Annotated in this window: 213 protein-coding genes, 2 tRNA genes and 1 pseudogene (2 of these 216 only partly in view); 103 read left to right on the forward strand and 113 right to left on the reverse strand. The window is 55.2% G+C overall.

Annotation, left to right across the window (positions count from 1 at the left end):
* Positions 1 to 627, forward strand: partial view of a capsule polysaccharide biogenesis protein gene (locus RA157_RS06555; RefSeq protein WP_350335667.1) — the 3' portion only. Its footprint begins 594 nt before the window's first position; 627 of the gene's 1,221 nt are visible here — the last part of the coding sequence; its start codon lies beyond the left edge, outside the window; its stop codon occupies positions 625 to 627.
* 140 nt (positions 628 to 767) lie between these two features.
* Positions 768 to 1,934, forward strand: a complete 1,167-nt coding sequence (locus RA157_RS06560) for a capsular polysaccharide export protein, LipB/KpsS family (protein WP_350335668.1) — start codon at positions 768 to 770, stop codon at positions 1,932 to 1,934.
* 2 nt (positions 1,935 to 1,936) lie between these two features.
* Here RA157_RS06560 and RA157_RS06565 read toward each other — a convergent pair whose 3' ends face one another.
* A complete protein-coding gene (locus tag RA157_RS06565; protein ID WP_350335669.1) occupies positions 1,937 to 3,103 on the reverse strand; it encodes a nucleotide sugar dehydrogenase in 1,167 nt (388 codons plus the stop codon).
* A 140-nt stretch (positions 3,104 to 3,243) separates the two neighbouring features.
* Positions 3,244 to 4,323 carry a capsular polysaccharide export protein, LipB/KpsS family gene (locus tag RA157_RS06570; RefSeq protein ID WP_350335670.1) on the reverse strand — a complete coding sequence of 360 codons (1,080 nt, stop codon included), beginning with the start codon at positions 4,321 to 4,323 and terminating at the stop codon, positions 3,244 to 3,246.
* 226 nt (positions 4,324 to 4,549) lie between these two features.
* Between RA157_RS06570 and RA157_RS06575 the strand changes: the two genes are divergently transcribed.
* The 5 genes from RA157_RS06575 (at position 4,550) to RA157_RS06595 (ending at position 9,475) form a co-directional block, all read left to right on the forward strand.
* The gene (locus tag RA157_RS06575; RefSeq protein WP_350335671.1) at positions 4,550 to 5,356 is read left to right on the forward strand and encodes a CE1 family esterase; all 807 of its coding nucleotides are present in this window, start codon (positions 4,550 to 4,552) and stop codon (positions 5,354 to 5,356) included.
* 129 nt (positions 5,357 to 5,485) lie between these two features.
* Complete coding sequence (dapF, locus tag RA157_RS06580; RefSeq protein WP_350335672.1) at positions 5,486 to 6,367, forward strand: diaminopimelate epimerase; 882 nt, start codon at positions 5,486 to 5,488, stop codon at positions 6,365 to 6,367.
* 8 nt (positions 6,368 to 6,375) lie between these two features.
* Complete coding sequence (mtaB, locus tag RA157_RS06585) at positions 6,376 to 7,629, forward strand: tRNA (N(6)-L-threonylcarbamoyladenosine(37)-C(2))-methylthiotransferase MtaB (RefSeq protein WP_350335673.1); 1,254 nt, start codon at positions 6,376 to 6,378, stop codon at positions 7,627 to 7,629.
* Between the two features lie 13 nt (positions 7,630 to 7,642).
* Complete coding sequence (ftsY, locus tag RA157_RS06590) at positions 7,643 to 8,899, forward strand: signal recognition particle-docking protein FtsY (protein WP_350335674.1); 1,257 nt, start codon at positions 7,643 to 7,645, stop codon at positions 8,897 to 8,899.
* 6 nt (positions 8,900 to 8,905) lie between these two features.
* The gene (locus tag RA157_RS06595) at positions 8,906 to 9,475 is read left to right on the forward strand and encodes a septation protein A (RefSeq protein ID WP_350335675.1); all 570 of its coding nucleotides are present in this window, start codon (positions 8,906 to 8,908) and stop codon (positions 9,473 to 9,475) included.
* 23 nt (positions 9,476 to 9,498) lie between these two features.
* On the opposite strand, the gene RA157_RS06600 is transcribed toward RA157_RS06595, so the two are convergent.
* The 7 genes from RA157_RS06600 to ccmA form a co-directional block, all read right to left on the reverse strand.
* The gene (locus RA157_RS06600) at positions 9,499 to 10,098 is read right to left on the reverse strand and encodes a hypothetical protein (protein WP_350335676.1); all 600 of its coding nucleotides are present in this window, start codon (positions 10,096 to 10,098) and stop codon (positions 9,499 to 9,501) included.
* A 91-nt stretch (positions 10,099 to 10,189) separates the two neighbouring features.
* Positions 10,190 to 10,744 (reverse strand): NUDIX hydrolase, encoded by a 555-nt coding sequence (locus RA157_RS06605; RefSeq protein WP_350335677.1) that lies wholly within the window; start codon positions 10,742 to 10,744, stop codon positions 10,190 to 10,192.
* Between the two features lie 17 nt (positions 10,745 to 10,761).
* Complete coding sequence (locus RA157_RS06610) at positions 10,762 to 11,349, reverse strand: DsbE family thiol:disulfide interchange protein (RefSeq protein WP_350335678.1); 588 nt, start codon at positions 11,347 to 11,349, stop codon at positions 10,762 to 10,764.
* The gene (ccmD, locus tag RA157_RS06615) at positions 11,346 to 11,534 is read right to left on the reverse strand and encodes a heme exporter protein CcmD (RefSeq protein WP_350335679.1); all 189 of its coding nucleotides are present in this window, start codon (positions 11,532 to 11,534) and stop codon (positions 11,346 to 11,348) included. Before ccmD ends, RA157_RS06610 begins: the two co-directional genes overlap by 4 nt.
* Positions 11,534 to 12,298 carry a heme ABC transporter permease gene (locus RA157_RS06620; RefSeq protein ID WP_350335680.1) on the reverse strand — a complete coding sequence of 255 codons (765 nt, stop codon included), beginning with the start codon at positions 12,296 to 12,298 and terminating at the stop codon, positions 11,534 to 11,536. The genes ccmD and RA157_RS06620 overlap by 1 nt, the downstream gene beginning before the upstream one ends.
* Before the next feature lie 115 nt (positions 12,299 to 12,413).
* Positions 12,414 to 13,082, reverse strand: coding sequence for a heme exporter protein CcmB (gene ccmB / locus RA157_RS06625; RefSeq protein ID WP_350335681.1), 669 nt, complete (start codon positions 13,080 to 13,082; stop codon positions 12,414 to 12,416).
* Positions 13,079 to 13,714: a heme ABC exporter ATP-binding protein CcmA gene (gene ccmA, locus RA157_RS06630; RefSeq protein ID WP_350335682.1), complete on the reverse strand. Its 636-nt coding sequence runs from the start codon at positions 13,712 to 13,714 to the stop codon at positions 13,079 to 13,081. The genes ccmB and ccmA overlap by 4 nt, the downstream gene beginning before the upstream one ends.
* A gap of 318 nt (positions 13,715 to 14,032) precedes the next feature.
* On the opposite strand from ccmA, the gene acnA reads away from it, so the two are divergent.
* Together acnA and RA157_RS06640 are read left to right on the forward strand one after the other, a co-directional pair.
* Positions 14,033 to 16,702, forward strand: coding sequence for an aconitate hydratase AcnA (gene acnA, locus RA157_RS06635; protein WP_350335683.1), 2,670 nt, complete (start codon positions 14,033 to 14,035; stop codon positions 16,700 to 16,702).
* Between the two features lie 173 nt (positions 16,703 to 16,875).
* On the forward strand, positions 16,876 to 17,649 hold the full coding sequence (locus tag RA157_RS06640) for a DUF1223 domain-containing protein (RefSeq protein WP_350335684.1): 774 nt from the start codon (positions 16,876 to 16,878) through the stop codon (positions 17,647 to 17,649).
* An 81-nt stretch (positions 17,650 to 17,730) separates the two neighbouring features.
* Here RA157_RS06640 and htpG read toward each other — a convergent pair whose 3' ends face one another.
* Positions 17,731 to 19,623 (reverse strand): molecular chaperone HtpG, encoded by a 1,893-nt coding sequence (htpG, locus tag RA157_RS06645; protein WP_350335685.1) that lies wholly within the window; start codon positions 19,621 to 19,623, stop codon positions 17,731 to 17,733.
* A 477-nt stretch (positions 19,624 to 20,100) separates the two neighbouring features.
* On the opposite strand from htpG, the gene RA157_RS06650 reads away from it, so the two are divergent.
* Positions 20,101 to 20,472, forward strand: a complete 372-nt coding sequence (locus tag RA157_RS06650; RefSeq protein ID WP_350335686.1) for a DUF2794 domain-containing protein — start codon at positions 20,101 to 20,103, stop codon at positions 20,470 to 20,472.
* Positions 20,473 to 20,541: 69 nt separating this feature from the next.
* Here the strand turns inward: RA157_RS06650 and RA157_RS06655 are convergent, their stop codons facing one another.
* The 4 genes from RA157_RS06655 to RA157_RS06670 all read right to left on the reverse strand — a co-directional run bounded on the left by RA157_RS06655 (position 20,542) and on the right by RA157_RS06670 (position 25,370).
* Positions 20,542 to 21,093 carry a GNAT family N-acetyltransferase gene (locus tag RA157_RS06655; RefSeq protein WP_350335687.1) on the reverse strand — a complete coding sequence of 184 codons (552 nt, stop codon included), beginning with the start codon at positions 21,091 to 21,093 and terminating at the stop codon, positions 20,542 to 20,544.
* Between the two features lie 67 nt (positions 21,094 to 21,160).
* Entirely contained in the window at positions 21,161 to 21,937 is a 777-nt protein-coding gene (locus tag RA157_RS06660; protein ID WP_350335688.1) for a Bax inhibitor-1/YccA family protein, read from the reverse strand.
* Between the two features lie 179 nt (positions 21,938 to 22,116).
* Positions 22,117 to 24,699: an ABC transporter permease gene (locus RA157_RS06665; protein ID WP_350335689.1), complete on the reverse strand. Its 2,583-nt coding sequence runs from the start codon at positions 24,697 to 24,699 to the stop codon at positions 22,117 to 22,119.
* Complete coding sequence (locus RA157_RS06670) at positions 24,696 to 25,370, reverse strand: ABC transporter ATP-binding protein (protein WP_350335690.1); 675 nt, start codon at positions 25,368 to 25,370, stop codon at positions 24,696 to 24,698. The genes RA157_RS06665 and RA157_RS06670 overlap by 4 nt, the downstream gene beginning before the upstream one ends.
* A 150-nt stretch (positions 25,371 to 25,520) precedes the next feature.
* Here RA157_RS06670 and RA157_RS06675 point away from each other — a divergent pair, with 150 nt between their 5' ends.
* Positions 25,521 to 26,135: an arylesterase gene (locus RA157_RS06675; RefSeq protein ID WP_350335691.1), complete on the forward strand. Its 615-nt coding sequence runs from the start codon at positions 25,521 to 25,523 to the stop codon at positions 26,133 to 26,135.
* An 80-nt stretch (positions 26,136 to 26,215) separates the two neighbouring features.
* Positions 26,216 to 26,749 (forward strand): RNA 2',3'-cyclic phosphodiesterase, encoded by a 534-nt coding sequence (thpR, locus tag RA157_RS06680; protein ID WP_350335692.1) that lies wholly within the window; start codon positions 26,216 to 26,218, stop codon positions 26,747 to 26,749.
* Here the strand turns inward: thpR and RA157_RS06685 are convergent.
* Positions 26,746 to 27,216, reverse strand: coding sequence for a low molecular weight protein-tyrosine-phosphatase (locus tag RA157_RS06685; RefSeq protein WP_350335693.1), 471 nt, complete (start codon positions 27,214 to 27,216; stop codon positions 26,746 to 26,748). The genes thpR and RA157_RS06685 overlap by 4 nt on opposite strands.
* Before the next feature lie 75 nt (positions 27,217 to 27,291).
* Between RA157_RS06685 and RA157_RS06690 the strand changes: the two genes are divergently transcribed.
* The gene (locus RA157_RS06690) at positions 27,292 to 27,582 is read left to right on the forward strand and encodes a 4a-hydroxytetrahydrobiopterin dehydratase (RefSeq protein ID WP_350335694.1); all 291 of its coding nucleotides are present in this window, start codon (positions 27,292 to 27,294) and stop codon (positions 27,580 to 27,582) included.
* A gap of 8 nt (positions 27,583 to 27,590) precedes the next feature.
* On the opposite strand, the gene RA157_RS06695 is transcribed toward RA157_RS06690, so the two are convergent.
* Positions 27,591 to 27,827: a DUF1674 domain-containing protein gene (locus tag RA157_RS06695; protein WP_350335695.1), complete on the reverse strand. Its 237-nt coding sequence runs from the start codon at positions 27,825 to 27,827 to the stop codon at positions 27,591 to 27,593.
* Positions 27,828 to 27,934: 107 nt separating this feature from the next.
* Here RA157_RS06695 and htpX point away from each other — a divergent pair, with 107 nt between their 5' ends.
* The 4 genes from htpX (at position 27,935) to purH (ending at position 34,043) form a co-directional block, all read left to right on the forward strand.
* Positions 27,935 to 28,906, forward strand: coding sequence for a zinc metalloprotease HtpX (gene htpX, locus RA157_RS06700; RefSeq protein ID WP_350335696.1), 972 nt, complete (start codon positions 27,935 to 27,937; stop codon positions 28,904 to 28,906).
* Between the two features lie 59 nt (positions 28,907 to 28,965).
* Positions 28,966 to 30,345, forward strand: a complete 1,380-nt coding sequence (locus RA157_RS06705; protein WP_350335697.1) for an RsmB/NOP family class I SAM-dependent RNA methyltransferase — start codon at positions 28,966 to 28,968, stop codon at positions 30,343 to 30,345.
* Between the two features lie 146 nt (positions 30,346 to 30,491).
* Positions 30,492 to 32,285 (forward strand): heparinase II/III family protein, encoded by a 1,794-nt coding sequence (locus RA157_RS06710; RefSeq protein ID WP_350335698.1) that lies wholly within the window; start codon positions 30,492 to 30,494, stop codon positions 32,283 to 32,285.
* A 141-nt stretch (positions 32,286 to 32,426) separates the two neighbouring features.
* Positions 32,427 to 34,043: a bifunctional phosphoribosylaminoimidazolecarboxamide formyltransferase/IMP cyclohydrolase gene (gene purH / locus RA157_RS06715; protein ID WP_350335699.1), complete on the forward strand. Its 1,617-nt coding sequence runs from the start codon at positions 32,427 to 32,429 to the stop codon at positions 34,041 to 34,043.
* Positions 34,044 to 34,146: 103 nt separating this feature from the next.
* Here the strand turns inward: purH and RA157_RS06720 are convergent, their stop codons facing one another.
* The gene (locus RA157_RS06720; RefSeq protein WP_350335700.1) at positions 34,147 to 35,496 is read right to left on the reverse strand and encodes an MFS transporter; all 1,350 of its coding nucleotides are present in this window, start codon (positions 35,494 to 35,496) and stop codon (positions 34,147 to 34,149) included.
* 12 nt (positions 35,497 to 35,508) lie between these two features.
* On the reverse strand, positions 35,509 to 40,326 hold the full coding sequence (locus RA157_RS06725; RefSeq protein WP_350335701.1) for an NAD-glutamate dehydrogenase: 4,818 nt from the start codon (positions 40,324 to 40,326) through the stop codon (positions 35,509 to 35,511).
* A gap of 155 nt (positions 40,327 to 40,481) precedes the next feature.
* Here RA157_RS06725 and RA157_RS06730 point away from each other — a divergent pair, with 155 nt between their 5' ends.
* Both RA157_RS06730 and RA157_RS06735 read left to right on the forward strand, forming a co-directional pair.
* Positions 40,482 to 41,078, forward strand: coding sequence for a peroxidase-related enzyme (locus RA157_RS06730; RefSeq protein ID WP_350335702.1), 597 nt, complete (start codon positions 40,482 to 40,484; stop codon positions 41,076 to 41,078).
* A gap of 81 nt (positions 41,079 to 41,159) precedes the next feature.
* Positions 41,160 to 42,734, forward strand: coding sequence for a peptide chain release factor 3 (locus RA157_RS06735; RefSeq protein WP_350336163.1), 1,575 nt, complete (start codon positions 41,160 to 41,162; stop codon positions 42,732 to 42,734).
* A 1-nt stretch (position 42,735) separates the two neighbouring features.
* Here RA157_RS06735 and RA157_RS06740 read toward each other — a convergent pair whose 3' ends face one another.
* Positions 42,736 to 43,071: a hypothetical protein gene (locus RA157_RS06740; protein WP_350335703.1), complete on the reverse strand. Its 336-nt coding sequence runs from the start codon at positions 43,069 to 43,071 to the stop codon at positions 42,736 to 42,738.
* Between the two features lie 486 nt (positions 43,072 to 43,557).
* On the opposite strand from RA157_RS06740, the gene RA157_RS06745 reads away from it, so the two are divergent.
* A complete protein-coding gene (locus tag RA157_RS06745) occupies positions 43,558 to 44,355 on the forward strand; it encodes a helix-turn-helix domain-containing protein (RefSeq protein ID WP_350335704.1) in 798 nt (265 codons plus the stop codon).
* Between the two features lie 10 nt (positions 44,356 to 44,365).
* On the opposite strand, the gene RA157_RS06750 is transcribed toward RA157_RS06745, so the two are convergent.
* The 8 genes from RA157_RS06750 to RA157_RS06785 form a co-directional block, all read right to left on the reverse strand.
* Positions 44,366 to 45,034, reverse strand: coding sequence for a glutathione S-transferase (locus RA157_RS06750; RefSeq protein WP_350335705.1), 669 nt, complete (start codon positions 45,032 to 45,034; stop codon positions 44,366 to 44,368).
* A 5-nt stretch (positions 45,035 to 45,039) separates the two neighbouring features.
* Positions 45,040 to 46,026 carry a beta-ketoacyl-ACP synthase III gene (locus RA157_RS06755; RefSeq protein ID WP_350335706.1) on the reverse strand — a complete coding sequence of 329 codons (987 nt, stop codon included), beginning with the start codon at positions 46,024 to 46,026 and terminating at the stop codon, positions 45,040 to 45,042.
* Positions 46,026 to 47,291: an adenosylmethionine--8-amino-7-oxononanoate transaminase gene (locus RA157_RS06760; RefSeq protein WP_350335707.1), complete on the reverse strand. Its 1,266-nt coding sequence runs from the start codon at positions 47,289 to 47,291 to the stop codon at positions 46,026 to 46,028. The genes RA157_RS06755 and RA157_RS06760 overlap by 1 nt, the downstream gene beginning before the upstream one ends.
* Positions 47,292 to 47,305: 14 nt before the next feature.
* Positions 47,306 to 47,938 (reverse strand): dethiobiotin synthase, encoded by a 633-nt coding sequence (gene bioD / locus RA157_RS06765; protein ID WP_350335708.1) that lies wholly within the window; start codon positions 47,936 to 47,938, stop codon positions 47,306 to 47,308.
* The gene (locus RA157_RS06770; RefSeq protein ID WP_350335709.1) at positions 47,935 to 49,119 is read right to left on the reverse strand and encodes an 8-amino-7-oxononanoate synthase; all 1,185 of its coding nucleotides are present in this window, start codon (positions 49,117 to 49,119) and stop codon (positions 47,935 to 47,937) included. Before RA157_RS06770 ends, bioD begins: the two co-directional genes overlap by 4 nt.
* On the reverse strand, positions 49,076 to 50,059 hold the full coding sequence (gene bioB, locus RA157_RS06775) for a biotin synthase BioB (protein ID WP_350335710.1): 984 nt from the start codon (positions 50,057 to 50,059) through the stop codon (positions 49,076 to 49,078). The genes RA157_RS06770 and bioB overlap by 44 nt, the downstream gene beginning before the upstream one ends.
* Positions 50,060 to 50,279: 220 nt before the next feature.
* Positions 50,280 to 50,354, reverse strand: a tRNA-Gly gene (locus RA157_RS06780).
* Entirely contained in the window at positions 50,334 to 50,576 is a 243-nt protein-coding gene (locus RA157_RS06785; RefSeq protein ID WP_350335711.1) for a hypothetical protein, read from the reverse strand. Before RA157_RS06785 ends, RA157_RS06780 begins: the two co-directional genes overlap by 21 nt.
* Here RA157_RS06785 and RA157_RS06790 point away from each other — a divergent pair.
* From RA157_RS06790 to RA157_RS06805, 4 genes are all read left to right on the forward strand, one after another.
* Positions 50,566 to 51,069, forward strand: coding sequence for a prolyl-tRNA synthetase associated domain-containing protein (locus RA157_RS06790; protein ID WP_350335712.1), 504 nt, complete (start codon positions 50,566 to 50,568; stop codon positions 51,067 to 51,069). The genes RA157_RS06785 and RA157_RS06790 overlap by 11 nt on opposite strands.
* A gap of 147 nt (positions 51,070 to 51,216) precedes the next feature.
* Positions 51,217 to 52,146, forward strand: coding sequence for a thioredoxin (trxA, locus tag RA157_RS06795; RefSeq protein ID WP_434058493.1), 930 nt, complete (start codon positions 51,217 to 51,219; stop codon positions 52,144 to 52,146).
* Positions 52,147 to 52,175: 29 nt separating this feature from the next.
* Complete coding sequence (locus tag RA157_RS06800) at positions 52,176 to 52,868, forward strand: LON peptidase substrate-binding domain-containing protein (RefSeq protein ID WP_350335714.1); 693 nt, start codon at positions 52,176 to 52,178, stop codon at positions 52,866 to 52,868.
* Between the two features lie 124 nt (positions 52,869 to 52,992).
* A complete protein-coding gene (locus RA157_RS06805) occupies positions 52,993 to 53,187 on the forward strand; it encodes a Trm112 family protein (RefSeq protein WP_350335715.1) in 195 nt (64 codons plus the stop codon).
* Positions 53,188 to 53,219: 32 nt separating this feature from the next.
* On the opposite strand, the gene RA157_RS06810 is transcribed toward RA157_RS06805, so the two are convergent.
* Positions 53,220 to 54,464: a ubiquinone biosynthesis hydroxylase gene (locus RA157_RS06810; protein WP_350335716.1), complete on the reverse strand. Its 1,245-nt coding sequence runs from the start codon at positions 54,462 to 54,464 to the stop codon at positions 53,220 to 53,222.
* 154 nt (positions 54,465 to 54,618) lie between these two features.
* On the opposite strand from RA157_RS06810, the gene tesB reads away from it, so the two are divergent.
* The 8 genes from tesB to xth all read left to right on the forward strand — a co-directional run bounded on the left by tesB (position 54,619) and on the right by xth (position 64,615).
* Positions 54,619 to 55,497, forward strand: coding sequence for an acyl-CoA thioesterase II (tesB, locus tag RA157_RS06815; RefSeq protein ID WP_434058474.1), 879 nt, complete (start codon positions 54,619 to 54,621; stop codon positions 55,495 to 55,497).
* Positions 55,498 to 55,724: 227 nt separating this feature from the next.
* Positions 55,725 to 56,063, forward strand: coding sequence for a P-II family nitrogen regulator (locus RA157_RS06820; protein WP_350335718.1), 339 nt, complete (start codon positions 55,725 to 55,727; stop codon positions 56,061 to 56,063).
* 16 nt (positions 56,064 to 56,079) lie between these two features.
* Complete coding sequence (locus tag RA157_RS06825; protein WP_434058475.1) at positions 56,080 to 57,423, forward strand: ammonium transporter; 1,344 nt, start codon at positions 56,080 to 56,082, stop codon at positions 57,421 to 57,423.
* A 197-nt stretch (positions 57,424 to 57,620) separates the two neighbouring features.
* Complete coding sequence (locus RA157_RS06830; protein WP_350335719.1) at positions 57,621 to 58,841, forward strand: ammonium transporter; 1,221 nt, start codon at positions 57,621 to 57,623, stop codon at positions 58,839 to 58,841.
* A gap of 163 nt (positions 58,842 to 59,004) precedes the next feature.
* Entirely contained in the window at positions 59,005 to 60,264 is a 1,260-nt protein-coding gene (locus RA157_RS06835; protein ID WP_350335720.1) for an aminotransferase class I/II-fold pyridoxal phosphate-dependent enzyme, read from the forward strand.
* Positions 60,264 to 62,918 (forward strand): FtsK/SpoIIIE family DNA translocase, encoded by a 2,655-nt coding sequence (locus RA157_RS06840; protein ID WP_350335721.1) that lies wholly within the window; start codon positions 60,264 to 60,266, stop codon positions 62,916 to 62,918. Before RA157_RS06835 ends, RA157_RS06840 begins: the two co-directional genes overlap by 1 nt.
* Before the next feature lie 123 nt (positions 62,919 to 63,041).
* Positions 63,042 to 63,716, forward strand: coding sequence for a LolA family protein (locus RA157_RS06845; protein WP_350335722.1), 675 nt, complete (start codon positions 63,042 to 63,044; stop codon positions 63,714 to 63,716).
* A 92-nt stretch (positions 63,717 to 63,808) separates the two neighbouring features.
* On the forward strand, positions 63,809 to 64,615 hold the full coding sequence (xth, locus tag RA157_RS06850) for an exodeoxyribonuclease III (protein ID WP_350335723.1): 807 nt from the start codon (positions 63,809 to 63,811) through the stop codon (positions 64,613 to 64,615).
* A 12-nt stretch (positions 64,616 to 64,627) separates the two neighbouring features.
* Here the strand turns inward: xth and RA157_RS06855 are convergent, their stop codons facing one another.
* Both RA157_RS06855 and RA157_RS06860 read right to left on the reverse strand, forming a co-directional pair.
* Positions 64,628 to 65,083, reverse strand: a complete 456-nt coding sequence (locus RA157_RS06855) for a cyclic nucleotide-binding domain-containing protein (RefSeq protein ID WP_350335724.1) — start codon at positions 65,081 to 65,083, stop codon at positions 64,628 to 64,630.
* A 24-nt stretch (positions 65,084 to 65,107) separates the two neighbouring features.
* Positions 65,108 to 65,791 carry a response regulator transcription factor gene (locus RA157_RS06860; RefSeq protein ID WP_350335725.1) on the reverse strand — a complete coding sequence of 228 codons (684 nt, stop codon included), beginning with the start codon at positions 65,789 to 65,791 and terminating at the stop codon, positions 65,108 to 65,110.
* 182 nt (positions 65,792 to 65,973) lie between these two features.
* Between RA157_RS06860 and RA157_RS06865 the strand changes: the two genes are divergently transcribed.
* Entirely contained in the window at positions 65,974 to 66,489 is a 516-nt protein-coding gene (locus RA157_RS06865) for a L,D-transpeptidase family protein (protein WP_350335726.1), read from the forward strand.
* A gap of 51 nt (positions 66,490 to 66,540) precedes the next feature.
* On the opposite strand, the gene RA157_RS06870 is transcribed toward RA157_RS06865, so the two are convergent.
* Positions 66,541 to 67,215, reverse strand: coding sequence for a YggS family pyridoxal phosphate-dependent enzyme (locus tag RA157_RS06870; protein ID WP_350335727.1), 675 nt, complete (start codon positions 67,213 to 67,215; stop codon positions 66,541 to 66,543).
* Positions 67,216 to 67,360: 145 nt separating this feature from the next.
* Here RA157_RS06870 and leuS point away from each other — a divergent pair, with 145 nt between their 5' ends.
* The 5 genes from leuS (at position 67,361) to RA157_RS06895 (ending at position 73,694) form a co-directional block, all read left to right on the forward strand.
* Positions 67,361 to 69,967: a leucine--tRNA ligase gene (leuS, locus tag RA157_RS06875; RefSeq protein WP_350335728.1), complete on the forward strand. Its 2,607-nt coding sequence runs from the start codon at positions 67,361 to 67,363 to the stop codon at positions 69,965 to 69,967.
* Positions 69,957 to 70,508: an LPS assembly lipoprotein LptE gene (lptE, locus tag RA157_RS06880; RefSeq protein ID WP_350335729.1), complete on the forward strand. Its 552-nt coding sequence runs from the start codon at positions 69,957 to 69,959 to the stop codon at positions 70,506 to 70,508. Before leuS ends, lptE begins: the two co-directional genes overlap by 11 nt.
* 30 nt (positions 70,509 to 70,538) lie before the next feature.
* The gene (gene holA, locus RA157_RS06885) at positions 70,539 to 71,573 is read left to right on the forward strand and encodes a DNA polymerase III subunit delta (protein ID WP_350335730.1); all 1,035 of its coding nucleotides are present in this window, start codon (positions 70,539 to 70,541) and stop codon (positions 71,571 to 71,573) included.
* A gap of 115 nt (positions 71,574 to 71,688) precedes the next feature.
* On the forward strand, positions 71,689 to 72,882 hold the full coding sequence (locus RA157_RS06890) for a CaiB/BaiF CoA transferase family protein (protein ID WP_350335731.1): 1,194 nt from the start codon (positions 71,689 to 71,691) through the stop codon (positions 72,880 to 72,882).
* Complete coding sequence (locus tag RA157_RS06895; protein ID WP_350335732.1) at positions 72,879 to 73,694, forward strand: citryl-CoA lyase; 816 nt, start codon at positions 72,879 to 72,881, stop codon at positions 73,692 to 73,694. Before RA157_RS06890 ends, RA157_RS06895 begins: the two co-directional genes overlap by 4 nt.
* A 56-nt stretch (positions 73,695 to 73,750) precedes the next feature.
* On the opposite strand, the gene RA157_RS06900 is transcribed toward RA157_RS06895, so the two are convergent.
* The 9 genes from RA157_RS06900 to hemE form a co-directional block, all read right to left on the reverse strand.
* Positions 73,751 to 74,404 (reverse strand): TrmH family RNA methyltransferase, encoded by a 654-nt coding sequence (locus RA157_RS06900; protein WP_350335733.1) that lies wholly within the window; start codon positions 74,402 to 74,404, stop codon positions 73,751 to 73,753.
* Between the two features lie 114 nt (positions 74,405 to 74,518).
* On the reverse strand, positions 74,519 to 75,385 hold the full coding sequence (locus RA157_RS06905; RefSeq protein ID WP_350335734.1) for a ParB/RepB/Spo0J family partition protein: 867 nt from the start codon (positions 75,383 to 75,385) through the stop codon (positions 74,519 to 74,521).
* A 76-nt stretch (positions 75,386 to 75,461) separates the two neighbouring features.
* Positions 75,462 to 76,289 (reverse strand): ParA family protein, encoded by an 828-nt coding sequence (locus RA157_RS06910; protein ID WP_350335735.1) that lies wholly within the window; start codon positions 76,287 to 76,289, stop codon positions 75,462 to 75,464.
* A 13-nt stretch (positions 76,290 to 76,302) separates the two neighbouring features.
* Entirely contained in the window at positions 76,303 to 76,962 is a 660-nt protein-coding gene (gene rsmG / locus RA157_RS06915) for a 16S rRNA (guanine(527)-N(7))-methyltransferase RsmG (RefSeq protein WP_350335736.1), read from the reverse strand.
* A 3-nt stretch (positions 76,963 to 76,965) separates the two neighbouring features.
* Positions 76,966 to 78,834 carry a tRNA uridine-5-carboxymethylaminomethyl(34) synthesis enzyme MnmG gene (mnmG, locus tag RA157_RS06920; protein WP_350335737.1) on the reverse strand — a complete coding sequence of 623 codons (1,869 nt, stop codon included), beginning with the start codon at positions 78,832 to 78,834 and terminating at the stop codon, positions 76,966 to 76,968.
* Positions 78,835 to 78,950: 116 nt separating this feature from the next.
* Positions 78,951 to 80,300 (reverse strand): tRNA uridine-5-carboxymethylaminomethyl(34) synthesis GTPase MnmE, encoded by a 1,350-nt coding sequence (gene mnmE, locus RA157_RS06925; protein WP_350335738.1) that lies wholly within the window; start codon positions 80,298 to 80,300, stop codon positions 78,951 to 78,953.
* A 128-nt stretch (positions 80,301 to 80,428) separates the two neighbouring features.
* A complete protein-coding gene (rho, locus tag RA157_RS06930; RefSeq protein WP_350335739.1) occupies positions 80,429 to 81,694 on the reverse strand; it encodes a transcription termination factor Rho in 1,266 nt (421 codons plus the stop codon).
* A gap of 218 nt (positions 81,695 to 81,912) precedes the next feature.
* Positions 81,913 to 82,338: a protoporphyrinogen oxidase HemJ gene (hemJ, locus tag RA157_RS06935; RefSeq protein WP_350335740.1), complete on the reverse strand. Its 426-nt coding sequence runs from the start codon at positions 82,336 to 82,338 to the stop codon at positions 81,913 to 81,915.
* Between the two features lie 14 nt (positions 82,339 to 82,352).
* Positions 82,353 to 83,396, reverse strand: coding sequence for a uroporphyrinogen decarboxylase (hemE, locus tag RA157_RS06940; RefSeq protein WP_350335741.1), 1,044 nt, complete (start codon positions 83,394 to 83,396; stop codon positions 82,353 to 82,355).
* 428 nt (positions 83,397 to 83,824) lie between these two features.
* Here hemE and RA157_RS06945 point away from each other — a divergent pair, with 428 nt between their 5' ends.
* The 5 genes from RA157_RS06945 to dnaQ are packed head-to-tail and all read left to right on the forward strand — an operon-like array spanning position 83,825 to position 87,443.
* The gene (locus RA157_RS06945; RefSeq protein WP_350335742.1) at positions 83,825 to 84,667 is read left to right on the forward strand and encodes a pyruvate, water dikinase regulatory protein; all 843 of its coding nucleotides are present in this window, start codon (positions 83,825 to 83,827) and stop codon (positions 84,665 to 84,667) included.
* Positions 84,667 to 85,263 carry a Maf-like protein gene (locus RA157_RS06950; protein ID WP_350335743.1) on the forward strand — a complete coding sequence of 199 codons (597 nt, stop codon included), beginning with the start codon at positions 84,667 to 84,669 and terminating at the stop codon, positions 85,261 to 85,263. Before RA157_RS06945 ends, RA157_RS06950 begins: the two co-directional genes overlap by 1 nt.
* Positions 85,263 to 86,108: a shikimate dehydrogenase gene (locus RA157_RS06955; protein WP_350335744.1), complete on the forward strand. Its 846-nt coding sequence runs from the start codon at positions 85,263 to 85,265 to the stop codon at positions 86,106 to 86,108. The genes RA157_RS06950 and RA157_RS06955 overlap by 1 nt, the downstream gene beginning before the upstream one ends.
* On the forward strand, positions 86,105 to 86,731 hold the full coding sequence (gene coaE, locus RA157_RS06960) for a dephospho-CoA kinase (protein ID WP_350335745.1): 627 nt from the start codon (positions 86,105 to 86,107) through the stop codon (positions 86,729 to 86,731). The genes RA157_RS06955 and coaE overlap by 4 nt, the downstream gene beginning before the upstream one ends.
* A gap of 1 nt (position 86,732) precedes the next feature.
* On the forward strand, positions 86,733 to 87,443 hold the full coding sequence (gene dnaQ / locus RA157_RS06965) for a DNA polymerase III subunit epsilon (RefSeq protein WP_350335746.1): 711 nt from the start codon (positions 86,733 to 86,735) through the stop codon (positions 87,441 to 87,443).
* 108 nt (positions 87,444 to 87,551) lie between these two features.
* Here dnaQ and secB read toward each other — a convergent pair whose 3' ends face one another.
* Positions 87,552 to 88,064, reverse strand: a complete 513-nt coding sequence (secB, locus tag RA157_RS06970) for a protein-export chaperone SecB (protein WP_350335747.1) — start codon at positions 88,062 to 88,064, stop codon at positions 87,552 to 87,554.
* 113 nt (positions 88,065 to 88,177) lie between these two features.
* Positions 88,178 to 88,693, reverse strand: coding sequence for an FxsA family protein (locus RA157_RS06975; RefSeq protein WP_350335748.1), 516 nt, complete (start codon positions 88,691 to 88,693; stop codon positions 88,178 to 88,180).
* A 261-nt stretch (positions 88,694 to 88,954) separates the two neighbouring features.
* On the opposite strand from RA157_RS06975, the gene RA157_RS06980 reads away from it, so the two are divergent.
* From RA157_RS06980 to RA157_RS06995, 4 genes are read left to right on the forward strand one after another with little or no spacing between them, the layout of a single operon-like run.
* Positions 88,955 to 89,662 carry a Tim44/TimA family putative adaptor protein gene (locus RA157_RS06980; protein ID WP_350335749.1) on the forward strand — a complete coding sequence of 236 codons (708 nt, stop codon included), beginning with the start codon at positions 88,955 to 88,957 and terminating at the stop codon, positions 89,660 to 89,662.
* Positions 89,663 to 89,683: 21 nt separating this feature from the next.
* Positions 89,684 to 90,841, forward strand: a complete 1,158-nt coding sequence (gene mltA / locus RA157_RS06985; protein WP_350335750.1) for a murein transglycosylase A — start codon at positions 89,684 to 89,686, stop codon at positions 90,839 to 90,841.
* Positions 90,838 to 91,431 carry a Smr/MutS family protein gene (locus RA157_RS06990; protein ID WP_350335751.1) on the forward strand — a complete coding sequence of 198 codons (594 nt, stop codon included), beginning with the start codon at positions 90,838 to 90,840 and terminating at the stop codon, positions 91,429 to 91,431. Before mltA ends, RA157_RS06990 begins: the two co-directional genes overlap by 4 nt.
* Positions 91,431 to 91,802, forward strand: a complete 372-nt coding sequence (locus RA157_RS06995) for a helix-turn-helix domain-containing protein (protein ID WP_350335752.1) — start codon at positions 91,431 to 91,433, stop codon at positions 91,800 to 91,802. The genes RA157_RS06990 and RA157_RS06995 overlap by 1 nt, the downstream gene beginning before the upstream one ends.
* 109 nt (positions 91,803 to 91,911) lie before the next feature.
* On the opposite strand, the gene hslU is transcribed toward RA157_RS06995, so the two are convergent.
* Both hslU and hslV read right to left on the reverse strand, forming a co-directional pair.
* A complete protein-coding gene (hslU, locus tag RA157_RS07000; protein ID WP_350335753.1) occupies positions 91,912 to 93,213 on the reverse strand; it encodes an ATP-dependent protease ATPase subunit HslU in 1,302 nt (433 codons plus the stop codon).
* A gap of 46 nt (positions 93,214 to 93,259) precedes the next feature.
* A complete protein-coding gene (gene hslV, locus RA157_RS07005) occupies positions 93,260 to 93,781 on the reverse strand; it encodes an ATP-dependent protease subunit HslV (RefSeq protein ID WP_350335754.1) in 522 nt (173 codons plus the stop codon).
* A gap of 213 nt (positions 93,782 to 93,994) precedes the next feature.
* Here hslV and hisB point away from each other — a divergent pair, with 213 nt between their 5' ends.
* The 10 genes from hisB to RA157_RS07055 all read left to right on the forward strand — a co-directional run bounded on the left by hisB (position 93,995) and on the right by RA157_RS07055 (position 101,255).
* Positions 93,995 to 94,588, forward strand: coding sequence for an imidazoleglycerol-phosphate dehydratase HisB (gene hisB, locus RA157_RS07010; protein ID WP_350335755.1), 594 nt, complete (start codon positions 93,995 to 93,997; stop codon positions 94,586 to 94,588).
* Between the two features lie 4 nt (positions 94,589 to 94,592).
* Positions 94,593 to 95,078: a DUF2628 domain-containing protein gene (locus tag RA157_RS07015; RefSeq protein WP_350335756.1), complete on the forward strand. Its 486-nt coding sequence runs from the start codon at positions 94,593 to 94,595 to the stop codon at positions 95,076 to 95,078.
* Positions 95,075 to 95,725 (forward strand): imidazole glycerol phosphate synthase subunit HisH, encoded by a 651-nt coding sequence (gene hisH / locus RA157_RS07020; RefSeq protein ID WP_350335757.1) that lies wholly within the window; start codon positions 95,075 to 95,077, stop codon positions 95,723 to 95,725. The genes RA157_RS07015 and hisH overlap by 4 nt, the downstream gene beginning before the upstream one ends.
* A complete protein-coding gene (hisA, locus tag RA157_RS07025; RefSeq protein WP_350335758.1) occupies positions 95,722 to 96,468 on the forward strand; it encodes a 1-(5-phosphoribosyl)-5-[(5-phosphoribosylamino)methylideneamino]imidazole-4-carboxamide isomerase in 747 nt (248 codons plus the stop codon). The genes hisH and hisA overlap by 4 nt, the downstream gene beginning before the upstream one ends.
* Complete coding sequence (hisF, locus tag RA157_RS07030) at positions 96,462 to 97,241, forward strand: imidazole glycerol phosphate synthase subunit HisF (protein WP_350335759.1); 780 nt, start codon at positions 96,462 to 96,464, stop codon at positions 97,239 to 97,241. The genes hisA and hisF overlap by 7 nt, the downstream gene beginning before the upstream one ends.
* Before the next feature lie 43 nt (positions 97,242 to 97,284).
* Positions 97,285 to 97,605: a phosphoribosyl-ATP diphosphatase gene (locus RA157_RS07035; RefSeq protein ID WP_350335760.1), complete on the forward strand. Its 321-nt coding sequence runs from the start codon at positions 97,285 to 97,287 to the stop codon at positions 97,603 to 97,605.
* A gap of 11 nt (positions 97,606 to 97,616) precedes the next feature.
* Positions 97,617 to 98,567: a type I pantothenate kinase gene (gene coaA / locus RA157_RS07040; RefSeq protein ID WP_350335761.1), complete on the forward strand. Its 951-nt coding sequence runs from the start codon at positions 97,617 to 97,619 to the stop codon at positions 98,565 to 98,567.
* Positions 98,568 to 98,642: 75 nt separating this feature from the next.
* Positions 98,643 to 99,401, forward strand: a complete 759-nt coding sequence (locus tag RA157_RS07045) for a DUF2259 domain-containing protein (RefSeq protein ID WP_350335762.1) — start codon at positions 98,643 to 98,645, stop codon at positions 99,399 to 99,401.
* Positions 99,402 to 99,510: 109 nt separating this feature from the next.
* Positions 99,511 to 100,260: a molybdopterin-synthase adenylyltransferase MoeB gene (gene moeB / locus RA157_RS07050; protein ID WP_350335763.1), complete on the forward strand. Its 750-nt coding sequence runs from the start codon at positions 99,511 to 99,513 to the stop codon at positions 100,258 to 100,260.
* A gap of 83 nt (positions 100,261 to 100,343) precedes the next feature.
* The gene (locus RA157_RS07055; RefSeq protein ID WP_350335764.1) at positions 100,344 to 101,255 is read left to right on the forward strand and encodes a DMT family transporter; all 912 of its coding nucleotides are present in this window, start codon (positions 100,344 to 100,346) and stop codon (positions 101,253 to 101,255) included.
* A gap of 11 nt (positions 101,256 to 101,266) precedes the next feature.
* On the opposite strand, the gene RA157_RS07060 is transcribed toward RA157_RS07055, so the two are convergent.
* The gene (locus RA157_RS07060; protein WP_350335765.1) at positions 101,267 to 102,073 is read right to left on the reverse strand and encodes a phytanoyl-CoA dioxygenase family protein; all 807 of its coding nucleotides are present in this window, start codon (positions 102,071 to 102,073) and stop codon (positions 101,267 to 101,269) included.
* 120 nt (positions 102,074 to 102,193) lie between these two features.
* Here RA157_RS07060 and RA157_RS07065 point away from each other — a divergent pair, with 120 nt between their 5' ends.
* The 3 genes from RA157_RS07065 to dnaJ all read left to right on the forward strand — a co-directional run bounded on the left by RA157_RS07065 (position 102,194) and on the right by dnaJ (position 106,536).
* The gene (locus tag RA157_RS07065) at positions 102,194 to 103,114 is read left to right on the forward strand and encodes a LysR family transcriptional regulator (RefSeq protein ID WP_350335766.1); all 921 of its coding nucleotides are present in this window, start codon (positions 102,194 to 102,196) and stop codon (positions 103,112 to 103,114) included.
* A gap of 266 nt (positions 103,115 to 103,380) precedes the next feature.
* Positions 103,381 to 105,294: a molecular chaperone DnaK gene (gene dnaK / locus RA157_RS07070; RefSeq protein ID WP_350335767.1), complete on the forward strand. Its 1,914-nt coding sequence runs from the start codon at positions 103,381 to 103,383 to the stop codon at positions 105,292 to 105,294.
* A 111-nt stretch (positions 105,295 to 105,405) separates the two neighbouring features.
* The gene (gene dnaJ / locus RA157_RS07075; protein WP_350335768.1) at positions 105,406 to 106,536 is read left to right on the forward strand and encodes a molecular chaperone DnaJ; all 1,131 of its coding nucleotides are present in this window, start codon (positions 105,406 to 105,408) and stop codon (positions 106,534 to 106,536) included.
* Between the two features lie 94 nt (positions 106,537 to 106,630).
* Here the strand turns inward: dnaJ and RA157_RS07080 are convergent, their stop codons facing one another.
* A complete protein-coding gene (locus tag RA157_RS07080; protein ID WP_350335769.1) occupies positions 106,631 to 108,295 on the reverse strand; it encodes a Na/Pi cotransporter family protein in 1,665 nt (554 codons plus the stop codon).
* 265 nt (positions 108,296 to 108,560) lie between these two features.
* Between RA157_RS07080 and RA157_RS07085 the strand changes: the two genes are divergently transcribed.
* From RA157_RS07085 to RA157_RS07110, 6 genes are all read left to right on the forward strand, one after another.
* Positions 108,561 to 109,160 carry a class I SAM-dependent methyltransferase gene (locus RA157_RS07085; protein ID WP_350335770.1) on the forward strand — a complete coding sequence of 200 codons (600 nt, stop codon included), beginning with the start codon at positions 108,561 to 108,563 and terminating at the stop codon, positions 109,158 to 109,160.
* A 67-nt stretch (positions 109,161 to 109,227) separates the two neighbouring features.
* Positions 109,228 to 109,806: an NADPH-dependent FMN reductase gene (locus tag RA157_RS07090; RefSeq protein WP_350335771.1), complete on the forward strand. Its 579-nt coding sequence runs from the start codon at positions 109,228 to 109,230 to the stop codon at positions 109,804 to 109,806.
* A gap of 22 nt (positions 109,807 to 109,828) precedes the next feature.
* Entirely contained in the window at positions 109,829 to 110,536 is a 708-nt protein-coding gene (gene pyrF, locus RA157_RS07095; RefSeq protein WP_350335772.1) for an orotidine-5'-phosphate decarboxylase, read from the forward strand.
* Between the two features lie 31 nt (positions 110,537 to 110,567).
* On the forward strand, positions 110,568 to 110,867 hold the full coding sequence (locus tag RA157_RS07100) for a DUF1330 domain-containing protein (protein ID WP_350335773.1): 300 nt from the start codon (positions 110,568 to 110,570) through the stop codon (positions 110,865 to 110,867).
* A 112-nt stretch (positions 110,868 to 110,979) separates the two neighbouring features.
* A complete protein-coding gene (dapB, locus tag RA157_RS07105) occupies positions 110,980 to 111,792 on the forward strand; it encodes a 4-hydroxy-tetrahydrodipicolinate reductase (RefSeq protein ID WP_350335774.1) in 813 nt (270 codons plus the stop codon).
* A 119-nt stretch (positions 111,793 to 111,911) separates the two neighbouring features.
* Positions 111,912 to 112,529: a 2,3-bisphosphoglycerate-dependent phosphoglycerate mutase gene (locus RA157_RS07110; protein ID WP_350335775.1), complete on the forward strand. Its 618-nt coding sequence runs from the start codon at positions 111,912 to 111,914 to the stop codon at positions 112,527 to 112,529.
* A 130-nt stretch (positions 112,530 to 112,659) separates the two neighbouring features.
* On the opposite strand, the gene RA157_RS07115 is transcribed toward RA157_RS07110, so the two are convergent.
* A complete protein-coding gene (locus RA157_RS07115; RefSeq protein WP_434058476.1) occupies positions 112,660 to 113,967 on the reverse strand; it encodes an aspartate aminotransferase family protein in 1,308 nt (435 codons plus the stop codon).
* Positions 113,968 to 114,053: 86 nt separating this feature from the next.
* Here RA157_RS07115 and RA157_RS07120 point away from each other — a divergent pair.
* Positions 114,054 to 114,239: pseudogene (locus RA157_RS07120) on the forward strand (LysR family transcriptional regulator); the annotation flags it as partial.
* A 3-nt stretch (positions 114,240 to 114,242) separates the two neighbouring features.
* On the forward strand, positions 114,243 to 114,908 hold the full coding sequence (locus RA157_RS07125) for a LysR substrate-binding domain-containing protein (protein ID WP_350336165.1): 666 nt from the start codon (positions 114,243 to 114,245) through the stop codon (positions 114,906 to 114,908).
* A 111-nt stretch (positions 114,909 to 115,019) separates the two neighbouring features.
* Here RA157_RS07125 and RA157_RS07130 read toward each other — a convergent pair whose 3' ends face one another.
* Positions 115,020 to 115,841: an FG-GAP repeat domain-containing protein gene (locus RA157_RS07130; protein WP_350335777.1), complete on the reverse strand. Its 822-nt coding sequence runs from the start codon at positions 115,839 to 115,841 to the stop codon at positions 115,020 to 115,022.
* A gap of 429 nt (positions 115,842 to 116,270) precedes the next feature.
* Between RA157_RS07130 and RA157_RS07135 the strand changes: the two genes are divergently transcribed.
* Positions 116,271 to 117,485 carry a GTP-binding protein gene (locus RA157_RS07135; RefSeq protein ID WP_350335778.1) on the forward strand — a complete coding sequence of 405 codons (1,215 nt, stop codon included), beginning with the start codon at positions 116,271 to 116,273 and terminating at the stop codon, positions 117,483 to 117,485.
* 17 nt (positions 117,486 to 117,502) lie between these two features.
* Complete coding sequence (locus tag RA157_RS07140) at positions 117,503 to 118,144, forward strand: DUF1826 domain-containing protein (RefSeq protein WP_350335779.1); 642 nt, start codon at positions 117,503 to 117,505, stop codon at positions 118,142 to 118,144.
* 16 nt (positions 118,145 to 118,160) lie between these two features.
* On the opposite strand, the gene RA157_RS07145 is transcribed toward RA157_RS07140, so the two are convergent.
* Positions 118,161 to 119,669, reverse strand: a complete 1,509-nt coding sequence (locus tag RA157_RS07145) for a trimethylamine methyltransferase family protein (protein WP_350335780.1) — start codon at positions 119,667 to 119,669, stop codon at positions 118,161 to 118,163.
* A gap of 110 nt (positions 119,670 to 119,779) precedes the next feature.
* Positions 119,780 to 121,138, reverse strand: a complete 1,359-nt coding sequence (locus tag RA157_RS07150; protein ID WP_350335781.1) for an MmgE/PrpD family protein — start codon at positions 121,136 to 121,138, stop codon at positions 119,780 to 119,782.
* Positions 121,139 to 121,381: 243 nt separating this feature from the next.
* Here RA157_RS07150 and RA157_RS07155 point away from each other — a divergent pair, with 243 nt between their 5' ends.
* Together RA157_RS07155 and RA157_RS07160 are read left to right on the forward strand one after the other, a co-directional pair.
* Positions 121,382 to 122,080 (forward strand): DUF3047 domain-containing protein, encoded by a 699-nt coding sequence (locus RA157_RS07155; RefSeq protein ID WP_350335782.1) that lies wholly within the window; start codon positions 121,382 to 121,384, stop codon positions 122,078 to 122,080.
* Positions 122,077 to 122,793, forward strand: a complete 717-nt coding sequence (locus RA157_RS07160) for a TIGR04283 family arsenosugar biosynthesis glycosyltransferase (RefSeq protein WP_350335783.1) — start codon at positions 122,077 to 122,079, stop codon at positions 122,791 to 122,793. Before RA157_RS07155 ends, RA157_RS07160 begins: the two co-directional genes overlap by 4 nt.
* Positions 122,794 to 122,839: 46 nt before the next feature.
* On the opposite strand, the gene RA157_RS07165 is transcribed toward RA157_RS07160, so the two are convergent.
* Positions 122,840 to 123,694, reverse strand: a complete 855-nt coding sequence (locus RA157_RS07165) for a DUF547 domain-containing protein (RefSeq protein ID WP_350335784.1) — start codon at positions 123,692 to 123,694, stop codon at positions 122,840 to 122,842.
* A gap of 216 nt (positions 123,695 to 123,910) precedes the next feature.
* Between RA157_RS07165 and RA157_RS07170 the strand changes: the two genes are divergently transcribed.
* Positions 123,911 to 125,101: a mandelate racemase/muconate lactonizing enzyme family protein gene (locus RA157_RS07170; protein WP_350335785.1), complete on the forward strand. Its 1,191-nt coding sequence runs from the start codon at positions 123,911 to 123,913 to the stop codon at positions 125,099 to 125,101.
* Positions 125,102 to 125,134: 33 nt separating this feature from the next.
* On the opposite strand, the gene RA157_RS07175 is transcribed toward RA157_RS07170, so the two are convergent.
* Positions 125,135 to 126,037, reverse strand: a complete 903-nt coding sequence (locus RA157_RS07175) for a LysR substrate-binding domain-containing protein (RefSeq protein WP_350335786.1) — start codon at positions 126,035 to 126,037, stop codon at positions 125,135 to 125,137.
* Between the two features lie 360 nt (positions 126,038 to 126,397).
* On the opposite strand from RA157_RS07175, the gene RA157_RS07180 reads away from it, so the two are divergent.
* Positions 126,398 to 127,366 carry an NAD(P)-dependent oxidoreductase gene (locus tag RA157_RS07180; protein WP_350335787.1) on the forward strand — a complete coding sequence of 323 codons (969 nt, stop codon included), beginning with the start codon at positions 126,398 to 126,400 and terminating at the stop codon, positions 127,364 to 127,366.
* 16 nt (positions 127,367 to 127,382) lie between these two features.
* Here the strand turns inward: RA157_RS07180 and RA157_RS07185 are convergent, their stop codons facing one another.
* Together RA157_RS07185 and RA157_RS07190 are read right to left on the reverse strand one after the other, a co-directional pair.
* A complete protein-coding gene (locus RA157_RS07185; RefSeq protein WP_350335788.1) occupies positions 127,383 to 128,273 on the reverse strand; it encodes a methylated-DNA--[protein]-cysteine S-methyltransferase in 891 nt (296 codons plus the stop codon).
* A gap of 86 nt (positions 128,274 to 128,359) precedes the next feature.
* A complete protein-coding gene (locus RA157_RS07190; RefSeq protein WP_350335789.1) occupies positions 128,360 to 128,866 on the reverse strand; it encodes a DUF2244 domain-containing protein in 507 nt (168 codons plus the stop codon).
* A 54-nt stretch (positions 128,867 to 128,920) separates the two neighbouring features.
* On the opposite strand from RA157_RS07190, the gene nth reads away from it, so the two are divergent.
* Positions 128,921 to 129,637: an endonuclease III gene (gene nth / locus RA157_RS07195; protein ID WP_350335790.1), complete on the forward strand. Its 717-nt coding sequence runs from the start codon at positions 128,921 to 128,923 to the stop codon at positions 129,635 to 129,637.
* Here the strand turns inward: nth and RA157_RS07200 are convergent.
* A complete protein-coding gene (locus RA157_RS07200) occupies positions 129,634 to 131,604 on the reverse strand; it encodes a glycosyltransferase (protein WP_350335791.1) in 1,971 nt (656 codons plus the stop codon). The two genes, nth and RA157_RS07200, sit on opposite strands and share 4 nt — an antisense overlap.
* A 218-nt stretch (positions 131,605 to 131,822) precedes the next feature.
* Positions 131,823 to 132,500: a sulfate transporter family protein gene (locus tag RA157_RS07205; protein WP_350335792.1), complete on the reverse strand. Its 678-nt coding sequence runs from the start codon at positions 132,498 to 132,500 to the stop codon at positions 131,823 to 131,825.
* A gap of 158 nt (positions 132,501 to 132,658) precedes the next feature.
* Here RA157_RS07205 and RA157_RS07210 point away from each other — a divergent pair, with 158 nt between their 5' ends.
* On the forward strand, positions 132,659 to 133,660 hold the full coding sequence (locus RA157_RS07210) for an adenosine kinase (RefSeq protein WP_350335793.1): 1,002 nt from the start codon (positions 132,659 to 132,661) through the stop codon (positions 133,658 to 133,660).
* A 151-nt stretch (positions 133,661 to 133,811) separates the two neighbouring features.
* Here RA157_RS07210 and cysK read toward each other — a convergent pair whose 3' ends face one another.
* From cysK to ubiE, 5 genes are all read right to left on the reverse strand, one after another.
* Positions 133,812 to 134,783: a cysteine synthase A gene (gene cysK, locus RA157_RS07215; RefSeq protein ID WP_350335794.1), complete on the reverse strand. Its 972-nt coding sequence runs from the start codon at positions 134,781 to 134,783 to the stop codon at positions 133,812 to 133,814.
* 196 nt (positions 134,784 to 134,979) lie between these two features.
* Entirely contained in the window at positions 134,980 to 135,438 is a 459-nt protein-coding gene (gene dut / locus RA157_RS07220; protein WP_350335795.1) for a dUTP diphosphatase, read from the reverse strand.
* 4 nt (positions 135,439 to 135,442) lie between these two features.
* Positions 135,443 to 136,648: a bifunctional phosphopantothenoylcysteine decarboxylase/phosphopantothenate--cysteine ligase CoaBC gene (gene coaBC, locus RA157_RS07225; RefSeq protein WP_350335796.1), complete on the reverse strand. Its 1,206-nt coding sequence runs from the start codon at positions 136,646 to 136,648 to the stop codon at positions 135,443 to 135,445.
* 53 nt (positions 136,649 to 136,701) lie between these two features.
* Positions 136,702 to 138,282, reverse strand: a complete 1,581-nt coding sequence (gene ubiB, locus RA157_RS07230; protein ID WP_350335797.1) for a 2-polyprenylphenol 6-hydroxylase — start codon at positions 138,280 to 138,282, stop codon at positions 136,702 to 136,704.
* On the reverse strand, positions 138,282 to 139,064 hold the full coding sequence (gene ubiE / locus RA157_RS07235; protein ID WP_350335798.1) for a bifunctional demethylmenaquinone methyltransferase/2-methoxy-6-polyprenyl-1,4-benzoquinol methylase UbiE: 783 nt from the start codon (positions 139,062 to 139,064) through the stop codon (positions 138,282 to 138,284). Before ubiE ends, ubiB begins: the two co-directional genes overlap by 1 nt.
* A gap of 170 nt (positions 139,065 to 139,234) precedes the next feature.
* Here ubiE and mutM point away from each other — a divergent pair, with 170 nt between their 5' ends.
* The 5 genes from mutM to dnaA all read left to right on the forward strand — a co-directional run bounded on the left by mutM (position 139,235) and on the right by dnaA (position 144,159).
* Positions 139,235 to 140,116, forward strand: coding sequence for a bifunctional DNA-formamidopyrimidine glycosylase/DNA-(apurinic or apyrimidinic site) lyase (gene mutM / locus RA157_RS07240; RefSeq protein ID WP_350335799.1), 882 nt, complete (start codon positions 139,235 to 139,237; stop codon positions 140,114 to 140,116).
* A 106-nt stretch (positions 140,117 to 140,222) separates the two neighbouring features.
* Positions 140,223 to 140,996 (forward strand): enoyl-CoA hydratase, encoded by a 774-nt coding sequence (locus RA157_RS07245; RefSeq protein ID WP_350335800.1) that lies wholly within the window; start codon positions 140,223 to 140,225, stop codon positions 140,994 to 140,996.
* A gap of 177 nt (positions 140,997 to 141,173) precedes the next feature.
* Entirely contained in the window at positions 141,174 to 141,440 is a 267-nt protein-coding gene (gene rpsT / locus RA157_RS07250) for a 30S ribosomal protein S20 (protein ID WP_350335801.1), read from the forward strand.
* Positions 141,441 to 142,099: 659 nt separating this feature from the next.
* Positions 142,100 to 142,546, forward strand: coding sequence for a rhodanese-like domain-containing protein (locus RA157_RS07255; RefSeq protein ID WP_350335802.1), 447 nt, complete (start codon positions 142,100 to 142,102; stop codon positions 142,544 to 142,546).
* 164 nt (positions 142,547 to 142,710) lie between these two features.
* Entirely contained in the window at positions 142,711 to 144,159 is a 1,449-nt protein-coding gene (dnaA, locus tag RA157_RS07260; RefSeq protein WP_350335803.1) for a chromosomal replication initiator protein DnaA, read from the forward strand.
* A 97-nt stretch (positions 144,160 to 144,256) separates the two neighbouring features.
* Here the strand turns inward: dnaA and RA157_RS07265 are convergent, their stop codons facing one another.
* Positions 144,257 to 145,243 carry a 2-hydroxyacid dehydrogenase gene (locus RA157_RS07265; RefSeq protein WP_350335804.1) on the reverse strand — a complete coding sequence of 329 codons (987 nt, stop codon included), beginning with the start codon at positions 145,241 to 145,243 and terminating at the stop codon, positions 144,257 to 144,259.
* 248 nt (positions 145,244 to 145,491) lie between these two features.
* Between RA157_RS07265 and RA157_RS07270 the strand changes: the two genes are divergently transcribed.
* A complete protein-coding gene (locus RA157_RS07270) occupies positions 145,492 to 146,022 on the forward strand; it encodes an SH3 domain-containing protein (RefSeq protein ID WP_350335805.1) in 531 nt (176 codons plus the stop codon).
* A gap of 170 nt (positions 146,023 to 146,192) precedes the next feature.
* Here RA157_RS07270 and irrA read toward each other — a convergent pair whose 3' ends face one another.
* Positions 146,193 to 146,642 (reverse strand): iron response transcriptional regulator IrrA, encoded by a 450-nt coding sequence (irrA, locus tag RA157_RS07275; RefSeq protein ID WP_350335806.1) that lies wholly within the window; start codon positions 146,640 to 146,642, stop codon positions 146,193 to 146,195.
* A 309-nt stretch (positions 146,643 to 146,951) separates the two neighbouring features.
* On the opposite strand from irrA, the gene fabA reads away from it, so the two are divergent.
* The 3 genes from fabA to fabI all read left to right on the forward strand — a co-directional run bounded on the left by fabA (position 146,952) and on the right by fabI (position 149,660).
* The gene (gene fabA / locus RA157_RS07280; protein WP_350335807.1) at positions 146,952 to 147,458 is read left to right on the forward strand and encodes a 3-hydroxyacyl-[acyl-carrier-protein] dehydratase FabA; all 507 of its coding nucleotides are present in this window, start codon (positions 146,952 to 146,954) and stop codon (positions 147,456 to 147,458) included.
* A 146-nt stretch (positions 147,459 to 147,604) separates the two neighbouring features.
* The gene (gene fabB, locus RA157_RS07285) at positions 147,605 to 148,825 is read left to right on the forward strand and encodes a beta-ketoacyl-ACP synthase I (RefSeq protein ID WP_350335808.1); all 1,221 of its coding nucleotides are present in this window, start codon (positions 147,605 to 147,607) and stop codon (positions 148,823 to 148,825) included.
* A 16-nt stretch (positions 148,826 to 148,841) separates the two neighbouring features.
* Complete coding sequence (gene fabI, locus RA157_RS07290) at positions 148,842 to 149,660, forward strand: enoyl-ACP reductase FabI (protein ID WP_350335809.1); 819 nt, start codon at positions 148,842 to 148,844, stop codon at positions 149,658 to 149,660.
* 31 nt (positions 149,661 to 149,691) lie between these two features.
* Here fabI and RA157_RS07295 read toward each other — a convergent pair whose 3' ends face one another.
* The 29 genes from RA157_RS07295 to mutS all read right to left on the reverse strand — a co-directional run bounded on the left by RA157_RS07295 (position 149,692) and on the right by mutS (position 184,561).
* A complete protein-coding gene (locus RA157_RS07295) occupies positions 149,692 to 150,870 on the reverse strand; it encodes a BaiN/RdsA family NAD(P)/FAD-dependent oxidoreductase (protein ID WP_350335810.1) in 1,179 nt (392 codons plus the stop codon).
* A 91-nt stretch (positions 150,871 to 150,961) separates the two neighbouring features.
* Complete coding sequence (gene ilvD / locus RA157_RS07300; protein ID WP_350335811.1) at positions 150,962 to 152,818, reverse strand: dihydroxy-acid dehydratase; 1,857 nt, start codon at positions 152,816 to 152,818, stop codon at positions 150,962 to 150,964.
* A gap of 158 nt (positions 152,819 to 152,976) precedes the next feature.
* Complete coding sequence (locus RA157_RS07305) at positions 152,977 to 153,765, reverse strand: TerC family protein (RefSeq protein ID WP_350335812.1); 789 nt, start codon at positions 153,763 to 153,765, stop codon at positions 152,977 to 152,979.
* 175 nt (positions 153,766 to 153,940) lie between these two features.
* Complete coding sequence (pnp, locus tag RA157_RS07310) at positions 153,941 to 156,055, reverse strand: polyribonucleotide nucleotidyltransferase (protein WP_350335813.1); 2,115 nt, start codon at positions 156,053 to 156,055, stop codon at positions 153,941 to 153,943.
* A 236-nt stretch (positions 156,056 to 156,291) separates the two neighbouring features.
* Positions 156,292 to 156,561: a 30S ribosomal protein S15 gene (gene rpsO, locus RA157_RS07315; RefSeq protein ID WP_350335814.1), complete on the reverse strand. Its 270-nt coding sequence runs from the start codon at positions 156,559 to 156,561 to the stop codon at positions 156,292 to 156,294.
* 27 nt (positions 156,562 to 156,588) lie between these two features.
* Positions 156,589 to 157,533: a tRNA pseudouridine(55) synthase TruB gene (gene truB, locus RA157_RS07320; RefSeq protein WP_350335815.1), complete on the reverse strand. Its 945-nt coding sequence runs from the start codon at positions 157,531 to 157,533 to the stop codon at positions 156,589 to 156,591.
* Between the two features lie 2 nt (positions 157,534 to 157,535).
* Positions 157,536 to 157,940, reverse strand: coding sequence for a 30S ribosome-binding factor RbfA (gene rbfA / locus RA157_RS07325; RefSeq protein ID WP_350335816.1), 405 nt, complete (start codon positions 157,938 to 157,940; stop codon positions 157,536 to 157,538).
* Positions 157,941 to 158,068: 128 nt separating this feature from the next.
* Positions 158,069 to 160,777, reverse strand: a complete 2,709-nt coding sequence (gene infB / locus RA157_RS07330; protein ID WP_350335817.1) for a translation initiation factor IF-2 — start codon at positions 160,775 to 160,777, stop codon at positions 158,069 to 158,071.
* 44 nt (positions 160,778 to 160,821) lie between these two features.
* The gene (locus tag RA157_RS07335; RefSeq protein ID WP_350335818.1) at positions 160,822 to 161,427 is read right to left on the reverse strand and encodes an RNA-binding protein; all 606 of its coding nucleotides are present in this window, start codon (positions 161,425 to 161,427) and stop codon (positions 160,822 to 160,824) included.
* A gap of 39 nt (positions 161,428 to 161,466) precedes the next feature.
* The gene (nusA, locus tag RA157_RS07340; protein ID WP_350335819.1) at positions 161,467 to 163,107 is read right to left on the reverse strand and encodes a transcription termination factor NusA; all 1,641 of its coding nucleotides are present in this window, start codon (positions 163,105 to 163,107) and stop codon (positions 161,467 to 161,469) included.
* Between the two features lie 24 nt (positions 163,108 to 163,131).
* Positions 163,132 to 163,707 carry a ribosome maturation factor RimP gene (gene rimP, locus RA157_RS07345; protein ID WP_350335820.1) on the reverse strand — a complete coding sequence of 192 codons (576 nt, stop codon included), beginning with the start codon at positions 163,705 to 163,707 and terminating at the stop codon, positions 163,132 to 163,134.
* A 161-nt stretch (positions 163,708 to 163,868) separates the two neighbouring features.
* Entirely contained in the window at positions 163,869 to 164,615 is a 747-nt protein-coding gene (gene trmB, locus RA157_RS07350; protein ID WP_434058477.1) for a tRNA (guanosine(46)-N7)-methyltransferase TrmB, read from the reverse strand.
* On the reverse strand, positions 164,590 to 165,762 hold the full coding sequence (gene metK, locus RA157_RS07355) for a methionine adenosyltransferase (protein WP_350335821.1): 1,173 nt from the start codon (positions 165,760 to 165,762) through the stop codon (positions 164,590 to 164,592). Before metK ends, trmB begins: the two co-directional genes overlap by 26 nt.
* A gap of 169 nt (positions 165,763 to 165,931) precedes the next feature.
* A complete protein-coding gene (locus tag RA157_RS07360; RefSeq protein WP_350335822.1) occupies positions 165,932 to 166,345 on the reverse strand; it encodes a helix-turn-helix domain-containing protein in 414 nt (137 codons plus the stop codon).
* Positions 166,346 to 166,504: 159 nt separating this feature from the next.
* Positions 166,505 to 168,097, reverse strand: coding sequence for an apolipoprotein N-acyltransferase (gene lnt / locus RA157_RS07365; RefSeq protein WP_350335823.1), 1,593 nt, complete (start codon positions 168,095 to 168,097; stop codon positions 166,505 to 166,507).
* Positions 168,098 to 168,255: 158 nt separating this feature from the next.
* Entirely contained in the window at positions 168,256 to 169,332 is a 1,077-nt protein-coding gene (locus RA157_RS07370; protein WP_350335824.1) for a hemolysin family protein, read from the reverse strand.
* Between the two features lie 2 nt (positions 169,333 to 169,334).
* Positions 169,335 to 169,838, reverse strand: a complete 504-nt coding sequence (ybeY, locus tag RA157_RS07375) for an rRNA maturation RNase YbeY (protein ID WP_350335825.1) — start codon at positions 169,836 to 169,838, stop codon at positions 169,335 to 169,337.
* An 8-nt stretch (positions 169,839 to 169,846) separates the two neighbouring features.
* Positions 169,847 to 170,917 (reverse strand): PhoH family protein, encoded by a 1,071-nt coding sequence (locus RA157_RS07380; RefSeq protein WP_350335826.1) that lies wholly within the window; start codon positions 170,915 to 170,917, stop codon positions 169,847 to 169,849.
* Positions 170,907 to 172,328 carry a tRNA (N6-isopentenyl adenosine(37)-C2)-methylthiotransferase MiaB gene (gene miaB, locus RA157_RS07385; RefSeq protein WP_350335827.1) on the reverse strand — a complete coding sequence of 474 codons (1,422 nt, stop codon included), beginning with the start codon at positions 172,326 to 172,328 and terminating at the stop codon, positions 170,907 to 170,909. The genes RA157_RS07380 and miaB overlap by 11 nt, the downstream gene beginning before the upstream one ends.
* Positions 172,329 to 172,471: 143 nt before the next feature.
* Positions 172,472 to 173,272, reverse strand: a complete 801-nt coding sequence (gene olsA, locus RA157_RS07390; protein WP_350335828.1) for a lyso-ornithine lipid O-acyltransferase — start codon at positions 173,270 to 173,272, stop codon at positions 172,472 to 172,474.
* Positions 173,273 to 173,281: 9 nt separating this feature from the next.
* Positions 173,282 to 173,707: a Fur family transcriptional regulator gene (locus RA157_RS07395; protein WP_350335829.1), complete on the reverse strand. Its 426-nt coding sequence runs from the start codon at positions 173,705 to 173,707 to the stop codon at positions 173,282 to 173,284.
* 52 nt (positions 173,708 to 173,759) lie between these two features.
* The gene (locus tag RA157_RS07400; RefSeq protein ID WP_350335830.1) at positions 173,760 to 174,248 is read right to left on the reverse strand and encodes a GNAT family N-acetyltransferase; all 489 of its coding nucleotides are present in this window, start codon (positions 174,246 to 174,248) and stop codon (positions 173,760 to 173,762) included.
* Positions 174,245 to 174,907, reverse strand: coding sequence for a tRNA (adenosine(37)-N6)-threonylcarbamoyltransferase complex dimerization subunit type 1 TsaB (tsaB, locus tag RA157_RS07405; protein ID WP_350336167.1), 663 nt, complete (start codon positions 174,905 to 174,907; stop codon positions 174,245 to 174,247). Before tsaB ends, RA157_RS07400 begins: the two co-directional genes overlap by 4 nt.
* Positions 174,908 to 174,932: 25 nt before the next feature.
* Positions 174,933 to 175,487, reverse strand: a complete 555-nt coding sequence (locus tag RA157_RS07410) for a NifU family protein (protein ID WP_350335831.1) — start codon at positions 175,485 to 175,487, stop codon at positions 174,933 to 174,935.
* A gap of 90 nt (positions 175,488 to 175,577) precedes the next feature.
* On the reverse strand, positions 175,578 to 176,072 hold the full coding sequence (locus RA157_RS07415; protein WP_350335832.1) for a universal stress protein: 495 nt from the start codon (positions 176,070 to 176,072) through the stop codon (positions 175,578 to 175,580).
* Between the two features lie 98 nt (positions 176,073 to 176,170).
* Entirely contained in the window at positions 176,171 to 177,208 is a 1,038-nt protein-coding gene (gene trpS / locus RA157_RS07420) for a tryptophan--tRNA ligase (protein ID WP_350335833.1), read from the reverse strand.
* Positions 177,209 to 177,299: 91 nt separating this feature from the next.
* Positions 177,300 to 178,871 carry a murein biosynthesis integral membrane protein MurJ gene (murJ, locus tag RA157_RS07425; protein ID WP_350335834.1) on the reverse strand — a complete coding sequence of 524 codons (1,572 nt, stop codon included), beginning with the start codon at positions 178,869 to 178,871 and terminating at the stop codon, positions 177,300 to 177,302.
* Between the two features lie 81 nt (positions 178,872 to 178,952).
* The gene (locus RA157_RS07430; RefSeq protein WP_434058478.1) at positions 178,953 to 181,748 is read right to left on the reverse strand and encodes a [protein-PII] uridylyltransferase; all 2,796 of its coding nucleotides are present in this window, start codon (positions 181,746 to 181,748) and stop codon (positions 178,953 to 178,955) included.
* Positions 181,749 to 181,837: 89 nt separating this feature from the next.
* Positions 181,838 to 184,561, reverse strand: coding sequence for a DNA mismatch repair protein MutS (gene mutS, locus RA157_RS07435; RefSeq protein ID WP_350335836.1), 2,724 nt, complete (start codon positions 184,559 to 184,561; stop codon positions 181,838 to 181,840).
* 156 nt (positions 184,562 to 184,717) lie between these two features.
* Between mutS and RA157_RS07440 the strand changes: the two genes are divergently transcribed.
* The gene (locus RA157_RS07440) at positions 184,718 to 187,000 is read left to right on the forward strand and encodes an NADP-dependent malic enzyme (protein ID WP_350335837.1); all 2,283 of its coding nucleotides are present in this window, start codon (positions 184,718 to 184,720) and stop codon (positions 186,998 to 187,000) included.
* Positions 187,001 to 187,078: 78 nt separating this feature from the next.
* Here the strand turns inward: RA157_RS07440 and olsB are convergent, their stop codons facing one another.
* From olsB to rsmI, 6 genes are all read right to left on the reverse strand, one after another.
* Complete coding sequence (olsB, locus tag RA157_RS07445; protein WP_434058494.1) at positions 187,079 to 187,993, reverse strand: l-ornithine N(alpha)-acyltransferase; 915 nt, start codon at positions 187,991 to 187,993, stop codon at positions 187,079 to 187,081.
* Positions 187,994 to 188,261: 268 nt separating this feature from the next.
* Complete coding sequence (locus tag RA157_RS07450; protein WP_350335839.1) at positions 188,262 to 190,568, reverse strand: ATP-binding protein; 2,307 nt, start codon at positions 190,566 to 190,568, stop codon at positions 188,262 to 188,264.
* 68 nt (positions 190,569 to 190,636) lie between these two features.
* Positions 190,637 to 192,169: a YifB family Mg chelatase-like AAA ATPase gene (locus RA157_RS07455; protein ID WP_350335840.1), complete on the reverse strand. Its 1,533-nt coding sequence runs from the start codon at positions 192,167 to 192,169 to the stop codon at positions 190,637 to 190,639.
* A 130-nt stretch (positions 192,170 to 192,299) separates the two neighbouring features.
* Entirely contained in the window at positions 192,300 to 193,247 is a 948-nt protein-coding gene (gene gshB, locus RA157_RS07460; protein WP_350335841.1) for a glutathione synthase, read from the reverse strand.
* 63 nt (positions 193,248 to 193,310) lie between these two features.
* Positions 193,311 to 193,694, reverse strand: coding sequence for a YraN family protein (locus tag RA157_RS07465; RefSeq protein ID WP_350335842.1), 384 nt, complete (start codon positions 193,692 to 193,694; stop codon positions 193,311 to 193,313).
* Complete coding sequence (rsmI, locus tag RA157_RS07470) at positions 193,684 to 194,592, reverse strand: 16S rRNA (cytidine(1402)-2'-O)-methyltransferase (RefSeq protein ID WP_350335843.1); 909 nt, start codon at positions 194,590 to 194,592, stop codon at positions 193,684 to 193,686. The genes RA157_RS07465 and rsmI overlap by 11 nt, the downstream gene beginning before the upstream one ends.
* A 121-nt stretch (positions 194,593 to 194,713) precedes the next feature.
* Between rsmI and RA157_RS07475 the strand changes: the two genes are divergently transcribed.
* Positions 194,714 to 196,039 carry a penicillin-binding protein activator gene (locus tag RA157_RS07475; protein WP_350335844.1) on the forward strand — a complete coding sequence of 442 codons (1,326 nt, stop codon included), beginning with the start codon at positions 194,714 to 194,716 and terminating at the stop codon, positions 196,037 to 196,039.
* A 48-nt stretch (positions 196,040 to 196,087) separates the two neighbouring features.
* Here the strand turns inward: RA157_RS07475 and hemW are convergent, their stop codons facing one another.
* The 3 genes from hemW to rph are packed head-to-tail and all read right to left on the reverse strand — an operon-like array spanning position 196,088 to position 198,607.
* Positions 196,088 to 197,245, reverse strand: a complete 1,158-nt coding sequence (hemW, locus tag RA157_RS07480) for a radical SAM family heme chaperone HemW (protein ID WP_350335845.1) — start codon at positions 197,243 to 197,245, stop codon at positions 196,088 to 196,090.
* Positions 197,238 to 197,882 carry an RdgB/HAM1 family non-canonical purine NTP pyrophosphatase gene (gene rdgB / locus RA157_RS07485; protein WP_350335846.1) on the reverse strand — a complete coding sequence of 215 codons (645 nt, stop codon included), beginning with the start codon at positions 197,880 to 197,882 and terminating at the stop codon, positions 197,238 to 197,240. Before rdgB ends, hemW begins: the two co-directional genes overlap by 8 nt.
* 2 nt (positions 197,883 to 197,884) lie before the next feature.
* Positions 197,885 to 198,607, reverse strand: coding sequence for a ribonuclease PH (rph, locus tag RA157_RS07490; protein ID WP_350335847.1), 723 nt, complete (start codon positions 198,605 to 198,607; stop codon positions 197,885 to 197,887).
* Positions 198,608 to 198,853: 246 nt separating this feature from the next.
* On the opposite strand from rph, the gene hrcA reads away from it, so the two are divergent.
* A complete protein-coding gene (gene hrcA / locus RA157_RS07495; protein ID WP_350335848.1) occupies positions 198,854 to 199,918 on the forward strand; it encodes a heat-inducible transcriptional repressor HrcA in 1,065 nt (354 codons plus the stop codon).
* Between the two features lie 135 nt (positions 199,919 to 200,053).
* On the forward strand, positions 200,054 to 200,704 hold the full coding sequence (gene grpE, locus RA157_RS07500; protein ID WP_350336168.1) for a nucleotide exchange factor GrpE: 651 nt from the start codon (positions 200,054 to 200,056) through the stop codon (positions 200,702 to 200,704).
* Positions 200,705 to 200,896: 192 nt separating this feature from the next.
* Here grpE and RA157_RS07505 read toward each other — a convergent pair whose 3' ends face one another.
* On the reverse strand, positions 200,897 to 201,607 hold the full coding sequence (locus tag RA157_RS07505; protein ID WP_350335849.1) for an outer membrane protein: 711 nt from the start codon (positions 201,605 to 201,607) through the stop codon (positions 200,897 to 200,899).
* Positions 201,608 to 201,833: 226 nt separating this feature from the next.
* The gene (locus RA157_RS07510) at positions 201,834 to 202,475 is read right to left on the reverse strand and encodes an alpha-ketoglutarate-dependent dioxygenase AlkB (RefSeq protein WP_350335850.1); all 642 of its coding nucleotides are present in this window, start codon (positions 202,473 to 202,475) and stop codon (positions 201,834 to 201,836) included.
* 204 nt (positions 202,476 to 202,679) lie between these two features.
* Here RA157_RS07510 and dnaN point away from each other — a divergent pair, with 204 nt between their 5' ends.
* From dnaN to RA157_RS07545, 7 genes are all read left to right on the forward strand, one after another.
* Positions 202,680 to 203,798 (forward strand): DNA polymerase III subunit beta, encoded by a 1,119-nt coding sequence (gene dnaN, locus RA157_RS07515; protein WP_350335851.1) that lies wholly within the window; start codon positions 202,680 to 202,682, stop codon positions 203,796 to 203,798.
* Positions 203,799 to 203,821: 23 nt separating this feature from the next.
* Positions 203,822 to 204,949 carry a DNA replication/repair protein RecF gene (gene recF / locus RA157_RS07520; protein ID WP_350335852.1) on the forward strand — a complete coding sequence of 376 codons (1,128 nt, stop codon included), beginning with the start codon at positions 203,822 to 203,824 and terminating at the stop codon, positions 204,947 to 204,949.
* 18 nt (positions 204,950 to 204,967) lie between these two features.
* Positions 204,968 to 205,591, forward strand: coding sequence for a LysE family translocator (locus RA157_RS07525; protein ID WP_350335853.1), 624 nt, complete (start codon positions 204,968 to 204,970; stop codon positions 205,589 to 205,591).
* Between the two features lie 177 nt (positions 205,592 to 205,768).
* Positions 205,769 to 206,008 (forward strand): HP1242/YdcH family protein, encoded by a 240-nt coding sequence (locus RA157_RS07530; RefSeq protein ID WP_350335854.1) that lies wholly within the window; start codon positions 205,769 to 205,771, stop codon positions 206,006 to 206,008.
* A 214-nt stretch (positions 206,009 to 206,222) separates the two neighbouring features.
* A complete protein-coding gene (gyrB, locus tag RA157_RS07535; protein ID WP_350335855.1) occupies positions 206,223 to 208,664 on the forward strand; it encodes a DNA topoisomerase (ATP-hydrolyzing) subunit B in 2,442 nt (813 codons plus the stop codon).
* Between the two features lie 158 nt (positions 208,665 to 208,822).
* Positions 208,823 to 208,899: transfer RNA gene (locus tag RA157_RS07540), tRNA-Arg, on the forward strand.
* Positions 208,900 to 209,072: 173 nt separating this feature from the next.
* Positions 209,073 to 210,170 (forward strand): NAD(P)H-dependent flavin oxidoreductase, encoded by a 1,098-nt coding sequence (locus RA157_RS07545; RefSeq protein WP_350335856.1) that lies wholly within the window; start codon positions 209,073 to 209,075, stop codon positions 210,168 to 210,170.
* Between the two features lie 76 nt (positions 210,171 to 210,246).
* Here the strand turns inward: RA157_RS07545 and RA157_RS07550 are convergent, their stop codons facing one another.
* Complete coding sequence (locus RA157_RS07550) at positions 210,247 to 210,999, reverse strand: class I SAM-dependent methyltransferase (protein ID WP_350335857.1); 753 nt, start codon at positions 210,997 to 210,999, stop codon at positions 210,247 to 210,249.
* 5 nt (positions 211,000 to 211,004) lie between these two features.
* Positions 211,005 to 212,810 (reverse strand): ABC-F family ATP-binding cassette domain-containing protein, encoded by a 1,806-nt coding sequence (locus RA157_RS07555; RefSeq protein WP_350335858.1) that lies wholly within the window; start codon positions 212,808 to 212,810, stop codon positions 211,005 to 211,007.
* A 125-nt stretch (positions 212,811 to 212,935) separates the two neighbouring features.
* Between RA157_RS07555 and RA157_RS07560 the strand changes: the two genes are divergently transcribed.
* Entirely contained in the window at positions 212,936 to 213,502 is a 567-nt protein-coding gene (locus RA157_RS07560) for a peroxiredoxin (RefSeq protein ID WP_350335859.1), read from the forward strand.
* Positions 213,503 to 213,522: 20 nt separating this feature from the next.
* On the opposite strand, the gene RA157_RS07565 is transcribed toward RA157_RS07560, so the two are convergent.
* The 5 genes from RA157_RS07565 to RA157_RS07585 all read right to left on the reverse strand — a co-directional run bounded on the left by RA157_RS07565 (position 213,523) and on the right by RA157_RS07585 (position 218,490).
* Complete coding sequence (locus tag RA157_RS07565; RefSeq protein ID WP_350335860.1) at positions 213,523 to 213,984, reverse strand: YaiI/YqxD family protein; 462 nt, start codon at positions 213,982 to 213,984, stop codon at positions 213,523 to 213,525.
* A 12-nt stretch (positions 213,985 to 213,996) separates the two neighbouring features.
* Complete coding sequence (locus tag RA157_RS07570; protein WP_350335861.1) at positions 213,997 to 215,103, reverse strand: agmatine deiminase family protein; 1,107 nt, start codon at positions 215,101 to 215,103, stop codon at positions 213,997 to 213,999.
* Between the two features lie 3 nt (positions 215,104 to 215,106).
* A complete protein-coding gene (locus tag RA157_RS07575; protein ID WP_350335862.1) occupies positions 215,107 to 216,780 on the reverse strand; it encodes a peptidase U32 family protein in 1,674 nt (557 codons plus the stop codon).
* 95 nt (positions 216,781 to 216,875) lie between these two features.
* On the reverse strand, positions 216,876 to 217,775 hold the full coding sequence (gene mak, locus RA157_RS07580) for a fructokinase (RefSeq protein WP_350335863.1): 900 nt from the start codon (positions 217,773 to 217,775) through the stop codon (positions 216,876 to 216,878).
* A gap of 25 nt (positions 217,776 to 217,800) precedes the next feature.
* Positions 217,801 to 218,490 (reverse strand): class II aldolase/adducin family protein, encoded by a 690-nt coding sequence (locus tag RA157_RS07585; protein ID WP_350335864.1) that lies wholly within the window; start codon positions 218,488 to 218,490, stop codon positions 217,801 to 217,803.
* Between the two features lie 52 nt (positions 218,491 to 218,542).
* Here RA157_RS07585 and RA157_RS07590 point away from each other — a divergent pair, with 52 nt between their 5' ends.
* Positions 218,543 to 219,022, forward strand: coding sequence for an MmcB family DNA repair protein (locus tag RA157_RS07590; protein ID WP_350335865.1), 480 nt, complete (start codon positions 218,543 to 218,545; stop codon positions 219,020 to 219,022).
* An 18-nt stretch (positions 219,023 to 219,040) separates the two neighbouring features.
* On the opposite strand, the gene RA157_RS07595 is transcribed toward RA157_RS07590, so the two are convergent.
* Both RA157_RS07595 and RA157_RS07600 read right to left on the reverse strand, forming a co-directional pair.
* A complete protein-coding gene (locus tag RA157_RS07595) occupies positions 219,041 to 219,598 on the reverse strand; it encodes an ActR/PrrA/RegA family redox response regulator transcription factor (RefSeq protein WP_350335866.1) in 558 nt (185 codons plus the stop codon).
* A gap of 92 nt (positions 219,599 to 219,690) precedes the next feature.
* Positions 219,691 to 221,004: an ActS/PrrB/RegB family redox-sensitive histidine kinase gene (locus RA157_RS07600; protein WP_350335867.1), complete on the reverse strand. Its 1,314-nt coding sequence runs from the start codon at positions 221,002 to 221,004 to the stop codon at positions 219,691 to 219,693.
* A 279-nt stretch (positions 221,005 to 221,283) separates the two neighbouring features.
* On the opposite strand from RA157_RS07600, the gene RA157_RS07605 reads away from it, so the two are divergent.
* From RA157_RS07605 to RA157_RS07615, 3 genes are all read left to right on the forward strand, one after another.
* Positions 221,284 to 222,573 (forward strand): polyhydroxyalkanoate depolymerase, encoded by a 1,290-nt coding sequence (locus tag RA157_RS07605; RefSeq protein WP_350335868.1) that lies wholly within the window; start codon positions 221,284 to 221,286, stop codon positions 222,571 to 222,573.
* A gap of 276 nt (positions 222,574 to 222,849) precedes the next feature.
* The gene (locus RA157_RS07610; protein ID WP_350335869.1) at positions 222,850 to 223,245 is read left to right on the forward strand and encodes a DUF2852 domain-containing protein; all 396 of its coding nucleotides are present in this window, start codon (positions 222,850 to 222,852) and stop codon (positions 223,243 to 223,245) included.
* Between the two features lie 159 nt (positions 223,246 to 223,404).
* Positions 223,405 to 224,190 carry a M48 family metallopeptidase gene (locus tag RA157_RS07615; protein ID WP_350335870.1) on the forward strand — a complete coding sequence of 262 codons (786 nt, stop codon included), beginning with the start codon at positions 223,405 to 223,407 and terminating at the stop codon, positions 224,188 to 224,190.
* Here the strand turns inward: RA157_RS07615 and RA157_RS07620 are convergent.
* The gene (locus RA157_RS07620; protein WP_350335871.1) at positions 224,187 to 226,376 is read right to left on the reverse strand and encodes a transglycosylase domain-containing protein; all 2,190 of its coding nucleotides are present in this window, start codon (positions 226,374 to 226,376) and stop codon (positions 224,187 to 224,189) included. The two genes, RA157_RS07615 and RA157_RS07620, sit on opposite strands and share 4 nt — an antisense overlap.
* A 208-nt stretch (positions 226,377 to 226,584) precedes the next feature.
* Between RA157_RS07620 and RA157_RS07625 the strand changes: the two genes are divergently transcribed.
* Positions 226,585 to 227,616: an acyltransferase family protein gene (locus RA157_RS07625; RefSeq protein ID WP_350335872.1), complete on the forward strand. Its 1,032-nt coding sequence runs from the start codon at positions 226,585 to 226,587 to the stop codon at positions 227,614 to 227,616.
* An 83-nt stretch (positions 227,617 to 227,699) separates the two neighbouring features.
* A protein-coding gene (gene polA, locus RA157_RS07630) for a DNA polymerase I (protein ID WP_350335873.1) crosses the window boundary here: on the forward strand, positions 227,700 to 229,143 show its start. 1,445 nt of this gene lie beyond the right edge of the window; only the first 1,444 of its 2,889 coding nucleotides appear in the window; its start codon is at positions 227,700 to 227,702; the stop codon falls past the right edge of the window.

Genomic DNA, 229,143 nt, shown 5'->3' on the forward strand with positions numbered 1-229,143 from the left:
GTCGCGATGCAAATGCAGTCTGATTATCAGATCCGCAGAGCCTCTCCTTATACCCATCTCAGTGAGATGATTACTGAAGTCGTGGATTCTTTCGTCGACCATGCTCCGGAAAACAGCAAGCTGGTCTTCAAGCTTCATCCTCTGGATAACGGCTATGAAAACTGGCCAAAGGTAATCTCGAACTATGCTGAGCAGAAAGGCTGCTCGGATCGCCTTCTTGTAATCGATGGCAGCAATCTCCAGACACTCTACAAGCATGGCAGCGGCGTCATCGTCATCAACAGCACGGCAGGCCTGTCTGCTCTGGTCAGCAACCTGCCGGTCAAGACACTGGGAACCGCCATTTTTGATGTGCCTGAAGTGACGTTCCAGGGTGAGCTGGATGCTTTCTGGACCGAAGGTCATGCACCGGATCCTGAAACGTTTGCGGCTCTGTCAAAGCTGCTGAAAGCAAGTGTTCAGGTAAAGGGCAACTTTTTCACCAGAGAGGGCCAGAACGCGGCAATCCCGGAATTCGCCCGACGCATCATGACCGGCGACGTGAACAGTTATGGTGCCTATGTGGAGCCACCACCCCGATTGAAGCGCGCTAAACAAGTGGGTGTGCCGATTACGTATGAAGGCTAGGCTGAGAAATGTCTTCCGCACCTCAGAAAACATTTCTTTTCCTACAGGGACCTTTATCCGATTATTACTCCCGGATAGCCGCCTGCCTGATGGACAGGGGCCATATCGTCCACAAAGTCCACATCTGCGGAAATGATGTGATGGACTGGCATCACAAAGGTGCCCATTTCTATCGCGGTTCGCCTAGCGACTTCTCTGACTATCTGTCACGCACCTTCGATGACAAGGGGATTACACATATTCTCTATCACGGAGACAGGCGGCCCTATCATCAGGAAGCCATCAAATGGGCTGATATTCATGACATCTCATGCGTCGTAACAGAATTAGGCTATCTGAGGCCAGACTGGATGACGATCGAGCATCGAGCCTGTTCCACCGGATCCCATTTCCCCAATCAGGCAAACCTTGTCCGCTCAATTGCCGAGAAGGTACCGTCGCCCGATTTCTCTCGTCATTATCCAGACAAAACAGCTAGCCTGATCGTACAGGAAGCCCGATTTACTGCATTTAACCTGCTGTTCTGGCCCGTCTTTCCTCACTATCGATCCCATCGCTCCCAACATCCTGTATCCGTCTATTCCGGATGGCTCTGGGCGAAATTCAAGACCTTGCTGCGAAAGACCGATCCAACAACAACAGTCGGGCAGCTGAACAAGCGCAAAAGCCCGTATTTTGTCTTTGGCTTGCAGCTGGACGGGGATTTCCAGCTCCGGGATCACTCCCCTTTCTCAGATATGTCCGAGGCAATTGGCTATGTTATCCGATCGTTTGCGGCCAACGTTCCAGACAATGCAGTGCTGGTTATCAAGCCGCACCCCCATGAAAGCCGTTACCGCAAGCTGAAGCGTACTATTGAGGCTCTCTCCCGACAGTTTGGCGTAGCCGATCGTATTCAGATTGTCACCGTTCCCAGCATCAAGACACTGTGCACAAACGCTGAAGGGTTCATAAGCGTCAACAGCTCGGCAGGCTTCGAAGCGCTGGAAGCCGGATGCCCTACCCTGTCCATCATGCCGACGCTGTATGATGTGGATGGCCTGACATTCCAGGGCATGGTTGACCAGTTCTGGGCAAACAAGGCACCGCCGGACGCAGAACTCTACAGAGCACTCAAATGCGCTCTGGCCGGAACAATCCAGGTCCGGGGTACCTTATACGACACGGAAGGCAGAGATCAGGCAGCCCGGGCGTCTGCAGACAGGCTGGTGGCTGATCAGATCAACAGCCCCGACGCTTTAATGAAAGATCCGCCAAGGCTGGCAAAGGCCAAGAAGATGGGCGTAACCTATCAGCCTGGGGCCTGACCCTAGTCATTTCCGAACAGATCGCGGGTGAAAACCTTGTCTTGAACATCCGCCAGCTCTTCAGTGATGCGGTTGGCAACAATCACATCAGCCTCTGCCTTGAACGCCTCAAGATCACGAAAGACACGGGAATGGAAAAAGTGGTCTTCTTCCAGAACCGGTTCAAAAACAATGACCTCGATCCCTTTTGCCTTTAGCCGCTTCATGATGCCCTGCACTGACGACTGGCGATAATTATCAGATCCCGTCTTCATCACCAGACGATAGATGCCCACGACTTTCGGCCCTCTCATCAGGATACGGTCTGACAGAAAGTCCTTTCGGGTTCTGTTTGCATCAACAATCGCCCGGATAAGATTCTGCGGCACATGATTGTAATTAGCGAGCAATTGCTTGGTGTCTTTCGGCAGACAATAACCACCATATCCAAAGGATGGATTGTTGTAGTGAGCACCAATCCGCGGGTCGAGCGATACACCCTTGATAATCTGAAGCGGATCCATATTGCCAGCCAGAGCATAGCTGTCCAGTTCGTTGAAGAAAGCAACACGCATGGCAAGATAGGTATTTGCGAACAGCTTGATCGCTTCAGCCTCATCGGCATCCGTAAACAGAACAGGGACATCCCGGGTAATTGCGCTGTTCAACAGCAGATCAGCGAAGACCTCCGCACGCTCAGAGCGTTCTCCGACAATAATACGCGAGGGATGCAGATTATCATACAGCGCTTTGCCTTCCCGCAGGAATTCAGGGCTGAAGATCACCTGTTCCGTTTTCAGCCTGTCGCGGATACCCCGCACATAACCGACTGGAATCGTTGATTTGATAACAATGGTTGCCGTTCTGTTGCAGGCTATAACCTGCCTGATAACGGCTTCAACGCTGCTGGTGTCAAAATTATTGGTCTTCGGATCATAATTCGTTGGTGTTGCGACAATCACGAAATCAGCATCTTGATAGGCCTGTTCAGCCTCGGTTGTCGCAGAAAGATCCAGAACCTTGTTTGCCAGAAAATCTTCAAGTTCGGCATCAGCAATCGGGCACTGTCCGTTATTGACCATCTGTACGCGATCTTCCGAAATATCTACCGCGATGACGGGATGATTCTGTGCAAGAAGTACAGCATTAGACAGCCCGACATATCCCAGGCCTGCAACGGCAATCTTCATGATCCAGCCTCCGGAAGAACCAGCATTCTTTCATTCATCACAAAATTCATACCGTCAGTGTGCAACACAGCGTCGTGATGAGTTCTCGGAAGCTGGGATGACGCGTTTTCCAAGGTTTTTCAACTGTTTTTTAGGTCAAATTAGGCCGGCTGATCTGCCAGGCGATTCAAGATCTCTCTAACGGCCCGAGAAAAATCACCTCTTTGCAGGCGCCCGGCCGTTTCAATCACGTAGATCATATACCGTTCAAAGAACGCATAATACAGATGCTCTGCCCTGATATCAGCCAGCCCGATCACAGCACGCCTGCTGATCGCATCAGCAATAACCGACTGCCTGTTGCCTTCAGCCCCTGATAGAGCGTGGTCCTCCGTCAAACCCCATCCCGCATAGAACGGCATTCCGAAGACATGAACAGGCAGCGCCGCATTCAAGGCTTCAAAACCAATCTGGCTGGTCACCACATAAACGCTGACCGCATGCTCAAAAACCGTCCAGATGTTGACAGGGGTCATGAGAAAACTGATGCGTGCCCGCTCAGCCTCACTCAGGAACCCGGCGAGCTGATCCGGATGCAGATAGCCTTTCTTTCGCCCGAGATAGACTTCCGGATGGATCTTGATAACAACCCTATGGTCGGGATTATCCGCCAGCGCCGCTTTGACCATCTGCTCAAATGACGTGACGCTCCCCGCTCCAAGCTCAATAGACTTGTCGTCATAGGTCTGGTCCACAATCAGAACAAACCGACCCAGAGCCTGAAGGTCTTCCGGCAGTACCGTCTGATCATAGCTGTCATTGTATTTCGACAAGCGGTTCTGGCGCAGAGCATCCATGACCTCACGACCGGATTGCACGACAGACAGATCGTCCTCGGCAGCTTCAACAGCAGAGATAACCAGATGCTCAAAGCGGCTCGGCCTTGTGGCATCAAAATAGATGCCCAGCTCATCAAAGACCAAAGAAACGGAACGCTCCACATGACCGGGCCTGACAGAGCGCAGCAAACCATCCTCTCCGGTCAGGTAATGCTTACCCAGTCCCTCTGCCACAAATCGCGCCGTACGCGCCCACCGGCGCATGCCCCATCCGACAATGACTGAATCAGTATCCAGAAAGCAGGACAGAGGGAGAAAATAGGCGACACCATCAAGCGCAACCTCAAACTCCTTACGCCGCTTCAAAAGGCCGGGAGACAGCAAGCCGATATGTTTTGTCATCGCAAGCCTCTCACATCCCTGGCGATGCCACGTCCTATAATCAATCCTTCGGCCCGAATAAAGAACAGGGAAAGAAACAGATCCATTATGTCACTGATACGAGATCCGTACAGGTCGACTTCCATCTCGTTAGCGTTTTCTCACAGTACCCCTCACAATGCTATGACTTGGGTGTGAAGGCGACAGGCTCTAGGGTCAAGAGAAACCATCAACTGGAGCAGATCAGATGCGCACTTCATGGCTTGCCGGATTAGCCATCGCATTCTCGGGTTTCTTGTCTTCCCCTGCAATTGCAGACACAAGTGATCGATGTGAAGGCAACCAGGCCTGTCAGATCAAAGATCGGTCCTACCATGTGCGGGCTCCGAAAGGCTGGGATGGCAAGACACCACTTCCTGTTCTGCTCTATTTCCACGGTTGGGGGCGAACGGGCCTCAACCCGATCAACAATCCCAAAGTCGGAGGCGCGACCGATTCCAACAATGTGCTTCTGGTTGCCCCGAACGGCATCAGACGGAGCTGGGATTTCTGGGACTATGATTCCCGCGACACGCCTTTTGTTGACAAGGTGCTCGCCGATGTGAGCGCCAGATGGCCGATTGACCGGAAACGGATTTTCATATCCGGCTATTCCTATGGCGCAGCCATGGCCTGGCGGCTGGCTTGCGAACGGGGCAGCGAATTTGCCGGATACCTGTCGATCGCCGGGACCCTGTGGCGTCAGAACGATATTCAATGCGCTGGCGGCCCGGTCAATCTGGCGCATGTGCACGGGTTGAGGGATAACGTGATGGACCTGCCCACCGGGACAGACGGTGACCCGCTGAACGGCATTGCACTCTGGCGTCGGATCAATCAGTGCGAAGGCCGCCCGGATCAGATTGAAGAAACAGGCACATTCACCTGCTATGCGTGGAGTTCCTGCGGATCAGGCAAGCGGACATCAGCCTGTTTTCACAAGTCCGGCCATCTCATTCCGAAAGGCTGGCTGAATGCCACCCTGAAACAGGTTCTTAGAGAACCCGCATCATGAATCGAGATCGGGGCCCATCCTGTGATTATTGCTGGAAATTGACCGCGTAATCCGCCATATATGGCCAGTTGACGGCAGGCTGCAGACTTTAATCTGTCCAGCCTGCCTTGTTATCTGGAAAGTCTGGTCATGTCCGCACGTCACATCCCGTTCCGCAAGATGAACGGTCTGGGAAATACATTTGTGGTTTTCGATGCCCGTCAGGAGCCCGTTACCCTGACGGCTGAGGAACGGCGCTGGGTGGCTGATGAAGCTGCCGGTGGTCCCGGTTTTGACCAGATGATCACCATCGAGAAGCCAACGGTTGGCGGCATGGATGCCTTTATGCGCATTCACAATGCCGATGGCGGTGAAGTGGATGCCTGCGGCAACGCCACCCGCTGCATCGGCTGGCTGCTGATGCAGGAAGCAAACAACAGCTTCGCCAATATTCTGACCAATGCCGGGTTTCTGAAGGCGATTGATGCCGGGGAACCTCATATGGTGACTGTGGACATGGGTATGCCACGCCTTGAATGGCAGGACATTCCGTTGGCCGAAGAGTTTGCTGACACCCGTGTCATTGAATTGCAGATTGGCCCGATTGATGATCCGATCCTGCATTCTCCGTCTGCCGTGAACATGGGCAACCCTCACGCAATCTTCTGGGTGGACAATGTTGAAGCCTACGACCTTGAAAAGATCGGTCCGCTTCTGGAACACCACCCGATCTTCCCCGAGCGCGCCAATATCAGTCTGGCGCAATTGATCGGAGAGAATGAAATCAGGCTCAAGGTCTGGGAACGCGGTGTCGGACAGACACGAGCCTGTGGCACAGCAGCCTGCGCTGTTGGCGTTGCCGCTCCGCGTAAGAAGCTGACTGACAGAAAAACCGTCATCCACCTGCCCGGTGGCCCCCTTGCCATTCATTGGCGGGAGGAGGATGATCATGTGCTGATGACCGGTGCAATCGAGGATGAGTATAAAGGACAGCTCGACCTCGATGCCCGCAGCTGGACAAAGGACCACTGACGCAGCCCATGGCCATCAAGGTTCTCACATTTGGATGCCGACTGAACGCTTATGAGTCGGAAGTGATGAAGCGGGAAGCAGAAGCCTCCGGCCTCAATGAGGCTGTGCTGGTCAACACCTGTGCGGTAACCGGCGAGGCTGTCAGGCAGGCTCGACAGGCCATTCGTCGCGCCCGTCGGGAAAATCCGGACGCTCGCATCATTGTATCCGGCTGCGCCGCCCAGACCGAGACCGAGACCTTCGCCGGAATGGACGAAGTGGATCTGGTCCTTGGCAATGATGAGAAGCTCGATCGCAGCAATTACGTGATCAACGATTTCGGCGTCTCGTCCGAAGAGCGTGTCCGTGTCAATGACATCATGGCCGTCAGAGAAACCGCACCGCATCTGATAGACGGTCTGATGGACCGTGCGCGCGCCTTCGTCCAGATCCAGAACGGCTGTGATCACCGCTGTACGTTCTGCATCATCCCCTATGGCCGCGGCAATTCGCGCTCCGTCCCGATGGGTGATGTGACAGCCCAGATCCGCCGACTTGTTGAAAATGGCTATGGCGAGATTGTCCTGACCGGTGTCGACATCACCTCTTACGGTGCCGACCTGCCCGGTGCACCAACCCTGGGCAGGCTCTGTGACGCTATTCTGAGGCAGGTGCCTGATCTGAAGCGGCTCAGAATTTCATCCATCGATTCCATTGAGGCTGATGATTATCTGATGCGGGTCATTGCGGAAGAAGACCGTCTGATGCCGCATCTGCATCTGTCGCTTCAGGCCGGGGACAACATGATCCTCAAACGGATGAAGCGACGACATTCCCGCGAGGACACAATCCGCTTCTGTCGCGAAGTCAGGGATCTGCGCCCGGACATGGTTTTCGGTGCTGACATCATTGCCGGGTTCCCGACCGAGACAGAAGAGATGTTCAGGCAGTCTCTGGCAATTGTTGATGAGTGTGACCTCACCCATCTGCATGTTTTCCCCTTCTCCCCCCGCCCGGGAACACCGGCCGCGAAGATGCCGCAGGTTGACAGGTCTGTAGTGAAAGAGCGCGCAGCGCGCCTGAGACAGAAAGGCGAACTGGCTCTGACCCATCATTTCTCGTCTGAGGTTGGGCAAAGCCGCTCCGTGCTGGTAGAGAAAGCAGGGCTTGGCCGCACCGAGCAATTCACACTGACAGAGCTTGATACGGGCATTCCCGGCGAGATCATTCCTGTGACCATAACCGGACACACCGACCGCGCGCTTGTGGCAAGCGCTAGCTGACAAAGGCCGGATCATGAGCGAACAAAAAAAGGGCTTCTTTGGCCGCCTGTTCGGCGGGGCCGACAAGCAATCAGAAGAAGATCGGACTGACGATACAGCCATTGTTGCCAGTGAGCCTGTCGAGAACAGCAGCCCTAAGAGCATAGAACCGGATGATACTGCCGAAGCAGTGCCCGCGACCGATACCGTGGAGGAAGCACCAGAGCCCTCCCAACCATCAGAAGCGGTTGAGACGGCTGAAGCGGATGACCCAACTGTCCATGCTATGGCCGAGGAGAATGCCTCCTCCGCCCCTGAAGAATCTGAAGAAACGTCTGAAGAACCTTCTGTTGACGTTCCTCAACCGAAGCAAAGCTGGTTCCAGCGCCTGCGCCAGGGTCTGTCCCGATCCTCAAATTCGCTTACCGACGGCATCACTTCAATTTTCACCAAGCGCAAGCTGGACGAAGACACGCTGCAGGATCTGGAAGACATTCTGATTCAGGCCGATCTGGGTGTCGAGACCGCCATGGCAATTACAGATCGCCTGTCAGATGGCCGTTTCAACAAGGAAATCTCAGACGAGGAAGTGCGCCAGATCCTCGCCGATGAGGTGGAGGCCGTTTTGAAGCCAGTGGCACGGCCTCTGGAAGTCGATACCAGTCAGGCCGGACCTCATGTGATCCTGATGGTAGGGGTAAACGGCACAGGCAAGACCACCACAATCGGCAAACTGGCATCGAAATTCCGGGCTGAAGGCAAATCCGTCATGCTGGCAGCCGGTGATACATTCCGCGCGGCCGCAATTGACCAGCTCAAGGTCTGGGGCGAACGGACCGGTTCACCGGTTCTCAGCCGCGATGTGGGATCGGATGCTGCAAGTCTCGCCTATGACGCCATGAAAGATGCCGCCAATGCTGGCTCAGACATTCTGATGATCGACACAGCCGGACGTCTTCAGAACAAGGCCGAACTGATGGCCGAACTGGAAAAGGTCATTCGCGTCATCAAGAAGCACGACGAAAATGCACCCCATTCCGTTCTTCTGGTTCTCGATGCCACAACCGGCCAGAACGCGGTCAACCAGGTCGAGATTTTCGGCAAGGTCGCTGGCGTCACCGGACTGGTGATGACAAAGCTTGATGGCACCGCACGCGGTGGTATTCTGGTGGCCATTTCTGCCAAGCACAAACTGCCGGTGCACTTCATTGGTATTGGTGAAGGCGTCGATGACCTCGAACCGTTCGAACCCGGCGATTTTGCCAAGGCCATAGCCGGGCTGGAAGGATAAGTCTGAATGTCTCAAGAAAAGCCGGACGAAATCAATCCGCTTCTGAAACTGGCACTGGAGCTGGGGCCGCTCGGCATCTTCTTCTTTGCCAATTCAAAGTTCGGGATCTTCTGGGCAACCGGACTGTTCATGGGTGCCATTGCAGTTTCCCTGGTGTTGAGCTTTGCCCTGACCCGCAAACTGGCCATTATGCCGCTGGTGACCGGCGCCTTTGTTCTGGTTTTTGGCGGATTGACCCTGATCCTTCAGGATGAGCTTTTCATCAAGCTCAAGCCAACCATTGTCAACGTCCTGTTTGGCGCGATCCTGCTCGGTGGCTTGGCCTTTGGCAAATCCCTGCTGGGTTATGTCTTTGAATCCGCCTTTTCCCTTGATGATGAAGGCTGGCGCAAACTGACCTACCGCTGGGCCTTTTTCTTCTTTTTCCTGGCCGTTCTGAACGAGATTATCTGGCGTAACTTTTCCACCGACGACTGGGTTTCATTCAAGACGTTCGGCATCTTCCCGCTGACTATTGTTTTCACAATGGCACAGCTGCCACTCATCCAGCGGCACAGCACGGAAAAAATGGAATAGACTTGAGGCGATGCGCAGATGCTCTATGCGTTGCGGTTGAACTGCCCGCCAACCGGCTCACCATTGCCGATATAAACGCTCTGGATCTGCAGCTGCTGAACCGTGACCCGCGCGCCGTTTTCAAGCTCAAGCTGGGCTTCAGCGACACGAACCGAATTAAACGAAATACCGTTCTCATCAACGCTGAACGTTTCAAGTTCGCCAAACCGGGCTGACAGACCATCAGCCTCGATCTCGGTATAGGAGGCGGAGGCTGAATCAAAGGAGAAGCCTTCCGGTAGGCCACCGAACGGTTCTGTCAGGCCTGCATTCGGCGGTGTCACACGGCGGGCTTCCGTCAGCTCGTCATTGCTGTCTTCTGCAGCAGCCTGGGGCTTCGCCACATCCTGATAGGCCCGCACACCTTTCAGATCTTCTTCTGTCTTACGCTTGCCGGCTTCCACGGCACTTTGCAGCAGGTCGACAGTCGCCTTGTCCCGTTCCGCCTTCTCAATGGCCTTGGTCAGCGCATCCTGTTGTGGCTCTTCTGCCTGCTCAGCATTGGGCTTTTCTGTCTGCGGACGATTAATCGTCGCAAAAAGAGACTGGCTGGATGTCTGTTCAAGAGTCAGAGAAAGGGACATGGGGGCCTCCTGGCCGAAAAACAATCAGCCGCAGAATGCCGCAATTACAGTTAAGATTTTCCTAAAATCAATAGGTCCTGACCCTAAGACGTTACCGCCGGGCCAGCGTAGCCTCACCCAGGGCGCCGGCCGGATTCTGGAACGGAGGCTCCAGACCATCCTCATCAACAGATCTTGCCTGGAGCAAAGCCCAGTGCACGGATGGGAAAGCCAAGTCATCCCAGGGCAGGTCATCCCAGTGAAACAGAGCCACATCAAGGCTCTCCTCACCAGCCGAAAAGCCACTCTCAAGCCGTGCCCGGTAGATCAGCTGCACCTGACTGATATGGGGAATTGTATAGACTGCCAGCAGCCCTAAAATCGCGATATCAGCACAGGCTTCTTCACGTGCTTCCCGCATGGCCCCGGCCTCCGGGCTTTCATGCAGCTCAAGATAACCCGCGGGCAATGTCCATAATCCATAGCCCGGTTCAATCGCACGGCGACAGAGCAGGTAACGGCCATCGTCACTCTGCACTACGGATCCTGCAACAATTTTTGGATTCTCATAGGCAATATGGCCACAACGGACACAGACATCCCGCTCATGGGTATCCCCTGCAGGAACAGCGCGCTCAAACAGGATGGCTTCTTTACTGTCTGCCATATCCAAGCGCTCCCGCCTTATTGTGCAGCCAAGACCTTTTCAATTTCCGGCATCAGGATATCACGCTTGGAACGAGCCGTCAGCGGGCCAATAAACTTGTAGCGAATAACCCCGTTCCGATCGACGACAAAGGTTTCAGGCACGCCGTAGACGCCCCAGTCAATGCCGGTCCGGCCTTTCGGGTCAACCCCGATTGCATCAAACGAGTTGCCCAGCTCTGTTAGGAATGCCCGGGCATTGTCCGGCGTATCCTTGTAGTTCAGGCCGAACACCTTGAACCGGTCATCCTTGGCCAGCTCATTGATGATCGGATGCTCCTGACGGCAGGGTACGCACCAGGATGCCCAGATATTGACAAGGGTCACCTGACCCTTCAGGTCGGCTCGGGAGAAACCCGGCACACCGGTGCCATCAAGCGCAGGCAGGGTAAACTCCGGTGCAGGCTTGCCCTTCAGGGCAGAGGGAAGGTTGTTCGGATTATCACCACTTCCGAGCCGCTCGAAAAACAGCCCGGCGAGAGCCAGGAAGATAATCAGAGGCAGAAGGATGAGAACAATGCGAAGCCCACTGCCCTTCTTGACCGCAACAGAAGCCTCTTCACTCATCCGGCATCTCCGTCAGGCATACGCGCTGCAGATCGCCGTCCAATACCGCTCTTTTCAAGCTCGGTCAGAAGGCGTTTCTGCGTCCTGCCATCTATAATGATCCAGCCGATCAAGACGGCAAGAACAAGGATGGCAATCCCGTAGGATGCTGCGATATAGCCTGCATGAGGTCCCCAGATCAGCATCAGTTTGTCTCCTTTGCAGCCTGCATCAACTGCATCGCACGAACCCGGCGCTTCAGAATTTCCGTCCGCATCGACATGAAATGAAGCAGCATGAACAGAAGGCTGAAGGCAACAGCCATGACAATCAGGGGCCACAGCATACTCGGGTGAATGGTCGGTCCGTCAAGGCGGATGACACTGGCGGGCTGATGAAGCGTGTTCCACCAGTCCACCGAAAACTTGATAATTGGAATATTGATGAAACCGACCAGGGTCAGAATGGCAGCAGACCGCGCAGCACGGGTCGGGTCTTCAATCGTCCGCCAAAGGGCAATCAGCCCGAGATACATGATGAACAGCACCAGAACCGACGTCAGGCGCGCGTCCCACACCCACCAGGTTCCCCACATGGGCTTGCCCCACAGGGAGCCGGTAAGAAGGGAAATAAAGGTGAAAACAGCGCCGATCGGTGCCACACATTTGGCAGAGACATCAGCAAGCGGATGACGCCATACAAGCGTTCCCACAGACGACATGGCCATCACCGTGTACGAGAACATGGCCAGCCAGGCCGCAGGCACATGCAGAAACATGATCCGCACGGTTTCTCCCTGCTGATAATCAGCCGGTGCCGAAAAGAACGACCCATAGATACCAACGGCAAACAGCACCACGATCAGACCGATCAGCCAGGGCTGAACAATATCAACGAACCGCAGAAAACGGCTCGGATTGGCCAATCGCCAGAGAGAAGAGGCCGCCTGTGGCTGTGTGGTGGCTGTCATTGTATTCGTCCTGCACTCTGTTTCTGGAACAGTTCCAGACCGATATATAGATATAAATACGTGGTCTCATTGATCAAGATCACGCGATCAGATGATAATTCCTTCGATCGTTAGCCTAGTCTTGCGCACTCCTGAGCGCGGCGGCCGCTGCAACAGGGCCAAGAACAGCTGCAAAGAGCGTAATCGCACAGAGAATAACAAAGGGTGTTGTAAACGGTGCCGGGTCAGTCACCGCACCGTAGGACGCGCTGACACCAAAAATCAGGACCGGCACAGTAAACGGCAGAACAAGAATGGCCAGCAGCAGACCACCACGCTTCAGCGAGACGGTCAGAGCCGCACCAATGGCACCGATCAAGGTCAAAGCCGGCGTTCCGACAAACAGGGTTGCCACCACAGCCCAGATGGCCAGCGGCTCCATATTGAGGAAAACAGCAAACAACGGCGCCGCAACAACAAGCGGCAAGGCAGTTGCCGTCCAGTGAGCCACACATTTGACCACCACCACCAGCTCCATCGGCCAGCCGCTCATCAGGATCAGATCAAGTGATCCGTCTTCCTGCTCTGTCTGGAACAGGCGATCCAGCCCGAGCAGGGTCGCGAGCAGAGCGCCAATCCAGAGAATGGCCGGACCAATGCGCGACAGGAGGTTGAGATCAGGCCCCACCGCAAAGGGCACCACGGTCACAACAATCAGGAAGAACAGGCACCCCATCATGGCCCCGCCGCCAGCCCGGACTGCCAGGCGCAGTTCCCGCCTGTAAAGAGATCCAAGCGCACTCATGCCAGCACCCATTCATCAGCACTGACCGATTGAACGCCGGAAATCTCAAGCACATCCGCCTCTTCCAACGGAATGGGCAGATGGGTTGCCGCGATAATCAACCCGTCATCGGCCAGGTGCTCTCGCATCAGATCCACAAGGCGCGCCTCGGACGCCGCATCCAGCGCCGATGTCGGCTCGTCCATCAGCCATACAGGCCGTTTTGAGATCAGCAGGCGCGCCAGAGACAGCCGCCGCCGCTGACCGGCTGACAGATATCCTGCAGGCAGATTGGCAAGATGAGCCAGGTCCACTTTCTCAAGTGCTTCAGAAACAGAGACGAGAGGATTGCCGAAGAAGTCCTGCCAGAATGTCAGGCTTTCCGTCACGGTCAGGGCTGACTTCAAGGCGTCCTGGTGGCCGAAATAATGGCACTGGGCGGGCAGATCCAGCTCCGGGTCCCCTCCATCCAGCACAAGCGTCCCGCGATCCTTCCGGATCAGCCCGGCAATCAGGCGCAAAAGGCTGGATTTTCCAGCACCATTGCGGCCTCGCACCAGCAGAGCCCGACCGGCTTCAGCGGTAAAAGACACTTCGTCAAACACAACACGTCCGCCGCGCACGCATCGCAAGTTCTGTCCATCAAGCTTCATGGAAACGGAATCACTCCTCATAACCCGGCAAGGTCGTTCCAGTCGCACCAGCCTGTAACCTGTAGAGACACTGGCAAGTCATGTTAAACTCTCTATATCTCATCTAAAATCACGTATTATCGATTTAAACCCGCCGGGGGAATGACAAATGTCATCCAAACAGCCCATCATGACAAGATCCTGACAGGACGACGGGCTAAGGTTCAGACACACAAAAAAATAAAACCACGGCAACTCAGCGGAGAACCGCAGTCCTTCCAGTCGGTTCTCATAATTCGGCCCAATGACGAAGATGCCAATGAAGAGGATGATTGAACAGTGACGCAATCGCTCGACAGCTTCAAAGCCAAACGCACACTTGATGTCAACGGCAAGACCTACACCTATTTCAGCCTGCCAGATGCCGAAAGGAATGGCCTGGACGGCATCTCACAGCTTCCCTATTCACTGAAAGTCGTTCTGGAGAACCTGCTTCGGTTCGAAGATGGACGCACTGTGACCGCTGATGACATCCGCGCCACCGCAGCCTGGTTGAAAAACCGCAGATCAGATGCCGAGATTTCCTATCGTCCCGCCCGCGTTCTGATGCAGGACTTCACCGGTGTGCCAGCCGTTGTTGATCTGGCTGCCATGCGGGATGCATCCGCCACTCTGGGTGCCGACCCGCAGCAGATCAATCCGCAGGTGCCTGTGGACCTTGTGATTGACCATTCCGTCATGGTCGATCATTTCGGCAACAGTCATGCCTTCGCAAAAAATGTCGACCTCGAATACGATCGGAATGCCGAACGCTATGAATTCCTGAAATGGGGTCAGAAAGCCTTTAACAATTTCCGTGTTGTGCCACCGGGAACCGGTATCTGTCACCAGGTAAACCTGGAATATCTGGCCCAGACCGTCTGGATCAGGGAAGAAAACGGCGAGACGATCGCCTATCCGGATACGCTGGTGGGGACAGACTCCCACACCACCATGGTCAATGGCCTTGCCGTTCTCGGCTGGGGCGTCGGCGGCATCGAGGCCGAAGCAGCCATGCTGGGTCAGCCCGTCACCATGCTTGTTCCTGAAGTTATTGGCTTCAAACTGACCGGCGAAATGGCCGAAGGCAATACAGCAACCGATCTGGTTCTCACTATTGTGGAAATGCTTCGCCAGAAAGGCGTTGTCGGAAAATTTGTCGAATTCTTCGGCCCAGGCCTTGATAATCTGTCGCTTGAGGATCAGGCCACCATTGCCAATATGGCGCCGGAATATGGCGCGACCTGCGGATTCTTCCCCGTCGACAATGACACGCTCAACTACCTGCACACCACTGGCCGTGATGCAGACCGCATTGCTCTTGTGGAGGCCTATTCAAAGGCGCAGGGCATGTTCCGCAGTTCAGACAGTACTGACCCGGTCTTCACGGATACGCTGGAGTTGGATCTCGGCAGTGTTCTACCCTGCATTTCAGGGCCGAAACGGCCGCAGGATCGTATTGAGCTGAAAGTGGCTGACAGCGCCTTTGCTACAGCCATGGATACAGAGTTCAAGCAAGGCGACCTGATCAACAAGCGCGCGCCTGTTGAAGGGCGCGACCATGATCTCGGCAATGGCGATGTGGTGATTGCTGCCATCACCTCCTGTACCAACACGTCCAACCCGTCTGTCCTGATTGGAGCAGGTCTTGTAGCCCGCAAGGCCCGGGAAAAGGGTCTGACCGTCAAGCCATGGGTCAAACCGTCTCTGGCCCCCGGATCCCAGGTCGTGACAGACTACCTGGAAAAAGCAGGTGTTCAGGATGATCTCGATGCACTGGGCTTCAACCTGGTCGGTTATGGCTGCACCACCTGCATCGGCAATTCCGGCCCGCTTCCGCCGGAAATCTCAAAATCCATTCAGGATAATGATCTGGTGGCCTGTTCTGTTCTGTCCGGTAACCGGAACTTTGAAGGACGTGTCAATCCGGACGTAAAAGCCAATTTCCTCGCCTCACCTCCACTTGTGGTCGCCTATGCCCTGGCAGGGTCCCTCAACATCAACCTGACAACGGAACCGCTCGGTCATGATCAGAACGGCGAGGCGGTCTATCTCAGGGATATCTGGCCAACATCGGCCGAGATTGCCGAACTGATGCGGAAGTCTGTGACCCGTGAAATGTTCCAGAGCCGTTATTCAGATGTCTTCAAGGGTGACCCGCAGTGGCAGGATATCAATGTGGAAGGCGGAGAAACCTACAAGTGGAATGGCGGCTCCACCTATGTGCAGAATCCGCCTTACTTTGAAGGCATGACCATGGAACCGGCCCCGGTGAGCGATGTCAAAGATGCACGGATCCTGTCCCTCTTCCTTGATTCGATCACCACCGACCATATTTCTCCGGCGGGCTCGTTCAAGTCGGAAACCCCTGCGGGCAGGTACCTGACAGATCGTCAGGTATCCCCCAAGGACTTTAATTCCTACGGCTCCCGTCGCGGCAATCATGAAATCATGATGCGCGGCACCTTTGCCAATATCCGCATCCGCAACCAGCTGGCTCCGGGCACAGAAGGTGGTATCTCCAAATACAGGGGCGAACAGATGTCCATGTATGACGCGGCTATGGCCTATAAGGCAGATGGCACACCACTGGTGGTCTTTGCCGGCAAGGAATATGGCACCGGGTCATCCCGCGACTGGGCCGCAAAGGGCACCAGACTTCTCGGTGTCCGTGCCGTGATCGCACAGTCCTTCGAACGGATTCACCGGTCCAATCTGGTTGGGATGGGTGTTCTGCCACTCCAGTTTGACGATGGCTGGCAAAGCCTCAATCTTGAAGGAGATGAGGAAATCACCATTGAAGGCATCACCGAGTTGACCCCGCGCCAGACCGTGACAGTGACCATCAGATATCCGGATGGTAAAACAAGATCTGTCGATACACTCTGCCGGATCGATACGCTGGATGAGCTGGATTATTACCGCCATGGCGGCATCCTGCATTATGTCCTGCGCAGTCTTGCGGCATAAGTCTCAAGGTCGCCTGATACCTCAGCCGCCCGGCACGTCCGGGCGGTTTTCTTTATTCGAGGTGATAAAAATTCTTAACAAATCCCTATCGCTGCGTCACCCGCTTGTGACTCGCCTTTGATCAGGAAAACTACTAGTTTCCAGTTAATCACAATTGGACACGTGTATATCGAATGGCAAATTCTTCCAAAAAAAGATCGCGTAATGTGCTGATGCGGGCGCTTTCCGGCATTGCTGTGGCTGGCAGTCTGATGATGCCACTCGCTGCAGAAGCAGGACCGCGCGCGCTTGTCGAGCTGTTCACCAGCCAGGGCTGCTCTTCATGCCCTCCGGCAGATGCGGTTCTGGGCGAGCTCAGCAAACGGGACGACATCATCGCGCTGACCCTGCCGGTCGATTACTGGGATTATCTCGGCTGGAAAGACACGCTGGCCTCACCGGAATACAGCCGTCGCCAGTTCAACTACGCCAAGAAACGTGGAGATCGCTCCGTTTTCACGCCGCAGGTGGTGGTGAATGGACGTGAGTCCGTCATCGGCAGCAACAAGGGCGCCATCAACCGGGCGATTGACCGCCAGGTCCAGCAGAGCCTGGATCCTGAGGTGGACGTGGTTGTGCGCCAGATCGGAAATCGTGTCTCAGTCACCGTTGGTGGCAGCGCTGACCGGACCCAGCATGCAACTGTCTGGCTTGTGCTCTACAACAAGGAAGAAACGGTCGATATCGGACGCGGCGAGAATACGGGCCGTAAGGTCACCTATCACAATGTTGTCCGCAAGATTCAGTCCCTTGCCATGTGGACCGGTGAGGAAATGACCCTGGATCTGCCAAAGTCTGAACTGGCGCGCTACGGTGCGGAGGGCTGTGCTGTTATCCTGCAGACCGGAGACGGTCTGCTGCCGGGACCAATTCTCGGTGCATCCATGATGGAAGGGCTCCAGAGCTGACCCGCACACGGAACGATACAGATTAAACAAGAAAGGCCGGATCGCTTTTGATCCGGCCTTTTGTTGTTCCCGGCTTCAGATCTACAAGCCAAGTCCCTTTTGCATCAGCTCACCAAGTCGCCTTACAAAATCAGACGGATTGGCCGGCGCTTCACCATCCAGAATTCTGGCCTGACCAAGAAGCAAGGGGGCTGCATCTTCCAGAAGAGCCGTGTCTTTGGCATCTGCCTTCTGCGCCAGACCGCGGATAAGGGCGTGGGACGGATTCAGTTCCAGAACCGGAGCCATGGAAGGGAGGCCCTGCTGCTGGCTCATCAGCTTTTCGAACTGCTTGTCAGGTCCGAAATCCGGGGCCACAAGACAAACGGCACTGGTTGCGAGACGCGGTGATGACCTCACATCTCCGACGGCATCACCAAGAATACGCTTGAACTCGGTGATCAGGCTGGCCATTTCACCCTCAGCAGCCTTGTCTTCATCAGACGTGTCCGTCTCATCCTTTGCAATGGATTCAATATCTGAAGCGCCCTGCGTCACGGACTTGAACGGTTTGCCCTCAAAGCCAAGCGCCGTCTGGACCCAGAAAGAATCCACCGGGTCGCTCAGAAGAAGAACCTCAACATCGCGGGCCTGATAGCCTTCCAGATGCGGGCTGGTGCGAATGGCGTCCACATCAGTACCGGTGGCGTAATAGAGAGCTGTCTGGTTCTCCTTCAGATCAGCAACATAGTCGCTGAGTGACCGCCAGCCTTCACCACTCTTTGTGGTCTTGAAGCGAGCCAGCTTGAAGATCGCATCCCGGCGCTCCGGATCTTCATAGAGACCTTCCTTGATGACAGGTCCAAAAGCGTCCCAGATCTTCAGGAAGCTCTCTTCATCAGATTTGGCAAGTTTCTCAAGTTCACTCAGAATACGTTTGGTCACAGCACCACGGATGCTGGTCAGAATGGGATTGTCCTGCAGCATCTCACGGGAGATGTTCAGCGGCAGATCTTCTGAATCCACCACACCGCGCACGAATCTGAGCCAGGCCGGCAGAAGACCGGCATCATCGGTGATGAACACCCGCCGTACATAGAGTTTGACGCGTCCTTTGCGATCCGGATCAAACAGATCAAACGGCTTCATGCCCGGAACAAACAGCAGAACCGTATATTCATGCCGACCTTCAGCACGATAATGGACTGTTACTGCAGGGTCATCAAACTGCCCGGACACATGGCCGTAGAATTCCTTGTATTCCTCATCTGTCACGTCTGACTTTGACCGTGTCCAGAGCGCCGTGCCATCTGCGAGCTGATCCGGCTCATCCGCATCATCCTTTTTCAGAAGGATCGGAACCGGTACATGGGCTGAGTATTCACGGACAATGCGGCGAATGGTGTCTTCTTCCGCATAGGCCTTGTTGTCCTCATTGAGGAACAGTTCAATTCGCGTGCCCCGTTCAGGCGCATCGTCCAGGGCAATGGCATTGACCGTATAGGTGCCCTTGCCGTCAGACACCCACTGCCAAGCCTCATCAGAGCCGGCGCGACGGCTTGTGACATGAACAAGGTCAGCGACCATGAAAGCCGAATAGAAACCGACACCGAACTGGCCAATCAGTGCGGAACTGGCATCACTGCCATCGAGATTGTCCAGAAAGGCCTTTGTGCCGGATCGCGCGATCGTGCCCAGATTGTCGATCAGTTCATCATGGCTCATGCCGATACCATTATCGGTAATCACCAGACGACCGGAATCCTTCTCCGCATCAATCTCAATCTGGAAGCCTGGCGCTTCCCCGGCAATCGTTGCGTCATTCAGCGCCATATGGCGCAGCTTTTCACAGGCATCAGCCGCGTTCGATACAAGCTCACGCAGGAAAATATCCTTGTTGGAATAAACCGCATGAACCATGAGGTGCAGGAGGCGCGATACTTCCGCGCCAAACTCATGCTTCTCGCCAGTATTGGCTGTTTCCGCCTCAGACATTCCGTCTCCCCGTTTCATCTGGAGCATGATGCTATGAACGGGATTCATGCAGCACGCCTTAAACTGTGGTCATAAAACGGGAAAGATATTGTCCATTCCCGCACTGCTTTCAAGAGCGGAGAACGAAAGGCAACAAAAAAGGCCGCGCGAACGGCCTTTTGAGTTTCGGGGTAACGTTTGTCACGGGCGGTCCGGCTACGCAAAAGGTCCCGGGGGCTGGGGGGCAGAGTAAAACCGGAACCTCCAAAAAACCGGACCGCCTGAGGCAACAAGACTAATCTGGTGTTTGATAATGGCAGTACAAGGGCTCGAATAAGACAAAACTGTGGCTTCTCATGTTTGTGAAAAGACGCGAGAAAACGCGATCATCACGGGACCGTTTTCCGATTTTTCTTGAAAGCCTGCCTAATCGGATCAATCATGACAGGAAGATGACATGCAACCATGGAACCTTCCGGTTCCTGAAAGGGAGGCTTGATGAGCGAAAGTGACGAAGGCGCAAGCGTGACTAGTCTGGTCGGCCAATCATCTGCATGGTCGGCCAGTGCGGCGCAGATTTCCTTCAACCGGCAGGAACTGGGTCAGCTCCTTAATGTCTATGGCAGAGCCGTTGCCGCCGGAGAATGGCGAGACTACGCCATCGACCTTTTGAAAGACCGCGCAATCTTCTCTGTCTTTCGCCGATCAAGTGAATTTCCCCTTTATCGTATTGAGAAAAACCCAAAGCTCTCGCGCAAGCAGGGCGCCTATTCCGTTATTTCCCAATCCGGCCTGATCATGAAGCGTGGCCATGATCTGAAAACCGTTTTGAGGGTCTTTGACAAGAAGCGCCTGCAAGTGGTCGAGTAGCTACAGTGTGCTTCTGAAAAGCTGATAGGCTTTTCAGGCAAAAGCTCGCGTTGGAACAAGTCCCCAGAGTCAGGCTCTATCAACGGCCCCATCACCAGGATGAGGCGGGTTCGATGCACCCTCACCAAGGGCGCGCTGCATGATCAGAATGTCGTGCCAGGCATGGTGCTTTCGCCCAACGGCCTCAAGCTGCCCCACTTCACGAAAATCATGCGCATGGTGGAGCTGCCGGGATCTCTCGAAGTCAGCGCCTCCCAGAACCGCAATCATCTGCCGAAAGCCCAGATGTTCGCACCGGGCGATCAGCTCGGCGAGAAGATGCCCGCCAAACCCTTTTCCCCGCATGTCCGGTGCCAGATAGATAGAGTTTTCCACGGTCCAGCGATAGGCCGGTCGGGGTCGATAAGGCCCCACATAGGCATATCCGGCCAGCCGGTTCTGAAGCTCCGCCACCAGATAGGGATAACCGTCAGACACCAGCGTCTCATACCGTCGTACCATCTCCGCTAAATCGGGCGGATCAAGCTCGAAGCTGGCTGTCTCATGATCCACGGCATGGGCGTAGATGCGGGTGATTTCCGCGAGATCATCCATTTCAGCGGGTCGGATCAGAAGGGACATGCCTTTACCTCCAAACAAAAAAGGCGCGGAATGAACCGCGCCTTTTTATCTTATCCGATGTCCTGGACTATTCGCGGTTACCGAACAGCTGCAGCAGGAACATGAACATGTTGATGAAGTTCAGATAGAGGCTGAGAGCACCCATGATCGCCTTGCGGCCAGCCATCGTGCCATCATCACCAACGTAATACATTTCCTTGATCCGCTGGGTGTCATAAGCGGTCAGACCGGCAAAAACCAGAACACCGATAACAGATACGGCAAACTGCAGCGCCGGAGACGCCAGGAAAAAGTTGACCAGAGACGCGATGATGATGCCGATCAGGCCCATGATCAGGAACGTACCCATACCGGACAGGTCTTTCTTGGTCGTGTAACCAAAAATGCTGAGGCCAGCAAAAGCAGCCGCAGTTACAAAGAAGACCGTGGCGATGCTGTCATGGGTATAAACCACGAAGATTGTGGCAATTGAGACGCCAACCAGTGATGCATAGACCCAGAACGTGCCCTGTGCAGCTGTCACACTCATGTTCTGAATGCGGAACCCAAGGAAGAAGACCAATCCAAGAGGCGCAAGCATCAACACCCATTTGAGCGGAGATACGAACAGAAGGCGGCCAAGCTCAGTAACGTAGACGCCATCACGAACAGCACCGGCTGCCTGGCTCGGATCTGTCGTGAAAGACAGGGAATAGGTCAGCAGTGCAGCAACGCCCGTCAACACAAGGCCAATAGCCATGTAGTTGTAGACGCGAAGCATATAGGCGCGAAGGCCTTCATCAAGTTCTGCAGACCGAGTAGCAGACCCATAATGGACTGTACCGTTGCGATTGAAGTCGTTCATCGAGCAACCTCTCTTCCGATGTTTCCTGATACGGTCCGTCAGACCGCTTGTAATTTGCGCTTAATATGGGGTGGTTTTATGTCACTCTCAAGAGAAAACAGCCCCTAGACTTAATTTCTGTTCCACTCAAGGCCATACGGATAAGTGCGTAGAGTTCTGATCCAAGTCTCATAAAGGGTCTAAAGATTGCGTAAAATAGCGGCTGGGCGCTGGCCCAGACTTCGCCAGGTCCCGGTCAGACCCAATGAAACGGTGAGGCCAAGGGCAATCACAGCAACGCTCAACGCGGTTGTGGGGTCAAACACAAAGTCAAACCCCATAATGTCACTGATGACGAACCAGGCCGCAATGCCACCTGCAAGCAGGGCAAACAGCGCCGTAACGGCACCCAGCAAGGCATATTCCACCAGATAGGCTCCCAGCAATCTGCGCCGGGTTGCACCCAGAACTTTCAGAACCACAGCCTCGCGGACACGTGCCTGATGACCGGCAGCAAGCGCGCCACCCAGCACCAGCACAGAGGCGATAAGCGCAACAGAAGCGGCAGCCCTCACGGCAACAGCCAGTTTGCCCACGAGGTCATTGACAGTCTGCAATGCGTCTTTCACCCGGACGCTGGTGACGGTTGGCAAGGCATTGGTAACGGCCTGAAGAAGCCTGAACTCGTCGGCTTCTTCTGCATCCGGCCAGCTTGCGGTGGCAAGAAAGGCATGGGGTGCGCCTGCAAAGGTGTTGGGGCTGAAGACCATGACAAAATTGATGCCCATGGATTCCCAGTCTACCCGTCGCAGATTCCCGATGCGGGCACCAATGGTCCGGCCAAGCACATTGACTTCAATCCGGTCCCCGATTGTCAGGCCAAGTTCTGCTGCAAGCTCATGGTCAAACGAAACAAGAGGTTCACCGCTATAGTCTTCCAGCCACCATGACCCTTCAACCAGACTGGACGATTCAGGCAGTTCTGCTGAATAGGTAATGCCACGATCCCCGCGCAGAACCCAGGCAGCCTCAGGCGGTGCATCAAAGTCACGGGCCGGAATACCCTTAAGGCTGGTCAACCGCCCTCTCAACATCGGAACCCGCTCCAGAGACACATTCGGAACGGTCTTTTCAACAAGCGCTGTAAAGGACTCGATTTCGTGGCTCTGAATATCAACAAAGAAGAAACTCGGTGCCTCATCCGGCAAGGACGATGAGAGCTGCCTCCTCAGATTGGCATCAAGCAGCGACAGAGCCACAAGAAGCGAAAGGCCGAGACCCAGAGAGAGAATGACACTCGGCGTCAGAGCACCTGGCTTGTAAAGACTGGCGACCGCCAAACGCAATTCCATCCTGCGGGGGCGCGGCACGCGGGCTGCAACACGCATGATAAGCCAGGCAACCAGACGCAGCATGATAAAGGCCGCGATAATGCCCCCTGTGAAAATCACAGCAATACGCTTATCATCAGCAAGTCCGATAGCGGACAGGGTCAGCAGCAGAAGCGCGGCCACCAGCGCGATCAGATAGGGTAACCGGGGCCTTATGGGCAATGGTGCCACAAGATCACGAAACAGGGCCGAAACCGGCACATCATGCGCACGCCCCAGAGGCCAGAGCGCAAAGACCAAAGCTGTCAGATAGCCAAAGAGCGCCGCCACGATCAAAGTAGACGGATAGATCCCCATCTCTGAGACCGGCAGCACACCTTCAAGCGCAGTTTGGGCGAAAAGCGGTACCAGAGCCCCGATCACAAGCCCCAGAGCTACACCCAGTGTCGACAGTATCAGAATCTGGATCAGATAGACGCGCACAACCAGACCACCAGTGGCACCAACGCTTTTCATGGTCGCAATGACGGGCTGCTTCTGTTCCAGAAAAGCCCTCACCGCGTTGGCTATTCCAACCCCGCCCACAATCAGTGCAGTCAGTCCAACCAGCGTCAGAAACTGCGAGAACCGGCGAATGTTGGCCTGCAGTCCCGGCGCTGCATTGACACGCGATCTAATCCGCCAGCCTGCATCCGGAAAAGCCTTGTTGGCCGCCTCAATTCGTGCTTTCAGAGCCTCGTCAGACAAAGCCTCAGCAAACCGGACACGGGCGTGATAACGGATAAGACTTCCCGGCTGGATCAGACCCGTCTCATCAAGCGCCTTCTGCGCCAGAAGAAGCCGTGGGCCAAACCCCACATTGCCGCCGAGCCTGTCCGGCTCCCTATTGATTGTTGCTGCAATCTTCAGTGTCGACTGGCCCAGGGACACTGTATCGCCCACATTAAGACCCAGACGCGCCAGCAGTTCACGCTCAACAACCACCGGCCATATGTCATCCACTTTCTGAAACAGAAGACCAGCTTCAGCACCTTCAAGGTCAAGCGTGCCAAAAAGAGGATAGGCACTGTCAACCGCTTTCACCTCTGCCAGGCTCTGCCTGTTGGCATCAGGCACACGTGCCATGGCTCGCAATGTGGCAATTTCACTGACCTTACCAAGCGTTTCCAGATAACGCGTCTGCTGCAGGGTAAACGGCTGATGGACAAAGGAAAACGACAGATCACCACCGAGAATAGCCTGGCCATCCTGTTGCAAACCGGCCGTAATGGCGCGCGCAACCGACCCGACACCGCCAATGGCGGCCACCCCCAGCGCAATACAGGCAATCAGCACATAAAACCCGCGCAAACCACCCCGGAGCTCACGCAAGGCCAGACGGACAGACAAAGGAAGCGCGGACAGAACGGTCATGCCGGCAGCAGGCTTCGTCGTATCGACGGTGACAGTCATGCCGCAACCTCATCAACAGCAATATGTCCATCCTGAAACCGCACCATCCGGTCACAACGCTCTGCCAGTGCAGGATCATGGGTCACCAGAACCAACGTCATCTGACGTGATTTCTGCAGATCAAAGATCAGCGATGCCACATGGTCGCCGGTCCCGCCATCCAGATTGCCGGTTGGTTCATCAGCAATCAGAATGGACGGACGTGGCGCAATTGCGCGGGCCAGAGCCACCCGTTGCTGTTCACCGCCGGACAACTCCCCCGGATAATGGGTCAGGCGGTGCCCCAGCCCAACCTGCTCAAGTTCCTGGGCTGCGCGCTGCATTGCATCTTTGGCACCGGCAATCTCAAGCGGCATGGCAACATTTTCCAGCGCCGTCATATTGGGAATGAGATGGAAGGACTGGAACACGATACCAATGGATTCACCGCGAAAGCGAGCCAGAGCATCCTCATCCAGATCTGAAATCACAACGTCATCAATGCGAATGGATCCGCTATCCGGCCGTTCAAGGCCCGCAAGAACCATCAGCAGCGTTGACTTGCCTGAACCGCTGGGCCCGACAATACCAACCGCCTCACCTGCACTGATATCAAGTGACAGCTGCTTGAGGATGTGCACACGCCCGGCTCCCTGACCAAGACTGACATCCACACCCTGTATCGAAATCAAAGGAGAGATCTGAGGGGAATTCAGTGAGGAATTCGATGGCAATGAACCGGCTCCCGTCCCTATATAGTTATGGACCCAACGTGTTTTGACGCTTTCAATCCCTTCGATATGGGGCAAAATCTGAAACGTCCAACCAGTCAGGATTACGAAATGAGAGTGTTTTCGGTTTTTCTGATCCTTTTTGGGCTGATGCTGGCCCCGGCATCAGCAACAATTCGCATTCTGGCTTTCGGAGACAGCCTCTCGGCGGGTTATCAACTCGCCCCCGGTCAATCCTTTCCCGAGCAACTTGAAGAAACGCTCCGCCAGAAAGGACACGATGTCACTGTTATCAATGGCGGTGTATCGGGCGATACGGCAAGTGGTGGCCTGGCCCGACTGGACTGGAGCCTTGGTAACGGCGCTGATCTGGTCATCGTCGAACTGGGCGGCAATGATGCCCTGCGCGGTATTGCACCAAACGCAACATACGAGGCTCTGAGCGGCATCATTAAGAAGCTTAAGAAGCGCCGGATCCCGGTTCTTCTAGCTGGCATGAAGGCACCACCCAATATGGGCGCAGCCTATACGGAAGAATTTGATGCCATCTATCCCCGCCTGTCGGAGATATATGCTGTTCCGCTTTATCCGTTCTTTCTTGAAGGGGTTGCGGCCGACCCAGGCCTCAATCTTGCTGACGGAATTCATCCCAATGCAAAGGGCGTGGCACGAATCGTTGATGGCATTCTGCCCCAGGTGGAAGAGATTCTATCAACAATCGACTGACCGTCACCAGGCTGTCGTACTGTTCAAGCATATGGATTCATGAGACGATTCGGTTAGACGGTTCTGATTCGGAGGGTAGCATGCCTCGTTTGTTCACCGGAATTGAGGTGCCAACCGAAATAGCCAGTCTGCTGACCATGATGCGCGGTGGACTGCCCGGTGCACGCTGGATTGATCCTGAACACTATCACATCACCTTGCGATTCATCGGTGATATTGAAGACAGAACCGCCGACGATGTGGCAAGTGCTCTTGATGAGATCTGCCCGCCGAGCTTCAATCTGAAAATCAACTGCCTCGGCGCATTTGGCTCACGCAAACCTCATTGCATCTGGGCAGGCGTGGAAAAATCTGACGATCTGACAGAGCTGCAGGCTGATCAGGAACGGCTGTTGCAACGGATGGGGCTTGTGCCGGAACGACGGAAATACTGCCCGCATATCACGCTGGCCAGGCTGCGCGGCACATCACATGATCACGTGGCAGATTATCTGAATACCCGCTCACTTCTGTCAGAACTCAGTTTCCCGGTTGAACGCTTTGTGCTGTTCTCGGCCCGGGCATCGACTGGCGGCGGCCCCTATCTGGTAGAAGCCGATTATCCCTTGCTCTAAGCCGTAGTCAGACGCGCAATGAGAGCCTCCATGGCCCCATCAAGCTGGCGGTAAACCTTCTCAAAACCGTCATCTCCGCCATAATAGGGATCAGGAACAGGCTCATCCCGCCCTTCTGCATAATCCATAAACAGAGCCACATGTCCGGTAGCATCGGATGGCTTGAGACCGGCGAGCGTTGTCACATTCTTGCTGTCCATTCCAAGAATGAGATCGAAATCATAGAAATCAGCTTGTCTGAACGGCCGCGACCGCTGCACAGTCAGATCAACCCCATACTGGCGTGCAACAGCAATGGACCGCGGGTCAGGCAGATCACCTTCATGCCAGCCGGATGTCCCCGCAGAATCTGCCCCAATCTGATCAGACAGGCCCACGGCGTCAATCTTGTGGCGAAATATCCCCTCTGCAAGCGGTGAGCGACAGATATTGCCAAGGCAGACAAACAGGACACGTTTTTGGATCATGACAGAATTCTTCGGTAAGATGGCAGTCAGCTACCAGCTTATACAGGCTGGAAACGGATTTGAGGAGCTTGTCTCATGCGTGACCGACTGACTGACTATGAACGGGATGTTCTGTTGGCCGAACTGGCAGACTGGACCCTGATGGAACACCGCGAGGCCATACAGAAGGAATTCCGCTTCAAGAGCTTCAACGAAGCATTCGGGTTTATGACACGATCTGCCCTTCTGGCGGAAAAGATAGATCACCATCCGGAATGGTCAAATGTCTATAATCGGGTGGATGTGGTGCTCACCACACATTCTGCCAATGGCCTGACCGAGCTTGATGCCCGCATGGCCCGGGCCATGAACAAGTTTGCCGAATAGGACAACGGTCAGAAATCAACCGCAATGCCTTTGACTTCCCAGTCCTCATAGCGAGCCGGGTCCAATCCGCCGCGCCCGTTTATCTCTTTGGCAGGCGGAGATTTAGCCAGTGCCGTATCCCGCTCGCGACGGCGGCCTTCCGCTTCTTTCAAAGCACGTTGTGCAGCAGGCGGGAGGTCCTCAAACCGTTTTTCAGGTTGCGCGGGCTTGGCCTCAACAGGCTGGCTGTTCCGGTCATCTGACATGGGGACCTCTCTCGTTCCTGTGCTTGCGTCCGGCTCCATTCATACCCATCATATAGGCGAAACTGATTACTCCGTCTAATCCTGCCAAGGCATAAGGGTCGAGACATATGAATTTCTTCCGTACATCACTTCTGCTTGCAGCCATGACCGCCCTGTTCATGGGGGCCGGTTTCCTCATAGGCGGCGAGGCGGGCATGATGATCGCCCTTGTGGTGGCTGCCGGCATGAACCTGTTCAGCTACTGGAATGCCGACAAGATGGTTCTCCGTATGCATGGGGCGGTGGAAGTGGATGAGCGGCAGGCGCCGGAATTCTACGAAATCAACCGTCGGCTGGCCGAGGCCGCCAATCTACCGATGCCGAAGGTCTACATCATCAACAACGCTCAGCCCAATGCATTCGCCACCGGCAGAAATCCGGAAAATGCAGCTGTTGCCGCAACAACGGGCCTGCTCGACCGCCTCAGTTATGAAGAAGTGGCCGGTGTCATGGCCCATGAGCTGGCGCATATCAAAAACCGCGACACGCTGATCATGACACTGACGGCCACACTGGCCGGTGCCATTTCCATGCTCGCCAATTTCGGCCTGTTTTTCGGCGGCTCCCGCAGCAACAACAATCCCCTCGGCTTTATCGGCGTTCTCGCAGCAGCCATTATTGCGCCATTGGCGGCCATGCTGGTTCAGATGGCCATCAGCCGCACACGAGAATATGCCGCCGACAGACTGGGTGCTGAAATCTGCGGTCACCCCCTCTGGCTGGCCTCAGCCCTGAAAAAGATCGCAGGCGGCACCATGCAGATCCCCAATGAAGATGCTGAACGCAATCCGGCTACAGCCCATATGTTCATCATCAATCCGCTCAGCGGGCGGAATATGGATGGCCTGTTTTCTACCCATCCCAATACTGACAACCGGATTGAGGCTCTCATCGCGATGAGTGAAGAGGACTTTGATCAGCCCTGGCAGGACGACGCACCTGAGGAACACGACAACAATACGTCCGGACCCTGGGCTCAGTCCGGCCGGTCCAATTACGATGATAGCCCGTCCAGCTCCCGGAACGGCCCCTGGGGATGAACCGCTTCCCTCACAATTGAAAGAGTGGCCAAGGCTGCGGCTCTGTGCTTAAAGAGCCCATGACAAAACGCACCCAATCCTCCAGTCGGGAAAAGCCGACATCGCGCGGAGACGCTCCAGCCGGTCTGGCCGTCCGCCAGGCAGCCCATGCCGTTCTGGCTGATGTTCTGCACAGGAAGCTGTTGCTGGATCAAAGTCTTGAGCGCACGTTCAGTGATGGCCCCTACAAGGCACTGGACGGACGGGACCGCGCCTTTTCCCGCGCAATCGTCATGAGCACCTTGCGACGGCTGGGACAGATTGATCATCTGATCGACGGGTTTCTGTCAAAGCCGCTGCCTCCACGCACAGAGGGTCTGCGGATCATCCTGCGCGCCGGGATTGCCGAACTTCTGTTCCTTGAAAGCCAGGCTCACGCTGCACTCAACAGCGCTGTGGAGATTACCGCCCGTGCCAAGGCCTTCCGGCCCTTCAAGGGTCTCGTCAATGCGCTCCTCAGAAGAGCACAGAGAGAAGGCATGAATTGGCTCAAAGATAACGGTTTCGGTAACGAATCAAACATTCCGGATTGGCTATTAAATAGCTGGCTAATAAAATACGGAAAAGCACGAACGAATTCTATTGCTGCAGCGATATTGAACGAACCGGCTCTTGATATATCTTTCAAGAATATCAGTGATGTAGAGATATGCAGCTTCCCCTGTGACCGCGCCAATTCATCATCTGTAAGAACATTGACCGGTGGCCGTATCGATCATCTGCCCGGATATGAGAATGGCTTGTGGTGGGTGCAGGATCTGGCATCAAGTTTGCCAGCTAAATTAATTCCAAACCTGTCCGGCAAACATGTTGCCGATCTGTGTGCAGCACCAGGCGGGAAAACGGCACAGCTTGCTGCTGGCGGTGCTGTTGTAACGGCGATCGACATTTCCGGAAAGCGGCTTAAACGGCTCACAGACAATCTCGACCGTCTCAAGCTTAACGTCGACATCGTCGAAGCGGACCTGCGGAAATGGCAGCCACACTCTGATTTTGATGCTATTCTGCTTGATGCACCCTGCTCTGCTACCGGCACAATCAGACGACACCCGGACCTGCTTCACACCAAGCAGGCCACAGATGTTGAAAAACTGGCTGGTGTTCAGGCTGACCTTCTGGGCAGATCCGTCTCATGGCTGAAACCGGGTGGCACACTGATCTACTGCACCTGCTCTCTCCAGACAGAGGAAGGCGAAGACCAGATCGATACCTTCCTTCGCCAACAGGCGGGTATGGAGCTTGATCCGATCAGGCCTGTCGAACTTCCGGGCCTGGAAGAATGCGTAACCGAAGAAGGCTATGTCAGGGCGCTGCCCTTCCACTATGCCCATGAAGAGGACCCGCGCCTGTCCGGCATGGACGGCTTCTTTGTTGCACGGCTTAGAAAGAAGGCCACATAAGCAGGAAGATGCACCCATTATCCCCGATCATGTGGTGCTTGCCCGTTCGATGAATTGGACTCATCTGTTATAGTTTACAGCAAGTAAACGGTGATTCGCGCGTTACGGGCAGACTGGCAGATCACCTGGGAGGTGTTTAAAAGCGTATGGCAACCGCGTCTCTGACAGAACGGTTTCGGCTGCTCGGCCTTGTTGGTGGCCGAATTCTGCGAAATGTGGTTGCGTTCCTGCAATATGGACCATTTCTGCAATGGCGGCTGGGTGGTGGTTCAAACGGCACCTTGCTCTTTGCTCCGCAGGACCTCAGGACAAGTGATCCCACCATCGCCGCTGATATCTATTCAGGGCGCTTTGCCTTGTCCGGTCAGGTTGTCGAGACGCCCGGCCGTTCGGTTTTTCGCATAAATCCCCCTTCTCCCGAATGGGCTCAGGCTCTCCACACATTCAGCTGGCTGCGCCATCTCCGCTCCTCTGACAGTGCCCTTGCCTCCACAAATGCCAAAGCACTTGTGATGGACTGGATTGAAACGCACAGCACCTGGAGCGATCAGGCCTGGGAGCCCGAAGCCACAGCAAGGCGGGTTATTGTCTGGCTGTCCCAGTCACCGATGATCCTGAAGGATGCGGATCACGCAACCTATAGCGCCTTTGTCAAATCGGTGACCCGCCAGGTTCGCTATCTGCGCCAGATCGCCGGGCGATCAGAGCCCGGTTTGCCAAGGCTGAAGATTGCCATTGCCCTTTGTTTCGCATCTCTGGCCATCAGCAGTCAGCGAAAATTCATCCGGTCCAGCCAGCGGCGACTGGATGCGGAACTCGAAAAGCAGATCCTGAACGATGGCGGCCATGTCAGTCGCGATCCTTCTGCTCTGATAGACATTCTGGCAGACATGCTGCCCTTGCGGCAGACCTACACAGCAGAAGGGTCCGGTGCCACAGATGTCATGCAGCGCTGCATAGACCGTATGATTCCGATGCTGCGCTTTTTCCGGCATGGGGACGGCAATTTTGCCCATTTCAACGGCACTGGTGCCACCCAGACCGATCTGATCGCCACGATCCTGGCTTATGATGATGCCCGCGGCCAACCGCTCTCCAATGCTACTTTTTCAGGATACCAGAGAGTTACAGCCGGGTCTGCCTGTCTGATCATGGATACGGGAACACCGCCGCCTATCCAGTATTCGTCCCTTGCTCATGCAGGATGCCTGTCTTTTGAATTCAGCAGTGGCAGACAGCAGATTATCGTGAATTGTGGCGCGCCGTCGCATCATAACAAGGACTGGCAGCATATTGCCCGGTCCACAGCCGCCCATTCAACAATTACCGTTGGTGATACATCATCCTGTTCCTTTGCATCAGCTCCGGGATTGCCAGGTGGCAACACCAAGGCCATCACATCCGGGCCTCGCAACGTGCCGCTGGGGCGCGAAGACAGGCAGGACAGAACAATCATTCGCGCATCTCACGACGGCTATAGCACGCGTTATAATCTGACACATGACCGGGAAATCACTGTCGACAGTTCAGGGCAGTTTCTGTTGGCACGGGATATCATCCGACGGCCAAAATCCGAGAAGTCAGAACGCACATCGTTTACTGCCCGCTTTCACCTTCACCCGGCGATCAAGGCTGCCCGGTCAGAAGGCGGCACAATCCTTCTGACCCTGCCGGACGGTACAGGCTGGCAGTTTACGGCAGAAAATATGGACACGATGCTTGAGGAAAGTGTCTATCTCTCCGGCCTGACAGGCCCAAGGCGGACCATGCAGATCGTCATCAACTCCACGGTCGGGCATGAAACCATCATCGACTGGTCTCTTCAGAACCTGTCCGCGGAAAACCCGAGACAGACAAGACCATCGACACCTGAGAGCGAAACAGCCCAGTTGCCTCTGGAAACCGGTCAAGGCGACAGTCAGGATCAATCCTCAACTTGAGGCACGTCGCATTACGGCCGGACGGGACATCAGCAACCAAAGTCTGAGTATTTCCCGCCAGATTTCACCTCCGATCACTTGGTCTCAACGGTTATTCGTGCTATCGCCTGCGCCATCATCCTGTCAGATCCGGGTCCCTCCATGTCTCTTGTATCCAAGCACATCACTCCGCCTGAAACAGTCCGCATCCGGCGGGCGCTTCTCTCTGTTTCCGACAAAACCGGTATTACCGATTTTGCAGCAGCCCTTCACAAGCACGATGTCGAGCTGATCTCTACCGGCGGCACCCGGAAAGCAATTGAGGATGCGGGGATTCCGGTCAAGGACATCTCAGAAGTGACCGGCTTTCCGGAAATCATGGATGGGCGCGTAAAAACCCTGCATCCAAAAGTACATGGCGGCCTGCTGGGCATTCCCGATGATGCCGACCATGCAGCAGCCATGTCCGAGCATGATATTCATGGCATCGACCTCGTCGCCATTAACCTCTACCCGTTTGAAAAAACCATTGCAGCAGGCGCAGACTATGCGACCGGTGTGGAGAATATCGATATTGGCGGCCCGGCAATGATCCGCGCGGCGTCAAAAAACCACGCCTATGTGACCGTTTTGACAGACCCGGCAGACTATGCCCGCGTTCTCGATGCCATGGACAAGACATCCGGCACAGTGGACTATCGTCTGCGCCAGGAACTGGCAGCCAAAGCCTATGCCCGTACGGCAGCCTATGACGCGGCAATTTCCAACTGGTTTGCGTCCACTCTTGAGATTGCAGCACCAACCCACAGGGCCGTTGGCGGCACGCTGGCGGAAGTCATGCGCTATGGAGAGAACCCGCACCAGGCTGCTGCGTTCTACACCAACGGCGATGCCCGTCCCGGTGTGGCTACCGCCACGCAGATCCAGGGCAAGCAGCTGTCTTACAACAACATCAACGACACTGATGCCGCCTTTGAGCTGGTCTCGGAGTTTGATCCGGCCCGGACGGCCGCCGTGGCCATCATCAAGCATGCCAATCCATGTGGTGTTGCAGAAGCGGCAACACTGAAAGAAGCCTATGAGACCGCATTCAGGTGCGATCCAGTATCTGCCTTCGGTGGCATTATCGCCCTCAACCGCACACTGGATGCCGCATCGGCTGAGGAAATCGTCAAGATTTTCACCGAGGTCATTATTGCACCGGATGCAGATGACGACGCAAAGGCGCTTCTGGCTGAAAAGAAGAATCTCCGCCTGCTGCTCACAGGCGGCCTGCCGGACCCACGCGCTGCCGGTCTGATGACCAAGAGCGTTGCTGGCGGACTGCTGGTTCAGTCCCGAGACAACGCCTCTGTCGATGACATGACCCTCAATGTTGTTACAAAGCGGGCACCATCGGCTCAGGAAATGGCAGACATGACCTTCGCCTTCCGTGTCGCCAAGCACGTCAAATCCAATGCCATTGTCTACGCAAAGGACGGGGCGACCGTTGGTATTGGCGCAGGCCAGATGAGCCGGGTGGATTCATCCCGCATCGCAGCACGCAAGGCCATGGATGCAGCTGAGGCTGCCGGGCTTTCAGAAAGCCTCGCTATCGGCTCCGTTGTGGCATCAGACGCCTTCTTCCCATTTGCGGATGGTTTGCTGGCCGCAGCAGAAGCCGGTGCAACCGCCATCATTCAGCCGGGTGGGTCCATGCGTGATGACGATGTCATTGCCGCAGCAGACGAGGCAGGCCTCGCCATGGTCTTCACCGGCACCCGGCATTTCAGACACTAAAGCACCAGGCCTTCAACCTGAATTGGCAGCGGTGCTTTAAGAATCTGTTTTGCGCGAGCTTGTCATTCTCAACATGCGGAAGCCGGGCAATGCCCGGCTTTTTCTATACCGCCTCAACCCGCAGGAGGCCGAGAAAACCAACAACAAGAAAGATAACCAGAACAGCCACGCCCAATGTCACATCACCTGTTACCGCTGTAACCGTGGCAACGGCAAAGGGACCGAGAAAACTGGTCAGTTTGCCCGACAGGGCATAAAGCCCGAAAAACTGTGTTCTCTGGTCTTCAGGCGCAATGCGCGCCATCAGGGTTCTGCTGGCAGACTGAAGCGGGCCTGATGCAGCACCGATAAAGCCGCCGACCAGCAGGAAAACCTGCTCGGAGAGGCCTGTAAAAAGCCCCTCGCCGCCTTCTGGTACAGAGACAATCCAGAGCACTTTATCCGGCTGCAGGGACAAGAGCAGAACAGCACTGACAATGAGAATTACGATCGATACAAGCACGACCGGCTTCGGGCCATATCTGTCATCTGCAATACCACCGAGAACCGCACCGATTGTTCCGGTAATGGTGAGAAGAATGCCGAACAGACCCACCTCAATGGTTTGCCACCCAAACACAAGGGCTGCATAGATGCCGCCAAAGGCAAACATGGCCGCCAGCCCGTCCGCATAGATCATATGGGAAATCAGATAGGTGAAGGCATTCCGGTGTTTTCTGGCCTGCCGGATAGACAGGAGTGTGATCTGATACCCCTCTCTCAGACTGGCAAGGAAGCGCGCTCGTCCGGAACCGTCCGGAACAAACAGAAACAGCGGTATGACAAAGACAGCATACCAGAGCGCCGTAAACGGACCTGATGCCCTGTCACCTTCTGCGAAAGCCGGATCAAGCCCAAAAAGCGGCTCAAAACCAAGCAGAGTCAGACCGGTCTCCTCTCGACCAATCATCAGGCCAAGAACCAGAACAAGACAGATCAATCCGCTGACATATCCCGCAGCCCAGCCATAACCGGACAGACGCCCCCACTGCTCACGCGGCGCAAGCGATGGCATCATGGCATTGGTGAAGACCACAGCAAATTCAACAGCAACCGTACCTGCAACAAAGGCCACGAGCACAAGACCGATGGAGCCATCCTGGCCAGGTATTCCCCACCACAAAGCCAGTGAAGAGAAAATCAGCACAACGGAAAAGGCGAAAATCCAGGGCTTTCGCCTGCCTGAGCAGTCCGCAGCAGCGCCCAGAACAGGGCTCAGGAGAGCAATGATCAGGCCTGCAATACCGGCAGCCCATCCCCAGAGAGCCTGCCCGTCTGCCGGGCTATCAGCCAAACGGGACGCAAAATAAGGCGCAAAAACAAATGTCGTTATGAGGGTAAAAAACGGCTGTGCCGCCCAGTCAAACAACAACCAGCTACCAATGGCGCGTTTCCGGGGCGGCACAGAATTCATTTAAGCCATGACCTAGGCTCGAGCCAGATCGGCAAGAAGGCCAGCAGCAACCGCGAATTTCGATACGGTCGGCGCATCTCCTTCTGTCACACCGGCCACCGTTTCGCGCGTTCTGCCAACACGCTCGCCCTGACTGTTAATCCAGGCGTCAAAGCCGCCTTTCATCGCCAGCACCTCAGTGGTGATGTTTCGGTGAGCATCAGCCAGTGCATTCCGCGCCCGGTCAAGAGCCAGACCATCATAATAGTCGGCAACTTCCAGCTTCCGGGCCAGAGCATCGATCCGGCCAATCTGGAAGTATCCGGCAATCGCAAAGTAGACCTCTGCCACTTTGGTGAGTGGCTTGCCTGTCCGTTCAGACACGATCAGCATGTCCGGAACAAAGCCGAGAACCGGAAGAAGCGCAATATGACGCGCGAGGTCGGTTGGAACGCCCACAGCTTCATATCCCTTGATCTCCTCTGTGACAGCCCCGACCAGATAGTCCGGCAGATATGTGTCAATTTTAGGAAGAAGGGTATCAACCGCCTTACGGAACCGACCAACAACTTCTGACAGACCGTCACTGAAGTCGATATTGCGATGGAACCAGGTGGTCTGGTTGAGCACCACTTCCTGGACCGCCTGATAGAGCGCCAGCTGGACTGCACCCGGAATCTTCGTATCCAGTGCATCAATCTTCAGATTAAGCGCCAGAAGGTCAAATCCGTCACGCACCGCTGCAAAGGCACGCACCACATCCGGAGCAGTCGCACCGGTCTGATCCACCACACGGGTGAGGAATGTCGGACCGCCGCGGTTGATCATGGAATTGGCCAGCATGGTGGCAATGATCTCGCGACGCAGGCGATGCGCCTCAATCTCATCAGAATAGGTGCTCTGCATCTGCGACGGGAAATAACGCACCAGCTCTTTGGAGAGATAGGGATCATCCGGCACGTCACTGGCCAGCAGGTCATCATAGAGAGTGAGCTTGGCATAGGCGAGCAGCACGCCTATCTCGGCACGGGTCAGCGGAACTCCCTTCTGTTCCCGATCAATCAGCTCGGCATTGTCCGGCAGTTCCTCCACCTGACGATTGAGAAGCCCGCGCGCTTCAAGTCCCTGCATGAACCGGACCTGATAGCCGAAATCCTCCATGCCACGCCGCTCGTCGAGAGAAATAGCCAGAGTCTGCAGGTAGTTGTTCCGCAGAACCAGCGCAGCCACTTCTTCGGTCATGTCTTCAAGCAGCACGTTCCGGCTCGGGATGTCGAGCTTACCCTGGCGCACGGCGGCACCAAGCGCAATCTTGATATTCACCTCAACGTCAGATGAGTTCACACCGGCCGAGTTATCGATGGCGTCGGAATTGCATCGGCCACCACGGAGGTTGAAGGCAATACGGGTCTTCTGTGTAACACCGAGATTGGCACCTTCACCGATCACCTTGACATTGAGCTCATCAACCGTGATGCGTATCGCGTCATTGGCCCGGTCGCCAACTTCGAGATCTGTCTCATCATTGGCACGGATATAGGTGCCGATACCGCCAAACCACAACAGATCTGCATGGGACCGGAGAATAGCCTTCATCAGCTCCTGAGGGGTTGTCTTGTCAGCATCCAGGCCGAGAAGAGCCTTGATCTCCTTGCTGAGTGTAATGGATTTCTCGGCGCGTGAGAAAACCCCGCCACCCTTTGAAATCAGCGACGTATCGTAGTCCTGCCAGCTGGAACGGCCCATATCAAAGAGCCGTTTCCGCTCAACCCAGCTTTTGGCCGGATCCGGATCCGGGTCAATGAAAATATCCCGGTGATCAAAGGCAGCGACCACCTTGGTGGCCTTGGACAGAAGCATGCCATTGCCGAACACATCGCCGGACATGTCTCCAACACCGATAGCCGTGAACGGTTCGGTCTGGATATCATGATCCATTTCCCGGAAATGACGCTTCACAGCCTCCCAGCCACCACGGGCCGTAATACCCATTTTCTTATGGTCATAGCCCGCAGACCCGCCAGAAGCAAAAGCATCATCCATCCAGAAGTCTTTGGACTGGGAAATCGCATTGGCCGTATCAGAGAAGGTAGCCGTACCCTTATCGGCTGCGACAACCAGATACGGGTCATCATTATCGTGGCGGATGGTCCGTTCTGGTGGAAGAACAGTCTGACCATCAAGATTATCCGTGATCTCAAGCAGGCTGCCGATAAAGACCTTGTACGCCTCGGTCCCTTCGGCAAAAAACTCATCCCGGCTGCCGCCGACCGGCAATTGCTTCGGCACGAAGCCGCCCTTTGCACCAACCGGAACGATCACCGCATTCTTGACCTGCTGAGCTTTCACCAGACCCAGGACTTCAGTCCGGAAATCCTGCGGACGATCAGACCAGCGCAGACCGCCACGGGCAACTTCACCAAAGCGCAGGTGGACCCCTTCGACCCGAGGAGAATAAACAAAGATCTCCCGGAACGGCTTGGGATCCGGCATTTCATCAACGGCACGCGGATCAATCTTGAAAGCAATGGTCTGAAGGGACGGGTCCTCTTTCGGAGCATGGAAGAAATTCGTCCGCAGGGTCGACATGACCACATTTTCAAACCGGCGCAGGATTCGGTCATCATCAAGGCTGTCAACGGCCTCAAGTTCAGCGGCAATCTCCTGCTGGATACGGTCCGTGGCCTTCTCCCGACCGGTCTTTGCCGGATCAAAGCGGGCTTCAAACAGCTCCCAGATCCGGGATGCAATGGCGTTGTAGCGACCAAGTGTCGTCCACATATAATCCTGGGAATAAGGAATGCGGACCTGACGCAGATAACGGGAAATCGTCCGCAAAACAGCGACAGCACGCCAGTCCAGATCGGTCCGGGTCACGAGCGCATTATACCCGTCATCCTCAGCCTGGCCGGTCCAGATTGCAAGGAAGCAGGCTTCGAAGCGGTCCCGCATGCCGGACACATCAATTTCTCCACCATCCGGACGCACCAGCGTCATGTCATGAATGAAGATAGCCGCATCGTCCCCATCGGGATTAAGCTCATAGGTCCGCTCGTCAATGACGCGGAAGCCCATATTCTCAAGAACCGGGATACGGTCTGACAGAGGAACCGGCTGCCCCGCACTGAAGACTTTCAGAGAGGCCTCGTTTCTGTCGGTCTGAGGCCGTCTGTAAAATTTGATCTCCGTCTCTCCGGACCGGCGCAGGCGCTCGGCAATGCACAGATCAGAAACGGCAGCCTCAATCGGATAGGCTTCCACATAAGCCGCCGAGAACGCATCCGCATAGCGGGTCAGAAGCAGACGGGCCTCGACAGGATCATAGTCCTGATAGAGGGCAACCCGCAGGCGATCCGCCCACGTCTTGACAATATTGGAGACCTCCGCTTCCAGCTCATCGCGGCTCGGATTAGGCGTCTCTCCGCCATCACGACCGATAATAAAATGTACCCGGGCCAGAGATCCTTCGGGGAAAGACGGGTAATAGGCCGAGAGTCGCCCGTCATAGACAGATTTCAGATAATTGCCCACCCGCTCGCGAACTTCGGACGTATAGCGATCACGCGGCACATAAACCAGAACAGACACATAGCGGTCAAACCGGTCACGGCGCGCCAGAACCCGGATACGCGGGTGCTCCTCAAGCTGCAGGATAGCCATGGCGAAACCGGACAGGGTGTCGGCATCAACCTGGAACAATTCATCCCGCGGATAGGATTCAAGAATATTGATCAGCGCCTTGCCGGAATGGCTGTCTGCATCATATTTCGACTTATGGATAACATGCTCAAGCTTGCGTCTCAGGAACGGAATACGCCGCGCAGAACGCGTATAGGCCGTTGAGGTAAACAGGCCGACAATCCGCAGCTCACCACTCAGCTTACCGGATTCATCGAAAATCTTGACGCCGATATAGTCCATATAGGCTCGACGATGGACCATGGTCCGCACATTGGCCTTGGCAACGATCAGCGGCTCGGGCCGTTTCAGGAATTCAAGAACTTCCGGAGTAATGCTGACCAGCTCCTTGCCACGCCGGAGAACACGGACATCCGGGTTGCTCAACAGACCAAGACCCGGCTCATCTCCCTGGATCAGATCGGCAATATCACCCTCATCCTTGAAGATATATTCGCGCATGCCAAGGAACGTGAAATTGTTATCCGCCAGCCATTGCAGGAAGTGCAGGGCCTCGGCAATTTCCTCCACCGGCATGGGTGGTGGATTGGTCTTGTAGTCTTCAATGGCCTGATCAAGTCGTTTGACCATGGACGGCCAGTCAGTAACCGCACTGCGGACTTCTGCCATAACCGTGTTGAGCAGCTCAGCAAGCGCATCCCGGTCAGACCCGACCTCCATCCGTTCCACATGAATATGGATGAAGCTCTCACGAATACGTCCGGCATCTTCATCCTCATCAGAGGAGAAACTGAGCTCTGTCAGCTTGCCTGCCTTGTTACGGGCAGCACAGAGGATCGGATGCACCACAAGACGGATATCAGCACCTGCATGCTGAAGAGCACCCAGAACCGAATCAACAAGGAACGGCATATTGTCGTTGAGAACCTCAACAACGGTAACCTGTTCATGCTGGGTTCCTTCCAGATCCGGGAAGTGCGGATTGTAAACGCGAATGGCATGGCTGGACTTGCGTGCGCTGGCAACGAACTCTCGTGCTTCTATGGCAAGTTCAGCAAGTTCTTCAGCACCATAGGGTAGAACATCCTCTTCAGGAGCAGCGGAAAAAAGCTCATTCAGAAAACCGGGTAGGTCATCCGGCTGACCACGGCGGCCTTCTGCACTGGCCTTCGCCTTGTCGATCAAACGGTCCTTATTCGCTTCACTCGCCATGGATGATTCTCCCCGATCATTGTCCTCATACGAAAGTCTAGCTTAATTGCGGCGGAAAGAAACACCAACCTGTTCAATCTCAGCCGAAACAGCATTTTGATGCAGCTTCGAGGATAACCGTCTAACGAACCGTTACCAATGCGCGAGGAGATCTCATGCCCGACAAGATCCAGAATCAGGCCCCGGATGGAGAGCCCGCAACCGCGCTCAAAATTGCACCATCAGGCCCCATGAGCGACGAGACTCGAGGCTATTTTGCCAAGTGTGAAGAGAAGCTCGGCCTTATACCCAACGTGCTGAAAGCCTATGCATTTGATGAGACCAAGCTGCGCGCGTTCACAGATTTCTACAATGATTTGATGCTGGGGGATTCAGCTCTTAGCAAGCTTGAGCGGGAAATGATTGCCGTTGTCGTCTCAAGCATCAACAAATGCTATTATTGCCTGACGGCTCACGGTGCTGCTGTCCGGCAACTCTCAAGCGATCCCGCTCTGGGTGAACTGATGGTGATGAACTACAAGGCCGCCCATCTGTCTGAACGGCATCGCGCCATGCTGGATTTTGCAGCCAAAATGACAAAAGCCTCTTCCGACATTGAGGAAGAGGATCGCGAGGCCTTGCGCAAGCAGGGCTTTGATGACCGGACAATATGGGATATTGCCGCCGTCGCATCCTTCTTCAACATGACCAACCGTATGGCATCCGCCATCGACATGCGCCCCAACGCTGAATATCACGCCATGGCGCGATAACACCAGGCGGCACTTGGCAAGAGAGAGCTGCCGGAGTAAACACGGCGCTTGAATTCTCTTCCAATCCAGAACGAGCTTGCCATGTCGTCCGAATACAAGACCCGCCGCACCTTTGCGATCATCTCGCATCCGGACGCCGGTAAGACTACCCTGACAGAGAAACTACTGTTGACCGGTGGCGCCATTCGCATGGCCGGCGCCGTGAAAACCCGTGGCGATGCCCGCCGGGCCCGCTCCGACTGGATGAAGATCGAGCAGGAACGCGGCATCTCTGTCACCAGTTCGGTGATGACGTTTGAATATGATGGCAAGACCTGCAATCTGCTTGATACGCCGGGCCACGAAGACTTCAGTGAGGACACCTATCGTACTCTGACCGCCGTCGATTCCGCCATCATGGTGATCGACGCTGCCAAGGGTATCGAAAGCCAGACCCGCAAGCTGTTTGAAGTCTGTCGCCTGCGCGATATTCCCATCATCACCTTCGTCAACAAAGTGGACCGCGAAGGTCGCGATGCGTTCGAAGTGATGGACGAGATCCAGGAAGCTTTGGCACTTGATGTCACCCCGATGGTCTGGCCTGTTGGCATGGGCACCGACTTCAAGGGTTGCTACGACCTCGTCAATAACATCTACCACACCTCCAGCCGTCAGGGTGGCGGCTATGACACCAAGATTGCCTGTTCCGGCCTGGATGACAGCCAGCTTGATGATCTGGTTCCGTCCGGCATTCTGGAGCCCATGCGGGAGAATGCCGAGCTGGCTGTGGCCGGTTATCCGGAATTCGATCTGACCTCCTATCGCGAAGGCCATCTGACACCGGTGATTTTCGGCAGCGCGCTGAAGGATTACAGCATCGAGCCGCTGATCAACTTCATCGTCAAGAACGCGCCTGAACCGCGACCGAGTCAGGCAGCAAGCCGGTCTGTAGAGCCAGCAGAGGACAAGGTCTCCGGTTTTATATTCAAGGTTCAGGCCAATATGGACAAGAACCACCGGGACCGTGTGGCCTTTATGCGGCTGTGTTCCGGCAGCTTCAAACGCGGCATGAAGCTGAAACAGGTGCGCACGGGCAAGGACGTGCAGATGCACAGCCCGATCTTCTTTCTCGCTCAGGATCGCGAGATCGCTGATGATGCCTCACCTGGTGATGTAATCGGCATTCCAAACCACGGTACTGTCCGCGTCGGCGATACGTTCACAGAAGGCGAGGCTCTTAAGTTCACCGGCCTTCCTGCCTTCGCGCCGGAAATCCTGCGCCGGGTCCGTCTGGGCGATTCAACCCGGATCAAACAGCTTCGGTCAGCTCTGGAAGATTTCGCCGAAGAAGGCCTTATCCAGGTCTTCAAGCCAGCAATTGGGTCAAACTGGATTGTCGGCGTGGTCGGCATCCTGCAGCTTGACGTTCTCGCCGATCGCGGCAAGGCGGAATACAAGATCGATATTTCCTACGAGCCAATCCCTTATCAGCTCGCCAACTGGGTCAAGGCGGATGATCCCATCAAGCTGAAGGCTTTCCTGGACGCAAACCGGAACAACATCGTGCATGATCGAGACGACCGCCCGGTGTTTTTGTCAAAAAGCCCCTGGGAGCTCAACTACACCACTGAAAAGAACCCGGATATCCAGTTCCTGAAGACCCGGGAACTGGATTAACTCAATCAAGGCCGTTTGAAGCAAACCATTCGCAGAGCGCATAGACTCCGGCAGCAGCAGGTGGATTTTCCGCTAGAAGAATCCCCAGAACGCCGCAGAAAATACGATCACCCGTATCACCATTCACCGGACCACGCCCTTTGTCCCCGACAATGGTACGGATTTCGTTGGGAAAGGCTTTCCGGGATGAAGCGATAAAGCGCTTGAATTGTTGCTCTCCCTTTCTGCCCACCTCAACACGATTGCCTTTGGGGAAATAGGTCACGCTCCATCTATAGGTCTGCCCAGCCAGCTGACCACGATAGATCATACGTGTCGCATCACCCCTCTTTTCCATCTTCAGGACATCAAGAATCGCCTTAGCGGATCGATTTCGGGACTCTAAAGTCACACGTTTTTTGTTTCTGCTTGCCTTGATGCCAGCTTGACTGATCCGTTTGTCCAACCATTTTGCCTGCGACCGAAAGGATCGCTCCGGTTTGCTGAGGCATAATGGAGGACATTGAACAGTCGGACACTTTGGTGCTGTTGGCCAGATATTGCAGATGGATTGACCAATCAGATCTCTGATCGGTGGTAGTTCCTTGGCTTGCGTACCCAGGCTGAGTGAAGACAGACAGAGCAGGGCGGCGAGCACACTCCAGACACCGTTTAAAATCAAGCGTTTTAGGGTCATTTGAAAACTCCTGAATAGGTTTAAACAACCCAATTGCCTATACAGGTGCGTTAAATTCTGCGTATTGTAAAAAACGGAAAATCAACCGGAGATTTTGTTATCGAGCATTATAATTTCTATCCAGTACCCGAGACACTGAACCGCTATGTGCGCGGCATTTACCTGGCCAACCAGTCAATAGACCGGCTCAGCATCGCAGCACCACCAACTGGTTATCCCTTACTTGGACATATCTGGCAGGGGTTCGAAGTTGCAGTTGTAAATGGTGTCCCGGTTCCAGAAATGCCAATGCCTATGAATCACTTCAGCGGCCAGCTTCTCAAAACCAATGCTGAGGTCCGCTGGACCGGTCACATCGGCCATCTCCTTACCGAATTTACTGCAACAGGCCTTTATGAATTATTCGGCATACCAGGAGACAAGCTGGTCAATACCACGGTGCCCGTAGCCTTGCTTGCACCGCAATTCGACCGTGCAATGACAGAGCGGCTTAAGCCACTCCAGATTGACGGCTATGTAGAGGGGCTTTGCGAATTACTGAAGGATCAGGCAAGCAAGGCAATTCGGGCACCAGACTTTGTAACTGAAGCCGTCAGGCAGATTGAAGGGGCCAGCGGAGATGTAAAGCTTGGTGAACTTGCCAAGCACCTGCATACCTCAGACAGATCATTTCGCGAGCATTTTCAGTCTATTGTCGGCGTGCCACCGAAATTCTTCTGCCGAGCAGTGCAATTTAACTACGTCGTATCCATCGTTATGAGCGAGGAAGAAGTACCACTTGCACAACTGGCTTCAGAAGCCGGATATTATGACCAAGCACACTTTTGTAGAGTTTTCCGCGAGTACGTACTCACAACACCGCGGGACTTTTTCAAAAGCGATCATTCAAAAATCTCAAGCTTTATCCGACAAAACAGAACCACATATGATTCCCGACAGGCCTGAATTCCAATAGTCACGGAAACTGAACACCAGGCTGTCCGGACTGGTAGTCCCAGACAGCCCATTTCGGTGTGATGCTCAAAAACAGTTCTGATGTCACATGACGCTCGAGCCATTGGTGCAGTGCAGTCGGTCCGGCTTCTTCAAACCAGACTCTATCCGTGTTGGCAAACTGACGCACAAAGGGGAACAGCGCCATATCGGCCAGAGACGGTCTATCACCGAAGAGATTGGCATGGTGATCAAGCCGGGTAACCAGGGGCGACAGGCAGGTCATCGCCCGCTCCCTGTGGTCTTCGGGGTCCGCGCCTTCATAACGGCTGGCATATTTGTAATGATCCAGATGATGCTTGAAATCACCATCCATCTCGGCAATCAGCGCCAGCATATCCTCGCATGTTCCACTTTCAGGCCTTAGCCAACCATACGGGTCATGCTGACCAAGAGCCCAGAGCATAATATCAAGGCTCTGCTCCAGCACCTGCCCGTCTGTCAGACAAAGAACCGGAACCGTTCCCTTCGGAGAAACCTCCAGCATCTGCGGCGGCTTGTCTCTCAGAACAATCTCCCGCAGCTCGCAGGGCTGATTACTGACGGAAAGTGCCAGTCTCGCCCGCATGGCATAGGGACAGCGACGGAACGAATACAGGACAGGGCGGGATGAAACGGCTTGATCACTCATCGCATTCACAACACCCAGAGGGCTGAACCGCCCGTCATGCCTGCACCAGCAGCACTCATCAGAACATGATCACCGCTCCTGAGCAGCTTCTGCTCATGATGAATGAGCGAGAGAGTGAGCGGGATCGTGGCGGCAGAACTGTTGCCGTAACGCTCAACTGAAGACCGGACCCTGTCCTTCGGTAAGCGGATTTTCTCCGCTACCTTGTCAAACATCCGCCGGTTAGCCTGATGTGGCACAAAATGGTTCACCGCTTCAGGCGCAACATCCGCTCGCTCCAGAACCGCAGAGCCACTATTCGCCATCATGGAAACCGCTTTCGCAAAGACCTGCTGACCATTTTCAATATGCATCATGCGGTCTTCAGGCGCATGGGGGCGATCATAGGGGTGTCGTGTACCACCAACAGGGATCTTGATCAGATCATATCCTGCACCATCCGAACACAGCTCAAATGCACGCATCCCTCGCTCTGATGATGAATGAGGTTTAAGGACCACAGCGCCAGCAGCATCGGCAAACAGAATGGCACTGGCCCGTTCCTGTTCATTAATACGACGGCTTAATATGTTAGCGGCGACCACAAGTGCCGACTTCTGCTGCGCCCGGACAAAGCCTTCCGCAAAGCTGAGCGCATAGAGAAATCCGCCACAGGCGCCCGTAATATCCACCGCACCCGGATGGCTGAGACCCAGACGATGAGCCAGAAGCGGAGCCGAAGGCGGCAGCAGATGATCAGGCGTGCTGGTTGCCAGCAGAAGGAGGCCAATCTCACCTGTATCAATCCCTGCATCCGACAAGGCCTGCTGAGCCGCAGGCAATGCCATATCCGTCAGGCTTTCATGGTCTGATGCATAATGTCTGCCCACAATACCGGACCGCCGCTCAATCCAGCCGGGATCAAGCCCAAGGCGCGCTTCAATCTCGGCGCTTGGAATAGCCCGGTCAGGAACCGAATGCCCGAACCCGCACATGTGGACACCAGCACTCATCAGGCAAAAGCATCCGCTGCGGCCTGAATGGCATCATAGACCTGATCAAGATCGCTTTCTGTCGAGCAATAGGGTGGCATGACATAGACCGTATTCCCGAGAGGCCTCAGCAGCAGATCACGCGCCTTGAAAAACTCATAAAGCCGCGGCCCGACCGATGAGAGATACCCCTCGTCGCGCGCCTTCAAATCCAATGCGGCAATGGTCCCGGTCTGTCTGATATTCTCGAACCGCTCATCCTCGGAAAACCGGCTGAGATAGCGTGTCTGCATTGCCACCAGATTAGCTATCCTGTCGCGCACATCACCCTCACGCCAGAGGCGCAGATTGGCAGCAGCGGCCGCGCAGGCAATCGGATTCGCTGTATAGGAACTGGAATGGAAGAAGGTTTTCGACCTGTCTTCGGAATAATGCGCGTCAAAAATCTCTGACCGGCACAGCGTTACCGCAAGCGGCATGGAACCACCGGTAATCCCTTTTGAATAGCAGGCAATATCCGGCTCAACGTCGGCCTGCTCACAGGCAAACAGGGTTCCTGTCCTGCCCCAGCCCACCATGACCTCATCCGCGATAAACAGAACCCCATGAGCCTCACAGACATCCTTCATGCGCTTGAGAACATCCGGGCTGTACATCAGCATGCCGCCAGCACCGAGAACCAGCGGTTCCACAATAAACGCAGCCACATCACCGGCTGCACACAGGGCTTCAAGCCGCTCAATCGTCTGGTCTTCCACCCCTGAAGAGGGAAACGGCACGCTGGTGACATCAAACATCAGCGGGTCATAAGGCGCGTTGAACACCCCGCGCTCACCCACAGACATGGTCCCGATCGTATCGCCGTGATAGCTGTTTTCCATCACGATGATCCGGGTGCGCCTTGTCTCACCAATGTGCTGCCAGTAGCCAAGCGCCATTTTCAGCGCCACTTCCACACAGGTGGATCCGCTATCGGAAAAGAACACATGATTGAGCGTATCCGGTGTCATCGACAGGAGCCCGTCCGCCACCTCTTCCGCCGGTGTATGGGTATGCCCGGCAAAGATCACCTGATCAAGCTTGTCGGCCTGATCCTTGATTGCCTGGATGATATCAGGCTGACGATGGCCATGGGTGACAACCCACCAGCTTGAGATCCCGTCAAAGATCTGCCGACCGTCCGGTGTTTCAAGATAAGCGCCTTCGGCCCGCTCAATCTTCAGCATTTCCGGCATGATGGCGTGCTGCGTGAACGGATGCCAGATCGGGAAACGTCTGTCAGTCATCAAGACCCCCAGTCTCAAGTAAAGTCCGTAAAGTCAGAAAGAGTGAATTGTTCGGCAAAAACGGCAGCCAGTGTATCAGGGGTCAGCGGATCAACAAATGGCAGACGCCCAAGCCGCTTGACGGCCCCCATCTCGCAAATGGTCCGTTCCGTGTCGGGCACTTCATCACCCACAAAAGCCATGCCGATAATCGGGATATGCCGGGCCCGCAGAGCTTCTAGCGACAGAAGCGCATGGTTGATCGCCCCCAGGGCTGTCCGTCCCACCAGAACCACAGGCAATTGCCAGTGCGCAATCACATCCGCATAGAGGATGGAGCGTGTCAGAGGCACAAGCAATCCACCCGCACCCTCAATGACCAGAGACCCATCGACCTGTGGCGGTGCCAACAGGGATGTATCGAGCTCAATCCCGTCAATCTCTGCCGAAACATGAGGTGAAGCCGGGGTATTGAGACGATAGATCTCCGGGATGATCCGCTCATCAGACAGACCCGCCAGTTCCGTGACCGTCAGGGTATCTGTACCATCCGCCAATCCGGCCTGAACCGGTTTCCAGTACGATGCACCAAGCGCCTGACACAGCCCGGCCGCAAACACTGTCTTGCCAACATCTGTATCCGTTCCGACAACAACCAGACGGGTCATGTGCTCTGTCGCTCCATTTCATCCCTGAGGGCAGAGATCATTGCCCTCACATCTGCCTCATCAACATTCAGCGTCAGCGAAATTCTGAGCCGCGACGTGCCCTCTGGCACAGTCGGCGGCCTGACAGCGCGAATATCAAACCCGCGTTCCTGCAGACCATTGGCCAGACGGACAGCCCGCCCTGCATCACCGACAATCACCGGCTGGATTTGAGAACCCGAAGCCGGCAAATCAAGATCGGACAGCCCCTCTTTCAGCACGTTAATCAGATGGGCCAGCGTCTCACGCCGCTGCGGCTCGTCTGACAGGATGTTCAGGCTTTCCCTGACGACTACAGCCATCAAAGGCGACGGAGCCGTCGCATAGATGAACGGCCTGCATCGGTTGACCAGATAGTCCTTCAAAACCTGCGACAGACAGACGAAAGCACCAGAGGCTCCAAGCGCCTTGCCACATGTGTGAAGGATTATGACATTGTCACGACCTTCAAAATCCGCACTTAGTCCGCGGCCTTCCGGACCAAAGACGCCCGTGGCATGGGCTTCATCAATGATCAGAAACCCATCCTGCCTGTCAGCAACAGCAACCAGATCCGACAGGGGTGCCCTGTCGCCATCCATACTGTAGAGGCTTTCCACGACGATCCAGGGACGACCCTTGCCGCCCTGTGACCGCCAGTCCAGAACAGCCTTCTCAACTGCCCCGGCATCATTGTGGGCGACCAGAACCGTCTCGGCCCGCGCCGACCGCGCTCCATCATGACAGCTGGCATGCACCAGATCGTCCAGCAGGATCAGATCTCCCTTCTGTGGCAATGTGGTCAAAAGCGCATAATTGGCTACAAAACCACCACCAAAGAACAAGACCGACGAAGCCCCGAAAAATTCTGCAGCAGCGTCTTCAAGAGCCTCGATGTGCGGATCATTGCCACGCAGCAACCGCGATCCGCCCGCTCCGACCGGGATCTCACCCTCAAGGGCATCAGAAAGCGCCGCACGGAGGCGCGGATGATTGGCCAGCCCCAGATAATCATTGGACGCGAAGTCAAGACCAGAAGCAGGTTTGAGACCCCGCAGCCTGTCCCGTTCACCAAGCCGTCTCAGCGAGGTTTCATAACGATCAAGCAAGCCTGATCCGTCACTCTGCTGCGGCATCGACCCGTGAAAACTGTGCTGGATCATACCGGAGTTCCTCACCCTTGAGACCAAGTTTGCGGAACAGGACGGCATCTGCACTCTCTTCCGGATTTCCGGCTGTCAGCAGGGTTTCTCCGGAAAAGACCGAATTGGCACCGGCAAGGAAGCAAAGTGCCTGGGTTTCCTCAGACATATCACTCCGCCCCGCAGACAGGCGCACATGGCTGGATGGCATCATGATCCGCGCCAGCGCGATACAACGCACGAAATCCAGTGGCTCAATCGGATCTGCATCGGCAAGCGGTGTCCCTTCAATCGGGATCAGCATGTTGATCGGCACGCTTTCCGGTGGCTCCGGCAGATTAGCCAGTGTCACCAGCATATCGATACGGTCACCGGTTTCCTCACCCATGCCCAGAATGCCGCCAGAACAGATTTTCATGCCAGCGTGACGGACATTGTCCAGCGTCTCGAGCCGGTCCGCATAGGTGCGGGTGGTGATGACGTCATTATAATAGCGTTCGGACGTATCAACATTGTGATTGTAATAATCAAGCCCGGCATCCGCCAGTTCTTTGGCCTGGACAGGGGACAGCATGCCGAGGGTCATGCAGGTTTCCATCCCCATGGCCTTGACCCCTTCGATCATCGCCACGAGTTTCGGCATGTCCCGCTCTTTCGGGTTCCGCCATGCAGCCCCCATGCAATAGCGGGTCGAGCCGTTTTTCTTGGCCTGCTCCGCCTCTGCCAGAACCATCTGAACTTCCAGAAGCTTGGATGCCGATAGGCCGGTGGAATGCTTTGCAGACTGATTGCAATAGCCGCAATCCTCCGGGCAGCCACCTGTCTTGATGCTCAGTAGCTGGCTCTTCTGAATCTCATTGGGATTGAAATGCTCCCGGTGCACGGTCTGAGCCCGAAAAATCAGGTCATTAAACGGCAGATCATAGATTTCCTGTGCCGCTTCACGTGTCCATCTGGTCATACTGGTGCTTTCTCGCTCAAAAGGCTTATCTTGAGCGATTGAATATCACCGAACGGCAGCGGTCGCAATCTGTCCGAAATATGCACTGCACCTTTATGCGGTGTCGGACCTACGGAAACACAGAAATCCGCTCGACAGAACATGGTCTGAAGCGGCTTGGCATCTTTAATGTGAGGAGAGCTTTTCGAGCTTTAACGGAAAGCCAGATCTTTAGAAGATCTGGAGCGGGCGATGGGATTCGAACCCACGACCCCAACCTTGGCAAGGTTGTGCTCTACCCCTGAGCTACACCCGCAATCCGTTTCGCCAGTTCGTCGGCGACGGCGCTTATATGGCGGATGCAGATTGAGAATGCAACAGAAAAAAAACAAAATGACGACAATCTTCGGAAATTGGTAAAGCAGCGGTGGAAAAGCCTCTTGCGGTGATCGGATGCAGCTTCTAAAGCAACCGGAACAAAGGCCGCACTCAGGCCACTGACCCCTTTCGCATCCAAGGAGAACAGAATGGCTGCCACACGTGCTGACCTCATGGCGTTTCTGGACAAACTGGGCATCGAGACCAACACGGTCGATCATGAGCCGGTTTTCACCGTCGAAGAGTCCCGCGATCTGAAAAAAGCCATTCCGGGCGGGCATACCAAAAACCTGTTTGTAAAAGACAAGAAAGGCACCCTGTTCCTTGTTGTTGTGCTGGCGGATGCGATCGTCGACATGAAAGGCCTGCACAAGAAACTTGATTGCGGGCGTCTCAGTTTCGGCAAGCCTGATCTGCTTGAGGAGAAACTTGGCGTCACACCAGGATCAGTGACACCGTTTTCCATCATGAACGACAAAGACCAGTCGGTCACAATCGTTCTGGATGAGGCAATGCTGACCTATGAGATTCTCAACTATCACCCGCTGAAGAACGATGCGACAACCGCAATCAAGAAAGATGATCTGATCAGCTTCATCCGTGCGACCGATCATGAGCCGCTGATCCTGGCAATCAGCGAACCCGCCGAATAAACCCGGAAGGCTTTTGGTACAATTCACCGCACAGCTTCAATCCGTAGCCGGATATGCCTATATCCTGTATAAAGTCGCAACGCGAAACCGGATGCAGCTGACACTGCGAGACAGGACTGACACAGAATGAACGATGTAACCTATTCCATGGGCGGCCAGTATGGCGGCACCCAATTCGGCTCGGAGCAGCCATCTTCTGCACCGGCTGGCGACCTGATCAAGGATGCCACGACCCAGTCTTTCGTTCAGGACGTGATGGAAGAATCCAAGAATCAGCCTGTACTGGTGGACTTCTGGGCTCCATGGTGCGGCCCGTGCCGACAGCTGACCCCGGCAATTGAAGCAGCCGTTACAGCAGCGCGCGGCGCTGTCAAACTGGTCAAGATGAACATTGACGAGCATCCGGAGATTCCTGGCCAGATGGGCATCCAGTCCATTCCTGCCGTGGTTGCTTTCAAGGATGGTCGTCCAGCCGATGGTTTCATGGGTGCCCAGTCCGAAACTCAGGTTACCGCGTTCATTGAAAAACTGGTTGGCCCGATCGGGCCGAGCGACAGCGAACAGGCGCTTGAGGCAGCACGCATGGCGCTTGGTGAGAAGAACCTTCAAGTCGCAGCCCAGCTTTGCGCCCAGGTTCTGCAGACCGAAGCCGATAATGTCACAGCGCTGGCCATTCTGGCACAATGCTATGTGGAAGCCGGGGATCTGGATCAGGCAGAAGCCACACTCGACCAGGTAGCAGATGAGAAGGCCAGCGATGCGGATGTGGTTTCTGCACGCGCCGCCCTGACCCTTGCCCGGCAAGCCGCCGACCTCGGTGATACAGCCGAACTTCATGCCGCACTTGAGGCTGATCCATCCAATCATCAGGCCCGGTTCGATCTCGCTCTGGCGCTGAATGCCCGCGAAGACCGCGAAGGCGCCATTGCAGAACTGATCACAATCATCAAGGCAGATCGGGAATGGAATGAGGATGGGGCTCGCAAGCAACTCCTGCAGTTTTTTGAAGCCTGGGGCATGACCGACAAGGCAACAATTCTCGGACGTCGTAAACTATCTGCAGTGCTCTTTTCGTAAAGAAAAGAAACGCAAGAGAGGCAGAGACCATGCAGATCGGAAATGCGACCTATGATTCAGCAGAGGATTTACCGGATGTAATCCCGGTCTTCCCGCTGGAATCTGCACTGCTCCTGCCCAGAGGACACCTGCCTCTCAACATCTTTGAGCCGCGTTATGTGAACATGCTGGATCATGCATTGTCCACAGAACGTCTCATAGGCATGGTGCAGCCGGCTCTTTCAGGCAGCTCTCAGGCAAAGGCTGCCCGTGCAGATGAGCCCGATCTCTGCCAGATCGGCTGTGTGGGCCGCATCACCGCCTATCAGGAAGCCGGTGACGGAACCTATCAGATCGACCTCACCGGCATTGCCCGCTTTGAAATCCTGCGGGAAATGCCGAGCCTTTCCGCATTCCGCCTCTGCCAGATCAGCACCGGGCGTTTTGGCACGGACTTTGAGACGGACACCGATGATGAGGGTGCCGTGGATCGCTCGGAGCTCCTCAGAACGTTCAGGTCCTATCTGGATGCCAATAATCTGGAAACTGACTGGAATGGTGTGGAACAGGCAAGAACCGAAACGCTGGTCAATGCGCTCTCGATCATGGCTCCTTACGGATCTGCAGAAAAACAGGCCTTGCTTGAGGCGGAAACCCTGAAGATGCGGGCGGATACCCTGATCGCGATGACGGAAGTTGTGCTGAGCCGGATGGACAGCGACCAGCCATCAACCCTGCAATAAAGCACCAGACCTTTAACTTGAATTGGTAGCGGTGCTTTAAGATTTATTTTTGCGCGAGCTTTTATCTGGAAAGTCTATCAACTTTTCAGAAGCACGCTGTAGGCAAGGCAAAGGAAATCAATTCATGTCTGACAGTGCACACGGATCACTTGATCCAAAGCTTCTTGAAATTCTGGCCTGCCCGTTGACCAAGACAACGCTGGAATATGACCGCGACAAGCAGGAACTGATCAGCCGTGCAGCAAAGCTGGCCTATCCGATCCGGGATGGCATCCCCATCATGCTGCCGGATGAAGCACGCACACTCGAAGACGACTGATCACCAGTTCTCAACAGAATAACAGGCTGGAGCTAGAGCGGTTGCCCTCGCAGGAGGCGCGGCTGTTCTCCGCCAAAACCTGCAGCTTCCGATATAAAGAAGTTCTTCAGGCGCGGCATCCGGTCCACAAGGCCAAGGCCAAAGTCACGCGCCGCGCGAACAAGCGAATTATCGTTGGAGAACAGCCTGTTCAGTACATCACAGGTCGCACCCATCTGCCAGGTATCAAACCGACGCCATTGCTGGTAGCGCTCAAGAACAGTCAAAGAGCCGATATCCTGACCAAGGCGATAGGCATCCACGATCGTTTCTGACAGAGCTGCAATATCCCGGAAGCCGAGATTAAGCCCCTGCCCCGCAATCGGGTGGATACCGTGGGCCGAATCACCGGCCAGCGCAAAGCGGGAGCGGACCGTATCTCGCGCCAGCATCATGCCAAGCGGAAAGGCGGTACGACCACCAATCACCTCAATCTCGCCGAGGTGATGGCCAAACCGCCGCTTCAGTTCCATCTCGAAGGTAAAGTCATCCCCCTTGACCAGTCTGTTTGCCAGATCGGTCTTCTCCGACCAGACAAGCGAGGACCGATTGCCGGTCAATGGCAGAATGGCAAACGGACCGGACGGAAGGAAATGCTCTTCAGCCCTCCCCTCATGGGGGCGTTCATGATGAACGGTCGTAACGATACCTGACTGGCCGTAACTCCAGTGAATCGTCTTTATTCCGGCCTGATTGCGCAATGTGGAATTGCGTCCATCCGCCGCAACCAGAAGCTTCGATTTGATCGAGGATTTGGATGTCTTGACCAGGATATGGTCGGAATGTGATTCGAATGTCTCAGCCGGTTCCGGTGCCAGAATGGTGACACCGTGCAGCCGCGCCGATTTCGCCAGAGCAGCAACAAGCACCCCGTTCGGCACCATATGCGCAAACGGCTCCGCATCGGCGCCCAGCGTATCAAAGCTCAGGAAAATCGGTCGAACAGGATCATCAGTATGACTGTCTGTGACGATCATATCGCGGATAGGCTGGGCATCTTTTGAAATTTCCCGCCAGACACCAATCTGGTCCAGAAGCCGCACGGCAGAGGCAGCAACCGCAGAAGCCCGCAGATCATCAGCTGCGACTTCAGGAGGGCGCACATCAAGAAGGATCACATCAAGCTTGGGCGCTGCCTGTTTCAGGGACAGGGCAAAGGCAAGCCCCACATAGCCGCCTCCGGCGACCACTACATCCGTGCTCAGTCTGGTTCTGCTTTCCGTCTCTGCGCGATTCATCGCCGCTTGCTCCTGCCCCATTCGCAGTGTCATACGCGTCTTGACTTCCCTTGGAGCACCTGTTCCAAACTAATGAAAGCCAGCGTCATATTCGCCCGTTTTGGGGCGGTTTGACGTCTTTCTAACATGATTGGTCTCCGGCGCAATCGTCAACTTGAGCGAAGAAACAATGTCCGTCGCGATTGATAATCTGATTTCGATCCTCGATTTGGAGCCACTTGAACATAATCTGTTTCGTGGTCGAAGCCCCCAAGTGGGGTGGCAACGTGTATTTGGTGGCCAGGTCATCGGCCAGGCCCTGGTCGCAGCCTCCCGTACTGTGGAGGACGGCAAGTCGGCCCACTCGCTGCATGGCTACTTCATGCGCCCGGGCGATCCGGAAGTCCCCATCATCTATGAAGTCGACCGCATCCGGGATGGACGCAGCTTTGCCACCCGCCGTGTGGTCGCCATTCAGCATGGTCAGGCCATTTTTTCCATGTCCGCGTCCTATCAGGTAACAGAAGACGGCCTGCAGCATGACAAGACGATGCCGGACGTGCCGCCACCGGAAGCCCTGCCCAGCGATCAGGACCTGAAGGAAAAATATCTGCATATGGCTCCGGAGCATGTCCGGAGCTATTTCGAGCGTGAACGGCCGATTGAATTCCGACCCGTCGATCTCCGGCATTATGTGAGCCGTGAAAAACTGCCACCAAAGCAATATGTCTGGCTCAGAACCACTGCCAAATTGCCCGACGAACCACGGCTGCACAAATGCGCTCTCGCCTATGCATCCGACATGACACTGCTCGATACATCCCTCTTTGCCCACGGCCGCAGTGTTTTTGATCGGGACATGCAAGTGGCAAGTCTGGATCATGCCATGTGGTTCCATCGCAATTTCCGGGCAGATGAATGGCTTCTGTACGCTCAGGACAGTCCCACATCTGCAGGCGCACGCGGCTTCACCCGGGGCGAAATCTACACCAAGGATGGCACGCTTGTGGCGTCAGCAGCACAGGAAGGCCTGATCAGGATCAGGACACGCTGATAAAAGCATAAATATTAGGCATCATAAATTTAATGCCTAATATTTAATCATGCACTGCAGCATTTCTAAACCTCCTCTCCGATATGGAGGAAGGATTTTTATTATTTAGAATCAATATTTTAATTCCAAAAAATCGATTCTGGCACGGCTCTTGAAAGACAAGACCTGACGAACATGTCGCATCCCTGAACATGTTCTGACACCCGAAGCAAGCACGGGAAGGTCTGATGAAACTTGTGACAGCCATTATCAAACCCTTCAAACTCGAGGATGTGCGCCAGGCTCTGGCCGACATCGGCGTTGAGGGACTCACTGTAACGGAAATCAAGGGCTTCGGTCGCCAGAAGGGGCACACCGAAATCTATCGCGGCACGGAATACGCCATCGCATTCCTGCCAAAACTGAAGCTTGAGATCGCGGTTACCGCTGACCGCGTCGATACCATCATCGATACCATCATGGGCGCTGCCCAGACAGGGCGGATCGGTGACGGCAAGCTCTTTGTTCTCGATATCGAAAAAGCCGTCCGCATTCGCACAGGCGAACGCGACGCCGATGCGCTTTAATTCCGGAGTACTCCACATGAAAAGCCTCTCAAGAAATGCGTTGCCAAAAACGGCCGCACTAACCCTTCTCGGCGGCGTCGCCATGACAACGGCTGCAGCAGCTCAGGAAACTGCAGCCCCCGTCTCTGTGGACGTCGCCAATATCTTCAACACCATGCTGTTCCTGGTTGGCGGCTTTCTGGTGATGTGGATGGCCGCCGGTTTCGCCATGCTGGAAGCCGGTCTGGTTCGCTCCAAGAACGTATCCATGCAGTGTCTCAAGAACATTGCACTTTACTCGCTCTCAGGCCTGATGTTCTGGCTGATCGGATACAATCTGATGTATTCCGGTGTTGATGGCGGCTTCTTCGGCACACCAAGCCCTGTCAGCTTCCCGGACCCTGGCACGGCAACTGCCGATCCGGATGCAAATTATGCGGCAGCCTCTGACTGGTTTTTCCAGATGGTATTCTGCGCAGCCACTGCATCCATCGTTTCCGGCACAATGGCTGAACGGATTAAGCTTCTGCCATTCCTGATCTTCACTGTCATTCTGACCGGTATCCTCTATCCGATCACCGGATCATGGGAATGGGGTGCAGGCTGGCTCGACGCCAAAGGCTTCTCAGACTTCGCCGGTTCAACCCTGGTACATTCTGTCGGCGGCTGGGCCGCTCTTTCCGGCGCAATTATTCTCGGGGCTCGTAAAGGCAAATACGGCCCTGACGGTCGCGTCACACCGATGCCCGGCTCGTCCATGCCGCTCGCAACCCTCGGCACCTTCATCCTGTGGCTCGGCTGGTTCGGCTTCAACGGCGGCTCTCAGCTGGCCATGGGCACGGTTTCAGATGCAGCCGATGTGGCCCGGATCTTCGTCAACACCAACCTGGCTGCTGCTGCTGGCGTTGTTACCGTGATGGTGCTGACAGCAATCACATACAAAAAGACCGACCTGACCATGGCGCTGAATGGTGCGCTGGCCGGACTGGTCGCGATCACCGCAGAACCACTGGCTCCCAGCATCTGGCTGGCTGTTGTGATCGGTGCCGTGGGCGGTGCGATTGTTGTGGTCGTGGTTCCTCTGCTCGACAAGCTCCGCATTGATGACGTGGTCGGTGCCATTCCGGTTCACCTGGTCGCCGGCATCTGGGGTACTCTGGTTGTTCCTCTGTCAAATGGTGATGCCAGCTTCGGAGTTCAGTTGCTCGGTATTGTCTCTATCGGTGCCTTCACCTTCATCGCCAGCGGCATCATCTGGCTGATCCTGAAGAACACGATCGGCATCCGGGTTGGAGAAGAAGAAGAGGCACTCGGCCTCGACCGTGCGGAAGTCGGTGTGGAAGCCTATCCGGAATTCGGACAGGGCAGCCAGCGCTTCTGATCGCAGAAGACCAAAAAACAGGCAAAATCAAAATCCGCGCCGCTTATTTTATAGGCAGCGCGGATTTTCTATAGTCCCGCCAGTTCAACAGAACTTCCACATAACCTATTGAAAAGACGATTTCTTTAGCATCTGCCATTTTTTTTGGCACGAAACTTGTTCTCCAGCAGCAACCAAACAAAGTCTGGAGACCCTCCATGGAAGACGCCCTTATTGGTGCTGATGTATTTTTTGTCCTTCTTGGCGCCATCCTCGTATTTGCCATGCATTCCGGCTTCGCCTTTCTCGAGGTCGGCACAGTCCGTCACAAGAACCAGGTGAATGCGCTGGTCAAGATCCTTGTGGATTTTGCCATTTCCACCGTCGCCTACTTCTTCGTTGGCTATCTGATAGCCTATGGCACGACCTTCTTTGTCAACGCCGCAACACTGAGCGGTGGCGAGGGCTTTGAGCTGAAAGGCCTGTCTCTGGTCAAATTCTTCTTCCTGACCACATTCGCAGCAGCCATACCGGCCATTATCTCCGGCGGCATTGCCGAACGGATGAAATTCCTGCCGCAATGTCTGGCGACTGTTGCACTGGTTGGCATCGCCTATCCCTTCTATGAAGGGCTGATCTGGAATGGCAATTTCGGTCTGCAAGGCTGGATCGAGGCGACTTTTGGTGCCCCTTTCCATGACTTCGCCGGATCGATCGTCGTCCACGGTGTCGGCGGCTGGATTGCTCTGGGGGCTGTTCTGCATCTCGGCCCAAGACTTGGACGTTACACCAAGGATGGTCGCCCCATCGGAATTCCACCATCATCCATCCCCTGGCTTGCCCTGGGCTCATGGCTGCTCTGTGTAGGCTGGTTCGGTTTCAACGTGATGACTGCCCAGTCTCTTTCCTCTGTCTCAGGACTGGTCGCAATCAACTCCCTGATGGCCATGGTTGGCGGCATTATTGCCAGCCTGATCATCGGTCGCAACGATCCGGGCTTCATTCACAATGGCGCTCTTGCAGGCCTCGTCGCCGTCTGTGCAGGATCAGATGTCATGCATCCAATAGGCTCTTTCATTGTTGGCGGTGCTGCAGGCGGCATTTTCGTTGTGTTCTTCAATCTCTGCCAGAACAAGTACAAGATCGACGACGTTCTCGGCGTCTGGCCTCTTCACGGCCTTTGCGGCCTGTGGGGTGGCATCGCTGCCGGTATCTTTGGTCTTGAAGCTTTTGGCGGTCTCGGAGGCGTCTCACTAGGCGCTCAGATTGTCGGCTCGCTCAGCGGGATCATCTATGCCTTTCTCGTAGGCTATGCTGTTTATGGTGTTCTGAAATCAACACTCGGCATCCGTCTGTCTCCCGACGACGAACGGATGGGGGCTGACCTCGCCATCCACAAGATCAGTGCCAATCCCGAGACTGATCTGCCAGGCAGATAAATTCGTACAAACAACGCTAGTACCCCAATGACCTGGCCCGGGAAACCGGGCCTTTTTTATGCGTGAATACACGGTCACAGATGTTTAAGGGTTAATGGGGAATTAACCATCTTCTCCTACGATTCGGCGACGGAAAAAGCTTCAGAACAGGGTACGGAACAGGATGACTGCGTCTGGAAATCGATCTTTCGGCAGCAAGGGAACCGCTTTTCAGCGCCTGCATCAATTGCTTGCTGACACGACACCCGGGCGTGACGCCATCAATATGTCTATTGGCGAGCCGCAACATTCCGTGCCTGATTTCATCGCCGGAATACTGAGTGACAAGGCAAATCTGTTCAACAAATATCCGCCAATCAGCGGATTACCGGAATACAGGGAAACTGTCGCGTCCTGGCTTAACAAACGATATGGCACGGGCGATCTGATCACCGCAGACAAAGGTGTCCTGCCGCTGAGCGGAACCCGGGAAGGGTTGTTTTTCGGCGCGTTGGAAGCCCGTCGCAGATTGTCCAAAGACAACCCGGTTATTCTGCTGCCGAACCCGCTCTATGCGGCCTATGCAGCTGGCATCGTCGCAGCCGGATGCGAACCGGCGCTCATAGATGCTCCGGCAAGTCAGAACTTTTTCCCCGATTTCGACACACTTGATAAAGCCGTTCTTGATCGGACCGTAGCGATCTATTTCGCTTCTCCGTCCAATCCGCAGGGTGCTGTCTTTGATCTGGTGCAGTGGGCTGATCTGATTGAACGTGCCCGCACACATAACTTCTATATCTTTGCAGATGAGTGCTACTCGGAGATTTATCGGAATACCCCGCCTCCTGGCGCTCTTGAAGCGGCCAGAGAGACAGGTTCGGCGGACAAGGTGCTGGTCTTCCACTCCCTCTCCAAGCGCTCCAACCTAGCCGGATTGCGCAGCGGGTTTGTGGCTGGAGATCCTGACTTTCTGGCAAACTGGGTGCAGTTCCGCAACATGGCGGCCCCTCAGGTACCGATCCCCGCGCAATATGCAGCAATCGCAGCACTTGAAGATGAAGCCCATGTGATTGAAAATCGTCGGCTCTATAACCAGAAATATGCCATCGCAGATAGATTGCTTGCTGGACGCTACGCCTATCAGAGGCCCGAAGGCGGTTTCTTTCTCTGGCTGGATGTTTCAGCTTTTGGAGATGGTGAAGCGATTACGAAGGCACTCTGGCACGAAGAGGGCGTCAAGGTCGTACCCGGCGCTTTCCTGTCGGAAGACATGCCGGACGGCAGCAATCCCGGAACGCCCTATATTCGACTGGCTCTGGTCAACACACCTGAAGAGACCGAGACGGCTCTGGCCCGCCTCAATGCACTGACAGACAGGCTAGCTGGCAGGCTGGCAGACAGGCCGGGCGGATCGGCCCAACCCGTATCAGGAGGTAACAGCTAATGCGATCCAGCAAACAAATCGCTGAACCCTCTTTTGAATCCGCAGATCCGTTGCGACGCGCACTCGTCAGGAATGCGGCGGGCGCTGCCGGTCTTCTGATCATCGGGCTGGCTGCTGCGCTGGCGGCCAGCCTTGCGACCTGGTCGATTTCCGATGAAAGCCTGTCAAATGCGACGTCTGCCCCGATCAGCAATGCCCTGGGCTATCCGGGCGCTGTCATCGCAGATCTGATGATGCAACTGTTCGGCCTTGCCTCCCTGACTGTGGTCTTCGCAGCTGTTCTGACCGGTTGGCGGATGCTGTCCGGTTTTGTGCCTGACCACACCTTGAGACGAACCGGCGTTCTGATTCTGTCTATCCTGCTGGCCAGTGCTGCTGTCGCCTGCTTGCCGCTTACCCAGAACTGGCCGCTGCCCACCCGCCTTGGCGGACTGGCTGGCGATATGCTGATTTATCTTCCGGCCATGCTGATCGGTGGTCTGGGCTCCTACAAGGCCTATGCCCTGGCTGTGGCATTTGCTGCACCATCCATCTGGCTGTTCAAACGCGCTATCGGCACAGAGCCATTGCCCGAACGGCACCGGCAATCCCCGGATCCCGAGGGCAATCAGGATCGCGAGGATCCACCGTTTGATGACGATGATTTCCCGGAGGACGAGGATCCGGAAGAGGACGACGAGCGCTCAGGTTCCCTGCGTGGTGCCCTCACCCATTGGCGGCTGAGCCTGGGTGCCCGGATCAAGCGCGGCTTCAGAACTCCAGCAAAACCGTCCCGACCCTCTCTGGTCGGCCGACTACTGCGGTCCGATGACGGGCTGGATCAGTTCATGGAACCGACCACACGTCGCGAGCGTGACGGTCATGATCATCATCAGGGCTTTGACGACGATCTTCGGGAAGATTTTTCTGACCGGTCATTTGATCATACGGACCCGCATCTCGAACCCTTTGATGAGGAGGAGGATGACGAGCCCGTTTCTCACCATACGGGGCGAAGCGCCGGGAGAAGGCAGGCTGCGGTTAGCAATCATGGAGCGGCTCCCGCTTCTTCAGAGCGTGTGACACCACCTGCACCAAAACCAAAGCCTGGCAAGAGAATGTCTGATGAAGCTCAGGCCTCCTTCTTTGCAAGCGGCGATGATTATGAACTGCCCCCGTTGCGGCTGCTGGCCGAACCCAAAAGCCTCGGACCCAATGCAGGCTTTTCGAAGGATGCTCTTGAGCAGAACGCCCGACTTCTTGAAGGCGTGCTTGAGGATTTCGGCGTTCGCGGCGAGATCATCAATGTTCGGCCCGGTCCGGTCGTAACACTCTATGAGCTCGAGCCAGCTCCGGGCACGAAGTCGTCCCGCGTTATCGGTCTGGCAGATGATATCGCCCGCTCCATGAGCGCGATTTCCGCTCGTGTTGCCGTGGTTCAGGGTCGCAATGCAATCGGCATCGAGCTGCCAAATACCCGGCGGGAAACCGTTTTCCTGAGAGAACTTCTGGCAGCCCAGGATTTCGAGAAGACCAAGGCTAAGCTCGCCCTCTGTCTGGGCAAGACCATCGGCGGTGAACCTGTCATCAGCGATCTGGCCCGCATGCCGCACCTGCTGATTGCCGGTACCACCGGCTCTGGTAAGTCGGTTGCTGTCAACACCATGATTCTCTCCATTCTCTATCGACTGACGCATGAGGAATGCAAGATGATCATGATCGATCCGAAGATGCTGGAACTGTCGGTCTATGACGGCATTCCACACCTTCTGACACCGGTCGTCACCGATCCGAAAAAAGCCGTCGTTGCGCTGAAGTGGACCGTCCGCGAGATGGAAGACCGCTACAAGAAGATGTCGAAGGTCGGCGTCCGCAACATTGACGGCTTCAATCAGCGTGTGCGTGAAGCAGCCCGGAAGGGTGAAACCATCACACGCACCGTACAGACCGGTTTTGACCGCGAGACCGGTGAAGCCATTTACGAGCAGGAAGACCTGTCGCTTGATCCGATGCCGTTCATTGTCGTTATCGTCGATGAGATGGCTGATCTAATGATGGTCGCAGGCAAGGACATCGAAGGCGCAATCCAGCGCCTGGCCCAGATGGCCCGTGCCGCCGGTATTCATCTCATCATGGCAACCCAGCGCCCGTCTGTGGACGTCATCACCGGTACGATCAAGGCGAACTTCCCGACCCGGATTTCCTTCCAGGTCACATCGAAGATCGACAGCCGTACCATCCTTGGAGAGCAGGGAGCCGAACAGCTTCTCGGCCAGGGCGACATGCTCTACATGGCTGGCGGCGGCCGCATTCAGCGTGTGCATGGCCCGTTTGTTTCTGACGATGAAGTCGAGCAGATTGTTGCGCATCTCAAACTTCAGGGCATTCCGCAATATCTCGAATCAATCACGGAAGAAGATGAGGCCGCTGAAGGCGAAGGCTATGATGGCATGGCGGGCGGATCTGATGAGTCAAACGATCTGTACGACCGCGCCGTTGCAATCGTTATCCGCGACAAGAAGGCATCAACCAGCTATATCCAGCGTCGCCTGTCCATCGGGTATAACCGGGCAGCCTCCATTATCGAACGTATGGAAGACGAAGGCGTTGTTGGTTCTGCCAATCATGCAGGGAAACGCGAGATTCTTGTCGGCGGTGAAGATGAACAGTTCTAGCGGTCGTTGTTTGGTCAAAATCTGACCCTAGAGCGTATCGCATAAAAGTGGGAACCGGTTTGGTGATAGCAGCTCGCTTTCACTCATAAACAGAGAACGGCACCACAGACCCGGACGGGTGAAATGGAATTTAAAATGAAACAGATTGCGCCAACACCTTTCACAAGACGCCACCTTCTCAAAGGACTGGGCTGCCTCGGGGTCGCATCACTCATAGCGCCGAATGCTGCTGCAGCGTCCTTCACAGCGGAAGACCGCGATCTGCTTCAGAAGATTTCCGGATATTTTAACAGCATCCGCACGATGAATGGCGATTTCCTGCAGGTTGGCCCTTCCGGGAACCAGACCGAGGGCAAGTTCTTCATGGAACGCCCGGGCAAGATCCGCTTCCATTATCTGAAGCCGTCCACCATTGATATCATTGCAGATGGTGATTCTCTGGTCATCAAGGACCGGAAACTACAGACCCTTGATCTCTATCCATTGTCCCAGACGCCGTTGAAATTCCTGCTTGCCGATCAGGTGGATCTGTCCCGGGACAAGAAGGTTCTGCAGGTTCTGAAAGATACTGATATTATCCAGATCATGATGCACGAGGAGAGCCTGTTCGGCGAAGGTCGGATTACTCTCTTGTTCGATACGGCAGAGTTTGCCCTGCGTCAGTGGACGATTACCGATGCCCAGGGTCTGAACACATCTGTCGCCCTCTACAATGTGGAGACAGGCCGACCACAAAATCCGAAACTGTTCGAGATTGATTATCTGGCTAACGCCAGACAGCATCGCAAAGACCGCTAAACACACAACACTCTGTACAGATTTACCCACACGGGCTTGCGCCGGTTCTCTGATTGGTTAGGATCGCAGATCCCAGCCTTGAGAGGATCTTCATGCCCATTAGACTTGTGACCTGGAACATCAATTCCGTGCGCCTGCGGGCGGGACTGGTTGAGCAACTGGTTGCCGATCAGAACCCCGACATCATCTGTCTGCAGGAAACCAAATGCGCGGATGACAAGTTCCCGCATTCCACCTTCCGCAAGATGGGTTATGAGCATATCGCCATTCACGGACAGAAGGGCTATCACGGCGTCGCCACGCTCTCGCGCATTCCTTTTTCAGAACCTGAACAGAAACGGGATTTCTGCGGCAAGGGCGATGCCCGGCACGTGGCCACCACACACAGTGTTAATGGCACCACCTTCACCCTTCACAACTTTTATGTGCCTGCCGGCGGCGATGAGCCGGATCCGGCAATCAATGACAAGTTCGCCCACAAGCTTGATTTTCTTGATGAGATGAAATCCTGGCTTACCGGCAGCGAAACCGATCAGCCATCCGTTCTGGTGGGCGATCTGAACATTGCGCCATTCGAACATGATGTCTGGTCACACAAACAGCTTCTGAAGGTCGTCTCGCATACGCCTGTCGAAGTGGAAAGCCTGGAAGCCGTCCGTCAGGCCGGAAACTGGGTCGACCTGGCACGTAAATTCATCCCCGAGACAGAGAAGCTCTATTCGTGGTGGAGCTACCGGTCAAAGGACTGGAGCAAAGCAGACAAGGGCCGTCGCCTTGACCATATCTGGGTCACGCCGCATCTGGAGCAGTCTGTCAGTCACTTTGAAGTCCTGCGCAATGCCAGAGGCTGGGAGCGGCCATCCGACCACGCCCCGATCATCGTCTCTCTGGATCTCTGAAGCAGAGCCGTCTCAATAGTCCAGCTTGGCACCAATCGCATCAAGGGCGGCATTCGTATCAGAAAGCCGCTCAATAAGCTGAATCTGTATTCGGGCTGCAATATCGGGATATTCCGTCAGAATGCGGCGGAACAGTGGCCTCTGGATGCGAATCACTTCGGTCGGCATTGTGGCAACGGCTGTCGCCGGGCGCTCAATGTCTGTGATAAGACCAAGTTCGCCGATCAGATCACCAATACCGGCATGGCCGACAACCATGGTTTTCTCACCGCGTCGGCGCTGCAGATCAACACTTCCTGAAACAATCACCAGCCCGAACTCGGACGGATCACCCTCCCAGAACAGGATATCCCCTGCACTATAGGTATGATTCTCAGCGCTGAATGCCAGGAGCCTGAGCTGCTCGGCATTGAATTCCGAAAAAAGCGGAAGTCGGCCCAGAAGGCCGACATCTGTCTCTAGGCTCATGTGTTACAAACCGTTTCGCGTCCCCTATGGGACCAATTTGTAACCGCCAGCCTCGGTAACAAGCAACTCCGCATTTGACGGATCACGCTCTATTTTCTGTCTCAGGCGATAAATATGGGTCTCAAGCGTGTGTGTTGTAACGCCTGCGTTGTATCCCCATACCTCATGAAGCAGAATATCGCGTGTCACGACTTTCTCACCAGCCCGATAGAGGAACTTGAGAATAGACGTTTCCTTTTCCGTCAGACGGATCTTGGAACTGTCCTCGTCAATCAGCAGCTTCGAGGCCGGTTTGAAGGTATAATGACCAATAGCAAATGTTGCATCCTCGCTCTGCTCATGCTGCCGGAGCTGAGCACGAATCCGCGCCAGGAGAACCGCAAAGCGGAACGGCTTGGTCACATAATCATTAGCACCTGATTCAAGGCCAAGGATTGTATCTGAATCCGTATCATGACCGGTCAGAAGAATAATCGGCGACTTGAAACCGCCCTTGCGCAGGATCTTGATCGCCTCACGACCATCCATATCAGGCAGGCCCACATCCATGATCAGAAGATCGACATGGTCGTCACGGGCTGTCTTTACACCTGATGTGGCCGTTTCCTCTTCGATGGTTTCAAAATCATCATAAAGAGACAATTGTTCAACAAGTGCTTCGCGGAGATCATTATCATCATCGACAATCAGAATTTTACGAGCTGTCATGTCTGTTCCCCCAATAGTGTCTTTCGGAGCATCTTTGAGCCACCGGAAAATCATGGACCTAAGGCTGCACGAGCCGTTATTGTATCTAAAACTAGTTATGTGTCAGTGAACGTTAGACAAATCACAGCCGATCAACTCGATGTCATCAGCTGCCTGAACCCTGCACCGATAAATGAGGCCATATGAAGATCCGCGTTCTTCCAAAACCCGGAAATCCGCAGCAGGGTTTCCTCACAGCCGGATCTCTCGTCTACCCCTGTGCCCTGGGTCGCTCTGGTCTTGTCACACAGAAACACGAGGGAGATGGCGGAACGCCAAGAGGAACATTCAGGCTTCTGTCAGGCTTCTACCGGCATGATCGGGAGAAAAAACCAAGGACCATCCTTCGAGTCAGTCCTTTGCATCAACGCAATGGCTGGTGCGATGAGCCGGATCATCCCAGCTACAATCGCCCGGTCACTCTGCCCTTTTCAGCCTCACATGAAAAAATGTGGCGCGATGATCATCTCTATGATCTCGGTGTCATTCTCGATTGCAACATCTCAGAACGTATCAAGGGGCGCGGAAGCGCTATTTTCTTCCATCTGGCCCATTCCAACTATCGTCCAACCGAAGGCTGTGTGGCCATAGCCCGGAATCATATGCGCCAAATCCTGTCAATGATCGGGCCTGATGGCGCAGACATGACCATTGGCTAAAGCGGGCGTCTGAAGGCACTTTTTATGAGGCTGCGGCCTGAAAGCCGGTATTCAGACCGGATAGTCACGGGCTCCAAAGATGGCAGAGCCAACCCGCACATGGGTAGCGCCAAATGAAACCGCTGTCTCAAAATCACCGCTCATGCCCATGGAAAGACCCTTGAGATCCAGAGCCTCAGCCATCTTGCGCAACAGGGCAAAATGCGGCCCCGGATGATCGCCAGCAGGGGGAATACACATCAACCCGGCCACATCAAGACCATGTTCCGTCCGGCATCGCTCCACAAAAGCGGCAGCATCGGCCGGAAGCACACCCGCCTTCTGAGGTTCTGCCCCGGTATTCACCTGCACAAAGACAGCCAGAGAGCGCTGCTGTTTCGCCATTTCATCAGACAGGGCTTTGGCCAGCTTATCCCGATCAACGGAGTGAATCACATCAAACAGGGCAACGGCATCCCGCACCTTATTGGTCTGAAGCGGCCCGATCAGATGCAGCTCGACGCCCTCATACTGCTCTTTCAGTCCGGGCCATTTCCCGGCGGCTTCCTGAACACGGTTCTCGCCGAACACTTTCTGCCCGGCATCGAGAACCGGAGAGATAGCATCGGCATCGAACGTCTTGGAGACCGCAATCAGGGTAACATCATCCCCTTGCTTGCCATGATCGGATGCCGCCTTGTCTATCCGGGATTGCACACTGGCAAGGCGATCAGCAGCATCTGACATGAACATTCTCTCCGCATTTTCATCAGAAAAGCGCGATAACACGGCAATCAGGCCCTTGCAAGCCGCCAGACTATTGACCCGGAGGCCGTTTTTTGGTGAAGGTCACGCACAAAGTATCACACTGATTTCCGGAATAGAAAAGACCATGGCGACGGAGCGATATAACGCACGCGAAGCGGAAGCACGCTGGCAAGGAGTTTGGGACGAGAAGGAAATCTTCCGGACCAGGAATGACAATCCGAAGCCGAAATATTATGTGCTGGAAATGTTCCCTTATCCGTCCGGGCGGATTCATATGGGACATGTCCGCAACTATACCATGGGCGATGTGGTTGCGCGCTACAAGCGGGCCAGAGGCTTCAATGTTCTCCATCCCATGGGCTGGGACGCATTCGGCATGCCAGCGGAAAACGCAGCCATGCAGAACAAGGTCCATCCCAAGGACTGGACCTATGAGAATATCGCCACCATGCGGGCACAGCTCAAGTCCATGGGCCTGTCTCTCGACTGGCATCGCGAATTCGCCACCTGTGATGTGGACTACTACACCCAGCAACAGCATCTGTTTCTGGATTTCCTGAAGGCCGGCCTTGTCTACCGCAAACAGTCGAAAGTGAACTGGGACCCGGTCGACCAGACCGTTCTCGCCAATGAGCAGGTCATCGACGGACGTGGCTGGCGCTCCGGTGCTCTGGTGGAGCAGCGGGAGCTGACCCAGTGGTTCTTCAGAATTTCCGATTTCTCCGAGGACCTTCTGTCAGCCATTGATGATCTGGACCGCTGGCCGGACAAGGTCCGCACCATGCAGCGCAACTGGATTGGCCGTTCGGAAGGCCTCAAGGTTCTGTTTGAGTTCGATGGGGAAGCACCTGCCGGTCATGACACGCTGGAAATTTTCACAACAAGACCAGACACCCTGTTTGGTGCCAGCTTCATGGCTCTGTCACCGGACCATCCTCTCACCGCCACACTGATGGACGGCAATCCGGAACTCAGCGCCTTTGTTGAAGAATGTCGCCGGATGGGCACCAGTGTTGCCACGCTCGAGACAGCCGAGAAACGCGGCTTTGATACCGGCCTTCGCGTCAGGCATCCGGTTCTTGAGGGTGAGACACTGCCGGTCTACGTCGCCAACTTTATCCTGATGGATTACGGCACAGGCGCCATTTTCGGCTGCCCGGCCCACGATCAGCGCGACCTGGACTTTGCAAACACCTATGGCCTGCCGGTTCGCCCGGTGGTTCTGCCACCTGAAGCTGATGCGGATACTTTCGCCATTGAAACGGAGCCGTTTACCGGCGAAGGAACCCTGTTCAACTCGGACTTCCTCAATGGCCTCAGCATTGCGGATGCCAAGGACGCCATGGCCCGCCATCTGGAAGAGCGCACGCTGAACGGCACGCCACAGGCCAAGCGGGAAATCAACTACCGTCTGCGCGACTGGGGCATTTCCCGTCAACGCTATTGGGGCTGCCCTATTCCGGTTGTCCATTGCGAGGATTGCGGTGTTGTTCCGGAGAAGGCAGAAAACCTTCCCGTCCGTTTGCCGGATGATGTGACATTTGACGTTCCCGGCAATCCTCTTGACCGCCATCCAACCTGGAACCAGTGTTCCTGTCCGTCCTGTGGCAAACCGGCCCGGCGCGAGACAGACACGATGGATACATTTGTTGATTCATCCTGGTATTTCGCCCGCTTCACGGCGCCATGGCACGACAGACCAACCGAGCCTGATACGGCGGATGCCTGGCTGCCTGTTGACCAGTATATCGGCGGTATTGAGCATGCCATCCTGCATCTGCTCTATTCCCGCTTCTTTACCCGCGCCATGAAAGAAACCGGGCACCTGTCCCTGAAAGAGCCGTTCAAGGGCCTCTTCACCCAAGGTATGGTGGTTCATGAGACCTACAAGGATGCCGACGGACAATGGGTCAACCCGGCAGATCTCCGCTTTGAAGGCGATGGAGCTGACCGCAAGGCTTTCCTTCTGGAAGGCGATGCCGAGGTCACCATCGGCTCCATCGAGAAGATGTCGAAGTCGAAGAAAAACACAATCGATCCGACCGACATTATGAATTCTTACGGTGCCGACACAGCCCGCTGGTTCATGCTGTCGGATTCTCCCCCCGATCGCGATGTGATCTGGACTGAATCCGGCGTTGAAGGAGCGCATCGTTTTGTCCAGCGCGTCTGGCGCCTTGTTGCAGAGCTGAAGGCCAGCGCAGCAACGGATAAACCCGCTTCCATGGATGGCGAGGCTCTCGCGGTCCAGAAAGCCGTTCACAAGACCCTGGCTTCTGTCGAGAAGGATATCGAGGGTCTTCGCTTCAACCGCGCTGTCGCCGCGCTCTATGAGCTGACAAACACGCTGTCTTCCGCACTTGCCAAAAACAAGGGTGATTCAGCTGTTACCTGGGCTCTGCAGGATGGCTTTTTGATCTTTGTCCGTCTGTTCGCCCCGATGATGCCACATCTGGCAGAAGAATGCTGGCAGGCTCTGGGACAAGACGGCCTTGTCTCCGAGGCGGAATGGCCGGAACTTGATGAAAGCCTTCTGGTGGAAGATGAAATCACCCTGCCGGTTCAGGTCAATGGCAAGAAACGAGCAGATCTCACTGTCGCCGCTAATGCCACACAGGATGATATTGAAACGGCAGCGCTTGCGCTTGAGCCGGTTCAGCGTATTCTGGACGGAAAGGCCCCGCGCAAGATCATCGTCGTGCCGAAAAGGATTGTGAACATTGTCGCATAACCCGGTTTCAAGACTTATCCGCACATCAGGCTTTGCGCTTCTGGCCAGCCTTTCCATCGGGCTTGCCGGCTGTCAGGTGCAGCCTCTTTATTCTTCAAGCGGCACAAGCTTTTCATCTGTTGAAGCTGGCACAACTTCTGCCGAGCTGGCTTCAATTGATGTGGAAAAAGCCGAAGACAGGGTCGAGCTTGAGACCAGAAATGCTCTGATCTTCTCGCTTACAGGCGGCGACGCTCCGCTTGATAGGCGCTATACGCTTCAATATCGCGTTCAGACAACGATCGCCAATGTTGGATTTGATCCCAACCTCAGCCGCCAGACCGCAGAACAGGTTACAGCCTATGCAAGCTTCAGGCTCTATGATGTGACAACAGGCGAGCGTCTGTTCCAGGGCAAGTCCACCGCTCTTGCGTCTTATGACCGGTCCAACCAGCGTTTCGCCAATGTCAGAGCCAGACGGGATGCGGAAAATCGGGCTGCAAAGGAGATCGCAGACGATATCAGGATCAAGCTGGCCACCTATTTCGCAGGTCGGGGCTAAGTGATATCACGCCATGAATAGGAAACAGTCATGGCAGAGCTGAAAGCGACCGAGGTCAAACGCTTTCTTGAGCATCCCCCGGCCTCAGCAAACCTTATACTGGTTTTTGGACCGGACACAGGCCTCGTATCAGAACGGGCCGGACTACTTGCAAAGACAGTTCTTGGCAAGACGGATGATCCGTTTGCGCTGGTACGCCTGGATGGATCAGACATTGCTTCGGACCCGAATCGACTGGCCGATGAAGCCTTCACCATTTCGATGTTTGGCGGCAAGCGGGTCATTCATATCAAATCACTAAGCGGCAAGAACATTGCCAAGGCCGTCGAACCACTGGTGACAACCCCGCCTGATGATGCAGTTGTTATCATTGAGGGCGGTGACATGAAGAAAACCGCACCGCTCAGAAAGCTTATCGGCTCGGCAAAAAACGGGGCCGCAATTCCCTGTTTCGCCGACAGCGCCCGGGACCTGGATGACCTGATTAACACCATCATGTCGGAGGCGAATCTTTCCATCTCCAACGACGCACGGGATCTGCTGAAGGCTTCGCTTGGGTCTGATCGCCTCGCGTCTCGAGGTGAGATAGAAAAGCTGACACTTTTCGCCCATGGTCAGACGACAATCACGGAGGACGACGTTCGTGCCATTGTGGGCGATGCCTCTGCCTTCCAGATTGACGAGATCATCGATGCAACAGCCGTTGGAAATGCCAAGGAGGCCGAACGCAAGTTCCGCCAGTATGTGGGGTCCGGCCTTTCTGCGCATGTGATCATTACCGCAATGATCCGCCATTTCCAGATGCTGCATCAGATCCTGCGGGCCCAGGAAAAAGGTGTTTCTGCTCAGGCCGCTGTTGATGGTATGCGGCCACCCATCTTCTTCAAGAGAAAACCTCTCATCGTCCGCCAGAGCGAACGCTGGTCACGCCAGACACTTGAAAGAGCGATGGCCAGAATAGATGAAACAGCCCTCCAGACCCGCCTCAATGCCCCTCTCGGAACGGCCCTGATCGCCGACCTCATCCTGACTCTGTCAATCATCGCCCGACGAGGCAGGATGTAAGTGCTGCATAGCTTTTGTGTCTCTATATCAGCATTGACCAACCTGAATCTTGCTTGCGTAACAGAAGTCTCTACCATCCCTGTCTGCTGCTCCGTCAGTTTTGGAGAGGAAGACAATGACCAAACCACTCACTGGTATACGAGTTCTTGATCTGACCAACGTTTTGGCCGGTCCATTCTGTTGCCATCAACTCGTTCATATGGGAGCTGAGGTAATCAAGGTAGAAGCCACAGGCCGCGGAGATTTGGCTCGCCAGCTTGGTGCAGATCCCGAGTTAAACAAGAGGGGTATGGGCGTATCATTTCTTGCACAGAATGCTGGCAAGAAATCAGTTACTGTTAATCTCAAGCATTCACATGGCAAGGCTCTCTTTGAAAGGCTGGTGACCACGGCCAACGTAGTGGTCGAAAATTTCCGCCCCGGCGTTATGAAGCGACTGGGTGTTGACTATGAGCGGCTTAGGCTCGTTCGACCTGACCTGATCTATTGTGCGATCTCCGGGTTTGGTCAAACCGGACCCTGGGTTCACCGTCCAGCCTACGATCAGATTATTCAGGGCGCATCAGGCGTAATGTCGATTACTGGAGACACAGAAAGCGCACCTTTACGGGTTGGATATCCCGTCGCTGATACGGTTGGTGGAATGACGGCGGCGTTCGCCATTGCAGCAGCACTCAATCAGCGTCCACGCGGAGCCTTTCTTGATGTCTCAATGCTGGAAAGTATTCTGGCAACAATGGGATGGGTCGTGTCCAACCACCTGATCGCCGGTGTTGAGCCCACGACCAACGGCAACGAAAACCCAACCTCCGCGCCATCCGGAACATTTGAAACCGCAAAAGGCCTGATCAATATCGCCGCAAACAAGGATGAACAATGGGTTCTGCTGACTAATCATCTGGGACTATCACACTTGCAGGCGGATCCCAATTATCTCACGCGAGAAGATCGCAAGCGTAATCGCATCACACTCAAAGCCTGTCTGGAAGAGACACTCAAAACTAGGCCGGCTGATGACTGGGCGCAGGAGCTGAATCATATTGGTGTACCAGCCGGTGTTGTGCTGACGGTGCCTGAAGTCCTGCGGTCAAAACAGATAGAAGAGAGTAATTTTCTTCATAAGTTTCAAGATGTTCCAGGTGTAGGGCGCGATATAAAAGTCGCTACCACTGGCATAAAACTGAATGGAAACTCTCCCGTTGTCGATACACCGCCCCCTCTGCTGGGACGAGATAATACAGTAGTCTGGACCGAGCTTGGCCTTACGGAAGACGAAATCGCACAAATGCAAAAGGAGGGCGCAATATGAGCGCTCCACAGAATGATGTATCTGACTGGTGGACCACATCTATTATCGATATGGCCCCCGGACAAATTCGTCTTCGCGGTCACCCCATACAAGATCTGATAGGCTCCATTACCTTTCCACAGATGATTTGGCTAATGACACGTGGAGACATGCCTTCAGACGGACAGGCGCAATTGCTCGAAAGTGCGCTCGTTGCCGCTGTCGACCATGGGCCGCAAGCTCCTTCCATCGCAGTAGCCCGTATGTCCGTCACTTGTGGTCTGGGCCTGAACGGTGCGATGGCCAACGCAGTCAACATGCTTGATGACGTGCATGGTGGAGCCGGAGAACAAGCCGTCGAACTCTATAACTCAATCGCCAATGCCAAAAATAACGGAACAACGCTTCAACAGGCTACTGCAGAGGTAATTGATATGTGGCAGGTCTCAAGAACACCTTTCATACCGGGCTTTGGTCACCGTTTTCACAAGCCTGAAGACCCCCGTGCACCCAGATTGCTTTCACTGGTGGATGAAGCCGCTGCACTGGGCATTGTAGATGGCAAATTTGCCGACATCGGTCGCGCGGTGCAGACGCTCATGAACGAACGTAAAGGCAGGCCGGTACCCATGAATATCGATGGTGCGACAGCTGTTATCTACGCAGAACTAGGTTTCACCGGCCCTCTGGCGAGAGGCCTCTTCTGCCTGTCACGCTCGGTCGGTGCATTATCCCATGCCTGGGAACAAATGCAGCAAGGGGGCAGAAACAAGGGCCCGACACCCCCTGCTTATAGATGGACCTATGATGGACCCAATCCCATAGAGGATTAGCGGGAATCAAAGAATACACATCTTCACAGAAGATAAGCTAATGCAGTAGACAGATCTTAGCTTTGCTCACGCGGCATCTCCGTCGGCAGGGGTTCAGACCGTTTTCCCCTCTTTCTGCTGCGTTTGTATTGGCTTTGATATTCACGTCTCTGCTTTGTAACTTCGTAGAGGACGATACCCGAACTTGTCCCAAGGTTCAGACTTTCAATCATGCCAAACATAGGTATTGATATACACATATCACACCGGGCAACGGCAAGTTCGCTGATACCCCGCGCCTCATTACCAAACCATACAGCAAGCTTCGTATATTGCTGATAATCGACCTCATGCAGAAAAGCACTGGCTTTGCCTTTGACGTGAGGCGATGTCACGACAGAGACAAATCCCTTTCTTTCGAGATGATCAAAGCAATCCTCGGTACTGTCAAACCGTTTAACAAACGTCCACTTAACCGCAGAAACAGACGTTTTCGACAGTGATTTACGTTCACGCATGTCCTGCCAATCGTCTGACAACGACTGTCGCGGATCGATGACATAGACCTTTTCAACACCAAGAGCATTCGCATTGCGAATGACTGACCCAATGTTTTTTACATCCGATGGATCTTCAATAACTGCGATCAGGTTCTTGCACCGAAATGGCTTGATCGCCTGAGCACGCTGACGAACCGCGTTTCTAGATCGCTTAGATTCTGAATTATCCATATAAATAGCGGCTCAAGAAGATTAAATATCGCAATGCAGCTTATAATGGAAATTTTGATGCGAACATACCGTTGCATCCAAAAGAGACCAATCTCTCCATGCAGCGGTTTTTATCTATCCCTGAAGCCGCTTTGACAGATCTTCAAGCTGGTCCAGGCTCTTGTACTTGATCTGGACAGAACCGGTCTCGTTATCCTTGTGGCTGATACTGACTTTCATGCCAAGGGCATCTGACAAAGCCTTCTCAAGGGCCTTGGTGTCGGCATCTTTCTCCTTCTTCGGAGCCTTCGGTTTGGCTTCCGGCAAACCTTCCTGTCCCAGACGTTCCGCCTCGCGCACAGACAGGCCATGCTCGACAATCTGCTCAGCAAGCGCTGCAGGCTCATCAGACGTAATCAGGGCCCTGGCATGCCCAGCGGTCAAAAGACCCTCTGACAGGTAGTCCTGAACGCTGTTAGGCAGCTTCAGAAGTCGCAGGGTATTCGCCACATGACTGCGGCTCTTGGCAATCACATCCGCCAGGTCCTGCTGAGTATACTGGAATTCCTCCATAAGCTGCTGATAACCAAGAGCTTCTTCCAGCGGATTAAGGTCTGCACGCTGGACATTCTCGATGATCGCGATTTCAAGAGCTTCCTTGTCGGATACATCGTGAATCAGAACAGGAACTTCATGAAGTCCGGCGCGCTGGGCCGCGCGCCAACGGCGTTCACCGGCAATCAGCTCGTAGGAATCCGTCTCATCCGCAACCGGACGCACAAGAATTGGCTGGACGATGCCCTTCTCCTTGATGGAGTTTGTCAGATCCGTCAGATCATCTTCAGCAAAGGTCTTGCGCGGGTTACGCGGGTTGGCGCGGACAAATTCGATTGGAATACGCCGCTGGGTCCGGGACCGCTCAATCGCTTCCGCCTCCGAATCGATATCGCCCATCAATGCAGCCAGGCCACGCCCCAACCGTTTCCGAGACTCATCCGCCATTTTGCCTCATCCCCAATCACTATTCATCGTCATTACGTATACGAATCTAATATACGTAAGTTATTGATTTTATTTACTAAGCAGCTCTAAGTGTCTTCTCACGCTGAATGACTTCAGACGCCAGCTTCAAATAAGCCTGGCTGCCTGTACACTTCAGATCATAGAGCAGAGCAGGTTTTCCATAAGACGGAGCCTCAGATACCCGCACATTGCGGGGAATAACCGTCTCATAGACCTTATCGCCCATATATTCTTTCACATCGGCAACAACCTGATTGGCCAGATTGTTCCGTCCATCATACATGGTCAGCACAATGCCATGGATGTCCAGTCCCGGGTTCAGGGACTTTTTCACCTGCTCCACGGTCTGGAGAAGCTGGCTCAGACCCTCAAGCGCAAAGAACTCACACTGCAGAGGAACCAGAATAGAGTTCGCAGCTGTAAGAGAATTGATCGTCAGCAGATTGAAACTCGGCGGGCAATCCACCAGCACATAGCTGAAATCCGGGATTGTTTCATCAGCTCCCACGCGCTCTGCATGGGCTGAAATGGCACTCCGCAAACGGTGGGCCCGGTCTGATTCAGAAGCAATTTCAAGCTCCAGGCCCAGAAGATCCATGGTTGATGGCGCAATATAGAGACGCGGAACCGCTGTTTCCCGGCAGGCTTCAGCCAGAGAGTTTTCACCGGCCAGCACCTCGTAGGTCGAGATCCCACGATCTTTGCGGCCAACACCCAACCCGGTTGAAGCATTGCCTTGTGGATCAAGGTCCACAATCAGCACCTTTTCGCCAATAGCGGCAAGCGCGGTACCAAGATTAATCGCTGTTGTCGTCTTGCCCACACCACCCTTCTGGTTGGCAACGGCAATAACGCGCGGCTGTTTCTGAGAGGGCGTTGTCATTTGGGCTCGGGCCTCACTGCACCAAACTGATATCTGTCATCGGAGAAAGCGACCGCACTTCAGCGATAACGCTATCATCATCAACAATGCTTTTATGTTGTAACAGATCAAAGACCCATTCGTCAGACGCTTCTTCAATTTCTGCGGCAAATTCTCGACCTTTGTGGAAAAGCGCAGATGTCTGCCCTGTCATTACCGGCTGAATAAATCCACATAATTGGCGGAAAGATGCCAATGCGCGCGCCGAAATGACGTCGACCTGTTGATCGAAATCGGCCAGAACTGTTTCTATCCGCCCGTTGATAACCTGTGCAGAGCAGCCTGTTTCCCGGATCACCGTACGCAGAAATGCGACCTTGCGCTCGTTACTCTCCACAAGAACAACATGACCGCCCTCTTCCTTCTCCATCATCAGAATGGCCGTCACAAGACCAGGAAAGCCAGCTCCGGAACCAATATCAAGCCATGTTCTGGCCTCTGGCTTCATCATGACAAGCTGCGCTGAATCCAGCACATGACGCTGCCAGATCTGATCCAGTGTCTTTGGTGAGATCAGATTCTGAGCTGGCTGCCATTTCCGAACCAGAGAGACATAATGTTCGAGGCGGTCTTTTGTTTCACGTGAAACCGAATACCGGGATTCTATAACCCGAAAACATGCTTCTGAATTCATTGTCTAGACAACGTCCCGTTTTTGTCCGGCCTTTTTCGCATAAGCCAACAGCAGGGTAAGCGCTGCCGGCGTCATACCTTCCATCCGCGCTGCCTGCCCCAATGTCGTCGGACGCACATGTTCAAGCTTCTGAGCAAGCTCCTTAGACAAGCCTGCGAGGGATGCATAGTCCAGGTCCGGGGGCAGCAATACATTCTGATCCCGCTTGAACGTATCAATATCACTCTGCTGCCTCTTCAGATAGACCGCATACTGTGCCTCAATGGATACCTGTTCTGCAATCTTCTCGGGAAGTGCCCCGATATCCGGCCAGATCGGTTTCAGATCTTCTATATCAATGGATGGATAAGATAGCATTTCAAAGGCTGAACGGCGAACGCCATCCTGATTCATTTTGAGGCCGAATCGATTAGCTTCATTCGGTGTAAGAGACAAAGATGTCAGTAACGCCTCGGCTTTCTCCAACGCATCCCGCTTTGCCTCAAACGACGCTTGACGATGCTGACCTACAAGGCCGAATTCAATACCCAATGGTGTCAAACGCTGGTCAGCATTATCGGCTCTGAGGGTCAGTCGGTATTCCGCACGTGATGTGAACATACGATACGGCTCGGCTACACCGCGCGTGACAAGATCATCAATCATCACACCGATATATCCCTGGCTCCTATCAATTGTTACGGAATCGAATCCGCCGCTTCGACGCGCCGCATTGAGACCAGCCAACAGACCTTGCGCTCCGGCTTCCTCATACCCGGTTGTGCCATTGATCTGACCTGCAAGATACAGCCCCGACAACCTTTTCGTTTCTAGTGTCGGATAGAGGTCGCGAGGATCCACATAGTCATATTCAATCGCATAGCCATACTGAAAGACCTTCACATCCTCCAGACCCTCTATGCTCCGCAGAAATGCATCCTGACAATCTTCTGGCAGGCTTGTCGAAATCCCATTCGGATAAACAGCGTGATCATCCAGCCCTTCCGGCTCCAGAAAAATCTGATGACCATCGCGCTCACCAAACCGGACAATTTTGTCTTCAATCGATGGACAGTAGCGCGGCCCTACTCCGTCAATCCGCCCGGAGTACATAGCGGACTGATCCAGGTTGTCCGAGATAATCTGGTGTGTATTGGTATTGGTCCGGGTCAAATAACAAGAGATCTGAGGAACCCGAATTTCATCCGTCAGTGTTGAAAATGGTTCCGGAGGCGAATCGCCTGGCTGTTCCTGCAACTTCTCCCAGTGAATCGTTCTGCCATCCAGTCGTGCGGGTGTCCCTGTCTTCAAACGACCCGTAGTAAAACCGAGCGCTGCCAGTCTATTCGCCAGCGTTACGGCCGGATTTTCATTCATTCGACCCGCCGGAATCGTCTTCTTACCCATATGGATCAGACCATTGAGAAATGTTCCTGTGGTCAGAACAACAGCACCGGCACCAAATGATCTACCATCAGCCAGGGCGACCCCTTTGATTGAGCCATCCGCATTCTGAATGAGATCAGCCACCTCACCTTCCAGAATATCGAGATTTTCCTGGTCTCCCAGCAACTGTTGAATGGCCTGTCGATAAAGCTTCCGATCCGCCTGAGCGCGAGGTCCACGAACAGCTGGCCCCTTACGACGGTTCAAGACCCGAAACTGAATACCGGACTGGTCGATTGCACGACCCATCAAGCCATCCAGGGCATCAATTTCCCGAACCAAATGGCCTTTGCCAAGGCCACCAATAGCCGGATTACAGGACATAACGCCGATGCTATCTGTCTTCAGCGTAATCAGCGCCGTCCGGACACCCAGGCGCGCAGATGCAGCTGCCGCTTCTGTTCCGGCATGCCCACCCCCTACAACAATAACATCGTAAGTCAGCACTTTTCTTCATCCTGTCTGTGCTCCGCATTTATTACGGAGACGAATCGGCATTCATGATTCACGTGAAACATTACTCGATCAGATTTTAGCAGACTATGTTTCACGTGAAACACCTGCTATTTTCCGATACAAAACTCCCGGAAAATAACATCCAGCAGATCATCGACGTCTATTACACCAACAAGCTTTCCAAGACTATCCCCTGCCTGCCTCAAATGTTCAGCGACCAGCTCCACACCAAGATCGGTCGAAGCTAGCGCCATATCCAAAGCATCTCGAACTTCAAGCAGTAATGATTTATGGCGTTGACGTGTCCAGACAGCGGACTCACTCTTTCCATCACCACAGAGCCGTGCCACACGTTCTGACAGCTCATCAATGAGATCGCCCAGACCTTCTCCCGTCCGGGCAGAAAACAACAAAGATCCATCACTCTTTTGTTTCTGAGCCGATTCAATCAGGTCGGTCTTGTTCTGCGCCTTGATAATTTCAGCATCGGTCTGGAGCCTAGCGAGCTCATCGTCTACAGAGGTGCCTTTATGATCCGTGAGAGCAACAACAAGATCGGCCCGTACGGCTTCTACAGTACTGCGCCTAATCCCCTCTTGTTCAACCAGGTCCGTTGTTTCTCTCAACCCGGCTGTATCAAAGACAGAAACCGGATAGCCACGAAGATCAAGCTGGACCTCTATGACGTCTCGTGTTGTCCCTGGCTGGTCTGTCACAATAGCCACATCCCGTTTCGCCAAGGCATTCAAAAGGCTCGACTTGCCGACATTTGGGGCACCAACAAGCGCAATCCGAACCCCGTCCCTTATCCGCTCCCCAATTTCACCCTGTGTGATATGGCGATTAATCTCAGCAGACAGATTTCGAATTTCATCAAAGAGACCATCAGTCACATCCGATGGAACATCTTCTTCATCTGCAAAATCGAGGTCAGCTTCAATGAGTGCTCTCATCCGGACAATATCTGCACGCCATGTTGAATAGATTTTCTCCAGCCCGCCGGCCATTTGTACAACAGCCTGCCGCCGCTGCACTTCCGTATCTGCGTGGATAAGATCACCAAGACCTTCAACAGCAGTCAGATCCAGCTTTCCATTTTCAAAGGCGCGTCGGGAAAACTCCCCTGGCTCCGCAGCACGGACACCTGGTATCTGCGAGAGGCAATCCAGAAGGATGGCAACAACAGCACGACTGCCATGACAATGAATCTCAACCACATCCTCACCGGTAAAACTGGCTGGTGCCGGAAAGGAAAGCAGGATGACCTGATCCAGGAGAGACTTATCCACCGGGTGATATAAATTGCAGAGTGTGGATTGCCGTGGAGACGGATAAGCCTGTTTTAAAAAAGTTTCGATTGCGAATCGAGACTGGGAACCAGATAGGCGAATAACTGCAACACCAGCAGGAACCGATCCGCTGGACAGCGCAAATATCGTTGTATCAGCTTGTCTCATCTCCTATTTATCCACTTCTTATAAACAGGCAGAAATTCATTTCTGAACCGACTCTATTCGTCGAATCTAACAAAAGAGGCGTCCGATCAAATCGGACGCCTCAGAACTATCACAGATTTTTTGACCAATCAGGTGTTCATTGAATCAAAGAAGTCTGAATTGCTCTTCGTCTGTTTCAACTTGTCGATCAGGAACTCAACCGCATCCACAGTTCCCATGGATGACAAAATCCGCCGAAGAACAAACGTCTTCTGAAGATCACCCTTAGACACCAGAAGATCCTCCTTACGCGTACCGGACTTGAGAATATCCATGGCCGGATAAACGCGTTTGTCGGCGACCTTGCGATCCAGGACGATCTCGGAGTTGCCCGTGCCCTTGAATTCTTCAAAAATCACTTCATCCATACGGCTACCCGTATCAATCAGCGCTGTAGCAATAATCGTCAGTGAACCACCCTGCTCGATGTTTCGAGCCGCACCAAAAAAGCGCTTCGGGCGCTGCAACGCATTCGCGTCAACACCGCCGGTGAGAACCTTACCGGATGATGGGACCACAGTGTTGTAGGCACGGCCCAGACGGGTGATGGAGTCGAGAAGAATAATAACGTCACGACCGTGCTCGACCAGACGCTTGGCTTTCTCAATCACCATTTCGGCGACCTGAACGTGACGGGCAGCCGGCTCATCAAAGGTCGAGGAAATCACCTCTCCTTTCACCGTACGCTGCATGTCTGTCACTTCTTCTGGTCGTTCATCAATCAGAAGAACAATCAGATAGCTCTCCGGATGATTGGTCGTGATTGCCTTAGCGATGTTCTGCAGCAGGACAGTTTTACCGGTCCTTGGCGGAGCCACAATCAGACCACGCTGACCTTTACCCAGCGGTGCAACCAGGTCGATAACCCGGGCACTGAGATCCTTGATTGTGGGATCTTCGATTTCCATCTGAAACCGTGAATCAGGATAAAGTGGAGTAAGGTTGTCAAAGTGAACCTTATGCCGGGCCTTTTCCGGATTTTCAAAGTTGATTGTGTCCACCTTGAGAAGCGCAAAATAACGCTCGCCCTCTTTCGGACTGCGGATCTGACCTTCAACCGTATCGCCGGTTCTCAGAGAAAAGCGACGGATCTGAGATGGTGAAACATAGATGTCATCGGGACCTGGCAGATAATTGGCATCCGGAGACCGCAAAAAACCGAAGCCATCCTGGAGAACCTCCAGAACGCCCTCACCGATAATACGAATATCCTGTTCAGCCAGCTGCTTGAGAATGGCAAACATCAGCTCCTGCTTTCGCAGCGTGCTGGCATTCTCCACATCATGGCTTTCAGCAAAAGTAAGCAGCTCCGTCGGGGTCTTCGACTTGAGCTCCTGGAGTTTCATCTCCTGCATGGATTGAATCTCTATCTAATGATCAGGCAATAGGCCTGAAACGTGTTGAACATTGGAAGTAAGACAGACAGACCGATGGATCCATATCGCGAATCCACATCACCTTTTCCGGGTCAAACCGACGAGATGATTCTGTCAAAAGGAGTGATTAGGCGGGACAATACGCAAATCTTGCTCATAAGACAAGCTTTTCCGCAGAACCGGGTGTTCGAAGCTGATCACAAAAAGGGCTTAAAGACAACGATCAGCACAATAGCAACCATCAACAGCGTAGGTAACTCATTGATAATACGATAATATTTGGAAGATTTCTGATTGTTGTCACCTGCAAACTCCCGCACATGACGCGCCAGAACCCCATGATATGCTGACATCAGAAAAACCAGCAACAACTTGATATGAAACCAGCCGTCAGTGAAAAAATCTGCCGCATAAGCTGTTGCAAGACCAAAAATCCAGCTCGCAATCATGGACGGTGTCATGATCGCCTTCAGAAGACGCCGTTCCATGATCTTGAACGTTTCAGACAGCTCTGAGCCAGTCTCAGCATCCGCATGATAGACCATCAGACGCGGCAAATAGAAAAGACCCGCCATCCAGGCAAGGACGGACATGATGTGAAAGGCTTTCATCCATTCATACATGACGGGTCACTCTCTTAACGCTTGAAACCACGTACGCGAGCAACAAGCTGCTCAACATGAGCGACTGGCGCGTTTGGCGTAATACCGTGACCGAGATTGAAAATAAACGGACCGGACCCAAGATCTTCAAGAATCCGATCAACAGCTTCATCAAGTGCCCTGCCCCCGGCAATCAGCTTCTGTGGATCAAGATTGCCCTGAACGGCGCAATGTTTCTGGAGATTGTCCCGGGCCCAGCCGGTTGGAACCGACCAGTCAAGACCGACAGCATTTACACCGCTATCCCGCGCCACCTCTTCATAAAGAGGTCCAACGCCTTTCGGGAATGCAACAATCTTTGCATCGGGATGATGAGCGCGAACACCGCTGACAATGCGCTTCAGAGGTTCAAAGCACCATCTGCGGAATTGTTCCTCATCAAGAGAGCCAGCCCAGGTATCAAAAATCTGAACTGCATCAGCACCTGCATCAATCTGGGCAGAGAGATACCGGATTGACGAGTCAACCAGACAATCAACCAGTATCTGGAAACTGTCAGGATCAGTAAGAGCCATCTGTCGTGCGGCAGCCTGGTCTGGTGAGCCTCGACCACCGATCATATAGGTCGCTACCGTCCAGGGAGCGCCACAGAAGCCGAACAGCGTCGTTTCAGCTGGAAGACCATCCCGGACACGAGAGACCGTCTCCAGCACCGGTTCAAGGTGCTTCAGTACATTGTCAGGTTTCAGGGTCTGGATACCGGCTGCATCCAATGGCTCAAGGATAGGACCCACTCCTTCCTCAAACCGGACATCCTGTCCGAGAGCGTCTGGAATAACCAGAATGTCTGAAAACAAAATTGAGACATCAAAACCAAAGCGACGAATTGGCTGGAGTGTCACTTCGGTAGCCAGTTCCGGTGTGTAACAGAGATCAAGGAATCCGTTGGCTTGCGCTCTGGTTGCCCGATATTCCGGCAGATAGCGCCCTGCCTGTCTCATCATCCACATTGGAGGAGATGCGAAGCTCTGTCCCTCGAGAACCTGAAGAGCTTTCCGGTTGGCTTTGGGATCAGTCACGATGTGAGAACTCCTATTCACAAATCCCCTAATAAAGGATTCTTTAATATTTAGATTTTGTTTCTTATTAGCAGTGGATTATCCGTATTCTCATCCATCCACAATCCCGCTATTGATATTCCGTATCAATCAGCCGGTGCCCAATCCTTGATGTGGATCATTGTGGATTGATTGCAAATGAAAAATTTCCATTGATAAATGAGCTCGTTATGGCCTCTCGAAGCTGATTTGACCGGAACAAGTCTGTTATGATTATTCTGGACAACGTCGTGATCGCGAAATGTTTACCACTTGTTAACTTTTTCGATCTGGAGCTTTGCACACTTGGATGAGCTGTTGATGAATTTTAAGGTTTTGTTAACGATTTGGGCAGCCTCTCCAAAACGGGCCAACTTATCGGAATCCATCCACAGCCATCAGGATATATTGTGAAAAACCGAACCACCTACTTTCATCTTCACATGATTTCAGACGCGACGGGCGAGACGCTGATTGCCGTGGGTCGCGCAGCTGCGGCGCAATATGTCTCTTCTGCAGCGGTGGAGCATGTTTATCCGTTGGTTCGCAAAATGGAGCAGCTTGATGACATTCTCCGGTCCATTGAGGATGCGCCGGGGATTGTTCTCTATACCCTCCTCGCCCCTGATCTGATTGATCGGCTTGAGAGGTTCTGCCGGTCCCTGGGTGTGCCGAGCGTGAATATTCTTGATCCAGTCATGACAGTCTTTCAATCCTATCTGGGATCCGCATCGTCTGGCCGTGCCGGTGCCCAGCATGCACTGAATTCCGAGTATTTCCGCCGGATAGAGGCCCTGAATTTCACCATTGCCCATGATGATGGTCAGATGACCCAGGATCTGGATGAAGCAGATATTGTTCTTGCGGGTATCAGTCGGACCTCAAAAACACCCACAAGCATGTATCTGGCAAACAGGGGGATCAAGACGGCAAACGTTCCGATTGTGCCCGGAATCCCCATACCAAAAGAGCTGGAAATCGCAAAAAACCCCCTTGTTATTGGGCTTGTTGCGTCTCCGGAACGTCTGGTTCAGATCCGGCAGAACCGGATGTTGGGTCTGAACGCCGACGCACTCGATTCCGGATATACAGACAAGGCAGCTATTGCAAAAGAAGTGGTTCAAACCCGGAAAATGTGCGCTAAACATGGATGGGAGGTTCTGGATGTTACCCGGCGGTCGATTGAAGAAACCGCTGCGGCCATTCTATCCCTCTATCAGGCCCATCGGGAAAAGAATCGGAATCCGGATTAATGACCAGACTAATTCTCGCCTCCGGCAGTCGCACCCGTCGCATGCTTCTGGACAATGCAGGTCTCTCTTTTGATGTCCAGACCGCTGATGTGGATGAACGGTCGATTGAGGCTCCATTGCTCGAGGCTGCTTTTCCGCCCGATGATATTGCAGCGGTTCTGGCAGAAGCCAAGGCTGTTGATGTAAGCGAAAGATACCCCGAAGCCCTTGTGATTGGTGCGGATCAGACGCTTGGCCTTGGGGATCGCAGATTCAACAAGCCGGCGGATATTACTGCGGCCCGAAAGCAGTTGCTGGACCTGCGTGGCCAGACCCATGGGCTTCATTCAGCGGTCGTCTGCGCGCGGGATGGCGAGGCAATCTGGCGTCATGTGTCTACCGCCTGGCTCACCATGCGGGATTTCTCGCCTGAATATCTCGGCCACTACATGGCTGAGGTTGGCGACAGGGTTCTGGAAAGCGTGGGGTGCTATCAGCTTGAAGGGCCGGGCATTCAGCTTTTCAAAGAGATCAAGGGAGATTATTTTACAATCCTTGGATTGCCTCTCTTTCCCTTGCTTGATTTTCTTAGAACTGATGGTGTTTTGGAAGCGTAATGACCGAGCCTTTGAAACGAGTTTGCGTGATTGGATGGCCAATTGGTCATTCCCGGTCTCCCGTTATTCACACCCATTGGCTTGAGGTCCATGGTCTGGAAGGGCTCTACAGTCGGATGGCTGTGCCGGAGCATGAAATCGACGCGTTTCTGCAAGGTCTGGAACGACATGGCTATTGTGGCGCGAATGTCACGATTCCTCACAAGGAAGCAGCCTACAAAAATGCTGCCCGGCGAACCGGAACCGCTCAGACACTGGGCGTTGCCAATACACTCTGGTTTGAAGATGGAGAACTCTGGGCGGACAATACAGATGGCTATGGTTTCCTGGCTAATCTGGATGCTGGAGCGCCGGGCTGGGATCAGAATCCGGAGACGGCTCTGGTGCTCGGAGCAGGGGGTGCATCCCGTGCAATTGTTCACGGTCTGATCGGGCGGGGATATAAATCTGTCTGTGTGGCCAATCGCTCTCTGGACAAGGCCGAGGCACTGAGAGAGCAGTTCGGGGAAAACGTCTTGCCGATTTCCTGGGATGCAAGACACAGCGTCCTGCCATCGGCCTCGCTACTGGTCAACACAACCTCCCTTGGCATGAAAGATCAGCCGGATCTGGAATTTGATCTGTCTGAGGCATCAGATGGACTTGTGGTAACAGATATCGTTTACGCACCGCTGAGAACGCGCTTGCTGGATGAGGCTGCGGCAAAGGGGCTGCGGACTGTCGACGGGCTCGGCATGCTTCTGCATCAGGCTGTTCCAGGATTTGAGCGCTGGTTCGGTGTCAGGCCGGAGGTAACCGATACACTGCGGCAGCTTGTTCTGAAAGATATGGGGCTTGGCACGTGATCCTGATCGGCCTGACCGGCTCAATTGGTATGGGAAAGTCCACAACAGCCGGACTGTTTTCGGAGTTCGGCGTTGTCGTCCATGATGCTGATGCTGCGGTTCATGCTCTTTATGCCAGCAAGGCTGTTCCCCTGATTGCTGAAAGATTTCCCGATGCTGTATCGGATGGTCGCGTGGACAGGCAGAAGCTGGGTGCACTTGTTCTGGGTGACAAATCGGCGATGAAAGAGCTTGAGGCCATTGTTCATCCGCTGGTGCATCAGGCGGAGTTCGACGTTTTGATGTCTGCTGAAGAATCCGGTGCTTGGGCGGCATTGCTGGATATTCCTCTTTTGTTTGAAACAGGTGGCGATAAACGGGTGGATGTTACACTTGTTGTTTCGGCACCGACTCAAATCCAGAAAGACCGTGTTCTTGCCCGTCCGGGCATGACAGAGGAAAAGTTTGCGCAGATTCTTGCCCGTCAGATGCCTGATGATGAAAAACGAAGCCGGGCCGACTTTGTTGTGGAGACCGGCTCAGGTATTGATGATGCAAGGGCACAGGTTCAGGCTATTGTCGAGCAATTGAAAACCAGACCGCAGGAAGCCTGGGAAAACCGGAAGTCAGGGAAGGGCGTCTAATATGCGTGAGATCGTACTCGATACGGAAACGACGGGCCTTGATCCAAAAACCGGGGACCGGCTGGTTGAAATCGGTGGTGTTGAACTGATCAACCATATCCCCACCGGCAACGTCTATCATCAGTATATCAATCCTGAGCGGGACATGCCGGAAGAGGCCTTTCGTGTTCATGGGCTGTCTGCTGAATTTCTGTCGGACAAACCGGTTTTTGCTGATGTCGCCAGGGCCTTTGTCGATTTTGCAGCCGGTGCCAAACTGGTCATCCATAACGCTGCCTTTGACATGGGCTTCATCAATCATGAGCTGAGAGGTCATGGATATGACCCGATTGGCAATGAACATGTGATTGATACGCTGATGATGGCACGGCGGAAACACCCGGCCGGCCCGAACAGTCTTGATGCGCTTTGCTCACGTTATGGTATCGACAACTCCAAGCGTACCAGGCATGGCGCCCTTCTTGATGCCGAACTTCTGGCCGAAGTCTATATCGAGCTTCTCGGCGGCAAGCAGTCAAATCTTGGTTTTGGTGATGATGGTGCTGCCAGCCGGTCAGCAAGCACTGGTCCGGTTGGTTTGCAATCAGGCGCGCGCGCGAAACAGCGTCCCGCACCTCTGCCGTCCCGTCTGTCTGATGGAGAGCGCGAGGCTCACCAGGCTTTTGTCGAGAGCCTTGGAGATAATGCGCTCTGGCACAAATACGGCTCTTGAACCAACACAGACCGGATTGTTTGTCGCCGGACAGGTTTTACTTTGTCGCAAAAGCATGAAAAAGCCGGATCAAATGACCCGGCTTCATAATCTCGGTCAAAGCCTGAATCAGTTCGGCTTTGATGTATCCGCGCCCTCAGCTGCAGCCTGCTGAAGCTGAACTTCCGCAGCGCGCTGACGATAAAGAGCTGCAAAATCGATCGGATCAAGCATCAGCGGCGGGAAGCCACCGCGCTGTGTTGATTCAGCGATGATCTGACGAGCGAACGGGAACAGAAGACGCGGGCACTCGATCATGATGACCGGATGCAGGGAGTCTTTTGGAACACCGGTGATGCGGAAAATGCCGGAATAAACCAGATCGCATGCGAAAACGACGCTGCCGTCTTCATCCTGGGCTTTTGCTTCAAGCTTCAGGTCAACTTCAAAATCTGTGTCAGACAGCGGCTTGCCGTTGACATTGACCTGAATGTTGATGTTCGGAGACTTCTCACGAGGCCGCAGAGAGTCGGGAGCCTTCGGGTTTTCAAAGGACAGGTCTTTTACATACTGTGCCAGTACATTGAGCTGCGGTGCAGCGCCGTCTGCCTGCGCGCCAGCTGCTGGGGTCTCTTCAGCCATTCGTTTTTCCTGATGTTAAACGGACCAAAATCGGTATTGGTTGGATAGGATCGTGTGGGAGGAGCTACCATTAATGGGCTCGGAAAACAAGACTGGCACCCTGAAGACGGATGCTAATCTCTGGTTTTGTCATCCAGCCAGGGAGAGGAAGGGTCGGATTTTCCGGGCTCTTCGGCCACATCCCAATCTTCTTCATCAAGATCGACCACAGGTCCATTGTTCCTGTGGGAGTGACGGGCACCACCATAGGAATGGCTGGCATGAACGGATGCCACGGTGATCTTTGATCGAATGACAGCCCACAACGCCCGGCGGAACTGGGGTATAAACAGCAGAAAGCCAAGTCCATCTGTGACAAAGCCGGGGGTCAGCAGCAGAACACCGGCAACCATGATCATGGCACCATGACCCAGCGCTTCTCCGGGAATACGCCCGGCCTCTGTTTCCTGTTGGATGGTCCGCATCAGGCCGAAGCCCTGCATCCGTAAAAGGATACTGCCGATCACGGCTGTGACAAAAATCATCAGCAATGTTGCCCAGAGGCCGATTGCATCGCCCAGAAGAATAAAGACGGCAATCTCAAGAATGGGAATACCAAGCAGCAGAAGCGGTATGATGGTCAGTGGCATAGCGTATCAATGATCTCGTTGATTGAGCCCCCTATATAGGCCTGATCACGACAGTTTGCGAGAAATTGTCGCGGTAGGTCGTCGGATCGGGTGTTTTCAATGCGTTTGCTGCAAAGGAAGGGCTTTTCTTTTGGGAGCGAATTGCTATGGATAGAATGAAATTCTAAACTTGATTGTCGGCGGTACCGTTGACATATCAGGATTAAAGCAGATCCGGTTGATACAATCGGACGTCACTCTGGCCGGGAGATCATTCAGCCAATGAGTTTTACGAGTCTATTCTTTCTGATTTTGGCTGTGGTCCTGTTCGCCTATCTTCGCAGTATTCTTGGGCGTCGCACGGGCAATGAGCGCTCCCACCACGAGAGCAATCCTTATCAGCAGAAGACAGATTCCCGTCAGGCCAATGACAATGTTATCGCTCTTCCCCGTCGGGATGGCGAAGAAGAAGCACCGGCTTCCGGGTCTGATGAGGAGGAACTGAAAGAGCAGCTTTCCAAGTTTGCAGACCCTGATACGCCATTGTTCGATCAGATCACCGATCTGATGTCGAAGGACGACAACTTCCATCCTGAGCCTTTCCTTGATGGTGCGCGTATGGCGTATGAGATGATTGTGACAGCCTATTCATCCGGTGACCGCAAGACTCTCAAGTCTCTTCTGAGCAAGGATGTCTTTGACAGTTTCTCCGGTGCCATTGATGACAGGGAATCTCGCCAGGAAACCGTCGATTTTACCTTTATTGGTATAGACAAGGCCCAGCTTGCAGCCGTCATGATTGTGGATCAGGAAATTCAGGTTACCGTACAGTTCTCCAGTCAGCTCATTTCTGCGACCAAGAATGAAGACGGGGCCATTGTGGATGGTGATCCGGAGCAGATTGTCGACGTGAAGGACATCTGGACCTTTGCTCGACCGCTCAAGTCGCGGGATCCAAACTGGAAACTGATCGCTACAGAAGCGGTCTGATCATGAAGGCGGATCGACTTCATGGCTTCCCCGATGAGATCGATCCTGGCCTTTCTTGGTTTTGCGGTTTGTTTGACGATGGATATTCCTGCCCCAGCTCAAGCTGATGACCGGCTACAACCGGTTTTGTTTGATGATATTTCAGGGTGGTCTGACGATGATCATCTGGAAGCTTTTCAGACCTTTCTGAATTCCTGTCATCAGGCTCGACACTCTCTCCCCAAAACAAGAGATCTGGGTATATCGGGCATCGATCTGCAAGAGGTCTGCAGAAAGGCGCTTGAAGAGACGGGTGTAAAGACGAAAGAACAGGCCAGGGCGTTCTTCGAGACCCATTTTTCTCCCCACAGAATAGTGGCTGATGGTTTTGTCACCGGCTATTTCGAGCCGACGGTCAACGGATCAAGAACAGCTTCCGATCTCTATACGGTGCCTCTGCTCAGGCGTCCTGCGGATCTGGTTAAAGTCCGGGATGCCGAAGCGGGGCGCGATGGAATCCGGTTCGGCAGGCAGACGGACGAGGGACTTGTCCCTCATTTTGATCGAAAGGCTGTTGAAACCGGCGCTCTGGACGATCAGGGTCTTGAACTTGTCTGGTTGGAAAGCCGGATTGATGCGTTTTTCATTCACCTTCAGGGTTCTGCCCGCATAGAACTGACTGACGGGTCGATGATGCGTGTGGGTTTCGATGGCAAGTCGGGCCATGATTACACCCCCATCGGCCGCATTCTGATTGAACGGGGAGAGCTTGAGCGCGAGTCTGTCACCATGGACAGCATCCGGGACTGGCTCGAAGACCACCCGGATAAAGCCAATGATCTCATGTGGCAGAACCGGTCGTTTATCTTTTTCAGGGAAAACGAGGCGGAGGCTCACCTTGGTCCTGTTGCAGCTGCAAATGTGCCACTGGTGCCCTGGCGCAGTCTTGCGGTCGATCGGACGTTGCACACATTCGGAACACCGGTTTGGGTGGGCGCGGATCTTGGTGATGTCCGTTCCGCTCCCGAATCAGTCAACCGGCTGATGATCGCCCAGGACACCGGATCTGCGATTATCGGCCCGGCCCGGGGTGATATTTTTACAGGTTCCGGTCCGGATAACGGTCAGATTGCCGGGGCCATAAAACACCCTGCTATCATGTTTCTGCTGGTGCCAAATCCGGGTTCAAAGCAGCCATGAAGAAGTCGCGCCGCCGATTTGGTCATCTGTCAGACGATGATCTGAAAGTCTGGAATGCTGTTGCAAAAACAGTCACGCCGCTGGACGGGCGGTACGGTCCCGTGAAAGAGAATTCTGAATCGGAGACGACCGAAATACCCGGTGAAATCAAAAAATTAGCCGGCTTATCCGGTTTATCCAAAACCACTGAGCAGATAAAAAAAACCGGAACCAACCCCTCAATACCTCACATAAAGCCTCTGGCGCCGCTGGAACAGCGTCTCAGGCGCAAGTTGGTCAAGGGTCGTGTTTCTATTGATGCCCGAATTGATCTTCACGGAATGACCCAGGCCGAAGCACATATGGCCTTGCGGGGATTTTTATTCCGATGCCATCAGAATGATCATCGCTTGGCCCTTGTCATTACCGGAAAAGGAACTAGAAAGGGGGAGGGGGGCGACACAGGAATTCTCCGGAGAGTCGTGCCTCAATGGTTGAGGCAGCCGGATCTTCGGCCATTTGTCGTAAGTATTGAAGAGGCGCATCTTTCCCACGGCGGAGCCGGTGCTCTCTATATAAGAATACGACGTCGCAGGGAGGGGAGAACCTGATGACGCCATTTGGCGCTAAACTCAGGGAAATGCGCGCTATGCGCCAGATTACTCTGAAAGAGATGGCCAAAGCGCTTGAAGTATCCAGTGCGTATCTCTCTGCGTTGGAGCATGGCCACAGAGGCAAGCCGAACTGGTATTTTGTCCAGCGCGTGATTTCCTATTTCAATGTGATCTGGGATGAGGCGGAAGAGATCCAGCGTCTGGCAGAGCGTTCGGACCCGAAAGTCACGATTGACACCAGTGGTCTTGAGCCCCAGGCAACCGAGCTGGGTAATCTTCTGGCTGAGAAGATCCGCGGCCTGTCGGCAGAAAGTTGTGAGCGACTGATCCGGGAAGTGCAGATCGCTGCGGCAAAGGACGACGTCTGATAGAGCATAGTCCCGAAAAGTGTGTTCGGTTTTCGAATGAATCTTGACCCAAGATAAACCGGCACAGATTGCTCTGCACCGGTTCAATAATCAAATCACCCCGAAAGACTTACAGGATATAGCGGCTGAGATCGGTGTTACGCGCCAGATCGCCAATATGCGTGTTCACATAGTCCGCATCGACCACGATGGTTTCCCCGGCGCGATCAGGCGCTGTGAATGAGATATCGTCCAGAATACGCTCAAGCACGGTCTGCAATCGGCGCGCTCCGATATTCTCTACCGATGCGTTGATCTCCACAGCCAGCTCGGCAATGGTATCAATGGCATCGTCGGTGATGGTCAGATCCACGTCTTCCGTTGCCATAAGCGCTTTGTACTGTTTGGGCAGGCTGGCTTCCGTATCGGACAGAATAGCCTTGAAATCATCGCGGGTCAGAGCCTGAAGCTCAACCCGGATCGGCAGACGGCCCTGCAGTTCCGGAAGAAGGTCAGACGGCTTTGCAACATGGAAGGCTCCACTAGCGATAAACAGAATATGATCTGTTTTCACCACACCATGTTTGGTTGATACGGTGGTGCCCTCAATAAGCGGCAGCAGATCGCGTTGCACGCCTTCCCGGGAGACATCACTGCTGCGGCCTTCACGGGCACAGATCTTGTCGATCTCATCCAGAAAGACGATGCCGTTGTTTTCCACCCGGTCAATGGCTTCTGTTGTAAGCTGGTCTTCGTCCAGGAGCTTGTCGGATTCTTCCGTAATCAGAAGATCATAGGAATCCCGCACCGTCGTACGGCGGGTTTTGGTGGCACCGCCAAAGGCCTTGCCCAGCATGTCGCCAATGTTCATGACACCGACACTGGCACCCGGCATGCCGGGCACATCGAAGCTCGGCATTTGCGGCGTTGCGGCAACCTCAACCTCGATTTCCTTGTCATCAAGAAGACCATCCCGGAGCTTCTTGCGGAAACTGTCACGGGTTGCCGGACTTGCCGTGTCACCCACAAGAGCATCCAGAACGCGCTCTTCAGCCAGTGTATGGGCCTTGGTCTTTACGTCCTTGCGTTTTTCCTCACGCACAAGACCAATGGCGGTCTCAACCAGATCACGGACAATCTGTTCAACATCACGGCCCACATAACCCACTTCGGTAAACTTGGTCGCTTCCACCTTGATAAAGGGCGCATTGGCAAGTTTTGCGAGGCGGCGGGAAATTTCTGTCTTGCCGACACCGGTTGGCCCAATCATCAGGATATTCTTTGGCAGAACCTCTTCTTTCAGAGGTCCTTCAAGTTGCTGACGACGCCAGCGGTTGCGCAGTGCAATGGCAACAGCGCGCTTGGCATCAGCCTGGCCGATGATGAAGCGATCAAGCTCTGAAACAATTTCGCGGGGGGAAAAATTCGTCATTCTTTATAAGATCCGTTATCCGTAAGGGATAGTCACAGGGGCCAGATTATTCATCCAGGGCTTCAACCACCAGAGAATCATTGGTGTAGACGCAGATATCGGCGGCAATCGCCATCGCCTTTCGTGCAATCGTTTCTGCATCCGGTTCCACATCAGCCAGGGCACGGGCTGCTGCCAGAGCGAAATTGCCGCCTGATCCGATGCCGGTAATGCCGTCAACCGGTTCAAGAACATCGCCTGTTCCGGTCAGAACCAGTGTCGTCTGTTTGTCAGCCACGATCATCATGGCCTCAAGCCGTCTGAGATAGCGGTCTGTCCGCCAGTCCTTGGCCATCTCCACGCAGGCACGCATCAGCTGGCCTGGATATTGTTCAAGCTTGGCTTCCAGACGTTCGAACAGGGTGAAGGCATCTGCCGTTGCACCGGCAAAACCGGCGATGACATCGCCCTTGCCCAATGGCCGCACCTTCCGGGCATTGTTCTTGATCACAGTCTGACCGAGGCTGACCTGTCCGTCTCCGGCCACGACCACCTTGCCGTTCTTGCGCACTGTAACAATCGTCGTCATAGATCACTCTTGCTGGTTTGTACCGCATCCTGCGGCAATCCTGATCTCACTATGTAAGAGGTCGGCACTGGAATGCCAATCAGTAAGGGAACAGACTATGGGGATTGCGTGGCCAAAACCGCTACAGAGTCGGTTTCTTTTCCTGTCTTAGCCTGCTAAAACGCGCCCGGAGCAGGCTTTTTGAGATCTGGCCTGTGGATTAGGAGAACAATCATGCGTCAGGGCGCATCTGAGCGGACAACGAATGAGACGGATATCTCCGTTTCCATCAATCTTGATGGTACGGGAGCTTTTGACATCGAAACCGGTGTCGGCTTTCTCGACCATATGCTCGAACAATTGTCCCGACATTCCCTGATTGACATGAAAGTCCGCGCCAAGGGTGATCTGCATATCGATATGCACCACACAACGGAAGATGTGGGCATTGCGCTTGGTCTGGCACTGAAGCAGGCTCTTGGCGACAAGAAGGGCATCCGTCGCTATGCCCATTGCTATCTGCCGATGGATGAAGCGTTGACACGGGCTAGTGTGGATGTATCCGGTCGTCCGTTTCTGGTCTGGGATGCATCCTTCCCAAGCCCGAAAATCGGTGAGTTCGATACAGAGCTGTTTGAGGAATGGTTTCGCGCCTTTGCCATTAATGCCGGGCTGACCCTGCACATGACCTGCCTCTATGGCTCCAACTCTCATCATATTGCGGAAAGCGCCTTCAAGGCTCTGGCCCGCGCTTTGAGAGAGGCTGTGGAAATCGACCCGCGCCGGGCCGATGCCGTTCCATCGACCAAAGGCCAGCTCGGGGATTGATCCTATGGCAATCTACACGGTTCTCGCCCGTGGTTCAGACCTCTCTGATGCGGAAGCCTTTGTAGACGGAAGTGTCTTTGTCAAAAACGGCTTTTCGGTTCTGGCGGCGGCTTTTCCTGCGCTCTGGCTTATCTGGAACAGACTCTGGCTTGAACTGCTGGCTTATGGCCTGGCCCTTTTGGGTCTTTATATGCTGTCAGGTGTCATGCATCCGGTTGGTCTGGTGATCCTGCACAGTCTTGTGGTTCTGTATCTGGCACTGGAGGCGACATCGCTGCACACCAGTGCACTTCTGCGCAGGGGATACAAAGAACTCGGTGTGGTCACCGGGCATGATCGTGAGGAATGCGAAGCCCGGTTTCTGTCTCACTGGTTTGGACAGCTTGATCACCCGGCAACCATGGCTGTGAAATCTTCTGCATCGACCGGGCGGCCCGTGCCGTCAGATGGCATCATTGGACTGTTTCCTCAACCTGAGGCCAAAGGATGAAACTCGTAATTATTGATTATGGCTCGGGCAATCTGCGCTCGGCCGAGAAGGCTTTTCGCCGTGCAGCGCGGGATTCGGGTCTCGATGTGGAGGTTTCCGTATCCGCTTCCGCAGACGAGGTAGCTGCCGCCGACCGGATCGTCTTGCCAGGAGTTGGCGCTTTTGCCGATTGCTGTCATGGGCTTGAGGCTGTCTCCGGCATGCGGGATGCCCTTGAGGAGGCAGTTATCAGCAAGGGACGCCCGTTTTTTGGCATTTGCGTTGGCATGCAGCTCATGGCCAGCCGCGGGCTTGAACATGTGACCACAGAGGGTTTCAACTGGATTCCGGGGGATGTGGGTCCGATCGAGCCAGCCGACCCGGGTCTGAAAGTGCCGCATATGGGCTGGAACATCATTGACGTGCGGAATGATCATCCGGTTTTTGCCGGTATCCCGACCGGGCCAGATGGTCTTCACGCCTATTTTGTCCATTCCTATCACTTCAGGACAGCGTCACCGGATCATGTGCTGGCGGAGACAGACTATGCCGGATCAGTGACCGCGGCAGTTGGACGGGACAATATGATTGGCACCCAGTTTCACCCTGAAAAAAGCCAGACACTCGGTCTGTCACTGATCGCCAACTTCATGAGGTGGGCTCCATGATTCTGTTTCCAGCAATCGATCTGAAAGACGGTCAGTGTGTTCGCCTCAAGCTCGGCGATATGGATCAGGCAACTGTTTTCAATGATAATCCCGGTGCCCAGGCAAAGGCCTTTCAGGATCAGGGCTTTGAATGGCTGCATGTGGTTGATCTGAATGGTGCTTTTGCGGGCGAAAGCGTCAATGGCGCTGCGGTTGAGGCAATCCTTGCCAGCACCACCAATCCGGTTCAGCTCGGTGGGGGTATCCGCGATCTGGCTGGAATTGAGACCTGGCTGGAAAAGGGTATCCGCCGCGTCATTCTCGGCACGGTCGCTGTGCGGGACCCTGATCTGGTCCGCGAGGCCTGTCGCCTGTTTCCCGGTCGCGTGGCTGTTGGTATTGATGCCAAGGGTGGCAATGTGGCTGTTGAAGGCTGGGCCGAGACGTCAGAGCTCACTGCAATCGACCTGGCAAAACAGTTCGAAGATGCCGGTGTTGCAGCCATCATCTATACCGATATTGACCGGGACGGCATCCTGAAGGGGCTGAATATCCCGTCAACACTGGCTCTGGCAGAGGCGGTATCCATCCCCGTGATTGCGTCAGGTGGCCTAGCGTCCATAGATGACATCAAACGCCTGCTTGAACCTGATTGCGCAAAGCTTGAAGGTGCCATTTCCGGTCGGGCCCTTTATGATGGGCGTCTGGATCCCAAGGAAACCATGGATCTGATTCTGGCCGCCCGGGAGGCTCAGCCATGTTGAAAGCCCGTATCATCCCCTGTCTTGATGTCAAGGATGGCCGCGTGGTGAAAGGCGTCAACTTCGTCGATCTGCGTGACGCTGGTGACCCGGTTGAATGCGCCAAGGCCTATGATGCCGCTGGTGCGGATGAGCTTTGTTTTCTTGATATTACGGCAAGTCATGAAGACCGCGGGACGATCCTTGATGTGGTGCGTCGTACCGCTGAAGAATGCTTCATGCCGGTTACTGTTGGCGGTGGTGTCCGGACGCTTGAGGATATCCGCAATCTCCTGAATGCCGGTGCTGATAAGGTTTCAATCAATTCCGCTGCGGTGCGTGATCGGGATTTCATCCGCAAGGCGGCGGAGAAATTCGGCAGCCAGTGCATTGTGGTCTCTGTTGATGCCAAGCGGGTCTCTGCTGAGGGAGAACCGCTGCGTTGGGAGATTTTTACCCATGGCGGTCGCAAACCAACCGGCATTGACGCGATTGAGTTCGCCCTTGATATGGTTGAACGTGGGGCCGGGGAATTGCTGCTCACATCCATGGATCGGGACGGCACCCGTATCGGTTTCGATCTGGAACTGACCCGGACAATTGCCGATCAGGTTCCGGTGCCGGTTATCGCATCCGGTGGTGTCGGCACCCTCGATCATCTGGCAGAAGGTGTTTCCGAAGGGCATGCGACGGCCGTTCTGGCCGCGTCCATCTTCCACTTTGGTGAATACACCATCGAGGAAGCGAAAACGCATATGGAAGCAAAGGGCATCGCCATGCGGATGGACCGCTGCTGATCGGCTTCGTTCATACCCTTGTTCGACAAAGGACCATCGACCAATGACGAGCTTCACTCTCTCTGAACTTGAAGCCATTATAGCGACCCGTGCCCGCTCCGAGGATGAGGCATCCTATACGCGGTCACTGGTGAACAGGGGCATTGAAAAATGCGCTGAGAAATTGGGCGAGGAAGCGGTGGAAACCGTAATCGCCGCAGTGAAGGGTGATCGAGACAATATCCGGGATGAGGCCGCCGATCTGTTGTATCATCTGCTGGTGGTGCTCAATGTTTCCGATGTTGCGCTGGATGACGTGATGGCAACTCTTGCCGGGCGGACCGGGCAGACGGGCCTTGAGGAAAAGGCGTCCCGTCAACAATAGGCAGTCTTGCGATGGACCAGACAACCACCCGGGATTTTTCGCCATATCGGGTGTTTACCAAAGAGGCCTGGAGTCACCTCCGGGCCGATACGCCGCTGACCCTGAATGAAGCAGATCTGGTCCGGCTGCGAAGCCTCAATGATCCGGTCTCGCTTGAAGAGGTGGCTGAAGTCTATCTGCCCCTGTCGCGACTGCTCAGCTATTATGTGGAAGCAACCCAGGAGCTCTATAAGGCGACCAGCCGGTTTCTCGGCTCAAAAGAGCACAAGGTTCCCTTCATTATCGGCATTGCCGGATCGGTTGCCGGTGGCAAGTCCACCACAGCCCGCCTTCTGAAAGCGCTTCTGGCCCGCTGGCCGTCCAGCCCGAAGGTTGAGCTGGTGACAACAGACGGTTTCCTGCTGCCAAACGCGGTTCTTGAGCAGGAAAACCTGATGAATCGCAAAGGCTTCCCGGAGAGCTATGATCGCGCTGCCCTTCTGGCCTTTGTCTCGGATGTGAAAGCCGGACGCCGCAATGTGAAGGCGCCGGTCTATTCGCACTTTTATTATGATGTGATGCCGGGAAACACGATCACAATTGATCGCCCCGATATCCTGATTTTTGAAGGGCTGAATGTGCTTCAGGGCAGTCGCCCGAAAGACGGCACGATTGTTCCCTTCGTCTCGGACTTCTTCGATTTTTCGATCTATATTGATGCGGCTGAGGATGCGCTTCAGAAGTGGTATGTGAACCGGTTCTTCCGGCTGCGGGAAACAGCTTTCCGTGATCCGGGCTCCTATTTCTATCGCTATTCGCAGATCAGCGCAGAGGAGGCGATGGAAACCGCGCTCAGCCTCTGGACAGATATCAACCTCAAAAACCTGAAAGAGAACATTCTGCCCACACGTCCGCGGGCTGATCTCATCATCCGCAAGGCGGAAGATCATTCGGTCGATACGGTATCACTGCGCAAGGTCTGATCCGGATAACTGTTCCGTTTGTTCAAACGGCGGGCCAGCTCTGCTATGGTGACCGGAGAACGCGGAGGATGGGCAATGCGTTATCTGACAGGGCTTTTTGTTCTGATTCTTGGTCTGGTCTTTGGATGGGCTGGACCTGTTTTGGCTGGCGACAGTGCCAGGCTGCATGTCATCGGCTTTTCGGCGGGCGGGCAATTATTCGCTTTTGAGGAATATGGTGTTCAGGATGGCTCCGGCTTTCCCTACTCATCCATCTATGTGGTGGATCTGGCAGGTGATGACTGGTTGCCCGGTACGCCTATCCGGGTTCTGCTGGATGATGAAGCAGCACAGGGTGATGAAGTCGCATCTGTATTGAGTGCCCGTCAGCAGGCCTTGTCAGAAGCGGCGTCTTTGCTTGATGATCGGAACTTCACCAATCCGGGCCATCGTCTTGCCAGCCAGCCAATCGGAGAAGTGGATGGTGATCCCTACACGCTGGCCTTTGGTCTGGCGAACTACAATCCGCTAGATCCGCCGCTCAGACGGTTTGATCTCAGAATGACTGTGTATGATCAGCCTGCATCCAGTTCTTGCGCCAATGTGACCGGCCCGTCAGAGAAGGCACTTGCGCTTGAGATTATGGATCTGGAAACAGATGCCATTCGCAAACTTTATCAGGACAGCAAGGTGCCGAAGAGCAGGAATTGTCCGCTGGACTATCGCCTGTCAGAAATCTGGGTTCCGGAACGCCTGCCTGATCCGGATCAGGCCGTGGTGCTGGTCAGTGTATTCTCCTATGGTTTTGAAGGGCCGGACCAGCGTTTTATCGCCATCCCGTTCAAACTGCCCTAGGGGTATGCCAGAGCCATACCAGCCTGGGATCGCACGAGCTTGATCGGGATTTAGGGCCTTTTGATATTTCGCATTGGACTGAAGAGCGTTAGTCGGTAATCTGCGCCCCATGATGCTGAATAGTGACGAACTGGAACGGTATGCCCGACACATTGTGCTGCATGATGTGGGTGGGCCGGGGCAACAGAAACTCAAGGCTGCGCGGGTGCTGGTGATTGGTGCTGGCGGTCTTGGAGCGCCTATAATTGCCTATCTGGCGGCAGCCGGAGTGGGCACAATCGGCATTGCAGATGACGATATCGTCTCTCTCTCCAATCTGCAGAGACAGGTCATTCATGACACGGACAAAGTGGATGTTCTGAAGGTGGAGAGCGCAAAGGCTGCGGTCAAACGCCTGAACCCGAATGTCACGGTGGAGGCCCATCCGTTTCGCCTCAGCGAGGAGAATGCCAGATCCCTGATTAGCCAGTATGATCTGATCGTCGAGGGATCTGATAATTTCGAAACCCGCTACATTGCGTCAGATGCAGCCGAACTTGAGAAAAAACCGCTGATCACAGCCGCGGTCGGGCGGTTTGACGGGTCGATCACGACCCTGAAACCCTATGAGCGGGACAGGGATGGCAGACTGAATCCCCGCTATCGCGATCTATTCCCGGATATGCCAGCGCCCGGTTCTATTCCATCCTGCTCGGAAGCGGGCGTGCTCGGTGCCCTGACCGGCGTTATTGGGTCCATGCAGGCCCTTGAAGTGATCAAGGAGATTGTCGGGATCGGCGACGGTCTGGTGGGTAAACTCCTGCTGTATGATTCCCTGTCCTGCCGCTTCCAGACAATCACCTACAAGCGACCTGCCTGATCGATCAAACACCACCGGAATCGGGTGGAACCTGTCCTGGTGTTGTGTCATCGTGCCGCCTGACTGAGTAATCTGGGGGTGGTATGGCGCAGGATCTGAAGATGGGCCCGGTGGAATGGGGTCTGATTGTCCTTCTGTCCATTATCTGGGGCGGGGCATTTTTCTTCACGGAAATTGCTCTTGAAGAAGTGACACCTTTCGGCATTGTCTTCGCCCGGGTCGGTGGTGCGGCACTGACGCTCTATCTGGTGCTGAAACTGCTCGGCCTGTCTCTGCCGCATACCCTGTCAGGCTGGATGCCCTATCTGGTGATGGGCTTTTTGAACAATGCCGTCCCGTTCTGCCTGATTGTCTGGGGGCAGGTTCATATTGCCAGCGGACTTGCATCAATCCTGAATGCCACAACGCCATTGTTTACGGTTCTGATTGCTCATTTGCTGACAGAGGATGAGCGATTGACTATGTCCAAGCTGGCGGGCGTGGTGACCGGATTTGCAGGCGTTGCCGTCATGCTGGGCTCTGACCTTCTTCTGGGGTTGGGTGATCAGGTCTTTGCCCAGCTGGCTATTCTGGGGGCTGCAGTATCCTATTCATTCGCCGGGCTCTACGGACGCAGGTTCAAAGGTCAGAATCCGATCATTACGGCAACCGGACAGGTCACCGCATCAACAGTTCTTCTGCTTCCGCTTGCTATCGCATCGGGAGGGTTCGGATTGCTTCTGACAGCCAGCGGTACAGTCTGGGCAACCCTGATCGGTGTTGCAACACTCTGTACGGCTCTGGCTTACCTGATTTATTTCCGCATTTTGAGAACGGCAGGGGCAACCAACCTGATGCTGGTGACCTTTCTCATTCCGGTCAGTGCAATCCTGCTTGGTGTCCTGTTCCTTGGAGAAACGCTGGAAACACGACACATGATCGGGATGCTGTTGATCGGCGGTGGCCTCATTTTGATTGATGGCCGTCTGGTCATCGCAAAGAGAAAAGAAGCCTGATAGTCAGGATATCAGGCGCTCTTTGGCCACAGGACAGGGAACCAGTCCTCGCGCAGGCGTTCACCATCGCTCATGCCATGATCAGGGAAGGGGGGCGAGGTCCGGCCCGGGCGCGTGATATAGCGTGCATCATCGCCGACCCAGCGCATGGAGAAGGCCCGGCGTCGGGATCCGCCCTCATTGGCCCGTGCACCATGTGCTGTACGATAGTGGAACAGCACGGCATCACCCGGCTCCATCTCCCACTCGAGAACACGATGATCCTCGTCCGGTGAATCCGGATTGGGAACAGGCCGATAGTCACCGCTGTCATAGAAATTGTCTTCTTTCAGCCAGCGTGTGGGCAGCACCATCTTTTCCCATTTGTGGGATTCGGCAATAAAGCGCAGCGTTGCATCCTTGACCGGATCAACCGGTATCCAGAAGCTGACAAGCTGCTGTCCGTCGACAAAATAATAGGGATGATCCTGATGCCAGGGCGTTGCCTTTGAGGTGCCCGGTTCCTTGACCAGCACATGGTCATGAAAGATCTGGGCTGTCTTCGACCCTGTAATGGCCGCTGCAACCTCTGCAGCCGGTGAGTTTTCAATCACATTCCGGAATTCGGGAATACGCTGCCAGTTGCAGTAATCATCAAAGAAACGACCGGTATCAGTCTCCGTGAGGTTCTCCGCAGCATAGGGACCGGGTTCCGCAAGATTCCGCTCAATCCCGGCTGCAATCACATCGACCCAGTCCTTGAACAGGCCGCGAATGCGAACGACACCGTCGCGCTCATAGGCATCAATATCGGTCTTGGTGACATAATCACAGGACATGGAACGCTTCCTCCTCACTGATAGCAGACAGCATCCGGCAGAGCTGATGCGCTTGCAGAGTGTCAGAATTCCATAATAGAAAGAAGAAATATTCTCTTATAATCAGTATAGATAAAATCTATGAATATCACGATCAGACATCTTCAGGCTTTTGTTTCTGCCGCCGACAATGGCAGTCTGACGGCAGCGGCGCAGGTGCTGAATATCTCGCAGCCGTCAATTTCATCCAGTATTGCGCTGCTGGAAGCCCATTATGGCCGGAAGCTCCTACAGCGCCGACCGGGCCATGGCGTGTCTCCGACAGCCTTCGGTGCAGAGCTGGCAAAGCGGGCCCGGCGTCTCCTGTCAGATGCCCGGGATCTCGATGGCTTTGGTCAGCATGAATCCGGGCTTGGGGGTACGGTGACAATCGGATGTTTCCGCGATCTGGCACCCTATTATCTGCCGCGTTTCCTCAAGGATTTTTCTGATGACCATCCTGATGTGACGGTGCGCTTTCTGGAGCTGGATTTCCAGGCACTTGCCATTGCACTGGAAGATGGTGCGATAGATGTGGCACTGACCTATGATCTGCTGGTCCCGCCAGGTTTTGAGAAATCAGTTCTGATGCATCTCGATGGCCATGCAATGATACCTGCCGATCATGAGCTGGCGAGGGAAGAGGCGGTGTCTCTTGCGCAGCTGGCCGAGCATCCATTGATCCTGGTGGATCAGCCGGGGAGCTGGCAATATGTTCTGCACCTCTTTCAGCATGCGAGCCTGTCGCCGGATATACGATTCCGGCCAACCTCTTTTGAGCTGCAGCGCGCACTGGTTGCCTCCGGTCATGGCGTGGCGCTGTCTTTCACCCGTCCAGTATCCGATATCAGCTATGACGGTAGCCCTCTGGCAATCCGCCCCATCACCGATCCGATGCCCCGACAGGCTATTTTGCTGGCTCATCCGGACCAGCGGCTTCTCACAGCTCAGACACGTGCCTTTATGGCCCGCTGTCGTGAGACTGTCGGGTGCGTAGAAACAATGGTGTCGGATGGGTACTGACCTTAACAGTCTTGCAAGGAAAAGCTGGCATCAGCTCTGGAAAGTGCTCCGGTCGGTCACTTTTTGAGCTTCCATCACGAATCCGTGAAAACCTTCTCTTGCGGCTTTGCGAGACCCCTCTTATATACGCCGTGAAGAGTTGCGCACCGTTTGCTCGTGTGCGCTGGTTTCAAGGAAGCCAAGGGGACCGGTCGGGATGTTGAACCCGGCTTATCAAGGATGCCCTCATGGGGTCCTCAGCGGTCTGCCTGCAAGGAGATAGACATATGGCTAAGGTGATCGGTATCGATCTCGGCACAACCAATTCCTGTGTGTCCGTTATGGACGGCAAGGATCCGAAAGTTATTGAGAATGCGGAAGGCGCGCGGACAACCCCGTCCATGGTTGCTTTCTCCGACGATGATGAGCGACTGGTTGGTCAGCCGGCAAAGCGTCAGGCTGTTACCAATCCGGAAGACACACTGTTTGCCGTCAAGCGTCTGATTGGCCGTCGGTATGATGATCCGACCGTTGGCAAAGACAAAGACCTGGTTCCCTACAAGATCGTCCGTGCCGATAATGGCGATGCGTGGGTGGAAGCCGATGGCAACAAGCATTCCCCGTCTCAGATTTCTGCAATCATTCTGCAGAAGATGAAGGAAACCGCAGAAAGCTATCTGGGCGAGAACGTCACACAGGCTGTTATCACGGTTCCGGCTTACTTCAACGATGCTCAGCGTCAGGCGACCAAGGATGCGGGCAAGATTGCCGGCCTTGAGGTTCTGCGTATCATCAACGAGCCGACCGCCGCTGCTCTGGCCTATGGCCTCGACAAGAATGACGGCAAGACCATCGCTGTTTATGACCTTGGTGGCGGTACCTTCGATGTGTCCATCCTCGAGATCGGCGATGGCGTTTTCGAGGTGAAGTCCACCAATGGTGACACCTTCCTCGGCGGTGAAGATTTCGACATGCGTCTCGTCGATTATCTTGCTGATGAGTTCAAGAAGGAAAGCGGCATTGATCTGAAGGGCGACAAGCTGGCCCTGCAGCGTCTGAAGGAAGCAGCGGAAAAAGCAAAGATCGAGCTGTCCTCTGCGACCCAGACCGAAATCAACCTGCCATTCATCACCGCTGATGCATCCGGTCCCAAGCACCTGACCATGAAACTGACCCGTGCCAAGTTCGAGGCACTGGTGGATGATCTGGTTCAGCGCACGATCAAGCCATGTGCAGCTGCTCTCAAGGACGCTGGTCTCAATGCCGGTGAAATCGACGAAGTGGTTCTGGTCGGCGGCATGACCCGCATGCCGAAGGTTCAGGAAGCCGTGAAGCAGTTCTTCGGCAAAGAGCCGCACAAGGGTGTGAACCCGGATGAAGTGGTTGCCATGGGTGCTGCCATTCAGGCTGGCGTTCTGCAGGGCGATGTGAAAGACGTTCTGCTGCTTGATGTGACCCCGCTGTCTCTCGGCATCGAAACTCTTGGTGGTGTCTTCACCCGTCTGATCGACCGCAACACGACGATCCCGACCAAGAAGAGCCAGACCTTCTCAACAGCAGAAGACAATCAGAATGCCGTGACCATCCGTGTCTTCCAGGGTGAGCGCGAGATGGCTGCTGACAACAAGATGCTCGGCCAGTTCGATCTGGTTGGTATTCCGCCAGCACCGCGTGGTGTGCCGCAGATTGAAGTGACCTTTGACATTGATGCCAACGGTATCGTCAACGTGTCCGCCAAGGACAGGGGCACCGGCAAGGAACAGCAGATCCGGATCCAGGCATCCGGTGGTCTCAGCGACGCTGACATCGACCAGATGGTCAAGGACGCTGAAGCCAATGCGGAAGCAGACAAGAAGCGCAAAGAGGCTGTTGAAGCAAAGAACCATGGCGAAGCTCTGGTTCATTCTGCCGAGAAGTCCCTGTCTGAATATGGTGACAAGGTTTCAGAAGCTGACAAGTCAGCCATCGAAACTGCCATCGCGGACCTGAAGACTGCCCTTGAAGGTGACGACGCAGAAGATATCCAGGCAAAATCCCAGGCACTGACCGAAGCCAGCATGAAGCTGGGCGAGGCCATGTATCAGGCCAGCCAGGCTGATGCGGAAGCCGGTGCAGAGGAAGAGACCAGTTCTGCCCAGGATGATGATGTTGTTGATGCGGACTTCGAAGAAGTCCAGGACGACGACAAGAAATCCGCCTGATCATCGTTACAAGGCCGGATCAGCACCTGATCCGGCCTTTTGACTTTCTCGCCTTCGCAGACCGCTTGTTCGATACGGACTGAGGTTTGCTGACATGAAGCGTTGAAAACCATGTCGAAAGCCGATTTCTACGAAACTCTGGGTGTTGGTCGCGATGCGAGCGACAAGGACCTGAAAAGTGCCTTCCGCAAGATGGCGATGAAATATCATCCTGATCGCAATCCGAACGATCCGGAGGCGGAAGCGCGATTCAAGGAAGTGAACGCGGCTTATGAAGCCCTGAAAGACCCTGAGAAACGTGCAGCCTATGATCGCTATGGTCATGCAGCCTTTGATGGCGGCATGGGCGGTGGTGCCGGTGGTTTCAACGGTGATTTCGGCTCGTCCATGTCGGATATCTTTGATGATATCTTCGGTGATTTCATGGGCGGCGGGCGACGGCAGCGACAGTCCAGTGGGCGCGGTGCTGACCTGCGCTACAACATGGAAGTGACGCTGGAAGAAGCCTTCACTGGCAAGGCTGCTGAGATCCGTGTGCCCACATCTGTCACCTGCGAAGACTGTTCGGGCTCCGGCGCTAAGTCAGGTTCAAAACCGAAAACCTGCGGAACCTGCCATGGACACGGCAAGGTTCGGGCATCTCAGGGTTTCTTCACCATCGAGCGGACCTGTCCGGCCTGTCAGGGGCGGGGAGAGATCATTGATGATCCGTGCGGTGGATGCAGTGGTTCCGGGCGCAAGACCCAGGACAGAACCCTGTCTGTCAACATCCCGGCGGGAATCGAAGATGGAACCCGTATCCGCCTCTCCGGAGAGGGCGAGGCCGGTGTTCGCGGTGGTCCGTCCGGAGATCTCTATATCTTCCTGTCCATCAGGCCTCATGAGTTTTTCCAGCGCGACGGTGCGGATATCTTCTGCCGTGTTCCGATTTCGATGACAACAGCCGCACTTGGCGGGTCCTTCGAAGTCCCGACGGTTGATGGTGGCAAGACGCGGGTCAAGGTTGGTGAAGCCACCCAGACAGGGCGCCAGTTCCGTCTTCGCAGCAAGGGTATGCCGGTGCTTCGGTCCTCCCAGCAGGGCGACATGTATATCCAGGTGACCGTGGAAACCCCGCAGAACCTGACAAAACGCCAGCGTGAACTGCTTGAGGAATTTGCCAAAGAGAGTTCCGAGACCAATTCGCCGGAAAGTGAAGGGTTCTTTGCCCGGATGAAGGATTTCTTCGGCGGCAAGGAATAGCTTTTCCGAAAACTGTGTGCGGTTTTCGGATAAGAATATGCTTCCGGACAAGTAGGTGAGCATTTTGAGCAGCTCTGTATAAGCTCAATATGCTCTATATGGCCTGCAGGCGGGTTCCGAGCAGCTCGCCGCTTTCCTCCAGAATAGGCTGTGCCACGCTGGAAAGCAGTGAATTGATCTGCTTCAGATCGCGAATGGCATCCAGATAGACTTCGCTGGTCTCGATATCATCAATCGCACCCTGCCGCAGACGCTCCAGATGCTGACGATAGGCGGTCCGTTCCAGATCACGGAAGGCATCTTTCTCTGTCAGCAATTGGCGTGCTGTTTCCCGCTCAGGTGTCAGGAATACGGTGATGGCGAGCTGCATATTGGCCAGTACGCGATCCTGAATGATGCGGAGTTCCTTCCAGTCGTCATCAGAGAACATCAGATGATGTTTGCGTTTCTTCTCGATATGGCGCAGCAGATTGCGGACGATGATGTCAGCTGACTGCTCAAGCTTGATCGAGAAGCCGATCAGCTCGTCCCGTCGCATCTGGTCCTTCTCCGGCAGATCGTCATTGTTGATCTGACCAAGATAGGTCTTGATGGCCACATACATCTTGTCCACATCGTCATCCATCGCTTCGAGGCGCGTTTCAGCGTCGGGATCGGATCGCTCGAACAGGGCAACAGTCTGTCTGAACATCTGGTCGACCATCTCGCTCATCCGTACCATCTCCCGGGTTGCACAGGAGAGGGCCAGTCGTGGTGTGTCGAGCGCTGCCGGGTCGAGCAGACTGGGTGTATGGATTGTTTCGCCGTCTGCATCGGTCGCCATATCACGCCGGGGAAGCAGTGCTGCCATCAGATGGTTGATGCCATTGAGAAGTGGCAACGCCAGCACCACAAGCAGAACATTGAAAGCCAGATGGAAATTGACCGCCTGCCAGCCGGTGTCCGTTCCGAGATAATCGGTAATCGGAAGGCCCGAGCTGAGAGCAACCAGTACAATGACGGCAAGAACCAGGCGGACCAGAAGATTCCCCGCTGGAATACGTCGCGCCTCGGGAGACTCAGACCGGGTCAGTGCAATGGCTGTCAGGGCGCTGCCGACATTAGCACCGAGGATCAGTACAAGAACCAGATTGACCGGTACCAGGCCGCTGGCTGCAAAGGACGCAAAGAGCAGGACCGCAGCCACACTTGAATGAATGAGCCAGGTCAGAAGCGCGGCGCAGAGGAAGGTCAAGGCCGGGTCTTCAGACATATAGGAGATAATGACAGGCAGAAGTGTACTGTCCCGCAGGGGCTGCGAGGCTTCACCGATCATATTGAGGGACATGAGAATAAGCCCTGCCCCGATCAGCATCCGGCCGACCTGGTGTGTTGTTCCGCTCTTTTGTCGAAGAAACAGCAGAACGCCCACAGAAACCAGAATGGGCGTAAACAGGGACAGATCAAAAGACAGGATCTGGACAACCAGTGCCGAACCGATATCCGCACCCAGCATCATGGCAAGGCCGGCATTGCTTGTCAGGCTGCCAAGCGCGGCAAAACCTGTGACCAGCATGGCAACGGCGGTAGAGCTCTGCAGCATAAGAGCGCCAACCATGCCGGAGAGAACAGCAGTCAGCCGGTTTCCCGTTGCCCTTTGCAGCCTGTGGCGGAGAGATGCGCCGCTGAGCCGCTCGACGCCGGTTCTGACGAGCCGGGTTGACCAGAGCAAAAGGGCAATTGCACCTGCAAGATTGATAAGGACCAAGGAGCCGTTCAAGTCCAAACCTCGTCGATCAAATGAATTTTAATTAGCCAGAAAATCAAAAACACCTGTTTGATTCGGCTTTATTTTGTTTGTGGATCTATAGATATGCGCAAAAAGTGCATTTTTCAAGGCAAAAGCCTCGATATTATCATTTGCAAGCTATAATAAATATATTTAGCCGACGTAATAACGATAACAACACGTTTCCGTGTTTACCTCAAACCTTGCCATGTTTGATCCCTATTATCTTCAGTACACGCAAGTTGGGAGATAGCAGGTGTCGTTCAAGACAAGAATTCTGTCTGAGTTCTCGACAGATCTCAGGTTCTTAAAGCAATGGGCTGACAACCCTCTCACCACCGGGGCAATTGCCGCAAGTGGTGTCGCCTTGAGCCGGGCAATGGCTGAAGAGGTTCCGTCTGATCAGTCGGGCCCGGTGCTGGAACTGGGGCCTGGAACCGGGTCGGTGACCAGTGCCCTGCTGGCAAGTGGTGTTGCGCGCAGCGATCTGAGTGTTATCGAGTACAGCGTCGATTTCAGCCAACATCTGCGGAAAACCTTTCCGGGCCTCACCGTATATACGGGAGATGCCTATGCCCTTGAGGAGATCTTCAAAGAGCAGCCTGATCTGAAGTTTCGGGCGATTGTGTCGAGCCTGCCATTGCTGACCAGGCCCTTGAAGGACAGAACGGCTCTGGTTGAGTCCGCTCTCGAACATCTGCGACCCGGTGCACCCTTCATTCAGTTCTCTTATGGGCCTCAAGCCCCTGTAAAGGCACGGCGAGGTATCTATTCCGCGTCGCCTTCCAAATGGATTATCCGGAATGTTCCGCCGGCGCGCGTCTGGACTTACCGTTCTGACCCTAAGATGGGCTGACTATTCCAATAGGGTTCAACTTATGCGAAGACTGTCCCTGTTTACGCTGTCTTGAATAGGGTTTGTCATGGCTCCTGTCTCCGTTCTGTGTCTGTCCGGCTCATCCCGCGCCGGATCGTTCAATACAAAACTGGCTGCTCTTGTGGCCAGGCGCGTCGCCCTCCGGGATGCAGACGCCACTCTCATCTCACTGGCTGATTACCCTCTGCCATTGATGGATGAGGACTATGAGCGGGAGCATGGCATACCCGAAAATGCCCGGAAGCTCGCTGAGCTGATCTGTGCGTATGATGCCGTCTTTATTGCCAGCCCGGAATACAACGCCTCTCTTACCCCTTTGCTGAAAAATGCCATTGACTGGGTCAGCCGGGTGAAGACCCCACTGGGTTCAGCTTACAAGAACCGTATCTTTGCCCTGGGCGCGGCTTCCCCCGGTGGTTTGGGCGGTATGCGGGCTTTGCCTGTTCTGCGGCAGTCCCTGGTTGGCATGCTTGGCCTGGTCATTTCAGAGCAGATCAGCGTTGGAGGTGCCGGAGATGCTTTTTCTGATGACGGTGACCTGGCCAGTCCGAGAACAGACAAAATGCTGGATGGCATGATTGATCGTCTGCTAGAGATTTCCGGCGCAATCTCGCCTAACCGATAATTTCAATAGAACCGGGGGTTCCATGTACCGACCGAAGACCGCTCGGGATCGCCTGATCCTGCCATTGGACGTGCCCACAGTGGATGAAGCCCGTGCTGTCATCGACACGCTGGGCGACAGCGTCACCTTCTACAAGATCGGCATGCAGTTGCAGTTTGCGGGCGGGCTGGCCTTTGCCGAGGAGCTGGCCAAATCCGGCAAACAGGTCTTTCTGGATGTCAAACTGCTCGACATCGACAACACCATCGCCAAGGCTGTCGAAAATGTCTGCCGCATGGGCATGACCTTCATGACCCTGCACGCCTATCCAAAGGCCATGCGTGCGGCTGTGGTAGCACGTGGTAACAATGGGCTCGGTCTGCTCGGCGTGACGGTTCTGACCAGTATGGACCAGCCGGATCTTGCAGAAGCCGGATATGCCACGGATGTGGCTGACCTTGTGGCAAAACGCGCTGTTCAGGCACGTGAGGCAGGTATGAGCGGAATTGTCTGCTCGCCGCTGGAAGCGTCAGCCATGCGCAAGCTGGTCGGTGATGACATGGTGCTGGTCACGCCGGGGATCCGTCCGCGCGGGGCAGATGTGGGTGATCAGAAGCGGATCATGACTCCAACTGATGCGATAAGGGCAGGGTCTGACTATCTTGTGGTCGGCCGTCCTGTTCTGGCAGCTGACAATCCACGCCTGGCAGCAGACCGGATTGTCGAAGAGATCGAGCAGGCACTGGCGTAATTCTGATCAAAGACCCTAGAGGTGATGGACCATGGCAAACAAGGGATACTGGATTGGCCGTGTCGATGTGGACGACGTGGAAGCCTATCAGGCCTATATCGATGCTAATGGTGCGGCTTTTGCCGAGTTCGGTGCCCGGTTCATCATTCGTGGTGGTGCCTTTGAGACTGTCGAAGGCACCAGCCGGTCGCGCAATGTGGTCATCGAGTTCCCCAGCTATCAGGCTGCGCTCGACTGTTATAACTCGCCGGTCTATCAGGCTGCCAAAGCGTTTCGCACACCGGTTTCCACAGCCGATATCATCATTATTGAGGGTTATGAGGACGCCTGAAGACAGACGGGATGACACCGTCTTATTCTTTCGCCTCAATGACCCATAAAACAGGTCCACTCTCTGAGGATTTGCGCTATATCCTTCAGACATCAGGACTGGAGATTTGACAATGAGCGACATGCGGCTGGTAGTGGTCGGTGCGGCAGGCCGGATGGGACAGGCGCTTATCCGGGCAATTGATGAGATTGACGGCGCTGTTCTCAGCGGAGCCATTGAGCGTGAAGGCTCAGACGCGCTTGGGCGTGATGCCGGTGAGCTTGCAGGTCTCGGGCCGCTCGGTGTGCCGGTGACAGACGATCCGTTGTCTGCCTTTCTGGAAGCCGATGGCGTGGTTGATTTTACCTCTCCTGACGCCACATGCAGTTTTGCCGAGCTCTGCGCGCAGGTCCGTATCGTCCATGTGATTGGTACCACCGGCTGTGAACCCCGGCATGACGAAGCGATTGAAGCCGCTGCCCGGCATGCCACGATTGTTAAATCCGGCAATATGAGCCTTGGCGTCAATCTGCTTGCAGGCCTTGTACGCAAGGCAGCTGCAGCGCTGGATGAGGATTTCGATATCGAAGTGCTGGAAATGCATCACAAGCACAAGGTAGATGCGCCATCCGGCACCGCTTTGCTTCTGGGTGAAGCTGCTGCAGAGGGCCGGGGCATTGATCTGAAGGCCCGCTCTGTTCGTGTCCGTGATGGAATTACTGGCGCGCGCGGCCGTGGCGATATCGGCTTTGCCACCCTGCGTGGCGGGTCTGTTATCGGTGAGCACAGTGTCATCTTCGCAGGTGAAGGTGAGCGCATCGAGCTGACACACCAGGCGCAGGACCGCGCCATTTTCGCCCGTGGTGCAATCAAGGCTGCCCTCTGGGCCCATGGTCGCAAGCGAGGGCTTTATTCAATGGCAGATGTTCTGGGATTAACTGACTGAGTGTCCGAAAACCTGTCTGAACATATATCCGAAAATTCACATGTCCATATCGCAGCATGGAATGAGTGGGATTTTCAATCCCTGTTGCGATCATCAACCTGACTGACTGGAGCAATGTAATGGAACGCCTTCTCGTGCTTGTCCGCCACGGACAAAGTGACTGGAACCTCAAGAACCTTTTCACCGGCTGGGAAAACCCGGACCTGACCGACAAGGGCGTAGAGGAGGCGAAGCGGGCCGGTGTCCGGCTGAATGATCTCGGCCTCAAGTTCGACCTTGCTTATACAAGCGAACTGGTGCGTGCGCAGCGGACCTGTCAGTTTATCCTGGATGGGGTTGGCCAGAGTGATCTTGAAACCGTGCGTCATCTGGCTCTGAATGAACGTGATTATGGCGACCTGACCGGCCTCAACAAGGACTCAGCCCGCGAGAAATGGGGCGAGGAGCAGGTCCACATCTGGCGCCGCTCCTATGATGTGCCGCCTCCGGGCGGGGAAAGCCTGAAAGATACGGCAGCGCGTGTTCTGCCCTATTTCATCACCGATATCCTGCCAAGCGTTATGAGCGGCAAGAAAACCCTGGTCGCAGCCCATGGGAATTCCCTGCGTACGCTGGTGATGGTTCTGGACCGTCTCTCAAGCGACGAGATCACCAGCGTCAATCTGGGCACTGGCGTTCCGATGATCTACCGCCTGAATGAGGATACATCGGTTCTCTCGAAGGAAGTTTTGGACTAAGATCCAGCCAGGATCATGAACAGCTCAAAGCCCCGGAACGGAGACGATTCCGGGGCTTTTCTGATGTATTCCAGAGCATAACCCTAATAGGGAAAGATTAGTAGCTTGCTTCGCTATTTGCGTTCTGGGATCAAATTGACGCTCGAATTGACTCTCTTAACACTTCGATGCCGCGTTCTAGTTCATCATCTCTAATTGTCAGGGGAGGTGCCAGGCGAAACACACTCGACAACCCTCTTAGATTGACGATGTTCATCCATACGCCCCGCTGTGCGGCTTCCCTGCAGATTCGCTGCCCCAGATCTTCGGCTGCAATCTTCATTTCTCTGTCCTGCACGAATTCAACACCGACCATAAGTCCTCGCCCCCTTACGTCACCGATGCAATCAAAACTGGCTTGCAAGTCCTTCAATGCATTCTGGAGCTTGATACCTGCCTCGTGAGCGCGGTTCACCAATCCCTCTCTTTCGACGACATCCAACACCGTCAAGCCCACTGATGCCGGAAGCGGATCGGATACATGTGTTGTAAAAAACAGAAACCCGCGTGCATGCGCTTTTTCTTCTATGTCGCTACGCGTCAACACGGCGGCCAGAGGAAGTCCGGCACCCAGTGTTTTTGACAGTGTCAGAATATCGGGAACAACCCCGTCCCGCTCAAATGCGAACATGGTGCCGGTTCGACCTATCCCTGTCTGCGCTTCATCGAGTATCAGAAGCATTTCTCGCTCTTCGCATTTTCTCTTGAGCGCTGCGAGATAGCCTGGCGGGAGGTCAAGCATACCGCCAACTGATAGTATTGGCTCGGCAATGAAGGCGGCCAGGCTGCCAATGGATTGACTGTCAACGAGTGCAAATGCGTCATCAAGCTCCGTTTGCCAGTCAATTGTGCCGTCCGGGTGTTTAAACCGCGGTCGGTAAGAGTTTGGAGCCGGTATCGCAATTGATCCGACATTCGCGGGGCCCAGCCCGTGCGGTCGCTTGCTGTAGGTCGCTGACGCTGCAGCTCCGGTCATTCCATGCCAGCTTTTGGAGAATGCTACGATTTCGTGTTTTCCCGTCACGAGCTTTGCCAGTTTTATGGCTGCTTCGTTCGACTCTCCTCCTGTGGAAAGTAAAAGGACCTTTTCGAGACCGGGTACCATAGTGCCAAGGCGTTCTGACAATTCGACCACTGGCCGTGACAACATTCCACTGAAGAGATGATCTAACTCACCGATCTGTTTTTGAACGGTTTCAACGATCTTCGGATGCGAGTGCCCCAAGAGTGAACTCATCTGCCCTGAAGTAAAGTCAAGGATGCGCCTGCCCTCGCTATCAATAAGACAGCTGCCCTCTGCGCGCTCAATAATGGTGTCTTCGAATTCCGATCCGTACCGGATGACATGTTTATCAACTTTGTTCCAAAATCCAGTTTTGTCGCTCGTCATTGCATCCATCCAAAGGTGTTTGATCGTGATAAATAACATCGCATGCAAAATTAAAAAAATTGATTTAATAGAATTTAGGTATTAAATATTTTGATATGAAAAGGTCATTAGAAATTTCGCTCCTCCGAAGTTTTGCAGCTGTGGTTCGACATCGTTCGATTAGCACCGCGGCACTGCAGGTGGGTCGAACACAATCAGCTGTCAGCACTCAAATGAAGCGATTGGAGCATGTGGTTGGCGGGAGGCTCCTCCATCGTTCCGGTAATGGAGTGGAGCTCACACGCTTGGGCGAACAACTGATGACACATACCCACATGCTCTTGAATCTGCATGATAGTGCGCTGTCAGACCTTACTGGGACAGGTCTCAGCGGAACGATCTGCATTGGCTGCCCTGAGGACTACCTCGATATTTTTATGCCACAAATCCTTGAGCGTTTCACGGTGATGCATAGTGACATTGAGCTTGAGATCAAAAGTGCACCAACAAATGAGCTTCGGGCAATGTTGGATCGCCGCACCATCGACGTCGCCATTGTTTCGGATCCCATACAAGCGCGCGAGCCTGAACCATTACGAAAGTCACGGCTGGTCTGGGTCTGCAAAGAACCGTCACCGGACATACTGAAATCTTCTGTGGTGCCACTTGCACTTTCGGCAAAGAATACGCTTGATCATCGCATTGCGGCAGAAGCCATGAGACAAGCAGGTATTCCCTACCGGATCGCTTTTGCAAGTAACAGTCTGAATGGCTTGATTTCCATCGCCCGATCAGGAGCAGCGATAAGCGTTATCACAGTAGATGCGGTGCCGGATGACCTGGAACTGGTTGAAGAATTATTGCCGCAGCTTCCAGAAATAAAGATCAGCATTGAGCTGTCAGGTGCGCCAAAAAGAAGGGCTGTATCCGAATTCCACCGCGTAGCGATGGACGTAATTTCAGATACATGAGTTTCTTTGCGCAATGGTTTGATGAAAGCCTTTCATGCAGCGTGGATTTTCTGAATAAACACAATGTTCAATGCTGCATCGTGGCCAGGGCGTCAGCAATAAGTGTTGATCCTAGGGACAGGAGAGAGATGCCTGAAGGCTTTCCGGTCCGTCAAAGCGTCCGATAACCTCTGTGCGGACTTTGTTGTCCACCAGACTTACCGCCACAATTGAGGACCAGTTTGCAGTGGCTAATATCATTTCGGGAGTATCATCACAGGATCGAATGCCCCCGGCAATGAACGGCCAGCCGATCTTGTGGTTTGAATAGCCTGGTTGTACGGCAATTTCCGTAAGCGTGTGATTGTCATAGCGCCAGATACGCAAGGTCTTGGCGAGATGTGGACGGTCGATGTAAGCGATTTCCATCCTGCCGTCCCCGTTCAGATCAGCAGCTCCGATGGGGGCCAGCCAACGATAGCTCCGGCCAATATACGGGGTTGCGGCGAGAAGTTGAAAATCCTGCCCGGGTGCAGGATAGCCATAGACCTCTAACCGCGCACCTTTCTGTGCATGAGAGGCAACTGCGATCACTTCGTTTCGACCATCGCCATTCAGATCCACCAGGCGCGGCGCGGTATCCTCAAACACCCGGTTTTTGCCTGCCAGAACGCTGTCACAGACCACGCGAGTTCCATCGTCATACCGGACAAGCAATCCTTCCGCTTCGATGGTGTCTCCCAAAACGCCATGCGTATAAGCTCTTGTTGCGCCGAAATACCGGGCTTGGATGATCGGCCTCTGGTCTGAGGTTACGATTTCTGATTGGGGTGGGGGTGCGGGACGCTGGCAGCCATCCTCCGGGCCTCGCGCTGCATCCAGTACCTGAGACGATGCCGGTGTGGACACCATGCAAACTAGGACAGTGCTCAAGACGCAGTGGCGCAGGCTCATTTTCCTCACTCCCATATAGTCCCGGTCAGGTCCATAGCTCTAACTTTAGGCTCCTGGGTTAAGGTAAAACAAGGTACCTGCTTTTTCTCTTGGCCTTTGGGCGGACGTTTTTGATCAGGCTGGGAACAGCCTTGTTGCCCGCGCTGATCATATATCAGGGGATCAGACAGCCTGTTTTCTCTTATGATCCAAGGCTTCTTCCTGTTTGACCTCCCTCTTTTCCTACGAAACGCTGCCGTCCTGTTGCTTTCCCGATACGCCTGTTGCTCTCCCGGCCTCTGATCAGCATCGATTTGGTGTCATTATTGATTGATATGTTATAACATATCATTTATGTTTAGCGAAACTACACCCCGAGACACCGGATTCCATAATGCGGCCCTGGCTGGCACGGGGTCCACGGGGCCTGCAAGAAGGGAAATAACGCCAATGACAGCAGATAACCGCCTGCCGGTAACCGTTCTCTCCGGATTTTTAGGCGCAGGCAAAACAACATTGCTGAACCGTGTGCTCAACAATCGGGAGGGTCGCCGGGTTGCCGTAATCGTCAATGACATGTCCGAGGTCAATATTGATGCGGATCTCGTACGCGCGGATACCGAACTCAGCCGGACAGATGAGACACTGGTTGAGATGTCAAATGGGTGCATATGCTGCACCCTTCGTGATGATCTTCTGGAGGAGGTGCGCCGCCTCGCTGCTGACGGGCATTTTGATTATCTGCTGATTGAATCTACCGGGATTTCAGAGCCTCTGCCTGTGGCCGCGACGTTTGAATTTCGTGACGAGACCGGGAACAGCCTTTCGGATGTCGCGCGCCTTGACACGATGGTCACCGTGGTCGATGCGGTAAACCTGCTGCATGATTTTTCATCCCATGATTTTCTCCGGGACCGTGGAGAAACCCTGGGCGAGGAAGATGAGCGCACCCTGGTGCATCTGTTGACCGACCAGATAGAGTTTTCTGATGTTGTCATTCTGAACAAGGTCGATGATGCGGGACCTGAGAAGGTGGATATCGCCCGTAAAATCATCCGCAGCCTGAACGCAGATGCTGAGATCATTGAAACCAACCATTCTGTGGTCGCTGCAGAGAAACTCCTCAACACTGGTCTCTTTGACTTTGAGAAGGCTCATGAACATCCCATGTGGGCCAAGGAACTCTATGGTTTTGCAGATCACGTCCCGGAAACTGAAGAATATGGCGTGGCATCATATGTCTATCGGGCACGACGTCCGTTTGTTCCTGAACGTATCCAGGCGCTCCTCAATGGAGAGATAGCAGGGGTTATACGGGCCAAGGGGCATTTCTGGATATCGACCCGGCCTGACTGGGTTGCTGAGTATTCTCTGGCTGGCGCTCTTTCCAGTATTGGGCCACTGGGTATCTGGTGGGCTTCAGTACCGGAAAGTCGGCGTCCGACCCATGATGCTGCACGTGCCTATATGAAAGCGCACTGGCAAGAGCCCTGGGGCGACCGGCGTCAGGAGATCGTTTTCATCGGCGCGGGGATTGACTGGCCTGCTCTGAAAGAACGTCTGGACGCATGCCTGGTCCCTGCCGCTGATGCATCAGGGCCTGACAGACTGCCCGATTATCCCGATCCATTTCCGGATTGGCAAAGAGCGGAAGCTGCGGAATGAGATGCGCTGGAAAAGACATGAGAGATACGGCCATCGGTATTGAAGTGACCAATGATCCGGAGGCGCTCAGCGCATTCCTTCAACCAGATTGTGTTGCGGCGATCTGGCATCGGCAGACTCCTCCGGACGTCCAGAACTGGCTGGATGCCCTGGACCCGGAACGTCTGCCGCGCGGACGGGTTATCCTGCAGTCCGAGGCGGTTACAAGCGCGGTCGATCATTTCTGCCATATGACGGGTCTACCGGCAGGCCCTGGGCGCGATTGGCTTCAGGCGGATATCGCCCTGCTGGCTGAAAGATTCTCTGACCTGACGGGGTCGCGGTTCCTGAGGCTTCGTCTGGATGTCATCACAAGCAATGCCTGCCGTAAATTTCATATTGATTCCGTCACCGCACGACTTGTCTGTACCTATCGGGGGACCGGCACACAGTATGGAATTTCCAACGACGGTCATGATCCGGAACAGATCATGACTGTTCAAACCGGGTCGCCTATTCTGCTGCGCGGCACATTATGGCCAAGCCATCCGCCAGCCGGAGTTCTGCATCGGTCGCCGCCTATTGAGGAGACCGGAGAGACCCGATTGCTTCTGGTGTTGGACTCGGTTGCCGATCCGCAAAGTGAAGTCGGGGAGATGGTTTTGGAGCAGGTGCACTGAAATCGGCATCAAACTCTCATTGATGCAACTCCCGTTTCCGGCGCGCGACATAATCTTCCAGCTCGTCCTTGATGGCGATGTCAATTTCCGGGGGTTCATAGTCCTGAAGCAGGCTTTTCCAGATGCCATTGGCTCTGGTCGCTGCATCTTTGGACCCGGCATCTGCCCAGTTCTCAAAGTTCGACCAGTCGGACAGGAGAGGCTGGTAAAACGCATGTTCGTAGCGCTCAAGCGTGTGAGCTGTGCCGAAGAAATGCCCGCCCGGACCAACCTCGCTTATGGCATCAAGGCCGATTTCGTCCTCATTAATGGTAAGGCCGTCCATCCAGGCCGCCATCATCTGCAGCATCTCGGCATCGATGATCAGCTTTTCATAGGATGCGACGAGGCCGCCCTCAAGCCACCCGGCACCCTGATGCAGAATACTCACATGGCCGGTAATCGCCCCCCACAGTGCCATCTGTGCTTCATAGGCTGCCTGGGCATCCGGTGCGTTGGAGGCATTGGCATTGGACGAGCGCCAGGGCAGTCCGTAATGACGCGCCATCTGGCCTGAGGCCTGGGCGCCGAGCGCGTATTCAGGTGTGCCGAAGGCTGGCGAGCCACTCCGCATATCTGCATTGCAGACAAAGGAGCCATAGATATACGGGCATCCGGGGCGAACCAGCTGAACCAGAGCACAGGCTGCCAGTGTTTCGGCATTCTGCAGGGTCAGTGCGCCCGCAACGGTCGCGGGGGCCATGGCACCTGCCAGCGCAAAGGGGGTAACGCAGACAGCCTGCCCTGCACGGGCAAATTCTATTACGCCCTGGGCAATTTCGGGATCAAGAACCAGAGGCGTATTGGTATTCGTGTTGACATAGAAAACCGGGTCAGCAGCGAGCGCCTCATCACTGGCCTGAAGCATGATCTTCGCCATGGCCAGTGCATCCCGGGCCTTGTGTCGACCGATGGTGACAGGTTTCCAGGGCTTGTCTGATAGCAGGCAGGACTGCAGATAGAAGTCCAGATAGCGGCTTTCGGCAGGCAGGTCGACCGGCTCAACCGAGCAGCCGCCCATATTGTGCAGGATGTTCAGGGAGTGAACGATCTTCATCACATTGCACATGTCTTCGTAGCTGCCGGCCCGCCTGCCATGGTCCAGGTCTGACACGAAGGGCGGGCCGGCTACTGCGGCAAAGCACATATTGCCTTCGCCGACTGTGATGCGCTTATTGGGATCGCGACCGCGGATGGAAAAGCTGGAGGGTGCTTTTGCCACAAGTGCCATAAGTCCATCCCGGTCAAACCGGACCCGCTGATTGGTCTCATCCACCGAAAACCCGCCCGCCTTGAAAATTGACCGTGCCTCCGTATCCATGACGTGAAGGCCTGTCTCTTCCAGAACACGCATGGAGGACCCATGAATGCGCTCAATCTGTTCCGGCGTCAGCACTTCCATAGGAGAAAACGGGTTTCGCACCTGCCTGTAAGGCATCTGCTGGATGGCATTCTTCTGGCGTGTGCGAGCCCGGCGGCGGGTCATGAGTGTTTCCTCCCGTCTCATGATCTTGATCTTATCACTGTCACGGCAGAACCCCGGGATCTCAACTGAAATCCCTTCACAGTGATGAATCGTTCTGCCGTCGGCTTTGTTCAGGCCGGATCAATCGCAATCCGCAAAACATCTGCGAAATCAGCGCCATCTGTACCAAGAGCCAGGATTGCATCCTTCAGTGCCGAAGCGCGACCCTCGCCAAGCACCGGATCGGCATAGGCGTGATATTTCCCGATCACTTCACTGTTTGGAAGCTGGTCTCCTGGTCCTCCTCGCGCGTTTAACGGGCCTGATTCAAGCCTTTGCCCGTCTGAGAGAACAAGGCTCAGATCAGCCCAGCGGCCTTCGGGGAAGCGCTTGTTGTAAAGATCGTGTTCCGAAACATGCGTGACAGACACAAGCCGGGCAACATCTTCGTCTCTCAATCCGTCTCCGGTAATCTGGTCTACGCCCACCATGCCGTTGACCAGCATGGAAGCCACCGCAAAGGCAAGACTGTATTGGGCGATGGAGGGCTGCTGTGGCATTCCGGCAAACAGGCGCGCTGATTCATGAAAGGTCCTGACCTCGACCCGCTCAATCTGCCGGTGATCCAGATTGTGGCGTCGCCTCAGAATATCGGCTCCGTCAATCGGAGCATGAGCCCAGCGGCAGATCGGATAGGGTTTGACATATTGCTCATCCGTTAGCCAGTGCGCGCCGAGATCCTTCCAGTATGTGGCGATATCTTCAGCCTCAACCGTAATGGCTGGTGCACCGGTAAAGCCACGCTCGGCCATGAAGACAGCACTCATGCCCGCCAATGTGCCCCAGGATGAGCCATCATGGAGCATGGTTGGATTGTCAATTTCGCGCATCATCTGGCTTCTGGGGCCGTGATATTCCGCAATCCCCATGGCTTCGCGCAATTGTCCGCTTGAGAGAGAGCGTAGTCTTGCACCAAGAGCTGCGACGCCAATGGCGTTCCAGGCACCGGATGTATGATAATCAGAGACGGTGTCGTGCAGCGCACGCCCGGCCCGTCCGGCAATTTCATAGGCGATGACAAGGGATGCCAGTGCTTCGCGACCCGAAAGAGAAGAAAGCCCTTCGCCAAAAGCACAAAGTGCTGGCACCACCGCCACCCCGATATGGCCCTTGGTAAGATTATAGCCATCATGGGCATCAAGGTTGTCTGTCTGGGCAGCAAGGGCAAATCCGGCTCCTGTGGGGCTTGCGATCCGCCCGTCAAACAGAATATGAGCCCTGGGGCCATTTGCGCCCGGTGCATGATGATCGGCGGTAAAATCCCGGGCAATCTGCCCTGCCTCAAGCCGGGAGGCGGCAATTGCGACGCCAAGTGTATCCAGAAGCAGATGCTGGGCTTTCTCCAGTGTCTGATCAGGGATCTGATCGGGCTGTGTGTCCAGCACAAAGGCCGCAACACGGTTGAACTGATCCTGCGAGATCTGTGTCATGCGCATATTCCTCCCGGCTATAAGGGTAGTGAGCAGAGGTCTGCGCCGTTGAAGAAAACCGGCCTTGACTGGATGATTTTGGACAAAGAGGCCGGACTTTCACGGACTTGTCACTGTCTGTGAGTTTTGAACGCCTGCATGGATGCCCACCTCTATGTCATACAGTCAGTCAGAGTGAGTTCCTGAAAACCGGGCAGTTCCTTCATGCAGGAATTCACGTCTAACCAATTAGTCAGGTGTGTGATGTTTCGGCTATTGGCATTGGGGTTGGTTGCCCTGTCTTTCATTCTTATCCTCGCCGACCGGGGCATTGCTGCGGGCGTTGGGCGGCTTGACCATGCGCCTGAAACCTGGGAAGAGCTGACCCTTCCCGGCAAGAAAGCCAATGAAACCCGGTTCTCTGATGCGATGATTGAAATCCAGTCAGATCGATCGGTCTCCTTTCGTTATGCAACACTCAACGGGCAGCAGCAGGATGCCCGGTCGATTGCCTGGGACTGGCGCGTTGATCAGCAGGGGCCAATCACAGAACAGACCCGCAAAGGTGGAGATGATCGCTCACTCGCCTTGCATCTCTGGTTCCGGGATCAGGACAATGCCTCTCTTTTTGGCTCGATAGGCTCTCTGTTCGGATATCCGCGCGTCGGGCATCTGATTACATACGTCTGGGGTGCAAAAGAGGCCGCCGGAACCATTCTTCCCAACCCCCATTATGACAAGGGTGTGGTGATCGTGCTGAAAGGGCCTGACGCGGAACCGGGACAGTGGCAGCGTGAAAAGCGGTCGATCGATCAGGATTTTCTCGCAAGCTTTGGTATTCCTCTTCCTGACAGTGGTTTGCACCACATCGCTTTGTCTGCCGATACAGATGATACCGGCAGCCGCAGCAGAGGGTCATTCCGGTCTATCCGGTTGGGCGCTGAGGGGCAGGCAACCCGATGAGCATATCGGTTGTCATTCCGGTTCTGAATGAAGAGAAGGCGCTTCCGCGCCTTTTGGCGTCTTTGAAGGCGCTTGATCACCTGGGTGAGATCATCGTGGTGGATGGCGGGAGTTCAGACAGAACACAGGATTGTGCCCGGGACCATGACGCAAGGGTGCTGGTCTCGCCATGCGGGAGAGGGCAGCAGTTGCGGGCCGGTGCTGACATAGCCAGCGGTGATGTTCTGTGGTTCCTGCATGCGGATACGGAAATCCAGCCTGGATGTGACAAGGCTATCCTTGATGCTCTGGCTGACCCCGATGTTCCGGGAGGCAATTTCCGGCTTCTGTTTGACGGCGGCTCGGACTTTGCGGAATGGCTGACCGGATTTTATGCCGACCTCAGGCCTCGGGGGTTTTATTATGGAGATTCAGGTATTTTTGTCAGGCGGTCTGTCTACAGAGCCCTTGGGGGTATTCGGGACATGGCGCTGATGGAGGATTATGATTTTGTCTGCCGCCTGGAAAAAACCGGGCCGACGGCCAATATCAGCAGACCAGCATTGATTACGTCATCGAGACGCTTTCAGCAGAGGAAAAAGTGGCGGATTGTCTTCCAGTGGATCTGGCTGCATATGCTGTATTATCTGCGGTTCTCGCCCGATTATCTGGCAGCACTCTATCGATCGTCTGACCACATTCCGGCAGATACCCCGCTGAAGAAACGCGGCTGAAAAAAGGCCCGGCAATACGACCGGGCCTTGTCTTATCGGCTGTGTATCAGGAGCCGTTCAGGCTCCAGTCATACTTAACATCATGGATTTTGCCGATGGACTGAAGCTGGCGTTTCAGATCCGCATTGGCATATTTGAGAATGTGATTGAGCACATCCTTGTCGGACTTGCCGAAATCCTCATAGAACCAGTCGTAGATCTTTGAAACAGTGACCTTGCCGTTCTTTACCGATACGCCGCGCGCATTGTTTACATAATCCCGGGCACCCTTTGAAAGCTGACCATTGACTGTCTTGCCGGTGAAAGGCCGGGTCTGCAGATTGGGGCAGCCGATTGAAGCGCAATTGACGGCATAATGGATACGCGCGTCACGCCAGAGCGGTCGCAGGATCCGGTGTTCGATATCATTCAGGCTGACTTTGCGGCCTTCGATTGTCACCAGCTTCTTGCCCCAGGGGCCATCTGCGAAAAGGCCGGGGGAGATATCGATATCGCGGATGGATTTGACAGGTTTGTTATCCAGAACCACCTGAATGGTCAGCGCGTTATACAGGTTGATCCAGTAAGCTTTCTGGACATTGCGATTATAGCTGCTGATCTTCAGCGCTGTCATGTCCTTGATATAGGCATCAAGCTTGGCCTTGTCGCTGCTGGAGACGCTGCGATAGGCAAAGAGATTGACGCCACCACGCCCCTTGCGGACATATTTCTTGAGAACGTCACCCCAGCGGCTGTGATCAATGGTCCGGGTGTCGGACTTGGCGCTGGTCCGCCAGACGGACCAGGCATCCGCATCAGGCGCAAAAATGCGCTCACCACTGCCAAAGGCCGCGGTCATGGTTACAACACCTGCCAGCAGAACCGCTTTACCGATTTTGGGAAAAAGACTTGTTTGAAACACCGGGTTCCCTCCGTGTCGGATCATGTCTGAAGTGAACATGTGCGAGGGTGGTATCAGGTTCAATTCACACCTCTGCACAGCTCGGTGATTGTTCCGACAGGAGGTGTGTATCCTGAGGGGTGAATAATTTTTCGGCTCAGCCCTGATCTCATTCATTTGCCATCAGGCGCACTTCCGCGCACTCTTGCAGCATGGTGAGGTGGAGGAGGAGCTGCCATGAAGATCACGGATTTCAAAACCTTTGTTGTCGGCAATCCGCCACCGGGGTTTGGCGGTCGCTATTTCATCTTTGTCAAACTGGTCACCGACAGCGGCATTGTCGGCTATGGCGAGGTCTATGCAGCGACATTCAGTCCACATGTCATGGCGCGCATGGTGGAGGATGTGATTGAACGGCATGTGCTTGGCACGGACCCGTTCAGGATTGAGCATCTGTGGCGACGGGTTTACGGGGCCGGTTACACATTGCGCCCCGATGTTTCGGTTATGGGTGCGCTGAGCGGCATCGAGACCGCCTGCTGGGATATCATCGGCAAGGAGGTGAACAAGCCGGTTTATGAGCTGCTCGGAGGCCAAGTGCACGAAAAACTGCGCTCATACACCTATCTCTACCCAAAGGATGATGAGGATCACGCAGCGTTCTACCACGATGCGGACCGCTCCGCTGAACGGGCTCTGGAATATGTGGAGAAGGGCTTCACCGCGTTAAAGTTCGATCCGGCAGGGCCTTACACCATCTATGATGGCCATCAGCCTTCCCTTGAAGATATTGCCCGGTCTGTGGAGTTTGTCAGAAAGCTGAGAGAAGCGGTTGGCACAAGAGCTGACCTTCTGTTTGGTACCCATGGTCAGTTCACCACATCCGGTGCCATCCGTCTGGCCCGTCAGCTTGAGCCCTATGACCCTCTCTGGTTTGAAGAGCCCGTTCCTCCGGAAAATCCGCGGGAAATGGCAAGGGTCGCGCGCCAGACCACGATTCCGGTTGCGACCGGTGAGCGTCTGACCACCAAATATGAATTTGCCCGTGTTCTTGAAAACCAGGCGGCCTCTATTCTTCAGATGGCCCTTGGCCGGGTTGGTGGTATTCTGGAGGCCAAGAAGATAGCCGGAATGGCAGAAACCTACTATGCCCAGATCGCCCCGCACCTCTATTGCGGTCCGATTGAAGGGGCTGCCAATGTGCAGATCAGCACCTGCACGCCGAACTTCCTGATTCTCGAGAGCATTCAGGACTGGGGAGGATTCCACGCGAAAATCCTGAAGAAACCGATGCAGTGGCAGGATGGCTATGTGATCCCGCCAACAGATCCTGGCATTGGCGTTGAGCTGGATGAGGACGTGGCTGAAGCCCACCCCTACGAAGGTAAAGACCTGCATCTGGATATGGTGGCTGAGCCGGTACGGTAGGGGCAATATCAAAGGAATGGATTGGTCTGAACCTTAATCAAGCAGGAATGTTTCCCGTTTGATCCAGTCCACAAAGGCGACCACTTCCGGCCTGGCCCGGAGGCGGTCCTTGATCAGGCAGTAGAATCCGCGCTCGGATTCGAGTGTCAGGCCTGACGGCCGGATCAGGCGACCGTCCTGAATGTAGGAATCCACCAGCCGCCCCCAGCCAAGCCCGATGCCTTCCCCGTTCAGAACAGATTGGATCAGCAATCCATAGGTATCAACGGTGATGCCGGGCAGGGGCAGGCTTGGTCGATGGCCTTGTTCACGCAGAAAGACGCTCCAGTCGATCCAGCGATAATGGCTGTCATTGAGGTGGATAAGCGGCTGGGCGGCCAGTTCTCCGGCAGACAGGTCAGGTCGGGAGTTCTGAAGGAGGGCCGGGCTACAGATCGGATAGACTTCCTCGCCGAACAGATAGGTCACGTCCGCACCCGGCCAGCTGCCTTCGCCAAAGCGGATATAGATGTCAGCCGCATTGAAATCCGTATGATCGCCCTGATCCCTGGTCATCAGCCGGATATCGGTTTCCGGGTATTGCCGCCGGAATTTCGGCAGACGCTTGTTCAGCCAGAATTGTGCAATGCCGGCATGAGCGCCGATGAGGATCTGCGAGGGTCCCTTTGTCTGGCGAAGCGCTTCCGCTCCGGTTTCAATAGCGTCCAGTCCGGTAATGGCGGCACGATAAAGCTGTCGGCCTTCTTCGGTGAGCGACAGTTTACGATTCTGCCGTTTGAACAGCTCGACCCCCAGATCCTCTTCAAGGGCCTGTATCTGCCGACTGATCGCAGGCTGCTGTACGTTCAGCTCTTCTGCAGCACGCGTGAAATTGAGATGAGATGCTGCCGCCTCGAAAGCAACAATGGCATGCATGGATGGCAGCTTGCGACGCATATCATTCCTTCAAGAAGGGATAAAGGGCAATTTTATCTGAATTTATAGCAATTTTTAATTCATTTAATGAATTTGAGCAAGGTCGCTGATTTAATTATCCGGATAATTAAATGCGTCGGTTGTTCGGCTTGTTTTTATGCTTAACAGGCTTGTTGTTCGTCTGCAGAAAACCGCCACAATATCTTAACAGCAAAAGCCCTTGCAGATCATGAAGCCGACTAAATAGTAATATCATTCATTCAATGAATTTAAAACATGAATAAAATCACTATTTACAGAGGTATATCCCTAATTCATCATTCTTTCAGGTTATCATTATGCAGTCTCAGTTTCTGCGATCTTCAGGAGGTCAACGGCTACATGGCTATTTCATCTATTGGCTTTATCGGGCTCGGCAATGTTGGCGGCAAGCTGGCCGGGTCGTTGATCCGCAACGGTTTCAATGTGACGGTTCGGGATCTGGACAGAGATGTGGCGCAGCCATTCCTTGATAGAGGTGCGCAGTGGGGTGAAAGTCCCAAAGCCATGATGGAAACCTGTGACATGGTAATCACCTGTCTGCCTTCCCCTGCTGCGAGTGCTGCGGTTATGGAAGCTGAGGATGGTATTCTGGCCGGGATGTCCTCTGGCAAGATCTGGGCGGAGATGAGCACCACGGATGAGCATGAGGTCAAACGACTTGGTGCGCTGGTGCGCGAGCGGGGCGGTGAGCCGATTGACTGCCCGGTTTCGGGCGGTTGCCACAGGGCGGCAACCGGCAACATCTCGATTTTTGCAGGATGTGACCGGGCGACGTTTGAGACAGCATTGCCGGTGATCAAGGCCATGGGACGCCGCATTCTTCATACGGGGAATCTGGGTTCCGCTTCGATCCTGAAGGTGGTTACAAACTATCTGGCCACGGCCAATCTCGTCACCCTGTGTGAAGCGCTTGTCACTTCGAAGGCGGCAGGTATGGATCTGAACACGGCCTTTGAAGCCATCAGAATTTCCTCCGGAAATTCCTTTGTTCACGAGACGGAAAGTCAGGTCATTCTCAACGGCAGCCGCGATATCAATTTCACCATGGACCTGGTGGTGAAGGATATTTCCCTGTTCCAGGAAGTTGCGGACCGGTGTGACGTGCCGCTTGAAATTTCCCCCATGCTGAAAGCGATTTTCCTCGATGGTCAGGAGCGTTATGGCCCGAGAGAACTGTCTCCCAACATCATCAAACGGCTGGAAGAAACAACAGGCCTTGATATCCGGGCTTCGGGCTTTCCAACAGAAATGGTGGATGATGAGCCGGAAGAGCCGGGATATGAGGTGATCCCGACCGGAAAGGGCTAGGCCCTGATCCTAGACACTAACCCTGATGCGTTTCCAGAAAGGCTGTTTCCCAGCCGATGAGGGCTCGCTTGCGGGTGATTCCCCAGTGATAACCGCAGAACCCGCCGGATTTCCCAACAACCCGGTGGCAGGGAACGACGAAGGAGATCGGATTTTTGCCAACGGCCGTGCCAACGGCCCGGGATGCTTTCGGATTGCCCAGATGCTCAGCAATGCGGGAATAGGTGGTGGCCCGTCCTACCGGAATTTTCAAGAGTGTCTCCCAGACCCGGATTTCAAAATCCGTCCCGATCAGTGTGATGCGCACCGGATTGTCGGGAGTCCATTGTTCGGCATTGAAGATCTGTGCTGCGTAAGGTGCCGTCGCCGCTGAGTCCTCCAGATAGTCTGCCCTTGGCCAGCGCGCCCGCATATCGTCCAGGGCTTTGGCTTCCTCGCCCTCATCGGCAAAGGCCAGTCCGGCGAGGCCATGATCTGTTGCCATCAGAAGAACGAGTCCGAACGGGCAGGGATGAAATCCGTAGCGAATCACGACACCTGCGCCCTTTGCCTTGTAAACACCGGGGGTCATTGCCTCATGCGTCACAAACAGGTCATGCAGACGGCTGGGGCCTGAGAGGCCGACTTCGAAAGAGGTCTCCATGATGGAGGCTGAATCTTCCAGAAGTTTACGGGCATGATCCATGGTGATGGACTGCAGGAAGGCCTTGGGCGTGATCCCGGCCCAGCGGGTAAACAGCTTCTGCAGGTGCCCGGCACTCAGGCCAACATGGGTTCCGATCTCATCCAGAGAGGGCTGGTCGTGCCAGTTCTCACTGAGATATTCGATAGTTCGCCGGACCGTATCATAATCCCGCAAAGCGCCTGATTCTGTGCCAAGGTCTGAATCGAGAACCGGAATAGCCATGGATCGTGTCTCCCGCAGTCAAGTTGGAGACACATTAGCGATTTGGCCCTCCGCTTCCCACCCGAAAACGGTGACAGATGCCCTGTTCAAGCGCGACCGGTACGGGCGTCGGAGAGCGCAATGGCAAAGGCCTTGCTGAATGTCTCCCGATCTGCGGGGTTGAGAAAGGAACCGAGCTCCAGTTCCCTGCCATGGGATGTCAGAGTCAGACGGGTGACGCCCTCATCAGGCAGGCATTCCACATGAAGGCGCGCCCAGTAGGGATTAAAGGTGAAGACCTGTTCCTGGCCATTGGGTGACACACGCCGGATCACCAGCTCGGACCGGCTGACATGGACTTCTTCAAAGGCGCGCCCTGACCGGTAATTGAGACGAAAAGCGATATAGATCGCCAGAACGTCAAGGCCGAGAAATCCGGCAACGGGCCAGGCACCGACGGCCCAGAAGACGACGCCCGAAACAAAGGAAATCAGAGTAATCAATCCCATGACGATGAGAAAACCACTGCGCCCCAGAGATCTGTAGGGCGTCAGCAGAACCGAGAAAAAGGGCTGATCCGTCTGTGGATCTGTTTTTGCATTGCCTTCCGTCATGTGGCCTCAGTATAGATGAACTTCGAAAAGTTCCAAAGAGCCCAGGACCGTTTCATGTCTGCAAGCAAACCACGAAAGCGCAGCCGTCTGTCTGTTGCAGACCGGCACGAGATGTTCGCCCGTTTTGAGCAGCAGATGCCGGAACCCAAGGGCGAGCTGGACTATGTCAATGAATTCACGCTTCTGGTCGCAGTGGTGCTTAGCGCCCAGGCAACGGATGTCGGCGTCAACAAGGCCACAAAAGACCTGTTCAAGATTGCCGATACGGCTGAGAAAATGCTGGCTCTGGGCGAAGACACGGTCCGGGACTACATCAAGACCATTGGCCTTTATCGGAACAAGGCCAAGAATGTCATTCTGCTCTCAGAACAGCTGATCAAGGACCATGGTGGTCTCGTGCCGCAGACCCGGGAGGAGCTGGAAGCCTTGCCGGGGGTCGGACGCAAAACCGCCAATGTCGTGCTGAATATCGCATTTGGCCAGCCAACCATTGCGGTTGATACGCATTTGTTCCGGATTGCCAATCGCACAGGTCTTGCGCCCGGGAAAAATGTCCTTGATGTGGAACTGCTGCTGGAAAAGACAGTCCCGAAGGAATTTCTGCTCCATTCCCATCACTGGCTTATTCTGCACGGTCGCTATATCTGCAAGGCACGCAAGCCTGAATGCACGAAGTGTATCATCGCAGATATCTGTAAATCAGCCGAGAAAACCTGTGATGTGCCAGCGGAGATTGTCGAGATAAGGGACTGGCGTGAGATCCAGATCTAGAGCTCACTCAGATCACCTTTCGGCAGGGGTAGAGAGCTATTCGGGGTAAAATCGACGAAACTGCCACCCAACTGCTGCAAACTCTCCTGAACACGCGCTAAGGCAAAACGACCTGGCTCGTCCTCAGCCTGAAGGCCTGTTGACGTATCTTGACCCGCACCATTGAAGCTGCTGTCTTTGCCGTCGGAGCCATTGTCACAGCCAACCAGACCTATTTGCCGGTAGCCCAGGCGCAGGGCTATCGGAAGAGCAACGCTCAGGAGGCTTGTTCGTCCGTCATGTGTGAAACCGTCAATATCCAGGTTTGAAGTACCCATAACGTCTATGAGCTCTTTCTGCGGCTTTTCAAAAAGCACGTAACGGATATCAAACTCGTCTGCCAGACCTGAGATTTCAAAATATTCCCGGAAATAGAAACTGGTCCAGATCTGTGGGCGCCAGGCCCTCTTGCGAAGCGTGCTTATGTATTTTTTGGGCATTGTCGGCTGACGTGTGTGCCATCCTCCAAAAAACGCATGAGAACCAAGAACCAGATGATCAGGTTTGATTGCGTCAAAATCCGGATGGTGGATGAACCAGTCAAAGGTGAAGGTTTCAAACTCTTTCAGCCTGCAAAGGTCCGTTTCATTGATGGATGGTCCATTGCCAATAAACAGGCAGGCTGGCTTGCCATCAATCGTACCGGGTTTTTCAACCCGGCGATCAAAGTAGCCAGGACGGGAAATTTCTGTCTGATAGTGCTGCTGACGAAGCCGCCCAAGTTTCTGGAGGTTCAGCATGCGCCATATACTTGGACGAACAGCGCCATCACCACCCTGAGGAATCTGGCTTTCATCCATGAAGTCTTCATGGAACCAGGGTTTGTATCCTGCAAAATGGATCATCCGTATGAAACTGGTGTCACCGGCACGGTTCTGATCCAGAAACTTGATATTGCAATTGAAATTGATAGGAAGAAACTCAGCCTGACGCGCATAGATAAAGCGGTTCCAGGCTTTCTGATCTGCAAACCGATCCAGAAGCGGGCAAAAAGGCTTGTGATTTGTCCGGACCAGATCCTTGAGTTCGTCAAAGTCCGTTTTGTCCATATACCGGCGCGGGATTGAAAGAATTCCGCTGTTGATAATGGGCTGTCCAGTACCAGGAGAAACAGCTGCCCAGGGACGTGCGCCATAGTCCTGGCAGGCAAAAATCGTGTCGTCCTCAACAGTTGCAGGCTTCTCTTCAGCACCCAGGGGCAGATCTTCGCCGGTCCAGAAATGGCTGATATCGTCGATAATGGCTGTATCTGAATCGAGCACCACCACGCGTTCATAGTCGGTCAGGCCTAATGCCATAACACTCATATAGCCAAAGATGCCGATACGTTTCCTGTTCTGGCTGTCCCGGGCAATACTGCCGAGCCAGCTCATATCCGGTTCCCTGAAATGGACATTTGGATAGATATGACGGGCTCTGCGCATGGAAAAGTTACTGATACTGCCGTCATGGAAAACGATCACATCAGATTCAAAATCCGGGTAGACATCGAGAAAGGAAGCCAGAAGAACTTCAAGTCCCGGCAGAAAAAGATCGTTGGCTATGGTGACAAAGGCAACTGAGCGCGGAGGGGTACGCCGTTGCGGAAACACTTTGGTATATACCGGTGATTTTACGCCATGCTCCATTTCACGCACCGAGATAGATGCGATTTCAAGCTTCTCCCGGTCACCCTCAAGATCCTCATATTGCTGGCGCGCAGTCTCTACATCTGAGAAGTAGTTGGCTTTCTTTCCCCCCTGGGAATCAGCAATCAGCAAGGCCCGTTTTGCAGCATTCGCAGCGTCCATACGCTGGTTCCGGGCTTTGTCCCGCTGCTTGCGCAGGAGAGCATTTTTCTCTTTCAGATGCCTGGTTTCATGGGGGGTTATAACGGCGGCAACAGGCTTGATCAGCGCATAATAGGCAAGTTTCCTGAGCATCTTCATGGATAGATTCTCTTTGTCCATAGAAACGGCAAATGGAAATCAGTTTGCTGGATTCCGCGAGAACGCCTGATGCGAAACGCTTCAATATGGTTCGTCTTGAGGAGCGCCATTCTCTTCTCAGTCTCGAAAAGAAAACCACTTATTGCATGCCTGATAACAGGTGTCACGGGCGCTGGCATGGCTGATCAGCAATAACCGGATAATGAGTATGTGTCTGGTCAGGCTCTCTTGTCTCTTGCTCTGCGGTCAATCCGCTTGTGCATATGCACCATAAAGGCGGTGGCGAAGAGCGGGGTCAGCAGGTTGACGATAGGAATTGCAACGAAACCGGCAATGATGACACCTGCGAAGAAGACGCGTGCACCATTGTCCTGCCGCATCGCCTTGGCTTCTTCGACGGAATGAAACCGCATGGCAGCCAGCTCGAAATATTCCCGCCCGAGCAGATAGCCGTTCGCGATGAAGAAAGCGATGAAGTTGATGCCGGGCAAAAGGGTCAACAGGAGAACGAACAGGTTCACCGCAATCACCATAAGGGTGAATTTGGCGGTCAGGGCGAGAGACTTCGCCAAGGGCAGTTCGCGTCCAGGTGCGTCATGCGGATAGCGGGTCTGTTCGACAGTCTGGGCGATCTCGTCGAGAAAAAAGCCAGCAATCGCTGACGTAATGGGTGGCACGAGAAAAACGAGCCCCAGAAAAACACCAATTCCTGCCAGAATGGCGATGGTCGTATCAAGCCATGGATAGGGGACCACAAGAAAGGCTTCGAGCAGACCTTGCGCTCCAATCCAGATCACGACGAGAAGGGCTGCGGTCAAACCGAGGGATTTGAACAGGACCGATCGGAAGGGTGGCGTAAAGAGGTCGCTCAAGGCAAGCAGCGCGGCGGAAATCATAAGGTCTGATCCTGTCAGATGAGCCATTCAAAGAAACGGATATAAGCAGTGGCCGGAGATTGCACAAGCGCTTGCGTTGAGACCGCCGCTGACTATACTCCGCGCGTCCCGCAAGAGGGGCTGAACCAACGCGTCATCATCCTGCCAGGAGCACCTTTATGACTGACACGAAATTTGATGTTCTTGGCATCGGAAATGCCATTGTCGATATTATCGCTCGTGAGAACGATGATTTTCTCGCCAGTCATGACATGGTCAAGGGCTCCATGATGCTGATCGATGAGGCGCAGGCCGATTCAATCTATAATGACATGGGCCCTGCAACGGAAATTTCTGGCGGTAGCGCAGGCAACACAATTGCCGGTGTGGCGTCCTTCGGCGGTCGGGCAGCCTATTTCGGCAAGGTTGCGGATGATGAGCTGGGCCGGATTTTCCGGCATGATATCCGGGCCATCGGCGTTCATTTCGAAACAGCACCACTGACGGAGGGCCTGGGCACGGCGCGCAGCATGATTCTGGTCACGCCGGACGGAGAGCGGACCATGAACACCTTCCTTGGAGCCTGCGGTGCGCTGGGGCCGGATGATATTGATGCGGAAATCGTCGGGGCTTCTGCCATCACCTATATGGAAGGCTATCTCTGGGACCCGGAAGAAGCCAAGAAGGCGTTTCTCAAGGCAGCGGACATTGCACACGCCCGAGGTCGGAAAACCGCGCTGACCCTGTCTGATTCCTTCTGTGTCGACCGGTATCGCGATGAGTTCATCGGCCTCCTGCGTGATAATCACATTGATTATCTCTTCGCCAATGAGGCCGAGTTGAAATCGCTCTACCAGACATCGGATTTCCAGTCCGCCGTTGATGCTATCCGCAAGGATTGTGCCTTGGCGGCTGTAACCATCGGTGAAAAAGGTGCGCTGGCAATTGCAGGAGATGCTGTTTACGAGAGCTCAGCATTCCCGGTTGAGGAAATTGTTGATCTGACCGGAGCTGGTGATCTGTTTGCCGCTGGTTTCATGACGGCTCTGACCCGTGACAAATCCCTTGATGATGCTCTGGAACTGGGATGTCTGGCAGCCTCAGAGGTTATTTCTCATCTGGGTGCCCGACCAAACACGTCTCTGAAAGAGCTGGCCGGGCAAAAAGGCATCGAGCTTTAATCAGAAACTATAGCGTGCTTCCGAAAAGTTGACAGACTTTTCGGATAAAAGCTCGCGTAAAAATAATATGTTAAAGCACCTTCGCCGGTTCAGCATTAAGGTTTGGTGCTTTAGATGGGCGCATGTATTGTGCGCCCATCTGTTCCTGACCCTAGATAAGTTCGTCAAACAGGGCTGTGGAGAGATAGCGCTCTGCAAAGGACGGGATGATCAGCACAATACGCTTGCCTGCCATTTCATCCCGCTTGCCGATGGCAATGGCTGCGGCAACCGCAGCACCTGACGAGATACCTACCGGAATCCCTTCTACAGCAGCGAGCGCGCGTGCGGTCGACATGGCGTCTTCATTGCTGATTGTGACCACTTCATCATAGACATCTGTATCGAGCACATCGGGCACAAACCCTGCGCCGATGCCCTGGATCTTGTGCGGGCCCGGATTGCCGCCAGACAGGATCGGGCTGTCCGTTGGCTCAACCGCAACTATCTTGATATCCGGGTTGCGCTCTTTCAGCACCTGGCCAACACCTGTAATCGTGCCGCCTGTTCCGATCCCGGCAACAAAGGCATCAACTGTGCCGTCTGTGTCGTTCCAGATTTCTTCCGCTGTGGTGCTGCGATGGATAGCCGGATTGGCCGGGTTCTGAAACTGTTGCGGAATAATCGCGCCGTCGATTTCTCCAACCAGCTCCTCGGCACGGGCAACAGCGCCTTTCATGCCTTTTGCGCCTTCAGTCAGAACCAGCTCCGCGCCAAGCAGCTTCAGCATTTTGCGGCGCTCAACCGACATGGTTTCCGGCATGACCAGTATCAGCCGGTAGCCGCGGGCAGCAGCCACAAAAGCAAGGGCGATGCCCGTATTGCCGGATGTGGGCTCAATCAGGGTGCTCTCGCCGGGCGCAATTGTGCCATCAGCTTCCAATGCATCAATCATGGCAACGCCGATGCGGTCCTTGACGCTGGCGATTGGATTGAAGAATTCGAGTTTGGCCAGAAGTTCGGCCTTGACGCCATGCTGTGCAGCAAAGCGATCAAGACGGACAAGGGGCGTATCGCCAATCGTGTCAGTAATGGAGCCGTAAATCCGGCCCCGCCCGGGTGTCTTGTTTGATGTCTCTGTCATAATAGACCCTCACGCAGTCTCTGAACGGTTCATACAGAGGTAAGCCAAAAGCTTTCGGAAAACCAGCCCTTGAATATGTAAGGTTTTGCCCGGTATTAAAAAATAATCCTACTGCATCTGTCTTTACGGAGGAAAATGCCCAATCAGCGTAGGTTTTTATAATTTTTCTAGAATAACGTTCTTCAGGCTAGCCTGTCTATGTCGTGCCAGTGGACCCGAAACCACCTGCGCCTCTGTCGGTTTCATCGAGTGCGTTAACCTCGATACAGTGGGCCTGTATGGTTTCTGCAATCACCATCTGCGCAATCCGGTCACCACGCCGGATCTCGAAGGCCTCGGCGCCGAGATTGACCAGCAGAACCTTCACTTCCCCACGGTAATCGCTATCGATTGTGCCGGGTGCATTCAAAACGGTGACGCCATGCTTGGCAGCCAGGCCGGACCGTGGTCTGACCTGGGCTTCAAACCCTTCCGGCAAGGCCATGGTCAGACCGGTGGGGACAGCACCCCGCGCCATGGGTTCAAGCACAAAAATCTCTCCCTCGGGCAAGGCAGCGCGCAGGTCCATACCAGCGGAGCCTGTTGTCTCATAGGATGGAAGCGGCAGGCCTGATCCGTGGTCAAGCCGTCTGAAAGGAAGGTTTATTCTGGTCATTCGGTCAATCCGTGAAGGTCTTCAGTGTCTTAGCCATCCGCTCGACCAGTCTGGTCGCCACATCAGTCTTTGTCATGTTTGGCCATTCCTCGACACCATCAGCATCAACAATCCTGACGGAATTGTGGGAGCCTCCCATAATACCAGTTTCAGGTGAGACATCATTGGCGACAATCCAGTCTGCTTTCTTGCGATCCAGTTTGCCGCGCGCATTCTCAACCACATCGTCAGTTTCAGCTGCAAAGCCGATCAGAAGCCTGGGCCGTTTCTCATGATGGCCAACGGTTTTCAGAATGTCGGGATTCTCGACAAAGGAGAGTTGCGGAGTGTCTCCACCGGGCTCCTTCTTGATCTTGGACTGTCCGGCTTCTGCGACCCTCCAGTCTGCAACAGCCGCTGTCATGACGGCCAGATCAACGGGCAGGGCCTGTTCCACCGCATCCAGCATTTCGCGGGCTGTTTCCACATGACGGGTTGTGACGCCGTAAGGATCAGGAATGGAAACAGGCCCCGAAATCAGCGTGACGGATGCTCCGGCGCGAGCCAGTGCTGCCGCAATCGCATGGCCCTGCTGGCCGGATGACCGGTTGGCGATATAGCGTACCGGGTCAATCGGCTCATGGGTTGGCCCGGATGTAACAAGTGCCGTTTTGCCTCTGAGGTCGAGAGTGCTTCCAAAATAGGCATCAACGGCATCGGCAATCGCGTCTGGCTCTGCCATGCGGCCCGGTCCGAATTCGCCGCAGGCCATGTCACCCTCATCGGGGCCGACAAAATGGACACCATCGGACCTGAGAGTGGACAGATTGCGCTGGGTGGCCGGATGGGCCCACATCCGCACATTCATGGCAGGTGCTGCAAGCACGTCCGTATCAGTGGCAAGAAGCAGGGTAGAAGCCAGATCATCGGCCTGACCATGAGCCATCTTGGCCAGAAGATCGGCGGTCGCCGGGGCGATGACAATCAGGTCAGCAGAGCGCGACAGCTGAATATGGCCCATCTCCGCTTCATCGGTCAGATCAAACAGATCCGTATGGACCCTGGTTCCGGTCAAAGCAGATACGGACAGGGGGGTGACGAATTCATGCGCGGCTCTGGTCATCACCGCGCTGACTTCGTAGCCGCGATCTTTCAGGCGTCTGATCAGCTCCAGTGATTTATAGGCTGCGATACCGCCTGCAATCATCAAGAGAATGCGCTTGCCGGACATGTCTGAACTCCTGACGACCCGAGACTTTGGGGCTCCGGTCAGATGGCGTCATATCACCAGAGATAGGGTTCCACTGCAAGGGCAGCCAGTGCGGCGGCAATGACCCAGAGCGCGATACGGCCAGATCGTGTGCGCCGGGCCTCATTGGCACCTATGCGGTCGACGGTTTCGGGCGCCAGCCGGAACCCGGTTTCAGCCATGGACGCCATCTCGTCAGACAGGCGCTCGGCGCGCTCAGCAAGCTCTGGCAGGGATTCGACCAGTCGACCCACGGCACCAAGACTGTCTGCAGCCTGTTCAAGCCGCCCGGCCGGGCCCAGATTACGGGTCATCCAGTCACGCACCACCGGCTCCGCCGTCTTCCACATATTGAGATCCGGATCGAGCATCCGGGCCACGCCCTCGGTCACCACCATGGTCTTCTGAAGCATCAGCAGCTGCGGCTGGGTCTTCATGTCAAACACATCGGTGAATTCAAACAGCTGGCCAAGCAGGCGGGCCATGGAGATTTCGCTGGCATTGCGGCCCTGCAAAGGCTCTCCGATGGAACGCAGAGCCTGGGCGAACATCTCCACATCCTGGTGCGGCGGTACATAGCCGACTTCGAAATGAACTTCCGAGACCCGTCGATAATCACGGGTGATAAAGCCGTAGAGAATCTCGGCAAGGGCGCGGCGCTCATGTTTTGGCAGCCTTCCCATGATGCCGAAATCAACGGCAACGATATCACCGTCTGCAACAAACAGATTGCCCGGATGCATGTCGGCATGGAAGAAACCGTCCCGCATGGCATGGCGCAGAAAGCTCTGCATCACCTGTGCGGCAAGCGCCTTGCGGTCAAGACCGGCTTCTTCGATTGCCTCCAGATCCGTCAGCTTGATTCCATCGACCCATTCCAGGGTCAGAACGGCCTTACCCGACCGCTCCCAGAACACATCCGGCACATGAAAGCCCGGATCCTCCTGTACATTGTCAGCCATTTCGGAAAGGGCAGCGGCCTCAAACCGGAAATCCATCTCAAAATCAACGGACCGGGCCAGTGTCTCAATCGTATCCACCGGGCGGAGGCGGCGGGATGGCGGATGAAAAAGCTCAATCATCCGGGCCGCAAACAGGAAGGCTTTCAGGTCACGGCGAAATTTCCGACGGACGCCCGGACGGAGCACCTTGACGGCGACAGATTTCGGGCCGTCTTCGGTCTCGATTGTCGCTTTGTGAACCTGGGCGATGGAGGCGGCAGCCACCGGGGTGCTGAAATCGGAAAAGAGTTTTGAGACAGGCCTGCCCAGTTCCTGTTCAATCCGGAGGCGGGCTTTCTCGTCACCAAAGTCGGCGATCCGGTCCTGAAGCTGTTCCAGATGGGCTGCCATGGTTTTACCGACCACATCCGGTCGTGTGGCCATAAACTGGCCAAGCTTGACATAGGACGGGCCGAGCCGGTTGAGTGCACCGCTGAGGCTGTCGGAGACCGATGTTTCAGAGAGGCCCGAGCGCTCCACCAGACGGGCGGTCCGCAACAGCAGGCGGGCTGGCAGGGGCAGACCCTCGGTCGGGGCCAGGCGCAGGACGCCCTCCCGCGCAAAGACATAGCCCACGCGAACCAGCCGGAACGGAAGAGTAAGAGTGGCGAGCATCAGAGTTTGTAACCGGAATGAATGGCAGCGATGCCGCCGGACAGATTACGCCAGGTAACGCGGGAGAACCCGGCTTCCTCAATCATCGCGCCAAACCGGTGCTGATTGGGAAACTGACGGATTGATTCCACCAGATACTGGTATGGCTGACCATCGCCCGTAACCATTTCGCCGATTTTCGGGATCGCACCAAAGGAAAAGGCGTCATAAACCTTATCCAGTACAGGCATCTCGACTTCAGAGAATTCAAGGCACATGAACCGGCCACCCCGTTTCAGCACCCGATGGGCTTCCCTGAGAGCCTTGTCGATACGGGGAACGTTACGAATGCCAAAAGCGATCGTATAGGCGTCGAACTCGCCCGGACCGTAGGGCAGGTCCTCGGCGTTACCAACCACGAAATCAGTCTGTTTCGATAGGGACCGCGCCTTTGCCCTGTCCTTGCCCACCCGCAGCATGGATTCATTGATATCTGTAACCCGCACGTGGGCCGATCCGCGCGAGGCTTCGACGATGCGAAAAGCGATGTCACCGGTGCCGCCTGCCACATCAATGGTGCGATAGGAGTGCTTGCCGGATTTGGGCGGGCACAGCCAGGCAATCATGGCGTCTTTCCAGAGCCTGTGCATGCCACCGGACATCAGGTCATTCATCAGGTCATAGCGCTCTGCCACCTTGTGAAAGACATCATTCACAAGGCCCTGCTTGTCACCAAGCGGGACGGTCTGAAACCCGAATGAAGCTGTATCGGATTGTGCAGTCCCGGTTTTTTGTGCAGTCATTGAATCGGTGCTTTCGCATCATGCTGTCATCCCTGATCATCAGGAACGCACTTATCTGGTCGCGGCGGACCCTATAACAAAGCCATGCAAGTGCCAAGCGCACCATTGACGCGGGCGGGCGATTTCGGTCATCTCAGCATCAATATGGTTATCAGTGCCGGAGGATTGTCATGCCAGAGCTGCCGGAAGTGGAAACAGTCAGAAGTGGTCTTGCCCCTGTTCTTGAAAGCCAGAGGCTGGAGCAGGTCGATGTAAACCGGCCGGATCTGCGGTTTCCGTTTCCTGACCAGTTTGCCGAAAGGCTTGAAGGGCGGTGTTGTACCGCGCTCGGTCGGCGGTCAAAATATCTTCTGATGGATCTGGATGATGGCTCTGTGGTGGTCATGCATCTGGGCATGTCCGGTTCATTCCGGGTCGTCACGGCTGAAGAAGCGCGTCAACCCGGTTCCTTTCATCATGAGCGGTCAAAGAATGAAGCGCATGATCATGTGGTCTTTCACCTGAAAAGCGGTGATCGGGTTATCTATAATGATCCGCGCCGGTTTGGTTTCATGGACCTCATCCGTCGGGAAGACCTGCCGGAGCACAAGTTCTTCAGGGCGCTTGGAGTTGAGCCGACTGGGAATGCCCTCGGTGCGGATTATCTGGCAGCACGGTTTGCCGGTCGCAAGGCCCCGCTGAAATCGGTTCTCCTGGATCAGAGCATCATTGCCGGGCTGGGCAATATCTATGTCTGCGAATCGCTCTGGCGTTCAGGACTGGCTCCGGACCGGGCAGCCGCGACCCTGGTTCGCAAGGACGGCAAGCCGCGAAAGTCCCTGATCACTCTGACGGGCCATATCCGTGCCGTCATCGCAGACGCAATTGCAGCAGGGGGCTCTTCGCTGAAGGATTATGTCCATGCGGACGGGTCGCTCGGTTATTTTCAGCACAGTTTCTCGGTTTATGACCGGGAGAATGAACCGTGCCGCACTGAGGCGTGTGACGGTGTCATCAATCGCATGGTCCAGAGTGGGCGTTCTACATTCTATTGCCCGTCCTGTCAGAAGTGATCCGGCACGGGATCGCAGAAGGTCGGACTTGCGTCTCACCCTCGCCTTGGGTAGCTCTACCTGTATTGAATTTGGATATCAGCTCTGAGTGGAAGGCCGAAACGTCATGGCATTTGAAAATATCCTCGTTGAAACGCGCGGCAATGTGGGGCTTATCACCCTCAATCGTCCAAAGGCGCTGAACGCCCTGAATGGCAAGATCGTTGAAGAGATCACCACAGCGCTGCAGGCCTTCGATACCAATGATGATGTGGGCTGCATGGTTCTGACCGGTTCGGAAAAAGCCTTTGCTGCGGGCGCTGACATCAAGGAAATGCAGTCGCTGGATTATGTCACGGCCTATACAGGTGACTTCCTCACGTCCTGGGACGCCATTACCAAGGTCCGGAAACCGGTCATTGCCGCTGTTGCGGGCTATGCGCTTGGCGGTGGCTGCGAGATTGCCATGATGTGCGATTTTATCCTCGCGGCCGACAATGCAAAATTTGGCCAGCCGGAAGTTCAGCTGGGCGTGATGCCTGGTGCTGGCGGCAGCCAGCGCCTTACACGGTTTGTCGGCAAGTCCAAGGCGATGGAAATGAACCTGACGGGCCGGATGATGGATGCCGAGGAGGCTGAGCGTGCCGGACTTGTGTCCCGGATCATTCCGCTGGATGAGCTCGTGGATGAGGCTGTAAAGACAGCCCAGAAGATTGCTGAATTCTCTCGCGCCTCTATTCTGATGACCAAGGAAGCGGTCAATCGGTCCTATGAGGTTCCCCTCTCTGAGGGCACGCGGTTTGAACGACGGCTGTTCCAGTCTCTCTTCTCAACGGAGGATCAGAAAGAGGGTATGGCGGCCTTTGTCGAGAAGCGAAAGCCAAACTTCGAAAACAGATAGCGGAAACCCGTTGACGCGGCCAGCCGGACTGACTATAACCAGCGCCGACTGGTGGCGAGATGCTCGCCGCCCCGCATGCCTGTTGCCGATCTCAGGGATCTTGGCGTTCAGGCTCTCTTAGTGATCATGAGGGTCATCGAAAGATGACCTGGCCAGCGAAACAGGAAAGGCTGATCCATGGCCAATACACCTTCGGCCAAGAAGGCCGTTCGCAAGATTGCCGCTCGGACGGCCGTCAATAAATCTCGCCGCACCCGCATGCGCGGTTTTATCCGCAAAGTGGAAGAGGCTCTTGCCTCCGGCGATTCCAGCGCAGCAGCAGCAGCGTTCAAGGCAGCTCAGTCCGAGATCATGACGGCTGTCAGCAAAGGCATCGTGCACAAGAACACTGCGTCTCGCAAAGTGTCTCGTCTGAATGCCCGCGTGAAAGCACTCAGCGCCTGATTTTTCGACGCTATAGCCTTTTGTAGAGCCCGGCTTTTGCCGGGCTTTTATTTGCCAGAACGCCTGCTTTTCTAACCTCCGGTTGTGTCTTCAGTCGCTCGCCCAATCAGGGGGAGGTAATATGGTAAGAGAGTGGCGTGGCAAAATTATCTCTTTAATATCAAATGCTTATCCATATGATGTTAAAGAGTGTGATGTGGATAGGGGATTCGAGACGAGTCAATATCTGACAAAAATATTTTTTGTCGGCTTCGTAGAATCGCAGTGCGGGTAATCGCTCAGACCCGTGAATCCATTGAGTCAAAAGGCGTTAGGGGATGGGGCCGCGAATTTGCGTGATTGATGAGGCGGGTTTCATGGGTATATGAGGTCATTTGCGACGTTTGAGTCTGTTGCGCGAGCCCATTTGCCGGTGTATCTTCCAATTATCGATTGGGGCAAGTAATACCGAGAGTAACGCGAGTTCGATCTAGTCGTCTTTGCCGATTCCTGGCAAAGCAATCAGTATAGTTGTGTCGATCAAAAGTATGTCTTGAAGATATACTTGGCTAACCATTTTGCGCTTTGCGCAAAGTCCTTGTTCCGTTTTGCTCGGGGCGCATTTATAAAGCTGCCGGAAGGTTTAAGCACATTCCTTGATTGGAGTGAGAGGGAAAACTATGTCTGAACGTTCAGATTTGCCTTATGCGGGAGACATTTCTGTAGCTGAGCTCGGGGAGCGCCTGGGTGAAGATAGCAACGCTGTGCTGATTGATGTGCGCACGCAGGCCGAATGGGCTTTTGTGGGCGTGCCTGATCTCTCAGAAGCAGGGCGCGATCCGCTCTTTCTCGAATGGCAGTCTTTTCCGGGCGGACAGCAGAATGGACAGTTTGTCGACCTGCTGACACAGGCGCTTGGTGCAAACGGTCTCGGCAAGGAGACAGCACTTTATTTTCTATGTCGGTCCGGAGCCAGAAGTGCGGCTGCGGCAGCTGCTATGACGCAGGCTGGCTTCAAGGCCTGCTTCAACATTGCGGAAGGGTTTGAAGGACCGATGGATCAGGATGGGCATCGCGGCACGGTTTCGGGCTGGAAACAGTGCGGACTGCCCTGGCGGCAATCATAACAGAACGTTTTGAAGGACAGGTTCCTTTCAAGAGGCCAAACGTGACAAAAACACTGCAACAACAAGAAGAGAGACAGGCGTTTCAGGCGCATCTGTCTGATTCCGTTAGACACTGCACAGAGGTTGGGGTGACCGATTGCAATGAAACAAACGCGGGGGTGGGTATGACATTAGAACAGACCGGTGAAGATCACTGGAAGCGCGTAAAACAGAAGCTGCGCCGTGAGCTGGGAGAAGATGTCTTCTCCAGCTGGTTTGCCAGCGTTGATCTGGAAGAGCGCTCCAATGGGACTGTTCATCTGTCTGTTCCGACCCGGTTCCTGAAATCCTGGATTCAGTCTCACTATCGTGAGCGTCTGATGTCCGTCTGGCAGGGCGAGTGCGAGGATGTTCAGCAGATCGAACTGACCGTTCGTGGTGCAATCAGGCAACGTCCGACCCGCCTGCAGCGCCCCGGCGCGCCAAAATCGATCCCGGTTCGTCAGGCGCAGGTGCCGACAGCAGGTGTTGAGGCATCTGCTGGAACGACATCCTTCAAGGGAACGACAGAGTCTGAAGATCTGCTCGGTGGTTCACCGCTCGATGCGCGCCTGACCTTTGACAGCTTTGTCATCGGTGGCTGCAACACTCTGGCCCATGCGGCTGCAAAACAGGTTGCTGAAGCGCCCAAAGGTGCTCCGGCTACATTCAATCCGCTTTATCTTCATGCCTCTGTTGGCCTGGGTAAAACCCACCTTCTGCAGGCCATAGCCTGGCATGCCCGTGAGCGGACCCCTGAGCGTCGCGTCCTGTATCTGACGGCTGAACGCTTCATGTACCGGTTTGTGGCCGCGTTGAAAAACCAGAGTGCTATCGCATTCAAGGATGCCCTGCGCGATATTGATCTGCTTTTGATCGACGATCTGCAGTTCCTGCAGGGTAAATCCATCCAGCAGGAGTTCTGCCATACGCTGAATTCCCTGATCGACGGAGCCCGCCAGGTGGTTGTGGCATCAGATCGCCCACCGGTAGAGCTTGAATCGCTTGATGAGCGGGTGCGCTCTCGTCTGGCCGGGGGTCTGGTTGCCGAGATTGCTGATCTCGACAGCGAAATGCGTCGTGCCATCCTGCTGAACCGCGCGCGTGCCGCCATGGGCAAACATCCGGGCCTCGATATCCCGGATCCGGTTCTCGATCATGTGGCCCGAATCGTTTCGTCCAATGGGCGCGATCTGGATGGTGCCTTTAATCGCCTGATGGCGCATAACCAGCTGACTGGTGCGCCAATCACACTGGATATGGTGGATACGGCTCTCCGTGATCTGTTGCGGAACAAGGAGCCGAAGCGCGTTCGTATTGAAGATATTCAGCGGATTGTCTCAAAGCACTTCAATGTGTCCCGGGCCGATCTCCTGTCGTCCAGAAGAACCCGGGTGATTGTCCGCCCGCGCCAGATCGCCATGTATCTCGCCAAAATTCTGACGCCGCGCTCGCTTCCTGAGATCGGACGTCGCTTTGGCGGCCGCGATCACACGACGGTTCTGCATGCGGTGCGGAAGATTGAGGATCTGATCAAGACGGATCAGGCCCTCCATCAGGAAATCGAAAGTCTGCGTCGTGAGGCAGAGGAATAGATCCTGTATTTTCAGATATAACAGAAAGGCCGCGTTCCTGAGGAACGCGGCCTTTTTTGCTGTTTAAACCTTAAAAGCAAACTGTAATATCAGTGACTTACAGCATGGAGGGCAGAACGCGGTCTGGCGGACGGTGTCCATCCATAAAGGTCTTGATGTTGATGATGACCTTCTCACCCATATCAATCCGGCCTTCAATTGTTGCAGAGCTCATATGAGGCAGCAGGACCACGCGGTTTGACTTGAGCAGTTTGGGATTGACGGCAGGCTCCTGCTCGAACACATCGAGGCCGGCGCCTGCAATATCACCCGCATCCAGCAGGCGCGCGAGCGCATTTTCGTCGATCACCTCGCCACGGGCGGTGTTGACGATATAGGCGTCCCGACGCAGAAGCTTCAACCGCCGTGCAGACAGAAGATGGAAGGTGCCTGGCGTATGAGGGCAGTGGATGGAAATAACATCCATACGGGCCAGCATCTGATCGAGGCTTTCCCAGTAAGTGGCCTCAAGCTCTTCCTCAATGTGAGACGCAACGCGGCGGCGATTATGATAGTGAATCTGCATGCCAAACGCTTTCGCGCGACGTGCCACGGCCTGCCCGATGCGGCCAAGCCCGATGATGCCAAGACGCTTGCCGAAAATACGATGACCCAGCATATAGGTGGGTGACCAGCCGGCCCACTCACCGTTTTTCATCACCTGGATGCCTTCGGAAATCCGTCTTGGGACCGCAAGCATCAAGGCCATGGTCATGTCGGCTGTATCCTCAGCCAGCACGCCCGGTGTATTGGTGACGGTGATGCCACGATTGTTGGCGCTGTCCACGTCGATATTGTCGACACCATTGCCGAAATTGGCGATCAGTTTGAGATTTTCGCCCGCCTGCGACAGAAGTGCTGAATCAATCCGGTCAGTTACAGTCGGGACAAGAACATCAGCGGTTTTGACGGCTTCGACCAGTTCGGCCTGCGTCATATTGCGGTCGTCTTCGTTGAGCCGTGTCTCGAACAGTTCCCGCATACGGGTTTCAATGGTGTCCGGGAGCTTCCGAGTGACAAAAACGATTGGTTTCTTTATTGGCATCGCGAGGTTCCGACAAAGCTGTTGACCGGGCATTAACCGAAAACAGGACATGCTGCCCGAGGGGTACAAATAATCCGGTTGTTGATCTGTAGCAGATGAGTAGCCAAACACAAAGTTAGAGATGGGCTTATAGGGCGAATTAACAGGGTTGAGCTGCCAGGGCAGGCTGTGTAAGGAAAGCGGTCCTTTTCCTTGTCTGTATCAGTTCAGCGTTGGAAGCGCCGCAAGCTGTTGTTTGGGTTATGTTGATGGTTCGTTCCTTATATCAGGCGTCGCTTGGTGTTTTTGTCCTGCTTGCAGGGCTTTTTCTCGCTGATCATACATATGCGCAGCAGACCAAGGTCGGCCCGAGCGGATTGCCTCTGCCGCGTTATGTGAGCATCAAGTCGGGGGCGGCCAATGTGCGGATCGGGCCAAGCCGGGATCATCAGGTCTCCTGGGTTTTCACGCGTCCGGGATGGCCGGTTGAAGTTATCCAGGAGTTCGACAACTGGCGCAGAATTCGCGATGCTGATGGTGCTGAAGGCTGGGTTTTCCATAGTCTTCTGAGTGGAGCGCGGACAGCGCTTGTTGTGCCATGGGAGAAGGACACATATCAGGAAGCCCTGCGCAGTGATGCAAAGGACGATGCGTCCATTGTGGCCTGGATGGAGCCCAAGGTTCTGGTCCATATTTCAGAATGCACAGGAAAATGGTGCTACATTTCCGTCCAGACATATGATGGCTGGATCAGGCAGGATCGTCTCTGGGGTGTCTACCAGGATGAACAGGTCAACTGATAGGCGCTGATGCTAAAACACCAGACCTTTAAACTTGTTTTTGCGCGAGCTTTTATCTGAAAAACCTATCAACGTTTCACAAGCACGCTGTCGAAAGTGACCCAAACACAAAAGGCATGTCACTGCGTAACATGCCTTTCGGGAATTCATAAGTCAGGAAAACGGCCGGATTACTGCTTTTCGCGCAGCCGTACCACAACATCCACACGGGCAATCTCCATACCCTCTGGTGGCTCCGGCAGTTTGCCGATGGCAACGCCATTGGTCGGGATATCGACCACCTGGTTCTCACCCTCGATGAAGTAGTGATGGTGATCGCTCAGATTGGTGTCGAAATATGTTTTTGACCCGTCAACCGCGACTTCGCGAAGCAGCCCGGCTTCTGTGAACTGATGCAGGGTGTTGTATACTGTCGCAAGAGACACCGGAACCCGCTGGTCGATGGCTTCCTCATGCAGACTCTCGGCCGAGACGTGGCGATCGCCCTTGGAAAACAAGAGGGAGGCAAGCGCCAGCCGCTGGCGTGTCGGGCGCAAACCGACAGATGTCAGCCGTGAACGGATATCCTGATCGTCATGACCAGGGTTATGGCGATGAACGTGGCTACCACTAAACATCATATCTCCTGACGCTGATAGAAAAAGTCAGCGACTTAAACCAGAATTTGACAGTCATATTAGTGGAATTGCAAATCATTCGCAATACACATTATCCCGGATGGTTGCGAAAGAATCCAATTCCAGCATGACCCATTGTAAACAAGCCCCGTCCACCTGATTGTGTGGTGTTTCGACGCATATTTCCTGAATAAATGTGACGATCATATTACAAACGCCTCTTTCGAACAGCTTGTTACGTGTGTTAGAGAAGGGCAAAGAACAGGACTGCGCGGGGGGTCCCCGGCAAAGACCAGAGGGGTCATGAATTATATGGCAGATCGCCAATCCAGCTACTCTTATGAAGAGCTCCTGACTTGCGGGCGCGGTGAACTTTTCGGTGCGGGTAATGCCCAGCTTCCAGCGCCGCCCATGCTGATGTTTGATCGCATTACCTCTATTGCGGAAGATGGTGGTGAATACGGCAAGGGTCATGTTCGTGCTGAGCTTGATGTCCGTGAAGATCTCTGGTTCTTCGGCTGTCATTTCATTGGTGACCCGGTCATGCCGGGCTGTCTGGGACTGGATGCGCTCTGGCAGATGACGGGCTTTCACCTTGGCTGGCTCGGAGAGCCGGGCCGTGGCCGCGCGCTCTCTGTTGGTGAGATCAAGTTCACCGGCCAGGTTCTGCCAACGGTCAAGAAGGTCGAGTATGGGGTCGACTTCAAAAGAGTGATGCGTTCGAAGCTGGTTCTCGGCATTGCTGACGGCTTTGTGAAGGCCGATGATGAAGTCATCTATCGGGCCAAAGACCTGCGGGTTGGCCTGTTTCAGACTTAAACAGCTGGATTAAGAACTGAAAATGGGTCGCGGGACTGTCTGTTCGGCGACCCTTTCGCTATCATGGCTTTAAGAAGATTCTGATTCCCGCCATATTATTCTGAGAAGACGGGATCAGGTTCACGTGCGAAACCGGAAGGTGTCATATGAAAAGGGTCGTCGTGACAGGTATGGGTATCGTATCCTCCATCGGGGATAACGCCCAGGAAGTGCTGGCAAGTCTGCGTGAAGCAAAGTCCGGCATATCACATGCCGAAGAATATGCTGAGCTGGGCTTCAGGTGTCAGGTACACGGCAAGCCTTCTCTGGATCCCGCCGAAACTCTGGATCGCCGCACCACCCGGTTTATGGGCACGGGTGCCGCCTGGAACTATATCGCTATGGAACAGGCCATTCAGGATGCGGGCCTGGAAGAGACAGACGTCTCGAATGAGCGGACCGGTATCATCATGGGCTCAGGTGGTCCATCCACCAAGGCTATCGTGGATGCGGCTGACATCACCCGGAACAAGGGCGGCCCCAAGCGCATTGGCCCGACAGCTGTGCCGAAGGCCATGTCGTCCACCAATTCCGCAACGCTGGCGACACCGTTCCACATCAAGGGCGTCAACTATTCCATCTCGTCTGCCTGTGCCACGTCGAACCACTGTATCGGCAATGCCTATGAGACCATTCAGCTCGGCAAGCAGGACATCATCTTCGCCGGTGGTGGTGAAGAGCTGGACTGGACACTGTCCAACCTGTTCGATGCCATGGGCGCCATGTCGTCGAAATACAATGACAGCGCATCCCGTGCATCCCGCGCTTATGACAAAAACCGCGATGGTTTTGTGATTGCCGGCGGCGCCGGTGTTCTGGTTCTGGAAGAACTCGAGCATGCCAAGGCGCGCGGTGCCAAGATTTATGCCGAAGTGGTCGGCTATGGTGCTACATCTGATGGCCATGACATGGTTGCCCCAAGTGGCGAGGGTGCGGTTCGCTGCATGAAGATGGCCCTTAAGGGTGTTGAAGGTCCGATTGACTATATCAATCCGCATGCCACCTCCACACCGGTTGGTGACCAGAAGGAAATCGAGGCAATTCGTGAAGTCTTCGGCGATGCCATTCCGCCGATTTCTGCCACCAAGTCGCTCACCGGGCACTCCCTTGGCGCAACAGGTGTTCAGGAAGCCATATATTCCCTGCTGATGATGCAGAACGGCTTTATCTGTGAATCCGCTCATATTGACGAAATCGACCCGGATTTTGCCGATATCCCCATCGTCACCGAACGTCAGGATAATGTGACGCTGAATACGGTTCTGTCCAACTCCTTCGGATTTGGTGGCACCAATGCAACGCTGGTCTTCCAGCGCTATCAGAGCTAGGCGGGGGCAAGGCAACATGACTGGATTGATGCAGGGCAAGCGCGGCCTGATTATGGGCGTGGCCAATGATCATTCTATTGCCTGGGGTATTGCCAAGGCACTGGCCGATCAGGGGGCGGAGCTGGCCTTTACCTATCAGGGTGAAGCCTTTGGCAAACGGGTCAAACCTCTTGCTGAATCTGTTGGCTCTGACCTTCTGCTGCCGTGTGATGTGGAAGATACGGAAACAGTTGATGCGGTTTTTGATGCGCTGAAAGCGCGTTGGGACAGTATCGATTTTCTGGTCCACGCCGTGGCCTTTTCCGACAAGCGGGAACTGAAGGGCAAATATGCCGACACCACGCGAGACAATTTCACCCGTACCATGGTGATTTCCTGTTTCTCGTTTACAGAAATTGCCAAGCGGGCAGCCGAGATGATGCCGAATGGTGGCTCTCTGGTGACGCTGACCTATGGCGGTTCCACCCGGGTGATGCCGAACTATAATGTCATGGGTGTTGCCAAGGCGGCTCTTGAATCATCTGTCCGCTATCTGGCGATGGATTATGGCGATCAGGGCATTCGGGTGAACGCGATTTCCGCTGGCCCTATCCGGACGCTGGCCGGTGCCGGTATTGGTGATGCCCGGCAGATGTTCAATTATCAGAAGCGTAATTCGCCGCTGGCGCGTACAGTGTCCATTGAGGAAGTTGGCGGGGCCGGGCTCTATCTCATGTCCGATCTCTCAAGCGGTGTAACCGGTGAAGTGCACTTTGTCGATTCCGGTTACAACATCGTTTCCATGCCGCGTCTTGGTGAGTTGAAAGACCAGGACAAGCTGCAGGAAGGCGCTTGACCGAACCAGAGTCTCAGGGCGCGTCGGCTGGTTAAACCGCGCGCCCTGCAGCAACACCGCTGGACCAGGCCCACTGGAAATTATATCCGCCCAGATGGCCGGTCACATCCACCACTTCGCCGATAAAATAAAGCCCCTCAACCGTGCGGCATTCCATGGTTTTGGAGGAGAGGCTGTTGGTATCGACACCACCCAGTGTCACTTCAGCCGTGCGATAACCTTCTGAACCATTGGGCTTCATATCCCAGCGGTGCACTCGATCAGCTATGGCGTCGATGGTTCTGGTTGCCAGTTCGGCCATCTTCCGATTGACACCCATTTCGTCAATGATGGCATGAGCCAGACGTTTCGGCAGCACCGTGGACAGCGCCGTGGAGGCCTGCTGTTTGCCGCTGTCTTTCTTCATTCGGTTCAGGTCATCCGCCACCTTTTGGCCTGGCAGCAGGTTGATGCGGACATTGTCGCCCTCTCGCCAGTAGGATGAAATCTGCAGAATGGAAGGTCCGCTCAGGCCGCGATGGGTAAACAGCAGGGCTTCTTCAAAGGCCGTCTTTCCGTGAGACACAACAGCCTCTACAGACAGGCCGGACAGCTCTTTGAGGCGGGCCTTGTCATTGTCTGCCCAGGTGAGCGGAACCAGCGCCGGACGCGGTTCGACAATCGGCAGATCAAATTGCTGGGCAATCTCGTAGCCAAAGCCTGTTGCACCGATTTTCGGGATAGATTTGCCGCCAGTGGCGATCACCAGAGCTTCTGATGTAAGGCTTCCCTGATCGGTCGCAAGACGAAAGCCGCTCTCGGTCTTGTCGACACCTGAGACATTCACGCCTGTGCGCAGATCAACCCCGGCCTTCTGGCATTCACCAAGCAGCATGTCGATAATCTGCTGGGCGCTGTCATCGCAGAAGAGCTGGCCGAGGGCTTTCTCGTGAAAGGCTATCCGGTGTTTCTTGACCAGCTCGACAAAATCATGCTGGGTGTAGCTCTTCAGCGCTGACTTGCAGAAATGTGGATTTTGGGAGAGGAAATTCTGCGGAGCCGTGCGCATATTGGTGAAGTTACAGCGCCCGCCGCCGGAAATCCGGATCTTCTCGCCAGGTGTCTCCGCATGATCCAGAAGCAGTACAGACCTGCCCCTGTTGCCCGCCTCAATGGCGCACATCATTCCAGCAGCTCCAGCTCCGATAATGATGACATCTGCAGTATTCATAACGCGGTCCATTCTGTTGGCGCTGGAACAGACAATCCCGGGTGATTGTCATCAACCCGGGATCGCTCAATTGAATCAAAAAGACTTGACGCTATTTCCGCTCGATCTGGGAGACGTCGCGGACAGCACCCTTTGCGGCATTCGACACCATGGCAGCATAAGCACGCAGCGCCGCTGAGACCCGACGTTCGCGCGGTTCAACCGGAGCCCATGCATCTTTGCCCTTAGCGTCCATGGCGCCGCGCCGCGCGGCCAGTTCTTCATCGGACAGACGGACATTGATACCGCGGTTAGGAATGTCAATTTCGATCATATCACCTTCCTGGAGAAGACCGATATTACCGCCCTCGGCTGCTTCCGGAGACACATGGCCGATGGAAAGGCCGGAGGTGCCGCCGGAGAACCGGCCATCGGTGATCAGCGCGCAATCCTTGCCCAGTCCCATGGATTTGAGATATGAGGTCGGATAGAGCATTTCCTGCATGCCGGGGCCACCCTTCGGACCCTCATAGCGGATGATGACCACATCACCGGCAACAATATCCTTGGAGAGGACGCGTTTGACGGCTTCATCCTGGCTTTCGCAAACCCGGGCCGGGCCAGTGAAGGTCCAGATGCTTTCATCAACACCGGCGGTTTTCACCACACAGCCTTCCTGGGCAATGTTGCCGAACAGAACTGCAAGGCCGCCATCCTTGGTGAAGGCCTGCTCAACGGAGCGGATGACGCCACCGTCCCGATCCATGTCCAGTTCCTTGTAGCGGCTGGCCTGGCTGAAAGCGACTGTGGTCCGAACGCCGCCCGGTGCCGCCTTATAGAGCGTATGCACATCTTCGGAATTGGTGCGGGTGATATCCCACTGATCCAGTGCATCACCCATGGTCGCTGCATGTACGGTGGATGCATCACGATGGATAAGGCCGCCTTTATCCAGCTCCCCGAGGATCGACATGATGCCACCGGCGCGGTGAACATCTTCGATATGGACATCAGGAACAGCCGGAGCAACCTTGGACAGGCAGGGCACCTTGCGGGACAGGGCGTCCATATGCTCAAGGGTAAAGTCCACATGGGCTTCGCGAGCGATGGCCAGCAGATGCAGGATCGTATTGGTTGAGCCACCCATGGAGATATCCAGTGTCATGGCATTTTCAAATGCCTTGAACGTGGCGATGCCGCGCGGGGTGACGCTTTCATCACCTTCCTTATAATAGCGACGGGTCAGCTCAACGATCTGCCGGGCAGCCCGCAGGAACAGTTCCTTACGGTCGGCATGAGTGGCAACAACGGTGCCGTTTCCGGGAAGAGCCAGGCCGAGGGCTTCAGCCAGACAGTTCATCGAGTTGGCGGTGAACATGCCGGAGCATGAGCCGCAGGTCGGGCAGGCATTCTTTTCGAATTCCGCAACTTCCTCGTCGGTCCGATCCGGATTGGCCGCCTGAACCATGGCATCAACCAGATCAACCGCAATTTCCTTGCCATCAATGTTCACGCGCCCGGCTTCCATCGGGCCACCGGTGATGAAAATGGTCGGGATGTTCAGCCGCATGGTGGCCATCATCATGCCTGGCGTGATCTTGTCGCAGTTGGAAATGCAGACAAGGGCATCGGCACAATGGGCATTGGCCATATATTCAACGGAATCGGCAATCAGATCGCGGGATGGCAGGGAATAGAGCATGCCGTCATGGCCCATGGCGATGCCATCGTCCACGGCAATGGTGTTGAACTCCTTTGCAACGCCACCCGCAGCCTCAATCTCGCGTGCCACCATCTGGCCGAGATCTTTCAAGTGCACATGGCCGGGCACGAACTGGGTAAAGGAATTCACCACAGCAATAATCGGCTTGCCGAAATCTTCATCCTTCATGCCTGTGGCGCGCCACAGGCCGCGTGCGCCTGCCATGTTACGGCCATGGGTGGATGTGCGAGAACGGTAAGGAATCATTGCTTTCGCCTTTAAATCGATCGGGCAGGCCCAGAGGCCTGCCAAGTGCCAGATTGTGCGACTGTTTAGACCAAAACAGTCCTTTTGGAAATAGGGCAGACCTGCATCCGGTCAAGAGGTTCTCCGGGCCGGACACAGGTTTTGAAGCCCGGAAGCAATCAGGGTTTCTGGAACAGCTCCCGTTCCCGATTGAGCTTGCGCTGATATCGGCCCTGGACAATATCCACCAGCACCATCACCCCGATGACGAAATAGAAGGTCGACTTGGCCATCGGCTCAATTGCAGTGCCAAACAGCTTCAGGTGAGACAGATGTCCGCCTTCTGACAGAAGCAGAATGCCGACAATGAACAATATGAACAGGCCGAGCACCTCATACATGCGGTTTTTCTGCAGAAAATCTGACACCCGGTCCGCAAGTGCAATCATCAGGAGGCCTGAAATCAGGATAGCGGCTGCCATCACCCAGAACACATCAGTCAGGGCGATGGCCGACAGGATGGAATCGAAGGAGAACACCAGATTCATCGCGACAATCCAGAAAATCGCCATCGTGACGGACTTGCCACCAGCTTCCGTATCCTGCTCCAGATCATCCAGAGACAGCATATGGGCAATTTCCTTGGTGGCCGTATACATGATGAAAACACCACCGATCAGCACGATCAGACTGTGAATGGTCAGCGAGCCTTCAATCACGCCCGGCCAATTGAAATGGGTGAACGGATCCTGGAAATATTGAATGGCCGAGGTGATGACAAACAGCAGTACAATACGCAACAGAATGGCCAGTCCAATCCCGACCCGGCGCACATAGGCCTGCCGATGCGGTGCCACTCTCTTTGACTCAAGAGAAATATAGAGAAGGTTGTCGAACCCGAGAACCGCCTGCAACAGGATCAGCATCATCAGGGTGAACAGGTTATCGAGCGTCAGAAGCTCAGCCATCACGCATATCCCCACCAGAATTTCCACTGACAGTGGTTATGGCGTCAAAGGGAGACTTTGGCTAGCGGGGAAATTGGATTGACGACTATCCCATAGTAAAAACGCGGCCCCGATTGGAGCCGCGTTCTCGTGTCTTGTCAGTCAAGGCAGAAGTCTGGGGGATGTCCTCGGATTTCTACTCGTCTTTCGGAATTTCCTGGCCGGTTTCCTGATCAACCACTTTCATGGACAGGCGAACCTTGCCGCGATCATCAAAGCCCATCAGCTTGACATAGACCTTGTCGCCTTCATTCACCACTTCCTTGACCGTCTGCGGGCGGCCCTGGGTCAGCTGGCTGATGTGGACGAGGCCGTCACGTGCGCCGAAGAAGTTCACGAATGCACCGAAGTCGACCACTTTCACGACCGTACCCTGGTAGATCTCGCCAACTTCCGGCTCAGCCGCAATGGACTTGATCCAGTTCAGCGCAGCCGTGATGGATTCACCGCTGTTGGAAGCGACTTTCACGGTGCCGTCGTCCTGAATGTCGACTTTTGCGCCGGTCTTTTCGACGATCTCACGGATCACTTTACCGCCGGAGCCGATCACTTCACGGATCTTGTCGACCGGGATCTGCAGCACTTCGATGCGCGGTGCATATTCACCCAGCTCCGGACGGGCTTCGTTCAGAGCTTCGGCCATGCGACCGAGGATGTGCAGACGACCGTCCTTGGCCTGGCCAAGAGCAACCTGCATGATCTCTTCGGTGATACCGTTGATCTTGATGTCCATCTGCAGGGAGGTGATACCTTCCTCGGTACCCGCTACCTTGAAGTCCATGTCGCCGAGGTGGTCTTCATCGCCGAGAATGTCAGAGAGGACAGCGAACTTGTCGCCTTCCTTGATCAGACCCATGGCGATACCGGCGACCGGACGACGAAGCGGAACACCTGCGTCCATCAGAGCCAGAGAGGAACCGCAAACGGTTGCCATAGAGGAGGAGCCGTTGGATTCGGTGATGTCAGACACCAGACGGATCGTGTACGGGAACTCGTGGTGCGGCGGCAGCATCGGGTGGATGGCGCGCCATGCCAGCTTGCCGTGACCGATTTCACGACGGCCCGGGCTGCCGATACGACCGGTTTCACCAACGGAGAATGGCGGGAAGTTGTAGTGCAGCATGAAGGCTTCCTTGCGGGTGCCTTCGAGCTGGTCAACAAACTGCTCGTCATCGCCGGTGCCGAGGGTGGCAACAACCAGAGCCTGGGTCTCACCGCGGGTAAACAGAGCGGAACCGTGTGTGCGCGGCAGAATACCAGCTTCAGAGACGATCTGACGAACGGTCTGAACGTCACGGCCATCAATACGGGCACCCTGCTCAATGATGCGGCCACGAACGATGTCGCTTTCCGCTTTCTTGAACAGCTCGGAAACGGCCTGCTTGTGAGACGCGTCGTCGTCTTCACCAACCAGAGCGTCGATAACCTTCGCCTTGGCGGCGTCGATGGCATCCTTGCGCTCGGTTTTGGTGGAGATGGAGTAAGCGGCTTCCAGATCAGCGCCTGCAATCTCTTTGACTTTCGCCAGCAGCTCGCTGGTGTCCGGCATGGAGAATTCGCGCGGTTCTTTCGCAGACCGCTCAGCCAGACGGATGATGGCATCAATCACAGGCTGGAAGCCGGCATGACCGTGCATCACTGCGCCGAGCATGATGTCTTCCGGCAGTTCCTGAGCTTCTGATTCAACCATCAGAACAGCATCATGGGTACCGGCAACAACCAGATCAAGCTTGCTGTCAGCCATCTGATCGAGGGTCGGATTGAGAACGTATTCGCCGTCAACATAGCCAACGCGCGCACCACCGATCGGGCCCATGAACGGAGCGCCGGACAGGGTGAGGGCAGCAGAAGCACCAACCATGGCAACGATATCCGGATCATTTTCCAGATCGTGGCTAAGGACTGAGATAATTACCTGTGTGTCGCACTTGTAACCGTCAACGAACAGCGGGCGGATCGGACGGTCGATCAGACGGCTGGTGAGGGTTTCTTTCTCGCTCGGGCGGCCTTCACGCTTGAAGAAGCCACCTGGAATGCGACCGGCAGCAAATGCCTTTTCCTGATAGTTCACGGTCAGCGGGAAAAAGTCCTGACCCGGCTTTGGTTCCTTTGCGGAAACAACAGTGGCAAGAACAGTGGTCTCGCCATAAGTGGCCATGACAGCGCCATCGGCCTGACGGGCAACCTTACCCGTCTCGAGGATGAGCGGACGTCCGCCCCATTCAATTTCTTCGCGTTGATAGTCAAACATGACTGTCCTTTCGATCTTCCGATCCGTGGCGAGCCATGAGCAAGACGACGAGACTGTCCCTTGTGAGACAATCCGGCAATCCTGCCATGGCTCCTGTATTTTCGGTCTGGTCGAAACCGGTGCCCCGCCCAGAATCATGAGACATGACTGATTCGCATGTCATTTTGAATGCACGAGAGATGTGCAGGAATGTGAACGGCGGCTCTTGTGGAACCGCCGTTCGAAACTTCTTTGTCTTAGCGACGAATGCCGAGACGCTTGATCAGAGACTGATAGCGCTCAACGTCGTGAGACTTGACATAGTCAAGCAGGCTACGACGCTGGCTGACCAGCTTCAGAAGACCGCGGCGGGAATGGTTGTCCTTGCCGTGAGATTTGAAGTGTTCGGTCAGGTTGGTGATCCGCTCGGTCAGGATAGCAACCTGAACTTCGGGAGAACCGGTATCGCCGTCTTTGGTAGCGAATTCAGCAATAAGCTCTTGCTTGCGAGCTGCAGAAATCGACATCGGATGTTCCTTTTTGTCGAGATAGGCCTACTGGCCTGTAAGGTTAAACACGCGCTTTGGTGAAAATTCACCACCAGACACATCACCAAGAGCAATCAGATTGCCCTGGAATGTGGCATAGGCGATGCCCGAAAAGACGGGTGCATCACGTCCACGCAGGAGAATGGCCTGGCCGCGTTTCAGCCGGGCCTGATCATTACCGTTGATGGCCAGGGCCGGGATGTCGTCCAGCGCGGTCTCAACAGGTAACAAAGCTTCAGAAAGGTCAGTATTGCCCCCCTCGTCGGCGGGCGCACTATTGCTCATTTCTCTCAGGTTTTCCAGAGAAATCATATCCTCTTCGTCAAATGGGCCGACAACGGTCCGGCGAAGGGCAATCACATGGCCTCTGGTCTTCAGATGACGGCCAAGATCGCGGGCAATGGCCCGGACATAGGTGCCTTTGCCGCATTCAGCTTCAAAGACGGCCGTATCCTCATCAACCATCTCCACCAGATCAAGGCGATGAATGGTGATCGGGCGGGCTTCAAGTTCCACTTCTTCGCCGTCACGGGCCAGGTCATAGGCGCGCTCGCCATTCACCTTGATGGCGGAAAAGCGCGGCGGAACCTGCATGATGGTGCCGGTAAAGTGAGGCAGTGCGGATCGGATGGCCTGCTCCGTCGGGCGGCCTGACGAGGTGTCAATAATCTCGCCTTCGGTGTCGTCCGTGTCTGTTTCCTCACCCCAGCGCACCGTGAACTGGTAGACCTTGCGGCCATCCATGACAAACGGCACGGTCTTTGTGGCTTCGCCAAGAGCAATCGGCAGAAGGCCTGTTGCCAGCGGGTCCAGTGTTCCCGCGTGACCGGCCTTGCCCGTATCAAAAATCCGCTTGATGATCGAAACCGCTTTGGTGGAGGTCATGTCATAGGGCTTATCGAGGATCAGCCAGCCGTGGACATTGTTCTTCTTGTTGCGCCTGCGTCCCATGATCAGTCCTCATCCTCATCGCGATGAAGGTCACGCACCACTTCGGGAGAATTAAGCAGGGCGTCGATACGGCTTGATTCCTCAAACCGGTCGTCATAGCGGAACCGCAGATCCGGCATGTATTTCAGTGTCAGCCTTGGTGCGATCTGCCCGCGCAGGAATTTCTTGTTCTGTGCCAGGGCTTTGACAATCTTATCTCCGTCCGCAGGAGTGCCGCCCAGTGGCAGAACGTAAGCTGTTGCGATCTTCAGGTCCGGTGACATCCGGACTTCGGGAATGGTCACCAGCATGGTTTCAAGAACCGGATCGTGAATGCGGCCCTGAGCGAGAATATCGGACAGTGCCTTGCGGACCAGTTCTCCAACGCGAAGCTGGCGCTGGGACTGGCCGTCTCCAAGCTGAGACATGATGTTACCTGTTCAATAGGCGGAGATCGGAATCGGACCGAAAACCGCTTGTGTCAAACGGAAAGAAGCGCCGGGGTGGGCCCGGGCGCTTCCATATTGAGATCGGACAGGGTCCGATGGGCGTCCGGTTACAGCGAACGCTGGATTTCTTCCACCCGGAAACACTCGATCATGTCGCCCTGGCGGATGTCCTGATAGTTTTCGAAGGCCATACCGCATTCCTGGCCGCCAACCACTTCCTTGACTTCGTCCTTGAAGCGCTTGAGCGTCGACAGTTTGCCTTCGTGGATAACAACGTTGTCGCGCAGAAGACGGACACCGGAACCACGTTCCACTGTACCTTCGGTAACGCGGCAACCGGCAACCTTGCCGACCTTAGTGATGTTGAACACTTCCAGAATTTCCGCGTAACCGATAAAGGTCTCGCGACGTTCCGGGCTCAACAGGCCAGACATGGCGGCTTTGATGTCATCCGTCAGATCATAGATGATGTTGTAATAACGGACTTCAATACCGGACTGATCAGCGGAATCCCGAGCCTGTTTGTTGGCACGGACGTTGAACGCCAGGATTGGAGCACCAGACGCCTCAGCGAGGGTCACGTCAGATTCTGTGACAGCGCCAACGCCGGAATGGATAACCTGAGCCTGAACTTCATCATTGCCGAGCTTCTCAAGCGCGCCGACGATGGCTTCAACAGAACCCTGCACATCGCCTTTAATCAGGATCGGGAACTTCTGTGTTCCGGTTTCCTTGAGCTGGTTGAGCATCTGCTCGAGCGAGCCGCGATGAGCGCGGGCCTGAGACAGCTCACGGCCTTTCCGCTGACGATATTCGGTAATTTCGCGCGCGCGGGCTTCGTTTTCGACCACAGCAACCCGGTCACCGGCTTCAGGAGCGGCATTGAAGCCGAGAATCTCGACCGGTTTGGATGGCTCGGCTACCTTGACCTGGTTGTTCTGGTCATCAAGCAGGGCACGAACACGGCCCCACTGCTCACCGGCCACAACAATATCACCCACATTCAGCGTGCCGCGCTGAACAAGAACGGTAGCAACCGGACCACGACCCTTGTCGAGTTTGGCTTCAACAACCGTACCTTCGGCAGAGCGGCCCGGGTTGGCTTTAAGTTCAAGCAGTTCTGACTGCAGAAGAATTGCATCCAGCAGCTTGTCGAGATTTGTGCCCTGAAGCGCAGATACTTCCACTTCCAGAACGTCGCCACCCATGGATTCCACAAAGACTTCATGCTGCAGAAGCTCGGTTTTCACCCGGCTCGGATCCGCAGCAGGCTTGTCGATCTTGTTGACAGCAACGATGATCGGCACTTCAGCGGCCTTGGCATGGTTGATAGCCTCGATCGTCTGCGGCATCACGCCATCATCAGCGGCAACCACGAGAATGACGATATCGGTCGACTGGGCACCACGGGCGCGCATCGCGGTAAAGGCCGCGTGGCCCGGGGTATCGATGAAGGTGATCTTCTGATCGTTCTTCTCGACCTGATAGGCACCAATATGCTGGGTAATGCCACCAGCTTCACCGCGGACCACATTGGTGTTGCGAACCGCATCAAGCAGCGAGGTCTTACCGTGGTCAACGTGACCCATGATGGTGACGACCGGAGGCCGCGCCTCAAGGGTATCATCGTTGTCATCAGCTGCGAACAGACCCTCTTCAACATCAGCATCAGAGACGCGCTTGACTGTGTGGCCCAGCTCGGATGCGATCAGCTCAGCTGTATCTGCATCCAGAATGTCGGTGACCTTTGCCATCTGGCCCTGCTTCATCAGCAGGCGGACAATATCAACAGCACGCTCGGACATACGGTTGCCGAGTTCCTGAACCGTAATGGTTTCAGGCAGAACAACTTCGCGGGAAATTTTCTCACGTGGTGTATTCTGCTGCTGGGCGCGTTTTTCCTTTTCGCGACGGCGGCGCATGGCTGCCAGACTGCGACTGCGCTCATTGTCGAGATCAAGAGCGTTTGTCACCGTCAGTTTGGCACGCTGTTTGCCGTCACCACCGGTACGGGACGGTTTGGCTGGCTTGGCCGGTTCCGCCGCCTTTGGTGACCGCTTGACAGCTTTGATCTGGTTTGGCTTTTCGCTTTCCGGCGGAATTGGCTCCATCGGAGTGATCGGGCGTGGGCCACCTGGACGTCCACCGCCGGCACCTGTGCGGGGTTTCTGGTCAGGCCGTCCACCACCGGGACGAGGTCCGCGATCAGAGCGCGGTCCACCAGGGCGGTCCCCACCGCGACTCTGTCCATCACGGGCCTGTCCGTCGCGAGCTGGGCGATTGCCTGGAGCGCGATCGCCGCCGCGTGCATCACGTGCAGGCTTTTCAGCTGCCGGTGCAGACGCTTCTGTTTTTGCCGGTGCCTTTGCTGCCTGAGCTTCTTCCTCAGTCTTGCGACGGGCTTCCTCTTCGGCCTTCTGACGGGCTTCAGCTTCAGCCTGAACCCGGGCCTCTTCCTCAGCCTTGCGGCGTGCTTCTTCCTCGACCTTGCGACGGGCTTCTTCCTCAACACGCTTCTGCTGATCGATGACTTCCCGCTGGCGGGCTTCCTGCAACGCTATGGCGCGTGCATCCCGTTCGCCTGCTGTCAGGGTCCGGTTGTTGGGATCACCCTTGCCGCCACGACCACGGCCGCCTTCGCCCCGATCATTGGGGGTAACGACGCGGCGCTTTTTCTTCTCGACCACGACCGCCTTGGTTCTGCCGTGAGAGAAATTCTGGCGAACCGTGCCCTGTTCCACATTGCGCTTGAGCGTAAGTGTCTTGCGACGCCCTGCGTCCTGAGATTTATCGCCAGTTTTGTTCGTATCGTCCATGCGTCCAACGTCCTGCGGTGTCGCGTCGAAATCGGCCCGTTATGTCATGACTCTAATCCACGATAAAGAGCTAGCTGACGAGCTTTTTCCAAGAAACTGCTACATGCTCTCTTCGAAAGCAGCGCAGCGTGTATCACATTCATTCGACCCAGTGCCTGATTCAACTGTTCCGATGTGAACAATCGAATAACCTTGAGCCGGCTTTCACAGTCCGTTGCCCGAGCAACGACCTGCTTCATTTTTCTGATGCCATCCGGGGCACCATCTGAGGCCTGAACGAGCGCAATCGCTTTTCCGGAGCTGATTGCCGACTCGACTTTGGCAAATCCTGTAACGACCTGTCCGGCTTTCGTAGCCAGTCCCAATCCGCCGAGAGTTGCCTTCTGAAGCAATTCGTCGATCCGATCAGGCAGATCATTATCAACCTTGGCGTCCGTCCGAAACCCCCGGGCGAACAACTTTTTTGTCACAGCGGTCTGCACACAATCGCGCGAACCGGTTATCCAGACCCCGCGACCCGGAAGAGATCGCTTTAAATCTGGTGTTACTTGTCCGTCCGGAGACAGAACAAATCGGATCATCTGGTCAACGGGTTTGGTATCCCGTGTCACAAGGCATGTCCGGTCAACAGGCTTTGACGCACGCGCCATGATCCGACTTCCCGTTCAACCGGTTATCCCGCCAGAGGCTTATGCCAGGCTGGCGGTCTCCTCAACCTCAACAGCATCTGCCGGCTCGGCGTCATCGCCCAGATCGTCTTCACCCTCGTCTTCTTCTTCAACAGGGGCTTCAATCCATCCGGCCAGAATACGAGCGGTCATGATCATGTCTTCCGCGTCTGCACGTGACACGTCATGGCTGCTCAATGTGCCTTCAAAGCGCTTGACTTCACCGTCTTTCTTCTCGGTCCAGCCGACAAGATCATCGGTTGCACAGCCTGCGAGGTCTTCAACGGTCTTGATGTCATCTTCACCAAGGGCGACCATCATCGGTGTGGTGATGCATGGGACATCCCGCAGCTGGTCCTCAACACCAAGAGCGATACGCTTGTCATTCTGCTCCTGCTCGAAACGCTCCAGATGATCCCGTGCGCGGTTCTGAAGTTCTTCAGCAGTTTCAAAGTCGAAGCCTTCAATAGCAGCAATTTCATCCTGCTCGACATAGGCAACTTCCTCAATCGAAGAGAAGCCTTCAGAGGCAAGAAGCTGACCGAGAACCTCGTCCAAATCCAGGGCATCTGTAAACAGTGCAGAGCGCTCCATGAATTCCTTCTGGCGACGCTCGGATTCTTCATTCTCGGTGAGAATGTCGATATCCCAGCCCGTCAACTGTGAGGCGAGACGTACATTCTGCCCGCGACGGCCAATAGCCAGAGAAAGCTGATCATCCGGAACGACCACATCAATACGCTCTGAATCCTCATCCAGCACCACTTTGGCCACTTCGGCAGGCTGTAGGGCGTTGACGATGAAGCTTGCAGAATCTTCGGACCACGGGATGATGTCGATCTTTTCACCCTGAAGCTCGTTGACCACAGCCTGAACACGGCTGCCGCGCATACCCACACAGGCACCGACCGGATCAATGGATGAATCCGTTGAAATCACGGCGATCTTGGCGCGCGAACCCGGATCACGGGCAACAGAGCGGATGGTGATGATGCCGTCATAGATTTCCGGCACTTCCATGCCAAACAACTTGGCCATGAACTGCGGATGAGTCCTGGACAGAAAGATCTGCGGGCCACGCTGTTCCCGGCGCACATCATAGATATAGGCGCGGATACGGTCGCCATAGCGATAGGTTTCGCGCGGGATCATCTCATCGCGGCGCACAATGGCTTCCGCCCGTCCGAGATCGACGATCACATTACCATATTCTACGCGTTTGACCTGACCGTTGACCACTTCGCCGACACGGTTCTCAAATTCTTCAAACTGGCGATCACGTTCGGCTTCACGAACTTTCTGGACAATAACCTGCTTGGCGGACTGTGCAGAGATACGGCCAAAATCCAGCGGTGGCAGCGGATCAGTCAGAACATCGCCCAACTCGGCAGACGGATTGCTCTTGCGGGCTTCGTCCAGAGAAATCTGGGTAATCGGATCCTCAACCTCTTCCACAATGGTGGTTGCGCGATAAAGCCGGACTTCGCCGGTCTTGCCGTTGATTTCGGCGCGCACATCGGTTTCAGAGCCATAGCGCGACCGCGCGGCTTTCTGGATGGCGTCTTCCATAGCCGAGATGACGATTTGCCGGTCAATTGATTTCTCTCGCGCGACCGCATCAGCGATCTGCAGGAGTTCAAGACGGTTCGCACTAATGGCCATTATGTCGTCTCCATTCGTCGGGTTCTAGGCGTCGCGGCTTTCTTCTGCCGTTCCGGCCTTGAGCGCTGCATCAATCAATGCATCGGTCAGAACCAGCTTAGCTTCCCCAATTTCATCCAGCCGGATGGTTGCGTCTGCATCACCATCAGCTCCGGCATCATCCATACGGATGGTCAGATTTCCATCCTCAACAGCGAGGATTGTCCCGCGAAAGCGGCGTCGCCCGTTGATCAGAAGGGCGGTTTCCAGTTTCGTGACATGCCCTGTCCAGCGCAGAAAATCGCTCTCGCGAACAAGCGGCCGGTCAATCCCCGGAGAGGAGACCTCCAGGTGATAGGCCCGGTCAATCGGGTCTTCCACGTCAAGAACAGGCGAGACGGCCTTGCTGACAGCCTCGCAATCATCAACAGACATTTTGCCATCCGGGCGCTCTGCCATGATCTGCAGCGTGCAGCCGTTCAGACCACTGATGCGCGCCCGCACAAGGCGATAGCCCAGGTCCAGAATGGCGGGCTCGACAATCGCGGCAATGCGCGCGTCCAGTCCCTTTTCCTCGATCAGGCGAGGTTCATTTAGATCGGCGTTGACTAAATCTATCATACGATAAGCGTTTAACAGGCCCCAGATAACAAAAAAGAGCGGGTCCCGGAGGTCCCACTCTCAACGATTCTCTATCGTTCAGAGATATATTGATGCCTCTATACGCCTACAAAGGCGGTTTGGCAAGAGAGCAAACGTCCGCCGCGCTTTTATTTCAGCAATCAGTCTGCCTGCTTGCTGAAGGTGAGATAGGCTGGCGTGCGGCCTTCCCGTATGGCTTTGGCTTCGTACCGTGTCCTGATCCAGTCAGCCCATGGAGCGTGCCAGTCGGAGGCCTGGTCGGCCGTCCAGCGAAATCTGCCGGATGCGTGGCAGTGGCGCAGGGTCCAGTCCACATAGGTATCGATATCTGAGGCAAAGCGAAATTCCCCATCCGGCCTGAGCGTACGGGCAAACTGGTCAAGTGTGCTCTGGGACACAAATCGGCGTTTCCAGTGTCTCTTCTTCGGCCAGGGGTCCGGATAGAGCAGATAGACGCGGCTGAGGCAGCTGTCCGGCAACCAGTTCAGCACATGCAGGGCATCATCGTGATAGAGGCGGATATTGTCCTGCCCGCCCTGTGCAATACCCGCAAGCGCCTTGGCCATGCCATTGACGAACGGCTCGACACCGATAAAGCCAATATCAGGGTGAAGGCTGGCCTGATGCAGAAGATGCTCGCCACCACCAAAGCCGATTTCAAGCCAGATTTCCCGAACAGGTCTGGGGAAAAGGGATTGCATGGCCGAAGGCGCAGGCCGGCTCACATCAAGCGACAGATCGGACAGAAGACCATCCATCAGGTCTTCCTGTCCGGGTCTCAGCTTGTGGCCCTTGCGTCGTCCATAAAAGGCGGATTCTGCAGGATCGCGCATCATGTCATACAGACCGTCAGATTGAGTATCAGCCGATCGCAGACCGAATGGCATCAATCAGGTCGGTACGCTCCCAGGAGAAGCCGCCATCAGCTTCAGGTGCGCGACCGAAATGGCCATAGGATGCTGTGCGCTGATAAATCGGCCGGTTCAGACTGAGGTGCTGGCGAATGCCGCGTGGCGTCAGGTCCATCACGTTCATCAGCGCCGCTTCAATCTTTGCCTCATCGACGGTTCCGGTACCCTGGGTATCCACATAAAGAGACAGAGGCTCGGCTACACCGATCGCATAAGAAAGCTGAATAACACAGCGTTCTGCCAGACCTGCAGCAACCACGTTTTTGGCCAGATAGCGCGAGGCATAGGCTGCGGAGCGATCAACCTTGGTTGGGTCTTTACCGGAGAATGCGCCACCACCGTGAGGTGCGGCACCGCCATAGGTGTCAACGATGATCTTGCGACCGGTCAGGCCTGCATCACCGTCCGGACCACCAATAACGAACTTGCCGGTCGGGTTAACGTGCCAGACTGTCTGGTCTGTGACCCAGCTTTCCGGCAGAACCGAGCGGATGTAAGGCTCGACCATGTCGCGGATGTCAGCAGACGTCAGAGCCTCGTCAAGATGCTGCGTGGAAAGGACCAGCGATGTGACTTCTACAGGCTTGCCGTTCTCGTAGCGAACTGAGAGCTGGCTCTTGGCATCAGGGCCAAGGGCGGCTTGCTCGCCCGAGTGGCGCACGTCAGACAGACGCTTCAGAATCTGATGAGCATAATAGATCGGAGCAGGCATCAGCTCGGGTGTCTCGTTCACCGCATAGCCGAACATGATGCCCTGGTCGCCAGCGCCTTCGTCCTTGTCCGCACCTTCATCAACGCCTTGCGCGATGTCAGCAGACTGCTCATGTACGTGAACGGAGATATCAGCTGTCTGCCAGTGAAAACCGTCCTGCTCATAACCGATCTGCTTGATTACATCCCGTGCAATCTGCTCCATCCGATCAGCATTCATGCTGTCCGGGCCACGGACTTCACCGGCGAGAACCACGCGATTGGTTGTTGTCAGAGTTTCAACAGCAACACGAGAATACGGGTCTGCTTCCAGATAGGCATCAAGGATGGCGTCTGAAATCTGATCACAGATTTTGTCCGGATGACCTTCAGAAACGGATTCACTGGTGAACAGGTAATCTTGACGTGCCACGGCACTCTCCATCGCGATTGCTCTCAAGATGCCTGAATGCTGGCCGGGATCTTTGAGAACATCAATAAACAAGACGTATTTTATGACGACATAACGGAAGAGGAGCCGCAAGGCGGCTCCTCAACCAGATTTCAGGTCTTTTGGCAATCTTTCGATGCCGGGTCAAGCTTTAAGCGGAATCCGCGCTTGAAATTGCCTGGACCAGCTCAACCACTTTGCGGCGTGTCTTGGCATCCTTGATCTTGACGAACGCCTTGTTGAGCTGGAGGCCTTCCGAGCTGGACAGGAAGTCCACCACGTAGGAACCGGACTGGGAATCTGAGAACCCCTCAGCGGCTTCTGAAGGTGTGCCTGGCGCATCTTCAAAGAAGAAGGCCACCGGCACACCGAGCACGGTTGCAATGTGCTGGAGGCGGCTTGCACCTATACGGTTGGTGCCTTTTTCATATTTCTGAATCTGCTGGAATGTGATGCCGAGATGTTCGCCAAGTTTTTCCTGACTCATACCAAGCATCATGCGCCGAAGACGGACGCGGCTGCCAACATGGATATCAATTGGGTTCGGAGCTTTTTTACTGGCCATTGTGGCCCCTCTTTTTCTGTTTATGTTGATCTCATCAGCGGCTTCTTATCTGGCGCTTGTTAAATATGCTGATGAGATTTCCCGGTTAAAGGGTTTTGGCTGCTTTGACAACCATTAGCGCCTGACCCGACTATGGCTTGTAAAATCGAACCGAGTCAATCACAGACCTTGTCTTTCACGGTATATAAGATGGGAAAGTAACAACACAGCTGAAAAAACGTATATAAAAAAGAATATACTACCATAAGAGCTATATATGGTTGCCTGCTGTGCTTTGGGAACTTCAGAATCCAGAATAGATCGTTCACCCAGCGACAACAGATTGTCAACGCGTCCGAATGGGTCAATCACTGCGGAAATACCCGTATTGGCGGCCCGGACAATGCTAAGGCCGCTCTCGACGGCTCTCAGGCGGGTCTGGGCGAAATGCTGGTGTGGTCCGATGGTTTCGCCAAACCATGCATCATTGGTCACATTCAGGAGCCAGCCTGGCCTTTCTTCCCAACCTGATGCCAGCCCAGGAAAGATCGCCTCATAACAGATCAGGATACCAACCGGCGGGCCAATCCCGGGATCGACCGGCCTCAGGCGGCGACCTGCCTTGAACCGACCGGCTGACTGAACGATCGGTGAGAGCCCGATTGCCTCCAGAATGGGTCTTAACGGCAGATATTCGCCAAACGGCACAAGATGAACCTTGTCGTAAGAGTCGGCCAGTGCACCGTCATCATTGATCACATAGACAGAGTTGAAATAGTCCCGCTCGGCTCCATCATTGGATATCTGTGATCGGATAGCTCCTGTAAGAAGGCGGGTTTCAGAAGGCAGAAGATCCGCAATCGCTGTAAGCGTGCGGGCGTCCTCCGCCATAAGATAGGGCAGGGCAACCTCTGGCCAGATGAGATGAGTGATGCCAAGAAGGCCGGTTTTGTCTGCACCTTCAGCTGTGCTCAGGTCAAGGTAAGCCCGGAGAATTGCCTCGCGGTTCTCCGGCTTCCATTTCTCTGTTTGTGCGATAGCCGGCTGAACAATCCTGACACGAACAGATTCCGCAGGTTCCATTTCAGCCGTTGAAAGACGATAGGCACCAAAGCCTGCATGAAGCATGACCAGGCAGCATGTGATGCTCAGGAACACGCTATTTTTCCGGTTTCCCGTCAGGGCAGCAGGTGCAGCAAAAACCAGAATGGCAAAGAAGGTCAGCCCATAGATGCCGATGATTGAGGCGGACTGCATCAGCAGGGGAGTTGGAGCCAGCGCGTAGCCAAGCAGATTCCAGGGGAACCCCGTCAGGATGTGACCCCTCAGAAACTCGGCAAGAAACAGAAAGAGCGTCAGAGACAGGACACGGGGCCAGCCTTCCAGCCAGAAGAGACGTGCAAGGCCCGTGGCGAGCCCCCAGAAGATGGCCAGGGCGGCAGGAAGGCCAAAAATGGCGAACGGAACCAGAAGCGCGTCACGCGCCGGGTCGACGAAGAAAGCACTTCCCATCCAGTGGAGGCCAGCGGTGAAAAAGCCAAAACCGAACCACCAGCCCACTGCGAAGGGGGCACGCAACCTCTGGCGGATTGTCCCGCGCTCCGTTCCGGCTCCATCAAGCAGCCAGACAAGTCCCGGAAGGGTGATCCAGAGAACAGGTGGGAAATTGAACGGCGCAAAGGCAAGGATGGATGCGACGCCGAAAACAAAGGCAACAAACAGGCGGCGCCATCCCCAGAGAATAATCAAACGGTCGGCAAATGCATCAATCAAAGTCGAATATCCCGCCAACTGGCATGTAATCTGTCGGTCGGTGATGTTGTCCTGGCCATGACACTTCAAACAAGGCGCACCCTGGCTCTTCAACGGCGCGAATCACCCGATCACGACATTAACGGTTTTCGATTGAATGGAGAATCAGGGTTTTGATTCTAAGACTTCTGATCAGATGAACGCGCCTCTCCGCGCCAGAGCTTCGGGCGTGCCACACCCTGCTTGCCCTTGAAGATCCTGAGCTTCTTGATCCGCCGCGGATCAGCATCAACAACTTCGAATTCGAAGTTGGGAAGGGCGGTTATCAACTCCCCGCGAACCGGTATCCGACCGATCAGGACAAAGAGCAATCCACCCAGCGTATCCACATCCTCGCTGTGTTCGCCAGCATGGAAATCATCACCGAGGGTCTCAGCGAGATCATCAAGCGCGACCCGTGCATCAGCGATCCACTGGTCAGCACCGGCTTCAACAATCAGCTCGCTGTCGTCCACGTCATGTTCATCTTCGATATCGCCCACAACAGTCTCGACCACGTCTTCAAGGGAGACCAGTCCGTCTGTTCCGCCATACTCATCGATTACCAGGGCCATCTGGGTGCGGCTGGCCTGCATCTTGGCAAGAAGGTCCGTTGCCGGCATGGATGGAGGGACAAAGAGAACATCGCGGATCAGATTGCAGTCAGAGAGCGTACGGGTCAGATCAACATGCTCGTCATCAAGCTGCGGCAGGTTCGTTTTTGAATCACCGTTGGGCTGGGCCGTCTCGATAATATAAGCCATCACATCCTTGATGTGGACCATGCCACGCGGGTCATCCAGTGTGTCGTTATAGACCGGCATGCGGGAATGCCCCGCTTCCCGGAAAATCTCCAACAGAGCGCCAAGCGTGATATCGGCTTCAACAGCATTGATGTCGGCGCGGGGCACCATGACGTCATCCACGCGCACTTCCCTGAGGCGCAGGATGTTGCGCAGCATTTCCTTTTCTTCAGGTGAGAAGTCGGATGCTTCCCCGTGATCATCGGTCAGGGCCTGTTCAAGGTCATGTCTCAGACGGCCTGGATCCCTGAATCCCAGAAGATTCCGTAACCGGTCAATCCAGGGCTCTCCCTGTCGTGCAGGTTGCGTGTCTGCCTTGACCGGTTCAACGGTCTCGGATGACCCGGATTTGCTACTTCGCGAGTCGTCGTCTTCGTCAGTGATAGAGGGGGTCTGCTGCGTGTCAGGTGTCATGATCAGTTTACCGGAAACTCGTCGATCGGGTGATCTCCATAGGGATCATCAATATCGAGCGAGCCAAGAATAGAAATTTCCAATCGTTCCATCTCTTCAGCTTCATCGTCATTCAGATGATCATAGCCCAAAAGATGAAGAAAACCGTGAACAATAAGGTGAGTAACGTGATCCTGAAAGGAGCGATCGGATTGATCGGCCTCCCTTCGAACCGTCTCATAGGCGAGAATGATGTCACCGAGAAGGCCGGACGGATCATCAAGCGGATTATCGGATTGCGGGAAGGACAGCACATTGGTTGGCTTATCCTTCTGCCGGTAATCCCTGTTGAGGACGCGAATTGCGGCATCATCCGTGAAGACGGCAGAGAGCTCCTGGGGTACGGCAAAGGACGTCTTGAGTGTCGAACAGGCAGCCTCAATGGCGCGCTCCGCCATGGCTTCCAGATCATCAGGATCACCCCAGGCGTCGGCTTCCACCAGAACATCAATATCGAAATCAGTCATGACCGGCATCAATCCGCTTCAGTCACCCTGGAGGCTTTCGCCTCTGCTTTCTGACGCCCCGCTTCATCATAGGCACGTACAATACGGGCAACCAGTTCATGGCGTACCACATCCTGATCGCGGAAGCGGACCTGAGCAACACCTTCCACATCTTTCAGAAGCGCCAGAGCTTCCCGCAGACCGGATGTCTGGCCGGGTGGCAGATCGACCTGACTCGGATCGCCGGTGATGATCATCTTTGACCCCTCGCCAAGCCGGGTCAGGAACATCTTCATCTGCATACTGGTGGTGTTCTGCGCCTCGTCCAGAATGACAACCGCATCAGACAGCGTCCGCCCGCGCATGAAGGCAAGGGGAGCGATCTCGATCATGCCGGACTGCAGGCCACGATCCACCTTTTCCGGCGACATCATATCGTAGAGAGCGTCATAAAGAGGCCGGAGATAGGGGTCGACCTTCTCCTTCATGTCGCCGGGCAGGAAGCCAAGTCGTTCACCGGCTTCAACGGCAGGCCGCGACAGGATCAGCCGGGAAATCTCCCCCCGCTCAAGAAGGGCTGCTGCATACGCGACGGCCAGATAGGTCTTGCCCGTACCGGCGGGCCCGACACCGAAGATCATTTCCACCCGGTCCATCGCCCGGATATAGGCATCCTGAGTGGTCGACCGGGCAATCAGGGTTTTCCGGCGTGTTGAAATCTGCGCCATGGACTGGCGGTTCTTTGTCTCAAGTGTAGGCAGGGAAAGCTGGGCTGCACTTTGTGCTGCAACCCGGACCGCGCCATCCACATCACCGGGGACCAGATCCTCACCGGACAGAAGGCGCTGATAGAGGCTTTCCAGAACGTGCCGGGCCTGTTCACAGGCGTCACCATCGCCTTTGATGGTGACCTTGTTGCCGCGTGCAATAACGTCAACGCCGATCTTCTGCTCAATCATGGCGAGGTTCTGATCGAATTCCCCGAACAGCAGGCCAACAAGGCGGTTGTCATCGAAAGCCAGAACAATATGACCGAGATCAGAGGCATGAGCCCCATTCCCGGATCCGCCGGACGTGGCGTCAGATATGTCAGTGCTCAACGAGCGACCTCTCTGCTTGCGAATCCTGTTCACTGATCTCAGAGTGCGCCCAAACCGGCGTGTCCGTCAATGATGCAAACAGACTGTTATTGCCAACCTTGTCGATCCGTACCCGTGCGATCTGACCGATAAGGCTCTGAGGCGCTTCAACCTGCACGGCCTGCAGCCACGGAGAACGGCCCACCAGCTGGCCATCCATGCGCCCCGGGCGCTCAAGCAGAAGATCCATTTCCCGTCCCAGACAGGACTGGTTGAAAGCCGCCTGTTGTTCTTTGAGCAGGTCCTGCAGACGATAAAGTCGCTCGGATTTCACATCTTCCGGCACCTGCTCCTCGCTGTCGGCAGCGGGTGTGCCAGGCCGGGGGCTGTATTTGAAGGAATAGGCCTGGGCGTATGTCACCCGCCGGACAAGGTCGAGCGTATCCTCGAAGTCCTGATCAGTTTCACCCGGAAAACCGACAATGAAATCACCGGAAAGCGCAATATCGTCCCGTACCGAGCGAATGCGGTCCACAAGACGGAAATAGTCCTCCCGCGTATGACGGCGGTTCATGGCTTTCAGGATGGCGTCGGAGCCTGACTGAACCGGCAGATGCAGATAGGGCATCAGCTTGTCGAGAGAACCATGCGCATCGATCAACGCATCATCCATATCACCCGGATGGCTTGTGGTATAGCGCAGCCGCTCCAGGCCTTCTATATCAGCCAGGTGGTGAAGCAGCTCGCCAAGACCCCATTCCCGACCGTCCTGACCTTCTCCATGCCAGGCATTGACGTTCTGTCCGAGCAGGGTGATTTCACGGACACCTGCCTCAACCAGAGCCTGGGCTTCGGCCTGAATCTGGGCAACAGACCGGGACACTTCAGCCCCGCGCGTATAGGGCACCACGCAGAAGGCGCAGAACTTGTCGCAGCCTTCCTGCACAGTCAGGAAAGCGGTTGAGCCGCGGGCCTGTGTCAGTTTCTTGTCCGGCTTGGGAAGAGCCGCAAACTTGTCCTCGACCGGAAAGTCCGTATCCACAAGGCCGCGTGTGTCTTTGGCCTTGTCAATCAGATCGGGAAGCTTGTGATAGCTTTGCGGACCGAAGACGAGATCAACCACGGGCGAACGACGAACGATTTCCTCGCCCTCAGCCTGGGCCACACAACCGGCAACGCCGATCATCATGGAACCGCCCTGGGCTTCACGCGCTTCCTTCAGCTTGCGGATGCGCCCGAGCTCTGAATAGACTTTTTCCGCCGCTTTTTCCCGAATGTGACAGGTGTTGAGAATAACCAGATCGGCACCCTCGATCGTTTCCGTCACATCATAGCCGCTTGGCAGCAGAGCGTCGGTCATCCGGTCGGAATCATAGACGTTCATCTGGCAGCCATAGGTCTTTACAAAAACGGTCTTGCGTGCGTCGCTCATATCACTAACGGAACTGGTCTTTCAGGACATCACATAGTGTGTCCGCATGTCGATTTCATGATGGCAATGGCGCGACGGGTCTTTTTATCCGGCGCGAGGCGTCTCCTTAGCCTGTTTTCTGCCGTTTGGAAATGAATTTCCTGCTATTCGGCATCCGGTCGGCCAAGGGTCGCTCTCACCGTCATCTGCCGGACCGTGTCTTCCAGATGTTTTGCCATCACCTTGCGGTTGGCAAAATCATGGATGGAAACGGGATCGCCAAAGCTGACGGTCACATCCACCGCGCCACCTTTCAGGATATCCCAGAGATGGGGCCCGAGATCCATATCACCATACCAGGCGGTTGCCGGTCGGTCGCGGCGGGTCATGGGCAGACCATCAAGCCGTGTATAGGCAATCGAGACGGGCTGGATCAGCACATCAGAATGATCGGATGCGCCCGCAATAACCTTCTCGGTTGCGCCAATCAGGGCGCTTTTGAAGGGGAGCGTATAATTGCCATCGGATGATGTACCTTCAGGAAAGAGGACAATAGGGTCTCCATCCGACAGGCGATCCGCCATCTGGCTTGCGGCCTTGCCAGTGGCAGAGCGTCGTGTTCGTTCAACAAAAATGGATCGTTGCAGCCGGGCAAACGTCCCGATAATGGGCCAGCCGGCCACATCGGACTTGGCAACAAAGGAAAGCGGCATCACCGCACTGAGAACCGGTATATCCAGCCAGGACAGATGGTTCGAGGTGATAAGGAGTGGCCGTTTGCCGGTTGGGGCGCCTTCGATATGGATGCGAACACCGATTGCAGCGCAGACATAGCGATGAAAGAGATTGGGAATCAGACGGGCCGGTGGCAGCTTGAATCGAACGCAGATCCATTGCAGTGGCAGGCCCGGGATCAGAAACAGCGCCAGAGCAACCAGAGAAAAGACCGCGCGCGCCTTTGCCATCAACCGGACCTACGCCTTGTCATCATCAAGGGGAACGCCATACAGCTCCAGCCGGTGGTCGACGAGTTTGAAACCCAGCTCACGGGCCACGATCTCCTGAAGCCGCTCGATATCTTCGGAGCGAAATTCGATAACGGAACCACTCCTCAGATCAATCAGGTGATCATGATGCTCATCAGGAATGGTCTCATAGCGTGAGCGGCCATCGCGGAAGTCATGTCGGGCGATGATCCCGGCATCCTCGAACAGCTTTACGGTCCGGTAGACAGTTGAAATCGAGATCTTGTCATCAACAGCCACAGCCCGGCGATACAGTTCTTCCACATCCGGATGGTCTGAGGCATCCTGCAGAATACGGGCAATCACCCGGCGCTGATCGGTCATGCGCATGCCGTTTGCTGCGCACAGTTCCTCCAGGGTTTTTTCCGGTTCCATATGACTTCTCGAATCGTCGTGCCAGGGATTATTCGGTTTCTGTGCCTAGCGATTAGCTAAGATCTGTGCGCATGACAAGGGCAGTTGCCTTGTGGCCGTCCTTGTCCTGGTAATATCCGCTCCGCTTGCCGACCACTTCAAAGCCGTTTTTCTCATAGAGGTGACAGGCTGACAGGTTGCCTTCATCCACCTCGAGAAACACGGTTGAGATACCTTCTGCGACAAGCCTGCGACCTGCTTCGTGCAGAAGTGACTGGGCAATATGACGGCGGCGATAGGTTGGATTCACGGCAAGGGTGAGGATTTCCGCTTCATCTGCAGCCTGACGGGTGACAAGAAAGGCAGCCAGTCGCAGGGTGCCAGTCCAGGTGCGCTGGAAAGCGGACAGGGTCAGAACCGACGTGTCAGCCAGAAGATCGGCAAGCTCTGCCTTGCTCCACCCGCGGGCAAAGCAGCTCTCATGCAGGGAAGCCATGGCGCGCAGGTCGTCCTGACTGGCGTTGCGGATAAGGGCAGACTGATTTTGTCCGAACAGGCTCATGCGCGGGCAATCCGGGCCCTGGTCTGTGGCTTGGCATCGGGCGGACGAAGATAGAGGGGTGTGGGACTCTGGGCCGTATCCGCTTCAAGTCCCAGCCGCAGGACGGCCTGAATATCCGGATACTCACTGTGGCTCAGCACATTGTCCTGCCGGATTGCATCAAGATCCAGAAGCAGCTGGGCGGCTGAGCCGATGAGGGCATATCCGTCCAGACCGGCTGCAAGATCCTGAAGCAGCACGGCTGCCGGTTCTGCATAAGGGTCTGAGGGGAGAGAGCTGCGGACATAGACTTGGCCGCGTCGGGCATCAAGAGCGGCAAGGATCGGCCTGTCGCTTGCAAGGCTCCTGCCTTCTTCAAGTAGGGCATCAAGCGTGGAGATACCAACGACAGGGCAGCCAACAGCAAGGCCATAGCCCCGCGCCGCCGCTATACCGACACGCAATCCGGTGAAGCTGCCGGGCCCGACGGTGACAGCAATCCGGTCGATTGTCCCGAATGTTGCGCCAGCCTCGGCCAGAACCTTGTCAACAAGACCGGGAAGATGCTCAGCATGGCCCTTGCCGATGACGTCACTGTGGCTGCAGAGCGTCTCACTTTCCGTATCGGCAAAGGCGACGGAGCAGGCGGCCAGAGCCGTATCAATCGCCAGTATCCGCATCAATCCGGTCTTCTGTCTGGTCTGATCAGGCGGCCCGAACTTCCTGTACATCCGGCAGGAAGTGCCGGAGCAGGTTTTCAATGCCGTGCTTCAGGGTCAGTGTGGAGGATGGGCATCCGGCGCAGGCACCGCGCATGTGCAGATAGACGATGCCATCCTTGAAACCGTGGAAAACAATGTCTCCGCCATCAGCCGCCACGGCCGGGCGCACGCGGGTCTCCAGCAGTTCCTTGATGGTGTTGACGGTTTCAAGATCCGCCTCATCAAAAAACTCTTCACCTGGAGCGCCGGACTGCTCGGATTCAACGGCCGGGCTGCCGGACATGAAATGTTCCATGATCGCGCCCAGAATGGCCGGCTTGATATGCTGCCAGTCTGCGTCACCCTTGGTGATGGTGATGAAATCATAACCAAAGAACACGCCAGCAATCCCGTCAACGGCAAACAGGCGCTGCGCCAGAGGAGACTTGTCTGTTTCATCCAGAGAACGGAAATCAGCAGTGCCTTCTTCAAGAACCACACGGCCTGGAAGAAACTTCATCGTAGCCGGGTTGGGTGTCGCCTCGGTCTGAATAAACATGGGAGTGCCTTTCGCGATAAGCAGGCTATTGTTTTGAGCAGTTCTAAACTGCGAAACACATGTAAGGCTTTGTCTGATCTGTTGCAAGCATCAGGCAATCGCCAGAATTTCCTCATCCGTCAGATCACCGGGGACAATTGTCACCGGGATAGCCAGACTGCCGGTCCCGCCACTGGCAATGGCTGAGACAAGCGGGCCCGGTCCGTCCGAACTTTCAGCGGCACCGAGCACGAGAATGGCAATATCTTCATCTTCACTGATGAGGTTGACGATTTCCTCGGTCACCTGACCCTCACGGACAATCAGCTCCGGATCAACAAGCGCCTTGGCGCGGGCTGCCTCGGCAAAGTCGGTCAGCTTCATGCGCGCTTCCTCAATAGCTTCCGCCCGCATGATATTCTCGACACCAAGCCAGTGCTGGAACCCGCCGGGTTCGACCACATAAAGCAGCACAAGGCCGCCGCCTGTATGTTCTGCCCGGATCGCGGCATAGGACAATGCCGTGCCGCACTCGGGTGTCTCATCAATCACAACGAGGAATTTCCGGTTATGACCTTCCTCGTGGCTTTTTCTTAATCGGCCCATATAGACGCTGCCAACCTGTTGAACTCAGTGCAAACCTGACAGACTCTTGCTGCCAAATCAATCTGCCAAAGCGTCTCACATCTTCAGCAGTCCTGAGTCTAGCGTACCAGACCCATGATGTCCTTGACGGAAGCCAGGACAGGCTGGGCGATTGAATCTGCCCGCTCTGCACCATCTTTAAGAACCTGATCGATGTGGCCGGGGTCCGCTTCAAGACGGCGGATTTCAGCGGCAATCGGTGCAAGCTTCTCAACAGCCAGATCGCTGAGCTCTGGTTTGAAAGTCGAGAACTGCGAGCCGCCAAATTCGCCAAGGACCGCGTCCTGGGTCATCCCGGAGAGGGCCGCATAAATGCCGACCAGATTGGCCGCTTCAGCGCGCCCTTCAAGACCATCCATTTCGGATGGAAGCGGATCGGGGTCTGTGCGCGCCTTGCGGAATTTCTGCGCGATGGTGTCTGCATCATCCGTCAGGTTGATGCGGGACATGTCAGACGGATCGGATTTTGACATCTTCTTGCTGCCGTCGCGCAGCGACATGACACGAGTAGCCGGGCCGGTAATCATTGGCTCAGGCTGCGGGAAGAACGCATCTCCAAAGCCCAGCCTTGCGAGCTGATCGGCATAATCATTATTGAATTTCTGGGCAATATCCCGGGTCAGTTCCAGATGCTGCTTCTGATCTTCACCAACCGGCACATGCGTTGCCTGATAAAGCAGGATATCGGCTGCCATCAGGTTCGGATAGACGAACAGACCGGTGGATGCGTTCTCCCGGTTCTTTCCGGCTTTTTCCTTGAACTGGGTCATCCGGTTCAACCAGCCCATGCGGGCGATACAGTTGAAAATCCAGCCGAGTTCCGCATGCGCGCCAACACGGCTCTGATTGAAGATGATGCTCTTGACCGGATCAATGCCAGCAGCCAGGTAGGCCGCGGCCACACCGCGTGTTGCAGCACTCAGATCAGCGGGATCCTGCCAGGTGGTGATCGCATGCATATCAACGACGCAGTAGATTGATTCCTGCTGGTCCTGAAGAGCCACGAATTTGGTGATCGCGCCGAGATAGTTGCCCAGTGTCAGATTGCCGGTCGGCTGAACGCCGGAGAACACCCGTGGGGTAAATGCCTTGCTCATGCGGAAAGTCCGGTCTCGCTTTAGTTATTCTGCGTGTGCGGTTATGGACAAGGCCGATGCAAAGCGCAAGAGGGCGAGCGCTAAATGTCAATCAGTCCCGGGGTTCGCTGCGTCTCAGAAAGCGTCTGGCCTGCCTGAGATCCAGTGTGCCGGTGAGCTGGATCGCAACGAAATAGGTAACAGCACCAAAGGTGACCAGCGCCAGCATCAGGCTGATCCGTGCCAGAATGGCGGTCGAGGTGACAAGCCCTGACAGAGTGCTTTCTCCCCACCAGAGAAGGCCGCCCATAATAGCGGCGGACAGCAAGACGCCGCCGAGCTGACGCAAGGTGCCTGACGCAAAACTCCAGTGACCGCGTTTGATGAGACCGGCAAAAAGCAGTGCCGCATTGACCCAGCCCGAAACGCTGGTTGCGTAGGCAATCCCCACCGGACCAAAGACTGGAAACAGTGCAAGACTTCCCACGACATTGACAGCCACGGAAACAGCGGCGAAGCGCATGGGAGTTGCTGTATCTTCCCGGGCGAAATAGCCCGGAGAAAAAATCTTGATCAGGACAAAGGCCGGAAGCCCGAATGCGAAAGCCGTCAGAACCCGGGCTGTCAGGGCAGTATCTTCGCTGGTAAATGCGCCATGCTGGAAGACGGCTGCAATCAGTGGAGTAGGTATGATGGCCAGGGCGATAGCTGCGGGGACAGTCAGAACCATCCCGAACAGGATGGACTGGTTCTCGGTTTCAATGGCAGCCTCCTGTCTGTCAGCCTTCAGGTGGCGGGACAGCTCGGGCAGGAGGACGACACCGATGGCGATACCAATGACGCCTAGCGGCAGCTGATAGAGGCGGTCGGCATATTGCAGAACCGAAATGGCACCATCCTGCTGACTGGCAATAATCTGTCCAATCAGAAGGTTGATCTGGGTTACTCCCCCGGCAATGGCAGCAGGAAAGGCCAGGATCAGCAGACGTTTGACCTTTGGCGTTGGCTTCGGGATACGGGGGGCGAACAGAAAGCCCTGTCGTTTCAGCGCCAGAACCAGCATGAGAAGCTGCAGTAGACCCCCGGCAAACACGCCCCATGCCATCAATTGCCCGGTCAGGGAGGAGTTCCCGGTATCAAACACAAGACAGATTAGAAGCACTGCAATCATCACCACGTTCAGCAGCACGGGGGCGAGGGCTGCCGCAAAGAACTTCCGAAACGTGTTGAGGACCCCGCTCAGCATGGCAACAAGCGACATGCACAGCAGATAGGGGAACATGATCCGTGTCAGCAGAATGGTGAGGTCGCGTTTGCCGTCCTCATTGTCGAAATAGGGGGCAACAATCGTATCGACCACAAAAGGCATGGCCAGTTCGGCAAGAATGGTCAGGCCCAGAAGAATGATCAGCAGAAAAGACAGGATATCCCGTGCGAAATCCCGTGCAGCCTCCCGCCCGTCTCCTTCGAGAGTTTTGGCAAACAGCGGCACAAAGGCTGTGTTGAAGGCACCTTCCGCAAACAGCCGACGGAACAGGTTGGGAAACCGGAAGGCCGCATAAAAGGCATCTGCCACGGGGCCTGATCCCAGAAGTGAGGCAATCAGCACTTCGCGGACAAATCCCAGAATACGACTGGAAAGGGTTGCGCCGCCCACTGTTGCAAAATGTCGGATCAGACTCATGAAGTGCCCTGTGACTGCTCTCTGGATGCCCTGGTCAGAGTGGATATTGATCTTTATAGGCAGAGGAGCGTTGCGAAGCTGCTAACGACTGGCCGCTGCGGCTTCTTTTGAGGCTTCTGTGCCGTCAAAGGCCCGTCGGAGCTGGTTGGTTATGGTTTTGCGCCGTCCGCCTGCAGTGATTTTCGCACCTGTAAGGTCTGTAACATAGAACACATCGACAGCCCGTTCTCCATAGGTGGCGATATGTGCTGAGATGATGTTGAGATTGAGACGCGACAGGGCACGTGTCAGATCAAACAGCAAGCCTGATCGGTCGAGCCCGGACACTTCAATAACGGAGAACCGGTTTGACAACTCATTGTCCAGGGTCACTTCCGTCTTGGTGGCGAATGTCTTGCGGCGCTTGCCTGCGGCACGGTCCTGCGAACGCGGATCCGGCAGTCTCTTTCGCCCACGCAGGGCATTTTCAATCAGCGAGACAATGCGTTCAGCGCGGCGTTTCTCGTCCGCATCCGTATCAAAACTGCGTTCGAGAAAGATGGTATCAAGCGCCCGGCCATCTGTGGTCGTGTAGATTTGCGCGTCGGCAATATTGGCATCACCAACCGAGCAGGCACCGGCAATCAGGGACAGAAGGCGCGGATGGTCAGGAGCCAGAATGGTTATCTCCGTTACACCCTCAAAAGTCAGTGGCTTAATGGCATAGGCAAAGGATTGCCCCGCCTGGTCGGTTTCCCGGATGAAGCCAGCATGTTCTATCTTGCGATCTGTATCGACCCTGAGCCAGTAGCCGGGATAGTGCAGCTCAAAATAGGCATCACGCTCATCAGATGACCAGTCTGACAGCGCATCAAGCAATTCGCTTTTGGCGGCCTGGACCAGATGCTCGCGTTTTCCGGCACTGTGCCCGCCGGTCAGGTAGCTTTCGGTTTCCGAGTAAAGCGTGCGCAGCAGCTGGCCTTTCCAGCCCGTGAAGACGCCGGGGCCAACGGCCTTGATATCAGCAACGGTCAGGATAAGAAGCATCTTCAGGCGCTCGAGGGTCTGCACGACGGCGGCAAAATCCTCAATCGTTTTCCGGTCCTGCAGATCGCGGGACTGGGCAACGCTTGACATGACAAGGTGATTCTCGATCAGCCAGGCAACCGCGTCAGTCTGGGTTGGTGACAGGCCGAAACGCGGGCAGAGTTTGCGGGCAATCTTGGCCCCTTCAACAGAATGATCTTCCGGGCGTCCCTTGGCGATGTCGTGCAGGAACAGAGCCACGTAGAGAATGGTCGGATCAGCCAAATCCGGCATCAGGCTGTGGGACAGTGGATGTTCAGCTTCCAGCTTTTCCCGATCGATCTCGGTCAGCACGCCAATTGAGCGCAGCAGATGTTCGTCCACTGTGTAGTGGTGATACATGTTGAACTGCATCATGGCGACGATTTTGCCAAATTCGGGGACGAACCGACCAAGCACGCCGGTCTCGTTCATCCGGCGGAGCGTGATCTCGCCATTTTCGGGAGAGCACAGGATATCGAGAAAGATCCGGTTTGCCTCCGGATCTTTCCTCACATCAGCCTTAATCAGCTTCAGAGAGTTTGAAACCAGGCGCAGTACGTGTGGCTGAAAGGCCAGATTGTTCTTCTCGGCAATCTGGAACAGACGCAGCAGGTTGACAGGGTCGCGTTTGAACACGTCATCATCGGCAACTGTCAGTCGGCCGTTTTCAATGACAAAGTCCTGTACACCCTTGATGCCCCGGCGTTTGCGGCGGAAGGGCCTGATCAGCGTGTTGAGACCGGGTGTCGGCTTCACATGCTGTTCTTCGAGTGAGGCGCAGAGCACACGGGTCAGATCGCCCACAGTCTTGGCGGTCAGGAAGTAGTGCTTCATGAAGCGTTCCACATCCTTCAAACCCGCATGTGCCGTATAGTGCAGTCGCGGGGCCAGTTCTCTCTGCAGTTCAAAGGACAAGCGTTCCTCAGGCCGCCCCGTGACGAAATGCATATGACAGCGTACCGCCCAGAGAAAATCCTCGGCCTTGTGCACCTTTTGCAACTCGCTGCGTGTGAGAACGCCTTTTGAAACAAGCTCGGAGGCTTTCTCCGTGCGATAGAAATATTTGGCGATCCAGAACAGTGTATGCAGATCGCGCAGCCCGCCCTTGCCTTCCTTGATATTGGGTTCCAGCACGTAGCGACTGTCTCCCAGGCGGCGGTGGCGATCATCACGCTCCTGAAGCTTGGCTTCAATGAAGGCCTGCCCGGTATAACGGACCACATCCTGATCAAAGCGGTCGACCATCTCGTCGAACAGGGCCTTGTCACCCCAGACCCAGCGGGCTTCCAGAAGTGAGGTGCGGATGGTCATGTCGCTCTTTGACAGGCGAATGCAGTCATCAATGCTGCGGGTGGCGTGGCCAACCTTCAGCCGCATGTCCCAGAGCATGTAGAGAATATATTCGATCAACGCCTCTGCCGAGGCTGTCAGCTTGTAGGGCAGCAGAAACAGCAGATCGATATCGGAACCCGGCGCCATGGTGCCGCGCCCATAACCGCCAATAGCCACAAGCGTGATCTTTTCGCCCGCCGACGGGTTGGTGATGCGATAGACGTGATAGACGGCGAAATCGTAGAGCGCGCGGATAATTGTATCCTGCAGATCACTGAGACGTCGGGCACAGGCAAGCCCTGATCCATCAATGAGAAACTGCGCTTCGATTGCCTTGCGGCCATCTTTCATGGTCTGTTTGAGATGGCTGAGAACCGCATTGCGAACAGCCTGTGACGACCCGTCGCTGGCGGTGTCCTGCGTCAGGGCAGTCAACTCCACACGAAGCTGGTCGAGATCCACGGGTGGTTCAAAAACGGGCGCTTTGGCGCGAGGCATGGCAGCCATCTCCGGCAACAGAACGATAATGCCTATGGCCTAGCGACTGGTCGCCTGTTTGACAAGCACCGCTTTTGGTCAGCCAGGCCTCAGGCCTCAGAACTCAGCAGCGCCCGCAGGCGATAGAGCGCGTCATGGGCTTCCCGTGGTGTCATGTCATCCGGATTCATACCGTCAAGCGCTTGGCGCAGCTCATCCGGCCCGGAGGTTGTGTCCGGCTTTGCCTGGACAACAGAGAAGAGCGGCAGGTCATCAACAAGCTGGCTGGCTGGTGATTTTCGCTCTCCATCCTCAAGTTGCTGCAGGACATCGCGGGCACGCTCAATAACAGCTTTCGGCAGGCCAGCCAGCTTTGCCACTTGAATGCCATAGGACCGATCTGCTGCACCCGGTGCGATCTCATGGAGAAAGATCACATCTCCCTTCCATTCCTTGACGCGCACGGTCGCATTGGCAAGGCGATCCAGCTTCTGAGAAAGAGCCGTCAACTCATGATAATGGGTGGCAAACAGGGTCCGGCCACGATTGACCTCATGGAGGTGCTCAATCGCTGCCCAGGCAATGGACAGGCCATCAAAGGTGGCCGTGCCGCGTCCGATTTCATCCAGAATGACCAGAGATCGTTCACCCGCCTGATTGAGAATAGCGGCTGTCTCAATCATCTCGACCATGAAGGTCGACCGACCCCGCGCCAGATCATCAGCCGCGCCAACTCGCGAGAACAGACGATCCACCAATCCGATATGAGCACTGTCTGCAGGGACATAACTGCCAAGCTGGGCCATAACGGCTATCAGGGCGTTTTGCCGCAGATAGGTTGACTTACCAGCCATGTTCGGGCCCGTCAGCAGCCATATCTGGCCATGATTCTGGGTCTGGTCAGGTCCGAGAGAGCAGTCATTGGCGACAAAAGGATCGTCATTGGCGCGCCTGAGCGCCTGTTCCACGACCGGGTGGCGACCGCCGGTAATGGAGAAGGCGAGGCTGTCATCCACCTGCGGGCGACTGTAATTCCACTCTTCTGCAAGCTCAGCCAGACCGCCTGCCACATCAAGGGCTGCAAGAGCCCGGGCGGCAGCCTTCAGGGAATCGGACTGGCTGACAACGGAGCGGGACAGATCATCGAACAAGGCCTGTTCCAGCCCGAGTGCCTGGCCGGCTGCATTGGAAATCCGGGTTTGCAGATCCGCCAGTTCCGTGGTCGTGAACCGCATGGCATTGGCCAGCGTCTGCCGGTGAATGAACTGCTCCTGCAGATCTCCATTCATCATCTTGTCGGCGTGAAGCGCGGTGACTTCGATGAAATAGCCGAGCACATTGTTGTGCCGGATTTTCAGGCCCTTGATGCCCGTCAGGTCGGAATATTGCGCCTGAAGCCCGGCGATCACCTGGCGGCTTTCATCACGAAGTGCACGGGCTTCATCCAGTTCGCGATGGAAGCCTTTGCGAATAAAGCCGCCATCACGCCGGAGAAGCGGCAGGTCATCGTCCAGGGCAAAGCCAAGCTCTGACCCAAGATCAGCCGGAGCCTGACCAAGTGCTGACACACAGGTTTTAATATCGCCCGGTAAGGCCAGCTGCGGATCACTTTCAAGGCGTACAGACAGGGTTTTCGATGCAACAATACCAAGCCGGATCGCATCAAGGTCACGCGGCCCGCCACGATTGAGGGCCAGACGTGACAGAGCGCGTGCCATATCTGGTGCAGCTTTCAGAGCTGCGCGCAGATCGCTTCTGAGGCCGGTATTTTCAACAAAATGCTGGACCGCATCAAGCCGTGCTGCGATCCGGGTTACATCAGTCAACGGCGAAGACAGACGTTCGGCCAGAAGCCGGGCGCCCGCTCCTGTTACCGTTCTGTCAATGGCGGAAAGCAGGCTGCCCTTTTTCTCGCCACCCAGTGTTCTGATCAGCTCCAGATTGGCGCGTGTGGCCGCATCAATCAGCATGGATGCTGCAGCATTCTCCCGTACCGGACGTGACAGGGATGGCCGCTCGCCGATCTGGGTTTTTTCCACATAGGCGATGGCGGCGGATGCTGCGGTCATCTCCAGGCGCGAAAACGCTCCAAAGGAATCGAGCGTCTGCACGTGGAAGAAATCAAGCAAACGCTTCTCCGCAACAGCACCATCAAAGAAAGATGCGGGCAGAGGCGTGATTGGAGACTTGAGACCATCCCAGATCAGGCGCAGTTCCGGAGCGCTGAACAGCGTGTCGGACAGGATAATTTCACGGGGATCAATTCTTGCCAGATCAGCTGCCATGCGCTTCTGATCCGCTTCCAGAACAGAGAAATCACCCGTGGAAATATCGATCCAGGCCAGAGCAAAGCGATCTCCGCCTTCCGTGCCGCCCTTGTTGCGGGCAATCGCGGCAAAGAAGTTGCTTTGCCCCGCAGACAGCAAGGTTTCCTCTGTCAGAGTGCCGGGTGTGACCAGCCTGACCACATCGCGCCGGACCACGGATTTTGAACCGCGTTTCTTGGCTTCTGCCGGATCTTCGGTCTGTTCACAGACAGCGACACGAAATTCGAGTGCAATCAGCTTCTGCAGATAGTCGTCAGCGGCGTGCACTGGAACGCCACACATGGGGATATCTTCACCCAGATGCTTGCCCCGTTTGGTGAGGGTGATGCCCAGTGCGCGGGATGCTTCAACAGCATCCTCGAAGAACAGCTCATAAAAATCGCCCATCCGGTAAAACAGAAGACTGTCCGGATTGGCTGCCTTGATTTCCAGATACTGCTCCATCATCGGGGTAGGTCGTGCGTCGGACGACGGAGAGCCGGATCGTGATTCTTTTGCGTGCGCCATGGCGGGAAAACCTATCAGACCGTTAACGGCATTTGAAAAGAACTTTCTTGCATCTGGGTCTTTTTCCCCGGTTTGATGGTGTAAAAGAGCAAGCTATTGTCGTAGCGGAAACAGTTCACCCCGAATTGCCGCCCCTTGAGCAGAAGAAAGAAAGATATGTCTCGAAAGAATGACGCCTCTGACGGCCAGGTTTCGGTTACGGATCAGGAAGCGCTGCGATTTCATCAGCAGGGACAGCCTGGAAAGATTGAAATCAACCCGACAAAGCCCATGGCCACCCAGCGCGATCTGTCGCTGGCCTATTCTCCGGGCGTGGCGGCACCGGTGCTGGCGATTGCTGAAGACCCGAGCCGTGCCTTTGACTATACATCGCGTGGCAACATGGTTGCCGTCATTTCAAACGGCTCAGCCATTCTTGGTCTTGGCAATCTCGGTGCGCTGGCATCAAAGCCGGTGATGGAGGGAAAAGCTGTTCTCTTCAAGCGGTTTGCCGATGTGGATGCCATTGATCTTGAGGTTGATACTCAGGATGTGGATGAATTCATCAATGCGGTGCGCTATCTCGGCGTCACATTTGGCGGCATCAATCTTGAGGATATCAAGGGGCCGGACTGTTTCATCATTGAGCAGAGACTGCGGGAGCTGATGGATATCCCGGTCTTCCATGATGATCAGCATGGAACGGCCATCATTGTGGCGGCCGGTCTCATCAACGCGCTTCATCTGACCGGCCGGAATATCAAGACAACGAAGATCGTCTGTAACGGTGCTGGTGCGGCTGGTATTGCCTGTATCGAACTGGTCAAGGCCATGGGTGTGCCCCATAACAATGTCATCCTCTGCGACACCAAGGGGCCGATTTATGCGGGTCGCGATTTCGGCATGAACCAGTGGAAAGCCGCTCACGCAGTTGAAACGGATGCACGCAGCCTGGAAGAGGCCATGGATGGGGCCGATGTTTTCTTCGGAGTGTCGGTCAAGGGTGCTCTGACGCAGGATATGGTCGCCTCCATGGCGGATAACCCGATCATCTTTGCCATGGCCAATCCGGACCCGGAAATCACCCCGGAGGAAGTTGCGGACGTTCGGGATGATGCCATCATGGCGACAGGGCGCTCGGATTATCCGAACCAGATCAACAATGTGCTTGGGTTTCCCTATATTTTCCGCGGAGCACTGGATGTCCAGGCGTCCGCCATCAACGACCAGATGAAGATTGCGGCAGCCCATGCCCTGGCCAATCTTGCCCGGGAAGATGTTCCCGATGAGGTGGCCAGTGCCTATCGCGGCAACAGGCCGAAATTCGGCCCGAACTACATCATTCCCGTGCCGTTTGATCCACGTCTCATCAGTGCGGTTCCGCCCGCTGTTGCTCAGGCAGCGATGGAATCAGGCGTTGCCAAGCGTCCGTTGATGGACCTGGAGCTTTACTCCCATCAGCTTTCTGCCCGCCGGGATCCGGTCGCAGGAACCCTGCATAGAATCTCCACCCGGGTCCGGCGCAATCCGAAGCGGGTTGTCTTCGCTGAGGGAGAAGAAGAGCAGGTCATCCGCGCTGCAGCGTCCTTCGTCAATCAGGGGCTTGGAACCGCAATCCTTGTCGGGCGGGATCACGAAATCCGGGCGACGGCGGACCGTGCCGGTATCGAGCTGAACGAGAATATCGTGCTGATGAATTCGCAGAGCTCATCCAGAACCGAGGATTATGCGGAATATCTTTACAGGCGCCTGCAGCGTAAGGGTCATCTGTTCCGGGACTGCCAGCGCCTTGCAAAGCATGATCGCAATTATTTTGCCGGCAGTATGGTGGCTTTGGGAGATGCTGACGCGGTTGTCAGCGGCGTGACGCGGAACTACTCCGTCGTGCTGGAAGACATGAAAACCGTGATTGATCCCAAGCCCGGCCAGCGTGTCATTGGTGTTTCACTGGCTTTGTGCCGGGGGCGAACGGTTCTGATCGCCGATACTGCCGTGCATGATATGCCGACAGCGGAAGAGCTCGCGGATATTGCTGAAGAGGCGGCTGCCGTGGCCCGTCGTCTTGGGCATGAACCGCGTGTTGCCCTGTTGGCCTATTCCACCTTTGGTCATCCACCGGGAGAGCGGTCCAACAAGCTCCGGGAAGCGGTGGAAATTCTGGATTCGCGTCGGGTTGACTTTGAGTATGACGGCGAGATGGCGGCTGATGTGGCTCTGAACAAGGAGTTGATGGCAGCCTATCCGTTCTGTCGCCTCTCAGGTCCGGCCAATGTTCTGGTCATGCCAGCCTTCCACTCTGCGTCAATTGCCACCAAAATGCTGCAGGAGCTGGGTGGCTCAACGGTTATTGGTCCGCTGCTGGTGGGCTTTGAGAAGTCTGTCCAGATTGTCACGCTCGGTGCAAAGGATTCCGATATCGTCAATATGGCCGCGCTGGCTGCCTACAATGTAGGTGGATAGAGCCCTGACTCTAACGACAGCCCGGGCCATTTGCTCTGGTCCGGGCTGCTTCCAAAACAGGTCTTCAGATAACCAGGATCAGTTCGCGCGACGCCGGGTCTGACCGCTGTAATAATTGACGTAGCGGTCATCAATCTGGCTGATCGGGATAACGATAAACACATCGGTGGTCCCGAACTGGTAATCAATTACGGCACCATCTCCCACATAGGCACCGAGGCGCATGTAACCCTTGATCAGCGGCGGCAACTGTCTGAGCACGGCTTTCTGATCAACCGCTTCCAGCGGCATGCGGTTCATGTGAACATAACGGCTCTGCACGGCGCGGGCAGACCAGGTGTCCGGCGCTGATGCGCTGTGGTGAATGAAACTCAGCTGTTCCGCCAGTTCCTGAGGGTCCGTGCCTTCAATACTGGCACAGCCAAACAGAACATCAATATTGTGCATGCAGATATAGGACCAAATGCCCTGCCAGAGTAGCTCGACCGTTCTCTTGCTGCGATAAGATTTCAGAACGCAGGATCGGCCAAGCTCAAGAAAGGTCTTGTCCGGGTTCTGTTCTATCAGACCGCTGATGTCATATTCATCTGTTGTATAAAAACCGTGGTTGAGCTCAGCAACATCCTGCCGCAACAAGCGGTAAGTGCCGACAATCTGCGGTTTCTTGCGGCGGAAACGACCTGAAACCGGCTCATGATCAATAACCAGCAGATGATCACAGATAGCATCGAACTTGTCGGCATCACGCCGGGTTGCCCGGGTCATCTTGTTCGGTTTGGCCGACATCTCTTCATAGAAAACCCGATAGCGCAGGCGCTGAGCCTTGCGGATCTCTCTTGGTGTGCGGGCAAGCCGGACTTCCAGAGATCCGATTCGTCCCAGCGTATCACCCTGGCTTGCAATCTCTCCCCGGCGCGGCAAGGGGATGACGTTACTGGCGAGTGGGGTGAACCGCTTGACCAGACGCGTGGTTGACAATCTCTGAGGGCGCATCATTGGTTTCCTGAACATTCCGGCAGTTTATCACATGCCGGGCCTTTCGCCATCTAAGTTTCTGTGTGCAGCGGCTGAACCGGGATCGGTTCAATCCATCAAAACACACGTCATCCATAAGACAGGCTCATGACAGAATGACGACGGAATTTACGGGTCTGAATCCTACAGCGTGCTTCTGAAAAGTTGATAGACTTTTCAGATAAAAGCTCGCGCAGAAACAAACTCGTAAAGCGCCGCTACCAATTCAAGTTAAAGGTCTGGTACTTTAACGGGATGCGATATCGGCAAGAAGGCTCTGCAGGCGTTCAGGATCGATAGGCTTGGTGATAAAGCCGTCGAATTGCAGGTCATCAGGGTTTTGGCCGTCCTCGGCCAGAACATCTGCTGTGAGGGCGACTACAGGAACCGGGGCGCGACCCAGCTCCTGTTCATCTTCCCGGATCTGCCTGAGGGCGGATCTGCCATCCACTCGGGGCATGTGAAGATCCATCAGGATCAGGTCGTAGGTTCTTTCCCGGGCGGCCATGATACCTGCATCACCATCGGCAACCCGTGCGGGTCGATGGCCTGTTTTCTGCAACAGGGTTGTGACCAGAAGCGCGTTGACATCATTGTCTTCCACAACGAGCACTTTCAGCGCAGACACGGGCGCTGGCTTGTCTGCATCAGTATCAAGGATCGTTTCCGGCGCTTTATCGAGCGGGGTCGTGTGATCATCCGGATCAAGAAGCTGATCGAGCAGTCGCTTGAGTGTTGCCGATCTGATCGGGCGAACCAGAAAAGCGTCCAGTCCCTGGGCCTGCCAGTCATTCAGCCTGTTGCGACCGTCATGGGTGAGAATGACTGCACGGGGGATATCCGGCAGTGATATTTCTCTGAACCGGGTCGATACAGTTTCGGGGTTCTGCTCACCAGTATCCGCGTAAAGCAGAAGATCCGGTTTGAACTTATCATCAAACCTGATGTCTTTCAGGTCGGACGCGATGGTAACGTGATGGCCGAGTGCCTCAAGATCGGTTTTCAGAGCTGGTGCTTCCAGCGGGCTGTCCCAGATAATCAGGCAATGACCCGGATCTGAGGACGATTCAGTTACAGAGGCGGGGTCTGCCTTGACAGACAACACAAAATGGAAGCGACTGCCGGATGTGCCTGTCTCAACATCAATATGGCTGCCCATCAGGTGGACGATGCGCTGGGAAATTGAAAGCCCAAGGCCGCTGCCGCCATGCAGGCGCGTGGGGCCTTCGTCTGCCTGGGTGAACTCATCAAAGACGGCTTCTACCGGCTCAACCGCGATGCCGGGCCCTGTGTCCTCAACGGAAAAGGTCAGGTGATAATGTCCGTCTTCCTTATCCGGTTCAGAGGATATGGACACCCGGACGCCACCGGTCTCTGTGAATTTGACCGCATTGCCGATCAGGTTGAGAAGAACCTGCCGCAAGCGGCTACCGTCAAGCATGATGTTTGAAGGCAGGGCCGGGTCAAGCTGTATGGCCAGATCAAGGGATTTTGCATAGGCCTTGGGAGCGAACAGTTCGGCCAGCTTTTCAACCAGATCCCGAATATCCGTGGGCTCTGAACTCAGATCCAGCCGCCCGGCCTCAATGCGTGAGATGTCGAGCAGGTCGTTGATCAGTTCAAGAAGAGCCAGGCCGGAAGACTGGGCAATATCCGCGTAATTCCGCTGCTCCGGAGAAAGCTCGGTATCCATCAGCAGGCCGGTCATGCCCAGAATGCCGTTAAGTGGCGTACGGATTTCATGACTGACCGTGGCCAGAAAACGGGACTTGGCGCTGTTGGCATCCTCAGCCGCGATCTTCGCGTCTGTCAGGGCCGTCTCATGCGCCTTGCGGTTGGAAATGTCCTGCGCCAGGGTCAGTGTCGAGGTGACACGGTTTGCCTCATCCCGGATGGTGATATCACGCCAGGAGAACCAGCAGGGACCTGACACCGTCTGCAATTGCAGGTCAATATCGCCTTCACCATTGACCGAAATGGTATTGTAGCTTTCTGTCAGATGATCCAGATCGAGTGTGTTGCCGATCCTGATATGCGGATTGCCCGCAAGAAGGCGGCTGGCCGATGGGTTCATATAGGTGATGCGATCATTGGAATCCCGCTCCAGAACCACATCTCCGGACTGGTCGATCAGGGCGCGGTAGTGTTGAAGGGTGTCCCGCAGTTCCCAGATTTCATCCTGGAGCTGCTCGCTTTGATCCGCTGAAGCCCTGACAGCAAGGGCTGAACCGTTTGAAGAGAGGCTCGTCGAGGTCTTGAAGAGCCGCTGTTGACCGGATCCGTCCGGGGTGCCAAGCAGAAGGCCAAGGCAGAGGCTGCCAAAAGCTGAGGGCACGAGGGCAAACCCGTAATGACCCAGCAGGACAAACAGAAGTGCAATCCCCAGATTGGCAAGTCCGGCGCATAGCAGAACAACGGCACGCGTCTGCCGGGATGGATAAGATGTCTTGCGGCGGCGTAATGTCTTTGAGGCAGGCCGCGCGAAGACAGGCGGCGGCGATGGCCGCTCTGCTGAATCCGGTCCTGTTCCCTTATGTATCAGCCGCTCTCTCAACGGTCTCTCCGCTCTTGATCGGGCGGATCATGACATGAGATGTTTAAGACCGGCTGAACAAGAACAGTCTAAAATGCCTTTGTACCGGTGTTTTCAAGAGCGCGGTAACTGAGAGATTCAGCCAGATGCAGGCGATTGACCCCGGGATCTCCATCAAGATCGGCAATACTGCGCGCAACCTTGAGAACCCGATGATAACCGCGGGCGGAAAGCTGCATCTTGTCTGCGGCCTCCTGAAGGAGGTCTGCGGCGGCCTGATCCAGGTTGATCACATCCTCAATACGGGCGGGCGGGCATTGAGCATTTGTCCGGCAATCCGGGATGCCAAGCGCCTCAAATCGTGCTTTTTGGCGGTCACGTGCCGCAGCAACCCTGTCTGCAACAGTTGCAGACTGTTCCGCTTTCTCAGAGCGGACCAGGTCGCTGGCAGTCACGGCGGGGACTTCAATACGAATGTCAATCCTGTCCATGAACGGGCCGGACACACGAGCCTGATAATCTGATGCACAGCGTGGCCCCCGCTTGCAGCTGTGCCCGGGTTCTCCGGCATACCCGCAACGGCAGGGATTCATCGCAGCAACGAGCTGAACACGCGCCGGATAGGTAACCCTGTAATTGGCTCGCGCAATGCTGGTTTCGCCTGTTTCCAGTGGCTGGCGCAGAGAATCCAGGACCTGAGGGGTGAATTCCGGTAACTCGTCGAGAAACAGGACCCCATTGTGGGCCAGTGAGATTTCCCCGGGCCTGGTGCGCAGGCCACCGCCCACAAGAGCCGCCATCGAGGCCGAATGATGCGGTGCCCGGAAGGGGCGTCTGTCGGTCAGTTGCCCATCAGACAGGGTGCCGGCAATCGATTGCACCATGGAAACGTCCAGCAGTTCCTTTGGTGAGAGTGGCGGCAGAATGGACGGCAGGCGGCTGGCCAGCATGGATTTACCCGAACCGGGAGGACCGACCATCAGCAGGTTATGGCCACCGGCGGCGGCTATTTCCAAAGCCCGCTTTGCCATCTGCTGGCCCTTGATATCAGCCAGATCCGGCAGGTCAGTGGCCGGTTTGTGCATCCGGGCCTCTGGTCGCGACAGGATTTGCGTGCCCTTGAAATGATTGGCCAGCCCAATGAGGCTGACGGGGGCGAGAATGGTCACATCTTCCCCGGCCCAGGCAGCTTCCGGGCCGGAACGGGCCGGGCATATGAGGCCAAGTCCGGAACCCGATGCCGCCATGGCTGCAGGCAGGACACCGGCGACTGGCGCGACCGTGCCATCAAGCGCCAGTTCACCCAGCACCATGTAGTCCTGAAGCTGGTCGGCAGGCAATGCGCCCATGGCAGCCATTAGGCCGAGAGCGATTGGCAGGTCGTAGTGACTGCCTTCTTTTGGCAGATCCGCAGGAGCAAGGTTGATGGTGATGCGCTTTGCCGGAAGAGCCAGACCTGAGGCAACAAGTGCCGCGCGCACCCGTTCCCTGCTTTCACCTACGGCCTTGTCCGGCAGCCCGACAATGGTAAAGGCGTGAGCGCCTGGCCCGATCTGAACCTGAACATCAACCGGGACCGCATCGACCCCTTGAAAAGCAACTGTCTTGATACGCGAAACCATAGATTCAACCCCAAACAGAACGGGTTTCTGAAGCTATGGCAGAATACTCCCGATCAGAATGCAACCGTATTACAACCTAATCGGGAAATCAAGAACATAAAGAGAACGAATTTGCGTGAAGTGCCTGAACTCAGAGAGCGGCGCGCTTCTCCGCAACAACATCCCAGATCATACCGGCAATGTCAGGCCCGCCCAGTTTCTGCACAGCCCGGATGCCTGTGGGGGATGTCACGTTGATTTCGGTCAGATATCCACCAATCACATCGATGCCGACGAAAATCAGGCCTCTTTCCTTGAGGGCCGGACCAATCCGGGCACAGATTTCACGCTCCCGGTCTGTGAGTTCCGTTTCCGTTGCAGCACCGCCCTGAACCATATTGGATCGCAGATCATCTGCAGCCGGAATCCGGTTCACGGCCCCGGCAAAAACGCCGTCTACAAGAATGATGCGTTTGTCACCGGCGCTCACCTCGGGGCGGAACTGCTGAATGACCCATGGCTCCCTGAAGGTTTCGGAAAACAGCCCATGAAGGGAGCCGAAATTCTGGTCATCCTTGCGCAGCCGGAACACGGCTGCACCGCCATTGCCGTAAAGCGGCTTGACGACGATATCGCCATATTCATCCCGGAATGCCCGGATTTCAGCCTCATCCCGCGTCACCAGTGTCGGTGGCATCAGGTCCGGGAATTCCATCACAAACACCTTTTCAGGCGCGTTGCGCACTTCTGCCGGATCATTCACCACAAGGGTCTGCGGGTGAATGCGTTCAAGCAGATGGGTGGTGGTGATATAGGCCATATCAAAGGGTGGGTCCTGACGCAGCAGCACCACATCGAAGTCTGTCAGGTCGCGGCGCTCAGCTTCACCGAGAGAAAAATGAGCCCCTTCAACATCCTGCACCCGCAAAGGCTCGACGGCTGCGCTGACCGTATTGCCACGCATGGCCAGTCTGTCGGGCGTATAGTGATAGAGTTCCATGCCTCTGGCCTGAGCCTCAAGAAGCAGGGCGAATGTGGAATCGCCTCCGATTTTCACGGTTTCGATATGGTCCATCTGGGCGGCGACTTTAAGCGGCATGACATTGATCCGTTCAAGCTGAAACTGCCGGGAATGTGTGGTGAAGCGGTTCGAGAATCAAGCTCAAAACCCGCTTTCGTCATAGGCGGCCATCAGATGGGTCGGAAATTGCCCCGGCGTGATGGCCACAATATCGAAGCGGATGTCCAGATCAGGCATGGTCTGATGGCGGGAAAGCCAGTAATGGCTGGCCTGAATGATCCGCTTTCGGTTTTGGGGATGAACGGCAAGAACGGCTTCATCCACACTGTTGCGTGCCTTGACTTCTACCATGGCAATGACACGGCCGCGCCGGGCGATCAGATCCACTTCTCCCATCGGAGTTTTATAGCGGCGGGCGAGGATCCGGTAGCCTTTCAGCATCAGATAGAGCGCGGCAATCCATTCCGCACGGCGACCGCGCCGTTCAGCGGCTTTCCTGTCAGTCCGGCTGGGTTTATGGCGCATCTGATGCCGCTTTGGACAGCTCCAGGGCGCGCTGGTAGACCATGCGTTTTTGCAGCCCGGTCAGAGCGACGGCTTCAGTAACGGCATCCTTCAGGCGATGTTCCGACAGCAGATCCGTGAGGAGGGCATCAAGATCCTGAGCGCCTGTCTCCTTTGGTGTGTCCGGAGCGACCATCACCACGATCTCTCCTTTGGGCGGACTGTCTTTGACAGAGGTCGCGAGGTTTTCGAGCGTGTCGTGACGAAATTCCTCAAATCGCTTGGTCAGCTCGCGCGCTAATGTGGCTGTTCGCTGCGGGCCGAGGCAGGCGCACATGTCATCAAGACTGGCCACAATACGGCTTGGAGCTTCGTAGAACACCAGCGTTGCCTGAATGGCAGCGAGGTCCGACAGCTGTTTGCGACGGGCTGCAGACTTGTTCGGCAGAAAGCCGCTGAAAAGAAACCGGTCCGTTGGCAGTCCGGCCGCACAAAGGGCTGTGGTCAGGGCGGATGGTCCGGGAATGGGTACCACCACATGTCCTGCATCGAGGCAGGTTGTGACCAGACGATAGCCTGGGTCAGAAATCAACGGCGTTCCCGCGTCGCTGATAAGAGCCACGCATTTGCCATCTGCAAGAGCTGTGGTGATCACGGGTGTCTGCCGTTCTGCATTGTGCTCGTGATAGGCAATCAGCCTGGCTGAAATGCCGAAATGGTTCAAAAGCGTGCGGCTGACCCGGGTATCCTCACAGGCAATCAGGTCGGCTGCCGCCAATGTTTCCAGAGCTCTGACGGTGATGTCCCGGAGATTGCCGATCGGGGTCGCAACAATATAGAGGCCGGGCTCAAGACGGGGCGCATCATGCCGATACCGTCCAATACTGAACCCGCTGTTACCGTGTTCCGATTCGCTCATTCTGTGGACGATCCCCCTGATTGGCAGGCAGAGTTGAGTGGTTTTACCGTGTCAAAGCCGCAACAGACGGCTGATTTAGGTACAATCCGCATGAAAAATGCCCGTTGGGCAAGAGCTTTCTTTGACACCTCTCCTCTCCACCGTCACAATTGCGGCACATGATGCGGAAAAACCTGATGAGGAGGCCATCGTGTCGGTTGACACCTTTGCCAATAAGAAACGCGGAATAGCCGGCCTGTTTTCGCGCCGGACCGCTGCTGCTGTGACCATCGCAGCCGCTGGCCTTCTGGCTGCCTGCCAGCAATCAATCAATTTCGGTGGCACGCCACCTCCAGGCGGTGTTCAGACACCCACCCTGCAGACCAATGCTCCGCCACAGGGAGAACTGCTGGGTGCAGGATCTGTTCGTGTTGCATTGCTGGCGCCTCTCTCGGCCAATGGCAATACCGGTCGTCTGGCCCAGACCTTGCGGAATGCGGCGGAACTGGCTCTGAATGATTTTCAGGGCGCTGATATTCATGTGGTCGTCAAGGATACGGGCGGCAGACCGGATCAGGCCCGGATAGCGGCAGAGCAGGCCGTTGCTGAAGGGGCTGAACTGATTATCGGCCCGTTGATTTCTGCCAATGTGAAAGCCGTCGGCACTGTTGCCCGTCCGGCCAATGTGCCGGTTATTGCCTTTTCCACCGATGTGGGAGCGGCTGCGCGTGGCATCCATCTTCTGAGTTTCCTGCCACAGAATGATGTGCAGGCGATTGTCGGCTATGCCTCCTCGCAGGGACGTCGTTCCTATGCGGCGCTTATTCCGCAGACCAGCTACGGCACTGTTGTGGAAGCGGCCTTCCGACAGGAAGTGGCCCGACGCGGCGGGCGTATCGTCTCGATTGAACGCTATGCGGTGAATTCGTCCAGCAGCGATTTCTCTCACCTTCAGGAACCGGCCAACCGGATTGCACAGGTCGCGCCGCAGGTTGATGCGATCTTCCTGCCGGATGCCGGTGATATCGCACCATTCATGGCGCAGATCCTGTCAGCGGCCAAAGTGGATTTCCGCAAGGTGAAACTGCTTGGCACAGGACAATGGAACGACAAGCGGATTTTCAATGAATCCACGTTCCGCAAAGCCTGGTTCCCGGGCCCTGGAACGACCGGTTTCAAACGGTTCTCCGACCGTTATCAGGCTGCCTATAACAGCACGCCACCTCGTGTGGCATCCCTTGGATATGATGCGGTCATTCTGGCAGCCGGACTTGTTCGCGCGGCCGGGCCGGAGCGATTCTCCAATCGGGTGCTCACCAATGCTGATGGTTTCCTCGGCATTGACGGTGTCTTCCGCTTCCTGCAGGACGGGACCAACCAGCGTGGGCTCGCCATCTACGAAGTGACCAACGGTGGATCACGCGAGATCAACCCTGCACCGCGTAGCTTCCGAAATACGGGATTCTGATAAAGGACCGGTTGAAACAGAGTGCCGGAGCCTAAGGCTCCGGCTTTTTTATGCGGCAAGTTCTGCTGCAATGGCGTCCATAACAGGAAAACCGTCAGCTGTGAGGGAAAGGCGACGGTTGTCATCAACTGTAACCAGCCCGGTTTCCAGCAGGGTTTCCAGGCGGCTTTGATCGATCAGGCGTCCCCGTAACTGCTCATAGGGCGGAAGCGACAGACCTTCCTTCAGGCGCAGGCCCATAATCAGCATCTCATCAGCTTCTTCTTCAGGAACCAGCGGGCGGTCTTCAATGAAGCCATGTCCCTGTTCCATGACCAGCTTGAACCAGCTTTCCGGATGCCGTTCGGCAATTGTGGCATATCGGGCATTGGCACCGACCAGCCGCCCATGGGCACCGGCACCGATCCCTGCATATTCTCCATAGCGCCAGTAAAGCAGGTTATGCCGGGCTTCTGCGCCGGGACGGGCATGATTGGAAATTTCATAGGCCGGAAGGCCATGCGCGCGGGTCAATGCCTGGGTCAGGTCATAAAAATCAGCGGCAAGGTCATTATCCGGGACAACCAGTCGCCCGCGCTTGTGCAGGGCGGCAAATGGCGTCTCGGGCTCAATGGTCAGCTGATAGAGTGATAGATGATCCGCAGCATAGGCAAAGGCCTGCTCAAGCTCCTGTTCCCAGTCAGAAAGGCTCTGGTTCGGGCGGGCATAGATCAGGTCGAAGGACAGGCGTGGAAACACATCCCGGGCAAGGGTAATGGCCTCCTGGGCCTCCCTCGCGGAATGAAGACGACCGAGGGTTTTCAGGTCGTCATCGTGGAAAGACTGGACTCCCAGAGACACCCGGTTGACCCCGGCTGACCGATAGCCGCGAAAATTCCGCGCATCAGCGCTGGCCGGGTTGGCTTCCAGCGTGATTTCGATATCCGGCTGATGACCCCAGAGTTTTGCGGTCTCTGAAAGAAGAACATCAACTGTTGCGGGGTCCATCAGGGATGGCGTTCCGCCACCAAAGAAAATGGAGGAAAGCGTACGTCCGGGTGTCCGTGTAGCAACAAAGCGCAGCTCCGTCAGGTAAGCCTTGAGAAACTCGGCCTGATTGACCGGCTTGTGCCGCACATGGCTGTTGAAATCGCAATAAGGGCATTTGGCCGCGCAGAATGGCCAATGAATATAGAGGCCGAAGGGGGCGGGGTCTGCCTCAGCCATTATCGCCGAGACAGGTTTCCGAAAACAGCGCAAAGGCCCGGGCCCGATGGGACAGACCACACGCATCGCCGCGGGGGCCGTGCTTCTCGTCAGCGGTCATCTCGCCAAAGGTCTTGTCTTCACCCTCCGGCAGAAAGACAGGATCATAGCCAAAGCCTTTCTCGCCGCGCGGGGGCCAGACGATCTGTCCCTCAACTTCACCCCGGAACAGGTCATGATGACCGTCCGGCCAGGCCAGGCAGAGAACCGCGACAAACCGGGCGGTCCGGCCTTCCGGTGTCAGGGCACCTTTGGCCTGCAGTTTTTCCTCAACGGTCCGCATGGCCATGGGAAAATCCTTTTCAGGCCCCGCCCAGCGGGCTGAATAAATGCCAGGATCGCCATCAAGAGCATCAATCGCGAGGCCAGAATCGTCAGCAAGAGCAGGCAGGCCGGTCGCTTTGGCTGCGGCCTCTGCCTTGAGAATGGCATTGGCCTCAAATGTGTCGCCGGTTTCCTCCGGTTCTTCCAGATCAAGATCTCCGGCGCTTTTGACCGGGATGCTGAACGGGGCCAGGAGTTCCCTGATTTCCCGGACCTTGCCCTGGTTATGGCTGGCAACCACAAGGGTGCCTTCGGTCAGGCGACGAACATCCATCTTTACGCTCCGATGGTCTGTTTCTGAAGGTCAACCAGTTCGCCAATGCCTTTCTTGGCCAGCCCGAGAAGGCTGTTGAACTGCTCTTCAGAGAATGGCGCGCCTTCGGCTGTTCCCTGAATTTCGACAATGCCGCCACTGCCGGTCATTACGAAATTGGCGTCTGTCTCTGCTTCTGAATCTTCCGGATAATCCAGATCAAGCACTGCATTGCCGCGATAGATTCCACAGGAAATAGCGGCGACCTGGTCTTTCAGAACAGCATCCACGGAGCTGATCATGTCACGTTTTGCCATCCAGCTCAGGCACTGGTGCAGGGCCACCCAGGCGCCGGTGATTGATGCTGTTCGGGTACCGCCATCCGCCTGCAGCACGTCGCAGTCGATGGTAATCTGTCGTTCGCCAAGAGCCTGAAGGTTGACCACTGCCCGGAGGGAACGCCCGATCAGGCGCTGGATTTCCTGCGTCCGTCCCGATTGCTTCCCGGCTGTTGCCTCGCGACGCATGCGGTCTGATGTGGATCGCGGCAGCATGCCATATTCGGCTGTGACCCAGCCTTTGCCGCCACCACGCAGCCAGGGCGGAACCCGCTCTTCAAGGCTGGCCGTGCAAAGAACGTGGGTCTGTCCGCATCGGATCAGGCAGGAACCTTCCGCGTGGCGGGAAAAGCTCTGTTCCATCTTCACGGAACGCATTTCATCGACTTCGCGCAATGACGGACGCATGGGCAGGGTCTCCGGTTTGTCTGTTTCTGCGCTTGTAGTGCGGCGAGACAGACGGGTAAAGCAAAACAATCGCGAATCACGCAAGAATTGCTCAAGCTTCCGGGCTAAATCGTGACCGCTTCGCAGAAACAGCATCCGGAAAGGGCGAAATTTATGCGTCCGGGCCCGGGAAGGGATGACGGGACGGGTTGAAGAGACTACGCTGATTGTGAAACGTGGGCCTGATCCCCGGTGTGGAGAGTATTGATGAGTCACAGAAGCGAAGATCTGAAGTCACTGGATACGCGGTCCAGAGAGATCTTTCGTGAGATTGTCGAGCTGTTTCTTGAAACCGGCGAACCGGTGGGTTCCCGAAATGTAAGCCGAAAACTTCAGACCCCGTTATCTGCGGCCTCCGTGCGCAATGTGATGACAGATCTGGAGCAGCTCGGCCTTGTCTATGCGCCACATATCAGCGCAGGGCGTCTGCCGACGGAAATCGGCCTGAGATTCTTTGTCGATTCGCTTCTGGAAGTGGGAGACCTGACCCGGGAAGAGCGCCAGCAGATCGAGGCGCAGGTTCAGATAGCCGGGAAAGGCCAGACCGTGGAAGCCATGCTGACAGATGCCATTCAGGCGCTGTCCGGCCTGTCGCACGGAGCAGGAATTGTTCTGACAGGCAAGGCGGACACACGTCTGAAGCATATCGAGTTTGTCCGGCTTGAGCCCACACGTGCGCTTGTTGTGCTGGTCAGTGAGGACGGATCGGTTGAAAACCGTCTGGTCGAGCTGCCTGCCGGATTGCCCAGCTCCGCTCTGGTCGAAGCCTCCAATTATCTTAATGCGCATATTCGCGGCAGAACGCTTGCGGAAGCTCAGAAGGAGATCGTGTCTTCCATCCAGAAACAGCGGGCCGAGCTCGACCTTCTGACCCAGGACATTATCGAACGCGGACTGGCCACCTGGGGCACGAGCGAGGCAGACCAGCCCCAGCGTCTGATTGTGCGGGGGCGTGCCAATCTGCTGGGCGATCTGAAAGAAGTGGAAGAGCTTGAACGGATCAGGCTGCTTTTTGATGATCTCGAATCCAAACAGGAGCTGGTTCAACTTCTTGGTCTGGCAGAGGCCGGTGAAGGGGTCCGGATCTTTATCGGTTCCGAGAACAAGCTGTTTTCCCTGTCAGGCTCATCTCTGATTGTCGCCCCCTATCGCAATGCCCAGCAGCAGGTGATTGGTGCTCTGGGCGTCATCGGGCCGACACGCCTCAACTATGCGCGGGTGATACCGATGGTGGATTACACGGCCAGGGTGATAAGCCGCCTTATGGGGTGATTTTCGGGGCGGGGTAGTGCTGGCTGGATCTGTTGTCGATCAGGCCTTGATTTTTCCCTTGGAAAAGCTGATATCCGGGGTCAAGAGATTTAGGTGTCTGAGCCCTGGATCGACCGTGCCCTCAAAGAGGATGAAATGACGGATACCAAGACAAACGAGACTGCGGCTGAGACTGCTCTGCCGGAAAACCAGCCAGCAGACCATGCAGCGCAGGATGATGCGGCACCGGCTGAAGACAGTATTGACCCGGTACAGCAGCGCATTGAAGCGCTGGAGCAGGAAGCTGCAAACGCCAAGGACCAGCTTTTGCGCACTCTGGCCGAAATGGAAAACCTGCGCCGCCGTACGGAGAAGGAAATCCGTGACGCCAAGCAATATTCCGCTGCAAGCTTTGCCCGCGACATGCTGACGGTCGGGGACAACCTGACCCGTGCGCTGGATGCTGTGCCTGAGGAATCCCGCAACAGCGATGATGCCGGTCTGAAGGCCCTGATTGAGGGTGTTGAGATGACCGGACGGGAGATGAACAATCTCCTTGAAAAACATGGTGTGAAAAAGCTGGATCCGGAAGGTCAGAAATTTGACCCGAATTTCCATCAGGCGATGTTTGAGATTCCCAATACGGATGTGCCGAACAATACGGTTCTACAGGTGATGCAGGCTGGTTATGTGATCGGTGATCGTGTTCTGCGCCCGGCCATGGTGGGTGTGTCCAAGGGCGGACCAAAGGAACGCAAGCCGGAAGGCAATGCAGAGCCGGGATCGCGGGTTGATACCAGCGCCTGATGGTTTAAAGGGTGCTTCTGAAAAGTTGATAGACTTTCCAGATAAAAGCTCGCGCAGAAACAAACTCTTAAAGCACCGCTACCATCAAGTTAAAGGTCTGGTGCTTTAGACGCTGTTCCCGATATTCAAGCCGAATCAAAAAAGCCGCCGATACACTATCGGCGGCTTTCTTATGACGTGATCTCTGTCTGATCAGAACCGGTAACGAACACCGATTGATGCAGAGATTGACTCGTATTCGGATTCCTGTGTGGTGGTCAGTGCACCACCAAGCCCGCCTGCGCCAGCGGGGCCAGGGCCGCCGAACCGGTCCAGATCCGGGTCTTCCGTGCCGAGATAGCGACCTTCAACGAAGATATCGAACTGATCTGTAGCCTTGTAGGTCACGCCAGCAATGAACTGGTAGGCGAAAACCGTGTCTTCATCGTTGATGTTGGCACCGCCACCATAAACGACATTCTTGTCGATATGGGTAAAGCCGATACCGGCGCCCAGATAAGGATGAAAGCGATCGCTGAACTGTGTGAAGTCATAATAGGCGTTCACAAAACCGGACAGGCTTTCGTTATCGTCGCTGACAACGTTCTGCGGTGCGGTGTTGAACACCAGGCTGTCTGTATCGTTGGTGCGGTAAGACAGTTCACCTTCCAGTCGCACGGCGCCACGTTCTGCCAGATCCCAGCTGTAACCGACGAAGCCGCTGATAACGGCGCCTGTGTCGAAGTCTTCTTCTACACGGCGAAGGCCGCCTGCAACTGTGTTGCTGACGCTGTCGGCGTCTTCGAGAAAGTTCAGGCCAACTGAACCGCCGACGTAAAAATTGTTGCCCTCAGCCTGTGCTGCCCCAGCCAGGAGAGCTGTCGCTGCTCCGGCCATGAGAACGCTCAATACGTTCCGTCTCATTTATTAATTCCTTCCGGGTCGAGAATAAACGAGCTTGCCCTATGGAGGGCAATACCACCTCTGTAACAATCCAAGAATTAATTTATTCAGAAGGTGAAGAAAAATAAGATAACGTTGCCGTGAAGACACGTTATTTGCTGAATAATTAGGCAGATTGAGCGAATATTACAGGAATATACCTAATATTCAGAATATATATACAAATATCTGAATATTTATTGCTTAATTAGAACTCTGACTTATTAACTCGCCTCAGGGTAAGGTTGATCCGTCCGTCTTCCGGAATATCCGGGTGCACGTTCTTCAGAAGAGTGGATGTTCCCGGGTAAATTCGGGTAACGCCATGATAGGCGAGGCGACTGTCACCATCCAGGATCAGGATGTCACCGGATTGCAGAGTGATTCGATTCGTTTTGCCGCCGCGTGTGGTTCCTCCGATGCGAAACAGGGCTGTGGCTCCCAGAGAGATGGACAATACAGGAGCGTCCAGATTCACTTCATCGCGATCCTGATGCAGGCCGAGCTTTGCCTGTGCATCATAGACATTGATCAGGCAGGCTTCGGGTTCTGCAGCATTTGGCAGAAGGTCCCTCCATAGAGTGCGGAGCTGTTGGGGCATGTCCGGCCAGAAGAGCCCGGTATCAGGATGCGTCGACTGATACCGATAACCGGCTTTGTCCGAAACCCAGCCAAGAGAGCCGCAATTGCTCATCCGCACGGAAAACGGCTTGCCGCTGCGTGGCATGGACGGACGGAACAGCGGAGCCTGTGAAAGGCATGACAGGATGGCATCACGCAGCATGGTCTGTGCGTTGCGTGACAAGGCACCGGGCAGGTAACGGGCATTGCGAATGAGGAGCTCAGCCATGATTGTTTCTCACCTGGCAGGCTCCGGGCCCGAATGTCGATATCTGCTCAGGCAGCATGTCCGTATTCCTGTCTTTTCCCCAATGTCATTTCCATGGCAATGCCTCTTGCTCTTTTTGCCGAAAAAGGCCAGAGTTGCCGACCCGTTTACGGGGCGCTATAGAACCATCACACGTATTTAAGTTTAGACGAGACGGACAGATCCATGAAGATCACATTGGAGCGGACAAACCTGCTGAGATCGCTCAACCACGTGCATCGGGTTGTCGAACGCAGAAACACGATTCCCATTCTGTCCAATGTTCTTTTGCGTACGGATGGCGGTGAACTCAGCCTGAAGGCGACGGATCTTGATCTGGAAGTTGTCGAGCGCGTCCCCGCCATTGTCGAGGCCGCTGGCGCGACCACGGTTCCCGCGCACATGCTGTATGATATTGTCCGCAAACTGCCTGAAGGCTCGGAAGTGTCCCTGGCCACCAGTGCGGATGGTGCCACGGTCGAGCTGACCTCCGGTCGCTCCCGCTTCCGGCTGCAGATGCTGCCGGAATCTGATTTCCCTGATTTGACGGCCGGTGATTTCAGCCATCGGTTCTCCCTGAAGGCGTCCGAACTAAAAGGCCTCGTTGATCGCACTCAGTTTGCAATCTCCACTGAGGAGACCCGCTATTACCTGAACGGCATTTTCTTCCACACGGTAGAAACCGGTGGCGATCTGTCCCTGCGCGCCGTTGCAACGGACGGCCACCGCCTTGCACAGGCCGAGCGGGCCGCACCTTCTGGATCAGAAGGCATGCCGGGCATTATCGTGCCGCGCAAGACAGTTTCCGAAATCCAGAAACTGCTTGAAGATCCGGATGCGGATGTCTCCGTTGAGCTGTCCGAGACAAAGATTCGTGTTTCTGTCGGCACGGTGGTGCTGACGTCGAAACTGATCGACGGCACATTCCCAGATTATGGCCGGGTGATCCCGCAGGGCAACGACAAGGAAATGATTGTCGATTGCGAGCTGTTCGCTAAGGCCGTTGATCGCGTATCGACCATCTCAAGCGAGCGTGGTCGTGCTGTCAAACTGTCCATGACCGATGATCGCCTGACCCTGACGGTGACCAACCCGGATTCTGGTTCGGCCACAGATGAGCTGGCCGTGGAATATCAGGCGGAGGATCTGGAGATCGGCTTTAACGCCCGCTATCTGCTGGATGTAACCGATCAACTGCAGACCGGCACGGCAATCTTCAAGCTGTCTGATCCGGGATCCCCGACACTCATTCTGGACAATGGTGCAACAGACACGCTCTATGTGCTGATGCCGATGCGCGTATAGCCATCGCAGCTTCTGGTGCCGACATGACCGAAAAACGCTGGCTGTCGGCACTGCGCCTGTCTGATTTCCGAAATTATACGACCCTGTCTCTCGCATTTGCGCCAAAACATATCGTGTTCACTGGCGAGAACGGTGCGGGCAAGACCAATCTGCTGGAAGCCGTTTCATTCCTCAGTCCGGGTCGCGGTATGCGACGTGCGGCTTATGGAGAGGTCAGCCGTCAGGCCGGAGAGGCCGGGTGGGCTGTGGTTGCCGATATCGGTTCTGATGAGGGAGAGGCCCGCATCGGGACAGGACTGGCGACACGTGACGAAACCGCGCGGCAGATCCGCATAGACGGCGATATTCAGAAAACATCTGACAGTCTGCTTGAGCATGTTTCGGTCATGTGGCTGACACCGGCCATGGATGGCCTTTTCACCGGGCCTGGTGCTGACAGGCGCAAGTTTCTTGACCGCATGGTTCTGTCTCTTCACAGCGGTCACGGGCGACAGGTGTCAGGCTTTGAGAAATCCATGCGGAGCCGCAATCGTCTGCTTGAAGACGGGCGTAGTGATCCGGCATGGCTGGATGCCATAGAAATGCAAATGGCTGAGCATGCCTGTGCCATCGGTCAGGCCCGCCGTGAGCTGGTTGATCTGCTGGCATCCTCTGTCCGGTTCCTGGATGAGGGCGGTAGCGCCTTTCCGGCGGCAGACATTGCGCTGGAGGGGGAGTTTGAAAATGATCTTGCGACCCTGCCTGCCAGCGACGCCGAAGAAAATTACCGCCTCTCCCTGAGAAGCAGCCGTCCCCGTGACAGGGCAGCCGGGCGAACCCTGAGTGGTCCGCATCGGGCGGATCTGAAAGTCAGGCATCAGGACAAGGATATGCCAGCAGCCAAATGCTCAACAGGGGAGCAGAAAGCTCTGCTGCTTGGTCTGGTCCTGTCTCATGCGCATCTGGTTGGCCGGATGACCGGCAAGGCGCCCCTGATGTTGCTTGATGAGGTTGCTGCCCATCTGGATGAGCGGCGTCGGGACGCGCTGTTTGATCTGCTTGACAGGCTCGGCTGTCAGGCTCTAATGACCGGAACGGACAGGCAGGCCTTTACGGGTCTTGGAGACCGGGCCCAGTTTGTCCATGTATCAGGCGGAACCGCGGAGCTTTAGCGCTCTGGTGTGGGGTGGATGATGATTGATACAGGTTCTCTGATTGCCCTGGGATTTGCGCTGGCAATTGCCGTTGCCGTACCAGGACCGGGAATTGCAGCGGTGATCGCGCGTGCTCTCAAGTCAGGCCTCAAGACCACCTGTTTCATGATCCCAGGTATCATATTGGGTGATTTGGTCTATCTGACGCTTGCCGTCTTTGGCCTGGCCCTTATCGCGCAGACTTTTGCGACCCTGTTCCTGATATTGAAAATTGCCGGTGCGCTTTATCTGGCCTATCTCGCCTGGACCTTCTGGACCGCGCCCATTGCTGATTTCACAGTGAAGGATACCAGAGACAAGGATGAGAGCCCGTTTCGCGTTTTCCTGTCAGCCCTTCTGATCACATTGGGCAATCCCAAGCCGATTGCCTTCTACATGGCGCTTCTCCCGACCTTTGTGGACCTTCAGGCTGTGACACTGGTTGGATATTTCGAGCTGGTAGCACTGATGATCGTCACCATTGGCGGGATTGTCTTTGCCTATGCGGCGCTGGCTGACAGAATGCGGGCGATTTTCAGGCGGCCTGGCCCGCAGCGGATTATGCAGCGCAGTGCTGCGGCTGTCATGGCTGGCGCTGCGGTGTCAATCGCAACACGCTGAATTCTGTATCTGGATTCTGTGCCCGAATTCTGTGCCTGAATTCTGTGCCTGAATTCTGTGTCTGAGCCAGGTTTTCCTGCAAAGTCTTGATCCGGATCAAAGCGGTGCCATCGGGGCAGCGCGAAGCTGAGGTGAATAGAACTGAGGCTTCAACCTGCAACCGATCATGGAGGGCACATGTCCAACACGCCGCATGAACTGTCTGAGGAATTCCCCGAGCATGTGGAGAAAATCCACGCCCTGAAAACCGGTGATGCGCACTTTGCCCGTCTGTTTGACGAATATCATGAGATCAACCGGGCCATCCATCGGGCGGAGACAAATGTGGAGCCGACCGATGACCTCAATGAGGTGGCCATGCGCAAGCAGCGGATGGTGCTGAAAGACCAGATCTGGACTCTTCTACAGAAGGGGTGAATTTTCAAGGCGTTACGCCAGTTATGCTGTTCCGGAATAACGAAACGGGCGGTCTGTTGACTGCCCGTTCTCCATGTCTGCTGCCTGTTTTGCCCGCTTGTGTCTGACATCTGTCCACATGGCCGGAAAAAAGCCCGTTTTCCGGGAGTTGAACGGCCTGAGAAACCGCATATAACGGGGGTAATTCTGCACGGAATCTGGTAGACTGATTCGCATGAGCGATACGCAAGATAATTCAGCCGAAAACGGCAATGGCGCCGAGTATGGTGCCGACTCCATCAAGGTCCTGAAAGGGCTCGATGCTGTCCGTAAAAGACCGGGTATGTATATCGGTGATACCGATGACGGGTCCGGCCTTCATCACATGGTCTATGAAGTGGTAGACAACGCCATTGACGAGGCGCTTGCAGGCCATGCGGACAGGGTACTGGTGACGCTTAATTCCGATGGCTCCGTCACAGTCAATGACAATGGGCGCGGTATCCCGACCGACATCCACCCGGAAGAGGGTGTGTCTGCGGCTGAGGTGATCATGACCCAGCTCCATGCAGGCGGTAAATTCGACCAGAATTCTTACAAGGTTTCCGGTGGTCTTCATGGTGTGGGCGTGTCGGTGGTGAACGCCCTGTCCGTCTGGCTGAAGCTGAAGGTCTGGCGTGCCGGTAAAGTGCATGAAGTTGCCTTTACCCATGGCGTGGCCGATGGCCCGCTTCAGGTTATCGGAGATGCGGGCGATGACACCGGCACGGAAGTGACTTTCCTGCCGAGTACTGAAACCTTCTCGATGACCGAATTTGATTACGGCACACTTGAGCACCGCCTGCGCGAGCTGGCCTTCCTCAATTCCGGTGTCCGGATCATCCTGACCGACAAGCGCGGTGTTGAGCCTCGTGTCGAGGAAATGGTCTATGAAGGCGGTCTGGAAGCCTTTGTCGGCTATCTTGATCGCAGCAGGCATCCGCTGATCGAGATGCCGATTTCGCTCTCGGCAGAACGGGAAGGTATCACGGTCGAGGCCGCACTCTGGTGGAATGATTCCTACCACGAGAATGTGCTCTGTTTCACCAATAACATCCCCCAGCGTGATGGCGGTACCCATCTGGCCGGTTTCCGTGCTGCGCTTACGCGTCAGGTGACGGGTTATGCGGATTCCGCCGGGATCTCAAAGAAGGAAAAGGTCAATCTGGCCGGTGATGATTGCCGTGAGGGCCTGACCTGTGTCCTTTCCGTCAAGGTGCCCGATCCGAAATTCTCCTCCCAGACCAAGGATAAGCTGGTCTCGTCCGAGGTGCGCCCGGTGGTGGAAAATGCCATCAACCAGGCCTTGAAAGACTGGTTCGAGGAGCACCCAGCTGAGGCAAAGACGGTTGTCTCCAAGGTGGTGGAAGCGGCTGCTGCCCGTGAAGCGGCCCGCAAGGCGCGTGAGCTGACCCGTCGCAAGGGTGCGCTTGATGTGGCCTCCTTGCCCGGAAAGCTGGCTGACTGTCAGGAACGTGATCCGGCCAAGTCTGAACTGTTCCTGGTGGAGGGTGATTCCGCTGGTGGTTCTGCCAAACAGGGCCGAAATCGTGAAAACCAGGCTGTTCTGCCCCTGCGCGGCAAGATCCTCAACGTGGAGCGTGCCCGCTTTGACAAGATGCTGTCTTCAAATGAGATTGGCACCCTGATCACGGCGCTTGGCACGGGCATTGGCAAGGAAGAGTTTAACCCTGACAAGCTGCGCTATCACAAGATCATCATCATGACCGATGCTGATGTGGATGGTGCCCATATCCGGACCCTGCTGCTCACCTTCTTTTTCCGGCAGATGCCGGAGCTGATTGAGCGGGGCCACCTCTATATTGCGCAGCCGCCTCTCTACAAGGCGAAGCGCGGGCAGTCCGAACAATATCTGAAAGACCAGGCCGCGCTGGAGAACTATCTGGTTGGCAATGGTCTTGAAGACACCATGCTGACACTCGAGAATGGCGAAGCGCGGTCAGGAGCTGACCTTCGGGATGTTGTGGATCGCTGTCGCGCCATCCGGCTTGTTCTTGATGGCCTGCATTCCCGTTACAGTCGGGATGTTGTGGAGCAGGCGGCCATCGCCGGTGCTCTGTCGTCTGACATCATTGGTGATGATGCAAAGGCAGCGGAAGCTGCCAGCTATATTGCCCGTCGGCTGGATATTCTTGCGGAAGAAACCGAGCGCGGCTGGGAAGGCCGGGTGGATGAAAACGGCAATCTGCAGTTTGAGCGCACCGTCCGTGGGGTGAAGGAAGCAACGTCCATCGACATTGCCCTGCTTGAATCGGCTGACGCCCGCAAACTTGACGCCCATGCTGCTTTCCTGCAGGAGATTTTCGGCAAAGCGGCTGTGTTGCGCCGCAAGGAAACCGAGAAAGAGATCCGCGGCCCCCGTGCCTTGCTTGATACGGTGTTCTCTGCAGGCGGCAAAGGTATTGGCCTGCAGCGCTACAAGGGTCTGGGTGAGATGAACCCGGACCAGCTTTGGGAAACAACGCTGGATCCGGATGTACGTTCGCTTCTGCAGGTCAAGATCTGGCAGGCCGACGATGCGGATGACATTTTCACCAAGTTGATGGGTGACGAGGTCGAGCCGCGCCGCGACTTTATCCAGAGCAACGCCCTGAATGTGGCCAATCTGGATGTCTGATCAGGAGTGATGAGCGTTTACGCTTTGAATTCCACAGGCCCGATCCCGATAAGGTGGTTGAAATCTGGCAGCAACGGGAAATATCCCGTTGCCCTCGCCGGATGCATCCGCTAAAGACTACCAAATGCTGCGGTTCGCATTGCGCAACCGCCTGATCCGGTCCCATAGCTCAGCTGGATAGAGCGCTGCCCTCCGAAGGCAGAGGCCAGAGGTTCGAATCCTCTTGGGACCGCCATTTCTCTTACCTCATGACAATTCGCTTTGCTCTTGCCTCCGGCGGGGCACGTTGATTCTCGTTTCCGGGAGAGAAAGAGCATCACGTGTCGCAGACGAAGCCATACCCTTCGCTCCACGGCCACTGTCCTGGCCGCTCTTTGAGAAACTTAGTTGATAATCAGGGAGATGGAGATGTGGCAAGAATCGAGATTAAGCAGGCTTCTGAACATTGAATATCCGATTGTTCAGGCTCCAATGATCCTGCAAAAACCACTTGTTCCTCTGGCTGCGGCCGTGAGTAATGCCGGAGGCTTAGGGTCTCTCGGATGCGCGGAGATGTCGATCAATGAATTGGAGCAGCGTGTCGCGCAGCTAAAGGCAAGTACAGACAAGCCATTCAATCTGAACTTTTTCCTGCACAAACCCCCGATATATCGCGCAGAGCTCGATGATCGTGCCCGATCACTGGTTGCGCCCTTCTATGAAAATCTGAATCTGGAACTGCCAGCAGATACATCGGTGACGGAAGCGGAAACGTTTGATGCAGAGAAACTCGACCTGCTCGTTGAACAGAACCCTGCAATGGTCAGCTTCCATTTTGGATGCCCACAGGGCGCGGTGGTTGACAGGCTTAAAGGTGCGGGAATCCGCGTTGCGGCCACGGCGACAACGGTATCCGAGGCGCTTGCTCTTGAGCGGTCCGGTGTTGAGATTATTGTTGCCCAAGGATGGGAAGCTGGCGGCCATAGGGGGTCATTTGCAGTGAACTATGAGGATACCGGCATTGGCACCATGGCTCTGGTTCCACAAATTGTTGATGCTGTTGACTGCCTGGTTCTGGCAGCCGGAGGCATAGGAGATGGACGTGCTATTGCCGCCAGCACGGCACTGGGTGCGGATGGTGTATGGATGGGCACAGCCTTTCTGACATGTACGGAAACGCCAATAACCGGCATTCACAGAGAAGCATTGCTGTCTGCAAGTGATGAAGACACGCACTTGTCCCGGGCATTTTCCGGTAGACCGTGCAGGGCGCGACGCACTCCATATTCTGTCGGACTGGCAGAAGGACGGCCGGACTTTCCCGAGTTTCCTCTAATGTATAATTACAGCAGTCCTATCAAGAGACATGGTATTGCCCATGACGATCTTGATCATCAGTTTCTGCTTTATGGTCAGGCCGCAGCACTGAATCGCGAAAGATCGGCAGAACAACTGATCTGCGAGCTGGTTGAGCAAACGAACGAAATTCTGACAGCGATGCAGACCCTTGGCCGTACATCTGTCTGATAGTGCGAGACCAGTGAGCTTTCCAAAGGGGATTCTAAAGACCCTTGCCTACTGGTTTGGTTGAATGTCTCAGAAGTTACCCAACAGCCCTGGCAATATAAAAGCCGTAACTGACATAGTCTGAATATCGCTCGTAGAGATCGATCTCATACCGTTCAGCATTGACGAGCGCCTGGGCGTCTTCCGAGTGATTGTGGCGTTCCAGAAAGAGCGTGAAACGCTCCTTCATCGGCTGATAGTAATTCTTAATCCAGCAGTACCGGGGCAGTGGGAAGTAACCCAGCGGCATGTAGCCGTGTTTTTCCAGAAGTGCCATCTTTTCTGCGGCAGTTGCGACTTCCGGATAGGCATTGGTCCAGTATTCACTCAGCTCGGCTGGCCGCTTGTCGGTCAGCCATGTGAGTTCTGAGACGGCCAGAATGCCTCCTGGTCTCAGAAAACCCCGCCAGTCCCGGATCCCGGCTTCAAAGCCGATATTATAGATCGCCCCTTCCGACCAGATCGCATCCAGAGATAGCGGCTCGAACGGCAGAGCATCCATGGACGCGGTCAGAGTAGAAATCCGATCTGATACGCCTGCGGCCTTGGCACGCAACTCAAGCTCGCTGAGAAAAGTTTCCAGAAAATCGACAGCGATGACCTCTGTGCCAAGCGCTTCAGCCAATAGAATTGCGGATGATCCCGTGCCACATCCGATATCGGCAATCCTCAAACCTTTCTGATTGATGAGGCCCGACAAGGACAGAGCCAGTCGTGTCTCTTCCTCGCCGCCAGGTCCCTGTCGAGCAGCGTCTTTGTGAAAGTCGATGAGAAGGCCGAGATCATCCATCCGGTCTATGATCCCTCCAGTTCTTCCTTCAGCATTTCCAGTTCCAGCCATTGCTCTTCGCAGGTGGCCAGTTCTGATTCTTTTGCTTCGAGCTTTTTGGCGATTTTCTCAAACCGGACAGGATCCTTGGCATAGAGATCGGGGTCTTCCAGTTTGCCACGCAGGGTGGCGATGTCAGCCTCCAGGCTTTCCATTTGATCCGGAAGCGTTTCAAGGGCGTGCTTTTCCTTGAATGACAGCTTGCGCTTGAGCTGCTCCGCTTTTGGTTTGGATGCGGCGAGGGTCGCTTTTTGCTTCTGCGGCTTGTTCTCCTCCGGGGCCTGCGCCTTTTTCTGTTTCAGCATGTCGGAATAGCCGCCCGCATAATCCACCCAGCGGCCATTGTCTTCTGAAGCAATTGTGGAGGTTACCACCCGGTCGATGAAATCACGGTCGTGGCTGACCAGCAGAACCGTGCCGTCATAATTGGCGAGAAGGTCCTGTAGGAGATCAAGAGTCTCAAGGTCGAGATCGTTGGTCGGTTCATCCAGCACCAGAAGGTTGGAGGGTTTGGCCAGAGCCCGGGCCAACATCAACCGTCCCCGCTCACCACCCGACAGGGCCGAAATCGGGGTGCGGGCCTGTTCAGGGCGGAACAGAAAGTCTTTCATATAGGCGATCACATGTTTCTGCTCGCCGTTCACCATCACCATGTCACCGCGCCCATCGGTCAGGGCATCTTTCAAGGTCCAGTTCGGATCAAGGCTTTCCCGCCGCTGGTCGAGGGTGATCATCTCGAGCTTGGTGCCCAGCTTGATCGTGCCGCTGTCCGGTTCCAGATCTCCTGTCAGAAGCTTGATCAGAGTGGTTTTGCCCGCACCATTGCGGCCGACAAGGCCGATACGATCCTTGCGATGCACCAGCGTTGAGAAATTGTCGATAATAACCGTTTCACCAAAGCTCTTGGACACATGGTCAACCTTGACCACTTCCTTACCGGATGTCTGGCCCTCGGTGGCGACCAGGGAAACATTGCCCTGCGCTTTTCTCAGATCCCGGCGCTGCTGGCGAAGGGCGAAAAGATTGTCCAGTCGCCGGACATTCCGCTTCCGCCGCGCCGTTACACCATAGCGAAGCCAGTGCTCCTCACGCTCAATCTGACGGTCAAGCTTGTGGGCGTCCTCCTCCTCCTTGGCGTAAATCTCATCCCGCCAGTCCTCGAAATGCGCAAACCCCTTGTCCAGTCGACGAGTCTGCCCCCGATCAAGCCAGACTGTCACATCGGTCAGGTTTTCAAGAAAACGGCGATCATGGCTGATCAGAACCAGCGCGGTGCGCATGGTTTTAAGCTCGCTTTCAAGCCATTCAATCGCAGGCAGATCCAGATGGTTGGTGGGCTCATCCAGAAGTAGGATATCCGGCTCGGGAGCCAAAGCGCGAGCAAGGGCGGCCCGGCGCGCTTCACCCCCTGACAGACGGTCCGGGCTTTCTGTGCCATCAAGCCCAAGCTCACCCAGCAGGTAGGCGGCCCGATAGGTATCATCACCCGGCCCAAGGCCTGCCTCCACATAGGAGAGTGTGTCGGAAAAGCCGCTCAGATCTGGTTCCTGGCGCAGATAGCGGACTGTCGTGCCGGGCTGGAGGAACCGCTTACCGGAATCGCTTTCCACCTGACCGGCGGCAATCTTCAGCAGGGTGGACTTTCCCGATCCATTGCGCCCGACCAGAGAAATTTTCTCTCCCGGACCGACAGCCAGCTCAGCCCCTTCAAGCAGCGGCGTGCCGCCAAAGGTAAGCGCAATGTCATGCAGGTGAAGAAGAGGAGGAGCCATAGGTGTGTATCATCCGGTCGCTACGAAGGTCGTGCCACAGCACATAGAACCTGAGCCCCTGCTTGACAAGCGTGAAGGGCAATCCCGATAGTGACGCCTGGCATTGGCAACGAAGGAAATAGGCGATGAATCAGCCGAACCTGCAGGATGTGGACTGGTCAACGATTCCAGCTCCGGAAGATGATGGTGGTGCTGATCATCTGAAAGGCAGAGCGTTTCCCGCTGTTCCGCTTCGGTCAACAGATGGCAACCTGATGGACCTGTCTGCTTTGTCCGGTCTTGTGATTCTGTTTGTCTATCCGATGACAGGTCAGCCGGGTGTCGCACTGCCTGAAGACTGGGACATGATCCCCGGCGCGCGGGGCTGTACGCCGCAATCCTGCGGGTTTCGCGATCTGGCCGCTGAGCTTAAAGAGGCGGGAGCAGATCACATCTTTGGTCTTTCCACTCAGGACACAGATTATCAGAAGGAAATGGCCGAGCGCCTGCACATGCCGTTTCCGATCCTGTCAGACAGCGAACTTGCCTTACAGAAAGCGCTCAACCTGCCAATGATGCGGGTCCACGATATGGACCTTCTCAAGCGCATGGCCCTCATTCTGAAAGATGGGGAGATCAGCAAGGTCTTCTATCCGGTTTTCCCGCCGGACAGAAATGCGCCTGATGTGCTGGAGTGGCTAAAAGGCAGGTGATTTTAGAGAATAGATGCGCTCTAACGCCGCTTGATGGCCTGAACCATGTTTTCCAGCTGATTGAGGAAGTCCGACCGGTTCTGTCGGGTGAAACTCGGGTTATGGCCGGAGATTTCACCGGTTTCCCGCAAATGCTGTTTGAGATCCCGCATGGCTAGGGCCATACCAATAGAATCCTGCGTGAAGGGCTTGCCGCCTGGTCCCAGCACAGACGCGCCACGCTCAATGCAGCGGGAGGCAAGCGGGATGTCGGCTGTAATCGCAATATCGCGATCGGTGATGCGTTCTGCAATCCAGTTATCCGCTTCGTCCGGGCCTTCGGAGACAATCACCCGGTTGATCAGCGGATTGTCATCCAGCCTCATCCAGCTGTTTGAGACCATATGGACCGGAAGGTCATGTCGGTCTGCCACCCGCATCACCTCGTCCTTTACCGGACAGGCATCAGCGTCCACATAGATCTCGATTGTGCTTTGTGTCATGGGGAGTATCCGTCAGGTGGCAGGCTGTTGCTGGGTGGCACAGTGAATACCACCACCCACTTCACCCACCGGGTCAACATTCAGCATGACGATCTCTCTGCCCGGATAAAGCGCCTGGAGGGTTTTCCGGGCCTCGCTGTCGGTGTCCCTGTCGCCGAACTCAGCGGCTATAACAGCGCCGTTGCAGACATAGTAATTGACGTAGGATGCTACAAAGTCCGGCGCGGTTACCCGGATATCATAGGGTTCTGGCAGAACTGTCAGCCTGAGCTTCCGGCCTGCTGCATCTATTGCCTGCTGAAGGATGTCATAGGTCTCAAACGCGGCCACAGACCAGGGGTCTTGCGGGTCCGGCTTCTCCGGCATCTGGATAACGATATGCCCCGGCTCCACGAAGCGGGCCAATGCATCGATGTGATAGTCAGTGATATCCGCACCAGAACGCCCCGGTGCCCAGATTACCTTGTCTGCCCCGAGCGCATCGAGAAGAAGCCGTGTCACCTCGGCCTTGGAACCCTTATTGCGGTTTGGGTTGATCCAGCTGCTTTCATGAGCGATCAGGGTTCCAGCTCCGTCACTTTCGACGCCACCGGCTTCCCCCACCAGACCATTATCCAGGAAGGGCAGGCCCAGACGATCGGCAATGGTCCTTGCAATGCGTCCGTCATTCGGATGGGGTTGCTTGTTGCCCCAGCCATTGAAATTCAGATGGGAGACCGCCAGATCACCGGAGCTGTTGCGTACAAAAACCGGGCCTGAATCCCGACACCACAAATCATCGGTCGGGATGGTCCAGATCTCTATCCCGTCGCTGAGAAGGCGTCGGGCCTTCTTTTCGTAACGCTGGTCCATCAGCATGACGACAGGTTCAAATTCAACAATCGTATTGGCAATGTCGGCAATCGACCGTTGCAGGTCAGCCAGGAACCACGAATCGTCATAAGCAGCCCGGCTCACAGGCCATTGCATGAAGGTTCTGAGATGGGGCTCGGATTCCTCCGGTAGCCAGAAGCCCGACCGGGATGTGGCAGATGCCTGCATGGAGAAACCTCCAGAGAAAAGAAGGCCCGCGCCGAGCGTCAGACCAGACTGCTTCAGGAGATGTCGCCGTGTCAGCATTTCTTATTCCGCTGCCTCTGTCGCTGCCTCTGGCACAGTTTCTGTGACCAGTGAGGCGGCCAGGTCCCTGTCCAGCAACTCTCCTTGCTTTTTGTTGGCCAGCACATCACGCGCCTTGCCGTAAGCCGGGTCGTGCCAGAAGATCAGACAGCCATTACAGCCACGCCCGCAACAGCCTTCCTTGCCGGTGCGCGGTGTACGGAAGACCCGCCCGGCAGCCCGCTCATCAAGAGAGAGCTGTGTCTGTTCCCGGCGTTTTTCGTAAGTCTTGTCCGATCCTTTGCCTAGTTCCCGATTCTGCGCTGTTTTATCGAGGCGCAACCGGTCCCATTCGTGCTGGGCGAGAGCGCGCTCCTTGCGGATGATGGTCATTTCCGGGAAATCACTGTGCATGACAGCCGGATCTTCCCGATCAAAGGCGGAGAATGGTACCCGGATATACGGTTTCTGTCCGGCATGAACGGCTTCGGTCACCTTGCCGTTTTCCGCATTCTCGAATTCATAAAGCCGGATCAGGACTGTTTCCTGCCGTTTGGGGGAAACAAATTCCAGCACGTCACCGGTTTCAATCTTGTTTTTAACCTCGATGATGAAGGCATCATCCTCAACGCGGGTGACAATCCCTGCATATTCCCATTCAGCCAGATTGGAACCGTCTTCATAGCCATGACCGTAATTGGTCAGGCGTCCGTCATGAAAAGCCAGTGTGTAGCCACGATTGGGGACTGTCGCGAGTTCGCGCAGATAGGTATCGGGCCGCCAGTTCTCCGGGTCGCGATTGTAGTCATCAATCGCCATCCGGTAGGCACGAGCCACAACGGCCACGTAGTAGGGGCTTTTGCCGCGCCCTTCCACTTTCAGGCTGTCAACGCCGATGCGCAGCAGCTCATCAAGCTTCGGCATCAGGCAGAGATCCTTGGAATTCAGGATATAAGACCCGCGCTCATCTTCCTGGATCGGCATCAGTTCACCGGCGCGGATTTCTTCCTCAAGGAAGAACTCGAACAGTTCCAGATTTTCATCCGTCAGGTTCAGCTCATGACGGGTGCCATCCTTGAGCTTCATGTGAACCTTGTATTTCCAGCGGCAGGAATTGGCGCAGGATCCCTGATTGGCACCACGCTCGGCCATGAAGTTCGACAACAGGCAGCGGCCCGAATAGGTCATGCACATGGAGCCATGAACAAAGGCTTCAAGCTTGATATCGGGGCATTTTTCCCGGATTTCGCAAAGCTCTTCGTAAGACACCTCACGGCCAAGGACGCAGAGCTTGGCTCCAAGCTGTTCCCAGAACTTGACCGATTGCCAGGAGCAGACATTGGCCTGGGTTGAGACATGCAGTTCCAGTTCCGGCGCATGCTCCTTTACAAACATGAAGACACCAGGGTCTGCCACAATCAACCCGTCCGGCTGCACCTTGCGAACAGTCTCCAGATAATGGGGAAGCTTGTCGATATCCTTGTTATGGGAAAACAGATTCAGCGTGAGATAAACCCGCTTGCCATGCTGATGGGCAAACTGAACCCCTTCCACCACATCCTCAAGGCTCATGTCCGATTTCGACCGGAGCGACATGTCCGGCGTACCCATGTAAATGGCATCCGCTCCGTAAAGAACGGCCATTTTGAGTTTCTGCAGGGAACCTGCAGGCATCAGAAGTTCGGATCGACGGGTCATGTGCGGCTCATTCGGTGCTGATGATTGCGCTGGTCTCGAGTGTCAGGAGTTCAACGGCATTCCGACGATTTTTGCAAGGGATTATACGGATAAACTCATCTTGGGCATAGCCAGGCGGCACCGCGCACGCCGGATGAGTCCCCATGCATGGCCTTTCGGACCGGTGTGTTGCAGACATCGGAGAAGACATGGCGTGGGATAAGAGCGGGAAGGTCCGTATACAGCTCATCCACATTCGACATGCCTCCGCCCAGCACAATGACGCCCGGGTCCAGCAGGTTGATGGCATGGGCGAGGGTGCGCGCAAGCCGGTCTACATAGCGGTCATAGGCTGCCCGAGCATGCGTGTCGCCTGCGCGCATGAGCCTAATGATGTCTGTGCCGAAGAAGGTTTCCTTCCCGTCAGAGCCATAATCCTTCTGGAACGCGGTGCCGGATACGAATGTTTCGATACAGCCTCTTTGCCCGCACCAGCATAAGGGGCCGGGAAAATCTTCCTCTGTCATCCAGGGGAGAGGATTATGGCCGATCTCGCCCGCAATTCCGTGGCGACCAACCAGAGGCCGACCCTTCAGGGCGATGCCCGAGCCGCACCCGGTGCCGATGATGATGGCAAGAACACAGTCCGCTCCTGCTGCAGCACCGTCCACGGCTTCAGAAACCGCAAGGCAATTGGCATCATTGGCAATATGGACTTCACGGCCAAGCTGATCTGTCAGGTCCTGTCTTAATGGCTGGCCGTTCAGCCAGGTGGAATTTGCATTTTTAACAAGGCTTGTTGCAGGTGATATCGTGCCCGGAATGCCGATCCCGATGTCCGGCAGACGTGCGCCGATTGATGCCTCTGCCAGACTGACCAGACGTACGACAGTCTCAAGCGTGCCCTGATAGTCTCCCTTGGGCGTTGACAGCCGTTCCCGGAAGACAATCCGGCCATCGTCATCAAGAAGGATGGCTTCGGTCTTTGTGCCGCCAAGATCGATCCCGATCCGCATGATGCTCTGCCTTATCCCTGAAGACTCATGTGCTGCGCCGGATGGGCATATCCCTTGCTAGCGGGTCATCCCCGTCAATCTCGTCCGGCTGCTTCCCATAACTTCTGAAACGATCCAGCACCCGCTCCATCTCATCGCCGTCGATCAGGATCGGTTCTCCGGCCTGACGCACCAGCCAGTATTGATGGGCCAGCTCTTCCACTTCACCGGCGAGCCACAGAGCCTTGCCGAGACCAGGGCCAAAGGCGATCTGCCCATGGTTGCCAAGCAGACAGGCGGATCGATCCCTGAGAGCGACGAGCATCGCTTCTGACAAGGCTTCCGTTCCAAAGGTGGCATAATCTGCGCAGCGAATGGAAGCGCCGCCAGCAACGGCTATCATGTAGTGAAAGGCCGGGATTTCCATGTGCAGACACGACAGTGCGGTCGCATGGGTGGAATGGGTATGGACCACAGCACCAGCGCTGGGATGGGCGCGATAGATATCTGAGTGCATCCGCCACTCGCTGGAGGGACGCAACTCGCCATAATAACCGCCTTCCAGATCCATCCGGACAATATGGTCAGGGGTCAGTTGATCATAGGCAATACCTGATGGTGTGATGACGAACCCGTCGTCCGTGCGCGCACTGACATTGCCTGAGGTGCCCTTGTTGAGCCCTGATGCATTCATCTGCAATGCGGTCTCAATCACCTGCTGGCGGATATCTGTCATCAACTCGGTCCTTCAGCTTTGCTTTTCTTCTTCTCCATGCCAGCATATGCGCATGATTCCAACTGATTTTGACCAAGACGCGCTGAACGATGGCAGGCAATCCGAGCGGGCATTGACCGTTCAGCGCGGGGTTGGCCGTTTTCTGAGAGCAATGAATTTCGCCTGTCTTGCCGAAATGACCCTGGCATCCGGCAGGCGGGCTGATCTGGCGGCCATGGGGCCGAAGGGCGAAATCTGGATCATCGAGATAAAGTCGTCAGTGGAAGATTTCCGTTCTGACAGCAAATGGCCGGACTATCTTGAATATTGCGACCGGTTCTTTTTTGCGACGCTGAATGATGTCCCGCTTGATATTTTCCCGGAAGAGGCCGGGTTGATCATTGCCGATGGTTTTGGTGCAGCCCTGTTGCGTGACAGCCCGAACGCATCGCTCCCGGCAGCACGCCGCAAGGCCATGATGCTGCGTTACGCGCGTATGGCATCCCTCCGGCTTCAGGATCTGGCTGACCCGGGCAGCAGGCAGGGTCTATAGATTTAAAATAAACGCGGTCTAACGCGGCGCTCTCTTTGCCAGGATGCGCTGCAATGTTCTGCGGTGCATATTCAGGCGACGGGCGGTCTCGGATACGTTGCGATCGCAAAGCTCGTAGACCCGCTGAATATGCTCCCAGCGGACCCGGTCTGCAGACATCGGGTTTTCCGGCGGCGGGGCTTTTTCATCCGGTGCTCGGATGAGAGCCGCGAAAATCTCATCGGCATCTGCCGGTTTCGAAAGATAATCGGCAGCACCCAGTTTCACAGCGCTGACGGCGGTTGCGATATTGCCATAGCCGGTCAGAATGATGGCGCGGGCATCAGGACGCCTGGCCTGCAGGGCTTCAACCACGTCCAGGCCATTTCCGTCTTCAAGGCGCATGTCGACAACCGCGTAGGCTGGCGGATCATTATCGACTTTCGACAAGGCTTCAGAGACCGTATCAGCAGTAACCGTGACGAACCCGCGCTTTTCCATGGCGCGCTCCAGCCTTTGCAGGAAGGGGCGATCATCGTCAACGAGCAGAAGTGTGCGATCTTCGCCAAGCTCAATTGCCGAGGGGTCGTCTGTCATGTTCGTCCTTCTCCTTACCGGCCTGCGGAACTTCTTTGATTTAGAAGGTTTTTACGTTTCGGGCAAGCATACCGATGACGGGATACCTGTCATCAGTCGGCCGAGGATCGTGCATCAAGTTGCGTGCGTGGCCAGGAGATTGTGAGAACGGCACCTGTCTCGGGGCCCTTGCGATTGGCGATAAGGACCCGGCCGCCGGTTCTCTCAAGCAGGGTCTTGGCAATAAAGAAGCCAAGGCCAAGGCCGCCACCGGTCTGTTTTGCGGTTCGGCTTGTAACATAAGGCTCACCCAGCCGGTTGATCAGTTCCGGTGAAAAACCGGGCCCGTCATCAACCACGGTCAATGTGATGGTCTCTTCGGTCCAGGAGCCATTGATGACCACTGCACCACTGGCAAAATCAACGGCATTTTCGACAATATTGCCAAGACCGTAAAGAAGACCCGGATTGCGCAGGATGATTGGCTCAGGGGTGTCAGGGTTGGCTGAGGAAAGATCAAGGGAAAGATCAATCCCGAAATTGCGGTGGGGCTCCATCACTTCCTCAAGCAATTGCCGAAAGCTCATCTGAGTGAAGTTGGTGTCCTGGTTACTCGACAGGGAGCGCAGTTTTGCAAGAATGTCACGACAGCGGGTGGATTGCTCAACAATCAGATCAACATCCTCCCGGATGGGGTCATCCGATGGCAGATCTGATTTCAGTTCCTTTGCGATAAGGGTAATGGTCGCGAGTGGCGTCCCAAGTTCATGAGCAGCGGCAGTGGCCAGTCCGTCGAGTGCAGACAGATGCTGTTCATGAGCCAGCACAAGCTCTGTTGCCGAAAGGGCGTCTGACAATTGCTGTGCTTCCCCCGCCACCCGTGATGTGTACATCGCCATGAAGGCCATGCTGGAGATGATCGCGATCCAGACACCGGCAATATAGATATTGGGCAGAATGAGAATACTGCCTTCCTGCCACGGCAGGGCGAAATGCCAGCGGGTCAGAAGGGTTGAAACGGCCAGCACCAGAATACCCAGCATGACGGTCCACCGACGGGGCAGGGTGGTTGCGGACACGACCACAGGGACTAGCAGAAGAACGGCGAATGGATTCTGCAGGCCGCCGGTCAGATACAGCAGGCCGGAAAGCTGGCAGACATCATAGGCAAGCAGCAGGGCAGCATCCCGGCTGCGGAGTCTGTGGGTGGACGGAAACCGGATCCTCAGAAAGATGTTCAGCCAGGCCGACAGAGCAATGAGCGCAAAGCACGGTCCGAGCGGCATGGGGAAATCGAGGCCGAATTTGACAAAGAGCACGGCCCCGGACTGACCGCTGACCGCAAGCCAGCGAAGGCGAACCAGCGTGTCGAGCTTTAGTCTGTTGCGCTCAAAAGTCGGGCTGTCTGACAGATGGTCCGGTCTCATATGGCTTCTTCCTGCAAGCAATCTGATTGCCGCACCATACCCTATCGCCTGACGAATCCGACCTCTATTTCTCATCAGTCGGATGACGGTTTACCAAACGGAAAGGAACGGACGGCACCATGGATGACGATAGTTTTTTGCGCCGCACCTATACCATTTACTAAGTGAAATCACCTGTTTCTCGGGTATTTGGGTCAAAAATCGGCTTGTGTATGACGTTTTCATGACCCTAAAATTTCGCGACGCAAAAAGAATGACGCGAACAGTCGGGGAAAACGGATGCCATATTACCACTGGTATGAGATGACTCATGCGGCCATGGGCCCGTGGCGTGCTGCTGCCGATGCGACCAGAGTGTATTTCCGCAATCCGCTTAACCCGATCTCGGCAACACCAATGGGAAAATCCATCTCGGCGGCCTGTGACCTGTTCGAGCGGACGACCCGCCGCTATGGCAAACCGGCTTTCGATCTGCCTGAGACAAGCGTCAATGGTGTCCGTGTTCCCGTTCATGAGAAAGTGGTCTGGCATCACCCGTTCTGTAATCTTCTCCATTTTGAGCGTGTTGTTCCGGATAATCACAAGCCAGATCCTAAAGTGCTGCTGGTCGCGCCGATGTCCGGTCACTATGCGACCTTGCTGCGTGGAACTGTGGAGGCATTGCTGCCGGAGCATGATGTCTACATTACTGACTGGATTGATGCTCGCCTGGTGCCATTGAGTGACGGCTCCTTTGATCTGAACGATTATGTGGATACGCTGATTTCCATTCTTCACGTGCTCGGCGGTGATGTTCATGTGGTGGCTGTGTGCCAGCCGTCAGTGCCGGTCATGGCCGCCATTTCCCGCATGGAGCAGGGAGATGATCCGAATGTCCCGCATTCCATGACCTTGATGGGCGGGCCGATTGATACCCGTCGCAATCCGACAGCCGTCAACAAGGTGGCCGAAGATCGCGGTACGGACTGGTTTGCCCGGAATGTTGTGATGAAGGTTCCGTTCCCGCACGCAGGCTGCATGCGCGATGTCTATCCGGGCTTCCTGCAATTGTCCGGTTTCATGTCGATGAATCTGGACCGGCATATGACGGCTCACGGCGATTACTTCCAGCACCTGATTGAAGGTGATGGGGATTCAGCCGAGAAGCATCGTGAATTCTATGATGAGTATCTTGCGGTTATGGATCTGGATGCGGCGTTCTATCTGCAGACTGTTGATGATGTCTTTGTGCGTCACCTTCTGCCTCGTGGTGAGTTCCGTCATCATGGAGAACTGGTCGACCCGGGCGCAATCCGTCGGGTTGCTCTGATGACCATCGAAGGTGAGAAGGATGATATCACCGGCATCGGACAGACGAGCGCAGCCCATGATCTCTGCTGCAATCTGCCTGATGAGATGAAAGCGCATTATATGCAGCCGGCAGTCGGCCATTACGGTGTCTTTAACGGATCACGTTTCCGGTCCGAGATTGCTCCGCGTATGGCCGACTTCTTCAGAAGCCATCAGAAAAAGGCCAAGAGATCAAATATACGCAGACTGCCTCGTAAGGCAGCCGCTGCTGCCAAGTAAGGCATTTGCCCAGAGCGTGACAATCGAAACCCCGAGGCCTGTGATGCAGGCCTCGGGGTTTCTGTTTTGGGGCGCGCAGCCACGTGTCATTCACGAAGAGAAATGGTCATTGGCGAATTTGACCGTTCACGAAGCAGGGTTTCGTCAATCAGCCTTGAAGTCTTTTGTTGTCACACCTATGTGAAGAGTGTTCGAACACAGTCTCGGGCACAGATGACGTCTCTGTCCCGATCCGTAAAACTTTGACAATACATACTTTGTAAAAGGGATGACTTGATGAAACGGACGTGTTCCATGAAAACCGGCTGGTCTCCGCTGAATACAGCGCTGATGGTGCTTGGTTTTATTGTTTTCTGGCCACTTGGACTGGCTATGCTGGCCTTTATCCTCTGGGGTGATGAGCTGCGTAACATGTTCTATGATGCTCGCCATCAGTTCCGGCGCCACTCAAGTCATGCCGCCGACAGTGGCAATGTGGCCTTTGATGATTATCGGGCCCGCGAACTGAAGCGCCTTGAAGAAGAGCGCCGCAAGCTTGATGAGATGCGCGAAGAGTTCGACACCTATATGCGGAACCTGCGTCGTGCGAAGGATCAGGAAGAGTTTGATCGCTTCATGAACAAGCGCCAGGAACCACGTGATGGTGAAATGCCGGATGGCAGTCCGGCCTGATGGTCTATCGGATAGTCTGATTAAAACGGGCGGGGTCGTTCCCCGCCTTTTTCTTTTGCTGATACGGTTCCGGAATTCTCCACTGGATGGCATAAACAGAAAACGCGTAACGGGTGAGTCGCGTCTTCGTCTGTTTTGGAGAGCCAAGAGTTAATGCTGATGGAACTTGTGAGCCTGTTTTCCCGCGTTCCGACCCCGGCAGCCACATTGCCGACTGGTCTGGAACAGGTTCTCATACCATATGGTCAGGGCCAGATTCCGGTGCTGATCCGGCGGAACAAGCGATCCCGGCGGATGACTTTGCGTATAGACAGAGCCAAGCGCGCTGTTGTGCTGACCATTCCGGCATCCTTGCCGCGGGCTCGGGCTGAAAGCTTTATCCGGAAGGAAACCGCCTGGATTTGCGAGCGGTTTGATGAGTTGCCCGGCCCGGTACCGATTACGCCAGGCGCTGTCATCCCGATAAGGGGAAAGTCTCACCACATTGTATCGACCGGACAAAGCAGGGGCAGGGTGGCTGTTCGGGTGCGTGGGGGAGAGAATGACCTGCTGGTGCCCGGAGATCCGAGGCATCTGGAACGGCGGGTGCTTGATTTTCTGAAAGGTGAAGCTCGGGCTGATTTTCAGAAAGCCGTCTCGCGTCACGCTGCAGAGCTGGGTGTGGCACCGTCAGCTATCCGCATAAGAGACCAGAAGACCCGCTGGGGGTCGTGTTCATCCAATGGAACTCTGTCATTCTCCTGGCGGCTTGTGCTCGCGCCTCCAGAAATTCTGGACTATCTCGCCGCTCATGAGGTGTCCCATCTTCTGGAAATGAATCATTCCGCTCAATTCTGGGCCCATTGCAGGCGACAGGCACCGCAGACGGACCAGGCCCGCGCCTGGCTGAGGGAGCATGGGGAAGAACTCCATATGATTGGCCAACAGAGAGTGGACGGGCTCTAACCCCCGAACAATCCGCGCAGGAAATTACCGATTGCGCCACCATCGCCCCCTTGCGGCTGAAGGGCACGGTCGCGACCTCTATGTCCGTCGAGCGGTTCAAGGTCCGGATTGCGCCAGGGCTTTTGTGCCGTCTGAAGGGCATCAGAGCGAAGGCCGGGAAGGGCGATTTCTATCGTATCCCGATGCGCTGCTGTCATGAAGGTGTTCCAGACCTCAACCGGAAGATTGCCGCCTGAGGCTTTCTTGGTCGGGCTGTTATTGTCATTGCCAAGCCAGACACTGGTGACCAGATTGGCGGTATAGCCCACAAACCATGCATCGCGGAAATTCTGGCTGGTGCCGGTCTTGCCGCCAGCCTGCCAGTTTTTGAGAGCGGCCTTGCGTCCGGTTCCACGCAGAAGAGTTTCGCGCATCATCAGATTCATCTCGGCAACACTGCGCTGGCTGATGACCCGCCCCGGCCCGGAACCAGAGCGCTCATAAAGAATCTGCCCGTCGCTTGTTCTGATACGGCGGATGATATGAGGAATAACGCCATAGCCACCATTGGCGAGGGGAACATAGGCGCCGGTCAACTCCAGAGGTGTCACTTCTGACGTGCCAAGGGCAAGGCTCGGATTGGCCTTGAGTTTTGACTGGATGCCGAGCCGCTGAGCCACATCCACAACAGTTTTCGGGCCAACTTCATCGGCCAGTTTGGCAGCAACGGTGTTGAGCGACAGCGCCAGGGCTGTCTGCAGACTGACCCGACCTCTGTAATCCTTTGAATAATTCTGCGGCTGCCAGCCGCGAATGGAGACCGGTCCGTCAATGCGGACCGTATCGGCTGTCAGGCCGCGTTCAATCGCTGCCAGATAAACGAAAGGCTTGAAGGCGGAACCGGGCTGCCTGCGCCCGAGTACCGCACGGTTGAACTGGCTTGTGGCATAGTCCCGGCCACCCACCAGAGCCTTGATGGCGCCCGTCGCATCCATGGAGACAAGCGCGCCCTGGCTGACCTTGTAAGCCGCACCATGCTTGTCCAGTGTTTCCTTGAGGGCATCTTCACCGATGCGCTGGAGATGCATGTCGAGCGTGGTCTCGACAATCACATCGCCGGTCAGTTTTCCAACAAAGTCCGGTAGCTGTTCAATCACCCAATCAGCCGCATAATTCTGGCTACCGCGCCGGTGACGGGTCAACTGTGTGAGCGGGCGCAGGAAGGCAATCCGGCGTTCTTCCGATGTGATGAAACCTTCCCGCTCCATAGCACCCAGCACGACCTTGGCCCTGCGTTCAGCCAGCTCGGGCGCGCGCGTTGGCGCAAAGCGTGACGGCGCTTTCAGCAATCCGGCAATGACCGCTGCTTCAGACAGGGTAATGGTGCGGACGGATTTGTCGAAATAGCGATTGGCCGCGGCATCGACGCCATAGGCTCCTGCGCCGAAATAGACCCGGTTCAGGTAGAGCTCAAGAATCTCGTCCTTGGAGTAATTGGCTTCCAGCCAGAAGGCGAGAACCAGCTCCTGAACCTTGCGCCGGAAGGAGCGCTCATGGGTCAGAAACAGGTTCTTGGCCAATTGCTGCGTCAGGGTGGAGCCACCCTGCACCAACCGCCCGGATGTGAGATTGACCATCATGGCCCGGGCAAACCCAATCGCATCAAAGCCGAAATGGCTGTAGAAACGCCGGTCTTCAATTGCAATGACGGCTTCCGGCAGATAGGGCGGCATCTGGTTCAGCCGCACAGCCTGCCCACCGGTTTCACCACGATTGGCAATCAGCTCTCCGGATGCGGAGACAATGCGCACATTGGGTGGTCTGTCCGGAACTTTCCAGTCACTGGTTTGCGGCAACTGTACCGCATAGAAAGCGACGATGCCGGCAACAGCGATGAGCCCCCAGATGCCAAGAACCGTTGACCAGTAGACAGAGAACTTGGTGGCCCGCCACAAAAAGCCGCCACGACGTTTTGACCGGCTCTGCCTCTGCTTGCTGCTGGTGTCCTTGCGTTTGCGTCTTTGCGAAGACCCCGCCGAGGCTTTCTTGCCAGTTTTGGATTGTGGCTTGGATTGCGGTCTGGATTTTGGCTTTGCCTTTTTCGGCGCAGTGGACCCTGGCCTGTCCGCCTCATCCAGCCGGATATCAAGAGACCCGCTGCGCGCAGACCGGTTCTGCCGGTTGGTGCTGTTTTTGCTTCGGGTCATCAGGCGTTATCTGCTCCAGTGGTCTGTTGCCAGTCTTGCGTCCATGAAAGGTAATTGCGGCGATTTAAGGGGCGGTTAAATGGATTGCATTTGACGCATCAAAAGAAGGTTAAATTAACCAATTCATACTCTTCACAGAACTGTAACCGGCAGGAAACCGCCATATGCGATACTATGCAGGCTGATTGTATGAGTAAGGGTGTACCCCATGAGTATTGCATCGCCGTCTCGCGTCGCCTGGGTTGACTACGCAAAGGGCTTTTGCATCATTCTTGTTGTGATGATGCATTCAACGCTTGGCGTTGGAAAAGCTGCGGGTGAAGAGGGCTGGATGCATCATGTTGTAGCCTTTGCCGCACCCTTCCGGATGCCGGACTTCTTTCTTATCTCGGGGCTGTTTCTGGCCCGCGTGATTGACCGGGACTGGCGAACCTATCTTGATAAGAAAGTGCTGCATTTCGTCTATTTCTATGTGCTCTGGGTGACTATTCAGGCCGCATTCAAGGCTCCGCCTGTTCTGCTGAATGAAGGGTTCGAGGCTGCTGCCCTGTTTTATCTGCGCGCCTTTGTCGAGCCGTTCGGGACGCTCTGGTTCATTTATCTGCTGCCTGTCTTCTTCGTTATCACCAAGCTTCTCCGCTCTGCTCCGCAGCTTCTGGTTCTCGCCGGGCTGGCCCTGCTTGAAATCGCACCTATTCATACGGGTTCTGAAATTATCGACCAGTTTGCAGGCCGGTTTGTCTTCTTCTATGCGGGATATCTGTTTGCTGACCGGATTTTTGATTTCGCTGACTGGGTGCGTAGTCATACCATTGAGGCGCTGGCTATTCTCACAGCCTGGAGTGTGGTGAATGGCGTGTTTGTCTTTGGCGGTTACAGCCATCTGCCCGTTGTTAGTCTGATGCTGGGCGGCTTTGGTGCTGTCGCTGTTATCTCTGTTTCAGCGCTTCTGTCCAAAATGAATCTGATGGCCCCGCTCAGATATCTTGGTCAGAATTCCATTGTCATCTATCTGGCCTTCTTCCTGCCGATGGCCGTATCACGGATTGTTCTGCTCAAACTTGGCATTATCAGTGATATCGGAACAATCTCACTGCTGGTGACCACAGCCGGTGTTGTCGCCCCAATTGTCTTCTTCTGGCTGGTGCAGAATACGCGTTTCGTCTTCCTCTTCCGCCGTCCGGACTGGGCTCAGCTGAAGCCGCAGATGTCGGGTGCAAAAATGGCTCCTGCGGAATAGCGGTACGAAGCATCATCCGCTACAGTCGCCCGAAACAGGCCTGCTGATTCACCAGATGGGCCGGGCGATCAGGCGGACAGCATATGGCAGACAAGAAGCATCTCTTTCTCGTTGACGGTTCATCCTACATTTTCCGTGCCTATCATGCCTTGCCACCGCTGACCCGGAAGTCAGACGGCCTGCCGGTGGGTGCGGTTGCCGGCTTCTGTAATATGATGTGGAAGCTTTTGCAGGATGCGGAAAGTTCCGCCGTTGGCGCTGTGCCAACTCATCTGGCGGTTATTTTCGACGCCAAGGGTGAATCATTCCGAAACGATATCTATCCGGACTACAAGGCGCATCGTCCGCCAGCGCCGGAGGACCTGGTGCCCCAGTTTGCCATCATCCGCGATGCAGTCTCTGCCTTCAATATTGCTCATGTTGAGCTGGCAGGTTTCGAAGCTGATGACATCATTGCCACCTATACGGACCAGGCGGTGGCTGCCGGTTACGACGTGACCATTATTTCGTCGGACAAGGATCTGATGCAGCTTGTAACCGATGGTGTTGTCATGGTCGACACCATGAAGGACAAGCGCATCGGTCCTGATCAGGTTTTTGAGAAGTTTGGCGTCACGCCTGACAAGGTCATTGATGTGCAGGCTCTGGCAGGTGATTCCGTCGATAATGTACCGGGTGTTCCAGGTATCGGTGTGAAAACAGCAGCCCAGCTGATCGGTGATTTCGGTGACCTTGATACGCTTCTCGCCGGAGCAGAGACCATCAAGCAGAAGAAACGCCGGGAAAATCTGATTGAGTTTGCAGAGCAGGCGCGGATCTCCCGTGATCTGGTGACGTTGAAGCGGGATGTGGCGCTGGACCGGACTGTGGATGATCTGATTGTTGAGCCGCTTGATGGCGGAAAACTGATTTCCTTCCTCAAGGCGATGGAGTTCTCCACCCTGACGCGGCGCATTGCCGAAGCCACGGAAGCAGATGCCGGAGAGATCGAAGCCCAGTCTCTGACCGTTCCCGGCTGGGAAAGCTCTGCGGCTTCGGCGGATGAGGATAATCAGGCCGGCGAAGCGGATCACACTGCCCAGATGATGGCGGCGGAGCGCGCCAAAGCCATCGCCGCTATTCCGGTTGATTCCACGGCCTATGATGTGGTGCGTGATGAGAGTGCTTTGGCAGCCTGGCTCGATAGGGCGCGTGCTCAGGGCTATGTGGCGCTTGATACGGAAACAACCTCCCTTGATCCCATGCAGGCTGAACTGGTGGGTGTCTCGCTGGCGCTTGCTCCGGGCAAAGCCTGTTATATTCCCCTTCTGCATCGCGGGGACAGTGATGATATGTTTGGTGGCGGCCTTGAAGAGGGGCAGATGGCTCAGTCAGAAGCCATCGCCCTGCTGAAGCCGCTGCTTGAAGATGTGTCTGTTCTGAAGATTGCCCAGAATCTCAAATATGACTGGCTGGTGCTCAAGCAGCACGGCATCGAAGTGACAGGCTTTGATGACACCATGTTGCTGTCCTACGTGCTGGATGGGG

Source organism: Coralliovum pocilloporae (assembly GCF_030845175.1).
In the GTDB taxonomy this organism is placed as follows: Bacteria; Pseudomonadota; Alphaproteobacteria; order Rhizobiales; family Cohaesibacteraceae; genus Coralliovum; species Coralliovum pocilloporae.

Excerpts from the sequence above, each read along its gene's own strand:
- RA157_RS06560 (WP_350335668.1), top strand. The coding sequence starts at position 768 with ATGGACTGGCATCACAAAGGTGCCCATTTCTATCGCGGTTCGCCTAGC.
- RA157_RS06565 (WP_350335669.1), bottom strand. The coding sequence starts at position 3,103 with ATGAAGATTGCCGTTGCAGGCCTGGGATATGTCGGGCTGTCTAATGCT.
- RA157_RS06570 (WP_350335670.1), bottom strand. The coding sequence starts at position 4,323 with ATGACAAAACATATCGGCTTGCTGTCTCCCGGCCTTTTGAAGCGGCGT.
- RA157_RS06575 (WP_350335671.1), top strand. The coding sequence starts at position 4,550 with ATGCGCACTTCATGGCTTGCCGGATTAGCCATCGCATTCTCGGGTTTC.
- dapF (WP_350335672.1), top strand. The coding sequence starts at position 5,486 with ATGTCCGCACGTCACATCCCGTTCCGCAAGATGAACGGTCTGGGAAAT.
- mtaB (WP_350335673.1), top strand. The coding sequence starts at position 6,376 with ATGGCCATCAAGGTTCTCACATTTGGATGCCGACTGAACGCTTATGAG.
- ftsY (WP_350335674.1), top strand. The coding sequence starts at position 7,643 with ATGAGCGAACAAAAAAAGGGCTTCTTTGGCCGCCTGTTCGGCGGGGCC.
- RA157_RS06595 (WP_350335675.1), top strand. The coding sequence starts at position 8,906 with ATGTCTCAAGAAAAGCCGGACGAAATCAATCCGCTTCTGAAACTGGCA.
- RA157_RS06600 (WP_350335676.1), bottom strand. The coding sequence starts at position 10,098 with ATGTCCCTTTCTCTGACTCTTGAACAGACATCCAGCCAGTCTCTTTTT.
- RA157_RS06605 (WP_350335677.1), bottom strand. The coding sequence starts at position 10,744 with ATGGCAGACAGTAAAGAAGCCATCCTGTTTGAGCGCGCTGTTCCTGCA.
- RA157_RS06610 (WP_350335678.1), bottom strand. The coding sequence starts at position 11,349 with ATGAGTGAAGAGGCTTCTGTTGCGGTCAAGAAGGGCAGTGGGCTTCGC.
- ccmD (WP_350335679.1), bottom strand. The coding sequence starts at position 11,534 with ATGCTGATCTGGGGACCTCATGCAGGCTATATCGCAGCATCCTACGGG.
- RA157_RS06620 (WP_350335680.1), bottom strand. The coding sequence starts at position 12,298 with ATGACAGCCACCACACAGCCACAGGCGGCCTCTTCTCTCTGGCGATTG.
- ccmB (WP_350335681.1), bottom strand. The coding sequence starts at position 13,082 with ATGAGTGCGCTTGGATCTCTTTACAGGCGGGAACTGCGCCTGGCAGTC.
- ccmA (WP_350335682.1), bottom strand. The coding sequence starts at position 13,714 with ATGAAGCTTGATGGACAGAACTTGCGATGCGTGCGCGGCGGACGTGTT.
- RA157_RS06640 (WP_350335684.1), top strand. The coding sequence starts at position 16,876 with ATGGCAAATTCTTCCAAAAAAAGATCGCGTAATGTGCTGATGCGGGCG.
- htpG (WP_350335685.1), bottom strand. The coding sequence starts at position 19,623 with ATGTCTGAGGCGGAAACAGCCAATACTGGCGAGAAGCATGAGTTTGGC.
- RA157_RS06650 (WP_350335686.1), top strand. The coding sequence starts at position 20,101 with ATGAGCGAAAGTGACGAAGGCGCAAGCGTGACTAGTCTGGTCGGCCAA.
- RA157_RS06655 (WP_350335687.1), bottom strand. The coding sequence starts at position 21,093 with ATGTCCCTTCTGATCCGACCCGCTGAAATGGATGATCTCGCGGAAATC.
- RA157_RS06660 (WP_350335688.1), bottom strand. The coding sequence starts at position 21,937 with ATGAACGACTTCAATCGCAACGGTACAGTCCATTATGGGTCTGCTACT.
- RA157_RS06665 (WP_350335689.1), bottom strand. The coding sequence starts at position 24,699 with ATGACTGTCACCGTCGATACGACGAAGCCTGCTGCCGGCATGACCGTT.
- RA157_RS06675 (WP_350335691.1), top strand. The coding sequence starts at position 25,521 with ATGAGAGTGTTTTCGGTTTTTCTGATCCTTTTTGGGCTGATGCTGGCC.
- thpR (WP_350335692.1), top strand. The coding sequence starts at position 26,216 with ATGCCTCGTTTGTTCACCGGAATTGAGGTGCCAACCGAAATAGCCAGT.
- RA157_RS06685 (WP_350335693.1), bottom strand. The coding sequence starts at position 27,216 with ATGATCCAAAAACGTGTCCTGTTTGTCTGCCTTGGCAATATCTGTCGC.
- RA157_RS06690 (WP_350335694.1), top strand. The coding sequence starts at position 27,292 with ATGCGTGACCGACTGACTGACTATGAACGGGATGTTCTGTTGGCCGAA.
- RA157_RS06695 (WP_350335695.1), bottom strand. The coding sequence starts at position 27,827 with ATGTCAGATGACCGGAACAGCCAGCCTGTTGAGGCCAAGCCCGCGCAA.
- htpX (WP_350335696.1), top strand. The coding sequence starts at position 27,935 with ATGAATTTCTTCCGTACATCACTTCTGCTTGCAGCCATGACCGCCCTG.
- RA157_RS06705 (WP_350335697.1), top strand. The coding sequence starts at position 28,966 with ATGACAAAACGCACCCAATCCTCCAGTCGGGAAAAGCCGACATCGCGC.
- RA157_RS06710 (WP_350335698.1), top strand. The coding sequence starts at position 30,492 with ATGGCAACCGCGTCTCTGACAGAACGGTTTCGGCTGCTCGGCCTTGTT.
- purH (WP_350335699.1), top strand. The coding sequence starts at position 32,427 with ATGTCTCTTGTATCCAAGCACATCACTCCGCCTGAAACAGTCCGCATC.
- RA157_RS06720 (WP_350335700.1), bottom strand. The coding sequence starts at position 35,496 with ATGAATTCTGTGCCGCCCCGGAAACGCGCCATTGGTAGCTGGTTGTTG.
- RA157_RS06725 (WP_350335701.1), bottom strand. The coding sequence starts at position 40,326 with ATGGCGAGTGAAGCGAATAAGGACCGTTTGATCGACAAGGCGAAGGCC.
- RA157_RS06730 (WP_350335702.1), top strand. The coding sequence starts at position 40,482 with ATGCCCGACAAGATCCAGAATCAGGCCCCGGATGGAGAGCCCGCAACC.
- RA157_RS06735 (WP_350336163.1), top strand. The coding sequence starts at position 41,160 with ATGTCGTCCGAATACAAGACCCGCCGCACCTTTGCGATCATCTCGCAT.
- RA157_RS06740 (WP_350335703.1), bottom strand. The coding sequence starts at position 43,071 with ATGGAAAAGAGGGGTGATGCGACACGTATGATCTATCGTGGTCAGCTG.
- RA157_RS06750 (WP_350335705.1), bottom strand. The coding sequence starts at position 45,034 with ATGAGTGATCAAGCCGTTTCATCCCGCCCTGTCCTGTATTCGTTCCGT.
- RA157_RS06755 (WP_350335706.1), bottom strand. The coding sequence starts at position 46,026 with ATGAGTGCTGGTGTCCACATGTGCGGGTTCGGGCATTCGGTTCCTGAC.
- RA157_RS06760 (WP_350335707.1), bottom strand. The coding sequence starts at position 47,291 with ATGACTGACAGACGTTTCCCGATCTGGCATCCGTTCACGCAGCACGCC.
- bioD (WP_350335708.1), bottom strand. The coding sequence starts at position 47,938 with ATGACCCGTCTGGTTGTTGTCGGAACGGATACAGATGTTGGCAAGACA.
- RA157_RS06770 (WP_350335709.1), bottom strand. The coding sequence starts at position 49,119 with ATGATCCAGCACAGTTTTCACGGGTCGATGCCGCAGCAGAGTGACGGA.
- bioB (WP_350335710.1), bottom strand. The coding sequence starts at position 50,059 with ATGACCAGATGGACACGTGAAGCGGCACAGGAAATCTATGATCTGCCG.
- RA157_RS06790 (WP_350335712.1), top strand. The coding sequence starts at position 50,566 with ATGGCTGCCACACGTGCTGACCTCATGGCGTTTCTGGACAAACTGGGC.
- trxA (WP_434058493.1), top strand. The coding sequence starts at position 51,217 with ATGGGCGGCCAGTATGGCGGCACCCAATTCGGCTCGGAGCAGCCATCT.
- RA157_RS06800 (WP_350335714.1), top strand. The coding sequence starts at position 52,176 with ATGCAGATCGGAAATGCGACCTATGATTCAGCAGAGGATTTACCGGAT.
- RA157_RS06805 (WP_350335715.1), top strand. The coding sequence starts at position 52,993 with ATGTCTGACAGTGCACACGGATCACTTGATCCAAAGCTTCTTGAAATT.
- RA157_RS06810 (WP_350335716.1), bottom strand. The coding sequence starts at position 54,464 with ATGAATCGCGCAGAGACGGAAAGCAGAACCAGACTGAGCACGGATGTA.
- RA157_RS06820 (WP_350335718.1), top strand. The coding sequence starts at position 55,725 with ATGAAACTTGTGACAGCCATTATCAAACCCTTCAAACTCGAGGATGTG.
- RA157_RS06825 (WP_434058475.1), top strand. The coding sequence starts at position 56,080 with ATGAAAAGCCTCTCAAGAAATGCGTTGCCAAAAACGGCCGCACTAACC.
- RA157_RS06830 (WP_350335719.1), top strand. The coding sequence starts at position 57,621 with ATGGAAGACGCCCTTATTGGTGCTGATGTATTTTTTGTCCTTCTTGGC.
- RA157_RS06835 (WP_350335720.1), top strand. The coding sequence starts at position 59,005 with ATGACTGCGTCTGGAAATCGATCTTTCGGCAGCAAGGGAACCGCTTTT.
- RA157_RS06840 (WP_350335721.1), top strand. The coding sequence starts at position 60,264 with ATGCGATCCAGCAAACAAATCGCTGAACCCTCTTTTGAATCCGCAGAT.
- RA157_RS06845 (WP_350335722.1), top strand. The coding sequence starts at position 63,042 with ATGGAATTTAAAATGAAACAGATTGCGCCAACACCTTTCACAAGACGC.
- xth (WP_350335723.1), top strand. The coding sequence starts at position 63,809 with ATGCCCATTAGACTTGTGACCTGGAACATCAATTCCGTGCGCCTGCGG.
- RA157_RS06855 (WP_350335724.1), bottom strand. The coding sequence starts at position 65,083 with ATGAGCCTAGAGACAGATGTCGGCCTTCTGGGCCGACTTCCGCTTTTT.
- RA157_RS06860 (WP_350335725.1), bottom strand. The coding sequence starts at position 65,791 with ATGACAGCTCGTAAAATTCTGATTGTCGATGATGATAATGATCTCCGC.
- RA157_RS06865 (WP_350335726.1), top strand. The coding sequence starts at position 65,974 with ATGAAGATCCGCGTTCTTCCAAAACCCGGAAATCCGCAGCAGGGTTTC.
- RA157_RS06870 (WP_350335727.1), bottom strand. The coding sequence starts at position 67,215 with ATGTCAGATGCTGCTGATCGCCTTGCCAGTGTGCAATCCCGGATAGAC.
- leuS (WP_350335728.1), top strand. The coding sequence starts at position 67,361 with ATGGCGACGGAGCGATATAACGCACGCGAAGCGGAAGCACGCTGGCAA.
- holA (WP_350335730.1), top strand. The coding sequence starts at position 70,539 with ATGGCAGAGCTGAAAGCGACCGAGGTCAAACGCTTTCTTGAGCATCCC.
- RA157_RS06890 (WP_350335731.1), top strand. The coding sequence starts at position 71,689 with ATGACCAAACCACTCACTGGTATACGAGTTCTTGATCTGACCAACGTT.
- RA157_RS06895 (WP_350335732.1), top strand. The coding sequence starts at position 72,879 with ATGAGCGCTCCACAGAATGATGTATCTGACTGGTGGACCACATCTATT.
- RA157_RS06900 (WP_350335733.1), bottom strand. The coding sequence starts at position 74,404 with ATGGATAATTCAGAATCTAAGCGATCTAGAAACGCGGTTCGTCAGCGT.
- RA157_RS06905 (WP_350335734.1), bottom strand. The coding sequence starts at position 75,385 with ATGGCGGATGAGTCTCGGAAACGGTTGGGGCGTGGCCTGGCTGCATTG.
- RA157_RS06910 (WP_350335735.1), bottom strand. The coding sequence starts at position 76,289 with ATGACAACGCCCTCTCAGAAACAGCCGCGCGTTATTGCCGTTGCCAAC.
- rsmG (WP_350335736.1), bottom strand. The coding sequence starts at position 76,962 with ATGAATTCAGAAGCATGTTTTCGGGTTATAGAATCCCGGTATTCGGTT.
- mnmE (WP_350335738.1), bottom strand. The coding sequence starts at position 80,300 with ATGAGACAAGCTGATACAACGATATTTGCGCTGTCCAGCGGATCGGTT.
- rho (WP_350335739.1), bottom strand. The coding sequence starts at position 81,694 with ATGCAGGAGATGAAACTCCAGGAGCTCAAGTCGAAGACCCCGACGGAG.
- hemJ (WP_350335740.1), bottom strand. The coding sequence starts at position 82,338 with ATGTATGAATGGATGAAAGCCTTTCACATCATGTCCGTCCTTGCCTGG.
- RA157_RS06950 (WP_350335743.1), top strand. The coding sequence starts at position 84,667 with ATGACCAGACTAATTCTCGCCTCCGGCAGTCGCACCCGTCGCATGCTT.
- RA157_RS06955 (WP_350335744.1), top strand. The coding sequence starts at position 85,263 with ATGACCGAGCCTTTGAAACGAGTTTGCGTGATTGGATGGCCAATTGGT.
- dnaQ (WP_350335746.1), top strand. The coding sequence starts at position 86,733 with ATGCGTGAGATCGTACTCGATACGGAAACGACGGGCCTTGATCCAAAA.
- secB (WP_350335747.1), bottom strand. The coding sequence starts at position 88,064 with ATGGCTGAAGAGACCCCAGCAGCTGGCGCGCAGGCAGACGGCGCTGCA.
- RA157_RS06975 (WP_350335748.1), bottom strand. The coding sequence starts at position 88,693 with ATGCCACTGACCATCATACCGCTTCTGCTGCTTGGTATTCCCATTCTT.
- RA157_RS06980 (WP_350335749.1), top strand. The coding sequence starts at position 88,955 with ATGAGTTTTACGAGTCTATTCTTTCTGATTTTGGCTGTGGTCCTGTTC.
- mltA (WP_350335750.1), top strand. The coding sequence starts at position 89,684 with ATGGCTTCCCCGATGAGATCGATCCTGGCCTTTCTTGGTTTTGCGGTT.
- RA157_RS06990 (WP_350335751.1), top strand. The coding sequence starts at position 90,838 with ATGAAGAAGTCGCGCCGCCGATTTGGTCATCTGTCAGACGATGATCTG.
- RA157_RS06995 (WP_350335752.1), top strand. The coding sequence starts at position 91,431 with ATGACGCCATTTGGCGCTAAACTCAGGGAAATGCGCGCTATGCGCCAG.
- hslU (WP_350335753.1), bottom strand. The coding sequence starts at position 93,213 with ATGACGAATTTTTCCCCCCGCGAAATTGTTTCAGAGCTTGATCGCTTC.
- hslV (WP_350335754.1), bottom strand. The coding sequence starts at position 93,781 with ATGACGACGATTGTTACAGTGCGCAAGAACGGCAAGGTGGTCGTGGCC.
- hisB (WP_350335755.1), top strand. The coding sequence starts at position 93,995 with ATGCGTCAGGGCGCATCTGAGCGGACAACGAATGAGACGGATATCTCC.
- RA157_RS07015 (WP_350335756.1), top strand. The coding sequence starts at position 94,593 with ATGGCAATCTACACGGTTCTCGCCCGTGGTTCAGACCTCTCTGATGCG.
- hisH (WP_350335757.1), top strand. The coding sequence starts at position 95,075 with ATGAAACTCGTAATTATTGATTATGGCTCGGGCAATCTGCGCTCGGCC.
- hisA (WP_350335758.1), top strand. The coding sequence starts at position 95,722 with ATGATTCTGTTTCCAGCAATCGATCTGAAAGACGGTCAGTGTGTTCGC.
- hisF (WP_350335759.1), top strand. The coding sequence starts at position 96,462 with ATGTTGAAAGCCCGTATCATCCCCTGTCTTGATGTCAAGGATGGCCGC.
- RA157_RS07035 (WP_350335760.1), top strand. The coding sequence starts at position 97,285 with ATGACGAGCTTCACTCTCTCTGAACTTGAAGCCATTATAGCGACCCGT.
- coaA (WP_350335761.1), top strand. The coding sequence starts at position 97,617 with ATGGACCAGACAACCACCCGGGATTTTTCGCCATATCGGGTGTTTACC.
- RA157_RS07045 (WP_350335762.1), top strand. The coding sequence starts at position 98,643 with ATGCGTTATCTGACAGGGCTTTTTGTTCTGATTCTTGGTCTGGTCTTT.
- moeB (WP_350335763.1), top strand. The coding sequence starts at position 99,511 with ATGATGCTGAATAGTGACGAACTGGAACGGTATGCCCGACACATTGTG.
- RA157_RS07055 (WP_350335764.1), top strand. The coding sequence starts at position 100,344 with ATGGCGCAGGATCTGAAGATGGGCCCGGTGGAATGGGGTCTGATTGTC.
- RA157_RS07060 (WP_350335765.1), bottom strand. The coding sequence starts at position 102,073 with ATGTCCTGTGATTATGTCACCAAGACCGATATTGATGCCTATGAGCGC.
- RA157_RS07065 (WP_350335766.1), top strand. The coding sequence starts at position 102,194 with ATGAATATCACGATCAGACATCTTCAGGCTTTTGTTTCTGCCGCCGAC.
- dnaK (WP_350335767.1), top strand. The coding sequence starts at position 103,381 with ATGGCTAAGGTGATCGGTATCGATCTCGGCACAACCAATTCCTGTGTG.
- dnaJ (WP_350335768.1), top strand. The coding sequence starts at position 105,406 with ATGTCGAAAGCCGATTTCTACGAAACTCTGGGTGTTGGTCGCGATGCG.
- RA157_RS07090 (WP_350335771.1), top strand. The coding sequence starts at position 109,228 with ATGGCTCCTGTCTCCGTTCTGTGTCTGTCCGGCTCATCCCGCGCCGGA.
- pyrF (WP_350335772.1), top strand. The coding sequence starts at position 109,829 with ATGTACCGACCGAAGACCGCTCGGGATCGCCTGATCCTGCCATTGGAC.
- RA157_RS07100 (WP_350335773.1), top strand. The coding sequence starts at position 110,568 with ATGGCAAACAAGGGATACTGGATTGGCCGTGTCGATGTGGACGACGTG.
- dapB (WP_350335774.1), top strand. The coding sequence starts at position 110,980 with ATGAGCGACATGCGGCTGGTAGTGGTCGGTGCGGCAGGCCGGATGGGA.
- RA157_RS07110 (WP_350335775.1), top strand. The coding sequence starts at position 111,912 with ATGGAACGCCTTCTCGTGCTTGTCCGCCACGGACAAAGTGACTGGAAC.
- RA157_RS07115 (WP_434058476.1), bottom strand. The coding sequence starts at position 113,967 with ATGGATGCAATGACGAGCGACAAAACTGGATTTTGGAACAAAGTTGAT.
- RA157_RS07130 (WP_350335777.1), bottom strand. The coding sequence starts at position 115,841 with ATGAGCCTGCGCCACTGCGTCTTGAGCACTGTCCTAGTTTGCATGGTG.
- RA157_RS07135 (WP_350335778.1), top strand. The coding sequence starts at position 116,271 with ATGACAGCAGATAACCGCCTGCCGGTAACCGTTCTCTCCGGATTTTTA.
- RA157_RS07140 (WP_350335779.1), top strand. The coding sequence starts at position 117,503 with ATGAGAGATACGGCCATCGGTATTGAAGTGACCAATGATCCGGAGGCG.
- RA157_RS07145 (WP_350335780.1), bottom strand. The coding sequence starts at position 119,669 with ATGACCCGCCGCCGGGCTCGCACACGCCAGAAGAATGCCATCCAGCAG.
- RA157_RS07150 (WP_350335781.1), bottom strand. The coding sequence starts at position 121,138 with ATGACACAGATCTCGCAGGATCAGTTCAACCGTGTTGCGGCCTTTGTG.
- RA157_RS07155 (WP_350335782.1), top strand. The coding sequence starts at position 121,382 with ATGTTTCGGCTATTGGCATTGGGGTTGGTTGCCCTGTCTTTCATTCTT.
- RA157_RS07160 (WP_350335783.1), top strand. The coding sequence starts at position 122,077 with ATGAGCATATCGGTTGTCATTCCGGTTCTGAATGAAGAGAAGGCGCTT.
- RA157_RS07170 (WP_350335785.1), top strand. The coding sequence starts at position 123,911 with ATGAAGATCACGGATTTCAAAACCTTTGTTGTCGGCAATCCGCCACCG.
- RA157_RS07175 (WP_350335786.1), bottom strand. The coding sequence starts at position 126,037 with ATGCGTCGCAAGCTGCCATCCATGCATGCCATTGTTGCTTTCGAGGCG.
- RA157_RS07180 (WP_350335787.1), top strand. The coding sequence starts at position 126,398 with ATGGCTATTTCATCTATTGGCTTTATCGGGCTCGGCAATGTTGGCGGC.
- RA157_RS07185 (WP_350335788.1), bottom strand. The coding sequence starts at position 128,273 with ATGGCTATTCCGGTTCTCGATTCAGACCTTGGCACAGAATCAGGCGCT.
- RA157_RS07190 (WP_350335789.1), bottom strand. The coding sequence starts at position 128,866 with ATGACGGAAGGCAATGCAAAAACAGATCCACAGACGGATCAGCCCTTT.
- nth (WP_350335790.1), top strand. The coding sequence starts at position 128,921 with ATGTCTGCAAGCAAACCACGAAAGCGCAGCCGTCTGTCTGTTGCAGAC.
- RA157_RS07200 (WP_350335791.1), bottom strand. The coding sequence starts at position 131,604 with ATGAAGATGCTCAGGAAACTTGCCTATTATGCGCTGATCAAGCCTGTT.
- RA157_RS07205 (WP_350335792.1), bottom strand. The coding sequence starts at position 132,500 with ATGATTTCCGCCGCGCTGCTTGCCTTGAGCGACCTCTTTACGCCACCC.
- RA157_RS07210 (WP_350335793.1), top strand. The coding sequence starts at position 132,659 with ATGACTGACACGAAATTTGATGTTCTTGGCATCGGAAATGCCATTGTC.
- cysK (WP_350335794.1), bottom strand. The coding sequence starts at position 134,783 with ATGACAGAGACATCAAACAAGACACCCGGGCGGGGCCGGATTTACGGC.
- dut (WP_350335795.1), bottom strand. The coding sequence starts at position 135,438 with ATGACCAGAATAAACCTTCCTTTCAGACGGCTTGACCACGGATCAGGC.
- coaBC (WP_350335796.1), bottom strand. The coding sequence starts at position 136,648 with ATGTCCGGCAAGCGCATTCTCTTGATGATTGCAGGCGGTATCGCAGCC.
- ubiB (WP_350335797.1), bottom strand. The coding sequence starts at position 138,282 with ATGCTCGCCACTCTTACTCTTCCGTTCCGGCTGGTTCGCGTGGGCTAT.
- ubiE (WP_350335798.1), bottom strand. The coding sequence starts at position 139,064 with ATGACTGCACAAAAAACCGGGACTGCACAATCCGATACAGCTTCATTC.
- mutM (WP_350335799.1), top strand. The coding sequence starts at position 139,235 with ATGCCAGAGCTGCCGGAAGTGGAAACAGTCAGAAGTGGTCTTGCCCCT.
- RA157_RS07245 (WP_350335800.1), top strand. The coding sequence starts at position 140,223 with ATGGCATTTGAAAATATCCTCGTTGAAACGCGCGGCAATGTGGGGCTT.
- rpsT (WP_350335801.1), top strand. The coding sequence starts at position 141,174 with ATGGCCAATACACCTTCGGCCAAGAAGGCCGTTCGCAAGATTGCCGCT.
- RA157_RS07255 (WP_350335802.1), top strand. The coding sequence starts at position 142,100 with ATGTCTGAACGTTCAGATTTGCCTTATGCGGGAGACATTTCTGTAGCT.
- dnaA (WP_350335803.1), top strand. The coding sequence starts at position 142,711 with ATGACATTAGAACAGACCGGTGAAGATCACTGGAAGCGCGTAAAACAG.
- RA157_RS07265 (WP_350335804.1), bottom strand. The coding sequence starts at position 145,243 with ATGCCAATAAAGAAACCAATCGTTTTTGTCACTCGGAAGCTCCCGGAC.
- RA157_RS07270 (WP_350335805.1), top strand. The coding sequence starts at position 145,492 with ATGGTTCGTTCCTTATATCAGGCGTCGCTTGGTGTTTTTGTCCTGCTT.
- irrA (WP_350335806.1), bottom strand. The coding sequence starts at position 146,642 with ATGATGTTTAGTGGTAGCCACGTTCATCGCCATAACCCTGGTCATGAC.
- fabA (WP_350335807.1), top strand. The coding sequence starts at position 146,952 with ATGGCAGATCGCCAATCCAGCTACTCTTATGAAGAGCTCCTGACTTGC.
- fabB (WP_350335808.1), top strand. The coding sequence starts at position 147,605 with ATGAAAAGGGTCGTCGTGACAGGTATGGGTATCGTATCCTCCATCGGG.
- fabI (WP_350335809.1), top strand. The coding sequence starts at position 148,842 with ATGACTGGATTGATGCAGGGCAAGCGCGGCCTGATTATGGGCGTGGCC.
- RA157_RS07295 (WP_350335810.1), bottom strand. The coding sequence starts at position 150,870 with ATGAATACTGCAGATGTCATCATTATCGGAGCTGGAGCTGCTGGAATG.
- ilvD (WP_350335811.1), bottom strand. The coding sequence starts at position 152,818 with ATGATTCCTTACCGTTCTCGCACATCCACCCATGGCCGTAACATGGCA.
- RA157_RS07305 (WP_350335812.1), bottom strand. The coding sequence starts at position 153,765 with ATGGCTGAGCTTCTGACGCTCGATAACCTGTTCACCCTGATGATGCTG.
- pnp (WP_350335813.1), bottom strand. The coding sequence starts at position 156,055 with ATGTTTGACTATCAACGCGAAGAAATTGAATGGGGCGGACGTCCGCTC.
- rpsO (WP_350335814.1), bottom strand. The coding sequence starts at position 156,561 with ATGTCGATTTCTGCAGCTCGCAAGCAAGAGCTTATTGCTGAATTCGCT.
- truB (WP_350335815.1), bottom strand. The coding sequence starts at position 157,533 with ATGGGACGCAGGCGCAACAAGAAGAACAATGTCCACGGCTGGCTGATC.
- rbfA (WP_350335816.1), bottom strand. The coding sequence starts at position 157,940 with ATGTCTCAGCTTGGAGACGGCCAGTCCCAGCGCCAGCTTCGCGTTGGA.
- infB (WP_350335817.1), bottom strand. The coding sequence starts at position 160,777 with ATGGACGATACGAACAAAACTGGCGATAAATCTCAGGACGCAGGGCGT.
- RA157_RS07335 (WP_350335818.1), bottom strand. The coding sequence starts at position 161,427 with ATGGCGCGTGCGTCAAAGCCTGTTGACCGGACATGCCTTGTGACACGG.
- nusA (WP_350335819.1), bottom strand. The coding sequence starts at position 163,107 with ATGGCCATTAGTGCGAACCGTCTTGAACTCCTGCAGATCGCTGATGCG.
- rimP (WP_350335820.1), bottom strand. The coding sequence starts at position 163,707 with ATGATAGATTTAGTCAACGCCGATCTAAATGAACCTCGCCTGATCGAG.
- trmB (WP_434058477.1), bottom strand. The coding sequence starts at position 164,615 with ATGCCATTCGGTCTGCGATCGGCTGATACTCAATCTGACGGTCTGTAT.
- RA157_RS07360 (WP_350335822.1), bottom strand. The coding sequence starts at position 166,345 with ATGGCCAGTAAAAAAGCTCCGAACCCAATTGATATCCATGTTGGCAGC.
- RA157_RS07370 (WP_350335824.1), bottom strand. The coding sequence starts at position 169,332 with ATGACACCTGACACGCAGCAGACCCCCTCTATCACTGACGAAGACGAC.
- ybeY (WP_350335825.1), bottom strand. The coding sequence starts at position 169,838 with ATGACTGATTTCGATATTGATGTTCTGGTGGAAGCCGACGCCTGGGGT.
- miaB (WP_350335827.1), bottom strand. The coding sequence starts at position 172,328 with ATGAGCGACGCACGCAAGACCGTTTTTGTAAAGACCTATGGCTGCCAG.
- olsA (WP_350335828.1), bottom strand. The coding sequence starts at position 173,272 with ATGGCAAAGGCGCGCGCGGTCTTTTCTCTGGTTGCTCTGGCGCTGTTT.
- RA157_RS07395 (WP_350335829.1), bottom strand. The coding sequence starts at position 173,707 with ATGGAACCGGAAAAAACCCTGGAGGAACTGTGCGCAGCAAACGGCATG.
- RA157_RS07400 (WP_350335830.1), bottom strand. The coding sequence starts at position 174,248 with ATGAGCCTGTTCGGACAAAATCAGTCTGCCCTTATCCGCAACGCCAGT.
- tsaB (WP_350336167.1), bottom strand. The coding sequence starts at position 174,907 with ATGCGGATACTGGCGATTGATACGGCTCTGGCCGCCTGCTCCGTCGCC.
- RA157_RS07410 (WP_350335831.1), bottom strand. The coding sequence starts at position 175,487 with ATGTTTATTCAGACCGAGGCGACACCCAACCCGGCTACGATGAAGTTT.
- RA157_RS07415 (WP_350335832.1), bottom strand. The coding sequence starts at position 176,072 with ATGGGCCGATTAAGAAAAAGCCACGAGGAAGGTCATAACCGGAAATTC.
- trpS (WP_350335833.1), bottom strand. The coding sequence starts at position 177,208 with ATGAGCAAGGCATTTACCCCACGGGTGTTCTCCGGCGTTCAGCCGACC.
- murJ (WP_350335834.1), bottom strand. The coding sequence starts at position 178,871 with ATGAGTCTGATCCGACATTTTGCAACAGTGGGCGGCGCAACCCTTTCC.
- RA157_RS07430 (WP_434058478.1), bottom strand. The coding sequence starts at position 181,748 with ATGCCTCGCGCCAAAGCGCCCGTTTTTGAACCACCCGTGGATCTCGAC.
- mutS (WP_350335836.1), bottom strand. The coding sequence starts at position 184,561 with ATGGCGCACGCAAAAGAATCACGATCCGGCTCTCCGTCGTCCGACGCA.
- RA157_RS07440 (WP_350335837.1), top strand. The coding sequence starts at position 184,718 with ATGTCTCGAAAGAATGACGCCTCTGACGGCCAGGTTTCGGTTACGGAT.
- olsB (WP_434058494.1), bottom strand. The coding sequence starts at position 187,993 with ATGCGCCCTCAGAGATTGTCAACCACGCGTCTGGTCAAGCGGTTCACC.
- RA157_RS07455 (WP_350335840.1), bottom strand. The coding sequence starts at position 192,169 with ATGGTTTCGCGTATCAAGACAGTTGCTTTTCAAGGGGTCGATGCGGTC.
- gshB (WP_350335841.1), bottom strand. The coding sequence starts at position 193,247 with ATGCCGCTTAAAGTCGCCGCCCAGATGGACCATATCGAAACCGTGAAA.
- RA157_RS07465 (WP_350335842.1), bottom strand. The coding sequence starts at position 193,694 with ATGCGCCATAAACCCAGCCGGACTGACAGGAAAGCCGCTGAACGGCGC.
- rsmI (WP_350335843.1), bottom strand. The coding sequence starts at position 194,592 with ATGAGCGAATCGGAACACGGTAACAGCGGGTTCAGTATTGGACGGTAT.
- hemW (WP_350335845.1), bottom strand. The coding sequence starts at position 197,245 with ATGGCTGAGGCAGACCCCGCCCCCTTCGGCCTCTATATTCATTGGCCA.
- rdgB (WP_350335846.1), bottom strand. The coding sequence starts at position 197,882 with ATGGATGTTCGTCGCCTGACCGAAGGCACCCTTGTGGTTGCCAGCCAT.
- rph (WP_350335847.1), bottom strand. The coding sequence starts at position 198,607 with ATGCGTCCGTCATTGCGCGAAGTCGATGAAATGCGTTCCGTGAAGATG.
- hrcA (WP_350335848.1), top strand. The coding sequence starts at position 198,854 with ATGAGTCACAGAAGCGAAGATCTGAAGTCACTGGATACGCGGTCCAGA.
- grpE (WP_350336168.1), top strand. The coding sequence starts at position 200,054 with ATGACGGATACCAAGACAAACGAGACTGCGGCTGAGACTGCTCTGCCG.
- RA157_RS07505 (WP_350335849.1), bottom strand. The coding sequence starts at position 201,607 with ATGAGACGGAACGTATTGAGCGTTCTCATGGCCGGAGCAGCGACAGCT.
- RA157_RS07510 (WP_350335850.1), bottom strand. The coding sequence starts at position 202,475 with ATGGCTGAGCTCCTCATTCGCAATGCCCGTTACCTGCCCGGTGCCTTG.
- dnaN (WP_350335851.1), top strand. The coding sequence starts at position 202,680 with ATGAAGATCACATTGGAGCGGACAAACCTGCTGAGATCGCTCAACCAC.
- recF (WP_350335852.1), top strand. The coding sequence starts at position 203,822 with ATGACCGAAAAACGCTGGCTGTCGGCACTGCGCCTGTCTGATTTCCGA.
- RA157_RS07525 (WP_350335853.1), top strand. The coding sequence starts at position 204,968 with ATGATGATTGATACAGGTTCTCTGATTGCCCTGGGATTTGCGCTGGCA.
- RA157_RS07530 (WP_350335854.1), top strand. The coding sequence starts at position 205,769 with ATGTCCAACACGCCGCATGAACTGTCTGAGGAATTCCCCGAGCATGTG.
- gyrB (WP_350335855.1), top strand. The coding sequence starts at position 206,223 with ATGAGCGATACGCAAGATAATTCAGCCGAAAACGGCAATGGCGCCGAG.
- RA157_RS07545 (WP_350335856.1), top strand. The coding sequence starts at position 209,073 with ATGTGGCAAGAATCGAGATTAAGCAGGCTTCTGAACATTGAATATCCG.
- RA157_RS07550 (WP_350335857.1), bottom strand. The coding sequence starts at position 210,999 with ATGGATGATCTCGGCCTTCTCATCGACTTTCACAAAGACGCTGCTCGA.
- RA157_RS07555 (WP_350335858.1), bottom strand. The coding sequence starts at position 212,810 with ATGGCTCCTCCTCTTCTTCACCTGCATGACATTGCGCTTACCTTTGGC.
- RA157_RS07560 (WP_350335859.1), top strand. The coding sequence starts at position 212,936 with ATGAATCAGCCGAACCTGCAGGATGTGGACTGGTCAACGATTCCAGCT.
- RA157_RS07565 (WP_350335860.1), bottom strand. The coding sequence starts at position 213,984 with ATGACACAAAGCACAATCGAGATCTATGTGGACGCTGATGCCTGTCCG.
- RA157_RS07570 (WP_350335861.1), bottom strand. The coding sequence starts at position 215,103 with ATGCTGACACGGCGACATCTCCTGAAGCAGTCTGGTCTGACGCTCGGC.
- RA157_RS07575 (WP_350335862.1), bottom strand. The coding sequence starts at position 216,780 with ATGACCCGTCGATCCGAACTTCTGATGCCTGCAGGTTCCCTGCAGAAA.
- mak (WP_350335863.1), bottom strand. The coding sequence starts at position 217,775 with ATGCGGATCGGGATCGATCTTGGCGGCACAAAGACCGAAGCCATCCTT.
- RA157_RS07585 (WP_350335864.1), bottom strand. The coding sequence starts at position 218,490 with ATGACAGATATCCGCCAGCAGGTGATTGAGACCGCATTGCAGATGAAT.
- RA157_RS07590 (WP_350335865.1), top strand. The coding sequence starts at position 218,543 with ATGATTCCAACTGATTTTGACCAAGACGCGCTGAACGATGGCAGGCAA.
- RA157_RS07595 (WP_350335866.1), bottom strand. The coding sequence starts at position 219,598 with ATGACAGACGACCCCTCGGCAATTGAGCTTGGCGAAGATCGCACACTT.
- RA157_RS07600 (WP_350335867.1), bottom strand. The coding sequence starts at position 221,004 with ATGAGACCGGACCATCTGTCAGACAGCCCGACTTTTGAGCGCAACAGA.
- RA157_RS07605 (WP_350335868.1), top strand. The coding sequence starts at position 221,284 with ATGCCATATTACCACTGGTATGAGATGACTCATGCGGCCATGGGCCCG.
- RA157_RS07610 (WP_350335869.1), top strand. The coding sequence starts at position 222,850 with ATGAAACGGACGTGTTCCATGAAAACCGGCTGGTCTCCGCTGAATACA.
- RA157_RS07615 (WP_350335870.1), top strand. The coding sequence starts at position 223,405 with ATGGAACTTGTGAGCCTGTTTTCCCGCGTTCCGACCCCGGCAGCCACA.
- RA157_RS07620 (WP_350335871.1), bottom strand. The coding sequence starts at position 226,376 with ATGACCCGAAGCAAAAACAGCACCAACCGGCAGAACCGGTCTGCGCGC.
- RA157_RS07625 (WP_350335872.1), top strand. The coding sequence starts at position 226,585 with ATGAGTATTGCATCGCCGTCTCGCGTCGCCTGGGTTGACTACGCAAAG.